We start from the raw sequence: 230,686 nt of genomic DNA on the forward strand, positions 1-230,686 counted from the left end.
GCGTTCCCGATTCGGTGCATGCTCGGGCCGGAACCGGGCACACCCATGCGCCGATCAGAACATCTTCTCCGCGCAGAAAACGGTGGCACCGTACCCCTGCAGTCGCCCTTCCCTTGGCCGGGAACTGATCGAAGGCACTGACCTTCAACGACCCGGTTTGAGTGCCCGGGAGGGCCGCTGAAGACCCGGCAACCGTAATGACCTCGGACAGTCGGGTCGGATCCACGGCGGAAAACGCGATGACCGCCGCTGAGGAGGATAGCTTGATCCCCGCCACCCCACCGGCAGCGCGGCCCTGCGGTCGCACTCCGGAACAGGGGAAATGCAGCAGCTGGGCATCAGAGGTCACGAAGACCAGATCTCGTTCCTGAGCAGCGGACTCATCCAAATCAATGGCGCCAACCACCTCGTCACCGTCTTTTAAGGTGATGATCTCGAAGGAATCCCCGCGCGGATAATCAGCGGTGACCCGCTTGACGACACCCGAGCGGGTTCCTAGCGCGATCCCGCCCCCCGAACGCAGATCGTCCGGGGCAACCCGAGCCAGAGCGAGCGGGCGTTCGCCGCGGTCCAGGTCGAGAAGATCCGTCAGACGAGAACCTCCGGCCAACGAATACGGGCCAGCCGTGGGAGCCAAGGTGGGAAGATCCACCACCGGTAAACGCACCATCCGGCCATATGAGGTGACCACGCCAACTTCGGAACGAGTTGTGGTCACGGTATGGGAGATGACCACGTCGTGGGTGCCGCGACTGCCGTGCGGATTGGGCTCCGTGGCATCAACCGTGCGGGCGATCAGCCCGGTTCCCGACAGCAGCACCCGGCAGGGCGCGTCCGGGATTTCCAACTGAGTTGCCGAGGCACGCGGGGTCTCTGCGGCACGCTCTAACAAAATAGTGCGGCGTGGATTGCCATGGCTCTCGGCCACCTCGGCCAGTTCCGAGGACACAATCTCGCGCAGTAAGTCCTCAGAGCCGAGGATTTCACGCAGTCGGTCAATTTCGCGCTGCAACTCATCGCGTTCAGCTTCCAACTCAATGCGCGAAAATTTCGTTAACCGCCGCAAGCGCAGTTCAAGAATGTACTCGGCCTGCATCTGCGACAGATCGAACACACCCATGAGACGGGTGCGGGCAGACTCGGCATCATCGGACGAGCGAATGATCTGGATGACCTCATCAATGTCCACGATTGCGCGCAGCAAACCGTCCACGAGGTGGAGGCGGTCACTGTGCTTACGCAAACGGAACTCAGTGCGTCGCCGGGTGACATCGATGCGATGGGCAACGAACACCTCAAGTAGTTGTTTGAGTCCGAGCGTGCGAGGCTGACCATTGACCAGCGCGACATTGTTGATACCGAAAGACTCCTCCATCGGAGTGTGCTTAAATAGCTGCTCCAACACGGCGTCCGGATTGAAACCGCTTTTGACGGTTAAAACCAGTCGCAGACCGTGTTTCCGGTCAGATAGATCCTGGTAATCCGTGATCCCTTGCACTTTCTTCGCCTGCACCGCGTCGCGCAGTTTCTCTGCGACCCGTTCGGGACCCACCAGGTATGGCAGCTCAGTGACCACGATGCCCTTTTTACGGCTGGTCACATTCTCAATCCGAGTGGTTGCCCTAATTTTGAACGAGCCCCGTCCCGTACGGTACGCGTCACGAATCCCGTCCAGCCCGACGATTTTGCCCCCGGTCGGAAGATCTGGGCCTGGCACAAAGCGCATCAGATCATCGAGGTCAGCATCTGGATGGGCTAGAAGGTGCCGTGCCGCCGCCACCACCTCGACCAGGTTGTGCGGGGGCATGTTGGTGGCCATTCCCACTGCAATTCCAGCGGCCCCGTTGACCAGCAGATTTGGGTACCGTGCCGGAAGCACATCCGGCTGCGTCAGCTGGTTGTCGTAGTTCGGTACGAAATCCACGACGTCTTCATCCAGCGACGCCGTCATCAGCAACGCGGCAGAATCCAACCGGGCTTCGGTATATCGTGGCGCGGCCGGACCATCGTCCAACGAACCAAAGTTGCCGTGACCATCGACCAGCGGCAGGCGCATAGAAAAACTCTGGGCCATGCGCACAAGGGCGTCGTAGATGGCAGTGTCGCCGTGAGGGTGCAACTTGCCCATCACCTCGCCGACCACGCGCTGTGACTTCACATGGCCACGGTCAGGGCGCAGGCCCATCTGATCCATCATGTACAAGATGCGGCGCTGCACAGGCTTCAACCCGTCGCGGGCATCCGGGAGTGCACGCGCATAGATCACCGAATAGGCGTACTCCAGAAATGACGTCTCCATTTCGGTGGCGACATCGACATCGAGGATCCTCTCCTCGTACTCCTCGGGTGCCGTTTCGGTGCGGTTGCTACGTGCCATACCTCTAATCATGCCTGAGCAGTGGGATTTCCTCGGACACCTCATGCCGCTGGCGTGCCCGGCTAGGCTATGGACATGGTGCGGATCACGGACAAAGACGTAGCGAGCCTGTTTTGGCGTCGGCCTCGCTACCCTGCGCACTGGGAGGCGGACATTGCCCTGCGCGACGGCAGCGCAGCCCACCTGCGCCCAATCCGTCCAAATGACGCCGACAAACTCCAAAGCTTCCACAAACGGCAATCACCGGAGTCCGTCTACTTTCGCTTTTTCGCCCCGATGGCCGAGCTGTCACCGCGAGACCTCAAAAAGTTCACGGTGGTGGACTACCACGATCGCGTCGCCTTGATTGTCTTAATCGGTGAGGACATCGTCGGGGTAGGTCGGTATGACCGCAGCGGGCCGCAGGAAGCGGAAGTGGCCTTTAACATCGCAGACGCATTCCAAGGACGCGGCCTGGGCTCCATCTTGCTCGAGCACCTGGTGGCAGCGGCTCGGGAACGCGGCATCCGCCGGTTTAATGCCGAGGTGCTTCCCACCAACCATCGGATGCTCGCCGTATTCACCGACGCCGGATTTGATATTCAACGCACTATTGATGACGGGGTTGTGCTGGTCAGCTTCGCCATCGATCCCACGGAGCGCTCGACCGCTGTGATGACGGAACGAGAACAGTGGGCCGAGGCGCAGGCGACAAAGCGACTGCTCAGGCCCCGGTCGATCGTCGTGGTCGGGGCATCTCGGCGCCCCCGTGCGCTTGGTCGGAGGATTCTCGACAATATCGAAGCCAGCGGTTTTGAGGGTCCGGTCTACGCGGTTAACCCCGAAGCGTTTGAAGTGGATGGGCGCACTAGCTATGCGCGAGTAACCGAACTGCCGGGTCCAGCCGACCTCGCCATTGTGGCGGTCAGAGCGGATCAATGTCTCAGCGTGATCAATGACTGCGCCGCGCATGGGGTGCAGTCGGTGATTGTGCTGTCCGGAGGGTTCGCCGATGACGGATATGACGGTGCTCGACTTCAGCGCGACCTGGTGTGTGCCGCCCGCGCCCACGGCATCCGTTTACTCGGCCCCGCCAGCATCGGGTTGTTGACGACCTCACCCGATCATCCGTTAAACGCCTCCTTAGCTCCCCGGATGCCAAAACCTGGACGTCTCGCGCTGGCCGGACAATCCAGCGCGTTAAGCGTTCAGCTGCTTGCCGGGGTTGATCGCCGCGGTCTTGGGTTCGCAACCTTCGTATCCGCGGGGAACCGAGCGGACGTGTCCCTCAATGACTGTCTGCAATTTTGGGATGACGACCCGGACGTCGAGGTGATCGGCCTGGTCATGGAGTCAATGGGTAATCCGCGCAAGTTCACGCGGATTGCGCGTCGGCTCACCCGCCACAAACCCGTGGCGGTGCTGCGTCCGCTCTCAAGCTCCATCACGACGCCACCCGGCCACCAGGTGCGAAGCTCCCGTCTTTCTCGCCGTGCTCTCGATCAGGTGCTGGCAAGTTCTGGTGTGGTGCAGTGCGAAACCATGGAACGTCTGCTGGACACCCTGGAGTTTTTCTCCTCCCAGACGGTTCCGAGCGGTGGCCGTCTCGGGTTGCTATCGAATCAGGGCGCGCTCGCCACGGTGATGCGCGGGGTGGCTCGCCACGCCGGTTTAACCGTGGTGCGCGCCAATGCCGATATCCCGGTGGTTGCAGATCTGCGACGTATCCGACGCTCCTTTGACGACATGCTGTCTGGAGGGGATCTCGACCTCGTGGTGGCAGCGTTCCTCGATCCGGTAACTGGCGACCTCAGTGATCAGGTAGAGGAAATGGTGCGCGCCAGTGAGCGCCACGGGATTCCGATTGCCCTTAGCTTGATTACCGATCCAGTCCAGTTCGATGCCATTCGTAAGCGGTTTGGTGCGAAGGTTCCGATCTACGATTCCGCGGTACGTGCCATGAATGCTGCTGCTGACGCGGTGCACTTCGGTCGGCACCGGGCTGCGCAGACAGCGCCTCGTGAACACCGAGATGATGTCAACCCTGAGGGCGTGCGCCGCCTAGTTGCTAAAGCGCTTGATGTTTCTAAGGGGCGACCGGCGCGCATGCAACCGGAGTACGCGCATAAGCTGCTCTCGCGCTACGGACTGGATGTGATGCCGAGTCGGATGGTGACCACCTTCGACGAGGCCCGCGAAGCTGCCATGGAACTCGGATTTCCTGTCGCCCTGAAGAGCTCGGACCCGGTGTTGCGCCATCGCCCTGACCTCGGCGGGGTGCGGTTAGACATCCCCGATGTGGTGCATCTACGGCATGCTTTCGAGGGGATGCGCCGCGACCTCGCCTTCAGCCAGGCGCCCTATGAAGTTCAGCGTATGGCCCCGCCTGGGGTCCCCGTGGTGATCCGCAGCGTTGAAGACCCGTCCCTTGGCCCGGTGATCTCGTTTTCCCTGGCCGGGGATGCAACGGATCTTCTCGATGACATCGCCTACGCGATCCCTCCACTGTCTCGAGACGATGTGGATGCCTTGCTGCGCGCCCCGGCTACGGCTCGCAGACTCGGCGCCTACCGGGGGCTGCCAGCCTTGGACCGTGACGCTCTGGCAGAGGTGGTGGTGCGGGTCGGTTTGCTTGCGGAGGCGTTCCCTGAGATTCGCGAGCTGGAACTGTACCCGGTGATTGTCTCGCAGCGCGGGGTGAGCATTGTGAGCGCTCATGTGGAGGTCGCCACGCCGTTGAACCGGGTGGATTCACCGAGACGAACTCTGCTATCCATGTCTGAACGGGATTGATCACCGGTCCCAGATGGGCGCCTGTCTGTGCGGGGTGTTGGCCATGCTGATATCACACGGGCTACTTTGTGCGGGCAGACCGGGGTGAGATGACAGAATATCTATATGACCGTGACGCTTCCTTCGGACCTGCACGGCGATCTTGATCGTGCAGGGTATTTCCCTCAGGCCGCCATTGCGGTGCTTGAACGGGCTATTGCTGGCGCGGAAGTGTCTGCTTATCTTGTCCGTCCGGAGACTGCTTTTGACGGCCCGGAAGTTCGACGGCATCTCACCGTCCTGGCGCTCACGCCACGGCATTTGGTGGTTGTTCATGTCGATGATGACCCCGCCGACGACTTGAACCCGATGCAGGTCATCGCCTCCACCGAAAAAGTCCGGTTATCGCGGATCGTCGCGGTGGGTCTATCCCAGGTCTTTCCCACGGATGGGTCGCGGGTTCAGGATCAGGAAAGCGAAGTGACCCTGGGGATCACGTGGGGCAATACCCGGCGGCTGGATCTGGAACGAGCTTGGTGCGATGACCCTCACTGTCAGGCCGACCACGGATACTCCGGCACCGCATCCCCGTCCGACATTGCCCTGCGCGTCAGCGCCATTGCGGATGGCGCACAAGCAGTGGCCGACGCGCTCGCCTTCCATGCGGCACTCACCGAAGCTGTTGACCTGTGAACCTGTCGTCCTCGACGAGCAGTGGCCAGCAGGTCGAGATGCCGGATGATTGGCTGCCTGCGCCGTGGACGCGTGGACAGCGGCCAGGCATTGTCGATGTGATGGCGAACGTTGCCGCACATCGCCAGGGGCGCGATGTGGTGCTGCTTCTGGATGGTCTGGGTTCCCTTCTGCTGGAGGAACATCGCGCTCACGCCCCGACCCTGCGCGCCCTAGCCCGCGATACCCGCACAATCCGCACCGTTTTACCTTCCACCACCGCCGTGGCATTGGCATCGCTGATGACGGGCGAGAGTCCCCTCCGGCACGGCATCTGCGGCTACGAGGGTTTTGACCCGGATCAACGCCGGGTGTTTTCACATCTGGCCTGGGATGACAGGCTCGATCCGCGGGTGTGGATGCCGTTACCGAATATTGCGCAACGAACTGATCGCCGCTGCATCCAGGTGGGGCCCAGAAACTTTGAAACCTCAGGCCTTACCCGCGCGCTATATCACGGGTGGGGTTTTATGGGCCATGCTGCGCATAGTGGCCGGGTCGATACGGTGTTGAGCGCGGTTCGTGCCGCGGGGCCGGATGGCCTGGTGTATGTGCATCTGCGGGATATTGACCACGCAGGGCATGTCGGCGGCACGCGCTCAGAGTCTTGGCGAACCGCTCTCGAAGATGTGGATGCCGATATTGGGGCGTTGCTTCGCCGGCTGCCGCGTGGAACCAGGGTGAGCATGCTGGCTGACCACGGCATGGTGGACACAGATCCTCAGCACATTATTGACCTGGCCAAAACGCCGCTCGCCGACGACATCGATCTGATTGCCGGCGAACCTCGCGCCGGGGTAATCGTGCTGAAAACCGGGGTGGATCCGGATCAGGCCGTCACTCGTTGGCAGGACGTACTAGGTCAGTTCGCTCACGTCATGACCAGTGAGTGTGCCCTCGCCGCAGGACTTTTTGGTCCGCCGGAGATTACTGTTTCAGAATCCATTGGCTCGGGATCCGTGGGGTCAGGGGCCACTGCCTCGGACGCTACGGCGCGCAGGATGCGTCCTCGGTTTGGGGATCTGATTGTGTTGGCGAGGCAGCGAGCAATTGTGGCTGACTCCCGCCATCACTCACAGCAGGCGATGAATCTAGCGGGTGTTCACGGCTCCGCAACCCCCGAGGAATGCCTCATCCCGCTGGTACACGTTCTCGTCTAAGCCTGGCTGATGATGCGCTGACGACGGTGCACAAGTTAGAAGTTAGCCACCTCGAGGTCCGAAAACGATCTCGTCCCAGCTGGGGACGCTGGAACGCTTGGAACGACCCTGCCCCTTGGTCTTTTTAGCGGGTCCCTTAGCGTCTTTCTGAGCCGCCGGATCCATCTCAGGCGGCAGAACCGTCTTATCTGGCGCCTTGGAGGACGTGTCCTGGGACTGAGAGTTTGCAGAACTAGGGCTGGACTCGCTGGTTGCCGAGCTGTGCGCGCTCTGGTGCGTCTGCGAATTATCACCGGTCGTGGCGGTGGTGGAGTGTGGATGCTCTAGCGGTCTGACCGGAGATACAGATAGGGGGCTTGTTCTTGCACTCTCACCGGATGCGGGGCTTGCCGCGCTGGAAGCGGAGTTGGGAGTGACTGAACTCGGCATAGCTGGCTGCGAGTTTGGGGCCAGCACCTTGGCCGGAGTCTGCGCCACGTCAAGGCTTTCCCACAGGGGCCGGACCGTGCCGGTGGTGTCCGGAAGCTGACCATTGTCAAACAGCGGTTCGGTTGTGGAATTAGTGTCGGCGCCCGGGTGGAGGCTTGATCGAGGCCATCTGCCGTTGTCCTCGGCAGGGCTGGGGGTATTGGAGGATTCGGAGGCAGAGGGCGCCGAGTTATTGGGAACCGCGCGAATACCGCGCCGCGCATTCAACGCATCCAGGGTGGCTTCGTCAATCTGCCCGGACCGCGCCGCAGGATGACCGTAGTGGCGCGGGGGGATCCGGCGAAGCGGCAGGTGCTGAGGCTGCTCAGTGACGCCGCCATCTGCTTCCACGTCATAAACCCAGCTCTTGACCGCGCTCAGCCGGGGCCTGCCCCGAGGGGGTTCCTCGTCTTCATCGTCGGTGAGCCAGCGCGCTTCATCATCGGCAGGCACTACGCTTTGACGCGTCATATCAGCGACCCATTCCGCGCTGCGCGAGCGACCCGCGGCAGTAAACACCATGTGCAGTGTCCAGGTGCCATCGGGGCGTCGCCATGCATCCCAAGTTTGCTCAGGGTCAGCTTGGCGGGTCAGTAGGCGGTCCTCGACAACGTCATTCAGGGTAGGGCCGCCTCCCCGTCCCACATGGAAGTTGCGGGCCCGTTCAGCGATAAATGCGCGTTCGGCCAGTACCGGACCTTCGTAACGTCGAATGTGGTCGACGGGTAGGCCGGAGGATGCTGCAATTTCTTCAGCATCTAGTCCGGAGCGCAGCATGGACTGAATCTCGCGAGGGCGTACCGGGGTGCGTTCGTCAGCCTGAATGGTTCCTAAAAGGGGGCGATCTCGCCGAACGGCGGCGCGAAGGGCGTCGTCAATCAGAAGCGTGTATCGCTCGCCGTCGGAGTCGGTGAGTACGACGTGGTCGCCATCGTCGTGCAGACCGGACAACTCGAGCTCTCGCATCCTTGTCCTTTCCTCGGTGCGCCTTCCCGTACGGGTCGCGGGAGTGCTCGTGCGTCGATCATAGTGGGCCGGGGCATCGGTGCAGGGGAGGCGCTACGAGTCGGAGCGGCTGAACGCTCTGGCTGATCAGCAGGCTCGATCCGCTATGCTGACCGAATCCGATCCGCCTGGGTAGATAGTCCCCACTTGTCTCCTCATGTGGGTCGGTGTGTTTCCGCTGGTCATAGGCTTGACTTGTGAAATTTCTAGAAAGCTTAAGTTTCTAATTGCATCTTTGTGGGTGGCGGTGGAATAATCACGGGTCGTTCCGCGTCACCTGACGTGCGGGCCCTGTGTCCGCCGCACGGTGCAACGAGCGCGACCCCCACTCTCTACCAGGAACGGACCATCGATGGCCACCGATTACGACGCCCCCCGCAAGACCGACGAAGACCTCGGAGAGGATTCAATCGAGGAACTTAAAGGGCGCCGCAATGAATCTTCGACCCCGTCGGTTGATGAAGACGAGGTAGAAGCCGCGGAAGGGTTTGAGCTACCCGGAGCGGACCTCTCCGGTGAGGAGCTCTCCGTGCGAGTGCTGCCCCGCCAGGCAGATGAATTCACCTGCGGTGAATGCTTCTTGGTGAAGCACCGCAGTCAGATTGATCATGTGGAGGGCAATCTGATCATCTGTAAAGAGTGTGCGTCCTGACATTGTCGGGGTCGTGCCACGTTACATGCACGTGCCTAGTGGTGGCCGGGTTGAACGGGTTTTATCGCGCTGAAGAAGCCTGACGCGGGCCCGGCCCACAGGCCGAACGCGAGGTTGGGGCCTAAAGCGTCAGTGCTTGAGGAGAACCCGGCGCGGCCTAGAGCGTGAGCCTCGCGTCGTGTGAGGACTGCTTGTGACGTGGATGATCAGCGTCTCCAGAAATTCGTGTGCCGCTGATGTATGTGACACTGATCGATCTGTGCCGCGCCGCTAATCAACCTGCGTTGCGTCCCTAAATCGCGGCGCCTGGTCATGCAGGTTTCTACCACGCGGGTTGCTACACGGGGCTTGAGGGCGTTCGCCGGCTAATACCGCCGCTTATTGCGCTGTCGATGTCTGTATGGACATGGCGCGCTGTAGCTCTTCAGGCCGCCGGGTTGAGATCAGCCAGTAGGGAGTCGGGTCTTCAGGGTCGAGGACCTCCGCTACGACAGCCCTATGCGCTGAGGCTCGAAAACAGTGGTAGGCCAGCGGTTTAATTTCTGGCCCCATCAGAGCCTGGATGCGTTCACGCTCGATGATCTCAGCTTCACCCAGCAAACTGAGCGGGATCCGGGCGCGTCCTGCCGCGATCTCAGATTTGTCCACGCGGATCACCGGCGAGGTGAACCAGAGCACCACTAAGGCGATGATGAGACCGATAATCCCCGTGATCAGCGCTGCCATCGGGGATACGGGAACCATAATCAGGCCGAACGCTGCCCCGAAAACACCGCCGATGAACCACACGAGGCCGGACGGTGTGACACGTTCGGAGAAGATGGGTTCGCTGAGGGGTGCTGGGTGGCTCTGAGAAACGTCAGAAGGGCTACTGGAGACGTGAGAGGCATCGTTGGGTGGTGAGGACGGGGGAGTGGACGAGTCCTGCATGCATCTATCGTCCCACAGCTGGGCGGTATGCGCTGGGGCAGATCATGTGACTGCAGGTCGCACCGCTAATTGTCGTATGGTTTACGGCATGACTGCACACCACCGCGCAGAGCAATCAACAGCGCTGGGCCTTCCGGTTGCCCTCATTGCCACGGAAACGTCGGGTACCCCTGAGGGCGATCATGCCGAACATCCTCGAAACGCACCTGCGCAGCCAACCCTGCCTTCTCGTGCACATCCTGATGACGCCGGCCTAGATTTGGTCTCTGCCTGCGATGTGGTGATTGAACCCGGCAGCCGCGCTCTGGTTTCCACAGGGATTGCAGTAGCGCTACCTCCGGGGACCGTGGGTATGGTGTGTCCCCGGTCGGGTCTGGCAGCCAAGCACGGAGTCACCGTCCTCAATGGTCCGGGTATTGTTGATGCCGGTTATCGCGGTGAGATTAAAGTTGCGTTAATTAATACGGATCAGCGTGCCTCGTTTGCTATCCGCGCTGGCGACCGTATTGCACAGTTGGTGATCCTTCCAGTTGTCCCCACCACGCCCAGACTGGTCTCGCAGCTGCCACAGGCAGCCCGCGGCGATCACGGGTTTGGATCCAGCGGAGGTTTCCAGACCCCGGCTGGGCAGGCGTAAGTCTCGCCAGATGAGCATTGAGACAGGCATAAAAAGGAGTGAACGCATTGGGTTTGTTTAAGCGTCGCAGCACATCCGAGGATCAGACCCAGATTGATTCGACGAACCAGGAATCCGGCATCGACGAGACGGTCGAGGCTCACGATGACCACACCCACGATCAGGCCCGAGCAGTCGACGGGAATACGACGGATGGCGACAATGAGTACCTCTGCGGCGGGCCGTGGGATGAACAGGACGCCCCAGAACGTGATCGGTTAGATCTCGGTGGCATTCACATCCCCATGATCCCGGGCATGGAATTGCGTATGGAGGTCGACCAGGCCAGCGGAACCGTCACCGCGGCTAATGTGCTGATCGAAGGATCATCGCTACAGATCCAGGCATTTGCAGCTCCTCGGTCGCGAGGACTGTGGGACGAAGTGCGCCCAGCCCTGCGCGAGAGCGTGGTTGACCAGGGTGGAACCGCAGAAGCATCTACTGGTCCTTTTGGGGCGGAACTGCTCGCGAGGCTACCGGTGCGGCGCGGAGACGGACGCACCGGATACCGGCCGGCTCGTTTCGTCGGCATCGACGGACCGCGATGGTTTGTTCGGGCCATTATCTCCGGGGCTGCGGTGGGACACCCTGACCAAGCCCGCAATATTGAACGGGTTCTGTCCGATGTGGTGGTCGTGCGCGGACGGGAAGCTATGGCACCTCAGGAACTCATCCCGCTGCATCTGCCCGGCCAGCGTCCGGGTTTAACTCCGACCAACACCCCCGGTTTGGAGCCGTTAGAGCGCGGACCCGAAATCACGGAAATCGGATGAGAATCACCCCGGTGTCACCTGTGCCGTCGGCAGATCCGAAAGGACGGATACCTTGCCCACCCGGTTGACCTTACGCTCCCGCTTGAAGGCCTTTTTTGCATCGGCGGAGTCACACGACGCCCGGCTGGCTCAGGAACAGGCCGCCAAAGCTGGATACGACAGCGTGGCTGCCATCACCGACCGCCGGAAGGTCAAGCTGATCGGGTTTATTTCCTCAATGGTTCTTCACCCCAAGCAGACAGCCGCTAGCGTGGAGGCCGACCTGAACGATGGGACCGGAACCATCACTTTGGTGTGGCTTGGCCGGCACGATATCGACGGTATTGTGCCAGGAGCTAGGCTGAGCGTCGAGGGTTTTGCGGCTCGCCGCGATGGCCGACGTGTGATGTACAACCCGCGCTACCGACTTCATCGCAGCGCTGAAGAGGACTGACGACATGGAATCGAGCCCGAACCAGAACGCGGAGCGCTTACCGAACACGCCATCTGTTGACGTGGTGTCAACCCCGTCATCACGGCTATCGACGCCGCCAGAAAGGCCCATCCGTACGGCGAGTGTGATTGCCAGCGATGAATTCTCTGTCGCCGACGCCATGGGTGGATGGCGCGGTGTGATCGAATCGGTAGTACCGACGCTTCTGTTCGTGGTGCTGTTTGTGATCCTGCGCGATGTGATGGTGCCGGGGATCTTCTCGGTTGTCGCTGTCGTGGTGCTCGCGATCGCACGCCTTATCCAGCGGCTTCCGTTGTCGCCGGTGATTGGTGGCGCGATCGGGATTGTGATCGGTGCGGTGTGGGCCATTCGCTCTGGTGACGGTTCGGACTTTTATGTGCCCGGGCTGATTTATAACGCGGTGTTTTTGGTGGTGCTGCTGGTCACGATCTTTGCGCGGACGCCCCTTATCGGGGTGCTGGTGGCGGTGCTGGATAAGAACACCTGTACCTGGCGCAACGACGACGATGCCCGCCGCACCTACACCGCAGCCACCTGGGTTTTTGTGGGGTTGTTCGCACTCAAGCTCGCTGTGCAGGCGCCGCTATACTTTGCGGGTGCAAGTGACGCGTTGGGGGTGGCGAAACTGGTGATGGGTCTGCCGCTGTTTGCGCTGACTCTATGGATTTGCTGGATGATGCATCGGGCGTTGAAGATGCGTCAACGCGGTGCGACCCCGACCGCATCGCAAAACTCCCCAGATTTGGCGAAATAGCCCCGTGCCCGCGGGGAACTCTGTGAATGGGGGAGCAGTCTCTTGCATGGGACCCTTTGACTGAAGCGAGCCCCGGGCAACGGCTTGCCGACCGGGCAACGGCTTCGCGGCGAGATAAATGCGATGAGTCTGCCGAGGGGGCGTGATGTCGTCCGGTAGTGGCTCAGTGCGAGCTAGGTTTGACCACGGGTAAAGACGCCGTGGTCGCCTCAACTTCGCGGGGGACTAAAAGCTTCTGTAGCGCTTCTTGGCTTCCGTGCTCGGCCAGGAACAGCAATTCGTCGCGTTCCTCGAGCGCGTCGTGAGCGGTGGGGGCGACAGGTTTACCGTCGCGGATAATTCCCACTAGAACGCATCCCGGGGTCCAGCGCACCGAACCGACCGTGCGCCCGATCATGGGGGAGGTTTCAGGCAGGGTGATTTCTACCATTTGGGTGTCGCTGCGAGAAAACTCGAAGATCTTCACCACCCGCCCGACGGAAACCGCTTCCTCAACCAGGGAGGTCATGATGCGCGGGGTCGAGACGGCGACGTCTACTCCCCATTGATCATCGAACATCCATTCATTGCGCGGATGCGACACCCTGGCTACGGTCCGAGGAACCCCGAACTCTGTTTTGGCGAGCAGAGAGACCACTAGGTTCACTTTGTCGTCACCGGTCGCAGCGACCACCACCTCCACCGATGCGAGGTCGGCTTCAGCCAGCACGCTCATCTCACAGGCATCGCCCTGGAGCCACTGCGCTTGCGGCACATGGGCTAGGCGTTCTGGGGTGGTGTATTTGTCGATGAGTAACACATTGTGTCGTTTACCGACTAGTTCCCGGGCTATGGAACGGCCAACGCTTCCGGCTCCGACAATGGCGATACGCATCGTTGATGTCCTCTTCTTGCTGCCCCGCGGGGCCTTGGGTCTGGGTTGCCCCGAAGGGCCTAGGGTCTATGGCTGTTGGTCCCACGGCAAGCTGTGGGCGAGAGACGGGAAAGGCGAGGTTGTCTCACCCTTCTTTATCGTCCTTGCGGTGGGCGAGAACGAGCTCAGCTTCATCAATCTCGGCCACCGGTGCCATGAGGTGGATGCGGTCGCCCTCCTGGAGTAAGTCCCCCGGGCGCACGAGCACGCCGTCGCCGAGCCGGGTCAGATAGACGACGCGACCGCGGGTGAGGCGTTCAATATCGCTGATGCAGGTGCCAGTCCAGGACGGGTCGGCATCAATCTCGTGCATGGATAAGCACCCGGAGACATCCGTGAACTCGTGCGCCGGATTCCCGGGAATCATACGGCGCATCACTTGGGCCGCGGACCATTTTACCGAGGCCACCGTGGCGATTCCTAGGCGCTCGTACACCTCCGCGCGTCGCTGGTCGTAGATCCGGGCCACCACATGTTTGACGCCGAAGGTTTCCCGGGCGACCCTCGCGGAGATGACGTTGGAGTTGTCGCCGCTTGAGACGGCGGCGAAGGAATACGCCTCATGGATCTGGGCTTCTTCCAAGGTCTCGCGGTCAAAACCGATGCCCGTTACGCAACGACCGCCGAAGGATGCGCCGAGCCGGGTGAAGGCGCGGGGATCTTGGTCGATCACTGCCACGCTGTGACCCATAGCTTCGATCTGGCGCGCTAAGGTCGCGCCGACCCTCCCGCACCCCATAATCACGAAGTGCACGATGTCTCCTTCCGCGTCGACCCGATCAGGCGACGGTGTGAATGATAGAAACTGCGCCGGAAAACGCAGCGGCCACCACATTATCCCCGTAAGGACCGTTTGCTGTCATGGAACAGGCTCGTGGACGCTACCCTTATGCGTGTGCCCGGCGCATTTCAAACCCTAAAGCGTCTCGTGGTGGGTCGCGCGTTCGCCAGCGACCGCCTCGAGAGCACCCGTCTGCCCAAGCGCATCGCGCTTCCGACCTTCGCCTCCGACGCCCTGAGTTCTGTTGCGTACGCGCCGGATGAGATCTTATTGACGCTCGCCTTGGCCGGTGTGGCGACCTATTCGCTCAGTCCGTGGATTGCGGTTGCCGTGGTCGCGGTGATGGCGGTGGTTGTGCTCACTAACCGCAAGAATGTCGAAGCGTATCCCTCCGGTGGTGGCGACTATGAGGTGGTGCACACCAACTTAGGTGGGGGCGCTGGCCGCGTGGTGGCGTCGGCGCTGCTGGTGGACTATGTGCTGACCGTCGCTGTCTCGATTTCGCAGGCCGCCCAGTACGCATCCGGGGCGCTTCCGGTGTTGCACGGATACGAAATGATCCTCACCATCGCGCTGATCGCATTGCTCACGGTGATCAACCTGCGCGGTATCAAAGAATCGGGTCGCGTGCTGGCGGTCCCCGTGTATCTATATATGGGCTCAATTGGTCTAATGCTGGCCTGGGGCGGGGTTAAAGCGCTCACCGGCAGTTTGGAGACCGCTCCGAGCGCGAACTTTGAGATTGTTCCGGCCACCCAGTTTGAACAGGGACTGACCGCCCTCGGCGGAGCTTTCCTGGTACTGCGCGCCTTCTCCAGCGGATGCGCCGCGCTGACCGGGGTGGAAGCGATCGGCAACGGTGTGCCGTCTTTCCGCCCGCCGAAGTCGAAAAATGCGGCCACCACGCTGTTGTTGCTCGGCGGGATCTCCTCGGTCATGATTTTGGGCATTATCGCGTTGGCTCGCGTTACCGAGGTGCATTTCGTCGAAGATCCGCATGCTCAGCTGCGCTTACACGGGGAGGCAATTCCGGCTGGTTATCGGCAGATCCCGGTGATTGGTCAGGTCGCGCAGGCAGTGTTCCATGCCTCCAGCCCCCTGTTCTATCTGATTTCCTTTGTGACGGGTCTGGTGCTCTTCCTCGCCGCTAATACGGCGTTTAACGGTTTTCCGAACCTCGCCAGTGTGCTCGCGAAGGAAGGCTATTTGCCGCGGCAGCTCAGGTCGCGCGGAGACCGTCTGGCCTACTCCAACGGGATTTTGGCACTGTCGGCGACCGCGATTTTGCTGGTGTGGGTCACCGGAGCGGAAGTTACCCTCCTGATCCAGATGTACATCGTGGGAGTCTTTGTCTCTTTCACGTTCAGCCAGTTCGGTATGATCCGGCACTGGACCCGACTGCTCGCGATTGAAGCCGATGCCCGTAAGCGCAGGCATTTCAGGCGAAACCGCGTCACCAACGCCATCGGTTTTGCCATGGTGACAACTGTGCTCGTCATCGTGTTGATCACCAAGTTCACGCACGGCGCGTGGGTTGCGGTCACTGCGATGGCGCTGCTGTGGGTCGCTATGTCGATGATCTCGAAACACTATGCCGGGGTTCGGGAGGAACTGCGGGTCGATCAGGATCCTGAGGATTCCGAGGACAGCGGGGCAGTGGCCGAACCCGGATCGGTGTCGGTGCATCCCTCGCGCTCGCACGGCATCGTGCTGGTGTCGGTGTTGAATAAACCTGCGTTGCTCGCCATGGGGGTGGCGGGGGCCAACCGGCACACCACGTTCGAGGCCGTCACTGTGCAGGTGGACGATAGCGACACCGCGGAGCTGGTTGACCAATGGCGTAGCCAAGATGTCCAGGTTCCGCTGCGGATTCTGTATTCGCCGTATCGCGACTACGTGGGACCGATCCTGAATTACATCCGAACGGTGAATCGGCGCAGCCCTCGCGACGTAGTCGTGGTCTATATCCCTGAATTTATGGTGGGACACTGGTGGGAATCCATCTTGCACAACCACTCAGCGCGTAGGCTCAAGGCCAGATTGCAGATCCTTCCCCATGTGGTCGTGGCATCCGTGCCCTGGCAGTTAACCTCGTTGCGTCGGGCGATCCAGCAGGCAGAGGCCGACGGTGATATTCCGAGATTGGCGGCACGCTAGGAGCAGCGGGTGGCCGGCGCACCCATAGAAAGGACCGGAAGCTCGTGAACGGGGAGTTCCCACCTGAGGACCAGCAGGAGCCGCCCTCCCGGACAGCGCGGGGGAGCAAAGGGCAGCTGCTGACGCTGACCTGCGGTGCAGCAGCCCACGGCGGTACGTTTGTGGCGCGGCACGAGGGCCGGGTGGTGTTCGTGCGCGGAACGGCACCGGGTGAAACCGTGGTGGCCAGATTGCTCGATGATTCGGCTGAGCGCGCAACGGCGCGGTTTTGGCGAGCCGAGACCGTTGAGGTCTTAGACCCATCGCCTGACAGGGTGCCGTCGGTGTGGCCGGAGGCTGGGATCGGTGGAGTCGGAGGAGCTGATTTCGCTCACATTGCGCTGCCGGCGCAGCGACGGTTAAAAACCGAAGTGTTGCAGGATCTTTTGCGCCGCGCCCGGGTGCGGACCTTGGATCTCGAGGAGGTCCAGGTGGAGCCTGCCCCTGGGGACCACGACGGTTTAGGGTGGCGCACGCGGGCACAGTTTGCGGTCAGCGACGGACGGATCGGTATGCGCGGCTGGCGTTCCCATGAGGTTTTTGATGTGGGGGAGAACCCGTTGGTTGTTCCCGATATCCGTGCGCTCGGTGTGACGTCGTGGACGCCTCCGGCGAATGTCGTCGGGGTCGATGTCGTGGCCCCGAGTAACGATGTGCCGGCGGTCATTCTTCGTGTAGATGAGCGCATTCCGGCGGCACAGCGCACTGAGCACACCCTGCGAACCCTGTTGGAGGCGCTACCGAGCGCGTGGGACGGGATCCAGGTGCTCGCGGGCTGGCGCGGTGATCTCAGGACGCTGCGCGGCAGTGGAACAGTATCTGAGGTCGTCGGTGAGGGCGATATGCAACGCCACTACCAGGTGGCCGCTCACGGGTTCTGGCAGATTCATCGTAAAGCGCCGTCTGTACTGGTCGAAGCGGTGATGGCAGCGGCCGGTGCGAAGCCTGGCGACCGGGTGTGGGATCTTTTCTCCGGTGCGGGGTTGTTCACGGTGCCGCTGGCTGAGGCCGTGGGTATCACCGGTCACGTGGTCGGAGTGGAGGCTTCGGCTCGGGCGACTGCGGATGCGAGGGCAAACCTGGTGGGATATCCCGGGGCTGAAGCGGTCGCGGCTGATGCGGCGAGGTGGGCTCGGGAACAGTCTGAGCGTCCCGATGTGGTTGTTCTTGACCCGCCGCGGGCTGGTGCTGGAGTGGAGCTGACCCGCGTGCTGTGTCGCGCGGCGCGTCGTCGGATCGTGTACGTCTCGTGTGACCCGGCTACCCTCGCCCGGGATATGCGGGTGGCGGAAGACAGCGGCTGGGCGATTGCTGAGGTGCGGGCATTGGATCTGTTCCCTCACACCCATCACGTCGAGTGCGTTGTGATGCTGACACCGCGTCATGAATGATAAGGTTTATCTTGACATCAAGATAGTGGTGATTTCCGGCTCGTCCGCTGACGTCGCGTCGCGCGGCAGGTGAGGGGTCACCCACCACGCGAAGGAGTGCATCGTGAGCACTATCAACACGTTCGGTGCGAGGACCACGCTCAACGTCGGTTCTCAGGATTACGAGATTTATGCGCTCAAGTCAGTTGAGGGCGCCGACCGGCTTCCTTACAGCCTGAAGGTGCTGCTCGAAAACCTTCTGCGCACCGAAGACGGCGCCAACATTACCGAGGAGCACGTCCGCGCCTTGGCAGGATGGGACCCCAGCGCCGAACCGGACACCGAAATCCAGTTCACCCCAGCGCGCGTGATCATGCAGGACTTCACCGGGGTCCCCTGCGTGGTGGACCTCGCCACCATGCGTGAAGCTGTGGCCGACCTCGGGGGAGACCCGCACCGGATTAACCCGCTAGCCCCCGCCGAAATGGTGATCGACCATTCCGTGATGATCGATATCGCGGGTCGCCTCGATGCGCTCGAACGCAATATGGAGCTCGAATACGAGCGCAACCGCGAACGCTATCAGTTCTTGCGCTGGGGCCAGACAGCATTTGACGACTTTAAAGTGGTGCCGCCCGGCACCGGGATCGTGCACCAGGTCAATATCGAATACCTGGCCCGAACGGTAATGACCCGTGAGGTTGAGGTCGACGGCAAAACCGTGCTGCGCGCCTACCCCGACTCGTGCGTCGGCACCGACTCTCACACCACGATGGTCAACGGTCTCGGTGTTCTCGGCTGGGGGGTTGGCGGTATCGAAGCCGAAGCAGCCATGCTCGGACAGCCGGTGTCCATGCTGATTCCACGAGTCGTCGGGTTCAAACTCACCGGCGATATCCCGCCCGCAGCCACCGCCACCGACGTGGTGCTCACCATCACCGAGATGCTGCGCAAACACGGCGTGGTCGGCAAATTCGTTGAGTTCTACGGCGAAGGGGTCGCCGCGGTACCGCTGGCAAACCGCGCCACCATCGGGAACATGAGCCCGGAGTTCGGTTCAACCTGTGCCATCTTCCCCATCGACGATGTGACTATCGACTATCTCCGGTTGACCGGACGCAGCGATGAACAGCTTGCGCTCGTCGAGGCGTACGCAAAGGAACAGGGCATGTGGCTGGACCCCTCCCGCGAGGCGGTCTATTCCGAATACCTGGAACTGGACCTGTCTACCGTTGTGCCCTCCATCGCCGGCCCGAAGCGCCCCCAGGACCGGATCGTGCTCACCGACGCGAAAAAGGCTTTCCGACAGGTCCTTCCCAGCTATGTCGGTGCCGATGCAGAGGCTTCAGACGAAGCAGCTGACGTGGCATCCTCGTTCCCCGCCTCTGACCCCGCCACACCGGAATCAGACCCCGAAGGCGAAAGCTCAGCCCCGGAAAAAACCGCCGTCGTCGGCCGAGCAAGCAAACCCACCCCGGTGAAGGGGCACGACTTCACCATCGACCACGGCATCGTGTCAATCGCCTCCATCACCTCCTGCACCAACACCTCAAACCCGTCAGTGATGATGGCCGCCGCATTGCTCGCGAAGAACGCCGTGGACAAGGGCCTTTCCGCAAAGCCATGGGTGAAAACCTCCATGGCCCCCGGATCCAAAGTGGTCACCGACTACTACGAAACCGCTGGACTATGGCCCTACCTGGAAAAACTCGGCTTCCACTTGGTGGGATACGGGTGCACCACCTGCATCGGGAACTCTGGCCCGCTCGCCGAAGAGATCTCCGCAGCCATCAATGACGCCGACCTTGCAGTGACCGCCGTGTTGTCCGGGAACCGCAACTTTGAAGGCCGCATCAACCCCGACGTGAAGATGAATTACCTGGCTTCACCGCCGCTGGTCATCGCATACGCCTTGGCGGGGACGATGGACTTCGACTTCGAGACCGACCCGCTCGGCACCGACCCCGACGGCAACCAGGTGTTCTTACGCGATATTTGGCCCTCACCCGCCGACGTGGAAGACACCATCGCCCGAAGCATCACGCAGGAAATGTTCCGCAAGGACTACTCAGATGTCTTCACCGGCGACGAACGGTGGCGCGCCCTGCCAACCCCAGACGGCGCCACCTTCGCGTGGAACGAGGACTCCACCTACGTGCGCAAACCCCCGTACTTTGAGGGCATGGGGCGCGACCCGGAACCAGTCACCGACATCACCGGTGCCCGGGTGCTGGCCAAACTCGGTGACTCCACCACCACCGACCACATCTCCCCAGCTGGAGCGATTAAGGTCGACTCCCCGGCCGGACGATACCTGCGTGAACACGGCGTTGAGCGCAAGGATTTCAACTCCTATGGCTCCCGACGCGGCAACCACGAAGTGATGATCCGCGGCACCTTCGCCAACATTCGGATCAAAAACCAGTTGCTGGACGGCGTCGAAGGCGGTTACACCAAGAACTTCCTGACCGGTGAACAGGCGTTTATCTACGACGCTGCCCAGGACTACGCCGCAGCGGGCGTCCCGCTCGTAGTACTCGCCGGCAAGGAATACGGCACCGGATCCTCGCGCGACTGGGCAGCTAAAGGCACCAAACTCCTCGGAGTGCGGGCGGTCATCGCTGAATCTTTTGAACGCATCCACCGCTCAAACCTGATTGGGATGGGCGTGCTGCCGTTGCAGTACCCCCAAGGTGAAAACGCTGAATCTCTTGGCCTCACCGGGGAAGAAATCTTCGCGATTTCTGGCATCGCTGCGATCTCGAACGGTCCCGCCCCGCGCGCCGTGCACGTGGTTGCCACCGCGCCCGACGGCAAAGAAACCAGCTTCGACGCCGTGGTGCGCATCGACACCCCCGGAGAAGCGGACTACTTCCGTCACGGCGGCATCTTGCAGTACGTGCTGCGGCAGCTTGTCGGCTAGGAAGTGAGCTGCGAGGTTATCGGGCTGATAGGCGGTCTGGTGACTGATGCGGTCTCGCTATTGGTCCGTTAGGGCGTGTAGCAGTGAGACGTTTATCGGCGTGTATGGATCATGCACGCGGCTCTCCGTAAGGGCGTAACGAACACCCTGCCAGGCTTCGGCTTGGCAGGGTGTTTTGTTGTTTAGGGGCGGGGGCGAGGGTGGGCTGTGTGATGACGGTGTGTGAGTGGACGGAGTGGGTTTGCCGAGCGCTCAGGGAATAATCACGTACGCGCTATCTCGATAGGGGAGAGTCTCCCTTGTTCGAGGATGGGATATTTGAATAATTCGAGCCTGCTTTCGCGCTGGTAAGGACTGCTTGACAATAAATGTGGGCGGTATCACAATGATAGCTGTAATGTTGATTGATGAGGAAAGAAATACGATGAGTGATCCATTAAATCTTGACGGTTCCTATGAGTGGTCGGGCCACTGGTGGCTACCGGGCAATCCGGACAATAAAGTGGATGGTGCGCTTCGGTATGACAAACATAAGGGTCTCGAACTATCCTTAATTGGCGGGTTTGATGACCGCAGCATAGAAAGATCCTCGCATAATGTGACCACCATTCGAGCATGCACGCAGGAGTGGGATGTAATTTTCGGTAATGCTGAGGATTGCAAAATCACGCTTATAGATGGCGCGCCTAGGTATACTCCGCATCGAGTCTGCTATGAGTCGATAAAGCTTGAGAAGCAGATTATTGTGGCGGAAATTGCTCTCGTTGGTGCTCATGTAAATAGTGAGAATGAGCCAAAATTCTCCATAGGGCAAGTTTCCGTTGAAAACTTAGGTAGTTGGGCCGTTTCGTCGCGACCTTTTTGCGATTCGGATGTTTTTGGGGTGAGAGTAAAGAGTGATAGTGGCGAAGAGTTTGCTTTAGGTCGATACCCTTCGGATTTTGTTGACGATGGGAAACCCGGTATGGATGTCAATTCCATCACCAATGCTGTGTACATGCAGTTTTCGTCACCCATTCCCTATTCTTTGGGAAGTGCAATCTCGCGTGTTCAATCAATCCAGAGCCTAATAACGTTCGCAGCTCACCGCGCAGCTGGAGTGATATGGTTGCGTTTAAAAACTATGAATTTAGCTTCAAGTTTTCAAAGTGATAAAGCTGCGTTAACAGTCGATGTAATCTATCCGCCTAATATAGTAGGAAACTCCAAGGCTGAAGATGTCGAACGTCGCCATATGCTTTTAGCTTGTGATAGCGCAATCTTTGAGAGGGTTATCTTAGGCTGGCTAGATGTGTGCGAAAGTCTCCTCCCGGCGACGAACCTGCTCCTTGTGTTCCACTATGCATCAGACCGTTACATTGAAAGTTTGATACTTATGGCTGTTGGTGCTGCTGAAGCGCTGCATCAAAGTCTAGGCATAGATGAGTTACCCATGCCTAAAGAAGTATTCGGTGAAATACGTGAAAATATGCTCACTCAAGCACCCAAAGACCTACGTCCGCGCTTTAAATCCATGATTCAAAATAGGATGACACTCCGTGAACGGTTGCTTGCACTCGCCGCCAGGCCGGACCAGCAAGCGGTCTCGAAAATTGTATTGGACGTCGAGTTGTGGGCGAAGAAGGCAGTGCGTGCGCGTAATGAGCTCGCGCATACAGCCGCCACTAAAAATCATTCACTGGAGGAATTGTTCGCAATCGTAGAGGTCACTAGGGCTGTCGTAACCTTGAATATCCTGCATGAACTTGGCGTGTCTCCCGAACGGCAGCGGGAAATTGTCGAAAGAAATCGGTGGATGCGTGGAGTTGTGAAGCAATCCAAACACTGGTTTAAGGGACAGGATGACGAATCGCCCAAGTAGCCTGTAGGGGTCTTGTGTGTTTTTCGTCATAACGTCACTAGGAAGCGCTGATTAGTGATCGATATATTCGGTAGCTAATCCGCCGCCAACTAGTTGAGATAACGCCGAATTGTGCCCATTTTGTGTTATCTAAGTTGCCGTTTTGCTTTGGGAGATTTGACATTTTCTGACTCTAATACGTTCTGCGAGGTCGGTCGGTGTGAGTCTGGCCTGTTTGCGTACCTCACGGAGGCGGTAAGTCTGAATCTTAGCGAGCTTCCATTCTTTACGGGTCATGACTTACGCGCGATCAATGGGATGTTTAATAATAAAATCCTTAAGGGAGAAGACCTTCGTAATCACTCTCTTTTAACTTGTTCAAGTGATCGTTAAAAGACCATCGGCTATAGAAGTTTTTGCACCAGCGATTTTTCGTGCAAACCTTACTATCAATGATCGACATAGTCTGCGGAGCCCCTTTCCTTCTTGAGCTGCGCCTCACGCCTCGCCCTCTCCGCCCACTCACCCCGGGCGTCGATACCTGTCGGGTTCCGATCCGTCCACCCGGTTTGCTCGCGTGCGATGAGCAAGATCATGGTGGTGCGTCATATCGGTGCAGAGCTCGTGAAGGTATGCACACATGTGAGTGAAAAGCTCGTCGTAGCTGGTCGGCGGGGTTAGGCTTTCCGCGTTCGCCCATTGTTCGGGAGGAAAGATATGACCACGACTGTGCCGGAGCTCGCCGTGCTAGATGAGATCACTCCAAGTGCCCTGCGTGCACTCGGTGCACAGGAGCTCCCACAGCTCGCAAGCGACCTGCGCCGCCGGTTAGTGGAAACGGTGTCCATCCACGGCGGTCACTTGGGGCCGAACCTCGGGGTCGTGGAACTGACTATCGCACTTCACCGCACCTTTGAGTCTCCCCGGGAAGCCATCGTGTTCGATACCGGGCATCAGGCGTATGTCCACAAGATGCTGACCGGGCGCACCGCTCTCGCCGGTCTGCGAAGAGAAGGCGGAACCTCGGGATATCCCAGTCGTGAAGAATCCGCTCATGACGTCGTAGAGAACTCTCACGCATCCGGCTCCATCGCGTGGGCACACGGAATTGATCGCGCTAACCGGTTATCCGGTCGCGTGGCCTGTTCCTGCGCGGTGATCGGCGATGGCGCCATGACCGGCGGGGTGGCCTTGGAAGCGCTGAATGAGCTCGGCGGGGACCGACAATCGCGCACCCTGGTCGTACTCAACGACAACGGGCGATCCTACGCGCCGACGGTCGGAGGGCTTGCCACGCACCTATATGACCTACGTACCGGTCGGATCCAAGCAGGGCAGGACATCTTCACCTCACTCGGACTGCGATATATCGGGCCAGTGGACGGTCACGATCTCGATGCGCTGAACAGTGCCCTCGCCACCGCGCGAGCAGGCTTGCTCACGGGTGAAGGCCCGATGGTTATCCATGTGCTGACCAAAAAGGGATATGGATATGCCCGCGCCGAACAGGATGTGCGCGATCACCTTCACGCCACCGGACCATTCCCTCTGGATTCAGAACCGTCGCAGCCGGCGGAAGGCGCCACCAGCGCGCCATCAGCTGATGCGGACCCGGGAATGCCGCTCGGACTGGACGATGAGAAAATTCCGGCTCCAGCACCAGCAAACACACCCCGCAAAACCACGTGGACAGATGTCTTTAGTGAGGCTGTATGCGAGGCCGCTGAACGCGAACCAGCCCTGGTGGCGATTAGCGCGGCCATGGTTGATCCGGTCGGTTTAAGCGCGTTAGAAGAGCGCTACCCGGATCGGGTGATCGATGTTGGTATCGCAGAACAGCTGGCGGTCGATACCGCAGCGGGCCTGTCACGCGGGGGTGCCAAACCTTTGCTCGCCCTGTATTCGACGTTCCTAACGCGCGCTATCGATCAGGTGCTCATGGACGTGGCGTTGCATCGGGAACCGGTCACGTTCACTCTGGATCGTTCAGGGGTCACCGGTGATGACGGTCCGAGTCACCACGGAATCTGGGATCTAGGGCTCGCCTGCCAAGTGCCTGGGCTATCCGTATGGGCACCCCGGGACGCCTCCCGACTGCGGGCGGCGCTGTCCTCATCGCTGGCTCTTACCGAGGGTCCCGGTCTTGTGCGGTTCCCCAAGGGAGCAGTGACGGAAGACCTTCCGGCCATCGCCACCAATGAGGCAGGGGATACCTTGCACGGCGATGATCAGGATCCCATTGTTTTGATCGGCTATGGCTCACTCCTGACTGAAGCTGTCGAAGCGGCCACGGCACTGGCTCGTGAAGGAATTCGAGTGCAGGTCATTGACCCGGTGCAGGCACTTCCACATCGCGAGGCTCTGATTCGCCGTGCCTGCGAAGCGAATGTTGTCCTCACCTTGGAAGACGGTGTGGCTTCGCGCGGGGTAGGCGCCGCTTTTATACATCAGCTCGTGACCGGTGTACGCCCGGGGCAGAGGATTCCCCTCGTGCGCACTCTCGGGGTGCCGCAGGAGTTTATTTCCCACGCGAACCGTTCGAGTATTTTGATGCGCTGCGGACTAGATGCGCAGGGTATTGCGGACTCGATCCGTGAGGTTTCGAAGACCAGGTAGGGCCCAGATCATCCCACCGACAGGGAAGCGATTCGGCTCGAGAGACTCAGCGACAGATAAGCGGCCCAGTTCGATCACTTCGGAACCCTAGATCATCTCGGCCCCATGCCCGCGATCACATTCCCGCCAGAGTCGCTTGATCACATCGGCGTCAGAGTCGAGCGGGGCGATGGATCATCGGTGCGTTCAGTGAGTAGTCGTGCCCCCTCCTCGGTAACCACCACGGTGTGCTCCGCGTGGGCCCCGCGCGCTCCGTTTTTCGATCGCAGAGTCCAACCGTCGGCATCAGTGACCAGCTGATCTGTTCCGCGCATTAGGAACGGCTCCACAGTAATGACGCTGCCGACCGGGAGCACCACTCCGTGTCCGGGGCGACCACGATTGGGTACGAAAGGTTCCTCGTGCATGGTCTGGCCCACACCATGCCCGCCAAACTGAGCATTCACGCGGTACCCAAGATCGGTAGCGGCCCTATGTACCGCGTATCCGATATCCTCGACGGTCCCATGCGGCCGAACCGCATCGATTCCCGCCCAGAGCACGGTTTCGGTGTCGCGAATTAATGTCAGGTCTGAGTCAGACGGGGTACCCACCGGGATAGTGAGGCAGGAATCAGCGACCCAACCATCGAGTGAGACCGCAAAATCCAACGACAGCAAATCGCCGTCGCGCAAAACATAGTCGTACGGACGCCCGTGCAATACCGAGTCGTTCACCGACGTGCAGATCACTTTGCCAAACGGGTAGGCGCCGAATCGAGGGTGATAGTCGATATAACAGCTCTCGGCTCCCGCTTCGCGGATCAGACGGTGGGTTTCGGCGTCTATCTCTAAAAGGTTCCACCCGACGTCAATGATCCGGCGCAGATGAGACAGAGTGTCGGCGACAAACCGACCTGTCCGGGCAATAGCTTCAATCTGCTGGGGTGTGCGCACTGGAGCGGACGCGGAATGTCGAGCCATAGCGTCAGGTTATCGGTAGCACCTGTTATACGGATGTGGGCTGATGTTCAGACGACGGTGCTGTGCTCACGCGAGGTTCAGATCCATCCCAGGCGTAAAGACTCGCCCCGAGCCAAGAAACCGCTGCTGCGAGTAACGCGGAACCGGCCAGATGAAAACCGACCAACACTTCAGGAAGCCCCGTGAAGTACTGAACGTATCCAATAACGGCTTGCAGAATCGTCACAATGCCCACTGCCCACGCGGCGCGGAGGGTTTTACGCTGAGCATGGACCAAATAGAGCGCCACCACCATGCCAATAAGGACACCGATGAACACCATCACCACATCGGCGTGGAGCCAGCTCATCGCACGCGGATCAAATGGCAGACGTGCCGGGTACTGCGCATCTCCGGAATGGGGGCCTGAGCCAGTCACGAGGGTGCCCAGCACCAGCACGGTAAACGTGAGAACGGCGAGCACCCAGTAGAGAACATAGACGATGCGCTGATAAAGGCGCCGTCGAATTCCGGAGCCGTCGTAGAGCCGGTACACCAACACCGCAGAAATTGCGATCAAAACGGGGGAGAGCAAGAAATGAGGGCCAACCACCCCGGGGTGTAGATCAGCCAGCACGCTGAGTCCACCGACCACGGCTTGCACAATGGTGAGAATCAGAGGCCAGATCGCGAGGTGGAGGAATCCTGAACCCTTGTGCTTAAGCTGGCGGATCGTCACGACCAGCAGCAACACCGCAAAGAAGGTGAGCACGCCCGCCAGGGTGCGGTTGCCGAACTCAATCAAAGGGTGAATGTCGAGCTCATGTTTCATCACCGGTGTGAAGGAACCGGGTGTGCACTGGGGCCAAGTGGAACATCCCAGGCCGGAACCGGTCAGCCGCACCACGCCACCGGTGACGATAATGCCCATCTGGCACACGAGATTTCCCCAGAACGCGAAACGTGCGAGCCGGGAGGGTGAGAAATCCGAATCAGAGGTCGGCGCGGATGCCCCAGTCGGTGCGGTGGGGCTAAGGGACGCTGGGTCGGAACTCATGTTCTCAGTCTAAAAGGGTCAACTAGATACGAAGGCTGCTCACGTCGGGACGGCTTCGGTCGCAGATGTCAGATGGGTCACGTCGGGGTGTGGTTGATCAGCTGGTGCCGTCTCAAGGGCGGGGTGTTGTCGATTAGCTGGTGGATACATCGAGGGGACGCGCGATGCCGGGGCTCAGCTGTCCACCTAGGCCGAGGTCCAACGGAATAGCTTCGCCACCAGGCCCGTACCAATAATGGCCCACACCGCGAGGGATAGACAGGCCATAGCGTCGATATGGCCCGAAATGAGCGCTGATCGCATACCGTCACCCAAACCCGCCGATGGTAAAAGGTGCAGGACACCTTGAGCCCAGGATGGGTAGTTATGCAACGGAATCGCGATGCCTCCGAGCGCAACCAAGAGCAAAAACAAGGTATTGGCCAGCGCCAGCACCGCTTCGGTGCGGAGAGTTCCCGCGAGCAGAAGGCCGAGCGAGGTCATCGCCCACGCGCCGAGAATCCACATGGGTACCGCGGCGAGAATGCCTCCGATCTCGGGCCGCCAACCCATAATGAGGGCGAGGACTCCCAGCACCATGAACTGCAAGAGCTGGACCACGATCACAGCCCCGATTTTCCCCAGCAGATAACCGTCGCGTCCCAATGGTGTGGTCGCTACCCAGCGCAATACCCCGGCGCGGCGATCGAATCCGGTGGCGATCGCTTGCGATGTAAACGAGGTGGACAAAATTGCCGTCGCGAACATGGCAGCGGCCGCCGTATTAATAGGGGAAATGCCGTCAAGTCGGCCCACGGGCACAAAGCGGAGCGCACCCAGCAGCATCGCAGGCATGATGATCGCCACCAATAGCTGTTCACCGTTGCTCAGCAAAATCTTGGTTTCAAAGCCGATGTGGGTAAGGACCCGTCGCAAAACGGGAGCGGGCCGCGCCAAGGTGCCGTGAGTAGAGGGTGTAGCTGGTGGCGGGGGCGTCGATGCACGGTGCGGTGAAATGGACGTCACGGCATGTCCTTCGTGTGGGGACGAATGTCTTGAGATTGGTGACGAGTGTCCTGAAAACGGCGCCGGATGTCCTCAGAGGAGCCGTGGGTGTCCTCGGAAGGGCGCCGGATATCCTCAGATGGGCTTCGGGTGCCTGCAGAACGGTTCTGGTCAGCTGACGTCTGCATCTGTTCCGCCAGCGTCGTCCGCTCTGCTGGTGTCTTCTGCTCTGATGACGGTGCCTGTTCTAACGGCGAAGAGCGTTCCGATGGTTCGGAGGCGCGCAGGCTCAAAAGCACGTCCTCAAGGTCGCGCCCATCTCCACCGTCAGAAAGATTCACCGTGATCCGATGACGCTGAGCCAGCTCCTGGAGGTCTTGGCGCAGCGCGTCCGCGTCCTCGGCGCTCACCCCGGTAAAGGATGCGACCAGGCGAGATGTGCCGTCGCCGCGCAGAGCCTGGACGACATCGCGGGGAGTACCGTCGGCGAGAATGCGTCCGCGGTCGATCACCACAATATGGTCCGACAGTGCTTCAGCTTCATCCATGAGATGAGTGGTCAAGACAACCGCGACCCCGTCGGCTTTGAGCTCGCGGATGAGTTCCCAGACAGTTCGACGCACATAGGGGTCCATCCCCGCAGTCGGTTCGTCGAGGAACACCAGCTCAGGACGGCCCAGCAGCGCCAGAGCTAGTGCCAGCCGCTGACGTTGCCCGCCGGACAGTCGCCGCACCATGGTGCGTGCAAAGTCCGTGATACCAAGACGCTCACTGAGTTCGTCGATGGGGCGAGGGCAGGCGTAGTGGCGTGAGGCGTATCGCAGCAGATCGCCAGCCCGTGCCGACGTCATGAGCCCGCCATCTTGCAGCATCACCCCCACCCGCGCCCGGTGGGCGGGCGAGGCGTGCCATGGGTCGGTTCCCAGCGCAAGAACGCGACCGGAATCGGGGCGCACAAGGCCCACCGCACAGGCAATAGCGGTCGACTTTCCCGCGCCGTTGGGGCCAAGCAGCGTGGTGACTTCACCGTGCCGGGCGGTGAGGTCAATTCCTGCTGCTGCATGCGCTGGACCGTAGGACTTGACCAAGCCCTGAATAGTCAATGCGATGTGCGGGGCGACTTCTTTGTTCTGATTCGTCATCTCGTGGCACATCGTAGACGCCGAGGGCCGCATCGGGCGAGATAGACCCGGCAGCGGCGTCCACTTTCATAATTCCAAAACACTGATGTCGTAAAATCGTCTGCAGCCGATGGTCGGCTTCGATCTGATCGGCATAAAACGCGGAGGGAGGTGTGATGACGGACTGTCGCAACCACTCACCAGCAACGGCATCCGACACCTGCGAGGGCGTCGAGAACCCTGCCGGGACAGCTACCGAGGCGACGAGGAATCGTCTCGTCGAAGAAATCTCACGATCCGGACCGGTGACTGCAACCACACTGGCAAAGACCTTTGGTCTGACCGCCGCGGGCGTGCGCCGACACCTGATTGCGCTAGAAGCTGACGGACTCATCACCCAGCGCAACATATCCTCAGGTAAACGGGGGCGGGGTCGTCCGAGTAAAGCCTTCGTGCTGACCGAGAAGGCACACTCGGATCTCGGCTCCGAGTACGATGCTCTGGCCGCCCTAGCGATTGAACATCTCGAACGACTTGGCGGTCGAGAAGCCATTGCCCAGCTCGCGGAACATCGAGTTGATCCATGGCAGCGGGAATACGAAACCAGACTGGAGAACTATTCCCGCGACCACGACGGATCCAGGCCCAGCCCTAAACAGCGGGTGGAGATCCTCGCGGATCTCTTATCGGCCCGGGGCTACGCGGGCTCGGTCAGACCCGTGACCGTCCGCGTTGCTGCTCCCGACGGTGAGCAGCGCACTATGCGGACCCTGGCAACCGCACAACTGTGTCAGGGGCATTGCCCGGTTCAGGATATTGCGACGCGACATCCCGAACTGTGCGATGTGGAAACCGAAGCTATTTCCCGAATGTTGGGAGTCCCTGTGCAGAGGCTCGCCACACTCGCGAAGGGTGCACACGCATGCACCACGCACATTCCGCTTACGGAGGGAAGGACACCATGACGAGCGCACCAGAGCAGCTCAGCCAGGACGAGATCATCTCGTCCATTGGCTCGTACGCCTATGGCTGGCACGATTCGGATGTCGCCGGGGCGTCGGCCCGCCGGGGGCTGAACGAAGACGTTGTCCGCGATATTTCGCGGCGCAAGAACGAACCTGAATGGATGCTTAAGCGTCGCCTGAAGGCGCTGCGCCTGTTTGAGAAAAAACCGATGCCGACCTGGGGTCCTGACCTGAGCGGCATCGACTTCGACACGATTAAATACTTCGTACGGTCCACCGAGAAACAGGCCACTACCTGGGAGGAACTGCCGGAGGACATCCGTGAAACTTACGACCGGCTGGGCATCCCCGAAGCGGAGAAGCAGCGGCTGGTGGCTGGGGTGGCTGCCCAGTATGAGTCCGAGGTGGTCTACCACCAGATTCGCGAAGACCTTGAAAAACAGGGCGTGATCTTCCTCGATACCGACACCGGTCTGCGCGAATATCCGGAACTGTTCGAGGAATACTTCGGCACGGTGATCCCCAGCGGCGACAACAAGTTTGCAGCTCTAAACACGGCGGTATGGTCTGGCGGATCGTTTGTGTACGTGCCCAAAGGGGTTCATGTCGAAATCCCGCTTCAGGCCTACTTCCGTATCAATACCGAGAACATGGGCCAGTTCGAGCGCACGCTGATCATCGCCGACGAAGGTTCCTATGTGCACTACGTCGAGGGATGCACCGCGCCGATCTACAAGTCGGACTCGCTGCACTCCGCCGTCGTGGAAATTGTGGTGAAAAAGGATGCCCGCGTGCGCTACACCACGATCCAAAACTGGTCGAATAACGTGTACAACCTGGTCACCAAGCGCACCACGGTTGAAGCAGGCGGCACCATGGAATGGGTCGATGGCAACATCGGCTCCAAGGTCACCATGAAATACCCGGCTGTGTGGCTGATGGGCGAACACGCCCGCGGTGAAACGCTGTCCATTGCTTTTGCGGGTGAGGGACAACATCAGGACACCGGCTCCAAGATGGTGCACATGGCGCCGCACACCTCCAGCTCCATCGTCTCCAAGTCTGTATCTCGTGGCGGTGGGCGATCCTCCTATCGAGGACTGGTGCAGGTGCATGAAGGTGCTCACCACGCCGCATCCAACGTTTTATGCGACGCACTGCTGGTGGACACCCAATCCCGTACCGACACCTACCCCTACGTCGACGTTCGGGTAGATGACGTCCAGATGGGCCACGAGGCCACCGTCTCCAAAGTCTCCGAAGAACAGCTGTTCTATCTGATGAGCCGCGGCTTAGAAGAGACCGAGGCCATGGCCATGATCGTGCGTGGCTTCATCGAACCCATTGCGCGTGAACTCCCCATGGAATACGCGCTGGAACTGAACCGACTGATCGAACTGCAGATGGAAGGAGCAGTCGGCTGATGGCGTCGACCGACACAAAGCTCAGCGAGGGACTGGATCCCGATATGGCACCGGCAACTGACCACTCGCGCGCTGTCGCCGAGCCGGAAGGGCTCACCATGAATGCGGCCCCAGAGGCATCCCGCGCCTCCCGGCTGCGCTCCGCGACCGTGGCCGACCACGCCATTCCCACGGGCCGTGAGGAAGAGTGGCGGTTTGCGCCGTTGAAAGACCTTGCGCCCTTGTTCGAGGATGTTGCAGACGACCCCGACGCATTGCGCTACACCGTCAGCGGTCACGACGAGGCTGTGCTACCGGTACGCACCCTTGCCCCGGGCCAATCGCCGCGAGGCTCAGCGCTGCTGCCGGAAGACCGGGTCGCTGCCATCGCAATGAACCGTACCCAGGACGCGCTATACCTCTGCGCACCTCGAAACACCGAGGTCCACGAGCCTGTTCGGGTCAACCTGGTGGGCGAAGGTGCCGGGCGCATCGCCCACGGACATGTGGTGCTGGAAACCCACGAAGGGGCCCAAGCCACTTTTGTTCTCAACCACACCGGAAGCGCAGTCTATGCGCAGAACCTCGAAATGATCGTGGGCGATAACTCGTCGATGACGGTCATCTCGGTGCAAGAGTGGGACGACGACGCGGTGCATGTTTCCGCCCACGTGGCGCGCATCGGTCGCGATGCCCGGCTCAAACACATCGTGGTGACACTCGGTGGGCGCGCTGTCCGCGTCAATTCCGAAGTCGATTTCACCGCCCCGGGTGGCGAAGCTGAGCAGATTGGCCTGTACTTCTCCGACGAAGGTCAGCACCTCGAGCATCGCCTTTTCGTCGACCACGCGGCCCCTCAGTGCACCAGCAATGTCACCTATAAGGGGGCCTTGCAAGGTCAGGGAGCACGCTCGGTGTGGGTCGGCGACGTGCTGATCCGCAACGCGGCCGAAGGAACCAACACCTACGAACTCAATCGCAACCTGGTGCTCACCGAAGGGGCTCGCGCGGATTCTGTGCCGAACCTCGAAATTGAAACCGGCGAGATCGAGGGTGCCGGACACGCTTCGGCGACCGGACGTTTCGACGACGAGCAGCTGTTTTATCTGCGCGCCCGCGGCATCCCCGAAATTGAGGCTCGACGCCTGGTGGTGCGCGGATTCTTCGCGGACCTCATCCAGCAGATTGAGATCGCCGAAGTGCGCGAGCACCTGACCGACGCCATTGAGCGTGAGCTTGCGCGGAGCATGAACTGATGTCGGAGCAGTCCCGTTTCGTAAAGGTCGCCCACACAGGCGATCTCGGCCCCGGCGAAGTCATCGGGGTTGAGATCGATGGCGTGGATGTAGCGCTCGCACGTGATGACAGTGGTGAGATCCACGCCATCGGAGATATCTGCTCCCACGAGCGGGTGAATCTATCTGATGGCGAGGTTGAAGGGTGCTTCCTCGAATGCTGGAAGCACGGAAGCCAATTCGACCTTCGCACCGGTGCGCCCCAGCAATTGCCCGCGACGAAACCTGTTCCTGTTTACCCCGTTCACTGCGATGCGGAGACCGGCGCGATTAGCGTGTGTGTCACCGCCGCCCAGACCGTCTGACCCATCCGAAGGAGACCATCCACTATGTCGATCCTTGAGATCCGCGACCTCCACGCGTCCGTTGAGACATCTGAAGGCACCAAAGAAATCCTGAAAGGTGTCAATTTAACAATTCGTTCGGGGGAGACCCACGCCATTATGGGACCGAACGGTTCGGGCAAGTCTACCCTCGCCTACTCCATTTCAGGGCACCCGAAGTACGAGATTACCTCCGGAACGGTTTTGCTTGACGGCGAAGACGTGCTGGAAATGGAAGTTGACGAGCGGGCACGCGCAGGTCTTTTCCTCGCCATGCAGTACCCCGTGGAAGTGCCCGGCGTGACCGTGTCGAACTTCCTGCGCACCGCGAAAACTGCGGTTGCGGGCGATCCGCCGCCGCTGCGCACCTGGATCAAAGACGTGAAGCAGGCGATGGAAAACCTGCGCATGGATCCGACCTTCGCCGAGCGCAATGTGAACGAAGGCTTTTCAGGGGGCGAGAAGAAGCGCCACGAAATCCTCCAGATGGAACTGCTCAAGCCGAAGATCGCGATTCTCGATGAGACCGACTCCGGTCTGGACGTGGACGCACTGCGGATCGTATCCGAAGGCGTAAACCGCGCCAAAGCTGAAACCGGGGTTGGCGTCATGCTGATTACCCACTACACCCGAATCCTCAACTACATTAAGCCCGACTTTGTGCACGTGTTCGTGAACGGACGGGTGGCTGAAGAAGGCGGTCCGGAACTCGCCGAACGTCTGGAAGCCGAAGGATACGACCGGTTTTTGGCGGCGGCAAAATAATCACGGCGGATAGTCACTGCGGCACCGGTCGCAATATCGACGTCAACGGAAGAAGAATGCGATGAGCCAGGACACCACGAGCGAGGAGACCACCCTCACTCCCTCCCCGGGAGATCCGGACCACGTAGCCCCTGCACCAGCGGCGCAACCTGAATCAGCTGAGGGCGCAGCGCAGCCTACTGCCGTCACCGAGGACCAGATTATTGAGGCGATGAAAGATGTCATCGACCCCGAACTCGGCATTAATGTCGTCGATCTCGGTCTGGTCTACGGAGTAAGTGTTGACGGTGGCGAGGCCGTTGTCGACATGACCCTGACTTCTGCAGCCTGCCCTCTGACCGATGTTCTCGAAGAGCAGACGTTTATGGCGCTCGATCCCATCACCACCTCCCACCGCATCAACTGGGTCTGGATGCCGCCGTGGGGCATGGAGATGATTACGGATGATGGCCGCGAGCAGCTGCGCGCCATCGGCTTTAATCTCTAGGGAGAGACTGAATGTCCACACTGTTTACGAAGATTATTGAGGGCGAGATCCCGGGCCGCATCGTCTGGGAGGACGATGCGGTCGTCGGTTTTCTCGATGCCTTTCCGCAAACGTATGGGCATGCCCTGGTGGTGCCGCGCGAGGAAATCGACCTGTGGACTGATCTGTCGCCGGAGTTATCTGCACATGTGTTCGAGGTGGCGCGCACGATCGGACGTGCTCAGCTCGCGGCATTCGAGGCGGATCGTGTGGGAGTGATCGTGCAGGGATATCTGGTTCCGCATGCGCACGTCCATGTCTTCCCCACCACGTCCGCCGCGGATTTCGATCCGGCGCGCCAGATGAAAGACCCGGATCCGAAGGCTATGGATGAGGCTGCCGCGTCCTTGCGCAGGGCGCTCATCGACGCAGGATACGAACAGTTTGTTCCTGCCCACTGACGGGGCAAAGTTAAGTGAATCGGCCTATGCCGTTTCGCCCTGCCATACATTCGCTCTGGCCGCGTGAGGCCAGGATCTTACAGCTGAGACCAGGGGGCTGCACGTCGCATGAGCGTGCAGCACCCTGCTGCTTCCTGTGAGCGCTGTTAGCTGCGTAGAACGCTATCGATGCTGACAGATGGATAGCCGTGTGCTGTCGCCACCGAGGCGTGGGTGAGCTGACCATTGTGGGCGGTGAGCCCTTGCGCCAACCAGCGATCTGTTTGCATCGCGACTCTCCAACCATCGTCGGCGAGCCGTAATACGTAGGGCAAAGTGGCGTTGGTTAGAGCAACGGTGCTGGTGACTGGGACCGATCCGGGCATATTGGCCACGCAGTAGAAGCGGGTGTTGTGGACGTCGAATACCGGATCATCGTGCGTGGTGGGACGAGAGTGCTCAAAGCATCCGCCCTGGTCGATGGCGACGTCCACCAGCACCGATCCTGGTTTCATCGAGCGGATCATGTCGTCTGTCACCAGTTTCGGAGCTTTAGCGCCGGGAATAAGCACGGATCCGATTACGACATCGGAGGTGGCCACCTGTTCGGCGAGATCTAGACGCGTTGAGTACCGGGTCAAAATGGCGCCGTTGTGCACCGTCGCGATCTGCGAGAGCCGGGCTAGATTCACATCCATGACGGTGACCGATGCGTGCAATCCTGCGGCCATCATCGCTGCTTGCTCGCCGACTACCCCGCCACCAATCACTAACACCTTAGCTTCGGAGGTTCCGGGGACTCCGCCCATAAGGATGCCTGCCCCGCCCAGCGGCGCCATCAAATGATAGGCGGCAACCTGAGTCGCCAGGCGCCCTGCGATAGCACTCATGGGGGCGAGCAGGGGCAAGCTGCCGTCAGGAAGCCGAACCGTCTCGTAGGCGATGGCGGTCGTGCCTGAAGACAGCACCGCATCAGTGCAGTCCCGGGAGGCCGCAAGGTGCAGGTAGGTAAACAGCACCTGATCCGCACGCATTCTCGCGTATTCCTCGCCCACCGGTTCTTTCACTTTGACAATCATGTCCGCGCGCTCCCACACCTCTCCGGCGTTCGGTGCGATCTCGGCACCAGCTACCCGATAGGCATCATCGCTGATCCCGGCACCGAGCCCGGCTTGGGTTTCCACGAGGATACTGTGCCCGCGGTGGACGAGCTCGTGGATGCCGGCTGGGGTGAGTCCGACGCGGTATTCGTGGTTTTTGATCTCGCGGGGTACGCCGATCAACATGGCCCGGTTCCTCCTTTGGAAGGTCTCCGCCCGAATACACCGGAAGTGGATGGTGGTATCCAAGCGGTGATCGGCGTCCTCACCGATCTATGACCATTGGAACACATGTGCTTGAGGGCACACTGTAGGCCCCGGACGAGGCTGCGGTGCGGGATTAGACTCCCCGAGGATGAGATTGCTCTGATTGCTGAGCCCCGCCCGTCGCCTGGCGAATCAGGTTTCCCGATTACCGAAGGAGAACACACGCATGCTCACCGTGAAAGATCTTGAGATCAGGGTGGGGGCGCGCCTGCTGATGGAGCATGTGTCCTTCCAGGTGGCGCCGGGGGATCGGGTGGGGTTGGTCGGTCGCAATGGGGCCGGTAAAACGACAATGACGAAGATTCTGGCCGGTTTTGGTCAGCCTACGTCTGGCACGGTGGATCGCGTTGGTGACATCGGCTATTTGCCGCAGGATACGCATGCGGATAATCCCACCCAGAGTGTGATCGCCCGGATCCTTTCGGCTCGGGACTTGGATTCGATTTATAGCCGGTTGCGTCGGGCTGAGCAGGAAATGGCTGACGAATCGCTATCTGATGCTCGTCGGGAAAAGGCTATGAAGCGTTATGCGCGCCTCGATGATGATTTGCATGCTCGCGGCGGCTATGCGGCTGAGGGCGAGGCGAAGCGGCTGGCCGCCAATCTCGGCATTGAACAGCGCTTGCTCGGTCAAGAGTTGCACACCCTATCTGGCGGGCAGCGTCGGCGCGTGGAATTGGCACGGATTTTGTTTTCTGAGGCGTCCACGATGCTGCTGGACGAGCCGACGAACCACTTGGATGCGGATTCGGTGCAGTGGCTACGCGAGTATTTGATGTCTTACCAGGGTGGCCTGATCGTGATTTCCCACGATGTGCAGCTGGTCGACAAGGTTGTGAACAAGGTGTTCTACCTGGACGCGAACCGAGCATGCCTGGATGTGTACAACATGGGGTGGAAGAACTACCTGCGCCAGCGGGAGGACGATGAGAAACGGAGAAAGCGGGAGCGGGTCAACGCTGAAAAGAAAGCGTCGGCTCTGACCGCGCAAGCGGAAAAGATGCGTGCCAAAGCGACCAAAGCGGTTGCGGCGCAGAATATGCTGCGGCGGGCAGAGCGGATGCTGGATGGGATTGAAGGGGAACGTCAGGTTGATCGGGTGGCGAATCTGCGTTTCCCCAAGCCTGCGCCGTGCGGGAAGACTCCTTTAATGGCTGAAGGACTCAGCAAGTCCTATGGCAGTTTGGAAATCTTTACCGATGTCGATCTGGCTATTGACCGGGGGAGCCGGGTGGTAATCCTCGGTTTGAATGGTGCGGGTAAGACGACGCTGCTGCGCATTTTGGCGGGGGTGTCGGTGCCGGATACCGGTGAGGTGGTTCCCGGTCACGGGCTGAAGGTCGGGTATTACGCGCAGGAGCATGACACCCTCGACGGTGATGCGACGGTGCTTGAGAATATGCAGCATGCGGCAGAGGATTTACCGGAAGTTGAGTGCCGGAAAATCCTCGGTTCGTTTCTATTTACCGGGGATGATGTACATAAACCGGCCCGGGTTTTATCGGGTGGGGAGAAAACGCGGTTGGCGCTGGCCACGCTGGTGGTCTCCAGTGCGAACGTGCTGCTGCTGGACGAGCCGACCAATAACCTCGATCCGGCGAGCCGTGAGGAGATTCTGGGGGCGCTCGGGGCGTTTGAAGGGGCGGTGGTGTTGGTGTCTCACGATCCCGGCGCGGTTCAGGCCTTGGCTCCGGAGCGGGTTTTGCTGATGCCGGATGCCGTGGAGGATCTGTGGAACAGCTCGTATGAGGATCTCATCCAGCTTGCATAACAGCTAAAAAAAGCGATATCTAACGTGTCAGTTAAAAAACGCTGTATGATGGCGCTGTGTTCGTACTCACCATCGACCAACAAGGGTCACGACGCGGAATTGATCGAGTCCCAGAACTCCTTGACGCGCTGAACTGTTTGCCGCTGCGCTGCGCCGCCGAACGAACCGCCGGCGACGAAGTCCAATGCCTGGCTGACCGTCCTCAGGTGGCCCTCGATGCCGCCCTGATCGCACTCGAAGACGGGCCCTGGAGCGTCGGAGTTGGAGTGGGGCCAATTGAGACCCCGCTGCCACGGTCCGTGCGCGCCGGCCGTGGAGATGCATTTATTGCGGCACGCGACGCTGTGGAACGCGCTCGCCGCACCAGCTCCGTACCCATTACAGTGTGCTGCGCCGACACGCGCCAGCGCGAAACCGCCGACGAACTACAAGCCGTGCTGCGCCTGATCGGATGGGTAATCCGCACCCGCAACACCGGTCAGTGGCGCGTCGTCCACGAACTGCGACGGCAACCCGACGCAACCCAGCAGGACATCGCGCACCGCCTCGGCATCACCCAGCAGACCGTCTCGCGTGCACTAAAAACCAGCGGATGGCGCGAAGAAATCGCCGCCTATCCATTAGCGCTCAGACTGCTCTCCATGCTTGACCTGACCTCAGCGCACGTCCGCCGCCCAGAAGCGCAGGCACGCTCAGGTGCGAAATTGCCGTCGAGCCTCGGACTGTCATCCAGCACGCCACCGCGTCGAAGTCCCGGGGCGACCCGTGCCGCGGCCACCCCGCTGCCCGCGCCCCCTCCGGTGAGCTCGGTGGTGACACCATGACCGACCTGTCCCTGCCCGCAACCCTTCCGATCATCGTGACCTGGCTCGCCACCATTGTGGTGGCGAGCCTTGGAGGCTGGCCCGTCACCACCGGGGTACTCAAACTGGCCCGCATTCCCCGCAAACTCACCAGCACGCCGGTGCGCGGGACCGTGCTGCTCGCGGCACCAAAGAAACCAGATGAGACCAGCTACACGATCGGATCCCAACCGCACGAGATGCTGCGCGGCGGCCTGTGGATCGGACTGCTGGAACGAGCAGGTATCGCCCTGTGCATTCTGGGGGAAACCCCCGAACTGATAGCGGTGGTTGTCGCTCTCAAAGGGCTCGGCCGGTACCCGGAACTCAAAGGCAACAGCGGTGCCGGTGAGCGATTCCTGGTGGGCTCATTCGCATCATTTCTTTGGGCAGCAGTCATCGCTGTCATCGGACGGTTCGCGATTCTGCTCACGCTGTGAGCCGTGCCCCGGCAGTTCTCGCGGCCAGCTCTCGCGCAGAGGGTATCGTAGAAGCGCTCATCCACCACACTACGAGGAGACCCATGGCGACGACGAACGATCTGAAGAACGGTATGGTCCTTAACCTTGAGGGCCAGCTGTGGAGCGTGGTGGAGTTCCAGCACGTCAAGCCCGGTAAAGGACCGGCTTTCGTGCGCACTAAACTCAAAAACGTGCTGTCGGGCAAAGTTGTTGACAAGACTTTTAACGCCGGGATCAAAGTCGAGACTGCGAATGTCGACAAGCGCGATATGCAGTACTCCTACATGGACGGTGACATGTTCGTCTTCATGGACACCACAACGTGGGAGCAGCTGAACGTCACCGCCGAGGTTGTCGGCGATGCAAAAGACTTCATGCTCGAGGGACAGGATGTGATCGTCGCCCTGCACGACGACAACCCCCTGTATGTCGAACTGCCCGCCTCGGTGGTCTTGGAAATTAGCTTCACCGAACCCGGTCTGCAAGGCGACCGTTCCTCCGGAGGCACCAAGCCCGCAACCCTAGAGACCGGCCGGGAAATCCAGGTGCCACTGTTCCTGGAACAGGGTGTCAAAGTGAAGGTCGACACCCGCTCGGGCGAATACCTAGGGCGCGCCTGAGGTGAACCTGCCCCTGCCTCGCCGGGACGGTGCGGAGGTTGAATTCCTGCGCACCGTCCCCGCCGATACCAAACGCCTGTCGACCCGCACTCGCGCTCGCATCCGAGCTCTGGATGTCCTCTACGAGGCGGATCTGCGTGGCGTCGACGAACTCGAACTACTTGCCGAACGACGCAAGGTGACGACCGCTCAGACGCCGGTTCCCGAATTCGCTGCCGAGCTCGTGCGTTTGCATGCGATGCACGCCGCGGAAATTGACGAGCACATTGCCACCCATGCCGAAGGCTGGACACTCGCGCGGATGCCCGCCGTTGATCGGGCCATTTTGCGACTCGGTGCCGCGGAACTTCTGCACGGCACCGAGGAAGATAAGCAAGGCGTCGTGCTCGGAGAGTACGTTAATATCGCCACGGAGCTGTCCACGGATGACTCTCCTCGTTTCGTCAACGCGCTGCTTCAGCGTATTGTCGACCTAGGCGGTCTGCTCGGATCATGAGCTCGCCGGGGCCTCGGCCTAAGCCGAGGCCACAGCAATAACTGAATCACCCACAACTGAATATTGTTCACATCGAAAACAACCCTTTAACGAAGCGTCCCGTGAGGCGCAGAAGGGAGGACATGATGACAACTGTGCTCAGAGCTGATGACATTCAGCGCGCACTGACCCGGATCTCCTACGAGATCCTTGAAGCGAACCGAGGAGGCGATGACCTCGTCCTCCTCGGGATTCACAGCCGAGGCGTTCCCCTCGCACAGCGGATTGCAGAAAAGATCGAGGCGCCCTGCGGTGCCCTCGACATCACCATGCACCGCGATGATCTGCGGCGTGGCCCCACTCGCGAGATCCACCCCACCGAGATTCCCGCTAGCGGAATCGACGGAAAAGTCGTCGTCCTGGTGGATGATGTCTTGTATTCCGGTCGCACGATCCGCGCCGCCCTCGATGCACTCTCTGATATCGGGCGGCCCCGAGCCGTGCGCCTAGCGGTACTCGTGGATCGAGGCCATCGCGAACTGCCGATCCGCGCCGATCACGTCGGCAAAAACCTTCCCACCTCCAGCGGTGAACGCGTATCCGTCCGCCTGCAGGAATTCGATGGTGAAGACTGCGTCACGATCTCCCGGCCCAGTGCCGCTGACGATGAGGCAGGTGCGTGATGAAACACTTAATCAGCGCCGGCGACCTCGACCGTCAGCAAGCAATCTCCATCCTCGACACCGCCGAAGAGATGGCTGCGACCCAGTCGCGATCCATCCGCAAATTACCGGCGCTAGTGGGACGCACCGTCGTCAACCTCTTCTTTGAAGACTCCACCCGGACCCGGATCAGCTTTGAGGCAGCTGCCAAGAGGCTGTCGGCGGATGTCATTAACTTCTCCGCCAAAGGCTCATCCGTCTCCAAGGGCGAATCGCTGAAAGACACGGCATTGACGCTGGAAGCGATGGGCGCTGATGCGGTAGTCGTCCGCTCCTACGCCTCAGGTGCGGCATATCAGCTCGCCCATGCGGGATGGATCGACCATCCCATCGTGAATGCGGGCGATGGCACCCACCAGCATCCCACCCAGGCCTTACTGGACGCGTTCACCTTGCGTCGGCACATGAACCCGGCAGGGGAGTCAAAAGGTAAGGACCTCTCCGGGCGTCACGTCGTGATCGTCGGTGACGTGCTGCATTCGCGCGTTGCCCGCTCCAACGTGGACCTGATGACCACGCTCGGCGCCAAAGTCACCCTGGTAGCCCCGCCCGCGCTGGTTCCGGTCGGTGCCAGCGTGTGGCCCTGCGACATCTCCTATGACCTCGACGAAGCGCTGGTTAGCGGACCAGACGCGGTCATGATGCTGCGCGTGCAGCGAGAACGCATGGCAGGCGGCGGATTCTTCCCGTCTGCAGCCGAATACTCCCGGCGTTACGGCCTAGATCAGGCCCGCTGCGACCGATTGCCTGATCACGCCGTGGTCATGCACCCGGGACCGATGAACCGCGGTCTCGAAATTAGCGCCGATGCCGCCGACGGCCCGCGCAGTGTGATTGTGGAACAGGTTGCGAGCGGCGTGGTGGTTCGCATGGCTGTCCTCTATCACCTTCTCGCTAGCGATACCCGGGAGGACTCATGAACACCAGCATGCCCAGCTATCTCATCCGCGGTGGACGCCTGTACGGCGAGGATGTCCTGGACCTCAGGGTCCGGGGTGCTCAGATCGCCGAGATCGGGCCTGAGCTGACTCCTGATCACAACGACCAGGTCATCGACGCCAACGGTTGCGTGGTGCTCCCCGGGCTCGTCGACCTGCACACGCATTTGCGTGAGCCGGGCGGCGAAGACAGCGAAACAGTGCTGACCGGTACCAAAGCCGCAGCTCGGGGTGGTTTCACCGCGGTGCACGCAATGGCAAACACCCATCCCGTGGCCGACACCGCAGGCGTGGTGGAACAGGTGCTTCGGCTCGGACTGGACGCGGGATATTGCCAGGTTTTCCCCATTGGTGCGGTCACGGTGGGGCTGCGCGGTGAAAAACTCGCGGAACTGGATGCCATGGCCACCTCGCGAGCCCGGGTGCGCGTGTTCAGCGATGACGGCAAATGCGTGCACGACCCGCTGCTCATGCGCCGCGCCCTGGAATACGTCAAGACGTGCGGCGGCGTCATCGCTCAACATGCCCAGGATCCGCTGCTCACCGACGGCGCCCAAATGCATGAGGGTGTGGTGTCGGCGCAGGTCGGTCTCACCGGTTGGCCTGCTGTGGCTGAAGAGTCGATTATCGCCCGCGACGTTCTGCTGGCCGAGCACGTCGGCTCCCGGCTGCACGTGTGCCACCTGTCCACGGCTGGAAGCGTTGAGATTATTCGATGGGCCAAGTCTCGCGGAATTAATGTGACCGCAGAAGTGACTCCGCATCACCTGTTGCTCACCGATGATCTGGTGCGGGAGTACAACGCTAACTTCAAAGTGAATCCGCCGCTGCGTACCGCCGAGGATGTTCAGGCGGTGCGGGAAGGATTGGCCGACGGCACCATCGACATCGTCGCCACCGACCACGCGCCCCATCCGCGTGAAAACAAAGACTGCGAATGGGTACATGCCGCGTTCGGAATGACCGGGCTGGAAACAGCTCTGTCCGTGGTGCAGCACACCATGGTCGACTCCGGTCGACTGAGCTGGCGAGACGTCGCACGGGTGATGTCGGAAACCCCGGCGGCTATCGGACTGGACGAAGGGCAGGGCCGTCCGCTGGAGGTTGGCGAGATCGCCAACGTTCTGGTGTGGGATCCGCAGGTCACGACCACGGTTAACCCCGCCGAGCAGGCGACCCGGTCGCGCAACACCCCGTTCGCGGGGATGGAACTGCCTGGCCGCAACGTGCTGACCCTGTTCCGGGGCCGTGCCACCGTCCGGGATGGTCAGGTCGTCGAAGGCGTGGACCAGCGGCCCGCCACTGAAAATCCGGGCCTGAGCCCGGAAAACGAGTAGTCGAATACGACAGAAGGAATAGGTATGAGTCCATTCGTGGCCCCCATCGCGCTGCTATGTGTTGTTCTGGGAGTGATCCTCGGCGCGATGGCCCGCGGATGGTATGCCCGGGGGGTCCGGCAGAGAGATCTGCCGGCCCCACCGGACCAGTCCCTCAGCCAGGTTGAGGCCGGCCCCTATCCGGCGATTTATGTCTCCAGCACGACCGCGGGTAAGCCCTTAGAGCGGATCGTTGCACACGGACTCGGTTCCAGATCACGAGCAGACATCAGCCTGGGCCTTTTAGAGGATGGTCACAAAGCGGTGCGGATTGACCGCTACGGTGCGCCGTCGCTGACCATCCCCATGGGGCAGCTACAGGCCGTCGGTAGCGCCCAAGGTATTGCCGGTAAAGCAGTGGGACCTCAGGGGCTCTTCCTGCTCACCTGGAACCTTGGACCTCATACACTCGACTCGGGCCTGCGACTTCAGCATCGGGCAGACCATCGTGCTCTGCTAGCCCATCCCTGGCTGATACATCTGGCGGTCGATCAGCTACCCGAATCCCCGGCTCACGAGGAGTGACCCTAACCATGACGTCCTACCCATTCAGCGCGGGGTGCGCATCCGAGTCTGCTGCTGCCAACTCTCATCGTGGCACCTGCGAGGAGCCCGCTCTGCTCATTCTCGAAGACGGCAGCGTGTACGAAGGAGAGGCCTACGGCGCGCGCGGCTACCGACTGGGCGAGGTTGTGTTCACCACCGGCATGACGGGCTACCAGGAAACCCTGACTGACCCCTCATATGCGGGCCAGATCGTGGTGCAAACCACCCCCCATATCGGTAACACCGGTGTGAACTCCACCGACATGGAGTCTCGCCGAGTCTGGGTCGATGGTTATGTGGTGCGCGACCCTGCCCGGCGAGCGTCGAACTGGCGCAGCGAACAAACCCTTGATGACCTCCTGGTTTCCTCGGAAGTCATCGGGATCAGCGGGGTCGATACTCGCGCCATTACTCGCCGTTTGCGTGACCAGGGGTCTATGCGAGGGGGTATCTTTTCCGGTCCAGCTTTGATCGACAGCCGGGTTGAGGATCTTCTTACTCAGGTGCGGTCTGCACCCGCGATGGAAGGGGCCTCCTTCGTTGACCGCGTCACCATCCCTCAGCCGGTGGTGCTCGAACCGGACGGCGAGACCATCGGATCGGTAGCCGCCGTCGACCTCGGGATCAAAGCCTCGACTCCGCGCCACATGCTTGAGCGCGGTCTGCGAGTGCACCTGCTGCCCGCCGATACCACGTTCGAGGATATTCAGGCGCTGGATGTGGACGCGGTGTTCTTCTCCAACGGTCCCGGTGACCCCGCTACCGCCGACCATCAAGTTGAGGTTTTGCGTCAGGTACTCGATGCGGGAATCCCGTATTTCGGGATCTGTTTTGGCAACCAGATCCTCGGGCGCGCGCTCGGATTTGGAACCTACAAACTGCGCTTTGGACACCGAGGTATCAACCAGCCGGTGCGTGATGAAACCACCGGCAAAGTCGAGGTGACAGCCCAAAACCACGGGTTTGCCGTCGACATTCCGCGCGGCGCCCCAACCGTTGCCCCGCACGGCAATGGCAAATACGGACGAGTGGCGGTCTCCCACACCGGACTCAACGACGACGTCGTGGAAGGCATTTTGTGCCTGGATATCCCCGCGTTTTCCGTGCAATACCATCCAGAGGCTGCCGCCGGACCGCATGACGCAGCGCATCTGTTTGACCGGCTCGCCGATCTGGTGCGAGGCCGCCGAGAACACAAAGCTGATATCACCGGGACCGCTACCCTCCAGAAGGAGTCCTGATGCCCCGCCGCACTGATATTTCCTCGGTCCTTGTGATTGGCTCGGGCCCCATCGTGATCGGACAAGCCTGCGAGTTCGACTACTCCGGCACCCAGGCGTGCCGGGTTCTCAAAGAAGAGGGTCTGCGGGTCATCCTGGTGAACTCGAACCCCGCGACCATTATGACCGATCCCGATATTGCCGATGCGACCTATGTCGAACCGATTGACCCCGGCATTTTGCGCTCGATTATCGAGAAGGAACGCCCTGATGCGTTGCTGCCCACCCTAGGAGGCCAGACCGCGCTAAATGCCGCGCTAGCGCTCGAAGAACAGGGCACTCTCGAAGAATTCGGTGTTGAACTCATCGGAGCCTCGATCTTAGCGATTCATAAAGCTGAAGACCGCGAAGCGTTTAAAGAGGTTGTTCAGCGCTGTGGGGCAGAATCAGCCCGTTCCCGCATCTGTCACACGATGGATGAATGCATGGAGGCCGCTGATGACCTCGGATATCCGATGGTTGTTAGGCCCTCTTTCACCATGGGCGGTCTCGGGTCAGGAATAGCGTTCGATGAAAGCGATCTGCGCCGGATTGCGGGCGATGGTCTGCACTATTCCCCGACCAGCGAAGTGCTACTCGAAGAATCCATCCTCGGATGGAAAGAGTTTGAACTGGAACTGATGCGAGATCGCCACGACAACGTGGTGGTTGTCTGCTCGATTGAAAATGTTGACCCGGTTGGTGTGCACACGGGGGACTCCATTACGGTGGCTCCCGCATTAACGCTCACCGACGTGGAACTGCAGAATTTGCGCGATATCGGCATCGCCATTATCCGCGAGGTCGGCGTCGACACCGGAGGATGCAATGTGCAGTTTGCCGTGCATCCTACGACCGGGCGGGTTGTCGTCATCGAAATGAACCCGAGGGTTTCGCGTTCCTCGGCCCTTGCGTCCAAAGCCACCGGGTTCCCGATTGCCAAAATTGCGGCGCGACTCGCTATCGGCTACACCCTCGATGAAATCCGCAATGACATTACTGGCACCACCCCCGCCAGTTTCGAGCCAACTCTCGACTACGTGGTGGTGAAAGTTCCGCGATTCGCATTCGAGAAATTCCCGGCCGCAGACCCGACGCTGACCACGACCATGAAGAGCGTCGGAGAAGCAATGGCTATCGGGCGCAACTTCACCGAAGCACTAGGTAAAGCCCTGCGGGCGCTGGATGTGAAGGATTCGGTGTTCACCTGGAAGGACGACACGCCCGGCCTGGAGGAGGTCGAACGCCTGCTCGAAGAGGTTCGCACGCCGACTGCTGGCCGCATCGTCACGCTACAGAGGATTCTCAGAGCAGCTGCCTGCGGGGAAGCGGAGCGCGAGGACCTGATTGAGCGCCTGTACGAGGCGACCTCCATCGACCGGTGGTTCCTGGATCAGATCTTGCTCGTGGATGAGGTAGCCCATGCGGTTCGGACCGCTGAGGTGTTGACCGCGCCGTTGCTGCGCCGGGCTAAGCGTCACGGCATGTCCGATGCTCAGATCGGGCAGATCCGTTTCCTGCACGAAGATGTGGTGCGGGGGCTGCGCCGGGCTTTGGGGATTAGGCCCGTGTACAAGATGGTGGATACCTGTGCCGCCGAGTTCGAGTCTCACACTCCCTACCACTATTCGACCTACGATTTGACCACCGAGGTGCCGGCGCGCGAGCGGCCAGCCGTCATCATCCTTGGGTCCGGGCCGAACCGGATTGGGCAGGGAATCGAGTTCGACTATTCCTGTGTGCATGCCTCGCTTGCGCTCGCACTGGATGAGGAGCACGGCGGACCGAATTACGAAACCGTCATGGTGAACTGCAACCCTGAAACCGTCTCCACCGACTATGACATTTCAGACCGGCTCTATTTTGAGCCACTCACCTTTGAAGACGTGGTGGAAATCTACGACGCGGAATCTGCTGTGGGGCCGGTCGCAGGAGTGATCGTGCAGCTCGGCGGCCAGACTCCGCTGTCGTTAGCTGCGCGTCTGACCGAGGCAGGTCTACCCATTATCGGCACCCCCGCTGCGGCTATTGACGCTGCCGAAGACCGAGGTGCTTTCGGTGCGGTGCTTAGCCAGGCTGGTCTTCCCGCTCCTCCCTATGGAACTGCGTGGGGCCTTGATGATGCTCTGGAGGTGGCTCGCGGCGTCGGATATCCGGTTCTGGTGCGTCCGAGTTACGTTCTCGGGGGTCGCGGCATGGAGATTGTGTACGACGACGGCCAGCTTCGCGATTACGTGTCGCGGCATCTGCCCGCCTCGGGCCGAGCTGACGCCCCGATTCTGATCGACCGGTTCTTAGATACTGCGATGGAGATCGACGTCGACGCGATTTTTGACGGCGAGGAGTTGTTTGTCGGCGGCATTATGGAACACATTGAGGAAGCGGGTATTCATTCCGGTGACTCCGCGTGTACCTTGCCACCGGTGTCACTGTCTCGGGCCGAACTTGATCGGATTCGCACGTCGACCAAACTCATTGCCCGTGGCGTTGGTGTGCGCGGGCTGATCAATATTCAGTTCGCTCTCGCCCAGGATGTTTTGTACGTGCTGGAAGCTAACCCGCGAGCATCCCGCACGGTGCCGTTCGTTTCCAAGGCCACCGGTGTGCAGCTAGCCAAAGCCGCTGCGCTGGTCATGACCGGGCGCAGCATTGCGGAGCTGCGCGCGGCGGGGATACTCCCGGCCTCGGGTGACAACACCCATCTCCCCATGGACACGCCGATTTCGGTGAAAGAAGCGGTGCTGCCGTTTAAGCGTTTCCGCACGCGCAGCGGGCATAGCGTGGATTCTCTGCTCGGACCGGAAATGAGGTCGACCGGTGAAGTGATGGGCTTGGATCGTACCTTTCCCCGGGCCTTTGCCAAGTCGCAGCTGGCAATCGCCGGTCAGGGCCTACCGTCGGCGGGAACGGTCTTTGTGTCGGTGGCAGACCGGGACAAACGCAATATCGCGCTGCCGGTGAGCCGTATGGTCGACCTCGGATTTACGGTGCTGGCAACCGAAGGCACCGCAGCTGTCCTAGCTCGGTCCGGGATCGACTGCACGGTGGTGCCCAAAGCATCGGATGTCTTGTCCGGGAATGAACAGGCAACGGAGAGCATCATCGATCTGATTGAGCGCGGAGACGTTGCGGCTGTGATTAACACCCCGACCGGCTCTCGTGCTCGTGCCGACGGGTACGCTATCCGGGCGGCGGCAACCAGCGTCGATATCCCGATCATCACGACGTTCCAGGAACTCGCAGCCGCGGTGCAGGCCATTGAATCACTGTCAGCGGGTCCGTTTACCGTGATGAGTTTGCAAGAACATCATGCTCGGCAGAACGCTTTCAGGGAGGCCTCGTGACCCCGCCAGACCAACTTCCCAGCCCCGTAGTGCCATTTGGGCAGAGGTTGCAGGCCGCTGTGGAAGCTAACGGCCCCGTATGCCTGGGGATCGATCCACACGTCAGCACTCTGCAGGCATGGGGTTACGAAGACACCCCAGCGGCCTTGGAGGTGTTTTCTCGGCGTTTACTTGCGGCTGCGGATGGTTTGGCGGCCGCCATTAAACCCCAGTCCGCGTTCTTTGAGCGCCACGGTTCGCACGGTATAGCGGTGCTGGAGGAATTGCTGGCGGAAGCGCGGGCACGCCGGATCCTCACGATCTTGGACGTTAAGCGCGGTGATATCGGATCCACTATGTCGGCGTACGCCGAAGCGTATCTACGGCCAGGCTCACCCCTGGAAGCGGACGCCATGACCGTCAGTCCCTACCTTGGACCGGGCAGTCTCTCCCCGTGCCTTTCGTACATAGCCAACCACGGAAAAGGCATCTTTGCGCTGGCATTGACCTCTAACCCAGATGGTCCTACTGTCCAACACGCCACCGACGCTCACGGTCGCTCAGTTGCGGGCACGGTGATTGATTTCGCCGCCCGCGTTAATCGCGACCACGGTATGCCAGAAGGTAGCTGGGGGAGTGTAGGCGTGGTCGTGGGCGCGACGGTGGATGATGCGCTCTCGCATCTCGGCTTGGATCTGGCGGCAATGGGCGGTGCGGTGCTTGCACCGGGGTTCGGTGCCCAGGGCGCGCGGCTTGAGGATCGGGAAGCAGTCTTTGGAAACGCCTCGTCCCGGGTGTTGATTTCGGTGTCGCGGGCGGTGGCTGCGGTAGGGCCCGACCCGGCTGCTTTGCGGGCTGCCTGCGCGCAGTGGTCAGGGCGCGAACAGGCGAGTTGATGTCGCCATCTGAACGGCGCTCGTGAGGGATGCAGACGGCGCACCGCCTAGCCGGCGGGCCGTATTCGCCGCGATATATCCCTAGAAATGGGAGGAGTTGGCGTCCGATCGGGGCAAGTTTGCCGGCGCTGTGGCACATTCCATGTGTTTTGTTTGCTTCATGTCATGGGATGTTTCGGTTCGGCACGCCATCTGACCGGCCCTGTTGATTGATTCCGCTGGTCGTGGCGCATAGGATGCCGCATGAGCGACGTCGGTTGTTGGCGTCCTTTGTATAAAGGCACTGTTCTGCCACAGCGGAACATCAACCAGAACATGAGGTACAACGAGTGGCACTCCCTTCTCTCTCAGACGAACAGCGCGCCGCTGCTCTCAAAAAGGCCGCCGAGGCCCGTCGTGAGCGCGCCGCCATCAAGGCTCGCCTCAAGGACTCCACCGGACGTCGTGGCGATGAGATCAGCAAGGTCCTTAAAGAAGCTGAAGAAAACGAAACCATCGGCAAGCTGAAGGTTTCCGCCCTGCTCGAGGCTCTTCCGGGTGTCGGCAAGGTTAAGGCTCAGCAGATTATGGAAGAGATCGGGATCTCCCCGTCTCGTCGTCTGCGCGGTCTCGGCTCCCATCAGGCCGAGAAGCTCGTCGAGCACTTCTCCGAGTGAGTGCGGACGGCTCGGATTCCGCTGCGACGGGATTCGTGCGCGCCGCGCTGACCGTTCTTGCGGGGCCGACGGCGGTTGGAAAGGGTACAGTGTCCGCTGCTGTCCGCCGTCGGTACCCAGAGATCTATCTATCCGTATCGGCCACGACCAGGCCGCCGCGTCCGGGTGAGATCGACGGAGTCCACTATCACTTCGTGGACGACGCCGAGTTCACCCGGATGGTTGAGGCAGGCGACATGCTCGAATGGGCGGTCGTACATGGCCGACATCGTTACGGAACCCCCCGCACCCCCGTTCTCGAGGCGGTTGGCCAAGGGCACCCCGTGCTGTTGGAAATTGATCTCGCCGGTGCGCGTCAGGTTCGTGAGTCAATGCCGCAGGCCCGGTTCGTCTTTTTGGCGCCCCCGGATTGGGAGACTTTGGTTGAGCGCCTAGTCGGTCGGGGCACTGAAAACGAGGATGAGCGTGCGCGCCGCTTGGAAACCGCCAAAGTGGAGCTGGCAGCTGAATCCGAATTCGATGTGACCATTGTGAATGACGATGTTGACCGGGCGGCGGATGAGCTTGCCAGCACCATGGGAGTTCGCAGCGCACCGCAGGTTTGAGCGCCCACAAAAATCGCCTGGGACGCTGTGTGCGGGCTCAGGTCACAGTGCGCATGAGCTGAGAGGCTCGTCAGTTCCTGTGCTCATGTCGTATCCTGAAGTGTCACCCCTGTCAGGTGAAGTGCGTCGGTGTATCGCCGCGTGCGCTCACCGGCCGTAAAATCCTCCAACCGGAAAGGCTCCCGCGTGTCCGGAACCGTTGCCCAGCCCGAAGGCATCACTAACCCCCCGATCGACCGTCTCCTAGAGACCGTCGATTCCAAGTATGGCCTCGTGCTCTACTCGGCTAAGCGCGCCCGTCAGATCAATGCGTACTACTCGCAGCTATCTGAAGGTCTCCTGGAATACGTCGGACCGCTCGTCGAAACTGAATCGCAGGAAAAGCCGTTGTCGATTGCGCTGCGCGAGATCGACGAAGGAATGCTGACCGTTCGTTCAGTCGATGAGCTTCCCGAAGCTGAACCGGCCTCGGACAAGCCGTCAGCACCCGCGGGTCTCAGCCTCTCCGGGACCGGCGCTGACGATGAAACCGATGCGGGTTTGAATCTGCCGCCCCTGTGAACCTGTTGCCGCTGCAGTGCGTGAGCACAGCGGCGGCACAGCGACAATAGTGGCTATGGCGATTCAGCAGAGCGAGATACCGATGTCGGACACAGTCCCCGGCAACCACCCCTTAGCGGGAAAGCGCATCGTGGTCGGTATTTGCGCAGGCATCGCCGCGTATAAGGCCGCGCACATCGTGCGCGGCCTTCGTGCTGCCGGTGCTGATGTTCGCGTGATCGTGACGAAAGCCAGCCTTGAGTTCATCGGCAAAGCCACCTGGGAAGCCCTCAGTGGGCATCCGGTTCTGACCGATGTCTTTGAGCATGTGGACGAGGTCGCGCACGTGCGCATTGGCCAGGAAAGCGATGCCGTGCTGGTGGTTCCGGCGACCGCGGATCTGCTGGCGCGGGCTCGTGCGGGTCGTGCCGATGACCTGCTGACGGCAACCCTTCTCATGGCGCACGGCCCCGTGGTGATGGCCCCGGCGATGCATACCGAGATGTGGGAGCACCCAGCTACCGTCGAGAATGTCGAGGTGTTGCGTCGGCGCGGCGTGGTGGTGGCAGAACCAGCGGTGGGCCGTCTGACGGGCCCCGACTCCGGCCCGGGTCGTCTGCCAGAACCCGAGACCGTGCTGGATTTGTTGACGGCGGTGATTGCGCGCGGTGGTCGCGGGCACGACTTGGCAGGCCGCAGGGTGTTGATCACGGCTGGGGGAACGCGAGAACATCTCGACCCGGTTCGGTATCTAACCAATCATTCGTCGGGTAAACAGGGGTGGGCGATAGCGAATGCTGCAGCATCGCGTGGCGCAGAGGTCACGCTGATTGCGGCAAACGTTGCGATGCCAGCGCCGTGTGGGGTGCGGGTTAAACCGGTGGGTAGCGCTGATGAGCTCGCGCAGGCCGTGCGCGCTGAACGATCTCGCACCGATGTTCTCGTGATGGCCGCAGCTGTCGCCGATTACGCTCCGGTGAATCCTGCCGGTCACAAACTCAAAAAAATGACAGACGCAGGTGCTGCCGGCGCTCATGAAGGTGCCATATCTGCTGGTGAGGCTGACTCATTTCGGGTGTCGATGACACTTTCCCTGCGAGAGACCACGGATGTTCTGCATGAATCCGTGACCGATCGCAACCACAGACGCGATGGGCGCATGGGGGCCGACGTGGGCGTTGGAGCCGAGGAGATTCTCCCTCATGTGATTATCGGTTTTGCCGCTGAAACCGGTGATGAGGGGCAGGATGCGCTAACCCATGCGCGGCAGAAAGCGCGCCGCAAGGGCGCTGATCTGCTCGCAGCCAATGATGTGAGCAGGGGCGTATTTGGAAGTGAAACCAATGTGGTCACCGTGCTTGATGCGTCCGGACGCACCTTAGCTGAGTGCGCGGGTTCCAAAGTCGAGGTGGCTCATGCCTTACTGGACCACACGGTCAGTCTGCTGCCGCCTGCCCAGGCGTAGCCGTGTATCGCGGCACACGCGGTGCGTACATGCGACCCGGTCGGCCTGTTTGTGGTGCACATCGCCTTACGGAATATGAGATGAGCGTCTCTGATATCAACCCGGGCGGTCTACTACCCTGAAGGTATGACCTCGCTCGATACTCTGCGCCTTTTTACCTCCGAATCAGTGACGGAGGGGCATCCGGATAAAGTGTGCGACCAGATTTCGGACGCAATTCTCGATGATCTGATTGCCCAGTCCCCAGCTTCTCGAGTGGCTGTTGAAACCTTGGTGACCACGGGACTCGTCCATGTTGCGGGTGAAGTGCGCACGGACGGCTACTCCGATATCAACAAAATTGTGCGCAAGGTCATCGGCGACATTGGCTATGACTCTTCGGAGAAAGGCTTCGATGCGGATTCCTGCGGCATCGAAGTGTCTATCGGCTCCCAGTCGGAAGACATCGCCGCTGGAGTCGATAACTCCCTAGAGAGCCGCGACAGCGGGAGCGGTGCCGCCGAGCGTTTTGAAGGCCAGGGCGCGGGGGACCAGGGTTTGATGTTTGGTTTTGCCTGCACTGACACTCCTGAACTGATGCCTTTACCCATTCATGCAGCTCACCGGCTTGCCAAGAACTTGTCCGAGGCTCGGCGCAACGGTGTGCTGCCTTACCTGCGGCCCGATGGTAAGACTCAGGTCACAATCGGCTACGACGATGACGGGGTGGCGCGCAGCGTCGAAACAATTGTGGTGTCCTCCCAACACGCCCCCGAGGTGAACTTGGACGAGCAATTGGCTCCCGGTGTGCGCAAGGTCGTGGTTGCTCCGGTGCTGGAGGAGCTTGCCGCGTTAGGCCTGGAGACCTCGAATGTCACCCTGCATGTAAATCCGACCGGTCGTTTCGTGATCGGAGGTCCGAAGGGGGATGCGGGTTTGACGGGACGCAAGATCATTGTCGACACCTACGGCGGGTTTGCTCGCCACGGCGGTGGGGCGTTTTCCGGGAAGGATCCCTCGAAGGTGGACCGTTCGGCGGCGTATGCGATGCGCTGGGTCGCCAAGAACATCGTGGCCGCGGGCCTGGCCACCAAGTGCGAAGTACAGGTGGCGTACGCCATTGGACGAGCCCGTCCGGTGGGGCTGTACGTGGAAACCTTTGGCACCGGGACCTACCCGGAGCACAGGCTGGTCCAGGCGATTAACAAAGTGTTCGATCTTCGTCCCGAGGCGATTATTGATCGTCTGGAACTGCTGCGGCCGATCTACCGTCGCACGGCTACGTTTGGTCATTTCGGCCGGGAAGAAGCTGACTTCACCTGGGAGCGAACGGATCGAGTCGATGACCTGCTCGGGGCGCTATGACGACACTCGACCAAGACCCGATCAGGAAGCGTCAGGAAAGCACTCTCGACCCGGAGATCGCTGAGCGCCTTAAGCGCGATCAGCACGGACTCATCTGCGCCGTCGTCCAGGACTACGACAGTCGGGAAGTGCTGATGGTGGCCTGGATGGATGATGAGGCCTTGGCGCGTACCTTGGCAGAGGGCCGCATCACCTTCTGGTCGCGCTCCAGGCAAGAGTACTGGCGCAAAGGCGACAGCTCGGGCCATCGGCAGTACCTGCGGCGTCTGCGGTTAGATTGCGACGGAGATGCGCTACTCATTGAAGTTGATCAGGTCGGTTCCGCATGCCATACCGGAACTCAAAGCTGTTTCGATGATCGGCTACTGGCCCAATGCGACAGGAATGAGGACGTGACCCGAGCGGCGAGAACGGACAACGCACAATGAACCAGGCGTACTCAGAAACGGTGACCGCTCCCGAGGATATTCCGCTCGGACAGGTCTGGCCGAACCGGGAGGGTTTTAGACGGCGGGCGGCGACCCAGCGAGTGGTGCCGGTTTTAGTGCGCTATCTCGCCGACGAAGACACCCCAATCAGTTTGTTTCGCAAACTCACGGCACAGGGTGAGGATCCAGCGGGGCCACGCGGTACCTTTTTGCTGGAATCCGCTGGCGACAGCGAAAAGGGACGCTGGTCGATCATCGGGGCGCGGGCGCGGGCCGTGCTCACAGAAAAAGACGGATGCGCTCATTGGATTGGGGATGTTCCGACCGGTGTGCCCACCGAGGGCGATCCGCTGGAAGCTCTGCGCTTGACTGCTGAGGCGTTCCACAGCGCCCGCGAGGTGGGTTTGCCCCCGTTTACTGGAGGCTTGGTCGGCTATCTCGGCTACGACATCGTGCGGCGATTTGAAAAGCTTGGCCCGGCAGGACCCGATGAGATCGGCCTTCCCGACCTGTGCCTGGTTCTCTCGCAGGATCTAGCTATTTACGACCACCGCGACGCGACGGTGGTCCTGGTAGCTAACGCCTTGAACCTCAATGGGACGGACGATGGGGCCGATGCCGCTTACGACGACGCTGTGGCGCGCCTGCGAGCCATGACCGATGCGGTGCGCACACCGGTAGCCTCACGCCTTGCCACCTACACCTCGGTCACAGACGCTCAACCGCGTACGCGCACCTCGCGGGAAGACTATGAGCGATCCGTTCAGGACGCCATCAAAGACATTGTCGACGGGGAAATTTTTCAGGTCGTTCCATCACAGCGGTTCACTCTCGACTCTGACGCCGACGCCCTGGATATTTACCGGGTGCTGCGTCGCATGAACCCCAGCCCCTACATGTATCTTCTGCGCCTGGTAGATGCTGAAGGCCGCCCACTAGATGTGGTGGGAGCAAGTCCGGAATCGCTGGTCACCGTGCGGGCGGGCACAGCGACTACCCATCCGATCGCGGGATCTCGGCCTCGTGGGCGCGATGATGCCGAGGACCGTGCGCATGCGAAGAATTTGGTGGACGATCCCAAAGAACGGTCAGAACACCTGATGCTGGTGGATCTAGCCCGCAACGACCTGCAAAAGTTTTGCCGCCCAGGATCGGTCACCGTTCACGACTTCATGCATATTGAACGCTATTCACACATCATGCACCTGGTCTCGACGGTCACCGGCGAGATGGAGGACGATGCCACAGCGTTCGACGCGTTGCGTGCCACATTCCCCGCCGGAACCTTATCGGGTGCCCCCAAGCCCCGGGCGATGCAGATTATCGACCGTCTGGAACCGGTGGCCCGAGGACTGTACGGGGGAACCGTCGGTTATATCGACTTCGCGGGTGATATGGATATGGCGATTGCTATCCGGACCGCGGTCATCGCGGACGGTTCGGCCCATGTTCAGGCCGGGGGCGGAGTGGTGGCAGACTCCAGCCCCACCATGGAATATCGCGAGTCCGTGTCCAAAGCCGCAGCGGCGTTGCGAGCGGTGGTATCGGCCAGCACCATGCATCCGGTCACTGGGTTACCGGATCAGGATGGTGACCAAGCGGCGGGCCCGCAATGAATTCCGCACTACCCGCAGATGCGACGGGCCGAGGTGGGTGGTTCACCAGGAAACGAGCGGTATGGTCCGGGGTGTTGCTCGCCGGCATCCTGTTCGGGATCAGCCAGCTGACCTGGGTGTCGGCACAGATCCCGGCGATGGCTGCCACTCCTGCCCGGGCGCTTGAGATCACCGGCGCTGAAGCTGCCCCCGCTCTGACCGCTTTATCGGCGGTTGCGGTGACCTCGGCGATTGCGACTGCGTTGACCTCGCGATGGGCCCGGTGGCTGACTGGTCCGGTGCTCATGATCAGCGGCATCCTCGCCTGCATGACAACACTCACCGTGCTGACCAATCCGGGAGATGCCGCCGCGACCAGCCTCGCCTCAGAAACCGGGCTGTTCGGACTCAGCGCTCCTGCACATGCCATGGCGGCGGCCTGGAGTGCGCTTGCCCCCTCCCTCGTCCTGGCGTTGCTCGGGCTCGGAGTGCTGGTGCTCGGCCGACACTGGAAAACCACCGCCCGGTATCGTTCATCACCGGAACAGGCCGATGTGCTGGATGACCCCGCTGCCACCTGGGATGCGCAAACCCGAGGTGATGACCCGACTGCATGAGAACCTGCCAGTTCGACCAGATGAACGTGGCACAATGGAATAAAGATTCACCTGCTCTGTCCGTTACCCGTTGCGATCCGGAGAAATCGATGACGAAGACCTACATCGTGCCGCCAGCCCCGCCCGCCAACCACGGAAAAACCGTGGCGGCTTGGGTCATGTTTGTCGGTATTGCCGCCGGAGCAATCGTGGTGGCGGTCGGTATTGCATCTGCCCAGCATGTTGTGTCGCTGGTGGGAGTTATCGTTTTGGCGGTCACTCTTCTGCTGAGCTTTGTGCTGCGTCTGGCTGGTTTCGGTCAAAAGCGCCGGCAGGCGGCCTGAACGTGCCGGCGGAGACATTAGCTCCGCAGCAACAGCTCTCCCAGACCGACCCGATATGTCACGCGGAACACACGCGTCGGCACCGGGCTCTTGAACGGCCTCTGCTGGGGCGGTTAGTGGAACCGATCGGTCTCGCCGCCGCCGGGGTCGGATCATATGTTCTGCTGCACGCGGTTTTTGATCCGTTCACCCAGGACATTCCCCTGTGCCCCGTGTATCGCCTCACGGGAATACTGTGCCCCGGCTGTGGAATGACCAGAGCCGCATATGCGCTGGCATCGGGCGATATCGGTTTAGCGGTGCGCAATAACGCGGTGCTCGTGCTCGCGTTGCCGGTGCTTGCCTGGATGTGGATTCGGTGGGTTCGCGCCCGAGTTCAGAGACGGCCAGTGAACATCCGGATCCAGCCGCGCTGGGTATATTTAACCCTGGTCGTGGTCTTCCTCTATACGATCGCCAGAAATCTTCCCTGGCTATATCCGATTATCGGCCCAACATCGCTAATCGGGGCATAGACAAGGCATCCATCACGGCATTAAAGCGCGTATTCACCGCGAATTCACGACAGCATTCACCGCGGGACTATGCCATCGCCTCAGTCCCTTCGGACTAGATCACGAGCGGAGTCACTATGAGTGTCCTCGACGACATCATTTGCGGTGTGCGCGACGATCTATCAGAGCGTCAGCGCCACGCGCCCATGCCGGTGATTCAGGCAGAAGCCGTCGCGGCACCACCCCCTGTGGATGTTCTGGGCCTTTTGGCGACGGACAACCTCGCCGTGATCGCCGAAGTGAAACGCGCAAGCCCATCGAAAGGAAAACTGGCAGGAATACCGGATCCAGCCTCCCTGGCAGCCGAATACGAAGCGGGGGGAGCAGCCGCAATCAGTGTTCTGACCGAGCAGCGGCGGTTCAATGGCAGCCTGGCTGACCTCGACGCGGTCCGGTCCCGGGTGAAAACCCCAATTTTGCGCAAGGACTTCATCGTCGATGAATATCAGGTCTTTGAAGCCCGAGCACACGGAGCAGATCTCGTGCTGCTGATCGTCGCGGCCCTCGATCACCGACAGCTGCACGACCTGTATCAGCAGATCACAGGGCTTGGAATGCGGGCCTTAGTCGAAACCCACGACGAGACGGAACTAGAACGAGCACTCGACCTGGGAGCCTTGATCATCGGCGTCAACGCCCGGGACCTCACCACACTCGAGGTCGACCCGGCCCGGGCCTGCGAGGTCATCGCCAACGTTCCCACTGATCGAATCGCCATTGGGGAATCCGGTGTCGCGGGCCTCGATGACGCTAAGCGATACGCATACGCCGGGGCAGACGCCATTTTGGTGGGCGAGGCCTTAGTGACCGGCGGAGATCCCCGCGATATGGTCACCCAATTTACGGCATTGCGCAGTCATGGCCGGAACCGAGGAACGGACCGAAGCCTCATCCCGACGGTATAACAAGGCACAATGACACGGGCCATATGAACCACACCAACACCCCAATAAAACGGAGCGGACCTGATCGGTCTGGATATGACCGGCTCGGAGAAGGAGACGCGATGAGATCGCAGCGCACGAGCGAATGTCAGGACGAGAAACACAGCGCCACGCCGTCCAAGCGCGACGAACGAGGACCCTACTTCGGGACATTTGGCGGTCGCTTCCTGCCAGAGGCTTTAGTCCCCGCGCTCGATGAGCTCCAGGAAGTATTCGATAAGGCGATGGTGGACCCCGAATTCACCGAAGAATTCACCGCACTGCTCACCCGTTACGCCGGGCGGCCATCCCTGCTAACCGAAGCCCGACGATTCTCCCGGCACGCGGGAGGCGCCAGAATCCTGCTCAAACGCGAGGATCTCAACCACACCGGCAGCCACAAAATTAATAATGTCCTCGGACAGGCGCTGCTCACCCGGCGTATGGGTAAAACGAGGGTCATTGCCGAGACCGGAGCCGGCCAGCACGGCGTCGCCACCGCGACAGCCGCTGCGCTCATGGGGCTCGAATGCCGTATCTACATGGGGCAAGAGGACACCGAACGCCAATCCCTCAACGTTGCCCGGATGCGGTTACTCGGCGCCGAAGTGGTTCCGGTGACCAATGGATCCAGAACCCTGAAAGACGCAATTAATGAAGCGTTCCGCGACTGGGTGACGAACGTGGACAACACCCACTATCTGCTCGGGACCGTCGCTGGCCCGCACCCATTCCCAGTGATCGTACGAGACTTCCACCGCGTAATCGGCGATGAGGCACGCGCCCAAGTGCAGGAACTCACCGGTTCACTACCGGATGCGGTGATCGCTTGCGTGGGTGGAGGATCCAATGCCATGGGAATCTTCCACGCCTTCCTCGATGATCCCGGAGTGCGCTTGATCGGCTGCGAAGCTGGCGGTGACGGCGTGGACACTGGGCGTCACAGCGCCACCATTGTCGGCGGACGCCCCGGGGTACTGCACGGTTCGCGCACCTTCGTGATGCAAGACGAAGACGGCCAAACCATTGAATCGCATTCGGTGTCGGCCGGATTGGATTACCCGAGCGTCGGCCCGGAGCATGCATGGTTGGCCGAGACCGGGCGGGCCGAATATCGCGCGGTGACCGACACAGCAGCGATGGAAGCATTCGCCCTGCTCGCACGCACCGAAGGCATCCTCCCGGCGATTGAATCGTCCCACGCGCTCGCAGGGGCGATCGACCTGGGTCGCGAACTCGGCCCTAAGGCAACGATCGTGGTCAATCTGTCCGGGCGGGGCGATAAAGATGTCGACGTCGCCTCCCGTTGGTTTGGGTTGGTGCCTGACTCGACGAGCGCACCCCGCGATGATTTAGATCGGATCGCCGAGGTAGTTCGGCGTGCCGATGCACAGACTGAGGGCAGGTCCTCGGTTGCCGATGGAACGGAGAATGACCGGTGAACGAGGTGAGGACTGCTGGGGAGGTGCTGGCCCGCCTCCGTGGTATGCATGGTACGGATCCGCGGTTAAGTGCTGTAGATGCTGCCGTCACCGATAGGGCCGCGCTGATCGGCTATCTTCCGGTGGGATTTCCGACCGTCGAGCAGTCGGTGGCTGCCGCGCGGACTCTCATTGACTCCGGGGTCGACATTCTCGAACTCGGCTTGCCGTACTCAGATCCAGTGATGGATGGCGAGGTCATTCAGCAGGCCGCCTCGGCTGCCCTAGCCGGAGGCACCCGCACCCGGCACGTGCTACAGGCCGTAGAACAACTGGCGGGACACGGTGCAGCTGTGCTGGTGATGAGCTACTGGAACCCGATCCTCGCCCGAGGCGTGGCAACCTTTGCTCGCGACTTGGCATCAGCCGGTGGGGCTGGTCTGATTACCCCCGACCTTTTACCAGAAGAAGCGAGCGAATGGATCGCCGCCTCAGATGCCGAAGGTTTGGACCGAGTGTTTCTGGTGGCTCCGAACTCCTCGGGTGAACGGCTCGTTCACGTGTCCGAGCATTGCCGAGGGTTTGTCTACGCGGCCTCCACCATGGGAGTGACCGGCGCTCGCCAAGATGTCGGTAGCCAGGCTGAAGACCTAGTGCGGCGTACTCGTGCCGCGGGCGCAGACGCGGTGTGCGTGGGACTAGGTGTCTCGTCCGGAGAACAGGCAGCGCAGATCGCGCGATATGCCGACGGCGTGATCGTGGGTTCGGCCTTTGTCCGCTGCCTCCTCGAAGAGTCGGATCCGGCGGCGGGGCGGACACGCCTGGCCGCACTCGCGCGAGATATCCGCGCGGGAATTGATAGCGCGGGACCAGTGGACCGGACACCCGCCACGACCCTCGCACTGGGTGGGCAGTCTAAGGCCCCCGAACCGTCGTCGCTCACCGCATCCGAAGGGACACATGGATGAACACCTTAGGCCCCGAACTCCTTCTCGCCGCCATTCCCAGTCCCGAACAGAACGTCCTGGTTTATTTGGGGCCGGTTCCGGTGCATTTTTATGCCCTGTGCATTCTGGCGGGGATTGGGGTGGCCACCTGGTGGGCTACTCGACGCTGGAAGCGGCACGGCGGCGATCCGGACACGCTGTTCGACATTGTGATGGTCGCCATTTTCGCAGGCATTATCGGGGCCCGTATTTACCATGTGCTCTCATCACCGGACGCCTACTTCGGGCCGAATGGCCACCTGATCGACGTTTTTATGATTTGGAACGGCGGGCTCGGGATCTGGGGGGCGGTTGCGCTCGGTGGTCTCGCTGCCTGGTTCATGGCACGTCGCAAACGGGTTCGGTTCGGTGTTCTCGCCGACTGTATTGCCCCGACCTTGCTGGTAGGGCAGGCAATCGGTCGGCTGGGGAACTGGTTTAACCAGGAACTGTATGGCGGTCCAACCACGCTCCCGTGGGCGTTGCACATCACCTGCCGCGATGGGCAAATTCCCGGCTGCGTGCCCGGTTACTACCACCCAACTTTTCTGTACGAGATGATCTGGAACCTGCTCGGGGCTGTGCTCTTAGTGCTTGTGGAACGCCGATTCCGTTTAGGTGGGGGACGTGTGTTCTGGCTGTACGTGATGGTCTACACCGCAGGCCGAAGCTGGATTGAGGCGATGCGGATTGACCCGGCGGAGCTCATCTTTGGGATCCGTTTGAATGTGTGGACCTCCCTCTTGCTCTTCCTCGTCGGCCTGATCATGTTTTTGGTGCTCACCAAACGCGCCCAGACGCACAAGGAAAACCCTGAGGCGCATCTGGATCCGATCCCGGTGCCTGCGCCTGTGGCCCAAAAATAGTGGCGGAACCCGCGCGACCATCTAGCCTGCGGGGAATAAATCCGTGGGAACCGCGTTTAGATTGCTGTACCTACTCCGGACCATGCCTGGATATCCATGCCCATCCATATGATGGACATGTCCGGATCATGCTTCGGGACGCGCGGCTACAATAAAACCTAGGCCTGCCGCGATCACCAGCAGACCAACATTGCATGGCCCCGTGAACGCATTGGCAAGATGCCCAATCGGCATCATCTCTTAGCTAAGGCCCAGCGTACGGAGCGCTCGCGCTAATGGAGACCCCGTCACGCGCGCGGCTCGGTATCGCCCGCAGCTCACACGAATCGGACCAGCGTCGACCGTCCTTTCACGAGGACTTCATGACGCCTTTACACCGATCGGGGATCGCCCCGAGAACCTGACCGAGGACGGATATTATGCGACCGCTTTCATCCCGCTTCAGCGCGATCCCTGCTCGGACCGGCCTGTACCGGCCCGAGGCAGAAAAGGACGCCTGCGGGGTCGCCACGGTCGCCACCTTGCGCGGGTATGCCGGTCACGACATCCTCGAACAAGCCCTGCTCGCACTGGAAAACCTCGACCATCGCGGTGCGGTGGGCGCCGAAGAAAACACTGGGGACGGTGCCGGAGTCCTCACCCAGATGCCGCATGAGTTCTTCAACGCGGTCCTCGGCGACCAGGGATGTCAGCTCCCGCAGCCCGGCGCATATGCCGCCGGAATCTGCTTCCTGCCTCAAGAGGCTGACCAGCGCGCACACACGATCCGCACGATTGAAACACTCGCCCACGACGAAGGCCTCGCAGTTCTCGCCTGGCGCGAGGTCCCCACCACCGAAGGCCTGGTCGGGCCGATGGCGGCTTCCGTTCAGCCGTACATGGCGCAGTTAGTGATCACCGATGCCGAGGGGGAACGCACGGGCCTTGACCTCGAACGGGCAGCCTTTGCCCTGCGGCGGCGTAGCGAACACGACACGGATGCCTACTTCCCATCCCTATCTACCCGCACCATGGTCTACAAAGGCATGCTGACCACCACCCAGCTGCCAGAGTTTTTCCCAGACCTTCGCGATCCCCGCTATGCCACCAAACTGGCAATCGTTCATTCGCGCTTTTCCACCAACACCTTCCCGGCCTGGCCGCTCGCGCACCCGTTCCGCACCCTGGCCCACAACGGCGAGATCAACACGGTGATCGGTAACCGAAACCGTATGCGCGCTGGGGAAACGCGCCTAGCATCACCGGTCTTTGGCGATGACCTCTCGCGGCTACTGCCGGTCAATACCCCAGGCGCCTCCGACTCCGCGTCCTTGGACGAGGTGCTAGAGCTATTGCACCTGTCCGGACGGTCCCTGCCTCATGCCCTGATGATGATGGTGCCAGAGCCGTGGGAAAACGACCCGGGTATGGATCCGCAGATCCGAGACTTCTACCGCTACCATGCGATGATCCAGGAGCCGTGGGATGGCCCGGCAGCGATTGTGTTCAGCGATGGCACCCAGATCGGGGCCAAACTCGACCGCAATGGTCTGCGGCCTTTGCGCTGGTGGCTGACCACTGATGGCCTGGTCGTTCTCGGATCTGAAGCGGGGCTGCTACCCATCTCGCCGGATCGAGTGGCACGGAAAGGCCGAGTGGCCCCGGGAAGCATGTTCTTGCTGGACGTTGAGCAGGGGAAGATGCTGGACGAGGAGCAGGTTCGCCGCGACATAGCCACCGCCCAACCGTACGGGAAGTGGATTGCCGAAAACACGGTGCAGCTGACCGATCTGCCTGACCGCGAGCATGTGTCGCATTCGCGTGCCTCCGTCGTGCGCAGGCAGCAGACCTTTGGATACACCGAAGAAGAGCTCAGGATTCTGCTCGCACCGATGGCAGCCAAAGGGGTCGAGCCGATCGGTGCCATGGGAACCGATACGCCGGTTGCGGTGCTGTCTGATCGCCCCCGGCTGCTGTTTGACTACTTCACTCAAATGTTTGCCCAGGTCACTAATCCGCCGCTGGATTCCATCCGGGAACAGATGGTGACCAGCTTGCATTTGACCATTGGTGAAGCCCGTAATTTGTTGGATGCTACGCCGTCCCATGCGCGCCAGCTCAGTCTGCCATTCCCGGTTCTCGACAATGACCAGGTTTCCAAGATCCTCAATGTGTCGGCGAATCCCCGCACCGCGGACTTTCACGCTGTCAGACTGCGAGGTTTATACCCGGTGGCTGACGGCGCCACAGGGTTAGCTGAACGCCTTCGCGAGGTGTGCGAGGAAGCGGTAGCAGCGATTGATGACGGCGCATGCTTTGTGGTGCTGTCGGATCGCGACTCCAACCAGGCTCTCGCCCCGATTCCATCCCTTCTGCTGACCTCGGCTGTTCAACATCACCTGATTCGCTGTGGCCGACGTACTCGGGCTGCGCTGATTGTGGAGGCCGGTGATGTACGGGAGGTTCATCACGTTGCGCTGCTGTTGGCTTTCGGTGCATCCGCGGTCAACCCGTATCTGGCGATGGAAACCGCGGAGGATCTGGTCGACCGCCACGTGGTTAATGGCATCAGCGGTGAGGAAGCGGTTGCTAATTTGCTGACCGCGCTCGGCAAGGGCGTGCTGAAGATCATGTCCAAAATGGGGATCTCTACAGTATCCTCCTACCGCGGATCGCAGATCTTTGAGGCGGTGGGACTCTCAGAAGACCTCATCGATACGTACTTCCCCGGGGTGGTGAGTCAGCTCGGTGGCATCGGCCTGGATGTCATAGCGGACGAGGTGGCGGCGCGTCACCGCAACGCGTACCCGCCGCTCGGATTCAAATCACCGCACCGTCGCCTCGACGTGGGCGGGGAGTATCAGTGGCGCCGCGAAGGCGAACATCACCTGTTCAACCCGCAGACAGTCTTTCGTCTCCAGCATTCGACGCGTACCCGGCAGTACGAGGAATTTCGTCGATACACCGATATGGTGGATGACCAGTCTCGTCAACTGTCCACACTGCGTGGACTGTTTCGCCTGCGCACCGAGGATTCCACGCCAATTCCACTGGATGAGGTGGAACCCGTTTCGGCTATTGTCACTCGGTTTATGACCGGAGCGATGAGCTACGGCTCCATCTCCCGGGAAGCGCACGAGACGCTTGCGATCGCGATGAACCGGCTCGGCGGGATGTCCAATTCGGGGGAAGGTGGGGAAGACCCAGAACGGTTGCACGATCCCGAGCGCAACAGCGCGATTAAACAGATCGCCTCGGGACGCTTCGGTGTGACCAGTGAATACTTGACCTTTGCCCGCGACATTCAGATCAAGATCGCCCAGGGTGCGAAGCCGGGCGAAGGCGGTCAGCTGCCGCCGCAAAAGGTGTACCCGTGGATTGCGCGCACCCGCCACTCAACTCCGGGTATCGGGCTGATTTCTCCGCCGCCACACCACGACATTTACTCAATTGAAGACCTTGCCCAGCTCATCCACGACGCGAAGAATGCCAACCCCGCGGCCAGAGTCCATGTGAAGCTCGTGGCTGAACACGGCGTGGGTACGGTGGCGGCCGGGGTGTCTAAAGCACATGCCGATGTGGTGTTGATTTCCGGGCACGACGGAGGCACGGGTGCTTCGCCCCTGAATTCCCTGAAGCATGCCGGGATTCCATGGGAGCTGGGTCTAGCCGAAACCCAGCAGACCCTTTTGCTCAATGGGCTGCGTGACCGGATCACGGTTCAGGTCGACGGGCAGATGAAGACCGGGCGGGACGTCGTGATTGCCGCTTTGCTCGGTGCCGAGGAATTTGGGTTCGCGACGGCGCCGCTGGTCGTATCGGGCTGCATCATGATGCGGGTGTGTCATTTAGACACCTGCCCCGTCGGGGTGGCGACCCAAAACCCTGAACTTCGCGAGCGATACACCGGAACCCCGGAGCTCGTGATCACCTTCTTTGAATTCATCGCCGAACAGGTGCGTGAGCATTTGGCGGCATTGGGACTGCGGTCGATTGAAGAAGCTGTAGGGCGTCTGGATCTCCTGGACATTGACGATGCTCGCCGCCATTACAAGCAGGAAGGGTTGGAGCTGGGACGCATTGTGCAGGCGGTTGAGCCCTTCCCTGGGGACCATCCCCGGCGGATGCGGGCCCAGGACCATGGCCTTGACCGGGCGTTGGATCATGACCTCATCGCGCAGGCCGCTGAGGCGTTAGACCAGGGCATTCCCGTCGTGATTCAGTCGTCGGTGCGCAATGTGAACCGCACGGTCGGCACCATGCTCGGCCACGAAGTTACCCGCCGCTATCGAGGTGAGGGCTTACCCGAGGACACCATCACCGTGCGCCTCGATGGAACCGCTGGCCAATCTCTAGGAGCGTTCCTTCCACTGGGGGTCACCCTGGAGCTGACGGGTGATGCCAACGATTACGTCGGTAAAGGTCTGTCCGGTGGGGTGATCTCAGTGGCGCATGCTCAAGGTAGTGAGCTTGCGCGCCGCTCGGCCACCATCGCAGGCAACACCGTGGCGTATGGCGCGACCAGCGGCAAGCTGTTTCTCGCGGGAAGCGCCGGTGAACGCTTCGGGGTGCGTAACTCGGGCGCAACGCTGGTGGTTGAGGGGATTGGCGATCACGGATGTGAGTACATGACCGGTGGTGCCGTGTTCGTGCTCGGTCCCACCGGCCGAAACCTCGGAGCTGGTATGTCTGGAGGATCACTGTTCGTTCTCGATCTGAATCAAGATGTGATCAATCCCCAGGATGCCCCGTCCTTTGAGGTTGGGTCCGTGCGCGATGAACACCGTGATTTTGTCATGGAGGTGCTGCGCGAACATGTGCGCCGGACCGAGTCGCCGCGAGTCGAGTCTCTGCTGGCCGACCCACAGGACCTTTTTGCACGTCTGACGCAGATCACCCCGCGTGAATTCTTGCGGGTGACCACCATCCGCGAGCAGGCGCTCGAAGACGGTATTGACCCTGACTCTCACGAAGTGTGGAACATGATCTTGGAGGGTTCACATGGCTGATCCGCGCGGTTTTCTGAAAAACAGGAATCGTGAACTGCCTGCCCGCAGGCCTGTTCCGGTGCGCCTTATGGACTGGCGCGAGGTGTACGAGGCGCGCGAGCAGGGCACCTTGGATGTGGTCTCCCGGCAAGCGGGCCGCTGTATGGACTGTGGAATCCCGTTTTGTCATCAGGGGTGCCCGCTAGGGAACCTGATCCCCGAGTGGAATGAGCTGGTGTATCGCAGCGACTGGCAGGACGCGATTGAGCGTTTGCACGCGACCAATAATTTCCCCGAGTTCACCGGACGCGCGTGCCCGGCTCCGTGCGAGACCAGCTGTGTTTTGGGGATTAACCAGCCCGCGGTGACGATCAAGAATATTGAGGTCTCCATCGTCAACCGTGCTTTTGACGAAGGCTGGGTGACTCCGCAGGTGCCCACGCGCCAGACTGGGCACACGGTGGCGGTGGTCGGCTCGGGCCCGGCGGGCCTGGCCGCGGCTCAGCAGCTCACTCGGGCGGGGCACACCGTGGTGGTGCTTGAGCGTGATGACCGTCTCGGTGGTCTTCTGCGATATGGGATCCCGGAGTTCAAGCTGGAAAAGCGCCATGTAGATCGGCGCATTGAGCAGATGCGGGACGAGGGGACTCGTTTTCGCACCGGTGTGACGGTGGGTGCGATACCCCAGGCTGAAGCTGGCGAACCTAAGCAAACCAGCGGAACTGAGGACGCTGGAGGGGCTGGGAACCGTGGGGGAGTGCGCCACGAGAGTGCCATCACATTGCAGGACCTGCGCAGGCGGTTTGATGCGGTCATTCTCGCTACCGGTGCCTCTGTTCCTCGAGACCTCCCGGTGACCGGGCGCGAGGCGCGCGGAATTCATTTTGCGATGGAGTACCTCACCCAAGCCAATCGCAGTGTGGCCGGCGACGAGGTTCCCGGGCAGATCACGGCTGAGGGTAAGGACGTGATCATTATCGGTGGCGGAGACACCGGGGCAGACTGCCTGGGCACTGCTCTGCGGCAAAAAGCGCGGTCGGTCACGACCTTGGCGATCGGTGTGCAACCCCCGTCTGAGCGTGATGAACGCCATCCGTGGCCCACCCATCCGGTGATTTTTGAGGTCACATCCGCCCATGAAGAGGGTGGTGAGCGCACCTTTTTGGCCTCGACAACCGGCTTTGAAACCGATGCGGAAGGGAACGTCAGCGGTATCCGGGTGGCGCGTACCCGGTTCGTGGATGGTAAGCGGGTCCCGACACCCGGGACCGACCGGGTCCTTCCCGCTCAGCTGGTGCTTATAGCCATGGGATTTGCTGGTCCTGAGCAGGATTCGTTCGCTGGCCCAGAGGGCATCCAGTTCGATAACCGGGGCCATATGGCGCACGGCGATAACTGGATGACCAGTCTCGACAATGTTTTTGTGGCGGGTGACTGCGCCCGCGGTCAGTCGTTAATTGTGTGGGCGATTGCTGAGGGGCGCGCGTGTGCGTCGGCGGTGGATCAACACTTGATGGGGATGACAGAGCTCCCGGCTCCCGTCATTCCCGGGACTCAGCCGATTACACTGTAGAGGGAACTCGACGGCGCGCTCCTCACGACCCTTCACTCTCGACAGATAGGTAGTCATGCGTAAAGCGAAGATCGTCTGCACTCTCGGCCCGGCGACTCACACCTACGATCAGATCCGGACCCTGATCGATGCGGGCATGAATGTTGCGCGCATGAATCTCTCTCACGGCACGTATGCGGACCATGAGGCCGTCTATAGCAATATTCGCCGGGCGGCTGCAGACCTCGGTAAGAACGTTGCGGTCCTGGTGGACCTCCAGGGTCCGAAGATCCGCCTTGGAAAGTTCGAGGGTGGCCCGTACGAGCTCGCGATTGGCGATCAGTTCACGATCACCACGGACGACATTGTGGGAACCCGTGAGCGGGTCTCAACGACCTTCAAAGGACTTCCGGGAGACTGCCGTCCCGGTGACATGCTTCTGATCGACGACGGCAAGGTCGCGGTGCGAGTCATTGAAGTGACCGACACCGACGTGCGCACGGTGGTTGAGGTTCCCGGCCCGGTCTCTAACAACAAGGGCATCAACCTTCCGGGAGTGGCGGTTTCCGTCCCCGCCATGAGTGAGAAGGACATTGAGGACCTTCGCTGGGGTCTGCACCTGGGCGCCGATCTGATTGCCCTGTCCTTCGTCCGCGATGCGCATGACATGGACGATGTGCTGAAGATCATGAAAGAGGAGGGAGTTCGCCTCCCCGTCATTGCCAAGATCGAAAAGCCGCAGGCGGTGCGCGCTCTGCGCCAGATTGTCGGCGCCTTCGACGGCATCATGGTGGCCCGTGGTGACCTCGGCGTTGAGCTTCCGCTCGAACAGGTCCCGCTGGTTCAAAAGCGCGCCATTGAGCTCGCTCGCCGCAATGCGAAGCCCGTGATCGTGGCCACCCAGGTGCTGGAGTCGATGATCTCCTCGCCGCGCCCGACCCGCGCCGAGGCCTCCGACTGCGCGAACGCTATCCTCGACGGTGCGGACGCCGTCATGCTCTCCGGTGAGACCAGCGTTGGCCAGTTCCCATTTGAGGCTGTGCGCACGATGGCGCGCATTGTCACCAACACCGAGGAGAACGGTGCTGACCGGATTGCTCCGCTCGGCACCATTCCGCACACCCGCGGTGGTGCGATCACTCGCGCCGCAGCGGAAATTGGGGATCAGCTGTCGGCCCAGTACCTCGTCACCTTCACTGAATCAGGTGACACGGCGCGTCGCCTGGCACGCCTTCGCCCCACTATTCCTCTGCTCGCGCTCACCCCGTACGACAAGGTGCAACACCAGCTTTCGCTCAGCTGGGGTATTGAGGCCCTGTTGGTGCCGGAGCAGAAGAATACTGACGAAATGATTGCTTTGGTCGATGAGCTGCTGCGTGAGCACAAGGGCTTGCAGCCCGGTGACCTGGTGGTTGTTGCCGCCGGTTCGCCTCCCGGCGTTCACGGCTCGACCAACACGCTGCGCGTGCACCGGATTGGTGACCTCGATGGCGCAGAATCGGCCCGGATCGAGGCTGACTCCATTGCACGTCCCGTCCACGAACGCTGAGTTCTAGGTTTTAAAATTCGCGACACCGGCACCATCGGTTATGGGTGCCGGTGTCGCGGCATATCGGGGCGTGTATGTGGGCCTCGGGGTGTGAGTACGTGTCTGCGGTATGCGTATCTCGGCTATTTACTGCCGCTATTTCTGCGCTCGGCGAGGCGAGATGGCGTGTGGGGCAGGCATAAAACATAGGGACCCCGGAAAGCCCGGAGCCCCTATGTTTTGTCATACGGAGTCAGTCGGTAAAAGATCTCATCGATCATTCACCGATGGGTGCCGGGTGCGGGACTCGAACCCGCACGCCCTATGGACAACGCATTTTGAGTGCGTCGCGTCTACCGATTCCGCCAACCCGGCGAGGAAATGACTTCACTAAGACTATCCTGCCCTACAATTGAATCAACAGCTGATTCGACGAGAACGACAGGTGACATGAACGACAATAATGAGATTCCCGAGCAGGACGACGCTCCGGCGAAGGCAGTTCAGCGGCGGCGTGCCCTGGTCGCCGAAGATGAAAGCCTGATTCGGATGGATATCGTCGAAACCCTCACCGAAGCGGGGTATGACGTCGTTGCCGAGGTAGCCGACGGCGAAAGTGCCGTGGAGAAAACCCGCGAGCTGCGTCCGGACATCGTGGTGATGGATGTCAAGATGCCGAAGATGGATGGCGTGAGCGCGGCGGAGATTATCGGCAAAGAGTCTTTGGCCCCGGTCGTGATGCTTACCGCATTTAGCCAGACGGAGCTGGTTGAGCGTGCCCGTGACGCGGGCGCTATGGCCTATGTAGTCAAGCCTTTCACGCCGGCTGATCTCCTTCCCACGATCGAAATCGCGGTTTCGCGTTTCGCCCAGATTTCTCAGCTCGAGGCCGAAGTTGCGGACCTCACCGAACGCTTTGAAACCCGTAAGCGGGTGGATCGCGCTAAGGGTCTGCTGATGACGAATATGGGCTTGACCGAACCGGAGTCATTCCGGTGGATTCAAAAGACATCGATGGATCGCCGACTCACTATGCGTGAGGTGGCCGATGCGGTGATTGATCAGCTCGCCACCCGGGCGACCAAAGAGTAAATAGATAGTCAGCCGATTGCGGCGGCGCGGACTGCGGTCTGTGCCGCCGCTTTTGTTTGCTGGCATGCCCGACTATCCGGCTTGCCTGCGGCTGGCTGGCCCCAGGGCTAGCTGATGCGTGTGAGGCTAAGCCGTTTCAGCAGCTCGAGGCGGTAGCAGCATAGTGGTGACGGTGCAGGTGCACAGCAGATGCTTGCGTTTGTCCGTCACCTCCACCAGGTATGAAGCCAGCTGCTTACCGAGATGGCGGGCGGTTGCGGTGGCAATCACTTCCCCCGACCGAGCCGACCGGTGATGGGTGGCCGACACGTCGACTCCGACCGCGGTTGCGCCGTCGCCATGAATTGTTCGAGCGTGCACGAAGGCGGCCAGGGATGCCACAGTTTCCGCTAGGGCAATGGATGCCCCACCGTGCAGAAGACCGGCTGGTTGGGTGTTCCCGGCCACCGGCATGCGGATGACACCGCCCTCGGCGGAGAGGTCTAACAGCTCCATATTCATGCGCGAGCACAGGGTGCCCGGGAGCTGGGAACGGACCGCCTCGATGATTCCAGGGTCGGTCGCAGCGGTGCGTCGGGAGCGAGCATGAGCGCGATTCACGGGTCAAGGGTGTCATGGAGCGTGGTCCGTGTGCCAGTTCTGGCGTTGCGAGCTTCGCTCTTTGTGGACGAGACTTGCGGCATGGACCAGACCCGCATGCTTCTCGTTGATGGCCACTCAATGGCGTTCCGCGCGTTTTTCGCCTTGCCTGCCGAGAGTTTCAGTGACGGCCGGGGACAGGCCACGAATGCGGTCTATGGTTTTACAAACATGCTGTTTAACGTGGTCACGACGGAGAAACCAACCCATGTTGCGGTAGCGTTCGACCTTCCGGGTGGCACCTTTAGGGACCGGATCTACGACCAGTACAAGGCGGGTAGGGCTTCGACTCCTCCGGAGTTCATCGGACAGATCGAGCTAATTCAGCGAGTGCTCGATGCCTTGGGTGTGTGTTGGCTGACAGCTGAGGATCACGAAGCGGATGATGTGGTCGCCACACTTGCCCGCAGAATCTCACAACGCGGGGGTGAGGTCTTGGTGTGCACTTCTGACCGGGATGCCATTCAGTTAGTCGATGACCAGACCACGGTGTTGCAGCCGCGCAAGGGCGTGACTGACCTTGTGAGGATGACCCCACAGGCTGTGTGGGACAAGTACGGTGTGACCCCGCAGCAGTATCCGGAGCTGGCAGCGCTCGTGGGGGAGAGCGCCGATAACCTTCCAGGGGTGCCGGGGGTGGGGCCGAAAACCGCCGCGAAGTGGATTGGCATGTACGGCTCCTTGGAGCAGATTGTGGCCAGGGCGGAAGAGATTAAAGGGAAGGCAGGGCAGTCCCTGCGCGATCACCTCGACGATGTTGAGCGCAACCGGCGCATGAACGCGGCGGTGACCACCCTCGATCTTCCTGATGACGATGCACTGTATCGGCTTGGACGCGGCTCGCGTCAGGCGCTTGCAGAGGTCTTCGACAATCTTGCGTTTCACACCATCAGGCAGCGGGTGCCGGATCTGTTTTTGGCAGATGCTCCTGAGGCCCCGGCTGCTCCGTCGGCGCCTGATAGCCCGCGCGATGTGACGAAGCCTCTGATTGATTCCGGCGATGGTCTGATTGCGGCGCTGACGCGCTGGCGAGCGGATGGCGGGGCTGTGGTTGCCACCGGAACCTGGGAACAGGGGGCGGGTGATGCTCATCACCTGGCGATTGCTGGCTGCGATGGGGTCGCCGTGGTTGCCTTAAGTGATCTCACCTCGGAGGCGGAGAAGGCTTTAGCGGCTTGGTTATCTGACCCGGAGATTCCGCTCACGGCGCACGATGCCAAGCGGGTAGCGCACCTTATGGCTTCGCGCGGTATGGATGTGTGCGGGGTTGTGATGGACCTGGGGATCGCCGAGTTCCTGTGCCGACCTGATCAACGTCCGGCCACCATTGCGCAACTGGCTCTGCGCCACTTGCATGAAGACATCGAGGCGGAAGTGGGGGCGTCCGAACAACTTGCACTCGATCTCGATGGTGAGAGTGTGGCGGCCCAGGCCACTGCGCTCGCTCGGCAGGCGGATGCGGTTGCTCGGGTGGGGGAGGTGCTTGCGGCCGATGTCGCTGCCCGCGGAGCCGAGAATCTGCTAGAGACCTTGGAACTGCCGTTACAGTCGGTGATCGCAGATATGGAAGCGATCGGTATTGCCACCGATGACACCGTGCTGTCAGATCTCGATGCCGCACATGCGCAGCGTCAGCGTGAGGTTGCCGAAGCGGCTTTTGCGGAAATCGGTGGGGACCGGATCAATCTTGGTTCACCGAAGCAGCTTCAAGAGGTGCTGTTTACGCGCTTGGACATGCCGAAAACCCGGAAGACTAAAACCGGCTATTCAACGGATGCGGAATCCCTGACCGATCTGTTTGCGCGGACCGGACATCCGTTCCTCGAGCATCTGCTCGCTCACCGCGATGTCACTAAGATGCGTCAGATTATCGAAACGTTGCGCAAATCTATTGCCGACGATGGCCGCATTCATACGACGTTCCACCAAAACATTGCGGCTACCGGTCGACTGTCCTCGAACAGTCCCAATTTGCAGAATATTCCCGCGCGTACAGCTGAGGGGCGGCGAATTCGGGAAGCCTTCCGATGCAGCGACGGTTTTGACACTTTAATGACTGCTGACTATTCGCAGATTGAAATGCGCATCATGGCTCATCTGTGCGGGGATGAAGGACTGATTGAAGCATTCCGCAGCGGTGAGGACTTACACGTGTTTGTTGCCTCCCGGGTGTTCGGGGTGGCTGCGGACGAGGTGGACAGCGCCATGCGCTCAAAGACCAAAGCCGTCTCCTATGGGCTCGCATACGGCCTGTCTGCCTTTGGTTTGGCTCGTCAGCTGCATATCAGCCAGACGGAGGCGACCGCGTTGCGTGACGGCTATTTTGAACGGTTTGGAAAGGTGCGGGACTATTTGCGCGCCTCGGTGGAGACTGCCCGGGAGAAGGGGTACACCGAGACGATTCTCGGACGCAGGCGTTATCTTCCCGACCTCGGTTCGGATAACCGTCAGCGTCGGGAGAATGCCGAGCGGGTCGCATTAAACTCGCCTATTCAGGGTTCAGCTGCCGACATCATCAAGCTGGCGATGCTGGGTGTGCAACGGGAGTTGACCGCGCGCGCTTTGCAATCGCGGATGCTGCTTCAGGTGCACGATGAACTGGTGTTGGACATTGCGCCGGGCGAGGAATCTGAGGTGCGCCAGCTAGTGGTGGAGCAGATGGGCGGCGCGTACGATCTGTCGGTGCCTTTAGAAGTTTCGGTGGGAACAGGTCCGACGTGGGCGGCGGCAGCGCACTGAGCAGAACCGTCGAGTTGATCGTTCACGCTCGAACAGCGTGGGGTTCATCGGTCCTGGCGTGTGCAACACCAGATGGCGGTGCCGGGAAGTATCTCTCCGCGCACTTTGGACCATCCGCCCCAGGTGCGGGCGTGTGGTGACCATTCGGGTTCGACCAGGTCGACAATCGTGAACCCTGCGGCGACCAGGTGGCGAACCCAGTCGCCGAGGGTACGGTGATGTTCGCTGTAGCTGAGCCGTCCTTGCTCATCGTGTTCTGTATACGGGGTTCGATCGAAATATGGGCGGTCAGCGCGTAGGCCGCGTTCCGACGGGTCATCGGGGAAGGCCCAGCGCACTGGGTGGCTGACTGAGGCGACAAATCGCCCGCCGTCGCACAGAACTCGGGCGACCTGCCGCAGCGCTGTGTCCAGATCTGCGACGAAGGGGAATGCGCCGTAACTGGTGAAGACATGGGTGAAGGACGCGTCCTCGAACGGAAGCTTCAAAATGTCGGCTTGAACTGTCGGGACGCAGATTCCGCTTTCGTCATCGAGGCGTCTCGCTTGGTCGAGCATTCCGCGAGAGAGATCACACCCGATGACGTCGATTCCCTGGGAGAGCAGCCATCGGCTGCCTTGTGCTGCTCCGCAACCTACTTCGAGAACTCGGCCCCGGCGCAGTTCCTCCAGTGGGCCGAGCAGTTGAGCGTCGCGTTCGAGCAGGCGTTCTGGGCCCCAGGACAGTTCGACATCGCCTAGATCATGCCGATGCTCGGCGATGTAGGAGGGTGCTTCGACATCCCAGAAATTGCGGTGTGCCGCGGAGTCCTCGGTGAGCTCAGCGGTCAGAGAATCAGGCTGAAGGGGTTTCGGCTGCGGGTTGGGATGGCGGATGGGGTTGGTCATAACGCCTCCGGGCGAGTATGGCAGCGCGATCGGGCTGGAAAAATTCGTGCGGGAATGTCTTTGACCATGGATCAAGGGCGGGCTAGACTCAGATGCATCTGTGTTGCGACCTTCCGCTGACTCTAGATTGCAGGTTCTAATTGCAGGTCCCGGCTTTGTCTGGCCTGTGACAACTTGGAATGGGTGCGGTTCGTAGCCACGCAGGCAGCATTCAGAATACTGTCCCTACTCATTTCTGTCCCGACGGAGCTTCGACCTACATGACCAGCGTGACCGACGCCAACGCGGCACCCCAGATCGCCATCAACGATATCGGCAGCGCCGATGATTTCATGGCCGCCATCGACTCGACCATCAAGTACTTCAACGATGGCGACATCGTCGAGGGCACCGTGGTGAAGGTCGACCGTGACGAGGTTCTCCTCGATATCGGCTACAAGACCGAGGGTGTTATCCCCTCCCGTGAGCTGTCCATCAAGCACGACGTTGACCCCGGTGAGGTGGTTGAGGTCGGCGACGAGATCGAGGCCTTGGTCCTGCAGAAGGAGGACAAAGAAGGCCGTCTGATCCTGTCCAAGAAGCGTGCGCAGTACGAGCGCGCCTGGGGCACGATCGAGCAGATCAAGGAAGACGACGGCGTTGTCACCGGCACCGTCATCGAGGTTGTCAAGGGCGGCCTCATCGTCGATATCGGTCTGCGTGGCTTCCTACCCGCCTCCCTCGTTGAAATGCGCCGCGTGCGTGACCTGCAGCCGTATGTCGGTCAGGAACTCGAGGCGAAAATCATCGAGCTGGATAAGAACCGCAACAACGTGGTCCTTTCCCGCCGCGCCTACCTCGAGCAGACCCAGTCGGCCGTGCGCAGCGACTTCCTGCAGACCCTCCAGAAGGGCCAGATTCGCGACGGTCACGTCTCCTCCATCGTCAACTTCGGCGCATTCGTCGATCTCGGCGGTGTGGACGGCCTCGTGCACGTCTCTGAGCTGTCCTGGAAGCACATCGACCACCCGAGCGAGGTTGTCGAGGTTGGTACCCCGGTCACCGTCCAGGTGCTCGATGTCGACATGGACCGCGAGCGTGTCTCCCTGTCGCTGAAGGCCACTCAGGAAGATCCGTGGCAGCACTTCGCACGCACCCACGCCATTGGCCAGGTCGTGCCCGGTAAGGTCACCAAGCTGGTTCCCTTCGGCGCCTTCGTGCGCGTGGAGGACGGCATCGAGGGCCTCGTGCACATTTCCGAGCTGGCTGTGCGCCACGTGGATCTGCCCGAGCAGGTTGTCACCGTTGACCAGGACGTGTTCGTCAAGGTCATCGACATCGACCTCGAACGTCGTCGGATCTCCCTGTCGCTCAAGCAGGCGAACGAGGGTGTCGATCCCGAGGGTGACGACACCACCTTCGACCCGGCTCTGTACGGTATGGCCGCAGAGTACGACGAGAACGGCGAGTACAAGTACCCCGAGGGCTTCGACCCGGAGACCAACGAATGGCTCCCGGGTTACGAGAAGCAGCGCGAAGACTGGGAGAGCGAGTACGCCAAGGCATACGAGCGGTGGAACCAGCACAAGGCTCAGGTTGCCGAGGCTCTGAAGGCCGAGGACGAGAGCGCTGCTGCACCGGCTGCAGGCGCCCCCGCAGCAAATGGAGGAGCAACCTCCTACCAGTCCAGCCCGGCCGACGCTGGCACCCTGGCCTCCGACGAGGCGCTGGCTGCCCTGCGCGAAAAGCTCACCGGTAACTGATTTGGACTAACACTCGCGGTTGATCGGAGCTGAACCGGTCACAGCGATGTGATGAGGGGCGGTGCCATATGGCACCGCCCCTCATCACATTTAATATGTCGATTCAATGCGTCGGTTCTCGACGATGGTGAGGCGATCCCGGACGATGATAAATCGGCCCTGGACTTTGGCTGGACAGGCCGAAACTACAACGATCTAAATCGGATGAAAGATATGATAATTACGTGAGAAACAGGCAAAAACATATGGGTCGGCGATGGCGCAGACCCGCCATTCTCATTCCCTTCGTTCTGTTTCTCATTCTCATCGTGGCCTTTGCGTCCTACATGGTGCCCGAACGCCTCGTACGGCTATGGGCCCTCGAGGCTCGGCAGATTGGTCTCGTGCGCCAGGGAACAATGTCAATGTGGCCGATATCCACCGAGCACGGTGACCGCGTGCTTCGGGTGCAGCTACGTGGAGGCGATAAGGACGATATTGCCACCGGGGTTCGCCTCACGCTACTGTCCTCCGAAGGCCGAGTGACCTGGCATAACGTGGTGATGACCACGGATAGTCTCCCGGCGGAGATTGAACAAAGCCCCATGGTGACCACTATTCCGGGAACCTCCACGGTTTTTGTCACCACCTTTGGCCTGCACGGTACGACCACCAGGTCTTTCGAGGCTGGCAGTGAGCCACAGCGCGAGGGCCCTGCTCATCAGGGGATACCCGTTGCGGCCTCCAAAAGAGCAATAATCTATGCCCGCTGCACCATCGCCCCGGACACCTTCGGGAACGGTTGCAGGCTGACCGGTCAGCGACGATCAGATGGAGCCGAGATATGGAGTGCCCCGCTCGCATCGTCGGACCTAGCGGATGCGCGTGCTCACGCCGACCTGGAACCCGGGTGGGGTTTTCCGGCACCGGGCGTGACCGGATTGGACTTACCGCTGAGCCAAAATGTTGTGCGTCATCTGCCAGAAGGTTCGGTGCATAGCGCCCGTTACGCGAGAGCTGTCGTCGATCCTGTGACTCCCATGTCCCCGGGGATACGCAATGTTTCCGGGCCGCTGCCGGGATTTACCGGTGCCGTGTTAGAGGACGGGCGCACCTATCTGATCGACCCCGATCGAGGCCCACTAGGCCCGGGCATCGAGGGGATTCCGTTATCCGTCGGACCACACGGTCTCATGGTGCGTTCTGCCCACGACGCACTAGTGCGAATCGACGTCGGCGGCATCGAACACCCTGTGAACCTGCCCGCTCTGAAAGGACGAACCGACTGGTCGGTGAGATCTCTGCCGACCTCGACCGTGGTGAAACTGGGGGATGCTGTCTGGGCAGTCGGAGCAGACCCCGACAAACCAGTTCGGCTACCCGCTTCCGCGGCAACATCTGTGACCCGGGCTGTCGCCGGACAAGACGGAACACTGATCGTCACCACCGCGACAGCTGTCGAATCTATTGATCTGATCACCGGTACGATGAGGTGGACGCGCCCCCTTAAACATTGCGGATTAGATGATGCCCGCACCCGGATGGCCAGTGGATTCGGGATCATCGCTATTTCTTGTCCCACCGTCTTATTTGACGGCTCCTTTGGAACGGGAAACACTATGCAGCTGTCTCGGCTGAGTGCGCAAGACGGGTCTGTGCTCGATACCTGGAACCTTCCAACTGTGCGTCGCAGAGAGCATATTCGCCGCGACCCCAATGCGCTGGTTATTGCTCCGTTACCCGGTGGGGCGGTGCGCGGAGAACTCGGGGTGGGGCACCCCGCGTTCATTACCGGAAGCGGGCTCGATAACAGAAGGTGACCGCGGTACGGCACACTAGAGCTATGACGACCTCACCTGCGCACTCGGTTCATACCTGGCTCACCGATATGGACGGTGTGCTAGTGCACGAAGACAAGGCTCTTCCAGGGGCTTCTGAGTTCATTGACGCGTTGCGCCGCAACGGGCGACGTTTCCTGGTGCTGACAAACAACTCCATTTTTACGCCGCGGGACCTTCGTGCTCGGCTACAGCGCTCTGGCATCGACCTTCCGGAAGAGGCTATTTGGACTAGTGCTCTGGCAACCGCGCAGTTCCTTGCCGAACAGTCGCCCGGGTCCTCGGCCTACGTCATCGGGGAAGCAGGCCTGACCAGTGCAATGCACGACGCCGGTTTTGTTCTGTCTAATACGGATCCCGAATACGTGGTTCTTGGGGAAACTCGCACCTATTCATTTGAAGCGATCACGACGGCGATTCGACTGATCGGGCGAGGGGCAAAGTTCATCGCCACCAACCCGGATGCCACGGGGCCATCAGCTGAAGGGCCACTTCCGGCAACCGGATCAGTTGCCGCACTCATAACGGAAGCCACGGGGATCAAGCCTTATTACGTGGGCAAACCAAATCCGCTCATGATGCGCAGCGCGTTGAATCGGATCGAGGCGCACTCGGAGACCACCATGATGATCGGTGACCGGATGGATACCGACGTCATCTCCGGTCTCGAAGCCGGTATGCGTACAATTCTGGTTCTCACGGGTTCAACCACCCGAGACCAGATCACTCGGTTCCCCTATCGCCCGTGGCGAGTGCTGCCATCGATTGCGGAGGTGGTGGACCTCGTGGAAGAACTCGTTCCTTTGGAATCCGAAGAACTCGGCGAAGACTGAGTGGCGGGGTCGGCACCTGCGGACACATGCCGTGTCCATGAACGACCTGCTGGTCGGAAACGATAGCAGCGGCGTGGGAGAATCGACCGTATGCTTCGATGGCTCACAGCTGGTGAATCGCACGGCCCCTCTCTGTTGGCGACCGTAGACGGCTTCCCCGCGGGGGTGAGAGTGTGCTCCGACGATATTCGAGATGTTTTAGCCCGGCGTCGGCTCGGCTACGGGCGCGGTTCGCGCCAGGCGTTTGAACGCGATGAGGTGAGAGTGCTCGCGGGGCTGCGCCATGGCCTTACTTTGGGCTCGCCGCTCGCAGTGGAAATTGGCAACACGGAGTGGCCGAAGTGGGAGAAGGTGATGTCTCCTGATCCGGTTCCCCCGGAGGATCTGCTCATTGATGCTGGCACAGGGGATGAGCGAGAGATTGCGCGCAACCGTCCGTTGACCCGTCCGCGTCCAGGCCATGCTGATCTCGCGGGGATGCTGAAATATGGGCATCGTGAGGCGAGACCGATTCTCGAGCGGGCTAGTGCCCGCGAGACCGCTGCCCGGGTTGTGGTCGGGGCGCTATGTGCTGCGCTCCTCGAACAGACGGCGGGAATACGGCTGGTCTCTCACACGGTGGCGGTTGGGCCCGTTGCGGTACCTGAGGATGCCCCGTTACCGAGCCCGGATGATGGTCCGCAGCTCGATACTGACCCGTTGCGGTGTTTTCACTCGGAGACGTCCACAGCCATGGTCGAGGAAGTGGATCGTTGCCGGGCCGACGGCGACACACTTGGCGGTGTGGTCGAAGTTCTTGCGTACGGTGTGCCCATTGGTTTAGGTTCGCATACCCAGTGGGACCGCCGTTTAGATGGCAAACTTGCCCAGGCGATCATGTCGATCCAAGCCTTTAAAGGGGTGGAGATCGGAGATGGCTTCGCAACCGCCAGACGTCGAGGATCGGTGGCGCACGACGAGATTGTCGCTGATGCCTCCGCAAGCGACGGTTCCGGCAGCCGACGATTGAGTAATCGTGCCGGTGGTCTTGAAGGTGGAATAACCAACGGCCAGGTGCTCCGTGTTCGTGGTGCCATGAAACCGATTTCAACCGTTCCTCACGCCTTGCGCACGATCGACGTCGCCACCGGTGAGGACACTCGGGCCCACCACCAGCGATCCGATGTGTGTGCGGTGGCGCCAGCTGCTGTGATCGCTGAAGCGATGGTGGCGATCACCTTGGCAGATGCCCTGATTGAGAAAGCCGGCGGAGACAGCGTCGCTGAGATTCGGGCCCATCTCAAGGCCGGTCGGACTCAGTCTGGTCTGGGATGAGTGCGCTGTGATTGTGCTGATCGGCCCGATGGGTGCGGGCAAAACCACGGTGGGAACGCATCTTGCCCGGGTTCTGGAGTGTCCGTTCATCGACACAGACGAGGTGGTTGCGCAGCGCCTCGGCCGCACGATCCCGGAGATCTTTGCTGCTGTGGGTGAAGTCGGTTTCCGGGAAGCAGAACAAGATGCGGTGCTGTCGGTGCTGTCTGGCCCGGAGGGCGCGGCTACCGATCTTTCGGGCTTTTCTCGTGCTCATCAAGCGGGGCCGGTGGTGGCTCTGGGCGGTGGTGCCCCCACGATCGCGCAGGTGAGGACGGCGTTACGTCCGCACTTGACGATTTACTTGCGTCTGCCGAGTGAGGCTGCGGAGGATCGGCTCGGCAGCGAGCGCACAGGCGCGTCGCGATTAACACGGCCCTTGCTGGCCGGTGCCGATACGAAAACGGCTATGACGCGTTGGTGCAGGATTGCTGAGGAACGTGAGCCCATTTATCGAGAGCTGGCAGACGTGACCCTCGATGCGTCGAGATCCGTTGAAGATTTAGTCCAGCAGATCCTTCATGACTTCCATCTACCCAGCGAAACCTCGGTTCGTCCATCTATAACCCCCATGATCGGCAAGGAGAGTCTGTGATGACCTCGCCCCAGGTACTACCCGTGACCATCCCCGTGACGACGGATACCGGAGGATACGAGGTGCGTGTAGGCCGGGGACTGTTGGACCCCAACTGGTCTGGTGAGGGTGATCGTCATCCTCTGCTCGCGGCGGTGCCAGAGCATGTGCGCACTATCGTCATTGTTCATCCTCCGACGCTGGCGGAGCGCGCCGCGCAATTGCGCGAGTTATTGTCCAGTTCGGCTGCTCAAGCATCCATTCCAGTCTCTCAGTCACGCACGGTTTTTTTAGCGGAGGTTCCGGACGGGGAAGCCGCGAAAACCTCTCAGGTTGCGGCCTTTTTATGGCAGGTTTTTGGTCAGGCAGACATGACCCGTTCTGATCTGGTGATTGGTTTCGGGGGCGGTGCCACCACGGATTTGGCGGGGTTTGCAGCGGCGACCTGGTTGCGCGGAATTGATGTCCTCCAGATTCCGACGACGGTTGCCGCTGTGGTTGATGCTGCGGTTGGCGGTAAAACTGGAATTAATACGGCTGAGGGGAAGAACTTAGTTGGTGCTTTCCATACGCCCATCGCGGTTTTAGCAGATCTCGATCTTTTGAAGACATTGCCTCGTCATGACATCGCTGCTGGCCTGGCTGAGGTGGTGAAGGGAGGGTTCATCGCTGATCCGACGATTTTGGATCTGATTGAAGCGGATCCTGAGGCGGCTCTCGACGTGACAAGCGATGTCTTTGCGCAGGTCCTCGTGCGTAAGATCCGCATTAAGGCCGAGGTTGTCGGGCAGGATCTGCGGGAATCAGGGTTGCGGGAGATCTTGAACTACGGCCACACCTTGGCTCATGCAATTGAACGCTGTGAACGTTACCAATGGCGGCACGGTGCTGCAGTGTCTATCGGCATGGTATTTGCCGCTGAGCTCGCTCATTTAGCGGGAAAACTTAGCGAAGCCGATGTTGATCGGCATCGGAGTGTGTTGATCTCATTGGGTTTGCCGGTGACGTACCGGGGGGATCGCTGGGCTCAGCTTGAAGGCGCAATGCGTCGAGATAAGAAGGCCCGCGGATCGATGCTTCGGTTTGTTGTGCTCGATGCGATTGGACGTCCGACGCGTTTGGAGGGTCCTGATCCGGCCTTGTTGCTCGCCGCATACGGGGCGATCAGTTCCTAGCAGATTGCGAGCTGGTTTGTTCTGCTGCCTGGATGGGGACGCTTTGCGTGTAGGGGCACTGCGGTTTTGAATGCGAATACTCTATCCGCGGAAGCGCTGGGCGTCGTCGGCGAGGTCATCTCCGTCGAGGTCGACCACTGAGATCTGGCCGGTTTGGGAGGCGATGCGTTGGCGTTCAGCGCGCCGAGTGCGACGCACGAGTGAGCGCAGCTGCGAGGCCGATAGGGTGACCGACCAGTCTGTGTGCGTGGGAAGGTGCCAGCGTTTCCAGGCGGACAAAATTGCGAGCATGGCCCCGAGCCCGGCAGCGGGAATGACGAACCAGGCGGGGACGGGGGAGAGGACTACGGCGACGGTCGCTACGGAGGAGAGCAGGGCCGAGGTTGCGTACAGCGGTCCACCCCCGAAGATGACGGGGATGCGTCCGACCATAATGTCGCGGATGGCGCCTCCGCCTACCGCCGATATCACGCCGAGCAGAATAGCCGGGAGCACGTCCAGGCCTGCGGCGAGGGACTTAGCCGTTCCGGTCGCTGCCCACAGCCCAAGCGCGACGGCGTCGAGGACTCCGATCACGATCCGCCATCCTCGGCCGTCGGTGCGCACTAAGAAGGCGAATGTAGAACCGATCAGCGCGCAGACCAGGTACCACGGCCCGGCGAAGGCTGCGGGTACCCCCTGGACGATGACGAGGTCTCGAACGATGCCACCGCCGAGTCCGGATACCATGCCGATGACGGCGAAGCCGATGGCGTCAAAGCGCAGGCGCCGGGCTAGTGCACCGCCGACAATTCCCATGACTACCACGCCGAGCAGGTCGAGGGCGCGTAAAAGTCCGTTGTCTGTCAGGAGGTCTCCGGGGGTCACACGCACACGATAGGGGTGTGGCCCGCTATCTGCCCACCCGCTGACTGCTCGTCGTATGGTGATCTCATGCACGTGGTGGGTTTGACCGGTGGAATCGGCTCGGGGAAGTCAACGGTGGCGTCGATTTGGCGTGGGGCTGGTGTGCCGGTTCTCGATTTGGACGCGATGTCACGGGCAGTTTTGGATGCCCCGGGTTCGCCGGGGGCGGGTTTGGCTATTGAGCGGTTTGGGTCTCGAATTGTGGCGGCGGATGGCGCCATTGATCGTCAGGCGTTGGCGGCGATCGTGTTTGCGGATACTCGGGCACGGGCTGATCTGGAAGCCATTGTGTTGGGCCGGGTTGATGCCGAGGTCAGACGCCAGCATGCGCTGTTGCAGGCGGAGGGTGCCCGGTTGGTGGTGCACGATAATCCGTTGCTTTTGGAGAAGCGTCGCGAACGTGATTACGAGCTAGTGGTGGCTGTGCTGGCGAGGCGGGAGGATCGGCTCTTGCGGCTGGTGTCCGAACGAGGTCGTTCTCGGGAGTTCTATGAATCGGTGATCGCTGCGCAGGTGAGTGATCTCGAGCGTGTGCGCAGAGCTGATGTGCTGGTGCTCAATACGGGGGGCAGGGATGTCCTTATGGATCGTGCTCGCTGTGCCTGGGTTCGCGTGTGCGAACAGTTGAACTTCCACTAGGTTATGTTCAAAACTGCGCACACATGAATATAGTGTGGGGGTGCGGATTCTTCATCCCCTTAAAAATCCTCTGTATCGACGGCTGTTTAGCGCCCAGGTGATCGCCCTCAGCGGCACCGGTATTGCCACCGTTGCTCTCGGGCTGCTGGCATACCGTCTCAATCCGGAGCATGCCGGGGCAGTCCTCGGTACCGCACTTGCGATCAAAATGATCGCCTATGTTCTGGTTGCACCAGCAGCATCGGCACTGTTCGCCTGGATTTCACGGCGCAATCTTTTAGTGTCGGCAGACATTGTGCGCCTGGTCGCCGTTGTCCTTCTGCCTTTCGCCACGGATATCTGGCAGCTGTACCTGTTGGTGTTTGTGCTTCAGGCTGCGTCAGCGACGTTTACCCCCGCATTCCAGGCGATGATTCCCCAGGTCATCACCGATGAGGATGAGTACACCTACGCGCTGTCTCTGTCGCGCCTCGCCTACGACCTCGAAGCGGCTCTTTCTCCTCTCTGTGCGGCTGTTGTGTTAATGGTTCTGCCAGGACCGCAGTTGTTTTGGATAACCGCTGCGGGCTTTTCCTGCTCAGCGGCCATTGTGGCAACGAGTGCTCTACCTCGGCGCACGGGATTAGCTGAGCAAGAGAGAATGTGCATTGGTCGAACCAGGTCGCTGGTCAGCGCGGAAAAGCATTCTATTCTTGGGATGCTGGTTATGGGCGGTACACGGGCTCTCGGCGAACTTAGGCAGGGTGTCTCCCGAATGCGAGCGGGTTTTGCGTATTTCGGCGTGGACCCGGCGCTGCGGACACTGATTGCGCTCAATGTCGCAGTGTCCTTTGGGGGTGCCTTTGTTCTTGTGCAAACCGTGGTGATTGTCCGCGGTCCCTTGGGCGGAGGAGAGTCTTTCGTGGCGGTGATGCTTGCGATCAACGGGCTTGGATCCATGGTCGGGGCCTTCACCGTGCCCTCTGTTCTAGCTCGGATTGGTATTGCGCGCACCCAATTGGTCGGAGCGCTGGTACTAGCCGGTGCGATGCTCGCGCTCACTGCTGCGGTGCTGGTGACGTCCGTCGAGAACCTCCCGGTGGTGCTGGGAGTTTTATGGATGGCGATTGGTTTTGGCTGGGCCGTGGTGGAGACGCCGGTGGGGCAGTTGCTGCGGCAACGGGTGGCGCCCGCCGAGCTCCCGGACGTTTTTGCCGCCCAGTTTTCTCTATCGCACCTGTGTTGGCTCATGGCGTACCCGGTGGTTGGGTGGGTAGGAGGTTTGGGATTGACCACGTCCATCGGGGTATTAGCCGCTTTGACCTGTACAGGGACTGTTCTCGCCTGGTCTTCGATGCGAGGATGGCGGGTGCGGCAAAAATTGACCTGTGAAAATCGTGCTGGGGACCATGGAACGCCCCGAACGGGGACTGTGCGCCAGGCATAATCGTGGGGTGACTAATGCACCCGCGCCTGTTCCTGATCAGCACGAAATCGATATCGCGGTGTCCGTTCTTCGCCTTCTCGCAGATCCCACTCGCCTGACGATTCTGGCTATGTTGCACGGAACCGAGAAGTCGGTGGGGGAGATCAGCGAAATTCTCGGCAAACGAGGGCCGATGATTTCCCAGCATCTCGCTAAGCTCCGTGCCGGGCGGCTAGTGCTGGCTAGGCGGGATGGCACGAGCATTTTTTACTCTCAGCCCGATGAGCATATTGCGGCGTTAGTCTCCAACGTTCTCCATCATGCTGAGCATGAGCTGTACGACAACCCGCCGCATCACCGTCGGCCCTGAGCTACGCGTGGTGAGGTGACCGCTGGGCGTTGTGAAATGCGGAAGGGTTGCGCTCAGCGCTGAGAACCGTAAGGCCGCAGTTGGTATGTCGTAGGGGCGCACTAGGCTGACCGTATGCGTCCAGTCACTGATCTTGTCCGTTCCGTTCATCCTTTTGAGGTGGTCTCGCAGTACCGCCCGTCGGGCGACCAGCCGCAGGCCATTGACGAACTCGCCCGGCGCATTGAAGCTGGTGAGCGTGATGTTGTTTTGCTCGGTGCCACCGGTACCGGCAAGAGCGCGACGACTGCGTGGCTGATTGAACGCTTGCAGCGCCCCACTTTGGTGATGGCGCACAACAAAACCTTGGCCGCGCAGCTCGCCAGTGAATTTCGGGAACTTCTGCCCCACAACGCTGTCGAGTACTTTGTGTCGTATTACGACTACTATCAGCCCGAGGCATACGTTCCGCAATCGGATACCTACATTGAAAAAGACTCCTCTATCAACGCTGAGGTGGAACGGCTCAGGCACTCAGCGACTAATTCTCTTCTTACCCGTCGCGATGTGGTCGTGGTGTCTTCTGTCTCCTGCATATACGGGTTGGGTACCCCGCAGGAATATGTGGACCGCATGGTCCGGTTATCCGTGGGTGATTCCATCGACCGGGACGATCTCCTGCGTCGTTTCATCGGAATGCAGTATGACCGCAACGACATCTCTTTCGTGCGTGGAACGTTCCGAGTTCGCGGAGACACGGTCGAGATTATTCCGATGTACGAAGAACTCGCGCTCAGAATTGAGTTCTTCGGAGATGAAATTGACGCGCTCTACACTCTGCACCCGGTCACCGGGGAGGTAATCCGGGAAGAACAGCAAATCCATGTCTTCCCTGCTTCTCACTACGTAGCCGGCCCTGAGCGCCTGGCGCGCGCGGTGGAGTCCATCGAAAAAGAGCTGGGCGAACGCCTGGCGGAGCTCGAATCCCAGAACAAGCTTTTGGAAGCTCAAAGGCTGCGCATGCGCACAACTCACGATCTGGAAATGCTGCGGCAGATGGGAACCACTAACGGGGTAGAAAACTATTCGCGTCACCTCGACGGACGCGGGCCGGGCACACCGCCGAACACCCTGTTGGATTATTTCCCAGAGGACTTCCTGCTCGTGCTGGATGAATCCCATCAAACCGTTCCGCAGATCGGGGCCATGTTCGAGGGAGATCGTTCTCGGAAGCGAACGCTGGTCGATTTCGGCTTCCGGCTTCCATCTGCACTGGACAATCGTCCTTTAACGTTTGATGAGTTCGTTGAGCGCACAGGCCAAACCGTGTATCTGTCGGCCACCCCCGCTGCGTACGAGTTGGAACGCAGCAACGGGGTGGTTGAACAGATCATCCGCCCCACCGGTTTAGTGGATCCCGAAATCATCATGAAGCCCGTGAAGGGGCAGATTGATGATCTACGAGCTGAAATTGAGCAGCGGGTAGGCAAAAATGAACGAGTTTTGGTGACGACGCTGACCAAACGTATGGCGGAAGATCTCACCGATTATCTTCTCGAAAACGGGGTGCGGGTGCGGTATCTGCACTCGGATGTCGACACTCTGCGCCGGGTTGAGTTATTGCGCAGTCTGCGCCTGGGAGAGTTCGATGTTCTGGTGGGAATCAACCTTTTGCGAGAGGGCCTTGACCTGCCGGAGGTGTCCTTGGTCGCCATTTTGGATGCCGATAAGGAAGGCTTCTTGCGCTCGCGCACTTCGCTGATTCAGACCATCGGTCGTGCGGCCCGAAACGTATCCGGCGAAGTTCACATGTATGCCGATACCATTACCAACTCAATGCGTGAGGCCATCGACGAGACCAACCGGCGGCGCGAGAAACAGATCGCATACAACACAGAGCACGGCATCGATCCGCAGCCTCTGCGCAAAAAGATCGCTGATGTGACGGATATGCTCGCGCGAGAGGATATCGACACCGACACCCTGCTAGCGACCGACTATCGTTCGGGCAAGGAACGCGTGGCCCGGGATCGCGCACGCAGCGCCGCCATTGATGCAGCGGGGCCGCGCACTTTGGACCTCGGTGATGACCCAGTCGGCGAGTTGACCCGGCTGATTGCCGATATGACCGAGCAAATGCACGCCGCTGCCGCGCAGCTACAGTTTGAACTCGCCGCCCGGCTCAGGGATGAAGTGGCAGACCTCAAGAGCGAGCTGAGGAACATCCAAGAGGGGCAGAAATAAGGCGGTGAGCGCAGCGCGAAGCGTCTACCATCCCCGTTCGCGCCACTTCTCCAAGTGCGGGCGTTCTGAGCCGAGTGTGGTGTCCGGCCCGTGCCCCGGATAAACCCAGGTGTCGTCATCCAGCACATCGAAAATGCGACCGGTGACGTCGTGAAACAGCTGGGAAAAGCGTTCCGGATCGCCCTGTGTGGCACCCACTCCGCCCGGGAATAGGGAGTCTCCGGTGAACAGATGGTTGCCGAAGAAATCTCCTCGGTACAGCAGTGCAATGGAGCCCGGGGTGTGTCCGCGCAGGCCAATCACCTCAAGGTTGTGCACACCCACCCGCACGATGTCACCGTGTCGTAGAAGCTGATCGGTGTGCACCGGTATGTTCGGCGCATCCTCGGGGCTGGCTGCGGTTCGAGCTGAAGTGGCAGCGACCACAGCTGACAGGGCTCCGACATGATCGTGGTGGCAGTGGGTCGTAACAATAGTGTCGAGACGACTTTCTTGAGAGCCTTCGCGCACCAGCCGCAGCAGTCTTGGCGCATCGGCGGCCGCATCGATCATGAGCTGTGCACCGGTTAAACGGCAGGTCAGCAGGTAGGTGTTGTTATCCATAGGGCCTACCGCGACTTTGCGGATGATGAGGGTGTCGAGAATGCGGCGGTCTGTTGCGCCGCCGACCTCGACGTTTCCTGTGTAACGGTCCTCGAGCATGCTTTTAGTATCGCCTAATGCTGGCAGTGGTGGGTCAGTGGGGGCGGGTGAACTGCTGGATTAACCTCACTAGACATCGGACATCCGATGTGTGTAGGCTCTGTCACAGTGAACGAGACTGCTGGCTCGCAGCATGTCGCCACTTCAAGGAGCACACCGATGACGATGTCTCATCATGGACCTCACCCTTCACGCAGGATGTTGCTTTCGCTCGGGGCATGTGCGGCCATAGCGCCCGCTCTCACCTCATGGACGCAACCTGCGGCGGCCGCCCAATACGCGCCGCTCCAACCCACTGCACCCGTTCCGATCTCTCCGAAACCCATCGTTATGTACCCACGTGTCCCTGCTCAACAGCTGAGCGATGCCAAACCCGTCGATCTCGCCGTGCGGTATTCGGGTATGTTCCCCCGCTATCGCATCCCCGCGATCGCCACTCTGTCCGATGGCAGCGTGCTCGCCGTCTATGACGGACGGCCAACCATGCACGATTTACCGTCGAACATCGCTGTTCTTGCGCGTCGTTCCCGCGATGAAGGACGGACCTGGGGACCAGTCGAAATCATTCGCAAGGAGGCAGCGCCGAAAGGTTTCGGTGATCCAAGCATCCTGGTGGATCAGACGACCAACCGCATAATCGTGTTCTACGCGGCATCAATTAAACAGGGATTCTTCGGTTCGGGAACCGGCACCGACCCCCAGGACCCCAACCTGTTGCACCCGGATATTTCGATTAGCGACGACGGAGGGAAAACCTGGACTCATCGTCGGCTCACCCAGCAGATTCGCGAACCAGAATGGGCTGGCATGTTCGCCTCATCCGGCGGCGGCACCCAGCTCAAGTACGGACGGTTTGCCGGACGTCTGCTGCAGACATATGCCGTGAGGTACCAGGGCGCCAACTGGGCCATGGTGGCCTATTCCGACGACCATGGCGAGACCTGGAAGCATTCACAGCTGGTGGGCCCAGGAGCCGACGAAAACAAGGTGGTCGAGCTCAGTGACGGCACCGTGATGCTGAATTCTCGGGCTAAACCTCGGCGCCTGATCGCCCGGTCTGTTGATGGAGGCGTCACTTTTACTCCCTTCAAGGCCGACCCGGCTTTGCTTGATCCTGCTAATAACGGGGATATTCGGCGCCTGTACCCAGATGCAGCCCAGGGAAGTGATGCAGCGAAGATCCTGGTGTTCTCCAACACCGAGCATGAGCTCACTCGCCGTAATCTCGCGATTAAGGTCTCCTATGACGACGGTGCCACCTGGTCGGGGCGGCTGATCGTCGATGAGGGCTCCAGTGGCTACTCGACCATGACGGTGCTTCCCAGCGGGGATATTGGCATGCTGTATGAGCGGTCGGCCTATGACGCGGTGAGTTTCTTACGGATTCCGCTCGCGAAGCTGAAAGGTCCTAGGACTTCACTCGAACTTGTATCCGGCTCGGCAAAAGCAGGAACAAAATCCAGCTTGACCGTGCGGGTACGGAACCTCAGCAAAACTGCGATTCCCGCGGGAACGCTTGAGGTGGTTGGCATAGCGGGAATGAAAACGGTGTCCATTGCCTGTCCAAGCATCGCCGCTAAGGCGAATGCTGATCTGAAGGTGGACGTTGAGTTTCCGGCGATATCCCAGGGCAAGGTTCCTGTGCGCTTCGTGCATAACGTTCCTGCCAATGGCGCCGAATCGGGGACGTCCACGGCGTACGCAGAAGTCACCGTTGATCACAACGGCGTGCCCGTCGGTGGTCTGATCGTGGAGCCGATGCACGACTCCACGTGGATAGGCGGTGCTGATGGAATCGTGGGTGATGTCATCTGGCCACACATTGCATTGCGTAACTGCGGCAACGTGACCTTCAGCGATGTTGTTGTGAAGGACAGCAACGGACGGATGGCCCGATTCGACAAGATTGGTCCCGGGCAGATCACTCTGGTCCGCGATGCCGCACTGCACCCGACTATTACAGCTGAGGATGTCGCCGCAGGTAAGTGGAGCACAACCTACACGGTGACCGGCAATGCTGGGGGCCGGGGAACCATGTCCTTCACGGCGCCGCTCGAGATTCGGCTGACGCCGCTGACCCCGGCCTCTGCTGCTGGGTGATGCGTACAACCCGCGAACCGGGGTAGAAATACACGCCTTGGTACGGAGCGTGCAGATGGGGCCGACCAGGCCCCGAGCGGTGTGAATTGCGTTTGGTAGATGACGCGAGATGCTGCAATTGCCGCGGCCGCTCAGAGTCCGGTGGGTCCTGCTCAGGCGGCGCGATGTTCTCACAGTTGGTGGGCATCGCGCCGCTTTCGCATGGAGAGCGGATGGTGAGCGGTGCTGCCCGCAGTCGGTGTGCCGGTTTCACAATTAGCGTGACCGTTCGCGGGGAGCGGACCATCGGCTCGTTTGTCATACCCCCGCCTTAGGATGACACGGTGATGGAAACCCTCGTCGTCCGCGGAGCACGCGAACACAATCTGAAGAATGTTGATATCCAGATCCCCCGAGATCAGCTAGTCGTCTTCTCGGGGCTGTCTGGGTCTGGCAAGTCCTCACTCGCATTCGACACGATTTTTGCCGAAGGCCAGCGTCGCTACGTCGAGTCGTTATCCGCTTATGCGCGCCAGTTCCTCGGGCAGATGGATAAGCCGGATGTTGATTTCATCGGGGGACTGTCCCCAGCGGTTGCCATCGATCAGAAATCCACGAGCCGAAACCCCCGCTCCACGGTGGGAACGATCACAGAAATCTACGATTACCTGAGGCTTTTATTCTCCAGGGCAGGCACACAGCACTGTCCTAAATGCGGGGAAGAGGTCTCAGCATCCAGTGCTCAGCAGATTGTGGACACGATTTTGCGCCTGGACGAAGGCACCAGATTTCAAATCCTCGCTCCGGTTGTGCGCGGGCGCAAAGGGGAGTTTGTCGATCTGCTGGACTCGCTGCGGTCCCAGGGCTTTGCACGGGCGAGGATTGACGCAACGGTGCGGCGACTCGATGAGTCCATCACGCTCGATAAGAAGTTCAAACACACCATTGAGGTCGTTGTGGACCGCCTCGTTGCGCGGCCCGATGCTCGCAGGCGTCTTACCGATTCAGTGGAAACTGCGTTGAAGATTGCCGAAGGAGTAGTTGTCCTCGACCTCGTCGATATGGACGACGATGATCCCGCCCGCCAGCGCAGGTTCTCAGAAAAGCGTGCGTGTCCCAATGAGCATCCGCTGGCTATCGACGACATCGAGCCTCGGTCCTTCTCCTTTAACGCACCCTATGGCGCCTGTCCGGACTGCACCGGGCTCGGTTCCCGGCTCGAAGTGGATCCCGAGTTGGTTGTTCCCGATGAGGAGCTTTCCCTTTCCCAGGGCGCGATCGCCCCGTGGGCCCAGAACTCAGCGGACTACCACCAACAGGTAATGTCCGGTCTTGCTGAAGAACTCGGATTCGATATGGATACTCCGTGGCGCGCGCTGCCCAAGCGGGCTAAAGATGCGCTATTGCACGGTAAAGACCACAAGGTCCACGTCCGGTATCGCAATCGTTTTGGGCGCGAGCGCATGTATTCCACCGGCTTCGAGGGGGTCATCCACTTCTTGAATCGGCGGCACGATGGCACCGAGTCTGATTGGGCGCGCGAGAAATACGAGGCCTATATGCGCCAGGTGCCATGTCAGACGTGTGGTGGGGCGAGGCTGCGTCCGGAAATTCTCGCCGTCACGGTCGGTGGCCGTTCTATCGCCGATGTCACCTCCATGTCTATTTCTGAGGCCTCAGAGTTTTTAGGGAGTCTTACGCTCGGTGCACGCCAAGCCAAAATCGCCGATAGCGTGTTAAAAGAGATCCGGGCTCGGCTTGGATTCTTACTCGACGTGGGTCTGGATTATCTGACCCTGGCCCGGGCCGCTGCCACGCTGTCGGGCGGTGAAGCTCAGCGTATTCGCCTTGCAACGCAGATCGGTTCCGGTTTGGTGGGTGTTCTCTACGTTCTGGATGAACCGTCCATCGGCCTTCATCAACGAGATAACCAGCGCCTGATTAAAACCTTGACCCGGTTGCGCGATCTCGGAAACACGCTGGTGGTCGTCGAACATGACGAAGATACGCTCAACGCTGCTGACTGGGTGGTCGATATCGGTCCGGCAGCCGGTGAACACGGCGGAAAAGTGGTGCATTCAGGAACGGTTGCCGCGCTGAAGAAGAATCGGGAATCACTGACCGGCCGCTATTTATCTGGCGAACTGTCAATCCCGGTGCCCTCCACCAGGCGCCCGATTGATCCGTCCCGGGTACTGACCGTGGTCGGAGCGCGCGAGAACAACCTCCAGTCCATTGATGTCACGTTCCCGCTCGGAACTCTCACCGCGGTCACAGGGGTCTCAGGATCGGGTAAATCGACGCTGGTCAACGATATTTTGTTCCAGACCCTCGCTCGGGAACTCAACCGTGCACGGACGGTGGCTGGGCGCCATAAGCGCGTCGAAGGACTGGAAAATCTCGACAAGGTGGTTCACGTTGATCAATCTCCGATAGGTCGTACCCCGCGCTCAAATCCTGCTACCTACACCGGTGTGTGGGATCACGTTCGCAAGCTTTTCGCGCAGACCAATGAGGCCAAGCTACGCGGGTACCAGCCTGGCCGGTTTTCGTTCAACGTTAAGGGCGGGCGCTGCGAGGCATGCTCTGGTGATGGCACTCTCAAAATTGAGATGAACTTCCTCCCGGACGTGTATGTCTTATGCGAAGAATGCAAGGGCGCTCGGTATAACCGGGAAACCCTGGAAGTGCGTTTCAAAGGGAAAAACGTTGCCGATGTGCTCGACATGTCGATCGAAGAAGCCCTTGAGTTCTTTGACGCGGTGCCGCCGATTCGACGTCAAATGCAAACCCTGGTGGATGTGGGTCTGGGGTATGTGCGGCTAGGCCAAAGTGCGCCAACCCTGTCCGGAGGGGAAGCGCAGCGCGTCAAACTCGCTTCGGAACTGCATAAACGCTCAAACGGACGCACCGTCTATGTGCTGGATGAGCCCACCACTGGTTTGCATTTCGACGATGTGCGAAAGCTGCTCGGTGTGCTCGACGGGCTGGTGGACAAAGGCAACACCGTGATCGTGATCGAACATAATCTCGATGTCATCAAAACCGCGGACTATGTCATCGACCTCGGTCCAGAAGGGGGGCACGGCGGCGGCAAAGTTATCGCCACCGGAACCCCCGAGGAGGTCGCCCGGGTTGAGGGCTCCTACACCGGTCACTATCTCGCGCCGATGCTGGCATCAGCCTGACGGTTGAGCGCATGGCAGATCCCGTCACATACCGCCCCTCGCCGGGAAGTATTCCGACCACACCCGGGGTTTATCGTTTCCGCGACCAGGATGGCCGTGTCATCTACGTGGGGAAGGCAAAGAACCTCCGGGCGCGGCTCTCGAACTATTTTCAAGACCTCGCCTCGCTGCATCCACGCACCCGGCGGATGGTGACAACAGCGTGCTCCGTCGAATGGACGGTGGTCGGCACCGAAGTTGAGGCGCTCACCCTCGAATACTCCTGGATTAAAGAATTCGATCCGCGTTTCAATGTGAAGTTCAGGGACGATAAGTCCTACCCGTATCTCGCGGTTACCATGGGCGACAAGATTCCCCGGGCGCTGGTCACCCGACGGGCGAAAAAACCGGGGGATCGGTTCTTTGGTCCCTACACACATGTCTGGGCCATTCGAGAGACCCTGGATCTACTTCTGCGGGTTTTCCCCGTGCGCACCTGCTCTCCAGGTGTATATCGACGTGCTGAACGGTCCGCCCGCCCATGCCTGCTCGGATTTATCGATAAGTGTTCAGCTCCCTGCGTTGGCCGCATTGATGCGCAGCGCCACCATGAACTCGCAGAACAACTATGTGACTTCATGGCGGGTAACACCGGTAAATACGTCCGCAAACTTGAGGACGACATGCGTCGTGCCGCCGAAGAGCTCGATTTCGAGACTGCGGCCCGCTACCGCGATGACCTCCAAGCTTTGACCAAGGTGCGGGAAAAGAACACGGTGGTGCTCTCAGACGCCACCGATGCCGATGTGATTGGTATTGCCATGGACGAGTTGGAAGCATCAATTCAGGTCTTCCACGTGCGCGGAGGGCGAATCAGAGGGCAGCGCGGCTGGACTGTTGAACTCGTGGATTCCTCAGGGCTAGAAGACCTGGTAGAGCGCACCTTGACCACGCTGTATGAAGATTCCCATGCCCCGAAAGAAGTGCTAGTTCCGCATCTTCCCAGCTCTTTGGATGAATTGCGTGCACATTTGGGCGCGAGCGTCGATATTAGAGTTCCCCAGCGGGGAGAAAAAAAGGACCTGCACGCGACAGTCACCGCCAACGCCGCCGATGCTCTACGTCTACACAAATTACGGCGCACCGGAGATCTCACCGCTCGCTCCAAAGCACTGGAAGACCTCGCAACGGCGCTGGGCTTAGATACCCCGCCACTGCGGATTGAATGCTACGACGTCTCGCATTCGCAGGGCACCAACGTAGTCGCCTCCATGGTGGTATTTGAAGATGGCTTGCCACGCAAAAGCGAATATCGCCGTTTCAGCATTAGGGGAGAAGCAGCCCGTGATGACACCGCATCCCTTCACGATGTGATCTCACGCCGTCTGGCCCGTCACCTTGCCGAACGGGACCGCACATGCACTAGCGAAGCCACAGCACCCGGTCATTTCACCCCTGAGGATCCTCAGATCGACAGTCCCGAGGCCGCCAACACGCTCAGCACAAATATGGACCGTCGCTTTGCGTACCCACCCTCGCTGATCGTGGTCGACGGAGGACCAGCCCAGGTCGCCGCAGCCCAGGCCGCCTTCGATGAACACGGGATTACCGATATCGCATTAGTTGGCCTGGCTAAACGACTGGAAGAGGTGTGGCTGCCCGGAGATGAATTCCCCGTCATCCTCCCTCGCACCAGTGATGCGCTTTTTCTGTTACAGCGCTTGCGAGACGAAGCCCACCGCTTTGCTATTGCCTTTCACCGCTCGAAACGGGGCCGGGCAATGCAAGAAAGCATTCTTGATCAAATCTCGGGTCTCGGACCGAAACGGCGAGCGGCTTTGCTAGCACAGTTCACCACCGTGAAAGCTCTTCGCGCAGCAGATCCCCAGGAGATCGCGAAAGTTCCTGGTTTCGGGCCCGCGTTAGCGGAGCAGGTGTGGCGGGCACTACAATCCGAGAAGGAGGAACCAGCGGTAAATATGACCACGGGTGAGATCCTCGATCCGAGCTAGAGCGCTGACAATGACATGTCTGCGGATGAGAACGACCTGAAAGGACGAGGAGAACCTGCATATGACAAAGTCACCGGGCCCTGATTCAGTAACTCCGTCCCCGGACCCCAGTTCCGATACCACAGAGCCCCTGCCGCCCGATATCTCTGCTGAGACTGCATCCCAGCGCGATCACTGCGCGTCAGCCTCGGACATATCGCGTCAGCCCGAGATCGTCATCATCACCGGGCTTGCTGGCGCCGGACGGGAGACAGCGGCTCATGCCCTGGAGGACCTGGGCTGGTATGTCGTCTACAACATCGCTCCTCAGCTGATCAAAACCCTGTACGACCTCCAATCCCAGGCCGAAGGCCGTGACACTCGGTTTGCCTGTGTGGTTGACCCTCGCAGCGGCCCCTTCTTCTCTGAACTACCTGAAATCTTGCATGAGCTGGCGCGAGTAGAAATTCGTCCACGGCTCGTTTTCCTCACCGCTGACGAACAGACCCTAGTGCGTCGGTTTGATTCCGTGCGCCGTCCGCACCCCCTACAGGGTGACGAAGGCGTCCTCGAGGGGATCCGAAGGGAACGCGAACAGCTGGCGCCACTAAAAAAGCTGGCGGATGTTTTGGTCGACACGTCGGCTCTGAATGTTCACCAGCTCACGATGCGAATGCGAACAGCCTTCGGATCCGCCGAAGACCAACGGTTAACCATCAATGTGATGTCGTTCGGATTCAAATACGGCATTCCTTTGGAAGCAGACCACGTTAGTGACGTCCGGTTTATCCCCAACCCCTATTGGATTCCTGAACTGCGCCCATTGCGCGGCATCGACGATGAAGTTGCCGAGTTCGTTCTCGGGGCAGCTAATGCCGAAGAATTTGTTGGCGCGTATCTCGACATGCTGGCTCCGGTTCTGCGCGGTTATCGCACGGAGAATAAACACTTCACAACCCTGGCATTTGGCTGCACCGGCGGTAAACACCGGTCCGTTGCTATTGCCGAACGCATCGGGGAGGACCTTCGCCGCAGCGGACATGTAGTGCGGGTACGGCACCGCGATTTGGGGCGGGAATGAAACGCCAGATCGTGAGTCCCGATGCTGGGGATCGCGCCCGGATTCGGCGGTACACAACCGGTCCTTATGCTGTGCGCGGGCCCAAAGTGGTTGCACTCGGAGGTGGACACGGGCTCGCTGCGAATCTTCGAGCCCTGAGGCATTTATCGGATGATCTCACCGCCGTGGTGACGGTGGCAGATAACGGAGGGTCCTCGGGCAGAATCCGGGCGCAGCTTCCCGTATTACCTCCTGGTGATTTGAGAATGGCCTTAGCGGCACTATGTGATGATTCCGACTGGGGCCTCGTGTGGCATGACGTGGTGCAACATCGGTTTGAAACCGACGGCGACCTCACGGGGCATGCGCTAGGAAATCTGTTGATCGTGGCCCTCTGGCAGATACTTGACGACCCGGTGGCAGGCCTACAGCAGGTGGGGGCGCTGCTGGGGGCACGCGGCACTGTGCTTCCTATGGCGCTGGAACCGCTGGATATTGAGGCCGAAGTGGTGATGCGGGGAGTCCGTCGGCTCATCCGTGGCCAGGCCCAAGTGGCGCGAGCCGAGGGAGTCGTCGATCAACTCCGGTTATCTCCAGCAGATCCCGAAGTTCCAGAACAAGCCATCCGAGCCATTGAACAAGCGGACTGGGTGATTGCCGGTCCTGGCTCCTGGTATACCTCAGTTCTTCCGCATTTCATGGTGCCGCAGTTAGCGGATGCACTCCGACGGAGCCAAGCTCGAATATGCATTACGATGAATCTTTCTGCCGGGGTCAGTGAGACCGAGGGTATGACGAGCAGCGACCTCCTCAGGGTCTTGCTCGAGCGGGCTAAGGGGCGCAGTTTCGATGCCCTGGTGGCTGACCCGACGTGTTTGGACGATGCTCTCGACCTCGCAGAGTTTGCAGAGTCGCACGGGATCCATACCGTCTTGCGGCAGGTATCAATCGGGGATGGAACGGCCCGGCATGACCCAGTGCGTCTCGCTGCGGCGTACCGTGACGTCTTCGATTCGGTATTTTCGGACGTGGAGTAAGGGAGAGGTTCATGGCGCTGACCGCGTCCGTTAAAGAAGAGCTGGCACGAGTTGAGGTCACCAAGCCGTCGTGTCGTAAAGCTGAAGTCGCCGCTATTTTGCGTTTTGCGGGCGGTCTGCATTTGGTTGCCGGACGGATCGCCATTGAGGTTGAACTCGATGTGGCGGCGGCGGCCCGGCGTTTACGACGCGATGTGCAGGAACTGTACGGCCACAGCAGTGAACTTGCGGTGCTAGCGCCGTCGGGTATCCGTCGTACCACCCGCTATCTGGTGCGAGTGCTCGGGGATGGGCAGATTCTCGCGCGGCAGACCGGACTGCTCGATGCGCGTGGACACCCGGTGAGGGGGATGCCTCCTCAGATTGTCGGGGGTGCGATGCACGATGCCGAAGCTGCGTGGCGCGGAGCGTTTTTGGCCCACGGTTCGCTCACCGAACCTGGTCGCAGCGCAGCCTTGGAACTGACTTGCCCTGGACCGGAGGCGGCGCTGGCCATGGTTGGGGCAGCCCGGAGGCTGGGAATCGCCTCCAAAGCGCGGGAAGTGCGCGGTGTGGACCGGGTAGTGATGCGCGACGGCGACGCCATTGCGGCCTTACTCACCCGGCTCGGCGCGCACGAAACTGTGTTGGTGTGGGAAGAGCGCAGAATGCGTCGCGAGGTGCGGGCGACAGCTAATCGCCTCGCGAATTTTGACGACGCTAACCTGCGCCGCAGTGCCAGAGCTGCGGTGGCCGCCGGGGCCCGAGTGGAAAGGGCGTTGGAGATCCTGGGGGATCGCACCCCGGAGCATCTGCGCGCCGCGGGTTTACTGCGGATTGCCCATAAGCAGGCCAGCCTGGAAGAGCTGGGGGCGCTTGCGGATCCGCCCATGACGAAGGATGCGGTGGCGGGTCGAATTCGGCGTCTGCTCGCGATGGCCGATAAACAAGCCGAGGCAGACGGCATCCCCGGCACAGACGTCAATCTCGGATCTGAGCAGGTGGACTGAGGCTGTAAGCATCTCGAAGAGAGCGCGGAGCTTTCTGGCTCCAAAACGACTCGGACCGCTCGGATAGTGAGCCAGGGCATGACCGGTTTATGGGATGGACCGACGCACGAGTGGTTTATGAGAAGGTTTATGGCTTGGCTCGGGTTGTGCACGTGGCTCGAGTTGTCCGCCTAGCTCGGACTGTGTGAGCAACTCGGGTGGTATGAGTAACCCAGGTCATGTGAGTAGACAGGTCGATGATGTGCGGCCGGGCAGCTATCCGACGCAGCTGTACTCCTAAACCGATCTCCTATGAGGTAAAAATGAGAGGTACAGCACTCCCGTTGGGCGTGTAGGCGGTGCAGCATGCCCTCGTCCCGTGTCAAAACGGTGAAAGTCCTGTCCGGCGAAGTGTACGCTTATGGGGTCGGACCCGAATGGGACCGGCTGCGCACGAGGGAGTGCGTGCCAGAACTGTCTCCAACAGCGACGGTGAACTCCGTCGTGTGCCTAGGAGGGCACTGTGACCATCAAAGTCGGCATTAACGGATTCGGTCGTATCGGGCGCAACTTCCTGCGCGCCGCCCTCGCTCAGGGCGCGGATATCGAGATCGTGGGCGTCAACGACCTCACCGACAACAAGACCCTCGCTCACCTCCTCAAGTACGACTCGATCCTCGGTGTTCTGAAAGAGGATGTCTCCTACGACGACGATTCCATCACCGTCGGCGGAAAGTCCTTCAAGGCCCTCGAAGAGCGCGACCCGGCAAACCTCCCCTGGGGCGAGCTCGGCGCGGACATCGTGCTCGAGTCCACCGGCCGCTTCACCGATGCCACCAAGGCCAAGGCTCACCTGGACGCCGGCGCCAAGAAGGTCGTCATCTCCGCTCCGGCGAAGAACGAAGACGCCACCTTCGTGATCGGTGTGAACGACCAGGATTACGATCCGGCCAACCACAACATCATCTCGAACGCATCCTGCACCACCAACTGCCTTGCGCCGCTGGCCAAGGTCCTGAACGACGAGTTCGGCATCGTCAAGGGCCTGATGACCACGGTTCACGCGTACACCGCTGACCAGAACCTGCAGGATGGCCCCCACTCGGATCTGCGTCGCGCCCGCGCCGCTGCTCTGAACATCATCCCGACCAAGACCGGTGCTGCTAAGGCTGTCGCCCTGGTCCTGCCGGAGCTGAAGGGCAAGTTCGATGGCTACGCTCTGCGCGTGCCCACCCCCACCGGTTCCGTCACCGACCTCACCTTCGAGGCATCCCGTGAGGTGACCGTCGAAGAGGTCAACGCTGCGGTGAAGAAGGCTGCTGAGGGTGCGCTTAAGGGTGTCCTGGCCTACACCGAGGACCCGATCGTGTCCTCCGACATCGTGACCGACCCGCACAGCTCGATCTTCGACGCTGGCTGCACCAAGGTCATTGGCAACCAGGTCAAGGTCGTCTCCTGGTACGACAACGAGTGGGGCTACTCCAACCGCCTCGTCGACCTGATCTCGCTCGTGGGCAAGAGCCTCTGAGCATCACGCCGTTTCTTACGTGAGAGCCCGCGTGGTACCCCGGTGCCACGCGGGCTCTTGCCGATCCATGCCCGGTTTGAATCGGGTATCAGCACTGCTAGGAGTGATATGAAGACCATCGAAAGTCTCGGAGAGCTGCGCGGAAAGCGCGTTCTTGTCCGCAGCGATCTCAATGTGCCGTTGGACGGCACCACCATCACCGATGACGGGCGTATCCGCGCCTCTATCCCGACGATCAAGAAGCTTTCGGATGCCGGAGCCAAGGTCATTGTCGTGGCTCACCTCGGTCGCCCCAAGGGCACCCCGGACGAGAAGTACTCGCTGAAACCAGTGGTTGCTCGCATGAGTGAACTGCTCGGCCGTCCCGTGGCGTTCGCCACCGATACCGTCGGTGAGAGCGCACATGAAACCGTTGCCGCTCTCGGCGAAGGTGACGTAGCGATTCTTGAAAACCTTCGCTTCAATGCGGGAGAGACCAGCAAGGACGAGGCCGAGCGGACCGAGTTTGCCAAGCAACTTGCTGAACTCGCCGACGCCTTTGTTTCCGACGGATTCGGCGTTGTGCACCGCAAGCAGGCTTCTGTCTACGACGTGGCCAAGCTGCTTCCGGCGGCAACCGGTGGCCTCGTGCTCAACGAGGTGGAATCGCTGCGCAAGGTGACCGATGAGCCTGCCCGCCCGTTCGTGGTGATCCTGGGCGGCGCGAAGGTTGCCGACAAGCTCGGGGTGATTGAAAACCTGCTGGACAAGGCTGACCGCATTCTCATTGGCGGCGGTATGTCCTACACCTTCCAGAAGGCGCTCGGTTACGAGATCGGAAAGTCTCTGCTCGACGAGGGCCAGATTGAGACTGTCAAGAGCTACATGGAGCGGGCTAAGGCCAATGGCGTTGAGCTGGTCCTGCCCGTTGATGCCGTGATCGCTCCTGAGTTCGGTCCGAACGGCCCGGCCAGCGTGGTCGCCTCCGATGCGATTCCTGCCGATCAGGAAGGCATGGATATTGGCCCGAAGACCCGCGAGCTTTTCGCGGAGAAGATCCGGGACGCCAAGACGGTGTTCTGGAATGGGCCGATGGGCGTATTTGAATTTGAACTTTTCGCAGAGGGCACCAAGGCCGTTGCAGAAGCTTTGGCTGAGTGTGAAGGTTTCACCGTGGTCGGTGGCGGCGATTCCGCGTCCGCTATCCGTAACCTAGGTTTCGATGAAGCGAAGTTCTCGCACATTTCGACCGGTGGCGGTGCCAGCCTCGAACTGATCGAGGGCAAGGAACTGCCGGGCATCGCGATCCTTGAGGAGGAAGCTAAGTGACCACCCGCACCCCGCTCATGGCGGGTAACTGGAAGATGAACCTCGACTACAAGCAGGGCCTGGCTTTGGTTGAAGAACTAGGGGACAAACTGGCAGCAGCTGGCCACGACTACAACGCGGTCGAGGTGGCGGTCCTGCCCCCGTTCGTCGACATCCGGACGGTGCAGACCGCGGTTGACGCGGGCAAGCTCGGTCTGGCCTACGGCGGCCAGGATATCTCCGCTCATGAATCCGGTGCCTACACCGGTGAGGTATCCGGTTCCATGCTGAAGGCGCTCGGTTGCACGTATGCAGCCGTGGGGCACTCTGAACGTCGCCAGTACCATGGCGAGGACGAAGCCATCACGAACGCTAAGGTAAAGGCCGCATTTGCCGCGGGCCTGGTGCCGATTCTGTGCGTCGGTGAGCCGCTGGAAGAGCGCAAAGCCGGTAAGCATGTTGAGTACACCATCGCACAGCTCGAGGGCGGCATCGAAGGGCTGCCTGCCGAAGATGCCAAGCGTATCGTCATCGCTTATGAGCCTGTGTGGGCGATTGGCACCGGCGAGGTAGCGACCCCTGAGGATGCTCAGGAAGTCTGCCACGAAATCCGGGAGTTCCTCCGGGTCCAGTACGGTCCCGAGGTTGCTGATGCGGTGCGTGTCCTCTACGGCGGCAGCGTCAAGGCGGACAATGTGAAGCAGATTATGGCTAAGGAAGACGTCGACGGGGCTCTTGTTGGCGGAGCATCCCTGAAGGCCGATGGCTTTGCCGCGATCGCAACCTACCAGAAAGCCTGATCCGGTTTTTAACAGCGTGAGGCCCGGTGCCGATCTCATGAGATCGACACCGGGCCGCGTTTGTATCTAGGCGGTGCCTGAGGCTGGGCCTGTCGGTGAGCTCGTGTACCTACCTCATCGTGTGTGGTGCCGGTGGGACGGTTGAGGTGCGGCGGCGTTAACCTGCCTATCACGCAAGCGCTTGGTCCTCACTGGGGACTACGTGGCTGTTTTCGAGTGAGAGCTATGGGTGAGACGATGCGCGTCGTGATGGAAAGACGATTCGTCGGGAACTTGGTCGAGATTTGAACCAGAGATTAGCTGCAACCGGTCCAGGCTGGAGCGCAAATCTTTCAGCAGCATTTGCGCCATATCGACGCTAAAACCATGGCGGATCACGAGGCGCTGCACAGCCTGCTTGTCCTGCGCCGGAGGCAACGTATAGGCGGGAACGAGCCAGCCACGGCAGCGCAGTTCATCGGCTAGTCGGAAGAGATTGAGACCACAATCGGGATCTTTGAGCTTCCAGGTGACAGCGGGGATTCCGCGCTGTGGGTCTGCATCGAAAATCAACTCGAAAGGTCCCATGCCTTCGATCTCACGGGCAAGCAGCTGACCAACCTCGTAGCAGGCGCCTTGGACATTGGTGTACCCGCGTCGGCCGAGATGAATGAATGAGTAGTAGGAGGCGACAACCTGGCCGCCGGGACGCGAAAAATTGAGGTTAAACGTTGGCATCATGCCACCGAGGTAGTTCACCTCAAAAACGAGCTCTCGGGGGAGGTCATCGCGGCTGCGCCACAGTGCCCAGCCTGCTCCAAGCGGTGCCAACCCGGTTTTATGCCCGGATAGGTTCATCGACTTCACACGTTCTTGCCGGAAATCCCAGGGGATCTGCGGCGCGGTGAATGCGGCGACGAAACCCCCGGAGGCGGCGTCTACATGGACGGGAACATCTAGCCCGGTGCGTTCTTGCAGCTCATCTAGAGCTTGGCAGATCCCGGCGACGTCTTCAAACAGTCCGGTAAATGTTTGACCAAAGGTTGCGACGACAGCGATGGTGTTCTCGTCGCAAGCGTCGGCGGCCATCTCAGGGGTCATCACATACCCCTCGGGCATAGGTAGTTCGCGCAGTTCCACATCGAAATAGGTGGCGAATTTTTCCCAGCACACCTGCACCGGCCCGCAGACTAAATTCGGACGGGTGGTGTCTTTGCCTTCTGCGCGGCGCTTTGCGCGCCAACGCCATTTCGCGGCGAGTCCTCCGAGCATGGCCGCTTCGCTGGACCCAGTGGTGGAGGTTCCGACTGCGTGCTCGGCGTCTGGCACATGGAGGAGATCTGCGAGCATGCGGATGCATCGCGCTTCAAGCTCTGAAGTTTGAGGGTATTCGTCTTTGTCGATGATGTTTTTTGTCAGCGACTCGTCCATGAGCTTGCGAGTTTCGTCGTCCACCCAGGTGGTGCAGAACGTCGCGAGGTTCATACGAGCAACGCCGTCTAAATACAGTTCGTCGTGAACCAGCTGGTATGCCTCGCGGGAGGGGCGAGGGTTTTCGGGGAACTGGGTGCTGGGGGACGGTTCGCGCATGGTGCGAGCGGCAAAAACATCCGCGGTATGGTCGGGGATTGCTGAGTCCATCGAGAAAACACTCTCCTTCAGGAGATGATTGGCTGGCGCTACGAGACTGCGAGACTCCGTGTGTATCCGTTGATGTCGATTTAACCGGGTGTCACTGACCTCCTTGCTAAAGTTTCGTGAGAGTTAGCTGAACGCTAAAGATCTCTGTGGGCGCTATAGATGACGTTCGGCAGATGCTGGCCTATCCTAGAAAAGATGCCGCAATGTCATTGCGACCCAACTCAACGACCCGGAGGACCTGTCCCGTGGACATCCTGAAGATTGCCCTGCAGTCCGTGCTCGCTCTCACGAGCATCCTGCTGATTCTGCTCGTGCTTTTGCACAAAGGAAAAGGCGGCGGTCTGTCTGACATGTTCGGCGGTGGCATCTCCACATCGGCGGGCTCATCGGGTGTCGCAGAACGCAACCTCAACCGCATTACGGTAGCCATCGCAATTATTTGGGTGCTCAGCATCGCGGGTATTGGCGTCATCGACCGATTCGCTGCCGTCGCTGGCTGAGCAGTCTCGACGCTGAAGCAGCGCCCATTCTACGTTAGCGCTGAGGGCGTTAGTCACAGATAGGTTAAAGGGGTACCTGCTGCGACATAACGCTTCGCAAATGTTGCTCGCTGACGTACACGACGTGTCGCAACCGACCATCTCCCGCGTCTATTACCGGATGCTGCTCCTGGTGCCTGGTGCCTGGTGCCTGGTGCGCCAAGCGTTGTCCTTCGCAGGGATCAGCCTGGCTGACGCCATGGACCAGAAACAGCACAGCTCCACCAAACATCAGCTGTGAACAGCCTACGCCAGTGGGCCAAACACCCACTTGAGAGCGTCAGGGAGAAGCACACCACCGTGGTTCAGGCTGTGCCCTCCATCCCCTACAACAAGACGAAAGTCATATCCCGCCTCAGCGAGTGCCGCGGCAACACGCAGGTTCTCAGCGAACCAATTCCTCTCCGGCGCATCCCAATTCAGGTCGCGACGGGCGGCTTGTTGGAAGATGCGAAGCGGCTTCCTCTCGGCGTGCGCAATTAGTTCCGGGTAGGGGTTTCCGCCGGGCATCTGAGCAAAGCTTGACAGAAAGCAAATGAGGCGCCGAAATCGGTCAGATCGCATCCATGCGACTGTGAACGCAGCATTGCCTCCACTGCTTCCCCCGCAAATACCCCATCGTTCAGGATCGTCGGAAAGGTTGAACCGTGCAGTCACCAGCGGAACAATCTCCTCAATGAGAAACGTGGCATAGCGGTCATCGAATGCGTCATACTCGCTATTGCGGTTCTTCGGGTTCTCAGAATCCGTGAATACGCCAGGGTTAACGAACACGCCTATCGTGCAGGGAATTGACGAATGATGATTTAAATTGTCGAGGACAATCCCGCCGCGAACCTCGCCGGCAGGGTCGAAGTACCACCATCCGTCATTAAAGACCATAAGACCCGCCGGCTCTTCCGGGGTGTAGCAGGCAGGAACATGGATCCAGACTTTCCGCGAGGTTCCGGGATAGACTTCACTGCATTCCCAAAGCAGCTCATACGTCTTTCCAGTAGGTATGTCTTGGTGTATCTCTGAATCGGGGCCGTGCGCGTAAACAAGCGGGGCATCGTCGTCAACGGGGAGCTTTTGAAACGGGACTTGTGTCGGCAAACAGGGAACCCCTACGGTCGTAATCCTGGCATCTCAGAGTAAATTAGCGGACGCGCAAGCGCCTCGCTAAACGACCGGAACTGAGATGGGTTGGGCAAGACAGAGCCAATGGAGCTCACTCCGTAGCCTACCGTTAGTTGTGGGCGGTGTCATAGCGCCGAAGCAACGCTCCCGGTCGGCAGGGTTTAATCGGTGAGGTGTGCGGATGGCGCGAGCGGGTTGACGTTCAGTGACAGGTCGGGAATCTCAACGGCGTCCAAAGCCGGTTGCTCCGAGCGCAGAATCGCTCTTCACCTGGGATGATGCACCCTTGGTGCTCTCCAGGGAACTCCACCGGAACTCGACGAAGACTCGCGACTACCAGGCGGTGAGCGGACGTGAGAGCACCGTGGGGGCCTGGCGCGGCGCCTGTCCTGGTGCCTGCGCCGGCTGCCCGGCTTCGGCCAGATCCCGCCAAACAAGAACGGCCCGGCCCTGGCCGGATACGGGGCCTTGACCTCTCCCGGTGGGACGCCGAAAAGATCACCGCCGTGGCCCGCGCCATCAACACCAGCCCCGGCGTATCCTCGACTGCTGCATATAGCTGCATATATGAGCCGGGTCCGATCTGAGCGGAAGCATGTGCTGACCGCACAGATCGGACCTGGCTCCATTCATTCCTGAGGGTGAGACCCTGAGACTGGCGCTCACACCGACAGTGAGCGCCTAAGAACAGGTCCCTGCTCAGGAACCGAGCTTGCTCGCAGAGGCCTCGTCTAAGAACCAGATCGTCTCATCCAAGCCCCGCACCGACGACGCCGGGGTCTGGTGAGGAGTCGGCTCACCATGCCCACGAAGCACCGCATCTGCTTTCTCCTCGCCGGCGACCAACAGCATCACTGTCCGCGCACTGTTCAATGCCGAGAACGTGAGTGAAATTCGCTCCGGCGGTGGTTTGGGTGAATTTCGCACCGCCGTCACCACCCGGTCCGTGCACCTCTGGTCCGGATGATCGGGGAACAGGGAGGCGACGTGACCGTCAGGACCCATCCCCAGCATAAGTACGTCGAAGAAAGCAGCCCCACGAGTGCGGAACTGAGTTTCACCGCCCGCAACGGCAAGCTGCTGGGCGTACCAAGCTGCAGCATCATCGAGGCTCATACCGCTGTCAGCCGACGGCATCCGATGCACATGGCCGGCAGGGATATCGAGCGCATCGTCTAGCAGCTGATAGATCTCATGATCATTGCGCTCTGAACTGTCATCAGCCACGAACCGTTCATCACCCCACCACAGGTGCACCGCCGACAGATCGATCTCTGCCTTTTTCGCGGCAGCAGGCAGAGCCGCAGCGACCCGCGAACCCACGGTGCCACCCGTGAGCACGAGGTGCGCAACCTGGCGCTCTGCAATGGCGTCACGCAACGCCGCCACCGCGGTATCTGCGGCTTCCTCGACCAACTGATCGACGCCAGAGCACACCACATCGCGCGGAGCAGGTTTGCCGATGGCGTACTCGGAGCAATCGCTGATTCCACTAAAGGCATGGGCGAGCACCTCGCCGTACACTTCGTCGGGATCGAGCCTGCGCAGTTCCTGACTCAGGCACTCCCACAGTGTTGGGCGCGTCATCGTGACCCGCTGATCAGTGACCTCACCCGGCAGAGTCATCACAACGGTTTCGTCGTCTTCCCGCGAGATGACGATATCGCCGTCCTCCCGATGCAAACGCACTTCGCGCAGTCCTACGTATCCGTCTTCAGCCGGCTCTAGCTGAGCAGATAGCCCAAGCGCAACCTCCAACCACGAGGTCATCAGGATGACCGCCGGATGATCGGTATCACCCACCACAGTGACGCCAGACGGGGTCGAGAGCGGCGGAACGTCCACGGCGGTAGCCAAAAGACCCCGCCAGGCAGTCAGACGCGGCCAGTTCAAATCTGTATCGCCCTGCTGGTAACCCCTCCTCAGACGCTTCAGGGTAGCCTTAGGATCTTCGCAAGTCAGCGCGTCAGTAATGCGGCGCTGAGACATGCGACCGAGTACGTCCTGAGAAGGCGCAGCCGGAGGCCGGGATGGCCACCACGTCACAATCGGAGCGTCGGGCAGCAACAGGGGAGTGATGAGCGTGTCAACGCCGCTGACCACTTGGCCGCGTGCATGCAAGATCACCACTTCACCCGCACCTGCGTCGCGGCCCACCCGGATTTCGGCGTCGAGGGTGTCGTCATCGGCTTCTGGGTCGGTAGCGAGCACGATCACCCGGCAGGGGTGCTCAAGGCTGGCTTGAACCGCCGCGGTAATGGGCTCCTCCATATGGTCCGCAGGGGTCACGATGACCAAGGTGAGAACCCGTCCGAGGGTGAATGCACCCCCGGTTTCGCGGATCGAGACGAGGTTCTTATCGACCTCGCCCGCGGTGGTATTCGTCAGGTATTTGATCACGGCCTTCTCCACGTTCTTCCGTCGCGGGCGAGCATTTCATGGGCGGTATCCGGCCCCCAGGTTCCTGCGCGATAGGTCGCTGGGCGTCCGTCTTCGGCCCAGAACGCGGTGATGGGATCGAGAATCTTCCACGACAATTCGACCTCATTCTGGCGCGGGAACAACGGCGGGTCGCCGAGCAGCACATCCAGAATCAATCGTTCGTACGCCTCCGGGGAGGCTTCGGTAAACGAAGATCCGTAGGCAAAGTCCATGGTGACGTCGCGCACTTCCATCTGAGTGCCGGGCACCTTGGAGCCAAACCGCATGGTCACACCTTCGTCGGGCTGAACCCGAATCACAATGGCATTTTGCCCAAGGTCAGCCGTATCGGTGGAGCGGAAGGGAAGGAACGGAGCACGTTTGTACACGACCGCAATTTCCGTGACCCTTCGTCCGAGGCGTTTGCCTGCACGCAGATAGAACGGGACCCCAGCCCAGCGGCGGGTTGCAATATCCAAACGCATCGCCGCGAAGGTTTCCGTCCGTGAGTCAGCGGGAATACCGTTTTCCTCGAGGTACCCAGGAACCTGCACTCCGCCTTGCCACCCTGCCACGTACTGCCCACGGGCCGTGTGCGCGCCGAGGTCGGAGGGCAGCTCTACTGCGGCCAGCACCTTTTCCTTTTCGGCCCGCAGATCTTGAGCGGCGAACGAAATCGGCTCTTCCATTGCGGTGAGTGCGAGCAGCTGTAGCAAATGGTTTTGGATTACGTCGCGAGCAGTGCCGATGCCGTCGTAATAACCAGCCCTAGAACCGATACCGATGTCTTCGGCCATGGTGATCTGCACATGGTCCACGTAATTAGCGTTCCAGGTGGGCTCAAACATCTGGTTGGCAAACCGCAGAGCCAGCAGGTTCTGGACGGTTTCTTTACCCAGATAGTGGTCGATGCGGAACACATCGCCGGGGCTAAAGACCTTTTCCACCACGTCGTTCAGTTCCCGGGCGGAGCTGAGATCGTGGCCGAAAGGCTTTTCAATCACCACGCGGCGCCAAGAGTCTTGGCCGGGGGAGTTCAAACCGGAGTCGGCGAGTTGTCCGCAGACTTCGGGGAAGGCTCCGGGCGGGATCGACAGGTAGAAGGCATGGTTGCCGCCCGTCCCGCGGGTTTCGTCGAGTTCCCCCACCACCTTGGTGAGCTCGTCGTATGCTGCTTTATCGTCGAATTCACCGGTGACAAAGCGTAGGCCCGAGGCTAATTGATCAAATACGGACTGGCGGAAACCGGTACGAGAACTCGCCTGAACGCATTCTTTGACGTAGTTCGCGAACTGTTCATGAGACCAGTCACGCCGTCCAAACCCGACCAGGCCGAAACTTGGCGGAAGCAACCCTCGATTGGAAAGGTCGTAAATAGCTGGCAGCAGCTTCTTTTTTGCGAGGTCTCCGGTGACGCCAAACATCACCATAGAGCTCGGCCCAGCGATGCGTGGCAACCGGCGATCTCGGGGATCGCGCAAAGGATTGAGCCAAGACGCAGCGTTATCTGCGGTCATGAATGCTTCTCCGTAGCATTGGTTCGGAATGTCTTCGAGGAGTTCTCGACGGCATTTAAGAGTTTTTCCCAAGCCACCTCGAACTTGTCAACGCCTTCGCGTTCGAGGACATCCCACACCTCATCGAGATCGACACCGACAGACTCAATGTCCGAGATCGTGTCGTGGGCTGAGGACAGCTGATCGAGGATGGTGGTTCCGTCGAATGCGCTGTGGTCGGCGGCAGCTTTTAGGGTCTTCTCCGGCACGGTGTTGACCACCGGGTTGGCAACGAGGCCGTCCACGTAGAGCGTGTCCGGGTAGGCAGGATCTTTGACACCCGTGGATGCCCACAGGCAGCGCTGCACACGTGCGCCCTGCGCGGCCAGCGCCTTAAATCGTTCGCAGTCACGCACGTTCTGAAAAGTCTCGAACGCGAGCTGGGCGTTGGCCAGCCCTAGATGGCCGCGCAGGCCGAGCGCCTCGTCGGTGCCGATGTGGGTCAGCCTGCGATCCACCTCGGTATCGACCCGGGAGACGAAGAACGATGCGACCGAATGAATGGACGACAGATCACGACCGGCCGCTGCGGCTTGTTCAAGGCCCGCCATATAGGCCTCAGTGACCGCGGTGTAGCGGTCGAGGGAGAAAATCAAGGTGACATTGACGCTGATGCCCTCGGCAATGGCCGCAGTGATCGCAGGCAGCCCCTCCGATGTGGCTGGGATTTTGATCATGACATTCGGCCGATCGACCAGGGAATGCAGGTGGCGAGCCTGGGCGATTGTTTCTTCGGTGCGGTGTGCCAGGCGCGGATCGACTTCGATGCTGACGCGTCCGTCGATACCGTCGGTGCGCTCAAACACAGGGCGCATGAGATCGCACGCTGCACGAACATCGTCCGTGGTGAGTTTTTCGATGATCTGTTCGGTGGTGGCTCCGCCCGAGGCGAGCTGGGCGATGTCATCGTCGTAGTCGTCGGACTGGGAGATGGCAGCCTCGAAAATCGACGGGTTCGTGGTGACCCCGACGATGTTCATGTCGCTCATAAAAGCGGCGAGGTTACCTGAGGTGATGCGGTGTCGAGAGAGGTCGTCGAGCCAGAGGGAGACTCCGGCCTCGCTGAGGGCCTTAATCCGAGGATTGTGTGTCATCGTCCGTCCTTTCGGAAATGGAGCCGGGGGTGGGCGGAAACCCACCCCCGGATAGGAACGATCAAGCGCTGGCGTCGATGCGGCGATACCGGTAAGACGCCAGGGCAGGACGTCAGCCGCGTGCTGCGGTTAAGGATTCCTTGGCGCGTTCCACGACGTGCTCGGTGGTGAAACCGAACTCGCGGAACAGAGTCTTGGAGTCTCCCGACGCACCGAAGTGTTCGAGCGAGACGGCTCGGCCATGCGCCCCAAGCAAGCGGTACCACGGCATGGCGATCCCGGCTTCAACGCTCACCCTGGCAGTGACCGAAGGCGGCAGCACCTCGTCCTGGTAGGCCTGGTCCTGTTCATCAAACCATTCCAGGCAGGGCACTGAGACCAGGCGAGTAGCGATACCTTCACCCTCGAGCACCTTCTGTGCTTCAGCGGCGATCTGCACCTCCGAACCGGTTGCCAGGAGGATGAGGTCCGGGGTTGAGGACGATGCCTCTTTCATGATGTAGGCGCCACGGGCCAAACCATCAGCCGAGGCGTACTCGTCGCGGTCAAATGTGGGCACTGCTTGGCGGCTCAAAATCAGCCCGACGGGACCGCGGTCGCGCTCGAGCAGAGCCTTCCACGCCTGGGCGGTTTCGTTGGCATCGGCCGGGCGCACAATCGACAGACCTGGAATCGCACGGTACGCGGCGAGGTGCTCGACCGGCTGGTGGGTCGGGCCATCCTCGCCGAGGCCGATGGAGTCGTGGGTCCACACGTACGTGACAGGCAGGTCCATCACCGCGGCGAGGCGGACTGCTCCGCGCATGTAGTCGCTGAAGGTGAAGAATGTGCCACCGTAGGGGCGGGTGAGGCCGTCCAATGCGATGCCCGACAGGATAGATCCCATGGCGTGCTCGCGGATACCGAAGTGCAGCGTACGACCGTAGGGGTCGCCCTGGAACTCTTCAGTGGAGCGATGCGCCGGGATGAATGAGGATTCACCCTTCATGGTGGTGTTGTTGGAACCGGCCAGGTCGGCGCTGCCGCCCCAGAGTTCCGGCATCACCGGTGCCAGAGCGCTCAGCACGGCGCCTGACGCTGCGCGTGTGGCCACGCCCTTGGCGTCGGGTTCAAAGGTGGGTAACGCCTCGGCGAAGCCTTCGGGCAGTGCCCGCTCGCGCAGGCGGGTGAGAAGGTCGGCCTGTTTCGGATGGGATGAGGCCCACTCATTGAAGGAACGATCCCATTCGGAGCGAGCATGGTGGCCGCGTTCGGCGAGACGACGGGTATGGGCGATGACTTCGTCTTCCACCTGGAAATTTTGGTTCGGATCGAAGCCGAGAATTTCTTTGAGCGCAGCGACTTCGTCGGTTCCCAGTTTTGCGCCGTGAGCGCCGTGGGTGCCCTGTGCATGGGGGGAGGGCCACGCAATGATGGTGCGCAGTGCGATGAAGGAGGGCTTGTCGGTGACTTTCTGGGCTTCGGCAATGGCTTCTTTAAGGGCGGCAACGTCTTCGATGTATTCGCCGGTGCGCCGCCAATCGACCCGCTGGGTGTGCCAGCCGTAAGCGTCGTAGCGGGCGAGAACATCTTCGGTGAAGGCGATATCGGTATGGCCTTCGATGGAGATGTCGTTGTCGTCCCAGATCACGATCAGGTTGCCAAGCTCCTGGGTTCCGGCAAGCGAGGATGCCTCGCTGGTGACGCCTTCTTCCAGGTCGCCGTCTGAGGCGAGAACATAGACGAAGTGGTCAAACGGGCTCGCACCGGCTGCGGCGCCCGGATCAAGGAGTCCGCGTTCCCGGCGAGCGGCCATCGCCATACCCACGGCGGAGGCGAGTCCCTGACCAAGCGGGCCGGTTGTGATCTCCACGCCGTCGGTGTGCTTGTACTCGGGATGCCCCGGGGTCTTGGAACCAAACGTGCGAAGTGCTTCGAGGTCCTTGAGTTCGAGACCGAAACCGCCGAGGTACAGCTGAATGTACTGGGTGAGACTGGAATGCCCGCAAGATAGGACGAAACGGTCTCGTCCGAGCCAGTGTGTGTCGGATGGGTCATGCCGCATGACGTCCTGGTACAGCAGATAGGCCACCGGAGCGAGACTGATCGCGGTACCTGGGTGGCCGTTTCCGACCTTCTCAACCGCGTCGGCAGCGAGGATGCGCACGGTATCCACAGCGCGTTTGTCAAGGTCATTCCAGCCCTCTGGCGCGATGAAGGATGTGGTCACGGGATATCCCTTCGTCAAGAACACATGAGTTGCACAGACTCCTGTGCAAGCTTTTACCACTCTAGTCAGGTGCGCCTGAGTAGTGCCTGGCCTAGACTGGCAAGGTGACCTCCCCGACTCGTCCCCTCCTCAATGACCGCGGCTACGGTCTGAGCTCGGGCGATTTCCGCGATGACGCGGATCAGTCTGGCCGCACCACGGGTGCTGGACAGGCCAACGCTGAGCTCGACCATGATGCATCGCGGTGCGACACGCCCGGGGTGCCCTCCGCAGTTCGGACGCGCGGACGCTGGGCAACCTGGCGGTCCACTGCGCGTGCCTATGTGGCCTTGACCAAGCCTCGCATTATCGAGTTGCTTCTGATCACCACGATTCCGACCATGTTCTTAGCTGCCGGTGGATTCCCATCCTGGTGGCTCATCGCAGCCACGGTGATCGGAGGGTATCTGGCCGCCGGTGGTGCGAACGCCCTGAACTGTTACTTGGACCGCGATATCGACGCGCGGATGAAACGAACTAAGAATCGTCCGATTGTTACCGGCGAAGTGGGGCCCCGAGCTGCCGTGGTGTTCGGCCTATCGCTGTCGGTGCTGTCGGCGATTTGGTTATGGGTTCTTGTCAACCCGGTGTCATCCCTGCTCGCGGTCGCGGCGATTTTGCTCTACGTGGTGTTTTACACCATGGTGCTTAAGCGACGGACCAGCCAGAACATCGTGTGGGGAGGGGTGGCAGGATGCTTCCCCGTCCTCATCGGTTGGTCCTCAGTGACCGGCACTGTGTCCTGGTCGGCTGTTTTCTTATTCCTGGTGATTTTCTTCTGGACTCCGCCGCACTATTGGCCGCTGGCAGAGAAATTCACGGAGGACTACCGGCGCGCCGGTGTGCCCATGCTTCCGGTGGTTGCCTCACGGCGCACTGTGTCCTTGCAGATGATCGGACACACGGTGGCGATGTTGCTAGCCAGCTTTGCCATTATTCCGTTGGAGGGAACCGGCATTGTGTACGGGGTGGCCGCGGTCGGGTGCGGAGCCTGGTTCCTGGCACTGGTCATCCGTTATGCGGTCCGGGTGCATCGAGGGGTGACCGGTAAGGCGTTGAACCCAATGGGCGTTTTCCACGCCTCAATTACCTATCTGACCTTGCTGTTTGTAGCGCTCGCGATTGATCCGTTCGTCTGAGCCGATGCCCACGGGAACAGATCTTCCCGCGGTGCTCAACCGGGTGATCGATCGTTATCTTGCCTACTTGCGGATAGAGCGAGGCCTCGCGGCCAATACGATCAGCGCGTATCGACGCGATCTCACACGGTATGTCCACTATCTCGTAGCCGCCTGTCCGGACCATGCCCCTGATGCGCTACTGGCCTCGGTCGATCCTCACACCGTGTCCGAATACATCGCGGTGCTACGCACGGGTGAGGATGGAGGAAAACCTCTCGGTGCGGCGTCCGCGGGTCGTGCCCTGGCCGCAATGAGAGGCCTGCATCGTTTTCTTGCCGATGAGGATGCTCCGTCGTTCGCTGTTCGTGCGGCCCCACCTAGGTCACACCTGGTTGGTCCGGGGGCTGCCACAGATGACCCAACCCGGGATATTACTCCTCCTCGCAGACCCGACCGGTTACCTAAAGCACTCGGCGTTGACGAGGTATTGCGCCTGATGGAGACTGCGCACGGCGATGCGCCTGGCTTGCTAGGCCCCGAGCGCGGAGTGCGAGATGCCGCCCTATTGGAGTTGCTGTATGGAACCGGCGCGCGGATCTCAGAGGCAGTGGGGCTGGATGTCGATGACATCGACTGTGAGCGGGCAGAAGTGCTGCTCACCGGCAAAGGTAATAAGCAGAGGATTGTTCCGGTTGGTCGGTACGCGCTGGAGGCAGTGTCGGCGTATTTGGTTCGGGGGCGACCGGCTCTCGCTAGGCGCGGCACCGGATCATCGGCGCTGTTTCTCGGTATTCGCGGGACGCGTCTGACCCGTCAGGCCGCATGGGCAGTGGTGCGCGAGATCGCTGAACGGACCGGGATCGCCGAGTCCTTTGGACCCCACACCCTGCGACACAGTTATGCGACCCATCTGGTGCAGGGCGGAGCAGATGTGCGGACGGTTCAAGAGCTCCTCGGGCACGCCTCGCTCACCACGACCCAGATGTACACCAGGGTCACGGTGGACTCACTGCGGGAATCGTGGGCGCTGGCCCATCCGCGTGCGCGCTGAGACGAAGGCGCGATTGAGGTGGTAGCTCGGGTGGTATATCCGGTTGTCGAACCATCCTTCATGGCTCGCGGGTCTCACGAGGATGCCGGAAAGAGCTGTGGGATGCTCAGTTCACCCCGTCCCGGACTACACTGAAAACACCTTCCCCGACGGGAGGTTTCTAATGGTCCGGTGTCCAAGCATCACGCATTGCTCGTGACCGCAGGCCGCATCCTCAGTCGGGGGAACCGACCGTCCTACACGTGAGCAGGAAGTAACCGACGACGTGAGCCACGACAACAGGCAGACGCTGGATATTGATCTCGGCCCCACCGGTCGGCCCCGGCAGAGCTTTCCTGAGCCTCCTGCACTGACCTCCCACGGTCCTGCGCGGGTTATTTCGATGGTCAATCAAAAGGGTGGGGTTGGGAAAACAACCAGCACGATTAACCTCGGCGCTGCCCTGGCTGAGTACGGTCGGAAGGTCCTGCTAGTGGATCTGGACCCTCAGGGGGCACTTAGCGCGGGCATGGGAGTGAGCTCATACGATCTTGACGTCACTGTCTATAACCTCTTGCTTGAACCCGATCACGATATTCGGGACGTCATTCGTACCACTGACACGCCTGATCTGGACGTGTTGCCTGCCAACATCGATCTCTCAGCCGCCGAAGTGCAGCTGGTGAACGAGGTGGCACGCGAGATGTCTCTGGCGAGGGTTTTGCGGCCCATTTTGGATGATTACGACGTGGTTTTGATCGACTGCCAACCCTCGCTCGGGCTGCTCACAGTCAATGCACTGGCCGCAAGCCATGGCGTCATCATCCCCCTAGAGTGCGAGTTTTTTGCGCTGCGCGGGGTTGCGCTTTTGGTCGAGACCATCGAGAAAGTTCAAGATCGCATCAACCCGCGGCTCGAAATCGATGGAATCCTCGCCACCATGTTCGACGCTCGCACGCTGCACACCCGCGAGGTAGTGGCCAGAGTGGTGGAAGCCTTCCCCGATAAGGTTTTCCACACGGTGATCAATCGGACGGTGAAATTCCCGGACGCATCGGTTGCGGCAGAACCAATTACGAGCTTCGCGGCCACGCATTCCGGCGCGGAAGCCTATCGTTCCCTTGCCCGTGAACTAATTGCACGCGGCGGCGCTGCGTAATGGTGAAGCAGAGGCGGCGCAGCGCATTTACTCCACCGCGCACGGTGCGTTTACGCGACGGTGAAGGCTCAGTGCGTTCTACGCCCGAGCTTGAGACTATCCATGTTGATGGCGGTGAGCGTTTGCAGAAGATCCTCGCGCAGGCTGGTCTGGGATCTCGTCGCGCCTGCGAGGTTCTGATCGGCCAGGGCCGTGTGTGTGTCGATGGCGTGACTGTCACCGAACAGGGCATACGAGTGGATCCCCGAACCCAGGCCATTCATGTCGATGGTCGCCGGATTAGGGTGGGCGAGGACAAACTGACCTTAGTGCTGAACAAGCCCCGCCATGTGGTGACCTCCCTATCTGATCCAGAAGGGCGACGTGATCTCACCGAATTTATTGCCCAAGCTGGGCGGCGGTTAGTCCACGTGGGCCGTCTCGACTATGAGACGGAAGGTTTACTGCTTTTGACCGATGACGGAGATCTAGCGCATCGCCTGACCCATCCGAGCTTTGAGGTCACAAAAACCTACGTCTGCGCCTTCCCCTGCCGCGGCACTTTTCCCCGCGGTCTACTCAAAGCCCTTCGCGACGGAGTGGACCTTGAAGATGGCCCGGCGAAAGCTGATCGGGCCCGGATGCTTGCCCACGACGGTCGTGAAGCGGTTGTTGAGCTCAGCCTGCACGAGGGACGCAACCGGATTGTCCGGCGCATGTTTGAATCCCAAGGCTTTACCCTGACCCGGCTAGTGCGCACCCGAATCGGACCGGTTTTACTCGGAGATCTGCGGTCGGGTCAGACTCGAAAACTCACGGACCAGGAGCTTGGGACTCTGTACGCCGAGGTCGGATTGTGACTGGTGCCCGTGGGCCCGACCCGACGGGTGAGGGCTCATCCACGTTGATCAAAGGTCCAGTACGTCTCATCGGAACCGGCCTGATCGGCGGCTCACTGGGCCTGGCCTTACGGCGACAGGGAATAGACGTCCATATCGAAGATATTTCGCCGGGGACAGCAGCTCTCGCCGTGGACATGGGAGTCGGCCGGATCATCGAGGCTGGTGAGGGTCATCCGCAGCTCGTGCTGGTGGCGGCTCCTCCCGACGTGGCGGGCCGTATTGTCGCCCGAGCCCTCGATGAGTATCCCTCCGCAGTGATTGCCGATGTGGCGAGTGTGAAGGGGCACGTGCTTGCAGAAGTTACAACGCTCGCAGCACCGAAGAATCTTTCGCGGTATGTTGGCGCCCACCCGATGGCAGGCAGAGAAGTGACCGGGGTCATGGCAGCTCGGGCTGACCTGTTCGGAGGTCGCCCGTTCGTGATTACACCCCACGCTGGGAGCGACCCAGCTGCGGTGCGCACGCTGACCTCACTGGCCGTTGACCTCGGCGCATTTCCCGTCGAGATGGACGCGGCGTTGCACGACGAAGCGGTTGCTTACGTCTCCCACGTTCCGCAACTCGTGGCGAGCCTGCTGGCGACACGTCTACTCGATGCTCCTGACCGAGCTTTGGACCTTGCGGGACAGGGGCTGCGTGACACCACCCGGATTGCTGCCTCGGACCCGCGCCTATGGGTTGAGATCCTGACCGGAAACACGCAGGCGCTGAAGCCGGTTCTGTCTGGGCTGCGGGATGACCTCAATACGGTGCTGGATGCTTTGGAAGGCCGTGGGCAGCTGCGCAGAAGCATTGCTGAGACCATTGCTAACGGAAACCGCGGCGTCGCCCGGATTCCAGGGAAGCATGGCGGGCGAGCCGATGCCTTTGCGGAACTGACCGTGATTGTGCCCGACCGCGCCGGAAAACTAGCGGGTTTGCTCGCAGATATCGGGGATGCGGGTATTAACCTAGAGGATCTCAGACTGGAACATTCTGTGGGGCAGGACGTCGGTTTAGCCCATGTCTCGGTTCAGCCCAGCGACCGCACAAGCCTTGAACGCACCCTCACCGCCGGTGGGTGGAAAATTGCGTCGACGGAAGACGGTGACGGTGCCCGGTAGACTTTCTCGGTGCAACCGGCCCAATCGGAGGAATACATGATTGCCCATCGCCCGCTCATCGTCGCGATTGACGGACCATCTGGTTCGGGCAAGTCCACCGTCTCGCGCCGGGTAGCTGACCATCTCGACGGAGGTTATCTCGATACCGGTGCAATGTATCGCGCTGCCACCTGGTCGTGTCTGCAGCTGGGGGTTGACCTTAACGACCAGGCTGCTGTGGCCGAAACAGTTGCGCGCCTAGACTTTTCGCTCAGCACCGACCCATCCGATCCCCGCCTCGTGGTGGATGGACAGGCGTTGGACAGTGAACTGCGTACGGAGGACATCACCCGGGTGGTTAGCACTGTCGCCACGAACATTGAGGTTCGGGCGATTATGCAGCGCATGCAGCGAGCCTTGATTGAGCGGACTGCTCGAAGTCGAGGGGCCTGTGTGGCCGAGGGGCGAGACATCACCACGGTGGTAGCTCCGGACGCCGATGTGCGGATTTTGTTGACCGCGAGTGACGAAGCGAGGATGGCACGCCGGGCACGCCAACTAAATTTGGACGGGGCCGATACCGATCCGTCGGTCACCGAACGCATGCAGGACCAGGTGCTGCGCAGAGACCGCGATGACGCCACCGTGTCCCAATTTCTTACCGCCGCAGACGGCGTGATGACCATTGATACTTCAGATCTCGATATTGATCAGGTCGTATCAGTTGTGCTCGATGAGGTTGAGGCTGCTCGGCGCGAGAATGCCCTACGCGAGGGGCTGGGGGACTATGACCTCGATGAGGATGATCTCGCACTGCTCGACAATTCGCAGTTCGATGACTTATCTGAGGACACACCCCGGACGTTGCCGGTGCTCGCCGTGGTGGGCCGCCCCAATGTTGGCAAATCAACGCTGGTGAACCGGATTCTTGGCCGGCGTGAAGCGGTGGTAGAAGACGTTCCCGGTGTGACCCGCGACCGAGTTTTCTACCCTGCTGAATGGTCAGGTCGCGACTTTTTACTGGTGGATACCGGGGGATGGGAAGGCAAAGTTCAGGGCATCGCCTATCGGATTGCTGAGCAGGCTGAAGCCGCTGTTGAGCTCGCCGACGCGGTGCTCTTTGTCGTCGATGCCAATGTCGGCATGACCACGACCGATGAACAACTGGTGAAGGTTCTGCGGCGCAGTGGACGCCCGGTCATCTTGGCAGCAAACAAAGTCGATGACGAGCGCGGCGAGATCGAAGCTGCGGCGCTGTGGAACCTTGGACTTGGCCAGCCGTATCCGGTCTCCGCGTTACATGGGCGAGGCTCAGGCGATCTGCTCGACGCCGTGCTGGATGCGTTGCCGCAAGAGGGTAGGGGATTGGCGCCCCAAAGTGGTCCCCGGCGAGTAGCGTTGGTGGGACGTCCGAACGTCGGTAAGTCGTCACTGCTGAATCAGCTTGCGGGCACTAACCGCGTGGTGGTTGATGATGTTGCGGGCACGACCCGGGATCCCGTGGACGAACTCATTGAATTGGGTGGGCGCACCTGGACTTTTGTGGATACCGCGGGCATTCGCCGGCGGGTGGCGCAGAGCCGCGGCGCAGATTTTTACGCCTCTCTGCGGACGCAGTCAGCGTTGGAAAAGGCTGAGGTAGCGATTGTTCTGCTCGAGGCTAGCGAGACGATTTCCACCCAAGACCTCAAGATCATCGATATGGTGCTTGAATCCGGGCGTGCGCTGGTGATTGCCTTCAATAAATGGGATTTGATCGATGAAGAGCGACGGCATCAATTAGAGCGCGAGATTGAAAAAGATCTGGCGCATGTGAGCTGGGCTCCTCGGGTGAATCTCTCGGCTCGCACCGGTCGCCACACAGAGAAGCTGGTTCCGGCTCTGGATCGGGCGTTGGCCTCGTGGGACACTCGGGTTCCGACTGCTCGGTTGAACGCATTTCTGGGAACGTTGGTTGCTGCTCATCCTCATCCGTTGCGCGGTGGCAAGCAGTCCCGGATCCTTTTTGCCACCCAGGCTCGCACCCGGCCGCCGAGGTTTGTCATTTTCGCTAGCGGGTTCCTCGAGCACGGTTACCGTCGCTTTATTGAGCGCCGTCTGCGCGAAGACTTCGAGTTCACGGGGACTCCGCTCGAGATTGGTGTGCGAGTTCGGGAAAAGCGTAAGCTTCGCTGATTCTGTATCAATGTTGGCCGCATCAATGTTGGCCGCATCAATGTTGGCCGCATCAATGTTGGCCCCTCTTGATGTGGGCTGAGTGCCATGGCTTTTGCGCTTTTACGTTGGCTGTGCCTTGAACCGGGTTCGACCCGAGGTGGGTGGACGGTTCTGCGGGTTGCGCTTCGCGGCTGACTGTAGGTGGCGAATGATAGTCCGTAGAATAGCTCTATGAGCAACCCGTATGAGTCTATGCGCCCGGATCGACCGTCTTCAGATGAGAATGCTCAGGGCTCTCCTTATGTTGACCCATCAGTTCAGGAATCCCCTGACCAGGTCGTTCAGCCGCCCGAACCGGCAGCTGAGGCAGCCTCCGACGCGCCAACTCAGGCAGTGCCCGGGCCGGTAACTGAGGCAACGCCCGAACGGGCAGTGCCGGGGGCTTCAGAGCAGCTACGTCCGGCAACGCCGGAGCACCCGGTGAGCTTTGACCCCTACAGTCAACCTGGCAGTGACCACTCCACTGCGGTAAGTGCCGTCCCTAACGGATCACCCACTCAGCCCAGTGACGCCGCTAACCAGCCAAGCGGTTCGACGGCTCTGCCCGGTCATACTTCTGCTCAGTACGGCACTCCTGCCGCTCAGCCTGCTCCCGGAACCACTCAGCCCGGTGGGGCGATGCTGGGCTCGGATTCAACGGGATGGACCGCACCTGCTCAGTCGTGGCCCCAAGGCGCACCGAATGGGTCCTACACGAACACCCACCAAGACCCGTATCAGGGATACCAGGGCCAGGCTTATCAGAGTCAGACATATCAGGGGCAGGGGTACCAAAGCCAGGCCTATCAAGGTCAAGGATATCCAGGACAGGGATATCAGGGGCAGCCCGGATATAACAACGGTGCTCCCGGACAACCTCCTGCCGGGGCATATCCTGCGCAGCAGGGACCGAGCCGCATCCTGTGCGGTCTGCTCGCAATTCTTATCGGCTCACTAGGCATCCACCGATTCATCATGGGGTACACCGGGCTCGGTGTTCTCATGCTGCTGCTATCGGTGCTGAGCTGTGGCATCCTCGCCCCGTTAGTGTGGATATGGGCTTTGATCGAGGGCATTTTGATCCTGACGAAGAGTGAGTCGTTCGTCAATGACGCGCACGGACGTCCGCTTACTGATTGATCCCGAAAGCCGCACCTCAATTCCACGAAGAGCTTATGTATCGCGGTCAATCGGCCTCGTTTATATACCGGCCAGGGTGATCGATAGCCATCGAGGGTGTTCTCATGTCGCCTCGCCACACATGGTTCCTGTGCGATAAACGCGATTGACCCCGGGCCGGATACTGATCACTACACTGATCCTTATGGCTACCCCTGACTTCGTGCTTTCCCTGCGAGAGAAAATCGGTCATGCGCCACTGTGGTTGTCTGGAGTGACGGCGATCGTCCTCAAAGACGACCAGGTTCTGTGCGTGCGTCGATCCGATAATCATCAATGGACGCCGGTCACTGGAATTATCGACCCCGGTGAAGAACCAGCCCGTGCGGCGGCACGGGAAGTTCTTGAAGAAACTGCCGTCGTCGCACGAGCAGAACGATTGCTATCTGTCCAAACCGTCGGGCCGGTAACATATGACAATGGTGACGTGACGGAATATCTGGATTTATGTTTTGGGATGCGTTACATCTCGGGTGATCCTCATCCCGCTGATGGCGAAAACATAGACGCCCAGTTCTTCCCGCTATCAGCCCTCCCGGAGATGAATGAGCGCTTCCGCTATGCCGTGAAGCAGGCTGTAGACGGCGGTCAGGACACTCAATTCATCGCTTAGCACCGAGTATGCACGTCTGCCATTGCTGTGGCATCAAAGATGGTATTTAACGGTTGAAACTCGTCTCGGCTGGGCGATGAATGGTCACGGCAAACTACTCGGCAAGAGCTTCGTGGCGTCATGGATGGTTGATCATCTATGTGGCATGGCGTGCATCTATGTAGCAGGGCATATCTTTAACCCGCTATCGGGTAGCCGCGAGATGGCGGCTATTGTGCGCCACTGCTGATTTAAGGCATCGTCGGCACCCTCGGTGGACCCACAAAGATGTATGCTGGTGAGCCACATCACTCGCCGTGGATGAAGGGGTCGATGACGCCGTGGTAAAACCTTCTGCTTATTCATCATCGCCGCGGTATCCAAGCCGCAGAACGATTATGCAATGCCTGCTTGGATCGGCTGTTGCGGCCCCCATACTTCCCCTGGTTGGGTGTGCAAGTCAGAGTGGTCCCACAACCTTGCGTGTGGCCTACCAGCAGTTTGGTTCGGGAACCCTTCTGGAGCAATGGGTTGACCGCGGAGCCCGAGGGTACGCCGCAAAGCATCCTGATCAAAGGGTTGAGCGTGTTCCCATCGTTGCTTCCGAAAACGACTATTTCACTAAAAATGAATTACTCATGTCCTCACCGAGGACCTCCCCGGACGTGGTCTTTGAAGACACGTTCATCTTGCTCTCTGACGTAGGAGCTGGCTATCTGCGGCCGCTCGACGAGTATGTCAATCAATGGGAGGACTGGGGGAAAGTCATCCCGGCGTCAAAGAAAGCCGTCACGGGGGAGGATGGCCATATTTACGGGGTTCCGGTCAGCACCGACACGCGTGCCATCTGGTATAACCGAGAACTCTTCCAACGTGCCGGTCTACCCGCGAATTTTGCGCCTAAAACGTGGCAGGAGATTCTGGACGCTGCGCGGACCCTGAAGCAGAAGCTCCCCGATGTCACCCCATTATTTCTTTTCTCCGGCAAACCTCAGGGTGAAAAAGCATCGATGCAGGGGTTTGAGATGCTCCTGTACGGGACCGGCTCGTCCCTCTACAACAAGGAAACACGCAAGTGGGTGTTAGGGTCACAGGGATTCGTCGATGCACTATCGTTCGTGAAAACCATCTTCCAGCAGGAGCTCACGCTACCGCTGGCACAAAACTTGGACCCGAATATTTCGGAAACGATTTACACCCGGCTGATCCCCGAGGGGAAACTTGCCATGATTGTTGACGGTTCCTGGATCAGCCAAAACTGGGACGCGAATGCACCTAAACCCTGGCCTGAGTGGGCGAAGACGATGGCGCTGGCGAAGATGCCAACCCAGCACGGACAGGGCAAAGGGTGGGTCACCCTTTCTGGTGGCTGGTGCTGGACGATACCCCATAATTCCCATTCTCCTGACCGCGCATTCGAGATGATCAAGGCGCTATGCACCACGGAAAGTCTCGTGAAGCGGTCGATCGAAGACAATAACATCACCGTTCGCAGCGATGTTGCCGCGGATAAGAAGTACCAGACATATTCGCCGAAGGTCGCGTTTTTCACCTCACTCGTACCGGGGGCTGATTATCGGCCGGCCCTACCGGTATATCCCGAGGTGTCGTCCGCAATTCAGCAAGCCATGGAGCAAGTCATGACTGGGACCATGACCCCGCAGCAAGCCACAGACGCCTATGACAAAACCGTGATCGAAATTGTCGGGGCGGACCACAGCAAAAGGTCGCAGCGATGAGCGGATCGGCTAGTGGATATAACGCATCGGTGGCCGAGGATCGGACCGAACGAGTGGTGAGGCATCGGCGGCGAACACTCGGCAATAGGCTGACTGCGTTGCGGGCAGTCCCCATGCTGCCCGCCGTGGTTCTTTTGCTCGTGTTTATGGCCGGGCCAATCATCTACAGCGTCTACTTGGCATTTACGGATAAAGCCATTCGTGGGGCGGGAGCCGCCCACACCAGCATGGTTGGGATCGATAATTTCACCAAAGCTCTCGTTGAGCCAGGGTTTTGGAACTCTGTCGTTTTAACCATTATCTTTACCGTGATTTCGGCGGTGATCGGTCAGAATGTGCTCGGCATGGTGCTGGCGCTGCTCATGCAAAAAGCCCATCGAGTTGTCACTGCGATCGTCACAGCTGTGGTGATCGCGGCCTGGATTCTTCCCGAGGTAGTCGCCGGATACCTGCTGTATACGTTCTTCGCTGGGGACGGCAGCTTGAACACGATCCTGTCGACACTGGGCTTGCCCACTCAGGATCTTCTTTACAGTGCGCCGATTATTGCGGTGAGTTTTGCCAATATTTGGCGCGGCACCGCGTTTTCGATGCTGGTGTACTCGGCGGCGCTCGGCAATATCCCGGATGACATGTACGAGTCCGCTGCTCTGGATGGGGCTGGGGCGGTGAGACGTTTTACCTCGCTCACGCTGCCCCTACTACGGCCAGCACTGGCAACCAACTTGATGCTGATTACGTTGCAGACACTTTCCGTGTTCGGGCTGATCTTCGTGATGACGGGCGGAGGGCCTGCGCATAAAAGCCAGACGCTTCCCCTCTACATGTATGAACAGGCATTTTCCTATGGCCAGCTTGGCTATGGCACCGCTGTTGCGTTGTTGTTACTACTGATCGGGGCAGTGGCCTCACTTATCTATTTGAAGCTGTTGCCCGAGGAGGATAAGGCATGACTGCCACGGTGAGCTCAGCGTCAACATCCCGCGCCGGATCCAAACATGCTGAATCCAATCATCACGCGTCTAAACGCCGCTCACGATCCCGCCGGACCAGGTCGCTGACCAGCGTGCTGATGGTGCTGATCGGCCTGACTTTCGTGATTCCGCTGGCATGGGTGATCCTGGCGTCGTTTGACACCGAAGCATCGCTCTCTGTGAAAATGCCGCATGACTGGAGCTTCGGAAATTACGCAGCAATTCTCAATGAAAAGACAACCTTCCGGCCCCTGTGGAATTCGTTGCTGCTATGCGGAGGAGCCACCGTGCTCACCATGGCCGCATCCATTCTTTGCGCGTACCCGCTGTCGCGTTATCGGTTCCGCGCAAAGCGACCGTTCTTGCTCACGATTATCTTCGCGACGGGACTGCCGATCACGGCCATCATGATCCCGGTGTATTCGATGTTTGTGCAGGTGAATCTGATTGATTCAATGTTCGGCGCCATTTTATTCTTGGCCGCATCGTCCTTGCCATACGCCATCTTCCTCACCAAGGGATTTATGGATTCGGTTCCGCTGGAGATCGAAGAAAATGCCTGGACAGAAGGTGCCGGGATTTATCGCACCCTATGGTCGATTGTGATTCCGCTGATGAAGTCGGGGCTCTCAGTAGCAACTATCTTCACGTTTGTGTCCATGTGGGGGAACTTTTTCGTCCCCTTCATGTTGCTACTGAGCCCCGACAAACTTCCAGCCGCAGTCACGCTCTACACCTTCTCGTCGCAGTACGGCCAGGTTGCTTATGGTCAGCTCGCCGCGTTTGCCATCGTGTATTCGCTACCGGTTGTTGCCCTGTACCTGATTCTCGGACGCAAGCTCGGAACCGGGTTCGTGGCAGCAGGCGGTCTCAAAGGGTGAAAGGCGCACGCTTCGACTGCGCGGCATCTCTGCTTAGAGCTTCACGACCATCTTTCCGGTGTTCGCACCATCGAGCAGGTCGATAAAGGCTTGCGGTGCATTTTCGATCCCTTCGCGAACGGTTTCGTTCCAGCGGATAGAGCCATCGGCGACGTGCGGCACAATCACCCGGTGGAACTCCTCACGCAGATCTGCATACTTCGAGACGATGAAACCGCGAAGCGTCAGCCGCTTACCGATCGCCTGAGCGAGGTTGCGAGGTGCCGCGGGAGGCTCAGTGGAGTTGTACTGTGAGATAGCGCCACACATGGCCACGCGACCGTCTAAACGCAGAGACGAGATCGCGGCTTCCAGGTGTTCGCCGCCCACGTTATCGAAGTAGACGTCGATTCCGTCCGGTGCAGCGTGGCGAAGCTGTTCAGCCACCGGAGCATCGTGATAGTTGAATGCCGCATCGAATCCGAGGTCACGAAGGTAGCTGACTTTCTCCGCGCTACCTGCGCTACCGACGACGCGGGAGGCCCCGAGAATCCGAGCGATCTGTCCAACCAAGGACCCCACGGCCCCGGCTGCTCCCGACACAAAAACTGCATCGCCTTGCGCGAACTCCGCAGCCGCGGTGAGCCCGGCGTATGCGGTGAGCCCCGGCATGCCGAGCACGCCTAGGTATGCCGATGCGGGAACCGATGAAATATCGACCGGCGTTGCCGATGCCGCATCGAGAACCGCATGCTCGCGCCATCCCAATCCGTGCAGCACAGTGCTTCCCACCTCGATCGCCTCAGAACGTGAGGCTATGACTGTGCCCACGGCCCCGCCATCTAGCGGGGCGTCCACGGCGAATGGCGGGACGTAACTCGGCACGTCATTCATTCGTCCGCGCATGTATGGATCTACCGACATCACCGTGTTACGAACCAGGATCTGTCCATCGCTGAGCTCCGGAACGGCAACGTCCACGAGCCGGAAGTTTTCTGGGACGGGTCGCCCCTGTGGGCGGGAGGCCAGGTGGATTTCTTTGGTGCTGGTGGGACGTTTCGTTCCCTGGACGGGCTGCGAGGTTGCAGACTGCTCAGCGTGATGGGTGCTCTGATCGGTCTGGGAGAGATCTTCGTGATTCATTGGGCTCCTTGAGGTGAGCGAAGGTGAACGTGTGTACGCCGGCGTCGCCGAGAGAGTGATGCTCAGTCGTCAGTGACGGTGATGGAGACATCGATGTTGTTCCGGGTGGCGTTGCTGTACGGGCATACCTGGTGTGCCCGGTCCACCAGCTGGCGGGCGGTCTCGTGGGGCAGCTCGGGGATGACGACTTCCAGCTGCACGGATAGCTCGAATCCTCCTTCGGACGTGGGGGAGATGCTGACCCGTGCGCCGACGCTTGATTCACCAAGGTCTGCTTTGGCGTGCTTGGCCACGAGCTGGAGAGCGGAGTGGAAACATGCCGCGTATCCGGCGGCAAACAGAAGCTCGGGGTTGGGTGCACCACCTGCGCCGCCCATCTCAGCGGGGATGGCGAGGTCGAGATCTAGCAGACCATCGGAGGTGCGCACGTGTCCGTTGCGGCCAGCTCCGGTGGCGAGTGCTTCGGCGGTGTATAGCGCGGTCATAGTGTGCTCCTGTATGTAGGTGGTGTTGCGGTTTCTTGGGGTGGCCCGGTATAGGGCCACTGTAAGTATTTTGGGTGTTTTAGATGCCTGGGGTTGTGGATAGTCGGTGTCGGTGTCGATACCGGTTAGATGGTCTATGTCCTCGCTGAGTGAGCCGAAGTTGAGCGCTCTTCGGTTGTCTCTGGCATTAGGGAATGCGTGATGCGTCGGGCCAGGGTGTGGAGCGTGCTTAATTCGTCGGCACTGAGGTCGAGTCGTTCGGCAAGGCAGGAACGAATATGCATGGCGGATGTTTTGAGCGCCCGACCGTCGTCGGTGAGATGAATGCTCACGCGTCGCGCATCGTGGGCTCCGCGTTGCCGGGTGATGACGCCGCGCTGCTCGAGTCGTCGCAGCAGGGGTGAGAGAGTTCCGCTATCGAGTCGAAGGTGATCAGAGAGAGCGCTGACCGTTTGCCCATCCTGTTCCCACAGCACCATCAGTACGAGGTATTGGGGGTAGGTGAGATCTAGCCGGTCGAGTTCGGCCCGGTAGGCGTTTTGAGTTGCCCGGGCGGCGGTGTACAGCGCAAAGCAGAGCTGGGTGTCGAGAACTCGATCAGTAGCCACCCCCAAAATATTGCACACAATTTAATTGTGCGCAACCAAACCTGGTGGGTTGGGGGGCAGAGGTGCAGATGTTCCGATGTGCAGGCGCCCGAGTTTATGGACGGCTGGTCATCGGGCGCCTTCAGCTAGTCGTGACGAGCCCGATGACCCCGACAGTTACCTCGTGGACCTTCAGACGGCAGTCTTACCGGCTGACGGAAGAGGTGTTGTTCTCGTCCTTGTCTCGCTGCTGGCTGAGACGCTGAGTCCAGCGATACAGACCGAGCACAATCGCGATAAAGACGATCACGCCGATCCAGTCAGCGGCCGTGGCAAAGCTGTCAGACACGATAGCCAGAGGCTCTTCCGACCCGGTCGCCGCGACAATGCCCGCAAACGCCACACCAAAGAGGCTTTCGCCGACGATCAGACCGGTGGCCAGCAAAACTCCGAACCGCTTTGCTCGCCCGGGGTTAGCGCTGCGCTTGGCCCACCGGTCGTACAGCAGACCGAGCATCGAGCCCACCGGAATCATGAGGGTGAGGGCGACGGGTAGATACATTCCCATTCCCACGGCGAGCGGCGGGAGGGCGAGACGCTTTGATTTCCTCTTCAGCAACTCGTCGACGATGATCACCCCGACACCGATCAAAGCGCCAAGCCCAATCAGGCCCCAGTCTAGAGAGCCACCGAACACACCTTTGGCTAGCGACGAAATCAGCGATGCCTGAGGAGAGGCGAGTGCATTAGGCCCGGCGCCAGGGGTTCCCACGAATCCGAAGCCGGTTGTCATGAGCTGGAGTACGGGCGGAATAATCAGCGATCCAAATCCTACCCCGATCAGCAGTGCAACCTGCTGCTTCCAGGGCGTGGCCCCCACCAGCTGACCCGTCTTGAGGTCTTGCAGATTGTCGTTTGAGATCGTGGCCACGCTAAAGACCACCGCAGCGGTGAAGAGGGTGTAGGCAACCAGTGCCGCCGTCTGATCGGGCCCGTTTGAGCCGTGAGTGACCTTGATGATCAACGCCGCAAGGATAACCACCAGGATGCCCACCCCGGAGATTGGGCTATTGGAGGCTCCAATCAGGCCTGCCATGTATCCGCACACTGAGGCGACAAAAAGACCGATCAACAAAACGAAGATGACGCTGACGGCAATCAGAGTTCCGGTGCTGCCCTCCAGCGCCGTGCCCTGCAGGAAGGACCACAGCAAGATACCCACCGGAATCATGGACAGCAGGACCACGAGGGCCACGATGGTGATTGGGATGTCGCGTTCGGTCCTTGGAATGTGGGCGCCGGTGCGTCGCACACGGTTGGACGCCAGTGACTCCTTAATTCCGCGAACGATGGGCGTAATAATCGTGACCAGCGCCCACAGGGCGGCAACAGCAATGGCGCCCGCGCCAATGAAGCGAACGTCTTGGGAAAAGAATGTGTTGACGGCGTCCGTCACGTCGCCATGTGCGGGTAGGTGTCCAGAAGAAATGGTTGGCAGCAAAATCCCGAAGGAAATGACTAGACCGACCAGCATCGCGATGCCGACGGTGATGCCCACCAGATGTCCAATCCCGATGAGGGCTAGTGACAGGCTGGATCCAATCAACGTGCCGCCAGATCCGACTCGGAGGGTTGCTGAGAGCGCGTTACTCGCGACCTTCAACGCAGACAGCACAGAAAATCCGACCGAGGCAATTGTGCCCGCGATAATGATGTGCAGACCGCGCTTGTTCTCCTCGGCTCCCTCTGTGCTGTCGCCGACTCGAAGCACCTCGGCGCCAGCGACGCCTTCAGGGTAGGGGAGGTCTGAACCGGTGACTAAAGCGCGTCGCAGTGGAATGGAGTACATGACGCCCAGCGCGCCACCGATGGCGCATAGCGCAGCAGTGGTCCAGTAGGGGAAGCCACTCCACCAGCCGACCATCACCAGGCCCGGTAACACGAAAATGATTGCCGACAGCGTTCCTGCCGCCGAAGCGATCGTCTGCACGATGTTGTTTTCCATCAGCGTGTGGCTGGCGAAGTAACGCAGAATCGCCATTGAGATCACTGCGGCAGGGATTGAGGTGGCGAAAGTCAGACCCACCTTCAATCCGAGGTAGACGTTCGCAGCTGTAAACACCAGTGTGATGATGCCGCCGATAATGATGCTTCGGATCGTCAACTCGCGCACCGCAGATGCCCCGGTCGCTTTTACTTCAGACAACGTCTGTCCCTTCTCGGTCCTTCAGATGAAGGTGCTCGCGCATCTACCGCCAGGTGTCACGGGCGCCCAGTATGGAGACATCCACCAACCCCGCCGTGCGCGTGAGCGCGCACAAGGTGTAGACAGATGTGCGCTAGGGCAGGTGGTGTCATCACACGTACGGGTCCAAGTAGATCACAGATGGCACTCAGATGGGGCTAACCTCAAGGAATGGATGCAGCATTGAGCGCTGATCGCCGAGACTTTCAACTCAGGCAAAAAAGCAGTTTCTCTCAGCTGTTTTGAAGTATCGGCTTTTACGCTACACGCATCGTTTTCGAGTGTAGAAAACGATGCGGACTGGGCGTTCTGCCACCGGTAAAGCAGACCGTGCTGCAGCTCGCCCGTTGGCTGAGGAGCAATGTGACCGATGTCTAAGAAATCGACATTCGCAGTTAACTGGGTGATGGTGATCAAGGTTGTGGTGATACTTGCCGTAACGATCGCTATATTCTTTATTCCGCCGCAGGGGGTTAATCCACGCGGAATGCATATGCTGGCCATTTTTATTGGAACGATCCTTGGTCTCATTTTGCAGCCGCTACCGACAGCGTCGGTGTCACTGATCGGGCTGGCAGCAGCGATGGTGACCGGCACCATGCACGTGAAAGGTGAAGCGCTATCCGGCTTCAGCAATTCATCAGTGTGGTTAATTGTGGCCGCATTCTTTATTGCGGAGGGATTCTTGGTCACCGGGTTGGGTCGACGAATCGCTCTGCTGTTCATTAGAGTGCTCGGTCGCTCCACGCTCGGGCTCGCCTACGGAATGGCCCTCACCGATCTTGTGCTTGCACCGGCAACCCCGTCGAATACGGCCCGCGCAGGCGGGGTGGTGTACCCAATCATCGCATCGCTCAGTCGTGAACAGGGCTCAACCCCCGAATCTGACGAGTCGCGGCGGCGAGTCGGCTCCTACCTTTCGATGACCGCGGTGCAAGTCAATGCAGTCACCGCGGCAATGTTCGTGACGGCTATGGCAGGGAACCCTATTGCCAAAGCCGCTGCGGCAAAAGCCGGAATTGATATTTCGTGGGGAACCTGGACTTTAGCCGCGCTCGTCCCCGGATTAGTGCTCATTGGTTTGGTTCCGTTGGTGATGCGATGGATCTATAAACCGACTCTTCTGAAAACTCCCGATGCGCCTCGAGTTGCTCGTGAGGAACTAGTAAAACTCGGTCGGATGAGCGGGGGAGAATGGGTGATGGCCGGAACTTTTGTGCTGCTACTCGTGCTATGGATTTTCTCGGCTCAGTTGCATATCGCGGCCACCGCATCGGCATTTCTCGGAATCGGTATTTTGCTGATAACCAGGGTTCTCAGCTGGAGGAATCTAGCTGCCAACGCCTCGGCCTGGAGCACACTTATATTTTTTGCGGTTCTCGTGGGCATGGCCAACCAACTCAATAAACTGGGCGTGATCGGATGGCTGGGACGCACCGTGGCAGCATCCATTCACGGTCTACCATGGATGCTTGCCTTCGCCATCTTGTGCATTGTGTACTTCTACGCGCACTACCTCTTCGCCTCGAATACCGCCCAGATCGTTGCGATGTACGCAGTTTTCCTCAGTGCCGCGGTGGCGGTAGGAACCCCGGCACTCTTCGCCGCGCTGATCTTTGGTTTCATCGGGAACCTCTTCGGCGGCCTCACCCACTACGCCTCCGGACCTGCTGGCGTGATTTACGGATCCGGGTTCGTAAAAACGACGGAGTGGTTCCGAGTCGGCTTCCTCATGAGCATCGTGTTTATCGCGGTGTGGGCCGTGGTCGGGGGCTTGTGGATGAAGCTCTTAGGGATGTGGTGAATCCGCAGACCGCATCAGTTGAGATGGACCCGAACAGCCGAGAAGGATCTGAATAGCTGAGAAGGACCAGAACAGTCGAGGAGGATCTGGACATTCGAGATGGACTGTAACAGCTGACAAAAAGGGGGGGACGCCGAGATGTCGATCGGCGTCCCCCCTTATGTCTTAGACGGCAAGCCGCCCACCCGACCTAATCATCTTTATGGCGCAGCACACGACGCAAGCGTTCCCGGTTGACTGCGGCGACCGCACTGAGCGGGATGCCTGCCGGGCAGACTGGAACGCATTCGCCGTAGACGGAGCAGGGACCGAACTCGGCCTCCAGCTCATCTCCAATCGCTTGTGCCCGGCGGCCGCGTTCCTGTTTGGCATTGGGGAAGAAAGTCAGATGCATAAGTTTGGATCCGGCAAACAGGTTTGCGGCTCCATTTGGACAGGCCGCTACGCATGCGCCGCAGCCGATGCAGGCGGCAAAATCGAGACCAAGTTCCGCCTCGTCATGGGTGATGGGCACGCTATCGGCGTCGGCTGCGGTTCCCGCGTCTACGGCAACATGCCCGCCCGCCGCAATGACTCGATCTAAGGCAGAACGATCCACGGCGAGGTCACGCACAACCGGGAATGCCGCCGAGCGGAACGGTTCAATCCGCACGTGGTCACTGCCTAAACTGCGCACATGCTGTTTGCATGAGGGAGTGTTTGGAACCGGACCATGCGGAACACCATCCACGGTGACGCCGCAGGTTCCACAGATCCCTTCGCGGCAGTCAGAATCGAAGACCACAGGTTCATGCCCATCGGACACCAACTGTTCGTTGAGCCGGTCAAGTAGCTCCAGCAGCGACATGTCATCGCTGGCGTCATCCACCCGATAGGTTTCAAAATGGCCGTTACTGGACGATGTTTGCCGCCAGATGTCGAGCGTAAGAGTCCTGGTCATGCGTAGTTCCTCGTCTGCAGTGGGACGGCTGTGAAAGTGAGTGGTTCAGCGTGCCGAATCAAACGGTCGGGTGCATGTTCCCACGCAGATACAAAGCACCACTCCTCATCATTGCGAAGTGCTTCACCCGAGTCGGTTTGATGCTCAGCCCGGAAATGTGCGCCGCAGGACTCATCGCGGTCCAATGCGTCAACGCACATCAGATGAGCGAGGTCGAGGTAATCGGCCACTCGGCCGGCACGTTCAAGTTCCTGGTTGAGGCGATCCCCGGAGCCGATCACCTTGACCTGCGACGCATACGATGCCCGCAACTCCTCGATCTCCTCGATTGCCTGGATGAGTCCGTCGGCCGTGCGAGTAACGCCGCAACCGCGATAGAGGATGTCTCCGAGCTCACGATGAATAGAGTCGGGGGAGCGGGTTCCTCCCGGAGCAAGAAACGCGTCGATCTGCTGCTGAACGTCCGAGAGCGCCGCGAGCACAGCGGGGTGGTCCTCGTCGAGAACTGATTCCCCGAGGTGGCCGGCGAGATAATTGGGCACGCTGTACGGGAGCGTGAACCATCCGTCCACGCATGCGGACAGCAGTGAGTTTGCACCCAGACGATTTGCGCCATGATAGGACCAGCTCGCTTCACCACCGACGAACAAGCCGTCGAGGTTCGACATTTGGTCGTAGTCCGTCCACAGGCCGCCCATGGCGAAATGCGCTCCCGGAGCGATGCGCATAGGCACCGAGTACGGATCGTCGCCGGTTGCGTTCTCGTACATTTCGAGTAGGTTGCCGTAGCGCTCAGTGATGACATTTTTACCGAGCCGCTGGACCGCCTGCGTGAGATCCAAGTACACGCTGTTGCGCAGAGGCCCCACGCCTCGGCCCGCATCAATTTCATGCCGGGCGGCCCGTGAGGCGACATCGCGCGGTGTCAGATTTCCAAATGCCGGATAGCGACGTTCCAGGTAGTAATCGCGATCCTGTTCTGGGATGTCGTGCGGAGCTCTGGTATCACCAGGCTTCTTCGGCACCCAGATCCGACCGTCATTGCGCAGTGATTCGCTCATCAAAATCGTTTTGGATTGCCACGGTGAGCTAATCGGCAACGCGGTCGGATGGAACTGAATGAACGACGGGGATGCGAACAGTGCGCCCCGTCGGTGGGCGCGAAAGGCCGCTGTGACATTGGAGTTTTTCGCCAAGGTGGATTTGGCGAAAACGTTGCCGTAGCCGCCGGAGGCAATCACCACCGCGTGAGCGGTCACCGGATAGATGCGCCCGGTCAGCAGGTCCCGCACGATAATTCCGCGGGCTCGACCGTCGGTAACGATCAGATCCAGCATCTCCGTGCGGGTATGAAGCGTCACGGTGCCGCGCGACACCTGCCGTTGCAATGCCTGCGAGGCTGCAAGCTGTAGCTGCTGACCGGTCTGACCTCGGGTGTAGTACGTGCGGGACACCTGGACGCCGCCGAAAGACCGGGTGGCGAGCTGACCGCCGTATTCCCGGGCGAAGGGTGCCCCAATTGCCGCCATATGGTCGATCACGCGACAGGATTCTTGGGCCAGCCGAAATGCATCGGCTTCCCGGCCTCTGAAGTCGCCACCTTTAACGGTGTCTTTGACGAATCGTTCCAGTGAATCGTTATCCACTTTGCGAGCCCGCGACGCGTTGATCCCACCCTGAGCGGCCACGCTGTGGGCGCGACGCGGCGAATCGTGGAAGGTGAAGGAGTCAACCTGGTAACCGAGCTCGCCCAGTGCGGCTGCGCAGCCCGCCCCTGCCAGTCCGGTGCCGATCACCAGTACCCGAAACTTTCGGCGGTTTGCCGGAGAGACCAGACGGTACTCGAACCGGCGACGATCCCATGCTGTGACGGGGTCACCGGTCGGTACGTGGCCATCCAGTTCACCGCCGAGGGCTCGGTATTGCGATAGCTGATCCGTCATTGACTGCATGTCACTCATTGCAACACCCCTAGCAAAACGAATACCGGAATCGACGCGTTCGCGATCATCACCAGCACAGCTACCGCACCCGAGACCACGAGGGCCACCTGGCGGGTCCGCTGACCGGTCACGCCGAGGTCGTGCGCCGCGGTCCAGATCCCGTGGGAAATGTGCGCGGCAAGGATGACCATGGCGAGGATGTAAAACGCCGCCGGCAAAGGCCTTTGGAAACTCGCAATTAAGTTTTCGTAGGCGTAGCTCTGGGCTGTTGTCGCATGTTCAAACCCGCTGCTTGCAAACGGGTGAGTGCCCGTGGTCAGATCGAGAATGTGGAAGATGATGAACGCTAAGAGCACAATGCCGGTGACCAGCATCGTCCGCGCGGTAAATGACCTCAACCCCATGTTTTTACGGCGGTGCGGACCACGCGCCTTGCGAGCCCGCGCCGCGAGCACCACCGAGCACCCAACATGCGCGATCAAGCAGAGCAGGAGCACCACCCGCATAATCCACAGCAGAGCTTCGTAGGGTAGCAACGGCTCAAGCCCTGCGCGCAACCAATGCGCATAGGCGTTGAAATCATCGGGGCCTAGAAACACCTTCAGATTGCCGATCATGTGGACGAACACGAATGCTGCAAAAATCAGCCCCGTTATCGCCATGATCGTTTTGCACGCGAAATTAGAAAGTCGCGCCCGCCCCTTCGCAGACCCGGCTGTATCCTGCGTCACAGCTGCCATGTGCCGAGCCTACGCCCGTTCGACATCTCATGCCGGGACCTTTGGGTAGAAGGTCACGGGGCCGGGGTGTAGAGGCAGAGCTGTTCGGTGTCTATCCCATGTCCGAAGTGTTTTTAGCGAGTCTGTGAATGCTGGCTGCGCTGAAGATCGCTGTTGCGAGCACGGCTATGACCAGTGTCAACAGGAGGCTAGGGTCGGTGAGGTTCGCGGCCCAGCTCCACGGGACAAACAACCCAACCTGATGCCGGAGCGCCTGGTTTCCTCCAACCAGCAGACCCGCGATGGTCCCCGCAACCGTGATCATAAGAGTGAGAAGTGTTCCGGCGGTAGACATGAGCCAGGTGCTGAAGCTCAGCAGCATCATGCCGAATATCGAAAGCGCCGCGATAGCGCGCAGGAGCCCGCCTATGGTCGGCGTGAGACCGTACGCCGCAAGTACGGATCCGATCACCGCAAGAACAACGATTCCCCCCTCAATTGTGATCAGTCGCAAAGCATGGGTTGTGACCGACGGTGCACGAGTGGCGACCGCCCGCATCCCGCCTTGCCAGCGAGAAATGGCGATGGTCGGCAAAATGCCGCACCCAAGGGGAAGAATAAACAGACCGAACACCAATACCGTGTTGTCAGGTGTGAGATATAGGCGCAGCCATGCGATCACGGCGATGCAGGCAACTACGAGAACTCCGATCCCGGAGCGCCGAAGCGCCGCACCGCAGACCGAACGCCCGCATGGAATGGTGATCCGCGAGACACGTGCTGATGCTGATCCACGTTCCCGATAGTTAGCCGGGGGTATGCGTCGCCCGTTGCGATGGGGGATTGCCGCACGACGCATCCTGTGCTCTGACCACCTTGCTAGCGCCACGCGAACGAAGCATAAGAGAAGTCCAATCGCGATGGACAAGGCTATCGCCCACCCCGTCCCCGACACGGGTTCTCCACCGAGCGCCGTGCCATTCGCATGCGTTCCCAGGAGCGTAAGAGTAGGCCTGATCAGCCAAGCTGACGGCACAAATGGCCACACAGAGGTTTCGGCCGTGAGCACACCACTGATGACAACGATGAGAGCTGTCACAACAGCTGCGGCTGGGCCAGCAGCTTCAGTAACCAGCCTCAGGCAAACGATATATCCGACGGCTGCTGCTAAGCAGATCGCAGTGAGTGCCAACATGTCCCGTACGGGATCGAGGATGCTGCCGAGTGATAAACCTGTGAGGATCCAATAGCACAGTAGCGCTGTCAGAAAATGCGTGAGATACAGGACGAGCGTCCACCACAGGAGAATCAGCGACCCGGCTGCTGACTTCAGCGAGGGATCAACGGCCCGCACAGATAAGACGCGGGCAGAATTTCTTTCGACGATGCAGATATAGGCCGCGACGGCCGCGAGAAATCCGGGACCAATCGCGACGACCCACATGTTTTGGTGAGCTAGAACCCTCTCCCATGAGACTGGTCCCGACAACACCAGCAGGCCCATCGTGAGACCAGAGATAATTAGCGCCACGGCCCCCGCGGCCCAAATGGGGGATCGCAACCAGACACTAAACCAAGCGGAGACGACAGCAGAAGCGCGAGCGGAGGCAGCGACAGTGCCCTGTGCGCCGCAGTCCATGTCCTTTGACCTGACGGAGCTCATGCGAGCACTCCTGACGTCGCCGCAAAATATGCGCGCTCCAGGTCACCGTCTGGCGCGAAATTCACCAATAAACCTGAATATGCGGTTTGGCCGGAGACAATGCAGGTAATCTGGTCGGCAACCGCAGCAACTTCGCTGAGCACGTGGGAAGAGAACAACACCGTCCGACCGCTGCGCCCGAGCGCTTTAACTAACTCGCGCACCTCCCGAACCCCTTCTGGATCTAGACCATTTTGCGGCTCATCGAGAATCACGAGTTCCGGGTCTCCGAGTAGAGCAATCGCGGTTGCTAGACGACTTCGCATCCCCGTGGAGAACTTGCGGGTGCGACGGTGTTGAACCGATGTCAAACCAGTAACCTCTAGGGCTTTCTCAATGGCCCCGCCACCGACGCCGATCAACTTCGCGTGCACGGCGAGATTCTGTCGGGCACTGAGGTGAGCGTAGAAGCTGGGACCGTCAACCGACGCTCCAATTCGCGCCAGTGCTGCCCGCTTCCACGGCTCACCAAATAGCGTCACCGTTCCCGACTCCGGGGGTAGAAGCCCCAGAAGTGTACGCAACGTCGTCGACTTTCCGGCGCCATTCGGGCCCAGCAAACCCGTGACGGTTCCCGGCTGCATCGTAAGATCCACACCGCGAAGAACCTGCTGGCGTCCGCGGCGTCTCCATATCTGCCTCATCTCCACGATCACACGGTCAATTGTTCTACCACCAGCACAAACACACATCCATCGACCGTGCCAGTATCGGTAGGGCACCGCTCATCCTTCGATAGGAGGAGGTGGGTTACGAGCAGGTATCCTCCCATCGAACCAGTGATGTTCGATGTGGGTATTCCTGGTAGTTGTCGTTGATAATCTCGGACGTGGTCTTGGCGCCGCGAGGAGCTCTCACGATGATCACGAAGTGCGCATGAGCGAGTACGGCAGGGTGGTGAGCTAAACAGTGATGGCAGGACGAGAACTGTGTGCGGCCATGCGGCGCACCATGCCGGCGGACCGCGTGCTCGCGGGCTTCGGACTGTTGATCGCGGGGCTGTATTGGGTGATAGCACTGAGCCCGGATTCCCACTCGCAGGATTTGGTCGATGTGGTCATGGCGATTGTGAACACCGGGCTCGCAATCTGCCTTCTTATCCGCAATGTCTTTCCGATTTCGGTCGCGGTTGCCACCGGGATTTGGCTAGCAATTATGGCCGGCACCGACTTGCTGACCGTATCCCCTTTAAGCACCTCTCCGCTGCTCATCACCGCTCCACTAGTGCTGCTGACTCTCACCAGATACGCACCGTCTCATGTCCCGGGAATTATCGCGCTCGTGATCGGTGTGGTCGGAAGCCTTATCAGTCCTGTCGTGCAGAGCGCGGTGGCGCCGGGATGGGCATATGCCGCGCATGTTGCTGTCCTCGCTGTTGCGTATCTGTGGGGCCGTTGGCGCAGACAGGAGTCAGAATTTCGCGAACGCGAACTGGAAGCGAACGCGGAGCTTGCGAGGGCGGAGGAACGAAACCGACTCATCGCAGAGCTTCACGATATTCTCGGCCACAGCCTCACTGTGATCTATGCACAGGCCAATGCGCAGGTTGCCCGCAACAGTTCCGACCCGGACACTCGAGAATCCCTCCGTGCGATACGAGATGTCTCGAAGTCAGCTTTGGGTGACCTGAGATCGCTCGTGGGGTCAACCGCCTCAACTGCCGATTCTCCACCGACTTCTCCGCCAACCGGGATAGTCCAGATCCCGAATCTGCTCACATCGGCTCGGATGAGCGGGATTGAGATCAGGGCCCAGATTCCCGATGGACCTGGGCTCTTGGAGTTGAATAAAGAAATCTCTCCCCGGACGAGTCTTACTATTACTCGATGCGTCCAAGAAGGACTCACCAACGTTCTGAGGCACGGTGATTCAGCCCATGGCATCGATATTGAGTTATCTCGAGACTCGCGCCAGATAGCACTGCGTATTAGCAACGCCATTCCTCAGCATCACCGAGAGCGCCCTGGGTCCTCTGGTCTGGGTCTAAAAAATCTCCGGGCGCGGGTGACTGCGCTCGGAGGGCATATCGAGATCGGACAGGCCGAGCGTAATCAGCGGATGTTTGAGATGAAGGTTTATCTGCCTCTCGAGGGTGCAAGCTACGGTAAGAGCTAAGGAGGCGTCGTGCCGATACGCGTTGGAATTGTCGATGATCAGTCCTTGCTCGTGTCCGCATTCGCTGCTCTCGTCGAGACAGCGTCAGATATGACCGTGGTGGCGACAGCACTCAGTGGCGCGGAAGCGCTTGAGATCGTCTCGACCACTGATATCGATGTGCTCCTCATGGACGTAAAAATGCCGGATATGAGCGGACTGGACATCACTCGCGTCATCGCCGCCCGGGCCGATAGACCTCGCATCCTCATGTTGACGACTTTCAACATCAATGAATATGTGACTGAAGCCCTCCGATCCGGTGCGCGCGGATTTATCTTTAAAGACGCCAACTCCGAGGAGTTTCTTGACGCCATCCGAAGTGTCCACGCTGGACGGATGGTTCTTGCGAATGAAGCTGCGCATCATGTGGCGGAAGCGCTAAGAGTAAGACCTGATGGAGTCGGGGCCGAGGATGCAACCTCCAAACCGCAGACCCATTCCGGCGCCGAACGGGGTGTCTCAGTGGATACGGCTTTGAGGGATCTGAGGGTGCGACTGACCCCGAGAGAGCAGCAGGTCCTCGTTTTGGTTGGCAAAGGTCGCACTAACCCGGAAATTGCGAGGGAGCTATTCATTGCCGAGACCACGGTGAAGTCCCATGTAAGCAGCCTGCTATCAAAACTGGGATGCCGTGATCGGGTAGGGCTTGCCGTTCTCGTAAACCGGCGTTAAGTGCAGCAAAGCCCAGGTGAAAACACCGTTCTCACCTGGGCTTATCTGTCGGGCTGACAGGATTTGAACCTGCGACCCCTTGACCCCCAGTCAAGTGCGCTACCAAGCTGCGCCACAGCCCGTCCGGCCCCGAAGGACCGAGAAGCAGCATATCCGAGCTTGTGGCAACATGCGAACCGAGAGGCTGTGACGCCCGACACCGATGTGGGTGTTCTCATTTTGGCGTCGTCGATACCGCGCAGGTTTTGCTCTGCGATGTCCTTGCCCGCTACGGTGTGCTCGGTCTCGATTGCTCTGCATTGAGCCTAGTCAGCGGCCAGTTTTCCTGTCGGTGAGGGAATGAGTGCTCGCACTATGTCCGACTCGAGCTTGTATGCCCATCACACCCGGCGTCGTGACGGCGCGCCACCGCTCGAACCTCGACCTCCCCATCATGTCTCCAACCCCGTTCGGAAGGTTTGTCTTATGTATACACTTCACCAGGCTGCTCCTGGCGTGTTCTTTGCGGAAACTGCCCTGGTGAACTGGGTGATCTTGCGTGATGCTCGCGGGGTCACGCTGATCGACACGGGTTATCCCGGGCAACGCGACGATGTGCTGGCCTCGATTCGGGAAACGGGAGCTGAGCTGGCTGATCTTCGGGCCATTTTGATCACGCACGCCCACGTGGACCACTTGGGAAGCGCCCAGTTTCTGCAGGAGACCTACGGGGTTCCTGTCTATGTGTCGGCGCAGGAAGAGACGAATGCTCGGGGCGTAGAGCATTTCAGCTTGACGGCTGCGGGCTTGCTGCGCCGCATATACAAGCCCGGTGTTTTGCCGTGGTTGCGCAAGGCTCTCACCGTCGGGGTGCAGAAAAAGGCTCATGTCAGTGCTCCGACCATTTTGAGCGCGCTGGCGCTTAAGGATCTTCCCGGGTCCCCAACTGCTGTAGTGACACCTGGGCATACCCCCGGGCATACCTGCTACCACCTCGCGGGCCAGGGCGTTTTGGTATCGGGTGATGCGCTTGTGACCGGTCATCCGATTGCGCGGAGCAATGGCCCACAGCTACTTCCGGCGATGTTTGACCACGACCGGGAGAAAGCTGCCGCTGCGTTGCAAGTGATCGGGCAGGTCGATGCCAATATTTTGCTTCCCGGGCACGGGTCGATGATGCGCATTACCGCCCGCGAGGCGTGTCAGGCGGCGCAACGAGCACTCGGTTCAACGGGCTGATAGCAAGCACCACGCCTAATGGCCCCACCGTATAGTCCCCACCGTGCGGCTACGCCTAAGGTACGCAAGGCCACGTATGCGCAGCGTTTATAAGAATCTGTGCAGCGTTTATAGGATGGCGACATGGTTGAGCCGATCCCTTTGCGCCTTCGCCCATGGCGGCGTAAGGACGCGGAGGAGCTGTGCCGGCTGTGTGTCAGCGATCCAGAGCTTGAGCGGCAGTTTCCGTCACCACTTCGGACTGTTCGTGACGCACGGGCTTGGATTGAGCGGTGGGCACTCGGGGTCACACCCAGGGCTACCGCGGCCCAGGATGAAGGGCAGTATCAAGACAGCGCGCGTGATCGCCTCATTCTCGCGGTGACCCACGAGCACACCGGCGCTGTTCTCGGCAACGTGGCGGTGGCGTACTTCGACAGGCATCGCAATGGTTGGTTTTCTTATTGGACTGCGAAAGAGATGCGGGGGAGAGGCGTAGCCTCCAGAGCAGCCACGGCGTTTGCGAATTACCTTCTCCGATTGGGTATCGCGCGTCGGCTAGAGCTTGGTTACCGGGCGAACAATCCTGCATCGGCAGCGGTCGCCCGGCATGCGGGATTTGTCGTCGAAGGCCGTGAACGCGAGAAATTTGTTATTGACGGTGATGCCGTGGATGTGATCACCTGCGCCCGCCTCGCGAGGGACCCTTGGCCGCATGAACCTGCGAATGTGCACATCGCAGCATTGAGGTCGTCGGTGCCCACTTTGGGTGCCTAACTGGTTTGCCTGGTCAAATGATCCCCAAGTCTTGTTTACCCCTGTCTTTTTGTGTGTGCGCACAGCCCCTGCACATGTCACTATGAGGGGACCTTGCTATTCAATGTGAACGCACTGGATACAGCTTGGCGACCGTCCGCTATCGATTCGGTTGTCAGCACATGGAGTCGCAAGGTTTTGGAACGTTACACTATGTACTTGGCGCAGCAGGGGAAGGCAGGTCACCATGACTGAGATGACGGGGCGCGACCCAGAGGAATCGGGAGCTTCCGCAGCCCAGCCGGGCCGTGAACGCGGCGATGCTCATTCAGGTCATACTCACGACGCTCGTTTGGATCAGACCTCAACTCTGCACGCGCTTTCACTAACTGACTTCGCTGATGAGATCGAACACGGTCTGAGTGTTCAGGATCGTCAAGCTATTGATGCTCTTCCGCAGGGCTCCGCGTTGCTCATTGTGCGCAAAGGCCCTAATCTCGGGGCTCGCTTCCTTCTGGACGCTGATAAGACGGTGGCCGGCCGCGGGCCAAAAAGCGAAATCTTTCTCGACGATGTGACGGTGTCGCGTAAGCACGCGGCATTTTTGCGGGACGGGGACTCGTTCTTGGTGCGGGATCTCGGATCGCTGAATGGAACCTATGTCGGGCGGGATCGGGTCGATGAGGCGCGGCTTCTGCCGGGCCAGGAGGTGCAGATCGGGAAGTACCGTCTCACCTTCCATCCCTGTGACCCCTCTGTCCCGGATGACTTCGCGGGACGGGGCTGACGGCATCTATGGCAGCATCGGCGTCACGGCGGGCGTCGTCGACGACCGGCAGGCTCAGCATCGGCCAGGTGCTTGAGCTTGTTCGCGATGAATTCCCTGAGCTCACTCATTCCAAGCTTCATTTCCTCGAAGCTCAGGGTCTCATTACTCCTGATCGCACCCCGTCGGGTTATCGGAAGTACAGTCGTGATGACGTCGATACCCTGTTATTCGTGCTTCGGGCTCAACGCGACCGGTTCTGGCCGCTGAAGGTCATCAAGGAACACCTCGCGACGAACGGGCCCTCCTCTGAGGTGACCTCCATCGCTCGTCATAGCGGACCGAGTGCGCAACCTGTTCGGGTCAAGTTTGATCGGGTCGGTATGTGCCGCGAAGCCCAGATTGACGAGGAGTTCCTGGCCGAACTTGAGGAGTTTGGTTTTCTTCCGCGCCGCGGTCTGTTTTTTGGCCAGGCTGATGTGGAGATCGCTCGTGCGGCCCGGGAACTTGCCGACGAGGGCCTGCATCCGCGCCATCTCGTCATGGTTCGGACGGCTGTTGGGCGTCAGGCTCATATGCTGCGTTCTGTTGCCGAGCCTCGGAAGAATCGTAAAAGCGCCGATGCTCATGGGGAGGCCGAAACAGTGGCTCATGACCTGGGGGAGTCGTTAATAACGTTGCATAATGCCTTACTGCGGGTAACCCTCGACGTGGCTCAGGAGTGAGAACCTTCCAGACGTGAGACCGGTGTGGCGCATTCGGCATGCGACACGCCGCCGGTAACGCCCTGCCGGTCATGGTCGTATGGCGGTAGTCTTGAGGTCAAGGTCCTTGCTTACTTCCCCCTTGAAGGACCCATAGACGGAGGTTACCGTGAGTTCGACTGGTCCATTCAATAGGACAACCCAGTCCAGCGTCCCCGCCGACTCGGTGCAGGGAGTGCTGTTTGACGAGGTTGCGGATGCACCTGACGAGTTCGGCTATCGCGGTCCCGCCGCATGTAAAGCGGCCGGTATTACCTATCGTCAGCTCGATTACTGGGCGCGGACGGGTCTGGTGGAACCAAGTGTCCGCTCGGCGTCAGGATCGGGTACCCAGAGACTGTATGGCTTCCGGGACATCCTTGTGCTCAAGGTGGTGAAACGGCTGCTGGACACGGGGGTGTCGTTGCAGCAGATCCGGGTCGCCGTGGCAGCTCTGCGTGAACGCGGTGTGGATGATCTTGCGCAGATCACCTTAATGTCAGATGGTGCCTCGGTGTACGAATGCACGTCAGCTGAAGATGTTTTCGACTTGGTCCAGGGGGGCCAAGGCGTATTCGGTATTGCGGTAGGCCGGGTGTGGCGCGAAGTTGAGACCTCGCTGGCCGTGCTTCCGAGTGTCCGTGCCGATGGGGACCAGGAACTGGCTCTTCACGACGAGTTGGCGGCGCGGCGTCGGGCCCGCATGACAGGCTGACCCTCACCCAGACCTACGGTGACCTCACGACACAGTGAGGTCTCGATGATCCTGGTCTTCAGTGATCCCGTATTTCACCGCAGAATAGTTCGCCTATTTTGATGTGCCCGATGTCGCTGCGAACAGGGCTGGTTTCGTTTAATGGCAACTTAGTTCGACGAACCCGTCTTCAGAGGCGTTGAGTTTGGCCAGGTCACCGCGTAGCCGAAGCAGATCTCTTGGGACGGGATGCCGCGCTCCTCGCGGATGCTTTCGGTGATCAAAATGGGCTCCGAGATAGTGATCTCAAAGCGGAAACCCTTCACGGAGCTCTCGCACAAGCGCATCCTTGGAATTTTCTCCGACATCCACCTTGCCGCCCGGTAGAAACCAGCCGTGCCTCCCTTCGACGGCGTACGGCAGCACACGGTCTCCGTCTCGAATGATTGCGGCTGATCGAAGCTTGGGGCTACCTCGTGAATCGGTCCATTCGATGTCGCGTCTGGCTCATAGTTCAGGCATCCATTTTTGCTTCCATGACGCGTGCCAGAAGCTGATCAAACTGCTCCGTTAAAACCTTGCCGCTGGCCCCTTCATACGTGTGCAAAGGCACTGCGCTACCCTGCGCCTGCTGAAGCCCTACGCGTTCTTCGATCACCGGTTCGAGTACCAGATCGCCGAACAACTCGCGCAGCTCATCTAGGCGGAACTGGTGTTCAACGGAACGAGGACGATACCGGTTGACCACGAGCCCCAACGGCAGCAGATTCGGTGCAAGACCCTGCTCGCGCAGTTCCGCAATTACTTTCAATGCCCGGTCGGCGGCGGTGACGGAGAAGATCCCCGGTTCGCACACGACGAGGCCTCGGTCTGCGGCTGTTAGTCCCATCTGGGTTAAGCCGTTGAGTGAGGGCGGGCAGTCAATCAAGATGAGGTCGTATTCGCGTTCGCGTTTAAGCAGCGCTTCGCGCAAACGTCGCAGAGTGCGCGTGGCAGGGGTAGGAGAGTCAAGGCGACCCGAGGCATGTGAACCGGGAATGATATCGAGAGCGGTGCGTGCATTTTCCGCCCACGGGGTCGAAATAATGGCGCGCTCCGTGGTGTCTGTACGACCGGATGCGATCACCTCAGCGATATCAATTCCGTGCGCGGGCTCACCGAGAAGCCCGAGCGTGGTATCTCCCTGGGGGTCAAGGTCGATCACCAGGGCGCTTAGGCCGCGATGCAGCGCCGCAGATGCGAGACCGAGCGTCACTGACGTCTTTCCGACCCCGCCTTTTAATGAGCAAATACTCAGCGTGAACACGTTAGGAACTCTACCGTGTCAGGTAGGGCACTTCGTCTGAACGGCACGAAGATCTTCATCCCATGTCACTCTCAATTCACGTGATTCTGACCGCTATAGCAGAAAGCTTGGCTTTCTGGTCAAGGACGCAACGGGGTGAACGAGTATCCACGAGCGCGGCGCTCACGGGGCGGTCGCCCACCCGAAACCGAGCCCGAGCATCGTTGAGGCGGTTCCCGCTATACCAGGCGGGCGTGTTTGGGTCCGCTAAAAACCTTGGCGGCCTTGTTTCAGCGCTTCGATAGCTCTCGGGTCGCCTTCCACCCAGACATCGGCAACATCTTGACGCCCAAAAGCCCACAGCACCAATTCGCAGGGTAAACCGTATACCCTCACGCTGCCCTGCTGGCCGCGGGAGGCGCGAATGCCGCCGTACGCAGAGACGAGAATGACGTCCACATCCGCGGACACCAGCAGGCGTCCTGCCCCGCCTAGAGCGTTCCACAGTTCCTTCTGTGACTGTTCGCTAAGCGGACGCGCATGCCATGTTGGCTGTGCCCGGAGGAGGTCTTCATGGTGAATGTAGTACTCGAGGGTGTTCATCAACGGATCCATGAGCCGGACCGGAGAGAAACGCTGAGGCCCACCGCGGAACACTTCGACCCGTTCAACCCACGGCCGCTCCTCCCATCGACGATGGTGCTCGCGGGCGATCTTTTGAGCAGGAGACAGCGGAAGAACAGATGCTAAGAGCAGATCGGGTCTGCGTTCACGCAACACAAGATGTTCGAGGAGATCATCTGCGCACCAACCGGCGCATAGGGTAGGCGCCTTTGGGCCGAGAACCAGCAAGGCGTCGGCCAGGCGTGTGCGTTCGAGCCGGGACAGGGAGCACCGCGTGGTCATGTTGACATACTACGTTGCGTGGAAACATCTCGATGGGAAAACGCATGAGATTGGATAGTTTGCGCGAGATTCCGCGCGCATAACAATGTTATCCACCTACTCAGCTGCGATGATCAGGACTCAGAGGCAAGGTCAGATGAGTTTTGTTTTGTTGTCAGCGATATTGCTTTGCGGTAACCGGTATCAAAGTCAATTATTTCGACATCGATTACTCCGTGTCCGTCCAAGCGGTAACGTTCTTCGATCAGATCACCTGCGGATTCGTCCTCCGGTGAGAGTCGATGTACCTCGTATTGCTGGAGATCTGTGCCATCCGCTTCAGCATTTTGCAATTCGGGGGTAAGCGGAAAAAGTACATGCCCAAAGGGAAAAACGCACCCGGCAGGGTAACCATCTTCGGTAATTTGGGTACATTCCACATAGCGGAAAACGGCGATGTTGTGGGCGGATCGGTACCGTCGAGTAATAGTCGTATCGGTACCCGGAATCAGGTGCGTGTCACGGCTCAATATGGTGTCGAACGAAAGAACTGAACCATCATCGGCTTCCCGGAAGACCCCGAAACTGCGGGAAAGTCGATCGGTCAGGTGGTAGGGCGCAGTCGGGTCTGCCGCGATGGCGAGGCCGATTGCGGTCGATGCTGCGGGATGCGGGGAGCGCCGAACCCTACGACCAAAACGTTCACGAAGTCGTCGGGGGATCAACGGGAAAGAGCTGGCACCTCCTACGACGCTGATACCCGCCACGGAGTCATCGCTCGTGCCAAGATCATCGACAAGTGGGGCCATGACGTCGAGAGTTTTATCGATGAGTGGGGAGATAGCCCGCTCTACATCGCGAATAGGCAGCGTCACCTGGGTTGGGGCATTTGTGGGGGCCAGACCATTTTTAGGGGCCGGAACAACTTTGCTCGCTAGATCGGTCTGTGAGGTGGGAACCGTATCAGTGTTCGAGCCGACATCGACTCCGGTAGCAATGTCGAGCACCAACCGTCTGGTCTGAGGCTGAACCCGTTCTTTTTCGGCACGGGCATCATTGAGAAGTTGTTCTGCGGCTGCGGGGGAGAGATCCGTGAGCGATAGGTTTGCACGGTGAAGCGCGAGGTCCCGAATTGCTCCGTCGAAATCATCGCCACCCAGTCGGTTATCCCCGAGGGAACCGAGAACTTCATGCTCAGCACCGCGAGCTGCCACCAACGAGGCGTCAAAAGTGCCGCCGCCGAGGTCATAAACCAGTACTTTGGTGCGGCGGGAGGTGACGGTGCCGCCGTGGCGATGGGTGTACTCAAAGCCTGCCGCCGACGGTTCATGAAGCATCGCGGACACGTTAAAACCGGCGCGGCGAAACGCGTCCAAGGTGATAAAGCGCTGAGCGCTGTGCGCATGGGCTGGGACCGCGATAGTGATCGGTCCAATGAGGCCATCCACGTTCTCATCTGAAGCGATGTGATGCGCTAAGTCCTCGCTCACGGATGAGGACGTGAGCAGCAAGCGATGCACCTCCCGCAGATAGACGGTAAGTGCCTCCACGATTGGAACTTGCCGATCTCCAATGGCGACTGGCGTCAGGGGAGTGACATCGGGACTCGCGAGCTCCCGTTTTATTGATCGTTTCACCACTGAGCCAGATTCTGCGGCATGCATCGCGTGGAATCCGGCCACTAGGTGGGAACCGTCGTAGGCGAGCACGCTCGGTACATAATCGAAAACATCCCCTGAGACATCCTCGAAGGTCACCACCGGGTAATTGCCGCGATCAACGGCAGCAACGACGGTGCGGGTAGTGCCGAGATCGATACCGAGACGCATAGATCCAGGATACGGGGCTGAGCTGTGACCCGTGGGCGTGGAAGAGCTCCCAGCCACATCGAGAGGGTCAAGATATAGGTGTAAGAGTATGGCGAGTCGAAAGCGTCAAAGGCGGTGTCGTACTTGAGTGCAAGTACGACACCGCCGGGTCCTATTCCGGTGAGGGTGGGTGGTGATCGTCAGATTCGGGATGAGAACCCATCTCACGCAGAAACTCTTCTATCTCAGCCCCAATTTCGTCGGCGCCGGGTATGCGACCGCCTGGCAGTGCGAAGTCATTCCGGGTTTGCTGCGCCTGGTCAGCCTGCTGTTCCATCTGAGTAATCATCTGAGCCAGCTGCGGAGACAATTCCACTTGCGCATTGATTTGTTCGGCAAGAGCATCGGCGGTTGCTGCCAAAGGACCAGATGGTAAGTCCAAACCAGTTAGTTCCTCGGTTGCGGACAAAATTGCCATCACAGCCTTGGGGTATGGCGTGCGCGATAAATAGTGTGGAACGTGGGCTGCTAGTCCAATCACGTCGTGGCCATTGTCTGCAAGGCGCAGTGTAAGCACGCTTCCAAAGACCGCGCCGAAGCGAATCGAGGTGGAAAAGGGTGAGGTGACTGCCTGGTGGGAGGGAGTGCCGGCAAAGCGCGTGAGTTCCAAAGGCCGGGTGTGGGGAATAGCCGACGGGATGCCTTGGGCGAGGATGATGCGGTTAATGCCGAGCTGCTCAATGACGATTCGGATTGATGCGGCTGCGCGTTCCCATTGGAATGAGGGTTCTGGGCCGGTGAGCAAGAGAAATGGGGTGCCGTGTGCGTCTAGCACTTCATGCAGCAGGATTTCAGGTTGCGCATAATCGGCGAAATGATCCTGGTCCAACGTGATTTCGGGGCGGCGTCCGGCGTAGTCGTATAACTGATCACTGTCGAGCTTGCCGATGACACGGTTTTCTAGCGAGTTCAACAAGTGATCGTTGATGAGGTGCTGTACCTGGCCCGCGTCGGCAACAGCGCCGAGCGTCACCACAAGCGACTGGGCTCGGATTGTCCGCGAATCGATGTGCTGTTCATAGGAGAACAGGGTGGTCGGGTCGAGCACGATTCCTCCTCGGTGAATTGTGTACGGCGCGAGATGCCCGTGAGGCGTGATGCCACGGTTGGTACGCCGCGGTGGTCATGCTGTGTTGACGCAGGTCTGATGTTTAGATCAACGTTTGCACGGTCACGAGTATTCCCGCGATGTTCCCGCTGTGACGTGGGTCAGGTATTGAGTTATTCCGTGCACGTGCGCGCTGGCTTCTGTGTGTGGCGCGGACAGGATGAGCGACAGTGCTGTGCCGCCGGTCGGCCAAAGCAAAGTTGCGGAAGGTTGGTCTGCTGGCGACGTCCTGCTGGTGACGTCGGGATCTAGGGGAGGTCGTGCGGAGAAGGAGGTGCTACCCAATTACTTCACTTTACATAACGTGCATTATCGGCGTTACTCTCGGGTGGAAAGGCTCCGCTGTGAGACACCAGCCAGGATGGCGGTTTGCCGGTATGGCGGTCTGATTGACGCTGACGCCCCGATGCGGTGACAACGTGCTAGCAAGCCGTCACAGCTGACGTACGGACACTAAACCGCCGAAGCCGCTGAGTTTTCCGACGGCGCGGGCCGGGCGATGACGTACAGGCACACCATCGACATCAACGCACCGCCGACCATAACAATCGCCATCGGAACAGCCGATGAGGTTCCCGCCAATCCGACTAACGGCGCCGCCGCTGAGGCCGCGCACGAAAAACCGAGCCCGAGCATCGCTGAGGCGGTTCCCGCGAATTCCCTGGCTTCGGCTGATGCCAGCGCAGCACCATTACCAAAAATGAAACCCTGGGCCAACACCACCACAAAGAATCCCGGAAGAACGATCCACACCGGGGTTCCTAGCCATAGCGCGCCAACCAAAAGTGCCACCGCACCCACCGCAGATACGCTCTGGCCCACTCGGATCAGGGAACGGGCCGCGTAGCGCCGGGTGAGGCGTGCCGACATAAACGCCATGGTCATCATGCCGAAAGCGTTGATGGCAAAGACGACGGAATACTGCTCTGATCGGAACCCGAGGATTTCCTGAACCACATAGGACGATGCCGATACGTACGCCATCAATGTCATTCCAGACGACGCATTGACGAGCAGATATCCGATAAATCGGCGCCGTCGACACAGGGTGAGGCAATTCTTGGCGAATGTTCGTAGCCCTCCGGGGTGACGGTGTTCGCGCGGCAAGGATTCTGGGATCAGGAGCAGTGTGCCGATAAGACTCAGCACCGACATACCCGCGATCACGATGAAGATCTCACGCCACTGGCCCACCAGCAAAATCATGCCTCCGATGAGGGGCGCGATAATTGGGGCAATGCCGCCGATACCCTGCAGGATGTTCATGAGCCGCACCATCTCGGGGCCATCGGTGAGATCGATGAGAACTGCCCGTCCCAGCACCATTCCGAATCCCCCGCCTATCCCCTGGATCAAACGGGTAATCAGGAGCATGTCGATGTTGCCGGCTAAAGCACATCCGATGGAACCAGCCATGCACAGTACGATGCCGACGAGCAGCGGTATCCGACGTCCGAGCCGGTCTGAGAGAGGGCCGGCAACAATCTGGCCCATTGCTGCACCCAGGAAAAACGCGGTGAGGGTGAGCTGAACATTCGCCGCAGAAGTGCCAAGATCGCTGGTCACCCTCGGGAACGCAGGAATGTACATGTCGGTGGCGAACGGGCCGATGGCGCTTAATGTCGTAAGGACGGCGATCACCATGCCGGTAACGCGGTGCCTAGTTCGCGCTCGGTCATGGTCATCGGCGCGGCAGGCAATGTCGCGGTCGGCGGCGTCTTCTAGGACGGGAACTGACGAATTTAGGGTCGGGATGGGGCCGGTGAGGGGGCGACGATCGTCATCATGATCATGGTGGGGCACGTCAATCTAGCGTATCGGTTTAATGTCCCGGAAGGTGGAGTGGGGAATGTAATCTAGTGCCGAGGGGCGCCGGGCAGCGAGAACGTCTCAACCACATGTCGGATCATCATGCCGGCTGTATGTGATTGATCGATATCGGCCATCAGTTCGTTAGCCACCAGGTTGAGATGAATGGCCAGCATCATGTCTGCGAAGTGCTCCATTGGAACCAGACAGTGGGCATTCATGGATTTAAGGCCGGCGGCATATGTGCGCACAATAGCGTCGCGGATACGCCCGCGCTGCTCCATGAGCTGAGGTCTAGCGTCATGATGACGCAGCGCATGGGTGAGCGCCTCGTTGTAGAGCAGGTACCACTGGCGACCATAGGGGCGGATAGCCTGAAACACCTGAACCATCGCGTCTTCGCTCACGGGTGATGAGGGCGGTGCTTCCGGGGCTGCATCCGCGGGCGTTTGAGCCTCAATGATATGGATGACTTCGTCGGTGACCTCGGCAAAGAGTGCGTAGAACACTTCTTCTTTGCGGGAGAAGTTTGAGTAAAACGCTCCCCTGGTGAATCCGGCTGCCTGAACGATGTCATCAATGGTTGCCGCATCAATGCCCTTGTCAACAAAGACGTTAGCTGAAGCTCTGATCAAGCGGGCACGGGTGTTTTCCTTGCGGCGGACATGTGCATCGGAAGGTAAATCGTTGTGAAAATGAGACATTCCCGGCCTTCCTTTTGTGCTGCTTAAGTGATTGCAGCTGGCGCTCGAGACAACCGTGAGCAGTATATGACCAACGGTGAGGGCCTTGGGTTGCCTCGAAGCCCTAGCCCTATGCCTGAGAGCCTTTTCAACGAGCTCTCAATATAGTAACGTATTAAATACGTCAACGTATTGAGCTGGCGTCGAGGCAAAGCGGCTCGCCAGGAGCCCTCAGCGGCACCGGGTGCGTCGCCCATGGAATCTGACGCGCCATCCACAAGCTGATGGCTTGGCGATGCGCGCTGAGGACTGGGAAAAGGGGTCTTACCGTGTCGTCCGTCCTCTACCGCCTCGGCCATACCCTTGCCACCGCACGGCTGCGAGTGATCGCGGCCTGGCTCATGGTCCTTGTCACCTGCGCGCTGCTCGCCGTCGGACTCGGAGGCCGTCTCAATAACGAATTCTCAATCCCTGGCACCCAATCGCAACAGGGAATAGACCTGCTCAGTCAGCGATTCCCCGTCCTTGCCGGATCCAGCGGTCAATTCGTCTTCACCACCACCGACGGCTCCCCCATCGCCGACCATGCCGCATCAATCACGCAGACCATGCAGCGAGTGAGCCAGGTCAACGGGGTGGCGGCGGCCCCCAACCCCTTTGATGCAGATAACCCAGCCAGCATCAGTCAAGACGGCACGACCGTGATCGGTACGGTTCAGCTGCACGAGGATCTAGCCACCGTCTCCCCCGCAACCGTGGACGCAGTCCGCGACGTCGCAACGACCGCACACATCTCTCACGTCAACATCATGGTTGGGGGCGAGATCTTCACGACCATTTCAATCGGTGCGTCCCTCAGCGAAGTAGTCGGCCTTCTCCTAGCGTTAATTGTTCTAGCGCTGACCTTCCGCTCCCTGATCGCCGCGGGAATGCCGATTGTGACCGCTGTGCTTGGAGCGGGACTATCCATCGCGGGAATCTACATCTCCGCAGCCTTTATCGACATCTCCTCCACCACGCCCACCCTGGCCATCATGCTGGGGCTGGCTGTTGGAATTGACTACGCCTTATTCCTGCTGTCGCGACATCGCCACCAACTGGCTGAAGGGATGGAGGTCAAGGAATCCATTGCCCGCGCAGTAGGTACCGCAGGCAGCGCCGTCATCTTCGCAGGGCTTACAGTCGTCATCGCTCTGGTTGGACTATTCGTGTGCGGCATTCCCTTTCTTACCGTCATGGGTCTGGCCTCAGCGGGGGCGGTAGCCCTAGCGGTGCTCGTAGCTATTACGCTGCTCCCAGCAATCTTGAGCCTGTTTGGTGAGCGCTTACGTCCGCGTCGGCGTGTACGGAAAACCGACCAGACTGTTCGTCCCGATCAACTGCCGAGTCACCAGGACAGTGCTACCTCCTCAGCGGCCCAGCAATTAGAAGACGCCTCGACCCCATCGTGTAAGACCAAACATCAGGCAGCGGAGGCGTCCGCCGACGATCCAACGCGCAGCGCGAAAACGTCGTTACCTATCCCGAAAACTTCGGTGCACAACATAAAGACTCCACTGCGCACGCGCTGGGCACGGCTGATCACTAAACATCCCATCATCACCATCGTCGGTGTGCTGCTCGTCGTGGGAGCGGTGGCGGTGCCCGCAAAAGACCTGGCCTTGGGACTCCCGGATAACGGCACGAAACCGTCATCCACGCAAGCCCGCCAAACCTACGACCTCATCGCAGACAAATTTGGACCCGGGTACAACGCCCCACTCATCGTCACCGCAGACATCATTAACACCAAAGATCCCCTGGGTGTCATGGCGGGTCTCAAACGAGATATTGAGACCGTGCCCGGGGTCTCAAGCGTAGGCCTATCCACCCCAAATCAAGGCGCTGACCTCGGCATCGTCCAAATCGTTCCCGATTACGGGCAAAACGATCCCCGCACCAGTGAGCTAGTGAAAAATCTCCGGCAGCGCGTGCCAGCACTCGAAGCTCGTTACGACATCAGCGATATGAAAGTCACCGGGCAGACCGCAGTCGCCGTCGACATCACACACAAACTCGAAAACGCCCTGCTCCCCTTCGGTATTTTCGTGGTCGGACTCTCACTCATTCTGCTCACCATGGTTTTCCGGTCGCTGTGGGTGCCGATGAAAGCGGCCATCGGATACCTGTTCTCCGTCGGTGCCGCTTTCGGCGCGGTAGCCATGGTGTTCCAATACGGATGGGGAAATGCAGCCCTCAATATCCACATGGTGGCACCCGTTATTTCCTTCATGCCGATTGTTTTAATGGGTGTCCTATTCGGTCTGGCCATGGACTATGAGGTGTTCCTGGTCTCCCGAATCCGAGAAGACTATGTCCACACCGGAAAAGCTAAAGAATCCATCGTCAGCGGCTTTACCGCGAGCGGATCAGTGGTCGTGGCCGCTGCGCTCATCATGTTCGCAGTATTTATCACCTTCGTTCCCGAATCCAGTTTTGAAATCCAGCCTATTGCGTTCGGACTCGCTGTCGGTGTGGCCGTGGATGCGTTCCTCGTCAGAATGACTCTGGTCCCAGCAGTGCTCGCTCTTCTCGGCGACCGGGCCTGGAGGCTCCCATCCTGGATCGATCGGCGCCTGCCCCACCTCGACGTCGAAGGTGAAGGTCTCGTCCGCGTGCTCGAACATCGCGACTGGGTTGCTGAACACGGCGATGTATCCATTCGACTCGAAAATGTCGACACCCCAGACCTCGGCGTGAGGGGCGCTCCCCTGCGCGGTCTCAATGCCCTCGTCTCCCCCGGCCAGATTCTCGTGGTGTGCAGTCAAGATCCCACAGCCCCCCAGATCGTGATGAGTTTGCTGTCCGGACGCATTGCCCCCACCGCAGGGATCTGCGTGGTCCATCACCGGTTCGTACCCGATGAAAGCTCCGCGGTTCAAGCTCGCACTCACGTCATCGCGGCAGCACACGACCTAGACGCCGATAACATTCAGAGCAGGCTTCACGCCCTAGACCGGTCAACGGCCTCCGGGCGCACCATCGTGATTGAACAGATCAGCGACCTCTTCCCGCCATCAGCCAAGGATAAGAATGAGCCGCCGGTCGCCAGCCTTGAACGGTTGCTCCGCCGCGGAGCCACCGCCGTGATCGGATGCTCCGGACCTTACACAGCTGTAGGCCCCCAGGCGGACGCCACGGCACATGACGGGGCAATCGACGCCACGCAGACCAGGGTGATCGACGGAGTGCAGGCCGGGCCGCAGGAAAACAGCAGTCAGCTGATTACCCAACTGCGCGCGCAGCTGGAGGACCCAAACCGGATCGTACAGCTGATCGTTGATCAGGCAGCACCGAGCGAATCAAAGCACACAACCGGGTACGCAGCAGCATCTAATTCACCGGAAATCCCCCGTTCTTCAGGCGCAGCTGCGGTATCCGGGGCATCCTCCAGCCAGGATCGATCCGGCCATCGTTTGGAAGGGGCAGAATCGTGAACCACAACCGTATGCCCGGCACTCGCAGCCTATGGAAAAATCCCAAAGCGCTGATTGCCCTGATCGTTCTTCCACTCGTCGCAGCGGGCATCGGCCTCTGGGCATTGCAAGGACGCGTGTCCGCAGTCGACAAAGTACCCGCCGCCGTGGTGAACCTCGACACCGGCACCCACATGACCATTGACGGAAAGGACACCTTCGTTCCCTTTGGGCGCCAGCTGACCGGGGCGCTCACCCAGCCTGCCACCGTGAAAGACGATCAGATCGCACAGTCGGTAAAGCTCGACTGGATCCTTACCGACGCTAATAAAGCAAAAGAAGGCCTCGACAACGGAACCTATTCCGCGGTCATCACGATCCCCAAAGATTTCTCGGCCAAACTGGCCACCCTGGGCACTCCTCAAGCGAAAAAAGCCAGCATTAGCGTCGTCACGAATGACGCAAACAGTCCCCTCGCGGGCCTCATCGGCCGGCAAATTGCACAGGCCGCTGCTGACGGTACCGGTTCCCAACTTACGCAGCAGTACATGAAGGGAATCTACATCGGTTTTAGTTCCATCAAGAACAACCTGACGGACGCCGCAGCCGGTGCTCATCAACTGCAACGCGGCGCTCAATCACTCGACCAGGGGATGCAAAAAACCTCTCACGGGGCCCAGAAACTCGCCTCCGGTGCGGATCAGCTTGCCGGAGGCACCGTCCAGCTCAATCACGGACTCGCGCAAAGCGCCGACGGTAGTTCCCGGCTCTCAGTCGGACTTACCGATCTCGTGGCAGGCCTCAACACTCTGGACTCCGGTATTCACAGCACCGCCGGAGGAGCAGAGAACCTAGCTCACGGGGCAGACCAACTCGCTGCCGGAACCTCAGCCCTGCACGCCGGCCTCGCCGGGACAGAAAACTCCCCCGGCCTCGCATCAGCAGCCGAGCTTTTAGACCAACAGCTCGCTGGTGATGGCACCGCAAAGAATCCCGGCCTCGTTCACGCAACGCAGAACCTTGCCGACGGTACAGCGAAACTTCGTGACGGCGTGGACCACATCAACACCGCGATTAATGGCGATCAGGACTCGGGGAAGCCAGGATTAGCCAGTGGCGCACAGAACGTAGCACAGGGAACCCGCGGCATAACCAAACAGGCTGAAGGTCTTCGGACTGTGCTGGACGGCACCCCAGGTTCCCCCCGTAACCCGGGGCTAACGAATCTCACCAAGCAGCTGATCGCCCGCTGCCAGGCGCCCGGGGCCGATCCGGTACTCTGCGACGGCATTAAAAATGGTGTGGCGAAATACGTCGGCACGCTCGACAAAATGGTGGGCACGGAGAACAGTCAAGGGCTGTTGTCGCTTGCAACCACGGTCGATACCGGTGCGCAGAAGGTAGCAACCGGCGTGACAACAGTAGGTGGCGCTCTCAGCGCTGAGCCTTCCTCGCCTGGATCCCAGGGGCAGCCAGGGCTGCTCCAAGGTGCCCAACAGGTCGCCGATGGCGCCAAGCAGCTCGCCGGCACTGCCCCAGCACTCACAACCGGGGTACACGGTATAGCTGAGGGAACGCGAGCCATTGAAAAGGCCAGCTCAGCGTTGTCACACGGCGCATCGAAGCTCGCCGACGGGACGAAGGCTCTATCCGCGGGAACGGCGCAGCTTGGTGACGGCTCCCAACGCCTGGCTCAGGGAGCTCGTGAGGTGCCCGGTGGTGTACGCGCTCTGCACGACGGGACGGTGAAGCTTCAGGCTGGCTCCCAGCACCTGGTATCCGGTTCACATGAGCTTGCTGACGGCACCCGCACTTTAGCCGACGGCACTGAACAGCTGACGCAGGGCTCACATAAGCTCGCCAACGGAAGCGGTGAGCTTGCTGGAGGGCTCACCGACGGCGCCAATAAAGTCCCCGAGTACACACCTGAACAGCAGCAACGCATGAGCTCGGTGGTGGCAGAACCTGTTTCTACCGTCGCGACAACTCATAACGCAGCCTCGAGTGACGCAACTGCAACGGCTCCGTTTGTGATTGCCCTTGCGCTGTGGCTCGGCCTTTTTGGGGTTTTCCTCTTCGTGCCTGCTGTTTCGCGTCGTCTTCTGGATCGTGCGCTGCCGATGTGGTTGGTTGTTCTTCGGTCCTTGGTACCGGCTGTTCTGATCGGTCTCGGTCAGGGGATTCTAGTGGGTGGATCTGTTGCACTACTCGGTGCTCGCCCAGCTTTTCCACTGGTTACCGGCGTGATGATGGCCGCTGGGGTTATCGCCTTTGCGTGCGTTATTCAAGCTCTGCTTGCCGTTTTCGGCAGCCGGACCGGACGGGTAGTCGCATTAATTTTGTTGGTCGTCCAGGCCGTCATGCTTACAGGTATTTTGCCGATACAAACCGCTCCGGATGCGCTGCAAGCGATCGCGAATCGTCTGCCTTTAACGATTCTGTCCTCCGGCCTGGTCCATGCTGGGCTCGGCGGGCAGGTGGGTTCGTCTCCACGAGTTGTTATCGAGCTGCTGGTCTGGGCGATCGGAGCGCTTGTGGTCACGTTGATAGCCAGTCGTCGGATCCGCATGCACAAAATTCCCATCCAGCCAAAAGCCGATGCGGTCACTGCCGTAGGTTCTCAGTAGCGCGTTAGTTACTGAAAGTCTCGGGATCGGACCGGAACTGGACTGGTGATTGCCCGCGCCCCGTCGCTCATAAGGCTCACCACCCCATCGACGTTTTCGACTATGCCGCGCATGATCACCGCCGGAGCAGTGCGCAATAAGATTCGGTGCCGACGCCACATGCCCTGACTGCAGACCACATTGAGGATTCCGCTTTCATCTTCGAGTCCGAGGAATGTGATCCCCGAAGCGGTTTGGGGCCGTTGACGATGGGTAATGAGCCCGGCGACCAAAACGCGGGTCCCTGGTTCGATTTTCCGCACGTTAGCGATAGGCACCACGTGGTGGTCCGTTAATTCATCGCGCAGCAAGCTCATGGGATGCTCCCGTGCCGTAATGCCTGTGGCCCAGGCATCGGCCGCGCTTAATTCCCAATCGCTCATACCGGGCAAGGTCGGGGCGTCGGTGCCTACGGTGAGGCCGGGTAACCATTCGGGTCGTTCTTGCGCTGCTGGTCCAGCCGCCCACAGCGCGCGGCGTCTGGATCCACCTGCCAGCTCGTCGAGGGCACCAGCTGTTGCTAAAGCTTCAAGCTGCCCTTTGGATAGACCAACCCGGCGGGCGAGATCAGGTATTGAGCTAAAGTGACCGCCGACGGATCGTTCGTCCACAATGCGTTCAGCGCATTCGCTATCGATTCCCCGGACCGATGACAGACCTAATCGCACCGCTGGTCCTCGGCGAGCCGTCTCCCCGGTCACCTGTAACCCGTCACCGTCCATCGCACGGTAAGGGGTATGACCGGGTGGGCACTCTAAGGTGGCGACCGTTTCCGAGGCAGAAATATCCACCCCGAGGGTGAGTACCCCGTGCCGACGGGCATCGGCTACGAGCGAAGCAGGGGAATAGAACCCCATGGGTTGGGAGCGCAGCAAGGCTGCCAGGAACGCCGCCGGGTAATGACATTTGAGGAAAGAACTCGCATACACCAGATAGGCGAAGGAAAAGGCGTGCGACTCAGGGAAACCGTAGTTGGCGAACGCTAAGAGTTTCCGGTGAACCTGTTGGGCGACCTCGCCGATGATCCCATGCCGAGCCATACCAGCAAACAGCTCATCGGATAGTTCAAGCATTCGCTCTGTCGATCGTTTGGACCCGATCGCACGGCGCAGCTGGTCGGCCTGGGCAGGGGTGAAGTCCGCGATATCCACCACCATCTGCATCAGCTGCTCTTGGAAAAGAGGAACACCTAGGGTTTTCGCGAGCGACTTTTCTAAAAGCGGATGTAGATAAGTGACGTCCTCCTCCCCGTTGCGGCGACGAATATAGGGGTGGACGGATCCCCCTTGGATGGGGCCTGGCCGGATTAACGCAACCTGCACCACCAGGTCGTAGAAAGTTCGTGGTCGCATTCGTGGCAGGACTGATATCTGTGCTCGGGATTCCACCTGAAAAACCCCGACGCTATCGCCTGCACACAGCATGTCGTACACCGCTGGATCATCTTGCGGAAGAGAGTGAAGGCTCCAGTCTTCACCATGGTGTTCAGAAACTAGGCGTAGACAGTGATCTAGTGCGGTCAGCATGCCGAGGCCTAGCAGGTCAAATTTTACGAGTCCCGCATCAGCGCAATCATCTTTATCCCACTGCAAAACGGTGCGCCCCTCAGTGCGCGCCCATTCCACCGGACAAACCTCAATAACAGGACGATCGCACATCACCATCCCTCCCGAATGAATCCCGAGGTGCCGAGGCGTATGGAGCAGTTCTTGGGCTATGGCGATGACCTCATCTGGAATGCCTTCGGCGGTATTCAGCGATGAGAAACGGCGTTCGAGCTGGCGGGACCAGGCGTCTTGGAGGCCAACGTCATACCCCAGCACTCGTGCAGCATCCCGCACTGCAAGCCGCGACCGGTACGTAATCACATTGGCGACTTGCGCCGCATAGGTGCGTCCGTGGCGCGCGTAAACATATTGGATCACCTCCTCACGTCGATTAGAGGCGATGTCGATATCGATATCTGGAGGCCCGTCGCGCTCTGGCGCGAGGAATCGTTCAAAGAGCAAGCCATGCTTGACCGGGTCCACGGAAGTGACTCCCAGCGCGTAGCACACAGCAGAATTTGCTGCGGAGCCGCGTCCCTGGCACAGAATGTCGTTGTCCCGACAGAATTTCACCAGCTCATGCACGATCAGGAAATAACCGGGGAAATTTAGGTTCTCGATCACGTCGAGCTCGTGATTAATCTGTGTCCACGCTTTGTCATTATGCGCAGGCTCGGGGAGAAGGCCGTGCATCTGCGGGGCAGGCCCGTAGCGTTCGCTCGCCCCCTGGTACACGAGTTCGCGTAAATAGGATGCTTCGTCATGTCCGTCAGGCACTGGAAATGGCGGTAGATCGGGCGCAATGAGCCGTAGATCCATGGCGCACTTCTCAGCGATCCGCACGCTCTCTGCGAGTGCGTGCGGATACCTGGGTACTAGCTCGGCCATTTCTTTTCCGCTGCGTAAGTGGGATGAACCGGAAGCGAGATAGCCATCGGCTTGATCTAGCGGGACTCCTGCTCGTAAAGCAGAATGCACATCGGCTCGGCGTCGGTCTTGTGGATGCGCGTAGTGCGCATTACCGGTGATGACCTCGGGTAAAAGAGAAATACCTAGATTGCGTTGCTCTCGAACAATCCGTGCTCCTTGAACCAAAGCATCATGCAGTTCGTCCCGGAGGGTATCGCCCTGTGCTACTAGTTCGACCACAACCTGACCTACTCCGAAAATGTCGAGCAGCCGGTTTATGTGATCGGCGGCGGCCAGTGCGGCTGCCTCTAGGTTGCCGTGTATAAGATGCGCCTGGGCTGCTGCGCTCACGGCTCCGTGTCGGCACCCGGTGAGGATCAGCCAGTTTCCTCCCTGAGCTTCCCGTGCTAAATCTTTGAGCCGATATACCGGCGAGCCTTTTTGACCTCCGGCGAGATGGGCTCGGGCAATGGTTGCGGCAAGTGATCGATACCCCTCGGGTGAGCGCGCCAGAATAAGCAGGTGCTCCCCTTGAGGGTCTGCGCATCCAGTCCGCGGAGATGATGGTACGGGCAGATCACCGGCCACGGTTGCCCCGGGTTCGGTGCCGACGGTGAGTTCAGCGCCGAATACTGTTTTGAGGCCACATCGGCGTGCTGCCGTCGCAAAGCGTACGAGCCCGTAGAATCCGTCGTGATCGGTGAGGGCTAAAGCGTGCAATTTAAGTCGCATCGCTTGGCTGACCATATCTTCTGGGCTAGATGCTCCGTCCAAAAAACTGTAATGAGAATGGGCATGTAGCTCTGCGTAGGCAATGGTGTCCTCATAAAGACCTTGATCAGGTTCTTTACGTGCCTTTCCCTGCGCGCTAGTTGGGTGAGGAGGATCCGTGGCATCCGCTGTGGGGTCCGCGGGGCATGCGCCATCGGATGAGGCGGGATATACGCTGGCAGACGAGGAATCTCCGCTGTTGGATGACATGCGATCGGACAGGATGTCATCGACTTCGCGCCAGGAACGAGGGCCAGAGTGCCAGCGACTCATCGGTGTTTCCTCATCAAGAACTCTGGGGAAGCTTTATGCATTGATGTTTCAGTCATATATTCCTTCCACCCTCCACTGCTCGTTATGCCCAAGAAGGAGCAGGCCACAAGCGTCATCCACACAGATCTGCCACCGCGCAGTGGATTGTCCATCCTTATCCCACCACCGCTCATCAAGCACCTGCGGAATCCCGTACTCCCGCACAGGGATCCAGATGCGAGAGGAGCTGGACTCGCAGCTGGGTGACGGCGCAGGAGGCGAAGTCTGAATCCGGGGCCGTGCACTGCGAAAAACAGCGGTCAATGGTGCCGGAGCCTGAGGTGGGATTGAGACCCAGACAGGCGGGGAACTCAGCAGGCCGCGTGAGGTTAAGAGGACGGGTTGCCCCTTTTCATCGGTGACTTCTATCGCAGGAGGATCGCGAAAGACGATGCTCGGGGTTGGCGCGGGTAACGAACCGGGCCATGGGCCTGGTTTAGGCGCCGGTGGCTCAACACGCCACGGCACCGCAGCCATCTCTTCTGCCAGAAACCGGCTGCCGCGGCGGTACGGCACGACCACCCCGGCCTCCCCCACGGTGGCCTGGATCCGTGCGAATGCCCTAGCCGCTTGCTCTCCCGCCTGACCGGCACGCCCCCACAATCCGAGTGAGCTAGCGCCGGACGGAGAGATTTGAAGAGGGTGCAGTCCAATTCTGACGATGGCAGACGGGGTATCCCCGCGACGTTGCATGGTTGTGATCCAGCCGTCGCATTGCCAGCGAATCCGGTCGACAATATCGGGCACATCGAGTGCTCCGTCGTGCCGCCACATGCGTTCAATCTCTTGCCCATCTTCGGTGAGCAGACTGATCCGTAACCGTGTGCAAACGCATCCTTCCCGGCGCAGCGCCCGTTGCAGTTCTTCCGCGAGCGGTCGGGCGAGGAATGCTGCTTGGTCGAGACGCACAACCGGCGGGTCGAGGACGCGCAACACATCGATGGGTTGACGCGGGTGGGACACCGTAGGTGGGTACGCTTCGCCACCTAGAGCAAGCAGATGAAGTAAGGCCACATCAGGGCCGAAACGATCAGCCACTGCACTGGGCGGTAGAGCGGCGAAATCACCGAGCGTTTTTATTCCCAGTCGAGTTAAAACTCCGATGACATCTTGAATATCCAGCGATGAGCCTTTGGCGCTGGTGCTACGGCCCTGTTGTATTTCTGGGGCCAGATGTTCCCGGTGGCCCCATCCCGGCCCAACCGGTGCATCGGATAGTGCCTGAATAGGGTGGGGCGAAAGATACTCGGCTGACCGCCCCGGATGAATGATTCTGCCGCTGCGAGCTGCCAGCAATGCGGCGAAGGGACCATCGGCGATTCCAACCGTGCACTCCCATCCTGCGCGTTCTGCCAGGGCATCGGTCACCTCGATGGCAAAAGCTTCTTCACTACCGTGATGGCGTGCCGGGCCTTTAGCACTGACCAGCAAGACCCCGGGGCGCAAGATATCTACGCCTGCTGCAACCGTATCCACCGCCGCCGCTGCAGTATCAAACAGGGCGGCATCCGCTGCTTCATCGACATCTGCCAGGTGGGCATTGGGGGCGAGCGCTTGGGCTGTGCGCCTGCGCATACCCGGTGTGACGCCGGCAGCTGTGGCCTCTGAACTCGCTATGTGCACCCGGTGCCGGTGCATGAGGATGACAGGCCCTTCAATGCCAAGGCGTTCGCCTGCGCAAAGCAAAGGCCAGTCGGGGATGACGACAGCAGCAGTACGTGTTGCCCTGTGTGTCGCGCCCATTAGCCCACTCTTTTCAGAGGGACCACGGTGGCCTCAGCCGACATGGCGTGAGTTGATATTGCCGCAGGCTGAGTATGCCAAGTGCCTGCCAGTTCATCCTTGACACGGTGGGATGCTGCGAGAGGATCACTCGCTACCTTGCCGCCGACCGCGGGTAGCAAAACAGTGACTTCAGCCCCTGCTGGTAAACCTCTCCCGTTGGCCGACAGCAGAACCCGCCGACCGCGCAAACGCCCGCTCCCCCTGGCTAAACCTGTCCAGGTCAATGGTGTGGCGTTGAGAGTCAAGTCGCTGTGACCAGGAGGTTCTTCCGCAATAAGGAGCGTGCCTCGGGTGCGTGCACGGGCAAGTAATTGCCGCCATAACGCTGGGGTCACCGCTGCATCCCGTCCGATCAAAAGGACAGCGACACCGTCGGTAAGAGCGGACAGCGTGGATGCAAGGTGCTCAGCTGGAGCAGCCGCGACCGCAAAGCGAGCCAGGTCGATACCGGCTTCCTCAGCAGCTCGAAAACCAAAATCGTTGAATCCGATAACCGCGCACCAGCCGTCGTATCCTGCGGCGCTAGCGGCCAGTGACAGCATGAGTAGACGCGATCCTCGAACACCGACGCTACTTCCCGGACGCAACCCTCCGTACGGCACAACCGATGCAAGCGGTGTGGGAACCGGTAAAAGATCTGCGCCAGAACGACAATCTTTGCCCAGTTCTTGGTGAGAAACAGCTTCTAGACGCGCAGGTGAGGTGCTCTGCTTTCGTCCTACCCGCCGCGGGAGAGGTCTTGCCCCCTCACCCCGATGGATAGGTTCCCGATCTGTGCCAACCGCACTGAGCCCGCCCCCGGGGTGAACATTCCAGCTCCGCGTGGCGATAACTGTCTTGTTCTCAGCTGCGTTCAGGGCCTCACGAGCCTTGCTCAAACGGTCCGTGTAAGCCAGCGAATGCAGATGCGGCAGATGCGACTGGTACGACTGCTCGGCACCTGAGATTGTGCGCGTACGCATCGCTCCTCACACCCCCATTCTCGAACACCTGTTCGATTAGTACAGCGCCGGAGGCCCCTGGTGTCAAACTCCTGGCGCCCGCCGCCCCGCTCGTCGGTTACCTGATCATCATGAATTGGGGGTGTGACATACGAGTGGTGAGGGCTGCTGAGGTGCGGGTTGAAACCTGGTTTCCTGCTTCCGTCGTTCAGCCTTGGGCAAGGTTACGGCTGCTGAAGGTAGCGTTCCCGAACCTCCAGACCGGTTTTCACCTCATCCAAGATAGGGAAGAAAAAGACTTTTCGATGCTTCTTGTCGATGCCCGTTGAGGCGGTGAAGTTAAGACCCGCAAACACCCCGAGCACAGCGGAGACTTTGATCAGCGCATGGGTGATCGGGATGCTTTGATGTGCAAACGGGAGCACGTAGCTGGGAGGATGCCCCGACCATTGGGTGATGGTTGCGATAGGGACCGATAATGCGCCAAAGACTATGAAGAACAGGAAAACTAAGAGGGAAAAAATTGCGACCTGGATGCCGGTGACAGTGGCGGCCACCAACAGCACGTTGAGTCGTTCAATACGGCGTGCGGCAGGAACCATCTCCCGCAGCTGCTGGAGAACTCCCGCTTCGGAAAGTTCGTCGCGCACCTGGACCACGATTAACGCGGCAGTTAAAGCGATCAAAACAATCGCGGTCAGAGCTGCTCTTTGCGGCGACAGAGCATCCGCGATCTGCCAAATTTCGGCGTTGTAGAAGAAAAATAGGATTGCCAGCATAAGAACTGGAAGCACTCGGACGGTCATCGGTCCCAATGTCCACAGCTCACGGACTGTGCGACGCAGACTCCACATCAGAATTGTTCCAAGACCAGCGTAGGCGCCTCCCACAATCACGGCAGCAGCCACTACCCCTTCGATGGGGGCGTAGGTTCGCTGCGGATCAATGACGACCGGCACAATAATCATCATGACAAGGCCGAGAAAGCCTACAGCTCGCTGGGTCGAAGGCTTTGCTGTGCGCACCAAAAGAACGGAAAGCCACAAAATAACTGGAATAAGAATAGTTGCGATGGCTATCGCGATAAGAATGGCTGCGTAGTGAAAGATGTCGTCGGACGGTACGGCGTTGAGGTCGAGATTTTGAGCTTCTAGTTTCTCCAAGATGGGCAGTGCCACTCTGTCGCCCACAGCCCCGATGAGAAAGAGGTAACCGACGGTCAGCAATACCGGCCCGCAGCGTCGGATCAAGGCTCGGCGTCTCACCGAGGATTCCACCACTAAGGGCAATCCTCGGTCTCGCAGTTCGTTCTGGAGCGTGCGCCGGGGTGAGCTGGGCTTGATGCGAGGAAGACGAGGCATAGCACTATGGTCTCAGAGCTGAGCCGTCGCATTTAGCCAGAACCACGGCCTTTGTGGACATGGGATGTGCTGCTTTAGCGGCCTTTTTGTGTTACACGGGTCGCATAAAACGCCACCGCCGAGGAGGCGGCCACATTTAAGGAATCAACCCCGCCCATCATCGGAATCGTTACTCTGTGGTCGAGGAGATGGTCGGTGCTCACCTCTAAACCGTGTCCTTCGGTGCCAAAGACCAGGGCAAGGCGCGCGTGATCCTCGGCGACCAGTTCATCGAGGGTGCTCGCGCCCTCCCCTAGAGTCATTCCCGCCACCGTGTATCCGGCAGAGGCGCACCGATGACAGCGAATGGAAGTAGTTTATCGCTGGTCAGACGACATATTGGACCCTCGGATATGCCAAGTCTTCGCAGCTTCATGTTCAATAAACCTATGAGAATTGCGAGTATCTAGATTTCATCTACCCCGCCGGCGATATATTCGGAGGGGCCGGCTCCGAGCATGCACGATGACGTTCATCGACCTCGTGAGAGTCACCTGGGACTCCCGCACCGTACAAGAACAACACACTCTCGGACATTCGCGAACTGGTTCGTGAGATCACTGAGATTCGATGCTCGGCTCTGAGTGGCAGGATCAGGTGTAGCGACTGCAAGCAGCTCGCGAAGACGGAGCTGTCGGGGCCATCTGCGAGTCGTCGGTAACGCCATGCAAGCCACAATTATCGATCGGCGCTATCAGGGAGAGACACTACTCGCCATCGCAGAATCCGTTGGAGTGTCAGTCGGGGAGGTGCACACTATGATATATAGACAGAAGATCGAGGCCGCATAGATGCGACCACTGTGGAGGTGAGCTGAAATCGCTATCAATGTTCTCCTCGGCCGGGCCAAGGTCCCCATAGAAGACATCGTGTTCACCACCCTCTTCAACAACTCGGTAGCCGGCACGTATGCGGACTACAAAAATGCCCTCCAATCCGGCAGCATTGAGTTCTCCAAATTGGTCGATCTCGCCCGAACGGGTGATATCCCGTACGCGCTGTTTTTCGCCCCGGAAAAGGTGGTGAGAGAGCAGGTCGATCAGAAGACAGCTAAGCTACTCGCGGGTGTCAGCAGAGACACCTTCTCCATTGGCTCCCGTGCCAAGGTAGAGCTGCGTGACGTCGAACTGATAGTTAAAGACCTCATACGGAAGCAGCAACTCGTCCGCAAGCACGACGCATCACTGCAGCAAAACAAAATCATTGGCCTGCTCCATGGTGAAATAACCTCCGTCGACTCCGCTGCGGTTGACCTTATGAAAGCGCTCGGTCTCACCTATGATCGCCTGCGTGCGTGCAGAAACAAGGAGACCACTCTCGAACTATTGATCGATCATCTTGAAGCCAACCAGGTGTTGGTGTCGCGCAGCGTGCAGCACTACATGCCGCAGCGCCTGACCCATGTGAAGTTCAGTGGGATGACGGTCCGGGACAACAAGGTCCCATACATCTTCCTGGCGGGTGGAGACCATGGGGACGATCAGGAGCCCGTGGGGCGCACGATCTTCACCCTGGCGCTCATGACAGTGCTGATCGCGCGACGCATCTTCGCTCCGATGACGTGGGATGGAGGCAGTACCGAGACGGGTCCCGGCCAAGAGTACGACATCGCTGGTGCGATGCTCATGCCTGCCGAATCGCTGAGTACCTTGAGGCTCACTTCGCTGGAAAATGTGAAAGCGGCTTCGGACGAGTTCAAGGTAACTGCAAGTGCCGTCACGGTCCGCGCGATGCGGTTGGGGCTGATAGACCAGAGAACCGCCATCGTGCACCTCGAACAGCTGCGCAGGGAGTTTAGGAGCCGTCCGCAAGGTGGCCCGCGCAGACCGATTCATCCCGAAAATGCCGTGCGCAAATACAACGGCCGAGAGCTTACCGTTCGGATGCTGCATGTGCTCGATAGCGGCGGAATCTCTGCAGGTGAGTTTTGTCGATCGATCTGTCTGAACCACCTCAGGCCGTCGCAGATCGAAGACCTTCGGAGAGCCGTCGAATGAACGACTTCGGACAGCGGTTTGTGATCGATACCAACACCCTTAGCCAGCTCGGCAGAAAGCGTCGCGCGAGCGAGTTCTTCCTGGAGAACGCGGTCATACCTGAAGAGGTCATGCACGAGGCTGCCGGGTTCCCGGACATCGCGGCGCTGCAGGATAAAAAATATCCGACCACACCGCGGGTGCTCCATTGGCTTTCAAAGATCATGGAATCAATCTCTCCCGGAGACACCAGGCTCGTCGACCTTTATGCCAACAGAGGCAACGCCGATCCGTTGGTTGTGGCGTGCGCGCTCGAAGGGAAAGAGCACAACGATCCGATACTATTCGGTCCCAAGTGGGTCGTCGTCACCGGTGACGAGGCAGTTCGGAACAAGGCACAAGAGTTCGAACTGGAGGTGATCAGCAATCCTGAGTTTGCTGCGCTCATCGATGCCGCCGACGCGCGCAGCTGAGCACCGCGCCCTGGATCTCGATGATCACTACAAACAAGTCCGACTAGCTATTATGGGTCTGGCGCAAAAGGCGGAACAGATACGAACGTCGACAGTGTGAACCACGACGATTCTTAGCTAACAGTGATCACGGAAACAATATGAACGGCACGGTTGATCAGCATCTCGAATAGATCGTGCATCTCTCAGTTCATATCACCGCGCTGGTTTTAGTTCCCAGACTCTTCACTTCCCGCGGCAAGCCCTCGGAATCGCTCGAAGAACTCAGACAGCACGTCGATGACCTGTCGAGTGAGGCTACCGATCCTACTCTGCGACGAACACGACGTAGTATCTCCGCGCGCCGCCGGGCGGTTAAGAAACGCAACGGGAAGTGTGTGATCGAGAATGCTGGATCGTGTCATGATCGCAACGGCATGCTCTGGCACAATTTTTGTCGCAGATCCTGCCACTGCGGCCTCGGTAATGTAGTCTCCGGTATCCGTTATCGCCGAAACTCCCATGTCCTTTGGCAAAATCCACGGGATCGTGCCGTCAACCCAGTAATCCGATTTACGCCTTCGCAGGCGTACCGCCTCCGAACCAGCGTCCAAGATCACGCATCGGAACCATCTGCGCCCCCGGAGACCAACTCTTCAAACAGTGACGTCGAGTAAGTAGGAGTACTGGGCGCGCCGAGCCTCCAGCTCCGCTTCCAGTTGAGTGAACTGACCCAATACTCGCACGATCTCGCGCTGAATCTCAGGAGGCGGAACAGGGATTCGATAATTCAGAATCGCGGCTTTATTTCCGCGTGGCATTTTAGCCCCCCCTGCATGTTGTACGCAAAGAAGACGTCGGAGGAAAGCAAGTAGTAGAGGAACTTAGAATAGATCTCGTCGCGGTTCTCACACTTGATCCGGATCGCTAGGACATCGCCGCTACAGCCGCCTTCATTCGTCGCTCGCCACACCTTCTTTAGATACGGACGAATGTTCCCGAGTAGGATGTCCCCCGGCTCGTAGGAGGTCAGACGGGCGGTGTTCGGCGGGTAGCTTGCATCGACACGACCCCCTCTCGGCGACAAGGTTATCGACGCCCGCGAAGATAGTTTCGTCGAGATCGGCGGCGTCCACGCGCGTCGAAGAGTAATCAGCAATCTCGGATAGCGCAACATGTCGAACATAATCTGGGCATAGCTCCTGAATCAGTTCATCGATGCGGTTCACTTCGCACCCTCTAGGTCCGCCACGATCTCGTCGATCGCCATGCGAAGCTCTGCCTGGCACGCTACGATGCGCGCGATCTCGGCATTCAGCTCCGTGATGTCGATCTCTTCGCGAGTGTCTTTCGCTTCCACGTACGACGAGACCGCGATGTTGTAGTCGTTTGCGGTGATGTGCTCATTACGGACGAGCGCTGTGAAGTAGTCCTCGGGCTCACGCGTCGTGAACGCCCGAAGGATCCGATCCTGGTGCTCCTCGAGCAGCTTGTTCTTGTTGCCGACGGGCTTGAACTCAGCCGACTCGTCGATGAACAGCACATCGCTGGTTTTCTTCGACTTCTTCAACACAAGGATGCACGTCCCGATCGTCGTCCCGAAGAACAGGTCTGCCAGAAGCTAGATAACGGCGTCGACGTAGTTGTTATCGATCAAATACTGGCGGATCTTCTTCTCCGCTCCCCCGCGATACAGCACGCCGGGGAACTCGACGATCGCCGCCGTGCTATTGATGGCCAGCCAGCTGAGTATGTGCATCGTGAAGGCCAAGTCGGCCTTCGACTTTGGCGCGAGGACACCGGCCGGTGCAAACCACTCGTCGTTAATCAGCAGCGGGTTGGCATCGCCGTCCCACTTGATCGAATAGGGCGGGTTGTAAACGATCACCTCGAACGGCTCGTCGTCCCAGTGCTGGGGGTCGATCAAAGTGTCGCCATGGGCGAGGTTGAAGTCGGCGTAGTTCACATCGTGCAGGAACATGTTGATCCGCGCGAGGTTGTAAGTGGTCAGGTTGATCTCCTGACCGTAGAACCCCTGACGGATATTGTTCTTGCCGAGCACCTTGCCGAACTTCAACAGCAGCGACCCCGAGCCGACCGCCGGATCGCACAAGTGGTCAGGAGATACAAGACCCCGCTCTGCGGCAGGTGCGCTGAGGGGCACGAGTACCCCTTGGGACTAGGGATTTCACGCTAAGCAGGTGTCCATCGTTAGCGCCGTGGGCACTGCAGCGGAAGGCATGGTGCGCGGCTCCGAGTGGCCTCCACGGCGGGGTGAACCAGTCGGGATTTCGCGCGCAGTGATGGTTAGTCCTGATCGGAGTCCTCCTGAGGCCCTTGGTCCAGCTGGTCCTTCTTTGCTTGGTGGCGTAGCTCCCAGTAGACGAGGTCGGAGATTTCTTTGATGATCTGGCCGCGGCGGTGTGGGCTTTCGAAGAACTTCTCCAAGATGGTGTTCTGGGTGTCTTGATGGTCGAGTACGGCGTCGGTGACCGCCTTCTCCATCGTCTGTGACTCGCGGAACTGTTCCTTGGTGTTGGCGTTGACCTGATCCTTGATGGCTTCGTTCTGCACGAGGATCGTGACCACGCCCTGTACCCAGGACTGAACCGAGTCGGGGTTGAAGTCCTCATCCTCGAACAGTGAGTTGATGTTGTTGAGGATTTCCTCCCACGCCACCATGTGCGGGTCGCGCGAGTGCCCGCCGCCGACGCCCATCGGCTTGAGCTTCTCACCATCGCCGACGAGCGGGATTGCCCCCTCGCTCTTGCGGGTTTGCTTGATGTGGGTCAGCTCGATGCTGCTGAAGTCCAGCTCCTCCGGAGTCTTGCGCCCGGTCAGGCGTGGACGGAGAAGCCGGAGGAACAGTGCGAGTTTCTCCAGGTCGGTGTCCTGGTAGTCGACGATCTGGGACAGGAAGTCATACAGCCGGACGAAGGAGCCGACGTCCTTGCGGAACAGGTCAAGCTCATCGACCTCGGCTTTGCTCTTGTCCTGCACGGCGGCGACGTAGCGGTCGTTGAACCTGTCGGCGGCTCGCTTGAGTGGGGCGGTGTGTTTCCCGTGGGCTTTGTCGATGATGAAGGCTTGCGCGAATTCGTCCACGTCGTCGCGGGTGTAGATCCCGGCTGTCGCGAGCTTGCGTGAGAGGTCGTGCACGAGGTCGGGGTCGCTGGTCTCGATGATCTCGGCGGTCCGGTAGTACGGCAGGAACGCTTCGAGGATCGTGTCAGCATCGTTGATGAAGTCGAGAATGAACGTGGTGTCCTTACCCCTTACAGGCAGGGTGCGGTTCAGGCGTGAGAGGGTTTGGACGGCCTCGATCCCGTCGAGGCGCTTGTCGACGTACATCGCGCACAGCAGCGGCTGGTCGAACCCGGTCTGGTACTTGTTCGCCACGATCAGCACCTGGAACTGGTCCCCGGCGAAGGCCTGCGGGATGCCACGTCCGCGCAGGTCGGGGTTCATGTTCGCTTCGGTGTAGGGCTCCTGCACACCGGGCACGGTGTCTTCGATCTGCTCTGAGGTGAGGCTGCCGGAGAATGCCACGAGGGTGCCGAGCTGGTAGTCGTGCTTGTCGATGTACTTATCGATCGCCATCTTGTACTTGAGCGCGGCGGCACGGCTCGAGGTCACCACCATCGCCTTCGCGTGACCATCGAGCAGGTGGGCGACGTTTTCGCGGTAGTGCTCGACGATGATCTGCACCTTCTGGGCGATGTTCGTCGGGTGCAGGCTCACCCACCGCATCAGCCCCTTCTTCGCGGTACCCTCATCCACCAACTCATCGGTGTCTGTGGTCTCGCCCAACTCATCGGTGTCTGTGGTCTCGCCGGTCTTCTGGGCAAGCTGGAACGCGGTCTTGTAGGTGGTGTAGTTGCGCAGCACGTCAAGGATGAATCCTTCCTCGATGGCCTGCTGCATCGTGTACACGTGGAACGGTGCCGGTTTCCCGTCGGCTCCGGGGCGGCCGAACATCTCCAATGTCTTACCCTTCGGGGTCGCGGTGAACGCATAGAACGAGATGTTCTGAGCGGTAGCGCGTGCCGCCATCTCGGCCGCGAGCACATCCTCCACGCTGACCTCGCCACCGTTTTCGAGTGCCTCCACTTCGGCCTGCGAGAGGACTTGGCGGAGCTTCTGCGCGCTCGTGCCCGTCTGTGAGGAGTGGGCCTCGTCCGCGATCACCGCGAACTTCCGATCCGCGAGCCCACCCTGCTCGGCGAGAGCCTCGAGCACGAACGGGAACGTCTGCAGCGTGACGATGATGATCAGCTTGCCGTTGGACAGTTCCTGCGCGAGGAGCCCTGACTTCGAGGACGCGGAGGCCTTGCGCACTTCATCAGTGTTGATCGTCCCCACCACGCCCTTGGTGCCCTCAATGCCCTTGATGGCTTTCTGGAGCTGGTCATCGAGCACGGTCCGGTCGGTCACGACGATCACCGAGTCGAACACCTTCGAGTTCGTATCGTCATACAGGTTCGATAAGCCATGCGCCAACCAGGCGATCGAGTTCGTCTTACCCGAACCAGCAGAATGCTGGATCAGGTACTTCTTCCCCGGGCCCTCGGCTTGCGTGGTCTCCAACAGGCTCGTGACGGCTTCCCACTGGTGGAAGCGCGGGAAGATGATCTGCTTGCTGCGCGTGCGCTCACCGGTGATCGGGTCGACCTTCTCGGTGATCTGCAGGTTCACGAACCGCTCCAGGATCTGTAGCCAGTTGTCCCGCTGCAGCACCTTCTCCCACAAGTACGAGGTCGCGGCGCCATTCGGGTTGACCGGGTTGCCCGCCCCACCGTTGTTACCCAAGTTGAACGGCAGGAACACGGTGTTCGCACCATCGAGCTTCGTGGTCATGCGAATCTCGTCGGTGGAGACCGCGAAATGCACCAACGCGCGGGACCCGAACTTCAGCAGCGGCTCGCCCTGCGGCAGCCGGTCCCTGCGATACTGGCGAACCGCGTCATCAATCGACTGCGTGTTGTCCGTCTTCAACTCCGCTGTTGCCACCGGCAGGCCGTTGACGAAGAACACCAGATCAATCGAATCCTGCGGACGCTTCTTCGAATGATGTACCTGACGCACCACACGTAGCCGGTTCGCCGCGTAATGCTCCTGGGCTTCGGGATTCATCGACGTGGCCGGTTTGAACGCGTACATGCTGAACTTCGCGGGAGTCTTCCGGAACCCACCGCGCAGCACCGCCAACAGTCCGCCACCATGCTCCAGCGGCTGATCCAGCTCCTTGACCAGCCGATCCAGCAGCAGCCGTTTCGCGAGCGCGGCCTCCACCTGTGAGGCGTCCTCTGGTACCACCCGCGCCCACTGATCCGGCTGAGTCGCCTGCAACCAAGTGAACACGTCCTCCGGGATCAGAGCCAGCTCCTGGTTGTAACCAGAGAACTCTTTGTCATACAGCCAGCCGTGCGAAACGAGGTACTCGCAGATCTCGGTCTCAAAACTCTTTTCGTGTTGAACACCCATAACCGTTCTTCCTATACCTCGATCTGTCCCGTCACCGCAGCGGTAATCAACGCCGAACGCCGCTCCTGCAGCAGCTCGATGGCTTCGTTGCCTCGAGCGATCAGCCTTTCGGCTTCAGCTGTTCTCTCAGTGTTCTCGCTCACCAACCGATCCTGTATGTCCTTGGATGGCACCAAAGATGTGAGCCTAAGGAATACCTCCGGGTAGAGCCTCAAGCGCGACTCCCAGATACCGCGCGAGTTCGCCTTCATGAGGCTCACATACGCGGCCGTTCGGTACATGCAGTCGAAAAACATGGGGTTTACCGCATCCAGATCACGGAACCTGTACACGTCGTATGCAGGGCTCACGATCCCCTCATATTGGGAGACACCGAGGGCGCCCATCCACGCCCACATCGTGTTGATGACCAGCTCGTCCTTCGCAACAAGCCTGTAGCCGACGGTGGATTCCGCCTCGAACATGGTCACGTTCTTCATGGAACGAGGCGTCACCCCCGTGATGTGACTGACTGACAACATCTCCTCTTCACCGGTATCACTTCGCCCATCCACGTGCTCCAGGATGTGACGATTCCGCAGGACTTCCCAACCCTCAGGAGGATTCAGGAAAGGATCGCTGGTCGCTCCGCCCCAGAAAGCATGCTCGCGCCATATCTGCAGACGATACGTCGTGAGGTCCAGGAGTTCGCGTTGCTTGGCAATGAGGTGGTCGATTTTCGCTGTCTCCTCATCCAAGAACGCCACGATTCGTTGCATATCTTGGACCGACGGCGCGGGAACGAGCAGCTCCCGATATCTGGAGGACGAGAAATTCTCGATAGTCGATTGAACCGCGTTGGCGCGCACCTGATCTGAGAAGTGCTGGGACTCCGTCCAATACGAAAGGAATTCCCCGTGAATATCGGACGCCGGGCGAACTCGAACCAAGAAGCCCGCGTAGCAGGCTGGAGAGAGTTCCCGATAAAGGACGGACTTGCCAATAGAGCCGGCCGACACTAGGAGAAGGTCGCCCCAATGAACCTGAGCTTTACCAGCCGTCTCGGGAGGTTGAGAAACGCGAATGTCATCCTTCAGTGACCTTGGGTCACGAATGTCCGTCGTCCGAATGTAGCGGGGATCAGCATCGTTCGATTGGTCACCGGGAAGACCTAGTCCGTTAGTTATTGGAACCTGACTCCAGTGGCGCAGGGGAATCAACTTCATTCGGTGACCTCATTGAGGAGGGCGAGAATTTCGCGGGTGACCTGATGCAGTTCGGTGTCGATCTCTTCGAGTGGGCGGGGTGGCTGGTAGCGGTAGAAGTGGCGGGTGAAGGAGATCTCGTAGCCGATCTTGGTTTTTTTCTCGTCGATCCAGGCGTCGGGCACGTAGGGCTTCACCTCGGCGTCGAAATACGCCTTAATAGTCTCCTGGCGGCCGTCGTCGCCACGGGTGTTCCCGTTGTAGATGAACGGGACTCGCTCGGTGTCGCGCAGGCTCGCGTCGGGCTGCTTCTTGCCCCGGGCGTTGGTGATGATCTCGCCCTCGTCGTCGCGCTGTGGGCGTTCGACTGTGATGCTCCAGTAGGCGAACTCTTCGATGGGGACGATCTTGCAGTGCTCGGTCTCGACGTAGTCAGCGTAGAGCCGCACGATCGTGGCTCGGTTTGTATCGGTGAGTTCGCGGCCCTTGTCGCCGAGCTTCTTGCGCATCTTGGCGTAAAACTCGGTGCCGTCGATCAATTGCATCTTGCCTTGGCGCTCTTCAGGCTTGTTGTTGTCAACGATCCAGATGTAGGTGGCGATGCCGGTGTTGTAGAACATGTCGGTCGGCAGCGCGACAATCGCATCGACAAGGTCGTGCTCGAGCAGCCATTTGCGGATGTTTGAGGGTCCGGATTCTGCGCCCCCGTTGAACAGGGGTGAGCCGTTCATGACAATGCCGCCACGGCCACCGCCCTTGACCCTGGGACGAAGCTTGCTAACCACATGCTGGAGGAACAGCATCTGCCCGTCGCTGACGGCGGGCACGTTCTGCTTGGGCGCTGCTCCACCGGCGTAGAAGCGAGAGGCATTGCCGAGCTCTTTCAGGTCGTTCATGACGGCCGTCTGGCTGGCTTTCCAGTCATCCCCGTACGGCGGGTTCGACATACAGTAATCGAAGGTCTGACCGGCGAACTTGTCGTCGGCGAGCGTGTCGCCGAGCTGGATGTTGCTGGAGTCGTAGCCCTTGATGAGCAGGTCGGACTTGCACACCGCATAGGAGTGGTCGTTCCACTCCTGCCCGTAGAGGCGAAGCTGTGCTTGTGGGTTGAGGCCAGGTTTGTCGCTGCTGCCGATCAGGTGCTCTTCTGCGATGGAGAGCATCCCACCTGTGCCGACCGTAGGGTCATAGATCGACCGGATCGTACCCGGGGTACTCAATGCTTCGTCATCGCCAGCGAAGACGAGATCGACGAGCAGGCGGATGGCGTCGCGTGGGGTGAAGTGCTCCCCGGGTGCCTCATTGGAGGATTCGTTGAAGGTGCGGATCAGATACTCGTACAGGTCACCCATCTCGGCGTTGGTGACCGTCTTGGGGTGTAGATCGATGGTGGCGAACCGCTCGACGACGATGTAGAGGATGTTCTTCTCCGCCATCGTGCTGATTTCATCGGCCAGCTTGAAACGCTCGAACACATCCATGTTGTCGGAGAACCCGTTCACGTACTGCTTCAGGTTCGCCTCCAGCCCTTTCGGGTCACCCAACAGCGTGCGCAGGGTCCATGGGCTGGTGTTGTAGAACGGCAGCCCGGTAGCGCGCTGCACCTGCGCGGCCAGCAGCTCGGGGTTGTTGCCGAAGCGTTCCACCAGCGGTTCGATCGTGGCTTGGTGGTCGGCGAGGACGCAGTCGAGGCGGCGCAGGATCGTCATGGGCAGGATGACGTTGCCGTACTGGCTGGCCTTGTACGGACCTCGCAACACGTCGGCGGTGCCCCAGATGAATGACCCCAGTTGGCTCATGCGTCTTCTTCTTTCATTTCACTAGCGGGTATAACTTCGACGACATCTGCCATTTGACACCGGAGTGCTCCACAGATTCGCGCGAGAACTTGTGTTGTCACGGTCTCATCGCGGCCCATCTTTGCGATGGTGGCGCTAGAGAGACCGGTGGCTTCGCGAAGGTCTTGTTTGGTCATGTTCTTGTCGATGAGGGTTTTCCAGAGCGGCTTGTAGCTTACCGCGGGTGTCGTCATTGGGTTTCGTCCTCTTCTGCCACGTTGATAACGCCTTCCAGGTAGCCGTATCGACCGTTACCTGCCTGCTGGGTGAATTCGATGAGGTTGCCCATCAAAGCCCGATCGACTCCGATTACTTTGTCTGTGTTCTCCATAATGATCAGTTGTTGGCACTGGGATTCCTTGGTCAAGTAGGTGAAGATCCCTTCACGCATCGAGCCAGGTGCGTCAGCTCGGCCTTGATCGAAGCCTTTGAGGGGAGAGTCGATGACGAGAACACCTGGGTAGTGCGGAGAGCGTCGTTCTCTCAGATACCTGTGGAATGCGAGCAGGAGCACCGTGTTGAAGAATGCGGAGTAGCCCTTGCCTTGTTCGTCCTTCTTCGGGTAGCCGGCTACTTCGATGTCGACGGTGGCCTTGTCGAAGGACACACGGTCGGCCCCAACGAAATGGGCCTCGTGCAGGATTTCGGACATGATCCTCCGCATGCTGTAGAAGAAGTCCGGTTCGAAGATCTCGAGCGGCTTGAACTTCTCGGTGGTCTCTGGAGGGTCTTCCATAGCGTCTAGATCAGATTCAAAGAGTCGTTGCTGCTCCACGAGTTGCTCGTGTAGCACTTGGGCCTCTTGGGCTGTTTTCAGTCCCGAAAACTGCTGGCCTTCCATGGCGGCAGCCTGCGCTTGCCGTTGTAGAACTTGCTCAGGTCAGTCTCATTGATTCCCTTCCACACGCCAGCGCTGATGGCGGAGCGGCCGACCTGACGCTTGACCTCGCTTATGGACTCGTATTCCTCCAGCTTGTACGTGTACAAGATGATGTCGAAGAAGTCCTTGATGAAGCCGGACCTGCTCTTAGCGATGCCAGGAATGTGTTGGTGCATCAACTGGAGGTAGGTGCCAAGGGCATAGGTATTGGCTGGCTTCTCGGCCATCTCGCACCTCCTTGTCACGGATCTTGTCACCGCGTCGCCTCATCTCGCCTCGGGCCAGAACTGGCTCTCTCCCTAGCGTTGAAAGTAGTGAGAGGGACCTGCTCCGGATGGGTGCAGCGATACGCCAAGTCTACCGGATCTGTTCGCGAACGTGGTCACAAAGTTCACGTTCGCGAGCACGTCGCTCTCCTGGCGGCGACAACAGTCGTTCGCCTCCCACTACCGAGTGACGAAGGAGGTGACTCAGCGCTGTCGCAGTCGCGACCCACGCGAGGGAAGTAGCCGTCGCCGGTCCGCAGCGTAGCTAACTGGGGATCTCACTTTTCAACCACATCAGGAGACTGCTCGTCGGGCCTGGCGGGTACCCACCTGGTGGCCAGCACAACGCTACCGCCGGGTGGGTACCCGCCTTCTTTTCGCCCCGACGACTCCTGAGCCTGTGCCCTTCGACCACGTCTGTGACCCCACCACTGGTGGAGAAACGGAGGCAGCGGTGGCACACCGCCCTCACAACAACATCCCCGCTCCCTACTCGGCACGCACCCAACACGCTGCGGGCAAGGAGTTCACCCAGATCTCTACGTGCCCTCACGGGTCGTCGATCGGTCGCAAATGGGGAATGCTCGAAACCTACGGCGGCAAGCTCGTGGAGAACATCATCCAAGCCATCGCCCGCGACCTGTGCTCACCCACGCCATGAGCCAACTCGACGCTGCGGGCCACCAGATCGTCATGCACATCCATGACGAAGTCGTCCTCCCCCCAACGATGACCAGACCACGGTCAGCGAGGTGCGCGCACTCGTGGCCCACACCCCAGCCTGGGGCGAAGGGTCTGCCGCTGAACGCTGACGGCTACGAATACGACTTCTACATGAAGGACTAGGGACGCGTGACTTGGCTGGGTGCGTGGATGTGGCGAGTTCTGTCGATAAACCTGGCTGGGGGTAGCGGGCCAAGGCTTGCAAGCTCATCAAGGTAGCTAAGGGCTGCGCCGCTGGCCCCGCTGCGAGCGGCTGGCACGAACTGGAGGGCAGGAGCGTTGATTTGGATATCCTCGCCCAGGGAAGTCATCCGTTCTGCCATCGAATAGTGTTCCGTAGTTCGGTCTCAGCCTACCGGGGATCACGGACACAATACGGGAACGCCGGGGCACGTTCTTGACTCGCATCATCCGTACCGAGCGCCAGGCGAAGTGAGCGGTCATCTGGTCGCATAGAAGGCCACAGCTGCCGAGGCCGCCACGTTCAGCGAGTCCACGCCGTGCATCATCGGAATCGTCACCCGACGGTCGAGCCGTCGTTCGGCTTGGCGCGTTAGCCCTTGACCTTCCGTACCGAACACCAGGGCGAGGTTCTGGTGATCCTCGGTGACCAGCTCGTCCAAACTGATCGCACGCTCCCCCAGCGTCATGCCTGCCACAATGTACCCGCACTCCTTGATGAGGTCGATGTCGTCCGGCCACGACTCGATACGAGTCCACGGCACCTGGAAAACAGTCCCCATCGAGACTCGGATTGAACGGCGGTAAAGCGGATCCGCACAGCTCGGTGTGACCAGCACAGCATCAACGCCGATTGCCGCGGCCGATCTAAAAGCGGCTCCAAGATTCGTATGATCAACGATGTCCTCGAAAATCGCGATCCGCGAGCGCTCCCCCATTCCCGCTAGCACATCGCGAAGGCGTGGTAATTCGGGGCGATGCATGGCTGCTAGTGCGCCTCGGTGCAGATGGAATCCAGTGATCTTTTCCAGTAAAGCCTCGGGCGCGATATACACCGGCACGTCGGGGAAAGGCTCCCACAACGGAGCGAATTTATCCCGCCATTTTTCACTGAGCAGGAAAGAACGCGGTGTGCACCCGGCAGCAAACGCTCGTGAAATCACGTTGTAGCTTTCGGCCATGAACAGGCCGCGTTCGACGTCGAGCCGGGAGCGCAACCGGACATCTGTCAGGCGCAGATAGTCATCCAGGCGCGGGTCGTTGGCCTCGGTGGGATATTCGATCATGCGTTATTCGTCATGTGCTGTCGGTGTATTTGAATGCAGATCGCTGAGCTCAACAGACTGGGCGCCTTAACCGAGCGGAACCGCGCGGGCAGAAAAACGCCCATCGCGTCGTTCCACCAGCAAAGGCAGTCCGAACGTGCGCGTGAGATGGGTTGAAGTGATCGTCGCTTCCAGCGGACCCGCGGCCATGATCCGACCTTCGCGCAGCAGCAGCGCATGGGTGTAGCCCGGCGGAATTTCCTCAACATGGTGGGTGACGAGCACCGTCACCGGCGTCAGGGGATCTTTGGCGAGGATGGACAAAGATCGCAGGAGTTCTTCTCGTCCTCCCAGGTCCAAGCCCGATGCCGGTTCGTCGAGGAGCAGAAGCTCGGGGTCTGTCATCAGTGCCCGGGCCGATAACACTCGTTTGCGTTCTCCGGAGGACAACGTCGCAAACGAACGAGTGGCGAGGTGTCCGACGCCGAAGGCTTGCAACAGCTCATCGGCTCGCTGCTCATCTTCGGGGGCGTATTCCTCGCGCCAGCGTCCAGTCACCCCGTAGCCCGCGGTGATCACAACATCTCTTACGCGTTCGCGTCCGGGGATGGTGTCGGCTAATTCGGCTGACGCCAATCCGATGAGGGGGCGCAGTTCAAATACATCGCACCGTCCAAGCCGCTGATCGAGCACGTCAACGGTGCCCGCGGTTGGGTGCAGTCGCGCGGCGAGCAGCCGGATCAGCGTGGATTTCCCGGCGCCATTGGGACCCAGCACAACCCAGCGTTCTCCGTCTCGAATGGTCCAGTCGACTTGATCCAGCAAATGCTGTTCATTGCGACGGACGATGACCTCGTGTAACGACGCGACTTCGACCATGTGCTTAGGTTATCGTCCCCGGCTCGTAGCGCGGTGTACCTAGACTGGCCGGGTTGCACATCGGATCGGACAATATCGTCGGGGATCGGTGCACGCGCAGCCGCACCATCGCAGGAGGAGATATGGGCGATCTTGTCGCACTGCCACGGGTCAGCGCTTTATCACTGTGGACGGCTGCCTACCTGGCTGGGCAGATCGGTCCCGACGATGCGCTGGACCAGGCCCGTGGCCATGGTCATCGTCATGAACATGTCACAGGTGAGGATCTTTTCGAGTGGATGGTTCACCGTCGTCAGGGACCTGCCAAGCTGCTGCGAGTGGTGCTGCCGGTCCCCGGTCGACTGGCGGGGATGCAAGGGCCGCCGGAGGCAGTTCGGGATGCGTTAAAGAATGCGGGGGCGCTCATTGTTCACGACGGGCAGCAGTCGGATCATGTGTTGATTGCGTGCACTGAGATCGTAGGTTCGGCCGACGATCAGCTGCTCCAGGTGACCTGGAAGAAATACCAGGTTGCCGAGCCCCAGCCCGTCGTCCGTAGCGGGCCAGCGTTATCTGCATCTGCGCCGGTGCCGGTGGTTGGTGATGCGCAGTCTCATCGCGTGATCACCAACGCACCGATTGCAGACTCCATGCACGTGGCGCAGAGCCGGGAGATTTTTCTGCGCTCACTGCGTCATGCTGCAGCCAGTATGAGAGCTGCCGATTTGGTGCCCGATGAACCAGTTCACCCCGGCCTGCTCCCGGATACCTGGGTTGCTTGTGAGCTTCCTAGCGGCTCTACCGACGGGCATGAGCACCTTCTGCGAATCGTCTCTCGCACACTCCTGCTGACCGCCGAAGCGGCCACTAGTCTTCCCTCGCCGGGCATGAGTGCGCAAGACTGCGAGCATCATCGACGGGTGCTTCGCGATCTCGCTGGCGATGCCCGCGATGCGTTGGCTGCTTTGACCTCATATGACGGGCACGTAGTCGAGTGACTCGTTCGGGTGACGGCTTCGGGTGACGGCCTTGCTCAGCTCACACCGATTCTGCGGGACTTACTGAGTGGCCCTTATGCGCCGTCGAGCACGGTGCGATAGACCTCAAGCGTCCGCTCAGCGATGCTCTGCCACGAAAAGTGCTCAGCCGCGCGTTGACGAGCCGCTGCTCCCAGTTCCCGGGCTCTGTGCGGCGAAGAGACCATCCGGGTCATCGCCTGCGCTAAATCCTCCACAAAGCGCTCCGGGTCCAGCGGTGTGCCGGTTCCGTCATCCGCTTGCTCAAGGGGCACCAAGTAGCCGGTTTCCTGATCCAGGACCACCTCGGGAATACCGCCCGTGGCAGTGGCGACGACTGGAAGACCGCAGGCCATGGCTTCGAGGTTCACAATGCCAAGCGGTTCATAAATGCTCGGGCAGACGAAGGTTGTGGACCGGGTCAACAACGCGGTCAGGTCAGTGCGGGGCAGCATCTCGGTGATGAGGAATACCCCAGAGCGGGTTTGCTGCAGCTCATGCGTGAGCTGATTGACCTCGGCAGCAATTTCCGGTGTATCTGGGGCTCCGGCACACAAAATGACCTGAACGCCATCGGGGATTCGGGTGAGTGCCCGCAGCAGGTAGGGAAGGCCTTTTTGGCGTGTGATGCGTCCCACGAAGATGATGGTGGGGGCATCGGGGTCAATACCGTACCGGTGGTGAACATCCAGTGCTTGGTTGGGTGCCCATGCCTCAAGGTCAATTCCGTTGTGTACGACGTGTACTCGGGATGGATCAATGCTCGGGTAGCAGCGCAGGATGTCGGCTTTCATGCCGGCGGAGACGGCGATCACTCCGTCGGCCGCTTCGTAAGCGGTGCGCTCAGCGTAGCTGGAAAGCCGGTAGCCGCCCCCGAGCTGCTCGGCCTTCCACGGACGCAACGGTTCCAGAGAATGGGCGGAGATCACGTGAGGAATGCCGTGCAGGAGCGATGCGTGATGTCCCCCGAGGTTTGCGTACCAGGTGTGTGAATGGACCAGGTCAGCGCCCGCGCAGTCGCCCGCCATGGCGAGATCGATGCCGAAGGTTTGCAGGGCGGGGTTTGCCTCGCGCAGCGTTGCGGGCACGTCATATCCGGTGACCCCGTTCTCGTCGCGTTCACCGTCAAAGCAACGCACCCGCACGTCGATTTTGCTTCGGAGAACTTTGGCGAGTTCCGTCACGTGAACGCCAGCCCCGCCGTACACATGTGGCGGGTACTCGCGGGTCAGGATGTCGATGCGCATGAGAATCCTTCCGTCGATGCCGCGCGTCGGCATCGGGGCGTTGTGGCCGGCTTTAAGTGTCGGTGTGAAGACCGCGACAGCGTCCACTGGGACACCTGATGGTGTGACGGGTCTTACTCCTGGACTATCCTCTCATTATGGCCGCACACAAAATCCTCGCCATTGTCCTTGCAGGCGGAGAGGGCAAGCGTCTCATGCCCCTCACCGAAGATCGGGCTAAGCCTGCAGTGCCTTTTGGTGGCATCTACCGACTCATTGATTTTGCCCTGTCTAATATCGTGAATTCCGGCTATCTCCAGGTAGTCGTGCTCACCCAGTACAAGTCTCATTCTTTGGATACCCATATTGCTAAGACTTGGCGGATGAGCTCGTTGCTGGGCAACTACGTGGCACCGGTGCCCGCACAGCAGCGAATGGGTAAGCATTGGTATCTGGGGTCAGCCGATGCGATCTATCAGTCGATGAACCTCATTGAGGAGGCGCGTCCCGACTACGTCGTGGTGGTCGGTGCCGATCACGTCTATCGGATGGACTTCTCGCAGATGCTGGACGCACACATCGCCTCGGGCAAGGCCTGCACTGTGGCAGGTATTCGCCAGCCGATTGAAGCGTCTGACCAGTTCGGAGTGATCGAAACTCTGCCGGAGGATCCCTCCACTATCGCCCGATTCGTGGAAAAGCCGAAGGAAACCCAGGGGCTTGCCGATGACCCGACGAAGATTCTGGCGTCCATGGGCAACTACATTTTCACCGCGGAAGCGCTGGTCGAAGCTGTAATGGCCGATGCTCGCGCGGGAGAAACCGCCCACGATATGGGCGGGGATATTGTGCCGTGGTTTGTGAAGCAATCTGAAGCTGGGGTGTACGACTTCATTGCCAACGACGTGCCTGGCTCCACGGATCGCGACCGGGATTACTGGCGCGATGTCGGCACGCTGGATGCCTTCTACGACGCACACATGGACCTGATCTCGATCCACCCGGTGTTTAACCTGTACAACACCGACTGGCCTGTGTACACGGCGCACCGCAATGTGCCTCCGGCTAAGTTCGTACACGCGGGACCGGGACGCCTCGGGCAGGCTGTTGATTCCATCGTCTCGCCGGGTGTGGTCGTCTCCGGTGCGCAGATCTCGAACTCTGTGGTTTCCCCCGGAACCTACCTGCATTCCTGGACCTCGGTCTCCGATTCAGTGCTGATGGATGGGGTGAAAGTTGGCCGACACTGCCATATTCACCGCGCGATCATCGATAAAAACGTGGTGATTCCACCGCGTACCCAGATCGGACTCGACCGCGAACACGACTTGGCCCGCGGTTTTACCGTGACCGAAAGCGGTATTACGGTCATCGGCAAGAACACGATTATCGCGCCCTCGTGAGAGCTCGCGGCCTGGTCGTCTCTGACGTCGATTCCACCCTCATTACCCAAGAGGTCATCGAGCTCGTTGCCGAATACGCGGGTGTGCGCGGGCAAGTGCAGGAGGTGACTGAGCGTGCCATGCGAGGTGAAATCGACTTCACCCGGTCGTTGCACTACCGCGTGTCCATGCTCACAGGCTTAGATGCTGCAGTGCTTGACCGGGTGCAGCAAAGCCTTGAACTCACACCGGGCGCTGCCGATCTTGTTGACGGCGCTCATGCGCGAGGTTGGGTGATAGCGCTGGTATCAGGGGGTTTCCATGACGTGATCGACCCGTTGGCAACGCAGCTGGGGGTCGATCATGTGCTGGCGAATAGATTCGAGATCATCGACGGGCGACTTAGCGGACGTGTTCTCGGACCGGTTGTCGACGGCGCGCGCAAAGAGCAGACGTTGCGCGAGCTGGCTCAGCGTTACGGCATTCCCCTGTCGCGGACGATAGCGGTGGGAGATGGGGCGAATGACCTGCCCATGATGAAGGCAGCGGGCAGGGGTATTGCCTTTTGCGCCAAACCCGTGGTCGCGGTGAAAGCCCCGTACAGGATTAAGGAGCCTAACTTGGCGCTGGTGCTCCCCCACCTCGATGCGATCGAGACGGGGGACCAGCGCTGAGGTTTAAGGACGGATCATTCCCTGAAGGGACATTGAACCGTCCGTCAGGTCTGCCCAGTGCGCAAGGGGCCCGCTGAGGATACATAGCGTGCCAGTTGACACACCGATGCGTGCCTGCGCCAACGCTCCTGAATCGGAGTCCTCGTCGGCTAGAACGTGGGCGAGTGTGGACATCGTCGGCTCATGCCCGACCACCAACACCACGCGGTCATCGTCGTCCACCTGGCGCAAGAGTTCGGCGACATCGGCGGGTCCGCCATCGTAAATGTCTTCACACACGGTGACCTCCCCGGTAAAACCGGGGATCACCGACAGCACCGACTCCCACGTGGTGCGGGTGCGCTGTGCGGGTGAGACCAGAACCCGGTCGATACCTGCCGACTGGGCGGCGAGATAGTCACCGATGATCTGGGCTTGGCGGATCCCCTTGTCTGTCAGATTGCGGTCGATGTCCTGCCCCTGCGGTAGCTCCGCCTTACCATGTCGAAGCAGAAGCAGGACGCGACTGTCAGGTTCTCCAGATGCTGAGGCCACTGCTGTCCTCACACCCCCATCAGGTGATAGCCGCCGTCCGCGTGAATGATTTCGCCGGTGGTGCCGGGGAACCAGTCAGATAGCAGAGCAGTGCATGCTTTAGCCGCCGGTGCAGCTGAGTACGCATCCCAGCCCAGCGGAGCGCGGTCAGGCCACTGGCTCTCCATCTGCTCGAACCCGGGAATCGAACGCGCTGCCGTGGTCTTGACCGGGCCGGACGAGACGAGGTTGCAGCGAATGTTCTGAGCTCCAAGGTCGCGGGCGAGGTACCGGTTGGTGGCCTCAAACGCAGCTTTGGCGACCCCCATCCAGTCGTACACCGGCCATGCGAACTGGGCATCGAAGGTGAGACCCACAACGGAGCCACCATTGCCCATCAGCGGCAGGCATGCGGTTGCTAGGGCCTTAAGGGAGTAGGCCGAGGTGCGGAAGGCGACGGCAACGTCTTCCCACTCACCGGCGAGGAAGTTGCCGCCCATGACCGACTGCGGCGCAAAACCGATGGAGTGCAGAACACCGTCGAGCGAATCCGTGTGCTCGCGCACACGATCAGCCAGAGAATCAAGATGATCGTTGTCGGTCACATCCAGTTCGAGTACTGGCGCAGCCGCAGGCAGACGACGGGAAATGGCCTGCGTAATCTTCATCTGGCGGCCGAACGAGGTGAGCACGACATCCGCGCCCTGTTCCTGTGCAAGCTTCGCCACGTGGAATGCGATCGAGGAGTCGTTGAGAACTCCCGTGACGAGGATCTTCTTACCTTCGAGGATTCCCATGGGTGCGGAACCTGTTCCCTTCGATTAGTCATCGCCCTGGTGGGGGTCTTCGGTGATGCGCAGAGGCGTCGCGAACACGATGCCCGCTGCGCGGGGTTATGGTGCCCCGTCCGCCATACGGTCTGGACGGTGCGCCATGCAGTGCGGGGGCAAAACACAATTGTGCCTTGCCCCCGCAGTCTAACTGTCGTTGCCCAGAACACACCTACTAGATGGTCGTAGTCGACGTGTGTGCCGCACTACGTCATCCTTCGATGTGGACCGCACGCTCATAGCGTGCGCGCAGATGTGATCAGCTCGCATGCAGCCCGATCAGTGCCCCATCCCGAGGCCACCATCGACGGGAATAACAGCCCCGGAGATATAGGCGGCATCGTCGCTTCCAAGGAATGCGACAGCGCGAGCGACCTCGGCGGGCTCTGCGAATCGGCCAGCTGGAATCTGGCTCTTGTACTGAGCCTTGAGATCGTCTGGCAGGGAAGAGGTCATATCGGTTGCGATGTATCCGGGAGCGACCACATTTGTCGTGATGCCGCGGCTGCCCAGTTCCCGGGTGAGAGACCGCGCCATCCCGACAAGACCCGCTTTGGATGCGGCGTAGTTGAGCTGCCCGGGTGAACCAAGGAGCCCAACCACCGAGGAGATCAGGATGATACGCCCCTTCTTCTTGCGGATCATGCCCTTAATGGCCCGCTTAACGCAGCGAAATGCTCCGGTGAGGTTCGTATCAACCACCGAGGCAAAGGAGTCTTCACTCATCCGTAGCAGCAGCTGGTCGTCGGTAATCCCGGCGTTGGCCACGAGCACTTCAACGGGGCCGTGTGCCGCTTCCACCTGGGCAAAGGCCGCATCCAGTGAGGCAGTATCAGTAATGTCAGCCTTGACCGTCAACGCACCCTCGGGGCCACCCTCGCCGGACCGGCTAGTAACCGCGACCTTGTCGCCTCGGGCGATGAACTCCTCCGCGATGGCCCGGCCGATACCGCGGTTGCCGCCGGTGATGAGGACGCTGCGTGGTTCCACGTGTTCTCCTGGAATAAGCTGAAATGAGTCGATGTGCGCGGTCACATAATCAAGACCGCCTGGTCAACATTACCGTGAGCGTAAGCGTCGGGGTGAGCGTGAGGGTGAGCTAGAACAATGATGAGCTAGTACGAATCCGACCTAGCTCGTTTAGAATGACATCTCCGGGGCGCAGTCGCCTTTTCCCTAGGGAATCGGCACTATCCGCACCTCCTTCGCCCCGGCCTCGTCACTATTGTGTTCGTCTTGGCAGCTGGGTTCTTATGCCCGCTTCGTAGCTGATGCGAGATGACACTGATACCAACAGCATGGAGCATCGAATGGCTTACAAATTTAACCCGCCTCCTAACTGGCCCCCGGCCCCGGAGGATTGGACGCCGCCTCCAGGGTGGCAACCAGATCCGGCGTGGGGACCCGCCCCCGACGGGTGGGAGTTCTGGGTGAACACCGACGTCGAGAGTGACACCGGCGCTCACGACACATCGAACCTCAATGCGGGAGAAGGTCATGCTGACATCCAGAACCAGGGTGTTAGTAGCGGTGACTCCCCCTCGACAGTTCAGCCTGGCGCCACCTCTCAGCCTGCTGACCTCAGCGCCGCTCCGATGCAGGGAGGTGGACAGCTGAACCAAAACGCCGCTCCAGGGAGTGCTCAGCCTGGCCCCAGCGGAGCCGGGACCCCTGCTGCCCCACCTGCGTGGAACCAGGCTCCTAACGGCATTAACGGACCCAACAAACCGCAAAAGGGCTTTTTTGCGCGCTTTTGGTGGATCTTCGCCTGCTGCGCGTTGCTTCTGATCGCGGCTTTAACGATCGCGGGCATTTTAGTTTTTCGACTAGCGACTAATCCCCCACCTTCTCCCAGTAGCTCGTCGTCACATTCTCAATCCACTTCGTCAACGCCACGCCCAGTTCCTCCTTCGTCGAGTCAAGCGCCAGCACCATCCTCTGAGGCAAAGCCTTCGCCGACGGCAGCCGGTATCCAAGCGCCCTCTGGTGCCTCCCAGGAGATTTCGGCGTACTCGGGTCAGGGGAAGGTGACGGTTTCTATGCGATGGGCCAAGGGTGAAGATATGAAAAATTTCCTCGACAGACCTGTGGATCCTGCGCAAAATGGAGAATACCTAGTGGTCGAAGCAACTGCTGAGGCTTCTCAAGATGGTGTAGAGGTGTCCCCCCTGATGTTCAAGGTAGTCAAGCCTAACGGTGAAAGGATTCGATACTCGACCAATAGTCTCTCCCTAAAGCAATATAAAGAAGCGACGAATAAGAATCCTTCTAATATAGCTAAACCTGGAAATCCAGTCACTAGGGTGTATCTCTTTGATCTGTCTAAGGCCTCCGGGCTTGAACTAGAATATGATAACTTCAAAAATAAATACTATTGGGAAGTCCCTGCATCTTAAAGAGGGCAACCAATAGTGATGATTTTCAATCCTCCTCCTCGTTGGCCGGAGCCACCCTATCCAGGGTGGACTCCGCCCGAGGGGTGGACTCCCAATCCAGACTGGGGTCCCGTCCCTGAGGGGTGGGAGCTTTGGATTGACGATCGAAATAAAAGACGAAAAATAGGCTCCTCTGGGAGAGCGGGAACGTTTTCGCTGCTGAACTCTGAGAAGGTTCCAACAGTTGGCGCCCTCGGAAAGCCGCGCATTGCGGAATATCCGATACTGCCCATCAAGCCTGGACGATATAGATCTCGGCCTATCTCCCCCGATACCAATGGTTTTCCACCCGCTCCCGCCCCTGCGATCACCTCGTCTCGGTGGCGGAAGCTCTTCACCATCGTCGCTCCTGTGACAGGAATCGTCATCGCTGCCATTGTGATCTCAGTGTTCCTCTTGATTGCGAATTACGCGACATGATTGCGAACCATGTGAGCTCTGAACTACCGTCGAAGCAATTAACGACCACCAGTGCGATGAACGCCGTGTTTATCGACGGAAATATGTCGGTGGAGGTCAATCCATGACAGACCAGGGCCCAGACCCAGAACCTCCTACTCCCCTCAGTGCGGATATCGCACGCCGACAAAAGGTGTACATCGTGCGCATGGTGATCCGCATGGTGTGTTTCCTCCTGGTCATCGTCGCTCCAGGCTGGTGGAAAGCCGTTTTCGCGGTTGCCGCGGCAGTACTCCCCTACATAGCTGTTGTCGGCGCTAACCGGACCCGACCGGTACGAACACGACAGGCGGACTCGTTCCAACGCGAACTCACCAGCACGTGGTCTAACGTCACCGCGAATACCGGCAAGGAACCCGCCCCGATGATTCAGGGGCAAGTGATCAGCTCCGATGACGCACGATCCGCATCAGCACCCCGTGCGGCGCTCACGGCACACCCGTCGAGCTCATCCCAGCACGAGGTTCTACCGCACTTAGATCGACAGGATCCCGACCGCTCATCATCGGATCACCATGACTAGGCCGTACTCCCATGCTGACGATCCGTCGGTCCGTAGTGAGGCGATCTGTAGTGCACGCGGCTGCACAAACCGCGCCGCATGGATCCTCACGTGGGCTAACCCGCGCATTCACGGATCATCGCGCACCAAAGCCTGGGCGGCTTGCTCTGATCACCGAGATGGCCTCGGCGATTTCCTAAGCCGTCGAGGATTCCTGAAAACCGTGACGGCCTGCGAGAAGATGCATACCGCGCAGCCAGATACATCACGATCGCGTGAGGCCCAACCCGACACATCGTCCTCGCATACCCCAACGACAGACACGTCCCCGCTGAGAATTTCAGACCCGGGCCATGAACGGGGCATACAGTGAGATGGCGTTGCGAGACCTGTCCTCAGGTGGGCACACATCGCACCTATCGAGCGATACGAGGTGAACAGTGATATCAGGGCGCCTGAGCAGAATTCGCCCTGTGCTAACCCGAGGATGGATACTCGGCCTGATCCTCGCGTTAGCTGGGGCCGGGGTATGCGTTCTTCTTGGACGCTGGCAATATCACCGGTACGAAACAAAGCATGCTGCAGAGGATCTTGTCAGCCGCAATTATGAAGCGGCCGCCGTCCCTGTTCACGACATACTGCCCGAGCGCACGACCGCCTTACCTGCCGACAAACAGTGGCGTCCGGTCACCGTACACGGTTCCTATTGCGACAAACCTCAGTGCGACCTCTACGTGCGCGGTCGCGTGCAAGATGGCAGCGTTGGATTTCTACAGCTCTCCTCGTTCATCACTCAGGAAGGCACGCTGCTGGTGATGCGCGGATGGGTTCCCGAGCAGGAACGCCATAGCGTACCCGCTGAGCGACCGCCTCGTCCCCGCGGACCGTCGGAGATTACTGTCCGGCTTCGGCCTGTTGAACCGGAAGTTGCTGGTCGACAAAATCTCCCCGGTCAGGTCCAGACGATTACCCCCTCGCAAGTAGCTAGTGTCCTTCCCTCGGATATCCCGGCTCTGTTTACAGGTGCGTACGGGGATATCGTGAGCGAAAACCCTGCGGTGAAGCCCATGCCAGTTCCTCTACCAAAGCCGCATGTGGATCTTGGCCCGCATTTGTCGTACGCCGGGCAATGGTGGATATTCGCCCTGTTCTTCCCAGCAGCTTGGGTCTGGGCGGCTCGCCGCCACCTGTTGGACCGCGCAGAGGATGAACGGACCGGTTCACGCAGAACTGACGCACACGAACCTGTAATGGGCAAGCATCCAGCTTCAGACCGTGAGACCGAGCAGGACTCTGCTCATGGTCGCGATCTGCCACACGATGCCGGCCCCCAAAGCGGTACGCTTCCCACAGCGGCGCGACGCGCACAAACTGCCCGCCCCACGCACTATCGGGCGGCGCCCCGCCGTCGGAGCCGAGACGAGGAGGAAGAAGATGCCTTGGTGGATGAGAGGTGGCGATGACCATCGCCGACACAGTGAAGGTCACCCCGCTCTCCGGTCTCCTTTAGCGCAGGGGACAAACCCCCGTGGCGACGCTGGCGGGACGGCTAGCAATGCCGCAAACACTACTCACGCGGAAAAAATCGTCGACCCGAGTCACCCTGTGCCGTTTTTCGCAGGCCCGCGCCCCCGGATTATTTCTCATCGCGGCCTCGCCTTGGAATACGCCGAAAACACTCTTGAGGCTTTTCAGGCTGCGCTCCACCACGGCGCTCACATCCTTGAAACAGATGTGCACGCCACTCGGGATGGCGTTGTTGTGGCGGTGCACGACCCGGACTTAACGCGTCTTGCGGGTCGTCGGCTTGCGATTCGTGATCTTTTCTGGCGCGAGCTTGCGCAGATTGAATTGCACGGTGGCGGCCGGGTGCCGCGGCTACAAGATGTTTTGCGAGCCTTCCCTAACACTCCGCTCAACATCGATGTGAAAGTGGCGGATGCGATCCCAGATACCGTCCGAGTGTTGGTGGCGCATGAGGCTCAAAAACGAGTGTGCCTGACCAGCTTCGGTGATGCTATCGCCAAGCGGGTTAGCGACGAAGTTTTGCGCCTTGGAGGCGTTCCAGTAGTTCGCAGCCCCTCAATGCGCGCGATGGCAGCGTTCCGAACCATCACGGCGCTCGGCACACCGCGCCGACACGTGGAGAAGGTGCTTGCTCCGTACGGGGCACTTCAGGTTCCTATCCGCTGGAACTCGTTGCCGATCGTGACATCCCATACGGTTGCCGCCGCGCATCGAGCGGGTTGTGAGGTTCACGTCTGGACAATTGATGACGCACTCACCATGCGCAAGCTGCTGGCATTGGGCGTAGATGGTATCATTACTAATCGCGTCGATGTGCTGAGCAAGCTCGTGCATGGCCGATGAAGAACTCAGATGCTTTCACAGTTTGTGTGGAAGTCGATGGGGTTAAACGCGCCCGATCTCAGGCAGCGTTGTGGGCCCACGGTACTCTTCAGAAGCGATCGCTAGTTCTCTTCCGACCCTTCCCATGAGCTAATTTCGGCACCTGTGGTGCTGTTCTGAGCCGGGCAGGCTCGGATGGCAAGAGGCGAGCAATCGCAGGGCCATAGGTCAGCACTCGAAGCGTTACCCCATCCACCCGGCAGAAAGACGACCGATTATGAGCAGCCGCAGCCTTCGCGGAACCCGCCTCGGCTCCCTCAGCATGGAAACAGACGAGGGTGTCCTCGCCGCCCCGCGCCAGGAAGCCCGGTATGACTGCCCCAACGGGCACGCTATTGTGCTGCCGTTCTCCGTTGAGGCAGATGTCCCATCCACCTGGGAGTGCCGGTGCGGAGCAATTGCCGTCCTGCGCGACCACGAAAAGCCTGCCGAGAAAGAAGGCAAGCCGCAGCGCACCCACTGGGATATGCTGTTGGAACGTCGGAGCGAGGAAGACCTCCAAGTTCTTCTCGATCAGCGCCTCGAGCTGCTGCGCACCGGAAAGCTTCATGCCCGCCGCCATTTCTAATCGGCCCTCACCTTTTATCGGGACAGCAGCTGAGACGGCTCGTACCATCGCCGGAGCCCATCATCGGCGATCCGCATCAGTGATGCTCCAATCGCGTTATAAGTCGATATGGCATTCTGAATCCGTATAGTGTTCTAAGACCACTTAGTGTTGTGAAGGCCCTTTCAACCGGGAGGTGAAAGGGCCTTCACGCATATCTGCGTCGCGTGCGTTTACTGCGAGGGCGCGGGTGAGGAGACCTAGGCTGTCGCGCGTTTTAGCGCTTGTCCGGTGGCAGTATATTGCCGCTGATCACCCCACCAGGCCCGGGAGTTTGAGCACCCGGGCGGGAGGTGTTTGCCTGTCCAGCACCTGTAGATCCAGGCCGAACTACGTCCACCACAATGTCGCCATCGATGACCTGTGGCTGGCGTCCCCCACGCAATGCAGCATCGGCGCTCGGTGGCAGCGACCATCCGAATCGCCTCACTACCCAGCGTTGGACGAACGGTAAGAGCAGAACCACTGCTGCCACATCGGTGAGCAGACCAGGCACGATAAATAGGATCGCCGCCACGGTCGTAAACAGCGGACGCGATAGATGCTCCTGCGCCCTTCCCCGGCCCCGCAGAGCCCTGGCCACCGAACGCAGTCGGCTAAACGTCTGCTGGCCAGCGGTGACCAGCAGTGTTAGTCCGACTATCCATCCGAGGACAACTAGGAGGATCACCCACCAGAAACTCGTGTTGACCCCGATCGCAATCAGCACTAAGAGCTCAACCAGCCCGATGACAGCGACCGTGAGCGGGACGAGTTTGGCTCGCGAGATAGGTGGGCGCGAATGCGGTTCATGCCCTGGTGGAAGCGAAGTAGTCATAGTCTCCTCCTCATACAGACCTGTGTCTGCGCAAGAGTCTTAGGACGAAGCCTACCGACGGTCACTGAGCCAGAGGTATAGCTAAGGTCTGCGTCCGCTATGAGCCCAACGAGATATGCCGCGAGCGAAACGCGTGCCGCCCAAAGCTAGCTGCCGCGCGCGATGTTCGATCCCCCATACGGTGACCCGCAGGAGCGCTTCCCGCACGATCGCGGCGGTCATTTTCGAGGCCCCTTCAACCCGCTCATCAAAATCGATCGGACATTCGACGAGGCGGGCTCCACACCCAAGAGCTCTGCGCGTCATATCGACTTGGAAGCAGTATCCCTGCGAGGCGACCTTTGAGGCGAGGACCGACCGCAGTGTATCGGCACGCATCGCCCGGAATCCGGCGGTTGCATCCGCGACCGGAAGGCCGAGGGCACAGCGTACATAAAAATTAGCCCCCCGAGATAGCAGCAGGCGCCGCCATGGCCAGTTGTGGACCCGGCCACCCCGCACCCAGCGAGATCCAATCGCGACGTCAGCGCCGGCTTCGATGGCATCTAGCAGCTTCGGTAGCTGCTCCGGTCGGTGGGATGCGTCGGCGTCCATCTCCACTAAGACGTCGTAATCATGCGCGAGGCCCCAGCGGAATCCCGCGATATAGGCCGGGCCAAGTCCTTCCTTTCCTCGCCGATGCAGCACATGGACGGCGCTGTCTTGGGCTGCGAGCTGGTCGGCAATCTGCCCGGTGCCGTCGGGCGAAGCATCGTCGGCGATGAGAACATGGGCCCGGGGCACGGCAGCACGCAACCGAGATAGTGTGCCAGGGAGGGTGCATGCCTCGTTGTAGGTCGGAATAATCACGAGAGTTTTCATCGTGAATCCTCCCGAGAATCACTGGCAATGATCGTCTTCATACGGCGCTGTCCATTGTGCTTATGGGAGGTACCAGTCTTACGGGAGCGATTGTCCTTACGCGGTGGCTGCGGCGACGAGGCGGTTTTGCGGGCTGCTCGGCGATAAGGGTTAGGCCGGCTCAAGGCACCGGCGAGCCCGGCTAAGCCCAGCGCGCTCGCCCCGATATAGATCCATGGTCCCGCGGCGATGGCTGGAGTGATACCAGTGCGCAACGGCAGCGTGGATTCCAACACCTCAGGGGTCCAATGCCCGCTCGAGGAGATGATCCTGCCATCGGGGGTGATCATTGCCGAGATGCCCACGGTCGAAATGTGCACCACGCTTCGGCCCGATATCGCAGCCATGACCTGCGACTCCGCGAGCTGTTGAACGCTTTCATCAGTCGTTCCGAATAGGGCGGTGTTCGTGGGAACGAGCAGTATCTGGGCCCCAGACTTCACCGTGTCTTGAACCAGTGATTCATAAGCAATCTCAAAACAGATCAGCAGACCGGCTTTAGTGCCTGCCACATCCATGACCCCGACTGAGGTTCCCGGGAGCATATCCACCGGCACAAGATCGACTTTGGATGAGAGTGAACGGAAGAATGATCGAAACGGAATATATTCACCAAACGGCACAGGGTGCTGTTTAGAGTATGAGTTGACCATCCCCTTGTCGGGCTCCCACAGCTGCAAGGTATTGAAACGGTGCTGATCATCGGCCGTGTATTTCTGAGCGCCGACAAAAACGGGGACCCCAGCTGCATCGACTGCTTCTTGAATCCTGTTTCGGGCATAGAGGTTGCGGGCTGGTTGAAGATCACTGGCATTTTCCGGCCACACCATAAAATCGACAGTTTTGCCCCGATCTTTCAGCTCCTCCGCATATTTCTCGGTCAGCGAGGCATGGTTATCCAGAATCTCGCCGGGCCGCTCCCCCATACGTAAACCACTGCTGGTGGTATTGCCCTGAATTCCGGCGACGGTCACCGTAGAGCGATTGTGCGGCGCAACATCGCGAGGCATCGGCGTCACAATACTGACAACCACGATAACGGCGCACACCGCCCAAGCCCACAGCCCGTACAGACCGTTGAAACCTTCACCACGCCGTTTGAGCAGAGATATGGCGCCCACATAGAGAAGATGGCCCGCACCCCCCACGAGAAACGCGAAACCGCCCATTCCGATCCAGGGAGCGAATGCAAGCAGGGGTGAATCTGCTTGGGAGAACGCAGTGGTGCCCCAGGGGAATCCGCCAAAAGGGACGCTAGACCGAGCGAATTCGCAGGCCGTCCACAGGCCGCCGACGGTCATCGCACTCACCCAGCCCGGTGTTCGCCGTAGCAATACCGGGCGCATGAGAAGCGCCAAAACCATCATGAAAAGGGATTCCACCGCGGCTAAGGCCAACCACGGTTCAACCCCGACGTACACTCCGGTCCACGACAGTAGCGGGATAAAAAAGCTGAGTCCCCAGACCAGTCCGCAAATCGCGGTGAGAAAGCGGGAACGAACGTGGGATGCCGCGCTGAGAAAAGCCACAGAGATAGGCATGAGGTACCACTGGTTGTACCCGGGGAACGCCAAAAAAGCGAGGAATCCTCCGATGGCCGCACAGATTAAGGCGGCACATACTCCTAGCGGACGCGCTGAAGTCGGGGGCGCCGCCTGGGCGCGGCGGGAATCTGTCATGCGGGAAACTCCCGGCGCGGTTCGACCGGCTGGGTTGCATCGGGAGTCCAGGACTCCAAGCTGCCGGGGACCTGCGGCGCTTGCGGGATGTCGTCTCGACCGTCAAAAACCAGGTGCCCGGCAGCGAACGCCATGAGGGCCCGCGGACCGTTGCCTGAGGAGAGGTCGGGCAACCGTGGCGTGCGCGACCGCGGATCGGTGGACCAGGTTTGGATGCGCTCATCCGCACCGCGGACGATGAGATCCCAGGGACGCCAAATCACAAGAGTGGCAGGCACCCCCGCCAGGAGACTGCCCGGATGATCATCCCCGAGCAATCGATGCCCGCCACGGCTGGCGGCAAGAAAGGCTGCCCGGTCGCTCAGGCGCTGATCCGGGGAGGCATCCCTGGTCGCGGCGAGCATCCATTGCCACGGGTCCTGGAAACCGAGCTCACCGCCTGAGCCAAACGTGAGGACGGTGCCGCTCGCGGTGAGGTCACCGAACGGCGCATCAGTCCGCTCACAAGGCGCCATCACCTCAATCGAACCTTCACGGCGCGGCAAACCCGGGATGCGATGCAGAATCCCGCGGGCGAGATCAGTGGGGCGGGGCGTGGGGTCGGCAATGTTCCCCGCGCAGGAGTCGACGAACGGGGGTGTGACCAAGCAGCCATCGAGGCTGATAGAACGCACCGTGGGATGCAGCACGCGGGCGCTAGAGGCTGAACCAATCCAGGCCACAACCCCATTGTCAATCAACAGAGCATCTGCATGGGGGTCGCTCGCGCTATAGACAGCGACATCCAGCAGCAGAAGTGGCTCGCTCAGCCTTACCGTGTCCATCGCACAGATCCTATCCTCTACGCCCGTTGCTCAAGAGATCACAAGGTGCAGGCGACGATACCGCGCCGCACCATGTCCACGGCCCGTCGTGCCGTCTGTCCGAGCTCAGGATCATCGCGCAACTGTTCAAGCAGATCAATTACTTGACGACACTGACGCACGAAATCACCAGCCGATAGATCAGTGCCCTCCAAGCTATCTGCTATCCCCTCCCCCTGCGCCCATCGGTACACAGCAAGCGCAATCCCCGGATCAGGCATAGCGGTGGGCTCAAGACCGCACCTTTGTTCCTGGAACCGCAGCCGCTTCGCAAGCTCCTCGGTGCGCTCGAAGGCGCGTTCAAACCGCGGATCTTCAGGAATTACCGGTATTCGGCCCTCGTCTCGTCGCGCCTCAAACGTCGTGGTTGACACCATCGCCGCAAGCAGCGGCGGATCGAGATCAGCCCAAGTCCCGTGGCGAAGGCACTCGGCGATGAGCACATCTCGCTCACTGAACAAACGTTTTAATCTGTGCCCGTACTCGGTGGGTACGATGCGTCCGGTGTCCTCGCGCAGATAACCGAGAGTCATCAGAAGGCTGATGAGAGCATCGAATGCCTGCGCGATGGTGGACGTCCGCCGGTCTATCTTGCGCACGAGATCCTCATGTTCCCGTTTGGCTTTTCGATACCGTACGGCCCATCGCCGATGAGAATCGCGCTCAGGGCATAGATGGCACGGATGCTCGCGCAAGCTTGTCCGCAGTGCGTTGAGTTGTTCATCCTGCGCGGCTCGGGATGGCTCCCGATGGCGCAGACGAGCAGCTTCGTCCCGCGCGGAGCCTTTGCTTTTGATACGTTCCCGCAGCGCAGAGGCCAGATCCTTGCGCGCACGAGTTTGGCGTAGCCGGTCGGGCGCAGGGACCCGCAGAGAATCGACGACTGCTGGGCTGCTCGGTAGATCTTTAAATCCGAGGAGTTTTACCCGGCCGTCCTCGGTCACGACTCGGACCCGGGTTCCATGCATATCATCGAGCTGCGGACCGGTTTCAATGACTACGCAGAAGCCTCCACGGCGTCCCGCGGGTATCGCCATCACATCGCCTCGGCGCAATCCGCGGAGGGTCTGCTCCCGGTGTTTTCGTTCGCGTCGATCGCGCTCTCGAGATAATTCTTTTTCTCTCGCCCCAATGGCCTCGCAGGTCGCATCGTAGGCGGGAAAATCGCCGTTATCGCAGGTTACTGCTTTTTTATAGGCATCGACAGTGCGGGAAAGTTCCCGTGCCCGTCGCGCAAGTCCCACTACCTGCCGGTCGGCTTGAAACTGGGCGAAAGACATTTCTAAAAGATCTCGGGCTGCTTTAGCCGTCATGGTTTCGAGCAGATTGACCACCATGTTCGGGGTCGGGCGGAAGGCCGAACGCAGCGGATAAGTGCGTCGGGACGCCAATGCTGCAATGTCTTCTGCGCGAGTTCCCGGCCCTGCCAAGACCACCGCGTGTCCCTCAGTGTCCAGACCGCGACGTCCGGCGCGTCCGGTGAGTTGGGTGTACTCCCCCGGGGTGAGATCCGCATGGGTGAGACCGTTAAACTTGCTGAGCTTTTCGAGCACGACGGTGCGTGCGGGCATATTGATACCCAATGCAAGGGTTTCGGTTGCAAAAACAACTTTGACGAGACCAGCGGAAAACAGCTCTTCAATGGTCTCTTTAAGCAGGGGCAACATGCCGGCGTGATGTGCGGCTAGTCCGTGTTCGGCGCTGAGACGGAACTGCCGCAGACGCAAAACATCGTGATCTTCGGGAGCAATAGCGGCGAGCCTGCGATGAAGCACCGCGCGGATCTGACGCCGTTCATCGGGTGTCGTCAAACTCAGTCTCGCATCCGCGCACTGGCGCAATGCCTGGTCACAGCCGGTCCGGGAAAAAATAAAGACAATAGCGGGCAGCAGTCCGCTGCGATCTAGGAGCCGAATCAGGTCAGGACGGCGCAGCTGTCGGCTTAGAGCGGTTGGTCTTAACGTATTGTGCGCGCGGTCGTGTGAATGGGAGGGGCGTCCGTGGCGGTACCGCCGGTCATGATCGCGCGGATGACGCGAGCGGTCCGGTTGGCTGAGTCGTTCTAATGCCCGCACGAGACCAGGGTTGACCTCACGCTGCTCACTTGCTCCCGGACCGTGAGAAATCACAGGGTGCCCGTGGCGGTCCACGAACAGATCCATGAGGTCATGGCCGACCACGAGATGCTGCCACAGAGGGGTGGGTCGGGTTTCTGACACGATGACATCGGTATCCCCGCGCACTTCATGCAACCAGGCCCCGAATTCTTCAGCGTTAGAGACGGTGGCTGAAAGCGCCACTAGTTGCACTGACGCTTCGAGATGAAGAATGACCTCTTCCCAGACGGGCCCGCGAAGCCGATCTGCGAGGTAATGCACCTCATCCATCACCACAAATCCGAGCCCGGCAAGAGTCGGTGAATTGGCGTAAAGCATGTTGCGCAGGACCTCAGTGGTCATCACGACCACCTCGGCGTCGCCGTGGTGCGACATATCCCCCGTTAAAAGTCCGACTCTGCCTTCCCCAAGCCATGACACTAGCTCGGCATACTTCTGATTCGACAGCGCCTTAATCGGGGTGGTGTAGAACACCTTTCGCCCCATCGACAGTGCGATATCGACAGCGAACTCGCCGACGACGGTTTTACCCGCGCCCGTGGGGGCGGCCACCAGAACAGACTTTCCGTTTTCTAGCGACGCACACGCTTGATACTGGAAGCTATCCAGGGGAAATCGATAGCGGCGTGCAAAGCGTTCGATGCGCTCGCTCGGGTGTGACAGGCTGCCTGATGCAGGCGGGATACTCATACGCCGCTCAGACAGGGAGCTGAGGAGTCAGCGAGGATTCGCACGGCGCCGGGCAGGACTCGGGCAGATAGCGGTAACACGGTGCGGGCTTCCCCATCGGCGTAGCTGCGTAAGAGGCGTCCATCACGAACCCCGATGGTGACGCTGCGCACGGGTCGAACCGAAAACTGAGGCACGCTGAGGTGCGCTCCCCGGAATACTCGGGGAAACATGCGTAACAGTCGCGGCCTGCTGAGACCACTGATCATGGCTAAATCGAGGTGCCCATCATTGAGCCGTGCCTGGGGAACAAGCTGCATGCCTCCACCACAAAACGCTCCATTGCACAGGGTCAGAAGTGACGCGTCAAGTTCCTGGCGGGGTCCCCCGTCAATCTCAATCCAATATGGAATTTCATGAAAATGCCGGAGTTCTTGCATCACCGCGACGGTGTAGTTTTTGCCGAATCCACTTTTAGCGCTATTGGCGCGAGCGTTGACGAGCGCATCAAACCCCAGGTTCACACAACCCAGCGCGAGGGAACGGTGAGGTGCCGCCGAGTCATCCAATGAGGACATTTCAATGGCATCAATGTGGATGACAGGACGCGACAACGCTCTTAAGAGTGTCCGAACCGCTTCATCCGGTTTTCCGATCGGTAAACCGAGAGAGCGGGCGAGATCATTACCGGACCCAGCCGGCACAATGCCAAGGCGGACAGGGGTCTGCGCGACGATCTCGGCTCCGAGCGATACCGTGCCATCTCCCCCGACCACGATCAGGGCTGTCAGATCATCGCGTACCACAAGTGCCCGGGCCTGGGCGGTCCGGGCACTGCGTCCGGTCACGTCGACAACGGAGATCCCTGCGACCTTCAATAGCGTGGAGACGTGGACACCGATCCGGTGAGCCGTTCCTGAGGCCGCGGCCGGGTTAATCAGTAACCCGACACGCAGCCTGCTCACGGCGTATCCGCCTTGCTGATCGATGTCGGTGCATCGATGCTTTCTGCTTCACCAATATCGCTGGCCTCATCAACGTCAAGATCTCCCGCTTTTCGGGCCCGGCGTTTGTCATTGATGATGGCGAAAATAACCGCACCGAAGTACAAGCCGCAGATCGGGGCAGCCATAGCGATCATGAAGAACGGGTCCGGGGTGGGGACCATAATCGCTGTAAATAGGAAGATGATGAAGACCACGAACCGCCAGGGCTTGAGCATGGTTCGCCCCTTCATGACCCCGGCAAGGTTCAAGAACACCAGGAACACGGGAAGGGTGAAGGCAGCGCCGAAGGCGAGGATGGTGCGAATAAACAGGTTCAGATATGCGCCGAAGTCGACGATGTTGGTGAAACCCTTGGGGGTGAACTCGAGCAACACCGGGACAGCCTTGGTCATCACCCAATAACCAGCAAGGCACCCGATGGTGAACAGCGGGATGGATGTGCCGAGGAAACCGATGACGTAGCGGCGCTCGTTTCGTTTCAAGCCGGGGGTTACAAAGCTCCAGGCTTCGTAGAGAAGCACCGGAGAGGACAAAATAACGCCGATATAGGCGGAGATTCTGATCTGCGCTTCCAACGGGCTGCCGATGCCCTGGAAGTTCTGCTCAGCCTTTAGTCCGAGGGCGCGAGCTTCGTCAAACGGAGCCGATAAAAGATGCGTCACCCAACCATACAGAAACCACCCAATAATGGTCATGATGACAATGGCTATTGCACATACAAAGAGCCGGTTGCGAAGCTCGATGAGATGCTCACCGAGCGACATGCGCCCCTCGGGATCCTTGGGCCGCCGCGTCTTCTTCTTAAGCGCCACGGACGTCGTCTTCCTCCATAAGAGCCAGCTCAGCTGAACTGGGCACAAATCGGCGGGCGCAGGAGAACACTACCGGCGCCCCGGACGTTATGTTGAGAAATCAGTCAGTCGCGACGGTACGGGTCATCCCGGTTCAGCGCATTCACGGTTCCCTGAGACTTCGACGGGACTTCACCGGAATGGGCAACGGGCGTTGCCGGGCGAACTGGTTCGGGCGCAGGTGCCGGTGCAGGCGCCGGACGCGGATCGTATTCGCGGGCTGCGGGGGCTGCAGGTGCCTCGACCTCAGCCTCTTCGCCATTGCCGTTTTCCTTCTTTAATTCGTCGACCTCGGACTTGAAGATCCTCATCGACTTACCGAGATTTCGGGCGAGGCTCGGAAGCTTGCCGGCGCCAAACAGCAGCAGCACCACGACAATGAGCACCACCCAGTGCAACGGTTTCATCGCTCCACCCATGATGAGGTGTCCTTTCGTTGAGAACGTCAGCCGCATGCGGCGACCTACATTGTTCCATGTTTCGCTGAGGAACGTGACGCGCGACGCCCCGCACCCCAACGAGGAAGCATTGCCAGCGGTTATCACCAGCTTAGTCGCTGTGACGGGATGCCCCGTCCCGGGCTAGGGTCACGATCATGTTTCTGAAGCGGGTGGGCTCCATCACCTCGGCCTCGCCCCGTGCTTCTAAGATGGCGTCCGCTAATGCAGGCACGACGGGGCGTGATAGGAGAGCACAAACCGCCCCTTCATGGGGTCCTTCCACGACGTCGCGGATTTCCTGGGCGTTAAACGCATCCATAATCCATTGCGCTGACGGCCACAGCCGCACCCATACCTGGTCGATACCCTCCCGTGCCAGGTCGCCGAATGCGCTGGCTACGTCGGCGCGGCACCCAGCGTCTGAATGTGCCTGCGCCTCAGCGCCAGAAGGAATATCGACGGTGCAGATATCCAAGGCCCCACTGTCACAGCAGTGAGCATGGGCCCAGGTGTCGCTGTGAGTAGCTTCGCTGTCGCCGTCAGGGGCCTTGCTTCCGCCACAAAGAGTTCTACTAGAGCCGTTGACGACGGTGACAATCCGGTCGAGCCGAAACAGCCGATGTGCATTCTCTTGCGGGCACCCGTCACCCAAATCCGATGATCCTTCAGCTCCTGACGTACCCGTTAAAGAGCTGCGTACCAGTCGCGCTTTGACATAGGTGCGCCCGGCCTCCACTAGTACCTGCAGCGGTTGCACAGTGCGCCACTGGGCGCCGGCCTCTGTGGCGTTTGAGTAGAGGATACGAACACAGAGCTGCTCAGCCATAGCCTCTCTGATCTGTTCTAAAACTCGGTCAACACGCGAGGAGTTGAGCGGTGTGGATGGTGAAACGTCCCTGCTGCTGACCGGCTCATCAGCCCCCCAAGTCGCCTGCGCCGGCCTGTCGGTCGCGGTCTTAGGTTGTGGATGAGTGAGATCTCGCAGACGCTGTGCCAGTCTGTGAGCAACCTGTCGTTCCTGAGTCGATAGACCAGCCTCAATCGAGGCGAGTCCAGCTAGCAAGGCCGCCACCTCAACGTCACTGAGCCGCAACGGACGGGTTAGAGGATCGGCGTTGCGAATCCGAACCACTCCGCTTTCCCATTCAGCCTCGATCAGATCCTCCCAGCCATGCCCGAGGTCACCACACAGGAACAGAATTTCAAGGTCGGCAATTAACTGCTCCACGCTGATTCCAAAGACCTCAGCCATATCCTCGAGCTGCACCTCCCCTGTATGCAACTTCCGAGGCCAGCCGGGAGACCTGATCGACCCCGGTGGTTGGGACCCTCAGCGTGGGTCGAGGTCGAGCTCGCGTAGTGTCCCGCCACTGGGAATCAACCAGCTGCTCATGCTGATCAGCGATCCGGGACAAAACCCCGGCAATGTCCTCTCGCCAGGTATTCGGGGTTATCAACTGAGCCCAGCGCACTGAACTTAAGACCAGCGATACGGTGTGCCACCTGCTGGCCTCGGGTATGCAGAGTTCGCCGGTGACCGGGTCTAAACCTGTGCGATCTCTGAGATCGAGCAATTTATACGGAGCGATAGCGATCACAGTACGTCCGTATTCGTCCTGGGATACGCGGCGAATTGCATCGGTCACGGTGAGACCATCAGGACAGGTGGTACCCGATTTTCCACCAAAACGCGGGTAGCTTTCGATGCGGGAAACTCGGAAGGTCCGTTGTTCTTGCCGGTCCAGGTCGTAACCCACCACATACCAGTGTCCGGCATACAGTCCGGCAACCCATGGTTCCACCCGCCGCTCCTTGGCCTCGGAGGCTCCTGCGGTGCGGTACCGGAAGGTGAGGCGAACTCGGTTGGTCACAGCGGTCAGGATCGGACCGAGAACCGGGGAGGTCTCCAGCCGTCCATGCGGAACATGACGGGTTGGATCCATATCTGAGTTCTGCGACAGACCGCCCAGTGCCGCGAGTTTGGCGCGTGCCCGCAAGGCTGGTCCGGAGGTCCGCGCAAGGTCCCAGCTGCGTGACGCTAGCACGAGCAACGCGTACTCGGTGGAGTCCGGCTGAAAGTCATGAGCGGCGTATTTGGCTGGATCGAGGCGGTAGCGGGAGAGAGTGTCATCCCAAGGGTCTGTTTCAAGAACGAGCGGAAACCCCAGCGCAAGCACATCGCGTTTATCCCGTTCAAACATGCGCAACCGAGACGCATCATTTTCAGTAAGCAAATAGTCGGGAATTAACTCAAATATTTGCGCCCGGGTGAGACCGTGTTCGCTGGATCCCAGGGTCATCACGAGGTTCATCAGTCGCTCGACAGCGCGCCGTTCGCGTGGCGGAGCAGACGTCTTCTTCACGGCCGCGACCTCCCTAGCTCGTCAGTCACGCTCTCAGGGTATAGGCCCAGTACGCTGTGACACGTGATTCTGTGGGAGAACGGCGTTGTCATCGCCGCGCTAGATGGCTGGTCCGGGGTGCAACGTTTGCGGGTTCAAACCTCGCGGGGGGAGGTACGCGCCCTCGCGTACACGGCGATGTGTGGACTCGCCCAGCCTGGGGATGCGGTAGTGCTCAATGCAAATGCTCAGTGGCGAGGGCTTGGGACCGGTGGCGATGCGATGGTCGTTCATATTCCCGGCCGAGAACCAGAGTGGAACCCCGGTTCTGGACACATGATGAAAGCTCGGTACACCCCGCTGCAGATGATGGTCGATTCAGTTGATGACCCCGCATCGCCGCACCACTCAACTATTGCGCGTGCTCAGAGTGTCGGCGGTATGCCCGTGGTGGTGGCGGACTTGCACTCGTCGCTGGCCCCTATCGTGCTTGGAGTGCTCGATCAGCGCCCAGACGCCCGGATTGTCTATCTTCTCACTGACGGTGCGGCGCTTCCGGCGTGGTATTCACAGGCTCTCTCGTCCTTGCGGCAGGCCGGCCTGGTTGCGGGGTGTATCAGTGTGGGCCAGGCATTCGGTGGCGATATGGAAGCGGTGACTGTCCATTCTGGTTTACTTGCGGCGCGCGAGGTGTGGAATGCCGACGTGGCGGTGGTTATTCAAGGCCCCGGTAACCTCGGAACGGGTACCGGCTGGGGTTTTTCGGGTGTGGAGGCTGGGGAGGCCATCAATGCGGCCGCAGTTTTGAACGGCAGGCCCGTGGGGACGTTGCGGGTGTCCGAAGCTGATCAGCGAGCGCGCCATCGCGGGCTGTCTCACCATAGCGTGGCGGCATACGGGAAGGTGGCGCTTGCCCCGGCTGAGCTACCGGTGAGTCAGATGCCTTTGGCCGAGCACAGCATTGATGGTAACAGCGATTTTCATGCGTTAATCAAAAAACAGCTTAAAATGCTTGTCGAAAACGCTGCGGCTCCTCACCGCATCGTCGAGGTCCGCAGCGACGGCCTCCTCGACGTGTTACGCCGCTCCCCCATCCCGCTACGCACCATGGGACGGGACCTAGACGATGACCCCATGTCGTTCCTCTATGCCGCACTCGCGGGTCGCCGCGCCGCCCAGCTCATCGACACACCGTGCGAGCCCGCCCCCGGCACCTCCCACGACATCCCGGACTAAATCAATCGCCCAAACTAGTTGGACAATGGCTCGATATCCGGTGCCTCGCCGCGCTCAATCACTAACTGCTGCAAAGACCGAGCCTGCCTGATCCCATACTCACCATCAGCCCTTTGCAGAGCCATCGTCGACAGCGTGGTTCCATCCGCGAGATCTAAATGAGCCCAAGGATCACCCTCAGGGAAACTCACGGTGACGACCGCGGGCCACTCCAAAGTCGTGGTCCTCAAGAGATTCCTGACCGTCAAACCATCAGCGCGAGCAGAAATCCGAACCGTGGCCTGCCGCCAGCAAAACCAGAAAATTGCTAATCCCAGCGCAATAAAACCCAACCGGTCTACCACGCTAAAGGCGCGCGGACCAGTCCACGGAACGATCATTGCGGCCACCGTCAAAACAGCCAGCACCCCACTGCCCAGGCTGATCGCCACCACACGAGCGAGCTTTGGCCGGAACACAACCTCCGCCGAAGCCCCGGACCCTCCATCGGGATGCGGGGCCGAATCCATACCATCGCGCTGAGACATCACCATCACATCCGGCAGGCTTGAATAGCGGTGACCAAAATCGCGCGTGCCCCCAGGTCGTAGAGCTCATCCATCACCCGATTGACACAGGTGCGGGCCACCATAGACCTCACGGCGTACCATTGCCCACCGTGCAGCGGAGAGATCGTCGGGGATTCAAACCCCGGAGTAATGGCAACGGCCTGTTCCACAAGCCCTTCAGGAATATCGAAATCAATGAGGACGTACTCCCTTGCGACCAGCACGCCTTTGAGCCGGCGGACCAGCACGTTGAGAGCATGCTGCGCCTGCTCTTCGAGCTGCAGTTCCGGCCGGGAAAAAAGGACCGCCTCGCTGTGCATAATCGGTTCGCCAAAGGTGCGCAGTCCGGCCGCACGCAATGTTGAACCCGTCTCCACCACATCCGCAATCACATCGGCCACGCCGAGCCGGATCGAACTCTCCACCGCGCCATCCAAATGCACGACGGTAGCGTGAAGACCACGCGCCTTCAGGTGATCCTCGACCAGTCCCTCGTAGCTGGTTGCAATGCGTCGCCCAGACAGCGAGGAAAGCTGCCATTCCTCCCCAGCCGGAGCCGCGTAGCGGAAGGTCGAGCGCGCAAATCCCAGTGGCAAAATCTCGTGGGCAGGAGTGTGGGAGTCGGCCAGCATGTCCTGCCCGGTAATGCCCACGTCGACCGTGCCACTGCCAACATAGACCGCGATGTCGCGCGGTCTCAGAAAGAAAAATTCAACGCCGTTGTCCTCGTCCACCAGCACCAGCTCACGTGAGGAACTGCGATGGCGGTAGCCAGCCTCCCTCAGTAGCTCGGATGCGGGTTCTGACAGCGCCCCCTTGTTGGGGATAGCGAGGCGAAGCACGAGAGATTCCTCCGGGAAATGTTGGGAACGTGAAGTGGGAGGGGTGGTGGGCTAGCTCACAGATGTCGGTAGACGTCGTGAAGAGTCATCCCTTTAGCGATCATCATCACCTGAAGGTGATAAAGCAACTGCGAGATTTCTTCAGCTGCCGCCTCATCGGATTCGTGCTCGCACGCCATCCACACCTCAGCGGCTTCCTCCACGATTTTCTTGCCGATGCCGTGGATCCCCGCATCGAGCTCACGCACGGTGCCGGAGCCTTCGGGGCGAGTCACAGCCTTCTCGGCCAGTTCAGCAAATAGTGAGTCAAAGTCTTTCACCCCATCAGGGTACGCGGTGCAGCCAGATTTCAGTCAGCTCGGCTACGAACCGTTAATCCGCGTCCCCGATGATCCGCTCGCAGGGCGAGATCCATCACCAGCAAGAGTGCTCGAGTCAGCGACGGCACACGTAGGACCAGTGGCACGAGCGGTGACATCAGTGGCGATCGTGGGGTCAGGGAACCGGGTTTCCACCCGAACTATTCCCTGTTCACGCCGCCGAATCTTCCACCACACGAAAAAGCCAGTCAGCGTAAACCCGCCGTAGAACAGATACATCAAAGCGCTCGCGTAATACCCGGCATGCACCAGCATAGGCACCCCGACGATATCCACGGCCACCCAGATCAGCCAAAACTCTACCCACCCTTTAGCCATGCCGTACGTGGCTAGCACACTGCCGGTGAAGATCCATGCATCTGCCCACACCGGTGGCCAGGATCCCAACGCGGTGAAGATCGGGGTGAGGACAACGGTTCCAAGGATCATAGCCACCACCAACACGAGTCGAGATCGACCCGAAGCCCAGTCGGGAGTCACCGCGTGGCCCTCTCCCTGCCCGCGGGAGTGACGCCATGAAACCCAGCCGTACACGCTCACGACAATAAACATCACCTGGCGTCCCGCCTGACCCAACAGATTTACTGGGTTTGGGGAGCCGAAGACGCTCCCAAGAAAAACCGTGAGAAGAAGAGCGTTGCCGACGATACCAATCGGCCAAGCCCACACCTTCCGGCGCATTCCGCCCAGAGCGCTGGCTAGACCGAACAGATTTCCGAGAACTTCTCGCCACAAAATGAATTGCCCACCTGGGAAGGTGAGTTTGGCTTCAAAGAGCCACTGCAAAATGCCCATGTTCTGTCCCTTTCATGCGAGCGTGCAGTGGCTCCGGGACATGGGCGACGTTGAGCTACCCATCCACGGACATCGTGTATCGAGACCGATCCATCGTGCATCGAGATCAATCACGGGGCGGCGCGGACCTTCTGTCCTACGCCACCTGTGCCGTGGAATGGCACATCAACGTCGAGCGTGCGCCTCCCATCCAGGCTTTCACTGTCGGTACCGGAATTTCACCGGATCCACCGCATCTGCGGGTCGCGGACTATCACCGCCGGCTCGGACTTACACCGACCCCGGAGCACGTCAACTGATATGACGCCGGAAGCATACCTCAGATGAGCTGAACAATTCATGCACGATGCCCGAAGCTGAAAACCAGACATGATCCTTCTTAGCGGACTGGAGACAGCCCAGGGACAGATCAATGCCGGTGGGAGGAAGCCAAAGCTCGAAGCGCATCAATTTCTTCGGCCGCGTTATCCGCCGAATACACAGCTGAACCGGCAACGAAGATATTTGCGCCCGCGTCAGCACACCGTTCAATAGTCGACCGGCTCACGCCCCCATCAACCTGAATCGACACCTCTAAACCGGCTTCGCTCACCGCGGAACGCGCACGTTTGATCTTGGCCAGCATCGAATCCAGAAACGACTGGCCACCAAAACCAGGCTCAACAGTCATCACGAGCAGCAGATCAAATTCCCCGAGAATGTCGAGAAACGGCTCAACGGGGGTGGCTGGACGCAACGCAATCCCCGCCTTTGCCCCCTGGGAATGCAGCTCGCGAGCCAAGCGAATCGGCGCCGACGCGGCCTCAGCGTGAAATGTCACCGACTGAGCGCCCACCTCGGCATAGGCCGGTGCCCATCGGTCAGGATCTTCAATCATTAAATGGGCGTCAACGGGGATCGGGCATCGGCGAGCAATCTGCTCCACCATGGACACCCCGAACGTTAAATTCGGAACAAAATGGTTGTCCATCACGTCAACATGAGCGAAATCGGCCCGGGCGATAGCATCCAGCTCCTCGCCAATACGCATGAAATCGCAGTTCAAAATCGACGGGTGAATATAGGTGTTATCCGGTGTGTAGGTCATAGAGACTCCTGAGAATGATGGGTTTATGAGATGACGCAGGGTTCGCCGCCCAGCTGATTGCACAGCATCAAGATAGGCATCGTCGACATCGGGTGGGATCGCCTCGGAGCATCGGATCTCACGTCGGCGATGATTCTCTGGTGAACAGAGCGATAAACATGCCATCGGTGCCGTGCACATGCGGCCACAGCTGAACACTCGGACCCGCGCCGAGATCAATCTGAGCATCCGAGTGGACCCCAGCCCGCACAGCTTCCCGCGCATCCAACTGCCGCACATCCTGCCGACGACGCAGCAGGTCCTTAACCACTAACAGAGTCTCGGCCAGATGAGGACTGCACGTGACATACGCCAAAACCCCGCCGGGTGCGAGAGCATCCACCGCCGACAACAGAAGTTCCCGTTGCAAAACCGTCAACGGCCCAACATCGCTGAGCTGACGGCGCCACCGCGACTCAGGGCGGCGCCGCAACGCACCTAAACCAGTGCACGGCACATCGGCGAGAATGCGACTAAAACGCTCCGGATACCGCGTTCCGATATCTCTACCATCGGCAGCCTCAACTTCGATGTCGCACCCTGCCTCAACTAACGCCCGTACCCCGCGCTGCACCAAATCCGCTCGGTGCGGCTGAATCTCGGTGGCCAGCAAATCCGCATCATGATCCACCGTTAGACCACCCAAAAGAGCAGTTTTCCCACCGGGACCAGCACACAAATCCAGCCAGTGAGGTGAAGGAGAGGTCACCAAGGTGTCGACCCCGAGCGCCAGCGCCAAAGCCATCAGCTGGGAACCCTCATCCTGGATCGCCGCCCGACCTTCCCGCACCGGAGTGATACCCGAAGGGTCACCGGACGGCCAATAGGCGGCAAACTGTGAAAGCCTGCCAGCACCTGCGCCATACTCCATCAGTTCGTCGAGATCACTCAGACCAGGACGCACCACAAGGTCCACTTTCGGAGCCCTATTCTGGGCGACCAGCAGATCTTCCAGCTCATTGCGATCCCGACCGTGACCAGCAAGAGCATCTGACAATGCACGCACAATCCAGGTCGGGTGCGAATGTTTAAGAGCCAAATACTCAATCTCGTCGTCTACGCGCTCAGGCAGGATTTCATCCAACCAAGCCTCGGCATCCTTGCGCCCGATAGCTCGTAAAACAGCGTTCACAAACTGTGCGGAACCAGCACCGGTCGCCTGACGCGCCAGAGCAACCGTTTCAGAAGTGGCGGCATGTGGCGGAACATTCATGTCCAGCAATTGATAGGCGCCTAAGCGCAACACATCCAGCACGTCCTCATCCACTCGGTCTAAAGGCCGAGTGACGCAGCAAGAAATAACCGCATCCAGGCGCCGCTTTGCCCGCAGCGTCCCGTAAAACAATTCCGTAGTAAACGCGGCATCCCGGCCGTGAAGGCCATGGGCACGCAGAACCTTCGGAAAAACTAGGTTGGCGTACGCATCGTGAGCGCTGACCTCACGCATAGCCTCCCACGCTGCCCGCCTGGTGGGCGCTGCTTCCCGGGCGCGCTCACTCGGACGGTGCTCTGACCACCCCGCGCGCGCACCTGACTTCCCACGCGAGCCGGATCGCTCACGACCTTTGGCATCACGGTGTCGCTGCGCTCGATCCCTCGGCTCGGACTGGTCGCGGCCAGTCCCACGGTAGGTCCCGCCAGGGCGTCCCCGACGTGGCTCATCAAACCGACCGCGGTCCGAGCCATCCTGGCCAGACCGCTGTCCTCGCCCCCGAGGGCTATAAGAGCGACCCTGTCCGCGGGAACCGTCCCGTTGTGCCCCGAAATCCTCACCCCGGGTGGTCATGCGCTCGCTCCGTTCGTAGGAGTGTGATTCTGGACGGCCTGATCATCGGCGAGTCCAAGACGTTCAGTGGGTTGAATATGGGCACCTCGAGCCCAATCTGTCGCCGGCATCGGACGTTTCCCGGCGGCGGCCACAATCCCCAGCGGCACGGGAGCTGTACCCGTGCCTAAGAAAACAGCCCGTTTCGTCACCTGAAGCTGACCCGGCTCCAACTGAAGTCCAGCAGGCACCGGCGCTTCGCTGATACCGAGGAGCTTGACACGACCATCTCGCCATGACGCCCAGGCACCGGGATCGGGCGCCATACCGCGCAGGTGCGCCGAGACCTCTGAGGCGGGGCGGCGAGCATCCAAACGAGCCTGGTCAACGCTCAGCTTTGCAGCGTGGCTAGCACCGTGCTCCGCCTGAGGCTGCGGGGTGAGCACTCCGTCCTCCCAGGCATCCAAAGTACGGACCAGCAGGTCTGCTCCTTGAACGGCGAGACGATGCTGCAGCTCCCCCGAGGTCTCAGTAGCAGAGATAACGGCCGCTTCCTGCATGAGGACCGGACCGGTGTCCATCCCTTCGTCAAGAAGGAACGTGGTCAGGCCCGTTTGATCAGCCCCCGAAAGAACAGCCCGCTGAACAGGCGCGGCGCCGCGCCAAGCAGGGAGCAGCGAGAAGTGAAGGTTCACCCACCCGCGCGGCATGAGATCGAGCACCGGGCGAGGGATTAAGTTTCCGTACGCCACCACCGGTGCACAGTCCGCGCCGAGTTCTGCAATCTGATCGCGCACCGCAGCATCCTTCAGCGTGGCTGGTTTTAACACCGGCAGACCGTGATCGAGTGCCAAAGCAGCGATGGGACTCGGGGTCAGGCGGCGGCCTCGCCCGGCTGGCGCATCGGGACGTGTTAAAACAGCCACGACCTCGTGCCGGGAGTCGAGCAATGCGGTCAGGGAGGACATGGCAGTAACGGGTGTGCCCGCAAAAAGAAGTCGCATGATGCCTGCCATTTTACGGCCCGCGTAGCGATGATCTGAGGGCGGGCTAGAACACGTCCGGAGGATCCACACGAAATCGCAGACGTCCAGGCCGCTTGCGAGCGGTGCGAGATGCAAAATGTGAGCGCAGCGCGTCAGCGAGTTCACCCGATGCCTCAATCGGACAGCGCAAAACAGCGCGTACGCCCTCTTGGGTGGTGTCGACTCCCCCACCTTCGGTCCGCACAGCGTCGGTGACCTTGAAGCCAGCCATCTCATGCGGAACCGGACCGAAAATCTCAGTTCCCGTCGGAAGCACCAGGTCCTGTAGGAAATCCTCAACCGCAGGCCGATCCCCGACGATCTCGGCCACCTTAGTCCACGGAGGAAGCCCCAACAGCTCTCGATCAGCAAGAACCTTGTCTATAAACCAGTGACTTCGGGGAATCAACAGCGCCCGCAACGCCGGTAAGGACGCGGTACCCACCGCGAGCACCCTTCCGCCATCTGCCGCCGATCGGACCAACCCAATAGCCCCAGACCAGCGTCTCAGGGCCTCAACATCTGCGTCGTAGCTAGCCCGTGAGGCCATCGCATCGCAGTCCAACAGCACCGCAGCCGCGTAACCGTCGATAGCTGTCGGTTCACTGCCCGGTGTCGCGACCACCAGCGTGTCGGGCCCGGTGATTCCATCGGAAACGGTTCCTCCTGCCCCTCCAGCAACAACCAAGGTCGTGTCAGGAAAAGCCCGGCGCAGTTCATCCGCGGTGCGCAACGACCCCACTACCACCGCCCGAAGCTGGACCCCATCGCATTCTGGGCAGCGATACGAATGCGCCGCTCGTCCGCACACTGAACATCCCAGGTCCTCGCCTCGGCGGCGAAAACTGAGTGAGGCATGACAGGTGGGACACAGAGCCCGGGTGCCACATCGCCTGCATGCGACCGCCGGAACGTAGCCGCTGCGAGGTACCTGCACTAAAACCGGGCCCTGAACGAGTCCCTGACGGATGGTGGCGTACGCGGCGCTCGGCATCCGAGAACGACCGCTGGCCCCTTCGCGGCTGCGCAGATGCTCATCCATCACATCGACCTTCGCCACCGCGTGGAGGCGATCAACATAGCCTGGAACAGGAGGTAAGTGACGCATCCAGTTATGCCGAACCAGATAGGTGGCTGTCACCGGATGCGAAGGTGCCAGGCTCAGCAGCGCGGCCGATTGGATACGCGAGCGAGCTGCGAGGACTGTTCGGGTATGCGGATAAGGTGCGCGGGGCTCGGCATGCAGATCGTCGTCCTCGTCCCAGCAGATCAACAGGCGCAGATGCATAACTGGGGCAAAGGCTGCCGAACGCGTGCCCACCACAATGCGTCGCTGACCAGTCAGGACCCGCAAAAATGCACGGTAGCGGCGTTGTGGGCCGTCGGCGCTGCTGAGCAGCTCGTGCTCAATGCCCCGATCTGTCAGTTCCCTAGACATTCGTTCGGCATCGCGCTGATCCGGGGTCACCACAAGCGCGCCCTGCCCACTATTGAGAGCCGTAATGGCATCGGCAGCGATGCCGGTCCACCGATCGCAAGCATCCACCGTCAGCACCGCCCTGGGAACGAGGTCATCCTCGGATCGCGCATGCTCGGTAAACGCCCGTAAACCTAGATACGCATCGAGAGCAGTGTTCTGAGATTGGACATCCGGGGGCGCATCCGCGGGTACATCTCGGATCGCGAAGTCCTGCGTACACGGTGCATCACCGCTGCGATCCGAGGACTGATCGGTAAGTTTGTCCCGGCGGGCTCGCTCTGCCTTTTCCGCGCCAGCGTGGCGTGCGGGTACGGCTAATCGCACGACATCCGCAACCGTGCCACCGCATCGCCGGGCTACGTCCCGGCAGACCTCCAAGATGTCTGGGGTGAGCACAATGTCCTCGGACACCACCGCACGCAGCGGAGCAAGCGGGCGATCCGTTTCAGCCCGATCGCGCCGAGCCAGCACAAAACCGTCCGCCTCGCGTCCCGCAAACCGAACTTTCACCCTCTGACCAGGTGCAGCATGAGCGCAACTGGTTGGTACCGCGTAGTCGAAGGGGCGATCTAGATGCGGCAGCGTACCCATCACGAGGACGGATGCCACCGGATCCTGGGGGGCGAGCTCATAGCCCGCATCGGTTCGTACCGGCGGGGCCGACGACGTCTGGGCGGCGAACAGGGCTTCCTGCTCGCCGCCTGCACGTGCTGCGGTCAGAGCGACCGAACTTCCATCAGATCGCACACGAAAATAAGGGCCTCCCCAGGAGCGATAACAGGAGGTGCACCTCGGTCACCGTATGCGAGGTGAGCTGGGATCTCCAGACGACGGCGTCCACCGACTTTCATGCCCTGGACTCCACGATCCCACCCTGCGATCACCTGACCGACACCGAGCTGGAAACGCAGCGGCTCACCGCGATTCCACGAGGCATCGAATTCCTCGCCGGTGGAATGCGCCACACCCACGTAGTGCACATCGACAATGCTCCCGGCTGTTGCCTCCGGGCCATCGCCGACGACCTCGTCGATGATGACAAGGTCAGTCGGTGCGTCATCGCCGGGGAAATCAATTTCAGGCTTAGTACGCTGCATGATGCTCCTTTAAAACAGTGGCAAAGCCGGTGGGACACCGAGCTTGCTGAGGTCCCGGGCTGAGTGAGCTAGAGGTCCGCTAGCCGTCAGCTTTCCGGGCTGAACGCATACAGAATATCGACGACGAACACCAGGGTCTTATGAGCAAGCTGGCCCTGATCTCCGTAGGCGTCTGACGGGGGAATCACCAGCTCGAGCTGGCTTCCCACAGTTTGACCGACCAGAGTGGAATCCCATCCCTTAATCACCTGGCCACTGCCCAAAACGAAGTCAAAGAGTTCACCCCGTTTCCAGGAGGAGTCAAACTCTTTACCGTCATCCCAGGTCCAGCCGCGGTATTGCATGATGAGGCGGTCACCGTTTTTGGTTTGGCGACCGCTGCCCTTAATCGTGACGGCTGACTTAGTTTTCGTGGGTGGCTGGCCCGAGGGCTTTGCCGAGAGATTGGGCGCTCCGTCATCGGCGAGGGTGAAGGCGGGCATTCCCGGGGTGGGTGCGACCGCATTGCCGCTAGCGCGCGAGGGGATGACATCCACCGCATCGAGTACTTGCACCATCCCGAGAGTGGAACCATCCTGTGACTGGGCAGGTCCCACCGTCAAAAGCCGTGAACCGATCGAGGTACCGGTGAAAAAGTCAACAGCGTCCTTGCCGATGGCTTTGTCGGTGAGGGTCAGGATGAGAGGCTTATCGCCCTTCCAGGTGGACGCTACAGTCTTGCCGTCACTCGAGCCGACAAGCTTCGTCTTAAAAATGACGGCCTGCCCCTTCTGAAGCTTTTTTCCTTTGCCTTCGGTGACGACCTTGTAGGCCATCTTGTTAATTTCCATCGGCGCGGTGAACGTGATCTCGGGCTCTTTGGATAAATCAGTGCTGACCTTAATGCGGTCCAAGATGGCCGCCCCCGCATTTGGCCCGTTCGACGGTGCGGTGCTTGATGCGGGTTTACCCGAGTCCTTGTCGCCGCATCCGCTGAGCGCAATAGCACCCAGAACAGTTGCGGCGGCGCCGCTCGAGGTTAGAAGGCGTCGCCTAGTCAGCACAGTGCGTCCTTTCGAGTGTGGTCATCGTTCGCCTCGCACCCTAGAACGGAAAACCCGGGTTGCGATTATCAGGATGGGAACTGTGAATCTCATCCACTAACCGGTCCACATCCTTGGACTCGGTTTGGAATGGATCAAGCAGGGTCACAGGCCGCGCCCCGGGATGGTTTAGGCGCAAAGTCGTCCAGTCAGCGACGTGGTCAACTCCTCGCGCTAACGCCTCGGTGACAAAGCGCCCGCGCAGATGTGCCCGGGTACTGCCAGGTGCGGTCTGCATCGCCTCCTGCACACGATTCTGGCTGATCACAGACGGTGCAAGGCCTCGTTTACGCAACCGGTCGAAAATTCCGTCGGCAGCTGAGATATCGTGATAGGCCAGCTCTAGCCGGTGAATCTCGGCATCATCTAGCGGCACGCCACGTCGCTCACAGACCCGGTCGAACAGGTTCTTCTTTATTGCCCAATCCAGCTGAGTTGCGACGCGACTGTGATCTCCCGTCGCCACCGCATCCAGTGCCGTCTGCCAGAGATTCATCAATTCAGGATCCGCATCCGGGAATGCTGCGGCACACGCATCCAGATATGTCTGTTGAATCGCTAGTGGGCTCGAGGACCCCCCGGTAGCCAGTGGAAGTGGGGTGCTCCCGCTCAAATCGCGAGCCACCTGGCGAATAGATCTAATCGGGTCTGCGAGTTCAAGGTCAGGCACAGCGCGCCCTGACTCAATTAGCCGAAGGACGAGATCGCAGGTTCCCACTCTCAACATGGTGGAGAGTTCCGACATCGTGGAATCACCGACGATTACATGCAGTCGGCGAAAACGTGTGGGGTCCCCGTGCGGTTCATCGCGGGTATTGATAATGGGTCGAGTGCGGGTGGTTGCCGACGATACCGCTTCCCACATGTGGTCGCTTCGCCGGGAAAACACAAAGCGCGGACCATCGGGATCGGTGACCACTCCGCCTGCGCCCGCCACGATCTGACGCGTAATCAAAAAGGGCAGCAAAACCCGAGGAAGCCGGGTGAACTCACCGCGTCGGCTTACCAGGTAGTTTTCGTGTGAACCGTAACCATTACCCTCGGAATCGACATTGTTTTTAAACAGGTGAAGCCGAGCATCCTGGCCTCGTGCAGCAAGTCGAGCATTCGCCTGGGAGACAAGATCAGACATAATCTGCTCCCCCGCGCGATCTTGAGCGACGAGGTCCAGCACATCATCGCATTCAGCCGTTGCATATTCGGGGTGCGAGCCGACGTCGACGTATAACCTCGCCGCATTGGGCAGGAAAACGTTGGATGAGCGCCCCCACGCAACCACTGGCCGAAACATTTCCCGGGCCGCATCTTCTGGCTCCACGGCGCGAGTCCCATCCTCGCGCACGCACACCAGGCCATATTCGGTCTCCAGTCCGAAGACCCTACGCTCCATGGGTGGCTCCACGTTCGTTGAGTTCAGCAGCCGGTATTCGCCGAAAACATCGACCGGGCCCGGACCGATCGAGAATTGCGGCTTCGAGGTTCATAGGCCCCGAGTCCGAGGACTCCTTCAGGGCTCGAGCAAGCACTGACAAAGTCTCTCCCCACGATGCGGACGGATCGTAGACGGCTTGCAACGCGGAGCGGGTCCTTGCCACATCGCCGCCAATCACCACCAGGTTCTGTTCCTCGGCGACAGACCCGTCATACGAGAGGCGGTAAAGGCGATCCTCATCAGGTTGTGCCCCCACGTCTGCGAGGACGATCTCAACCTCCAGTGGCTTGACCGCACCGGTGAACGCTTCTCCCAATGTTTGGGCGAAAGCATTCGCGAGCCCCCTGCCCGACACGTCAGCGCGAGAGTACTGATAGGCGCGGACATCAGCCCAGCGAATACCGGCAACGCGTAGTGCCTCGAACTCGTGATACTTGCCCACCGCTGCAAACGCGAGCCGGTCATGGATCTCGCCGAGTTTGTGCAGTGACGTCGATGGATTCTGAGCAATCAGCGCTACCGCGTTGGCACAGGAAGCCACGACAACGCTGTGTCCTCGTCCTATGCCTTGCCGTGCAAAGTCTGCGCGGTCTTTGGTCAGCTGTTCCGGGGAGACATACCAGGGCGCGCTCATCGTAAAACCTCCTCAACGAACGGGCGAACTTTGGCGTCGTCCAACGCTCGCGCTCCGTCGGCGTCACAGATAATCACGTGAGAGGGCACGTCTGGCCTGGGACCCACAGTGGCGGAGTCCTGAAGGGCGACGTCGCGCAGAGCCGCCAAGCATCCAAGGATTGCCTCCGAAGGAGTGGTGGCACCGAGTGAGCGCAGAGCAGTTTTAGCCATTTGGGCCCCGGAACCAATGGCCGCAACTGGTGATTCCTCGTAGACCCCACCGGTCACGTCGTAGGTGTGAATGCGTCCTCGGCTTTGACGGGTATCCCACCCGACGAGCATCGGGACCACTGAGAGCCCTTGCATTGCGGTCGGAAGATATCCGCGCACAATCCTGGCAAGGCGCCCTGCTTTGCCGTCGTGGCTCAGCTCGGCTCCTTCCAGCTTTTCGTAATGCTCTAGCTCCATCCGAAAGAGGCGAACCAGATCCAACCCGATTCCGGCGGTTCCGGCGATGCCTAGAGCGGTGCTGCGGTCGGTGACAAACACTTTGCGCAGGTCATCTTTAGCGATGAGATGGCCGGTGGTGGCCCGACGGTCGCCGACCAGGATCACAGCCTCCGGGACCACACAGGCGAGGATCGTCGTTCCGTGAGGCACGGAGGTGATCGCGTCCGTTGCCCGCTGACCGGTCGCCGCAGGTAGATTGGCGCTTATCGGAGCGAAATGGCCGCCCCATGCCCCGCCGGTCGCTGCGAGCAGGTCAATAAAGGACGACGTGGTGCTCGTATACGCATCCGCTGACGAAAATGGAACGCGAGGTACGGCGTCTGCCTGATCCCTGAGATATCCGGGCTGCGAGGGGTGCATCGGAGATGTCACTGTCCACCCTTTTGCACGAAAGAACGGACGAAGGTGTCCGCATTGGACTCAAGAACCTGGTCAATTTCATCGAGCAGATCGTCAGTTGCCTGGGTCTGGGCGTGGGTTTGCCCCGCTGGCGCAACGGCATCGGTAACCTCGTCGTGGTCATCCCCGCGCGATCCGGGCGTGACAAAAATTTGAGACATCGTGTTCTCCTTGGTGATCAGCCGATTCCAATGGGTGTCATCCGGAATCGACATGCTCTTATGTCTATTTAGGCGCGTGTCAGAGGTTCTCCGCAACTGGGCTAGGTCCGGGCTCCGCAGCACCTGAGCACGCCGAGACCACCTTCTCTAGCGGGTCCTGCGGATTGATACCGCGCTGCGCGCACCAGGCTGCTGAACCGGCACAGGGATCAGCCAGCTGCAACCGCATGGCGGTGGGATGCGGATCCTCGGGCGAGAGTGACGAATGGGCTGGCATTGTGACCGTGATGCAATCCCAGCCCGCGGAAAGCACCGAATCTCGATGATGGGTAATCAATTGACCGCGCAAATAGGCCCGGGTAGATGAAGGTGGAGTGGTGACGGCAGCCTCCACGTCACGATCCTCAACGATGTGGCGAACACGACCGGAACTGCGCAATTTAGCGGCAATCCCGCGCGCAGGGTCAAGATCGCCAAATTGCAGATCGATGGCTTGAAGTCGTGCATCGTCCCAGTCCAGGCCCCCTCGCTGACGGTAGGCGAGCAAGATATCTCGTTTGGCAACCCATTCGACGATGTCGGAGACGCTGGAAGGATCATTCGCTAAACCGTCCAGGATTTCCCGCCATAGGGTGAGCACGGCAGCAGTCTCTTGGTCGCTGAGATCCGCGTGCGCTTCAACGGCGTTGAGATAGGCGCGTTGAATATCCAGGGCCGTCATGGATCCGCCGTGGCGCAATGGAAGCATGGCCGATAGTGAAAGATCATGGCTGATCACGTGCACTGCTTCAACCGGATCCAATAAGTCAATTCGAGGCAGAAGCGTGCGCCCCGTAGCCTGCTCAGCTTCGATGGCGGCTAGCACCAGGCTGGTTGCACCCAGCTTTAGGAAAGTAGCTGTCTCGAAGGTATTGGCATCGCCAATGATGACGTGCAGTCGTCGCCATCGAGAAGCATCAGCGTGCGGTTCATCGCGGGTGTTGACGATCGGACGATTTAAGGTCGTTTCCAGGCCGACCTCTGCTTCAAAAAAATCCGCCCTGGACGATATCTGGAAGCCCGGTTGTAGGCCGCGGGTGCCAAGCCCAACTCGGCCCGATCCGACCATCACCTGGCGCGTGGCCAGGAAGGGGATCAACATCGATGTGAGCTGCTCAAACGGCACCGAGCGGTCCACTAGATAATTTTCGTGTGTTCCGTACGAGGCACCTTTGCCGTCGGTGTTGTTTTTGTACAGTGCGATGGCGTCCACACCGGCTGCTGTGCTCAAACGTTCCATGATGGAGCGGGCAATATGTTCTCCGGCACGATCCCAGATCACACCATCTCGGGCGCTCAGCACTTCCGGTGAGGAATACTCAGGATGCGCGTGATCTACATAGAGGCGGGCCCCGTTAGTCAGCACCGCGTTACCGATGGCATGACGCACGGCCCAATCCAGCACGTCGGCGTCGCTTGCCCCGGCCGGAGGCACAGGATCATCGGGAAGCGGCTGGTCCAGGTCAATGCTGGGAACGTGCGCGTCATGGACATCATGAGTGAGTTGGCTTGGGTGGGCAGCGGCACGGGAGATATCGAATCCGCGGGCGTCACGCAGCGGGTTTTCATCGCCGTAATCCCAGCGAATCCGTGATCGCAGCTCACGTCCACCACATTTTTCGACCAGCAACGCATATGCGGCAACGACTCGATGGGATAGCTCGATGGCGCTGGATGCTCCCGCCTGAGCCCTGCGATGAGGGTCCCGGTACAGCACACCGAACTCTGTTTCGATGCCCATCACCCTCTGGGTGTTCAGGCGTAGCACGGTGTTCATACCTGTTCCCTTCGCAACGAATGGTTCCGTTCCTGTCGCAGCGGACGTACTTGGTCAACGCGTCGGCCTCGGCGACCGGAAATGCGCGCCCAATCCTCAGGGTGCGCTGAGGAGGGAAGGTCCTCATTTTCGTCGAACTCTGCGTCCACCGCAGCCAGAAGATGATGCCGTGTAATTCCGCGATGTCCATCGGACAGATAGGACTTTACCGCTGCTTTTTTAGCTCGGTCGATGATGTTGCGTAGCATCGCACCGGAGACAAAGTCGCGGTAGTGAAGAACTTCGCGCTCCCCACCGGTGTAGATGATCTCTACGTAGGCGGTTTTTTCCCCTTGGGCATATATCGCATCGACGGTGTCGTTGAGCAGCACCGCTCGGTCACCGATCACCGGGACGCTCTGCCCGAGGTGCAGGTCGAGGATTTCGCGGGCGGCCTGAGCATCAGGCCGTCTGATCCGGATTTTCACGTCCAAACGACCTGGCCGAAGAATCGCCGGATCGATCATGTCCTCGCGGTTTGAGGCTCCGATCACGATCACGTTATCCAGTCGTTCAACGCCGTCTATTTCTGCGAGCAGCTGAGGGACGATCGTATTCTCGACGTCGGAGGACACTCCGGTGCCTCGGGTGCGGAACAGCGATTCCATTTCATCGAAGAACACCACCACGGGATATCCGGCACTGGCTTTCTCACGGGCCCGTTCAAAAACCAGTCGAATGGAACGCTCAGTCTCCCCCACGTATTTATTGAGCAGCTCCGGGCCTTTCACGTTGAGGAAATAGCTGGCAGCTAACGCCACAGCCGCGTCTTTGCCTTCGCTTTCCGCCACGCGCACAGCCAATTCATGAGCCACGGCTTGAGCAATCATGGTTTTACCGCACCCAGGAGGGCCGTAAAGCAATACACCTTTGGGCGGTCGCAGGCCGTGTTCACGGAATAAATCCTGATGCAGGAAAGGTAATTCGACGGCGTCTCTAATGGCTTCAATCTGGTCCCCGAGACCGCCAATATCGGCAAAGGAGGTCGACGGCACCTGCTCCAGCACAAGATCTGCTATCTCGGATCGTTCCACGCGTTCCAGCAACAATCCGGACTTCAGGTCAACTAAAACTTGGTCGCCCGGATGGAGGGCCGCGTCGTGCAGTTGCGCGGCGCGATCAAGAACCCGCTGTTCATCGGCATGGGACTGCACGACGACCCGTCCATCAGGTAAGGCGTCCACAACCGGAACGATCTGACCGGTTCGACCACATGGACGGGCTGCGACGGCGGCGAGGTTTTCGTTGAGCATGACCTCCTGTCCCTGCTGCAGCTCACTGAGTCTTAAATCAGGAGAAGTTGCCACCCGCATTTTGCGACCATTGTGCAGAACATCGATCGTGGTGCCGTCAGCTAACGATAGAAATGTGGCATAACTATTGGGCACTCCAGATATGCGTTCAATATCGCTTTTCAGCTGCACGATTTGAGCTCGCGCACTGCGTAAAGATGCGGTGAGTCGATCATTTTGCGCGGCTAAACGGGCAAGATCCTGCCGCAGTTCATGGAAGGTCGGGGCTGCATGATGTGTGGCCTCACTCGCGCGGCGATTGGCTGCGGGCTGCTCTGGTCGGGTCGAACCATTGGGCGTGACACCGGGAACTGCACCGGGATCGGCCATCATCAGCGGTCCCTTCCCTGGGTGAGATCGCGCCGCGCCCGGCGCACTTTGCGGGCTGACACTCCCCGCTCACCGAGATCTTCGGGGCCCCATTGACTAGTCGAACCACCGAACCCGTCATTATCTGGATGGTTGAGTTCAGCTTCGTCCTGAGCTCCAGACGCCGGACGGCGAGTTCGGCGTAGCGCCGGATGCCCGGGGGCTGTTCGCCGGGACGTGAGCAAGAACCCGGTATGGGCATTCATCCGGTGTTCGGGACGCACTGCCAAACCTTCAAGGTGCCATGGGCGAACAAACGATTCCCACGCATGGGGTTCGGTGAATTCGCCGTGGTCACGCAGCTTCTCTACGGTTCGTGACAGCTGGGTGACCGTGGCGACGTAGGCGAGGAATACACCGCCGGGAACCAGCGCATCGGCGGCTGCATCCACGCATTCCCAGGGGGCGAGCATGTCGAGAACAACACGATCAAAACGCCCTTTTTCCGTCGCAATTCTTGGCGCGTCGTCCTGGAAGTCCCCGACGCTGAGGTGCCATGTCGCGGGCCGCTGACCAAAAAAAGTTTCCACATTCAAGGCAGAAATTTCTGCGAAGTCTTCCCGGCGTTCAATGGAGTGCAGACACCCGTGATCGCCGATGGCTCGAAGCAACGCGATGCTGAGGCCACCGGATCCGACGCCGGCTTCGAGCACTCGGGCACCGGGGAAAATATCGCCCCACATAATGATCTGAGCAGAATCTTTGGGATAAACAATGGCTGCGCCGCGCGGCATAGACAAGGTGTAATCGCTGTACAGAGGCCGCAAAGCCTGATACTGCGTTCCCCTGGAATCAGTGACGACCACGCCATCCTCGGCGCCGATGAGGTCGCTGTGGTGCAGCACGCCGCGGTGCGAATGAAACGCGCCGTTTTCTTTTAACGTGATCGTGTGCATTCGGCCTTTGGCATCGGCTAGCTGTACTTTGTCTCCGAGGACGAAGGGGCCGGTGCGATCTAATCGGGGTCGCGTGGACGCAGCGAAGGCAGGGTCGTGATCCTTCTGTGAGGTGTCCTTGGGCACAGGCGAAGCGGACACAAGTGAGGCGGGCAGGGTTGAGGACGCAGTCGGCTCGGATGGCGTCTCAGGCGACGTCGAAGGATCGTGGGACATGATCTGTAGTCTACGGGCGCACCCGAGCTTCCCGGTCAGAGGTCCAGCTGAGCTGATCAGCTGTCCGAACCGGCAATAAAGTTATTCAGTTGCGATGTCTCGACGGCACCGAGCCACTGGCCGTCGTGGTCGGTGACTATATAAATCGCTGAAGGCTGACGTGTTAATGCCTCCGCCAGGGGGCGACCGTGCATACTCTGGTCCATCACCGTGTAAGGACCGATGGGGCGCGTCACGGCCGCAACGGGGGTTATCTGCCATGAAGCTTTAGGAAGCTGGGCGAGGATGCCACCATCCAAACGCCCTGCGAGCCCGCGCTCCTGATCAACCACCAGAATTCGGTCGCGCGGTCCGGGCGGAAGCTGATCAAGCACGAGGTTGCCGGGCACCGGGACTACTGGTCGCATGAGCGGAGTGAGCGATAAATGATCTAGACGCGTCTGAACACGTGCGTCACGCAGCGCATCGCTCGCTCCCATCCACAAAATGCCGGCAATAAGCACGCCCCAAAAAACCAATAACATGCTTTGTTCACCGCGATCTGTCAGCGCCCGCGCAGCGGCAGTAATCAGCACGAGCGCGGCAATCGCCCGGCCGCACCACGCGGCAACGGTAGTGGCCCGGGTTTGTTCGCCCAGCACCTTCCACAGCACCGCTTCCAGCATGCGCCCACCGTCCAGTGGCAGACCGGGGACGAGGTTAAATATCCCGAGTGAAACATTCAGGAGGATCGAGTACCACCAAAACGCTTGGGCAAGGTCTCCGCTGCTGAGATTGAACCCGATCATGCTGAGGCCTGCGAGGGTGAAATTCGCCATCGGTCCGGCCAGGGAGATCGCAAAAGAACGGCCCGGCGATAGATCATCACCTTCGTATTGGGTATGCCCTCCCCACACGTTCAAGGCAATCTCGCGCACCTTATGGCCAAAAACCCGTGCCACCAGTGCGTGGGATAGCTCATGCAGGAAGACACCCAAAATCAAAAACAGGGCAATACCCAGCGCTAGCACGAGCGCAATCGGTTTCGTCGCCTCAGTCCCCCGCAGCAGAGACGGATAGACCATCGCGGCCACAATCAAAACAGTGAAGAGCGTGGATGCCGACATGCGCAGCTGGAGACTGCCAAGTCGGAGCGAGGACATAGCCATCCCGGTTCCCTTCCGCCGCGAGAGTCGAGTGGGGCCTCGCGACCGCATGAGCATACCGTCCAGGCGCTAGAAAGGGTTGACCGTATCTCTGCGTGCCGGAAGCCGATAGTGTCGAGCCAAGAGCACTCGCGAATGATGCACGCATCGCGGTGGATACAAGGAAGGGATATTTGTGGAGGAGAGGACGACGGATGCCACGTCTCCGCTGGACGCTACCGGTTCGCAGAGCGGATCAGCACACGAGGGGTCCGGCCGACCAGCTGTGATTGCGTTCAGTGGGTGGAACGACGCCGCGGAGGCTGCAACCGGCGCGCTAACCCACCTGTTGTCCCAATGGCCGTCTCGCATAGTCGCAGCGGTTCCATCCGAGAAATACGTCGATTTCCAGGTCAATCGCCCCACCATAAGAACCGATGACGCCGGACGGCGGGTTATTGATTGGCCCGATATCCACGTGCATCTACTTTCTCCTCCCGAGGGACCTGAGCTGTTGGTGGCGAGCGGGCCTGAACCCTCTATGCATTGGCAGGCGTTCAGCGCCGATCTCATCACCGTGCTCCGATCGTTTGGAGCAGACCACCTGATGTGCTTGGGCGCCCTCCTGGCCGATACGCCGCATTCCCGTCCGGTCCCGATTTCGATCACTGAAGACGACGGCGTCACCTCGCGGTCGCTGCGCGATATCGGGAATGAGTACGAAGGGCCCATCGGGATTCCGACGGTTCTCGCTCAGGCTGCGGCGCGAAGCGGTTTGCGATCCACATCGATTTGGGCTCAGGTTCCTCACTATGTGGCGCAGAACCCATCACCCAAAGCGGTTTTAGCGCTGATTCGTGCTTTGGAACGTGTGGTCCCGCATACCCTGCCGCTCGCTCATCTTGAAAAGGACGCCGAGGAGTGGGAGCGCGGTGTTCAGGAACTGGTGGCTGCGGATGAAGAGGTCAGCGATTATGTGCGTCGCCTGGAGCAGACGCAGGATGCGGCGGAGCTTCCCGAAGCATCTGGGGAAGCTATTGCCCGTGAGTTCGAGCAGTTTTTGCGCAGGCGGGAAGAGAATTAAAACTCGTGGGGCTTAGGCTTCGGTCGCCCCGCTGTCATCCCTATTGTGGTCATCGATATCAATGTTCGCCTTTTTGTGTTGATATTGAGGTCGGGTGCACGGCATCCGCTTAACAGACGTCCTTACGGGCGTTTTTACTCACGATAGGAAACACATCATGGTCGCATCTATGCGCCGCCTCGGTATTGCTCTCGCGTCACTGCTGTTAGCAGCGGTCGGTTTTCCGGCAGCAGCTCAGGCGGTCTATCACGGTGAGCCCGTCACGCTGGCATCGGAGAGTTCCTGGGTTGCCACGGTGAAGTCCGACAGGGGCGCCGTATGTACGGGGTCGCTGGTGAACTCTCGCTGGGTGCTGACGGCAGCGCACTGCCTGGGTGGCAAGATCTCGGTAAAGTTTGGCGCCAAAAGCGATGAACAGCCCCGTCAAGTGGTTCGCGAAGTGCAGTTCGGGCGAGGCGACGCGGCGATGCTTGAACTCAGCGCACCTGTGACTGACCGCTCCCCCATCCCCCTCGCCACTGAAGCCCCGAAGGAAGGACAGAAAGGCACCGTTCTTGGAGTGGGCGGTACTCCGACCCTGTCGAAAGGGGAAGTCGGTGTGATCGGCTTCTATACCTCCCATAACACAGCTATGTTTGTCACCCAGTCGTACAACGGCGCTGGACCGCAACAGGGTGACTCCGGCGGTCCGACGATTTCTGGTGGAAAGCTGATCGGTGTGACCTCATCTATCGGTGCACGCGCCGAGGACGGAACCATTCAAGCCAATCACGTGCAGGTTTCGGCCCTCGTCCCGTGGATCAACGGCCTCATCAAGTAACTCATTTAGCTGCTGACGGTGTGCGCAGTTCACTTTGGTGATCTGCGCACACCATAGACCTCAGGCTGAGGGGCAGGAATCAGGATCCTAACGGCCCGCCTCTCAGTCTGAGCGCAGCATCAGTATCAACGCCGACGTCTCTTTAGAGATCTCCCAAGGCCGCCCGCCTCACAACGACAGGCCCATGAGCGCATCCAAGGCTCGGGCCATGTCGCATCCGGTATCGCCGACAGCGCGTTCGGGACGGGTGGTTTCATCAGCACGCCGAGTCAATGAGGCTGAGTGTTCGCTCACCTGCGCAGCCCAAGTATCCAAAACCCTCAGTGCAGCGGGTGAATCCAGGTCGTGGCGAAGGGCCGCACGGATGTCCTTGATCGCTTGAGCTTCTCGAGGGCCGCAGTGGCCGTTGGTAAGGGCTAGGGCATGCCGGATTGCAGCGGTGCGGGATAACGCACGGTTCAAGGTCTCATCGGTCCATTCCCAGTCTTCGCGATAGTGATGACTAAGCAGTGCAAGCCGAATCGCCGCCGGATCAACACCCTCAGACCTCAGCTGTGAAACGAACACTAAATTGCCACGCGATTTACTCATCTTGTGCCCGTCGAGCCCGATCATGCCCACGTGCGCGTACGTGGTGGCGAAATCTCTGTCTCCCAGCGCAATAGCGTGGGCATGAGACATGTCGTGATGCGGGAAGATGAGGTCGCGGCCTCCTAGCTGAATGTCGAACGGAATGCCCAGCCCGGTGCGGGAAATACACACGCATTCGATATGCCAACCAGGGCGCCCTGCTCCGAGTACCGGCGCATCCCAGGACGGTTCACCATCGCGCGCAGCACGCCATAAAAGCGGATCAAACCGTTGCCGCTTTCCCGAACGGTCCGGGTCTCCTCCACGCTCGGCGAAGACCGACATCATCTCCTCTTCGGACCAACCGCAGATCGCGCCCAGCTGGCCGTCCTGAGCCAGGTCCAAATAGAGGTCGTCGCCGACGGCATCGTCAGTGGGAACCCGGTAGGCACGACCACTGTGAACCAGCGCGGTCACCGCCTCAATAATGCTGTCGATGGACTCCTCAACCCCAAGATAGGTGGCGGGCGGGATAATCCTTAGCGCCTCCATATCCGTGGCAAAGAGCTCTGACTGATCCGCGGCGAGTTCACGCCAGTCGACCCCGGTCTGCTCTGCGCGTTCCAGCAACGGATCATCGACGTCTGTGACATTCTGGGCCGACTGCACAGCCCAGCCCGCGTCCAGCAACACCCGATGCAATAAATCCGCTGCTTGGTAGGTTGCTGCGTGGCCCATATGGGTGGAGTCATAGGGTGTGATACCGCAGGTGTAAAGCCGGACCACACCCTCCTTCAACGGTGTGATCTCATAAATGCCACGCCTGCGCGCATCGTAGAGATTTACGCGTGCGCGCTGCTGATCGGACGAGGATGACGTGGAACGGGGCAGAGTCGGGATCTCGGGGGCATGCCAGCTTTTCACGCCGACCAGGATACGGTGCCGAACAGCTGAACCCAGTCCACAGCCTCAAAGTGGTGTGAGCCAACGTATCTCGGCATGTCGTGAACCGATGCAGCTTGCTACACCTCAACCCGGGAGGACGAGGCGCTCAACCCGGGAGTGTGAGGCCCAGCCCGGTGCCTCGCAAGCAGGGCACAGCTCATCGAAAGCGCATAGATGTTAGGCGCCTGCCAGCGGGCTGATAACCCCACCCAAGAGCAGGCCGAACAAAACCAGGCCTGCGGCGATGCGGTAGACGACAAAGATTGCGTATGACCGGTTCTCGACCAGACGCATGAACCATACGATCACCGCGTACCCGACCCCGAAGGAAATCAGCGTAGCCACCACAATGGCCAGCAGCCCCGGGTGCCCCGCTGCGGCAGCTTCGGCTTGACCGCTAGAGGTCAGCAAGGCTGGGAGTTCCTTAGCTGCTTTGTACAGGCCAGAGGCGAAAACAGCCGGAACAGCTAGCAAAAATGCGTACCGTGCCGCAGCCTGCCGCGTGTATCCCATCAGCAGACCCGCCGTAATGGTGCCGCCAGACCGCGAAACCCCGGGAATCAGGGCAAGCGCCTGGGCGAGGCCGAACAAAATGCCGTGCTTCACTGTGAGCTGCTTCAGATCCCTCGTCTGGCGTGCATTAACGTCCGCATACGCGAGGATCACACCGAAAACGATGAGCATCGTGGCCGTGATGTAAAGGTTCCGCAGCGCGTGGTCGATCTGCTTTTCAAAGAGCAAACCGAGCACCCCGATCGGAATGGAACCGATAATCACCAACCAGCCCATCCGGACATCCGGATCTGACTGTGGCACCTTGCGAGCGAGAGCCTTACACCACTTCACAATGATCCGGGAGATGTCCTTCCAGAAATATAAAAGGACCGCTGTTTCCGTGCCGAGCTGGATAATCGCGGTGAAGGCGGCGCCGGGATCTTGTCCGGGCATCAAGAACTCACCGACAATGCGCAGATGAGCGCTAGAGGAGATCGGAAGGAATTCCGTCAGCCCCTGGACAAGGCCAAGGATGATGGCGTCAAAAAGTGACACGGGGACTCCGCTCTGACAGGGCGCGCCCTGTCAGAGGAGAGGCGCGCGATACGAAATAAGCGTGTACTACGGTAAGCGACTACGCGGATGCGCGGGGCCTAACGTGGGGATCTGTGAGCGTGAGCCTCACCGCTTAACGGCCCCGTCGTCCTCATCAATCGGAGGACCTTCCCCAAGGTAGTCGTCATCGTCCTCAAGATCGTCATAATCGTCGAGATCTTCATCCACTAGATCGTCGTACTCCTCCTCAAGGTCCTCGTCATCACCCTCGTAAATCACGAACGGGGTGTCCTCATCAAAGGCCTCAAAGAGTGCTTCGTCATAGGTGTCGAAAGCGGCGACCAGATTCTCAGTGGCGGAGGCGACCCCAGGGTCGTCCTCACCACGTCGAGCAGCGCACGCTTCGTAGTGGCGCTCGAAGGCAGCGATTAAGTTCTCGAGAGCGGCGCGCGGAGAGGTGTTCATAACCTGACGTTACCGTGTTCGGAGAAGGAATGGACAGTCCCAGGAGAGTTCTTATCAGCGTTCGATCCCGTTGCGTGACCCAATGCCCCTTATCGAATGGAGCACCGCTAGGTATTGCGGGAATTTGAGCGGTACGTGACGGCGAGCTGAGCGGAGTCAGAGAAGGCTCATCGCGCTCCGGCATACCCGTGCTGCCGCCATGCCTCATAGACGGCGATGGACGCGGCGTTAGCGAGGTTCAGCGACCGCCGACCGGGAATCATCGGGATGGTGACCTGCTCAGTAATCCGAGGATGATCGAGCACCTCTTCAGGCAGTCCTGTGGGTTCGGGACCGAACAGCAGCATGTCGCCAGGGCGGTAGGCAATGTCTCCGAACGTCACCT

General features: G+C 60.0%; 196 protein-coding genes, 2 tRNA genes, 4 pseudogenes and 1 riboswitch (2 of these 203 running past the window's edge). Of the genes and pseudogenes, 110 read left to right on the top strand and 92 right to left on the bottom strand.

Going from position 1 to position 230,686, the window contains the following annotated elements:
* Positions 1-2,377, bottom strand: the 5' portion of a protein-coding gene (locus tag BN1724_RS01235) for a DNA gyrase/topoisomerase IV subunit A (protein WP_058233904.1). It extends 80 nt beyond the left edge of the window; 2,377 of the gene's 2,457 nt are visible here — the first part of the coding sequence; it begins with the start codon at positions 2,375-2,377; the stop codon falls past the left edge of the window.
* A gap of 75 nt (positions 2,378-2,452) precedes the next feature.
* Here BN1724_RS01235 and BN1724_RS01240 point away from each other — a divergent pair, with 75 nt between their 5' ends.
* From BN1724_RS01240 to BN1724_RS01250, 3 genes are all read left to right on the top strand, one after another.
* Positions 2,453-5,149 (top strand): bifunctional acetate--CoA ligase family protein/GNAT family N-acetyltransferase, encoded by a 2,697-nt coding sequence (locus BN1724_RS01240; protein WP_058235657.1) that lies wholly within the window; start codon positions 2,453-2,455, stop codon positions 5,147-5,149.
* 105 nt (positions 5,150-5,254) lie between these two features.
* Positions 5,255-5,821, top strand: a complete 567-nt coding sequence (locus tag BN1724_RS01245; protein ID WP_058233905.1) for a DUF5998 family protein — start codon at positions 5,255-5,257, stop codon at positions 5,819-5,821.
* Entirely contained in the window at positions 5,818-7,020 is a 1,203-nt protein-coding gene (locus BN1724_RS01250; RefSeq protein ID WP_157085706.1) for an alkaline phosphatase family protein, read from the top strand. The genes BN1724_RS01245 and BN1724_RS01250 overlap by 4 nt, the downstream gene beginning before the upstream one ends.
* 42 nt (positions 7,021-7,062) lie before the next feature.
* Here BN1724_RS01250 and sepH read toward each other — a convergent pair whose 3' ends face one another.
* Positions 7,063-8,454 carry a septation protein SepH gene (sepH, locus tag BN1724_RS01255; RefSeq protein ID WP_058233907.1) on the bottom strand — a complete coding sequence of 464 codons (1,392 nt, stop codon included), beginning with the start codon at positions 8,452-8,454 and terminating at the stop codon, positions 7,063-7,065.
* Positions 8,455-8,845: 391 nt separating this feature from the next.
* Here sepH and BN1724_RS01260 point away from each other — a divergent pair, with 391 nt between their 5' ends.
* A complete protein-coding gene (locus BN1724_RS01260) occupies positions 8,846-9,145 on the top strand; it encodes a DUF4193 domain-containing protein (protein WP_058233908.1) in 300 nt (99 codons plus the stop codon).
* 378 nt (positions 9,146-9,523) lie between these two features.
* Here the strand turns inward: BN1724_RS01260 and BN1724_RS01265 are convergent, their stop codons facing one another.
* A complete protein-coding gene (locus tag BN1724_RS01265) occupies positions 9,524-10,075 on the bottom strand; it encodes a DUF3093 domain-containing protein (RefSeq protein WP_058233909.1) in 552 nt (183 codons plus the stop codon).
* An 88-nt stretch (positions 10,076-10,163) separates the two neighbouring features.
* On the opposite strand from BN1724_RS01265, the gene dut reads away from it, so the two are divergent.
* From dut to BN1724_RS01285, 4 genes are all read left to right on the top strand, one after another.
* A complete protein-coding gene (dut, locus tag BN1724_RS01270) occupies positions 10,164-10,712 on the top strand; it encodes a dUTP diphosphatase (protein WP_084252648.1) in 549 nt (182 codons plus the stop codon).
* A 38-nt stretch (positions 10,713-10,750) separates the two neighbouring features.
* Positions 10,751-11,524, top strand: a complete 774-nt coding sequence (locus BN1724_RS01275; RefSeq protein ID WP_084252649.1) for a DUF3710 domain-containing protein — start codon at positions 10,751-10,753, stop codon at positions 11,522-11,524.
* 82 nt (positions 11,525-11,606) lie between these two features.
* Positions 11,607-11,957, top strand: coding sequence for a single stranded DNA-binding domain-containing protein (locus BN1724_RS01280; protein ID WP_231928115.1), 351 nt, complete (start codon positions 11,607-11,609; stop codon positions 11,955-11,957).
* Between the two features lie 4 nt (positions 11,958-11,961).
* Entirely contained in the window at positions 11,962-12,732 is a 771-nt protein-coding gene (locus BN1724_RS01285; RefSeq protein WP_084252650.1) for a DUF3159 domain-containing protein, read from the top strand.
* 163 nt (positions 12,733-12,895) lie between these two features.
* Here BN1724_RS01285 and BN1724_RS01290 read toward each other — a convergent pair whose 3' ends face one another.
* The gene (locus BN1724_RS01290; RefSeq protein WP_058233910.1) at positions 12,896-13,606 is read right to left on the bottom strand and encodes a potassium channel family protein; all 711 of its coding nucleotides are present in this window, start codon (positions 13,604-13,606) and stop codon (positions 12,896-12,898) included.
* Between the two features lie 124 nt (positions 13,607-13,730).
* Positions 13,731-14,399, bottom strand: a complete 669-nt coding sequence (locus BN1724_RS01295) for a potassium channel family protein (RefSeq protein WP_058235662.1) — start codon at positions 14,397-14,399, stop codon at positions 13,731-13,733.
* A 135-nt stretch (positions 14,400-14,534) separates the two neighbouring features.
* Between BN1724_RS01295 and BN1724_RS01300 the strand changes: the two genes are divergently transcribed.
* From BN1724_RS01300 to BN1724_RS01320, 5 genes are all read left to right on the top strand, one after another.
* Positions 14,535-16,583, top strand: coding sequence for an APC family permease (locus tag BN1724_RS01300; RefSeq protein ID WP_058235663.1), 2,049 nt, complete (start codon positions 14,535-14,537; stop codon positions 16,581-16,583).
* A gap of 44 nt (positions 16,584-16,627) precedes the next feature.
* A complete protein-coding gene (locus tag BN1724_RS01305) occupies positions 16,628-18,013 on the top strand; it encodes a class I SAM-dependent RNA methyltransferase (RefSeq protein WP_084252651.1) in 1,386 nt (461 codons plus the stop codon).
* 103 nt (positions 18,014-18,116) lie between these two features.
* The gene (locus tag BN1724_RS01310) at positions 18,117-20,915 is read left to right on the top strand and encodes an aconitate hydratase (RefSeq protein WP_058233911.1); all 2,799 of its coding nucleotides are present in this window, start codon (positions 18,117-18,119) and stop codon (positions 20,913-20,915) included.
* 397 nt (positions 20,916-21,312) lie between these two features.
* Positions 21,313-22,776 (top strand): ApeA N-terminal domain 1-containing protein, encoded by a 1,464-nt coding sequence (locus BN1724_RS01315; RefSeq protein ID WP_058233912.1) that lies wholly within the window; start codon positions 21,313-21,315, stop codon positions 22,774-22,776.
* 696 nt (positions 22,777-23,472) lie between these two features.
* On the top strand, positions 23,473-25,371 hold the full coding sequence (locus BN1724_RS01320) for a 1-deoxy-D-xylulose-5-phosphate synthase (protein ID WP_058233913.1): 1,899 nt from the start codon (positions 23,473-23,475) through the stop codon (positions 25,369-25,371).
* Between the two features lie 140 nt (positions 25,372-25,511).
* On the opposite strand, the gene map is transcribed toward BN1724_RS01320, so the two are convergent.
* The 4 genes from map to BN1724_RS01340 form a co-directional block, all read right to left on the bottom strand.
* The gene (map, locus tag BN1724_RS01325; protein ID WP_058233914.1) at positions 25,512-26,333 is read right to left on the bottom strand and encodes a type I methionyl aminopeptidase; all 822 of its coding nucleotides are present in this window, start codon (positions 26,331-26,333) and stop codon (positions 25,512-25,514) included.
* A gap of 25 nt (positions 26,334-26,358) precedes the next feature.
* On the bottom strand, positions 26,359-27,369 hold the full coding sequence (locus tag BN1724_RS01330) for a COX15/CtaA family protein (protein ID WP_084252652.1): 1,011 nt from the start codon (positions 27,367-27,369) through the stop codon (positions 26,359-26,361).
* Between the two features lie 186 nt (positions 27,370-27,555).
* On the bottom strand, positions 27,556-28,374 hold the full coding sequence (locus BN1724_RS01335) for an ABC transporter permease (protein ID WP_231928116.1): 819 nt from the start codon (positions 28,372-28,374) through the stop codon (positions 27,556-27,558).
* Entirely contained in the window at positions 28,371-29,495 is a 1,125-nt protein-coding gene (locus tag BN1724_RS01340) for an ABC transporter ATP-binding protein (RefSeq protein WP_084252653.1), read from the bottom strand. Before BN1724_RS01340 ends, BN1724_RS01335 begins: the two co-directional genes overlap by 4 nt.
* 155 nt (positions 29,496-29,650) lie before the next feature.
* Between BN1724_RS01340 and BN1724_RS01345 the strand changes: the two genes are divergently transcribed.
* The 7 genes from BN1724_RS01345 (at position 29,651) to BN1724_RS01375 (ending at position 35,152) form a co-directional block, all read left to right on the top strand.
* On the top strand, positions 29,651-30,439 hold the full coding sequence (locus tag BN1724_RS01345) for a helix-turn-helix transcriptional regulator (protein WP_157085707.1): 789 nt from the start codon (positions 29,651-29,653) through the stop codon (positions 30,437-30,439).
* Positions 30,436-31,863, top strand: a complete 1,428-nt coding sequence (gene sufB, locus BN1724_RS01350; protein ID WP_058233915.1) for a Fe-S cluster assembly protein SufB — start codon at positions 30,436-30,438, stop codon at positions 31,861-31,863. Before BN1724_RS01345 ends, sufB begins: the two co-directional genes overlap by 4 nt.
* Positions 31,863-33,098 carry a Fe-S cluster assembly protein SufD gene (sufD, locus tag BN1724_RS01355; protein WP_084252654.1) on the top strand — a complete coding sequence of 412 codons (1,236 nt, stop codon included), beginning with the start codon at positions 31,863-31,865 and terminating at the stop codon, positions 33,096-33,098. The genes sufB and sufD overlap by 1 nt, the downstream gene beginning before the upstream one ends.
* Complete coding sequence (locus tag BN1724_RS01360; protein WP_058233916.1) at positions 33,098-33,442, top strand: non-heme iron oxygenase ferredoxin subunit; 345 nt, start codon at positions 33,098-33,100, stop codon at positions 33,440-33,442. The genes sufD and BN1724_RS01360 overlap by 1 nt, the downstream gene beginning before the upstream one ends.
* Before the next feature lie 24 nt (positions 33,443-33,466).
* The gene (gene sufC, locus BN1724_RS01365) at positions 33,467-34,225 is read left to right on the top strand and encodes a Fe-S cluster assembly ATPase SufC (protein WP_058233917.1); all 759 of its coding nucleotides are present in this window, start codon (positions 33,467-33,469) and stop codon (positions 34,223-34,225) included.
* A 61-nt stretch (positions 34,226-34,286) separates the two neighbouring features.
* Positions 34,287-34,712 carry a metal-sulfur cluster assembly factor gene (locus tag BN1724_RS13240; RefSeq protein ID WP_084252655.1) on the top strand — a complete coding sequence of 142 codons (426 nt, stop codon included), beginning with the start codon at positions 34,287-34,289 and terminating at the stop codon, positions 34,710-34,712.
* A gap of 11 nt (positions 34,713-34,723) precedes the next feature.
* Positions 34,724-35,152, top strand: coding sequence for an HIT family protein (locus BN1724_RS01375; RefSeq protein WP_058233918.1), 429 nt, complete (start codon positions 34,724-34,726; stop codon positions 35,150-35,152).
* A 146-nt stretch (positions 35,153-35,298) separates the two neighbouring features.
* On the opposite strand, the gene ald is transcribed toward BN1724_RS01375, so the two are convergent.
* Positions 35,299-36,417 carry an alanine dehydrogenase gene (gene ald / locus BN1724_RS01380; RefSeq protein WP_058233919.1) on the bottom strand — a complete coding sequence of 373 codons (1,119 nt, stop codon included), beginning with the start codon at positions 36,415-36,417 and terminating at the stop codon, positions 35,299-35,301.
* Here ald and BN1724_RS13035 point away from each other — a divergent pair.
* The 30 genes from BN1724_RS13035 to pyk all read left to right on the top strand — a co-directional run bounded on the left by BN1724_RS13035 (position 36,334) and on the right by pyk (position 70,118).
* The gene (locus tag BN1724_RS13035) at positions 36,334-36,510 is read left to right on the top strand and encodes a hypothetical protein (protein WP_172797047.1); all 177 of its coding nucleotides are present in this window, start codon (positions 36,334-36,336) and stop codon (positions 36,508-36,510) included. The two genes, ald and BN1724_RS13035, sit on opposite strands and share 84 nt — an antisense overlap.
* 154 nt (positions 36,511-36,664) lie before the next feature.
* Positions 36,665-38,269 (top strand): ABC-F family ATP-binding cassette domain-containing protein, encoded by a 1,605-nt coding sequence (locus tag BN1724_RS01385; RefSeq protein ID WP_058233920.1) that lies wholly within the window; start codon positions 36,665-36,667, stop codon positions 38,267-38,269.
* Between the two features lie 56 nt (positions 38,270-38,325).
* Complete coding sequence (locus tag BN1724_RS01390) at positions 38,326-39,093, top strand: MarR family transcriptional regulator (protein WP_084252656.1); 768 nt, start codon at positions 38,326-38,328, stop codon at positions 39,091-39,093.
* Positions 39,090-39,551, top strand: coding sequence for a hypothetical protein (locus BN1724_RS01395; protein WP_058233921.1), 462 nt, complete (start codon positions 39,090-39,092; stop codon positions 39,549-39,551). The genes BN1724_RS01390 and BN1724_RS01395 overlap by 4 nt, the downstream gene beginning before the upstream one ends.
* 83 nt (positions 39,552-39,634) lie before the next feature.
* A complete protein-coding gene (gene efp / locus BN1724_RS01400; RefSeq protein ID WP_058233922.1) occupies positions 39,635-40,192 on the top strand; it encodes an elongation factor P in 558 nt (185 codons plus the stop codon).
* A 1-nt stretch (position 40,193) separates the two neighbouring features.
* The gene (gene nusB, locus BN1724_RS01405; protein WP_231928117.1) at positions 40,194-40,688 is read left to right on the top strand and encodes a transcription antitermination factor NusB; all 495 of its coding nucleotides are present in this window, start codon (positions 40,194-40,196) and stop codon (positions 40,686-40,688) included.
* Between the two features lie 125 nt (positions 40,689-40,813).
* Positions 40,814-41,350 (top strand): bifunctional pyr operon transcriptional regulator/uracil phosphoribosyltransferase PyrR, encoded by a 537-nt coding sequence (gene pyrR / locus BN1724_RS01410; protein WP_058233923.1) that lies wholly within the window; start codon positions 40,814-40,816, stop codon positions 41,348-41,350.
* Positions 41,350-42,309 (top strand): aspartate carbamoyltransferase catalytic subunit, encoded by a 960-nt coding sequence (locus tag BN1724_RS01415; RefSeq protein WP_058233924.1) that lies wholly within the window; start codon positions 41,350-41,352, stop codon positions 42,307-42,309. Before pyrR ends, BN1724_RS01415 begins: the two co-directional genes overlap by 1 nt.
* A complete protein-coding gene (locus BN1724_RS01420) occupies positions 42,306-43,664 on the top strand; it encodes a dihydroorotase (protein ID WP_231928118.1) in 1,359 nt (452 codons plus the stop codon). The genes BN1724_RS01415 and BN1724_RS01420 overlap by 4 nt, the downstream gene beginning before the upstream one ends.
* Positions 43,665-43,688: 24 nt before the next feature.
* Positions 43,689-44,228, top strand: a complete 540-nt coding sequence (locus tag BN1724_RS01425; protein ID WP_058233925.1) for a PH-like domain-containing protein — start codon at positions 43,689-43,691, stop codon at positions 44,226-44,228.
* Between the two features lie 8 nt (positions 44,229-44,236).
* Entirely contained in the window at positions 44,237-45,490 is a 1,254-nt protein-coding gene (carA, locus tag BN1724_RS01430) for a glutamine-hydrolyzing carbamoyl-phosphate synthase small subunit (protein ID WP_084252657.1), read from the top strand.
* On the top strand, positions 45,490-48,852 hold the full coding sequence (carB, locus tag BN1724_RS01435) for a carbamoyl-phosphate synthase large subunit (protein WP_058233926.1): 3,363 nt from the start codon (positions 45,490-45,492) through the stop codon (positions 48,850-48,852). Before carA ends, carB begins: the two co-directional genes overlap by 1 nt.
* Positions 48,849-49,727, top strand: coding sequence for an orotidine-5'-phosphate decarboxylase (pyrF, locus tag BN1724_RS01440; RefSeq protein WP_058233927.1), 879 nt, complete (start codon positions 48,849-48,851; stop codon positions 49,725-49,727). Before carB ends, pyrF begins: the two co-directional genes overlap by 4 nt.
* Positions 49,728-50,056: 329 nt before the next feature.
* Complete coding sequence (gene mihF, locus BN1724_RS01445; protein WP_058233928.1) at positions 50,057-50,383, top strand: integration host factor, actinobacterial type; 327 nt, start codon at positions 50,057-50,059, stop codon at positions 50,381-50,383.
* Positions 50,380-50,988, top strand: coding sequence for a guanylate kinase (gmk, locus tag BN1724_RS01450; RefSeq protein ID WP_058233929.1), 609 nt, complete (start codon positions 50,380-50,382; stop codon positions 50,986-50,988). Before mihF ends, gmk begins: the two co-directional genes overlap by 4 nt.
* A 186-nt stretch (positions 50,989-51,174) precedes the next feature.
* Positions 51,175-51,549 carry a DNA-directed RNA polymerase subunit omega gene (rpoZ, locus tag BN1724_RS01455; RefSeq protein ID WP_058235672.1) on the top strand — a complete coding sequence of 125 codons (375 nt, stop codon included), beginning with the start codon at positions 51,175-51,177 and terminating at the stop codon, positions 51,547-51,549.
* Positions 51,550-51,604: 55 nt separating this feature from the next.
* A complete protein-coding gene (gene coaBC, locus BN1724_RS01460) occupies positions 51,605-52,993 on the top strand; it encodes a bifunctional phosphopantothenoylcysteine decarboxylase/phosphopantothenate--cysteine ligase CoaBC (protein ID WP_231928119.1) in 1,389 nt (462 codons plus the stop codon).
* Between the two features lie 126 nt (positions 52,994-53,119).
* Entirely contained in the window at positions 53,120-54,337 is a 1,218-nt protein-coding gene (gene metK / locus BN1724_RS01465; protein ID WP_058233930.1) for a methionine adenosyltransferase, read from the top strand.
* Positions 54,334-54,765, top strand: a complete 432-nt coding sequence (hisI, locus tag BN1724_RS01470) for a phosphoribosyl-AMP cyclohydrolase (RefSeq protein ID WP_058233931.1) — start codon at positions 54,334-54,336, stop codon at positions 54,763-54,765. Before metK ends, hisI begins: the two co-directional genes overlap by 4 nt.
* Positions 54,762-56,381: an anthranilate synthase component I gene (locus tag BN1724_RS01475; protein ID WP_058233932.1), complete on the top strand. Its 1,620-nt coding sequence runs from the start codon at positions 54,762-54,764 to the stop codon at positions 56,379-56,381. The genes hisI and BN1724_RS01475 overlap by 4 nt, the downstream gene beginning before the upstream one ends.
* Positions 56,378-56,977 (top strand): Trp biosynthesis-associated membrane protein, encoded by a 600-nt coding sequence (locus BN1724_RS01480; protein ID WP_058233933.1) that lies wholly within the window; start codon positions 56,378-56,380, stop codon positions 56,975-56,977. Before BN1724_RS01475 ends, BN1724_RS01480 begins: the two co-directional genes overlap by 4 nt.
* 89 nt (positions 56,978-57,066) lie before the next feature.
* Positions 57,067-57,300: an HGxxPAAW family protein gene (locus BN1724_RS01485; protein ID WP_058235674.1), complete on the top strand. Its 234-nt coding sequence runs from the start codon at positions 57,067-57,069 to the stop codon at positions 57,298-57,300.
* A 2-nt stretch (positions 57,301-57,302) separates the two neighbouring features.
* A complete protein-coding gene (locus BN1724_RS01490) occupies positions 57,303-57,815 on the top strand; it encodes a DUF2752 domain-containing protein (RefSeq protein WP_058233934.1) in 513 nt (170 codons plus the stop codon).
* A 116-nt stretch (positions 57,816-57,931) separates the two neighbouring features.
* Positions 57,932-58,759 carry an indole-3-glycerol phosphate synthase TrpC gene (trpC, locus tag BN1724_RS01495; RefSeq protein WP_058233935.1) on the top strand — a complete coding sequence of 276 codons (828 nt, stop codon included), beginning with the start codon at positions 57,932-57,934 and terminating at the stop codon, positions 58,757-58,759.
* A 101-nt stretch (positions 58,760-58,860) separates the two neighbouring features.
* A complete protein-coding gene (gene trpB / locus BN1724_RS01500; protein ID WP_058233936.1) occupies positions 58,861-60,219 on the top strand; it encodes a tryptophan synthase subunit beta in 1,359 nt (452 codons plus the stop codon).
* 44 nt (positions 60,220-60,263) lie between these two features.
* Positions 60,264-61,166 (top strand): tryptophan synthase subunit alpha, encoded by a 903-nt coding sequence (gene trpA / locus BN1724_RS01505; RefSeq protein ID WP_084253073.1) that lies wholly within the window; start codon positions 60,264-60,266, stop codon positions 61,164-61,166.
* Complete coding sequence (gene lgt / locus BN1724_RS01510; protein ID WP_058233937.1) at positions 61,163-62,050, top strand: prolipoprotein diacylglyceryl transferase; 888 nt, start codon at positions 61,163-61,165, stop codon at positions 62,048-62,050. Before trpA ends, lgt begins: the two co-directional genes overlap by 4 nt.
* Positions 62,051-62,469: 419 nt before the next feature.
* The gene (gene gltB, locus BN1724_RS01515) at positions 62,470-67,038 is read left to right on the top strand and encodes a glutamate synthase large subunit (RefSeq protein WP_058233938.1); all 4,569 of its coding nucleotides are present in this window, start codon (positions 62,470-62,472) and stop codon (positions 67,036-67,038) included.
* Positions 67,031-68,590, top strand: a complete 1,560-nt coding sequence (locus tag BN1724_RS01520) for a glutamate synthase subunit beta (protein WP_058233939.1) — start codon at positions 67,031-67,033, stop codon at positions 68,588-68,590. Before gltB ends, BN1724_RS01520 begins: the two co-directional genes overlap by 8 nt.
* 55 nt (positions 68,591-68,645) lie before the next feature.
* Positions 68,646-70,118 (top strand): pyruvate kinase, encoded by a 1,473-nt coding sequence (gene pyk / locus BN1724_RS01525; RefSeq protein ID WP_058233940.1) that lies wholly within the window; start codon positions 68,646-68,648, stop codon positions 70,116-70,118.
* 271 nt (positions 70,119-70,389) lie between these two features.
* Here the strand turns inward: pyk and BN1724_RS01530 are convergent.
* Positions 70,390-70,472: transfer RNA gene (locus tag BN1724_RS01530), tRNA-Leu, on the bottom strand.
* A gap of 75 nt (positions 70,473-70,547) precedes the next feature.
* Here BN1724_RS01530 and BN1724_RS01535 point away from each other — a divergent pair.
* Positions 70,548-71,189 (top strand): ANTAR domain-containing response regulator, encoded by a 642-nt coding sequence (locus BN1724_RS01535; protein ID WP_058233941.1) that lies wholly within the window; start codon positions 70,548-70,550, stop codon positions 71,187-71,189.
* A gap of 126 nt (positions 71,190-71,315) precedes the next feature.
* Here BN1724_RS01535 and BN1724_RS01540 read toward each other — a convergent pair whose 3' ends face one another.
* Complete coding sequence (locus BN1724_RS01540) at positions 71,316-71,789, bottom strand: PaaI family thioesterase (RefSeq protein ID WP_331709438.1); 474 nt, start codon at positions 71,787-71,789, stop codon at positions 71,316-71,318.
* Between the two features lie 81 nt (positions 71,790-71,870).
* On the opposite strand from BN1724_RS01540, the gene polA reads away from it, so the two are divergent.
* Entirely contained in the window at positions 71,871-74,567 is a 2,697-nt protein-coding gene (polA, locus tag BN1724_RS01545; RefSeq protein WP_058235676.1) for a DNA polymerase I, read from the top strand.
* Between the two features lie 44 nt (positions 74,568-74,611).
* On the opposite strand, the gene BN1724_RS01550 is transcribed toward polA, so the two are convergent.
* A complete protein-coding gene (locus BN1724_RS01550; RefSeq protein WP_084252658.1) occupies positions 74,612-75,454 on the bottom strand; it encodes a class I SAM-dependent methyltransferase in 843 nt (280 codons plus the stop codon).
* Between the two features lie 260 nt (positions 75,455-75,714).
* Between BN1724_RS01550 and rpsA the strand changes: the two genes are divergently transcribed.
* The 6 genes from rpsA (at position 75,715) to aroB (ending at position 82,948) form a co-directional block, all read left to right on the top strand.
* Positions 75,715-77,196 carry a 30S ribosomal protein S1 gene (gene rpsA / locus BN1724_RS01555; protein WP_058233942.1) on the top strand — a complete coding sequence of 494 codons (1,482 nt, stop codon included), beginning with the start codon at positions 75,715-75,717 and terminating at the stop codon, positions 77,194-77,196.
* Between the two features lie 224 nt (positions 77,197-77,420).
* Positions 77,421-78,995, top strand: coding sequence for a hypothetical protein (locus BN1724_RS01560; RefSeq protein ID WP_157085708.1), 1,575 nt, complete (start codon positions 77,421-77,423; stop codon positions 78,993-78,995).
* 23 nt (positions 78,996-79,018) lie between these two features.
* On the top strand, positions 79,019-79,846 hold the full coding sequence (locus tag BN1724_RS01565; RefSeq protein WP_058233944.1) for an HAD-IIA family hydrolase: 828 nt from the start codon (positions 79,019-79,021) through the stop codon (positions 79,844-79,846).
* Positions 79,847-79,936: 90 nt separating this feature from the next.
* Positions 79,937-81,160: a chorismate synthase gene (gene aroC, locus BN1724_RS01570; protein ID WP_058233945.1), complete on the top strand. Its 1,224-nt coding sequence runs from the start codon at positions 79,937-79,939 to the stop codon at positions 81,158-81,160.
* 7 nt (positions 81,161-81,167) lie between these two features.
* The gene (locus BN1724_RS01575; RefSeq protein WP_058233946.1) at positions 81,168-81,794 is read left to right on the top strand and encodes a shikimate kinase; all 627 of its coding nucleotides are present in this window, start codon (positions 81,168-81,170) and stop codon (positions 81,792-81,794) included.
* Positions 81,794-82,948 (top strand): 3-dehydroquinate synthase, encoded by a 1,155-nt coding sequence (gene aroB, locus BN1724_RS01580; protein ID WP_058233947.1) that lies wholly within the window; start codon positions 81,794-81,796, stop codon positions 82,946-82,948. Before BN1724_RS01575 ends, aroB begins: the two co-directional genes overlap by 1 nt.
* A gap of 81 nt (positions 82,949-83,029) precedes the next feature.
* On the opposite strand, the gene BN1724_RS01585 is transcribed toward aroB, so the two are convergent.
* Complete coding sequence (locus BN1724_RS01585; protein WP_084253075.1) at positions 83,030-83,815, bottom strand: trimeric intracellular cation channel family protein; 786 nt, start codon at positions 83,813-83,815, stop codon at positions 83,030-83,032.
* Between the two features lie 66 nt (positions 83,816-83,881).
* Here BN1724_RS01585 and coaE point away from each other — a divergent pair, with 66 nt between their 5' ends.
* The 4 genes from coaE to uvrB all read left to right on the top strand — a co-directional run bounded on the left by coaE (position 83,882) and on the right by uvrB (position 88,491).
* Positions 83,882-84,493: a dephospho-CoA kinase gene (gene coaE, locus BN1724_RS01590; protein ID WP_058233949.1), complete on the top strand. Its 612-nt coding sequence runs from the start codon at positions 83,882-83,884 to the stop codon at positions 84,491-84,493.
* A 40-nt stretch (positions 84,494-84,533) separates the two neighbouring features.
* Positions 84,534-85,919 carry an MFS transporter gene (locus BN1724_RS01595; RefSeq protein WP_172797061.1) on the top strand — a complete coding sequence of 462 codons (1,386 nt, stop codon included), beginning with the start codon at positions 84,534-84,536 and terminating at the stop codon, positions 85,917-85,919.
* A 7-nt stretch (positions 85,920-85,926) separates the two neighbouring features.
* Positions 85,927-86,268 (top strand): ArsR/SmtB family transcription factor, encoded by a 342-nt coding sequence (locus BN1724_RS01600; RefSeq protein ID WP_058233951.1) that lies wholly within the window; start codon positions 85,927-85,929, stop codon positions 86,266-86,268.
* A 114-nt stretch (positions 86,269-86,382) separates the two neighbouring features.
* Entirely contained in the window at positions 86,383-88,491 is a 2,109-nt protein-coding gene (gene uvrB, locus BN1724_RS01605; protein ID WP_058233952.1) for an excinuclease ABC subunit UvrB, read from the top strand.
* Between the two features lie 24 nt (positions 88,492-88,515).
* Here uvrB and BN1724_RS01610 read toward each other — a convergent pair whose 3' ends face one another.
* A complete protein-coding gene (locus tag BN1724_RS01610) occupies positions 88,516-89,193 on the bottom strand; it encodes an MBL fold metallo-hydrolase (RefSeq protein WP_058233953.1) in 678 nt (225 codons plus the stop codon).
* A 159-nt stretch (positions 89,194-89,352) separates the two neighbouring features.
* Between BN1724_RS01610 and BN1724_RS01615 the strand changes: the two genes are divergently transcribed.
* The 9 genes from BN1724_RS01615 to tpiA all read left to right on the top strand — a co-directional run bounded on the left by BN1724_RS01615 (position 89,353) and on the right by tpiA (position 103,110).
* On the top strand, positions 89,353-91,293 hold the full coding sequence (locus BN1724_RS01615; RefSeq protein ID WP_058233954.1) for a sialidase family protein: 1,941 nt from the start codon (positions 89,353-89,355) through the stop codon (positions 91,291-91,293).
* Positions 91,294-91,616: 323 nt separating this feature from the next.
* Positions 91,617-94,460, top strand: a complete 2,844-nt coding sequence (uvrA, locus tag BN1724_RS01620; protein WP_157085709.1) for an excinuclease ABC subunit UvrA — start codon at positions 91,617-91,619, stop codon at positions 94,458-94,460.
* An 11-nt stretch (positions 94,461-94,471) separates the two neighbouring features.
* A complete protein-coding gene (gene uvrC / locus BN1724_RS01625) occupies positions 94,472-96,451 on the top strand; it encodes an excinuclease ABC subunit UvrC (RefSeq protein ID WP_058233956.1) in 1,980 nt (659 codons plus the stop codon).
* A gap of 61 nt (positions 96,452-96,512) precedes the next feature.
* On the top strand, positions 96,513-97,511 hold the full coding sequence (gene rapZ / locus BN1724_RS01630) for an RNase adapter RapZ (RefSeq protein WP_084252661.1): 999 nt from the start codon (positions 96,513-96,515) through the stop codon (positions 97,509-97,511).
* Positions 97,508-98,527 carry a gluconeogenesis factor YvcK family protein gene (locus BN1724_RS01635; protein ID WP_084252662.1) on the top strand — a complete coding sequence of 340 codons (1,020 nt, stop codon included), beginning with the start codon at positions 97,508-97,510 and terminating at the stop codon, positions 98,525-98,527. Before rapZ ends, BN1724_RS01635 begins: the two co-directional genes overlap by 4 nt.
* A gap of 11 nt (positions 98,528-98,538) precedes the next feature.
* Positions 98,539-99,516, top strand: coding sequence for a DNA-binding protein WhiA (whiA, locus tag BN1724_RS01640; protein WP_058233957.1), 978 nt, complete (start codon positions 98,539-98,541; stop codon positions 99,514-99,516).
* Between the two features lie 502 nt (positions 99,517-100,018).
* On the top strand, positions 100,019-101,023 hold the full coding sequence (gene gap, locus BN1724_RS01645) for a type I glyceraldehyde-3-phosphate dehydrogenase (RefSeq protein ID WP_058233958.1): 1,005 nt from the start codon (positions 100,019-100,021) through the stop codon (positions 101,021-101,023).
* A gap of 108 nt (positions 101,024-101,131) precedes the next feature.
* Positions 101,132-102,331, top strand: a complete 1,200-nt coding sequence (locus BN1724_RS01650) for a phosphoglycerate kinase (RefSeq protein WP_058233959.1) — start codon at positions 101,132-101,134, stop codon at positions 102,329-102,331.
* Positions 102,328-103,110 (top strand): triose-phosphate isomerase, encoded by a 783-nt coding sequence (tpiA, locus tag BN1724_RS01655; RefSeq protein ID WP_058233960.1) that lies wholly within the window; start codon positions 102,328-102,330, stop codon positions 103,108-103,110. The genes BN1724_RS01650 and tpiA overlap by 4 nt, the downstream gene beginning before the upstream one ends.
* A gap of 198 nt (positions 103,111-103,308) precedes the next feature.
* On the opposite strand, the gene BN1724_RS01660 is transcribed toward tpiA, so the two are convergent.
* On the bottom strand, positions 103,309-104,730 hold the full coding sequence (locus BN1724_RS01660; RefSeq protein WP_058233961.1) for a glutamate decarboxylase: 1,422 nt from the start codon (positions 104,728-104,730) through the stop codon (positions 103,309-103,311).
* A 245-nt stretch (positions 104,731-104,975) separates the two neighbouring features.
* Here BN1724_RS01660 and secG point away from each other — a divergent pair, with 245 nt between their 5' ends.
* Positions 104,976-105,230 (top strand): preprotein translocase subunit SecG, encoded by a 255-nt coding sequence (secG, locus tag BN1724_RS01665; protein ID WP_058233962.1) that lies wholly within the window; start codon positions 104,976-104,978, stop codon positions 105,228-105,230.
* A 100-nt stretch (positions 105,231-105,330) separates the two neighbouring features.
* Entirely contained in the window at positions 105,331-105,510 is a 180-nt protein-coding gene (locus tag BN1724_RS01670; protein WP_058233963.1) for a hypothetical protein, read from the top strand.
* A gap of 5 nt (positions 105,511-105,515) precedes the next feature.
* Here the strand turns inward: BN1724_RS01670 and BN1724_RS01675 are convergent, their stop codons facing one another.
* Entirely contained in the window at positions 105,516-106,364 is an 849-nt protein-coding gene (locus BN1724_RS01675) for an alpha/beta hydrolase (RefSeq protein WP_058233964.1), read from the bottom strand.
* Between the two features lie 192 nt (positions 106,365-106,556).
* On the opposite strand from BN1724_RS01675, the pseudogene BN1724_RS13615 reads away from it, so the two are divergent.
* Positions 106,557-106,737 (top strand): annotated as a pseudogene (locus BN1724_RS13615) (helix-turn-helix domain-containing protein); the annotation flags it as partial.
* A 350-nt stretch (positions 106,738-107,087) separates the two neighbouring features.
* Here the strand turns inward: BN1724_RS13615 and pgl are convergent.
* The 4 genes from pgl to tkt all read right to left on the bottom strand — a co-directional run bounded on the left by pgl (position 107,088) and on the right by tkt (position 113,668).
* Positions 107,088-108,788 carry a 6-phosphogluconolactonase gene (pgl, locus tag BN1724_RS01680; RefSeq protein WP_058235680.1) on the bottom strand — a complete coding sequence of 567 codons (1,701 nt, stop codon included), beginning with the start codon at positions 108,786-108,788 and terminating at the stop codon, positions 107,088-107,090.
* The gene (zwf, locus tag BN1724_RS01685) at positions 108,785-110,326 is read right to left on the bottom strand and encodes a glucose-6-phosphate dehydrogenase (protein WP_058233965.1); all 1,542 of its coding nucleotides are present in this window, start codon (positions 110,324-110,326) and stop codon (positions 108,785-108,787) included. Before zwf ends, pgl begins: the two co-directional genes overlap by 4 nt.
* The gene (gene tal, locus BN1724_RS01690; protein ID WP_058233966.1) at positions 110,323-111,459 is read right to left on the bottom strand and encodes a transaldolase; all 1,137 of its coding nucleotides are present in this window, start codon (positions 111,457-111,459) and stop codon (positions 110,323-110,325) included. The genes zwf and tal overlap by 4 nt, the downstream gene beginning before the upstream one ends.
* A 112-nt stretch (positions 111,460-111,571) precedes the next feature.
* Positions 111,572-113,668 carry a transketolase gene (gene tkt, locus BN1724_RS01695; protein ID WP_058235681.1) on the bottom strand — a complete coding sequence of 699 codons (2,097 nt, stop codon included), beginning with the start codon at positions 113,666-113,668 and terminating at the stop codon, positions 111,572-111,574.
* A 260-nt stretch (positions 113,669-113,928) separates the two neighbouring features.
* Here tkt and BN1724_RS01700 point away from each other — a divergent pair, with 260 nt between their 5' ends.
* The 11 genes from BN1724_RS01700 to BN1724_RS01750 all read left to right on the top strand — a co-directional run bounded on the left by BN1724_RS01700 (position 113,929) and on the right by BN1724_RS01750 (position 126,541).
* Positions 113,929-114,846 carry a heme o synthase gene (locus BN1724_RS01700; RefSeq protein WP_058235682.1) on the top strand — a complete coding sequence of 306 codons (918 nt, stop codon included), beginning with the start codon at positions 113,929-113,931 and terminating at the stop codon, positions 114,844-114,846.
* 4 nt (positions 114,847-114,850) lie between these two features.
* Positions 114,851-115,879: a site-specific tyrosine recombinase XerD gene (locus BN1724_RS01705; protein ID WP_058233967.1), complete on the top strand. Its 1,029-nt coding sequence runs from the start codon at positions 114,851-114,853 to the stop codon at positions 115,877-115,879.
* A 265-nt stretch (positions 115,880-116,144) separates the two neighbouring features.
* Positions 116,145-117,017, top strand: coding sequence for a ParA family protein (locus BN1724_RS01710; RefSeq protein WP_058233968.1), 873 nt, complete (start codon positions 116,145-116,147; stop codon positions 117,015-117,017).
* Positions 117,017-117,856: a pseudouridine synthase gene (locus BN1724_RS01715; protein WP_058233969.1), complete on the top strand. Its 840-nt coding sequence runs from the start codon at positions 117,017-117,019 to the stop codon at positions 117,854-117,856. The genes BN1724_RS01710 and BN1724_RS01715 overlap by 1 nt, the downstream gene beginning before the upstream one ends.
* Positions 117,853-119,001, top strand: coding sequence for a prephenate dehydrogenase (locus BN1724_RS01720; RefSeq protein WP_058233970.1), 1,149 nt, complete (start codon positions 117,853-117,855; stop codon positions 118,999-119,001). Before BN1724_RS01715 ends, BN1724_RS01720 begins: the two co-directional genes overlap by 4 nt.
* 36 nt (positions 119,002-119,037) lie before the next feature.
* Entirely contained in the window at positions 119,038-121,155 is a 2,118-nt protein-coding gene (gene der, locus BN1724_RS01725; protein WP_058233971.1) for a bifunctional cytidylate kinase/GTPase Der, read from the top strand.
* Positions 121,156-121,368: 213 nt separating this feature from the next.
* Entirely contained in the window at positions 121,369-122,316 is a 948-nt protein-coding gene (locus BN1724_RS12445; RefSeq protein ID WP_084252663.1) for a TM2 domain-containing protein, read from the top strand.
* Positions 122,317-122,500: 184 nt separating this feature from the next.
* Positions 122,501-122,968: an NUDIX hydrolase gene (locus BN1724_RS01735; RefSeq protein WP_058233973.1), complete on the top strand. Its 468-nt coding sequence runs from the start codon at positions 122,501-122,503 to the stop codon at positions 122,966-122,968.
* Positions 122,969-123,432: 464 nt separating this feature from the next.
* Complete coding sequence (locus BN1724_RS01740) at positions 123,433-124,686, top strand: extracellular solute-binding protein (protein WP_231928120.1); 1,254 nt, start codon at positions 123,433-123,435, stop codon at positions 124,684-124,686.
* Complete coding sequence (locus tag BN1724_RS01745) at positions 124,683-125,639, top strand: carbohydrate ABC transporter permease (RefSeq protein WP_084252664.1); 957 nt, start codon at positions 124,683-124,685, stop codon at positions 125,637-125,639. Before BN1724_RS01740 ends, BN1724_RS01745 begins: the two co-directional genes overlap by 4 nt.
* Positions 125,640-125,758: 119 nt before the next feature.
* A complete protein-coding gene (locus BN1724_RS01750) occupies positions 125,759-126,541 on the top strand; it encodes a carbohydrate ABC transporter permease (protein WP_231928259.1) in 783 nt (260 codons plus the stop codon).
* Positions 126,542-126,574: 33 nt separating this feature from the next.
* Here the strand turns inward: BN1724_RS01750 and BN1724_RS01755 are convergent, their stop codons facing one another.
* The 4 genes from BN1724_RS01755 to BN1724_RS01770 all read right to left on the bottom strand — a co-directional run bounded on the left by BN1724_RS01755 (position 126,575) and on the right by BN1724_RS01770 (position 130,941).
* On the bottom strand, positions 126,575-127,663 hold the full coding sequence (locus BN1724_RS01755; protein WP_084252665.1) for an NADP-dependent oxidoreductase: 1,089 nt from the start codon (positions 127,661-127,663) through the stop codon (positions 126,575-126,577).
* A 62-nt stretch (positions 127,664-127,725) separates the two neighbouring features.
* On the bottom strand, positions 127,726-128,148 hold the full coding sequence (locus BN1724_RS01760; RefSeq protein ID WP_058233975.1) for an organic hydroperoxide resistance protein: 423 nt from the start codon (positions 128,146-128,148) through the stop codon (positions 127,726-127,728).
* 134 nt (positions 128,149-128,282) lie between these two features.
* Positions 128,283-128,774 carry a MarR family winged helix-turn-helix transcriptional regulator gene (locus BN1724_RS01765; protein WP_331709440.1) on the bottom strand — a complete coding sequence of 164 codons (492 nt, stop codon included), beginning with the start codon at positions 128,772-128,774 and terminating at the stop codon, positions 128,283-128,285.
* Positions 128,775-128,940: 166 nt separating this feature from the next.
* Positions 128,941-130,941, bottom strand: a complete 2,001-nt coding sequence (locus BN1724_RS01770) for an OPT family oligopeptide transporter (protein WP_058233976.1) — start codon at positions 130,939-130,941, stop codon at positions 128,941-128,943.
* A 409-nt stretch (positions 130,942-131,350) separates the two neighbouring features.
* Between BN1724_RS01770 and BN1724_RS01775 the strand changes: the two genes are divergently transcribed.
* Entirely contained in the window at positions 131,351-132,784 is a 1,434-nt protein-coding gene (locus BN1724_RS01775) for a DASS family sodium-coupled anion symporter (protein ID WP_084252666.1), read from the top strand.
* A 190-nt stretch (positions 132,785-132,974) separates the two neighbouring features.
* Here BN1724_RS01775 and BN1724_RS01780 read toward each other — a convergent pair whose 3' ends face one another.
* The 5 genes from BN1724_RS01780 to BN1724_RS01800 all read right to left on the bottom strand — a co-directional run bounded on the left by BN1724_RS01780 (position 132,975) and on the right by BN1724_RS01800 (position 138,732).
* Complete coding sequence (locus BN1724_RS01780; RefSeq protein WP_058233977.1) at positions 132,975-133,724, bottom strand: succinate dehydrogenase/fumarate reductase iron-sulfur subunit; 750 nt, start codon at positions 133,722-133,724, stop codon at positions 132,975-132,977.
* Entirely contained in the window at positions 133,721-135,676 is a 1,956-nt protein-coding gene (locus BN1724_RS01785) for a fumarate reductase/succinate dehydrogenase flavoprotein subunit (protein WP_058233978.1), read from the bottom strand. Before BN1724_RS01785 ends, BN1724_RS01780 begins: the two co-directional genes overlap by 4 nt.
* A gap of 5 nt (positions 135,677-135,681) precedes the next feature.
* Complete coding sequence (locus BN1724_RS01790) at positions 135,682-136,407, bottom strand: succinate dehydrogenase cytochrome b subunit (protein ID WP_058233979.1); 726 nt, start codon at positions 136,405-136,407, stop codon at positions 135,682-135,684.
* 91 nt (positions 136,408-136,498) lie between these two features.
* Complete coding sequence (locus BN1724_RS01795; protein WP_058233980.1) at positions 136,499-138,049, bottom strand: ABC-2 family transporter permease; 1,551 nt, start codon at positions 138,047-138,049, stop codon at positions 136,499-136,501.
* On the bottom strand, positions 138,046-138,732 hold the full coding sequence (locus tag BN1724_RS01800) for an ATP-binding cassette domain-containing protein (RefSeq protein ID WP_058235688.1): 687 nt from the start codon (positions 138,730-138,732) through the stop codon (positions 138,046-138,048). Before BN1724_RS01800 ends, BN1724_RS01795 begins: the two co-directional genes overlap by 4 nt.
* A 268-nt stretch (positions 138,733-139,000) precedes the next feature.
* Here BN1724_RS01800 and BN1724_RS01805 point away from each other — a divergent pair, with 268 nt between their 5' ends.
* Together BN1724_RS01805 and BN1724_RS01810 are read left to right on the top strand one after the other, a co-directional pair.
* Complete coding sequence (locus BN1724_RS01805) at positions 139,001-140,203, top strand: sensor histidine kinase (protein WP_058233981.1); 1,203 nt, start codon at positions 139,001-139,003, stop codon at positions 140,201-140,203.
* 9 nt (positions 140,204-140,212) lie between these two features.
* Complete coding sequence (locus tag BN1724_RS01810) at positions 140,213-140,917, top strand: response regulator (RefSeq protein ID WP_058233982.1); 705 nt, start codon at positions 140,213-140,215, stop codon at positions 140,915-140,917.
* Positions 140,918-140,965: 48 nt separating this feature from the next.
* On the opposite strand, the gene BN1724_RS01815 is transcribed toward BN1724_RS01810, so the two are convergent.
* Positions 140,966-141,039, bottom strand: a tRNA-Pro gene (locus BN1724_RS01815).
* Positions 141,040-141,382: 343 nt separating this feature from the next.
* Here BN1724_RS01815 and BN1724_RS01820 point away from each other — a divergent pair.
* The 5 genes from BN1724_RS01820 (at position 141,383) to BN1724_RS01840 (ending at position 145,094) form a co-directional block, all read left to right on the top strand.
* Positions 141,383-142,135 (top strand): MBL fold metallo-hydrolase, encoded by a 753-nt coding sequence (locus BN1724_RS01820; RefSeq protein WP_058233983.1) that lies wholly within the window; start codon positions 141,383-141,385, stop codon positions 142,133-142,135.
* A gap of 123 nt (positions 142,136-142,258) precedes the next feature.
* Positions 142,259-142,891: a GNAT family N-acetyltransferase gene (locus BN1724_RS01825; RefSeq protein ID WP_058233984.1), complete on the top strand. Its 633-nt coding sequence runs from the start codon at positions 142,259-142,261 to the stop codon at positions 142,889-142,891.
* A gap of 226 nt (positions 142,892-143,117) precedes the next feature.
* Positions 143,118-143,657: an FHA domain-containing protein gene (locus tag BN1724_RS01830; RefSeq protein WP_084252668.1), complete on the top strand. Its 540-nt coding sequence runs from the start codon at positions 143,118-143,120 to the stop codon at positions 143,655-143,657.
* 8 nt (positions 143,658-143,665) lie between these two features.
* Positions 143,666-144,361, top strand: coding sequence for a transcriptional regulator FtsR (ftsR, locus tag BN1724_RS01835; protein WP_058233985.1), 696 nt, complete (start codon positions 143,666-143,668; stop codon positions 144,359-144,361).
* 148 nt (positions 144,362-144,509) lie between these two features.
* Positions 144,510-145,094 carry a MerR family transcriptional regulator gene (locus BN1724_RS01840; RefSeq protein ID WP_058233986.1) on the top strand — a complete coding sequence of 195 codons (585 nt, stop codon included), beginning with the start codon at positions 144,510-144,512 and terminating at the stop codon, positions 145,092-145,094.
* Between the two features lie 149 nt (positions 145,095-145,243).
* On the opposite strand, the gene BN1724_RS01845 is transcribed toward BN1724_RS01840, so the two are convergent.
* The 8 genes from BN1724_RS01845 to BN1724_RS01875 form a co-directional block, all read right to left on the bottom strand.
* Positions 145,244-145,414, bottom strand: a complete 171-nt coding sequence (locus tag BN1724_RS01845; RefSeq protein ID WP_157085710.1) for a hypothetical protein — start codon at positions 145,412-145,414, stop codon at positions 145,244-145,246.
* Positions 145,380-145,499 (bottom strand): NUDIX domain-containing protein, encoded by a 120-nt coding sequence (locus tag BN1724_RS13520; RefSeq protein ID WP_197671745.1) that lies wholly within the window; start codon positions 145,497-145,499, stop codon positions 145,380-145,382. Before BN1724_RS13520 ends, BN1724_RS01845 begins: the two co-directional genes overlap by 35 nt.
* A gap of 88 nt (positions 145,500-145,587) precedes the next feature.
* Positions 145,588-146,379: a ParA family protein gene (locus BN1724_RS01850; RefSeq protein WP_058233988.1), complete on the bottom strand. Its 792-nt coding sequence runs from the start codon at positions 146,377-146,379 to the stop codon at positions 145,588-145,590.
* A gap of 246 nt (positions 146,380-146,625) precedes the next feature.
* Positions 146,626-147,264, bottom strand: coding sequence for a TIGR03085 family metal-binding protein (locus tag BN1724_RS01855; protein WP_058233989.1), 639 nt, complete (start codon positions 147,262-147,264; stop codon positions 146,626-146,628).
* Positions 147,265-147,377: 113 nt separating this feature from the next.
* A complete protein-coding gene (locus tag BN1724_RS01860) occupies positions 147,378-149,072 on the bottom strand; it encodes an Hsp70 family protein (RefSeq protein ID WP_058233990.1) in 1,695 nt (564 codons plus the stop codon).
* A gap of 151 nt (positions 149,073-149,223) precedes the next feature.
* Positions 149,224-150,159 (bottom strand): PAC2 family protein, encoded by a 936-nt coding sequence (locus tag BN1724_RS01865; RefSeq protein ID WP_058233991.1) that lies wholly within the window; start codon positions 150,157-150,159, stop codon positions 149,224-149,226.
* Positions 150,160-150,672: 513 nt separating this feature from the next.
* Positions 150,673-152,022, bottom strand: a complete 1,350-nt coding sequence (locus BN1724_RS01870; RefSeq protein ID WP_058233992.1) for a multidrug effflux MFS transporter — start codon at positions 152,020-152,022, stop codon at positions 150,673-150,675.
* 53 nt (positions 152,023-152,075) lie between these two features.
* Positions 152,076-152,732, bottom strand: a complete 657-nt coding sequence (locus BN1724_RS01875) for a TetR/AcrR family transcriptional regulator (RefSeq protein WP_058233993.1) — start codon at positions 152,730-152,732, stop codon at positions 152,076-152,078.
* Between the two features lie 308 nt (positions 152,733-153,040).
* On the opposite strand from BN1724_RS01875, the gene BN1724_RS01880 reads away from it, so the two are divergent.
* Both BN1724_RS01880 and BN1724_RS01885 read left to right on the top strand, forming a co-directional pair.
* Entirely contained in the window at positions 153,041-156,187 is a 3,147-nt protein-coding gene (locus BN1724_RS01880; RefSeq protein WP_058233994.1) for an MMPL family transporter, read from the top strand.
* Complete coding sequence (locus tag BN1724_RS01885; protein ID WP_058233995.1) at positions 156,184-158,793, top strand: YhgE/Pip domain-containing protein; 2,610 nt, start codon at positions 156,184-156,186, stop codon at positions 158,791-158,793. Before BN1724_RS01880 ends, BN1724_RS01885 begins: the two co-directional genes overlap by 4 nt.
* Before the next feature lie 8 nt (positions 158,794-158,801).
* On the opposite strand, the gene BN1724_RS01890 is transcribed toward BN1724_RS01885, so the two are convergent.
* From BN1724_RS01890 to BN1724_RS01910, 5 genes and pseudogenes are all read right to left on the bottom strand, one after another.
* A complete protein-coding gene (locus BN1724_RS01890) occupies positions 158,802-162,332 on the bottom strand; it encodes an error-prone DNA polymerase (protein ID WP_058233996.1) in 3,531 nt (1,176 codons plus the stop codon).
* A 48-nt stretch (positions 162,333-162,380) separates the two neighbouring features.
* The gene (locus BN1724_RS01895; protein ID WP_058233997.1) at positions 162,381-164,114 is read right to left on the bottom strand and encodes a DNA polymerase Y family protein; all 1,734 of its coding nucleotides are present in this window, start codon (positions 164,112-164,114) and stop codon (positions 162,381-162,383) included.
* The gene (locus BN1724_RS12795) at positions 164,114-165,118 is read right to left on the bottom strand and encodes a hypothetical protein (RefSeq protein ID WP_157085711.1); all 1,005 of its coding nucleotides are present in this window, start codon (positions 165,116-165,118) and stop codon (positions 164,114-164,116) included. Before BN1724_RS12795 ends, BN1724_RS01895 begins: the two co-directional genes overlap by 1 nt.
* Positions 165,119-165,321: 203 nt before the next feature.
* A complete protein-coding gene (locus BN1724_RS01905; RefSeq protein ID WP_157085712.1) occupies positions 165,322-166,458 on the bottom strand; it encodes a hypothetical protein in 1,137 nt (378 codons plus the stop codon).
* Positions 166,459-166,532: 74 nt separating this feature from the next.
* A pseudogene (locus BN1724_RS01910) lies at positions 166,533-166,784 on the bottom strand (TrmH family RNA methyltransferase); the annotation flags it as partial.
* 582 nt (positions 166,785-167,366) lie between these two features.
* Here BN1724_RS01910 and BN1724_RS01915 point away from each other — a divergent pair.
* Positions 167,367-168,494 carry a hypothetical protein gene (locus tag BN1724_RS01915; RefSeq protein ID WP_058234001.1) on the top strand — a complete coding sequence of 376 codons (1,128 nt, stop codon included), beginning with the start codon at positions 167,367-167,369 and terminating at the stop codon, positions 168,492-168,494.
* The gene (locus tag BN1724_RS01920) at positions 168,491-168,946 is read left to right on the top strand and encodes a hypothetical protein (RefSeq protein WP_058234002.1); all 456 of its coding nucleotides are present in this window, start codon (positions 168,491-168,493) and stop codon (positions 168,944-168,946) included. Before BN1724_RS01915 ends, BN1724_RS01920 begins: the two co-directional genes overlap by 4 nt.
* Positions 168,947-169,155: 209 nt before the next feature.
* Here the strand turns inward: BN1724_RS01920 and BN1724_RS01925 are convergent, their stop codons facing one another.
* The 10 genes and pseudogenes from BN1724_RS01925 to BN1724_RS01965 all read right to left on the bottom strand — a co-directional run bounded on the left by BN1724_RS01925 (position 169,156) and on the right by BN1724_RS01965 (position 178,538).
* Positions 169,156-169,545 carry a restriction endonuclease subunit S domain-containing protein gene (locus BN1724_RS01925; RefSeq protein ID WP_058234003.1) on the bottom strand — a complete coding sequence of 130 codons (390 nt, stop codon included), beginning with the start codon at positions 169,543-169,545 and terminating at the stop codon, positions 169,156-169,158.
* Positions 169,546-169,581: 36 nt separating this feature from the next.
* Positions 169,582-169,761: pseudogene (locus BN1724_RS13150) on the bottom strand (restriction endonuclease subunit S); the annotation flags it as partial.
* 117 nt (positions 169,762-169,878) lie between these two features.
* Positions 169,879-170,154 (bottom strand): hypothetical protein, encoded by a 276-nt coding sequence (locus BN1724_RS13155; RefSeq protein WP_197671747.1) that lies wholly within the window; start codon positions 170,152-170,154, stop codon positions 169,879-169,881.
* Positions 170,151-171,035: pseudogene (locus BN1724_RS01935) on the bottom strand (type I restriction-modification system subunit M); the annotation flags it as partial. The gene BN1724_RS13155 and the pseudogene BN1724_RS01935, both read right to left, overlap by 4 nt.
* 197 nt (positions 171,036-171,232) lie before the next feature.
* The gene (locus BN1724_RS01940) at positions 171,233-174,409 is read right to left on the bottom strand and encodes a type I restriction endonuclease subunit R (protein WP_058234005.1); all 3,177 of its coding nucleotides are present in this window, start codon (positions 174,407-174,409) and stop codon (positions 171,233-171,235) included.
* Positions 174,410-174,420: 11 nt separating this feature from the next.
* On the bottom strand, positions 174,421-175,614 hold the full coding sequence (locus BN1724_RS01945; RefSeq protein ID WP_058234006.1) for a restriction endonuclease subunit S domain-containing protein: 1,194 nt from the start codon (positions 175,612-175,614) through the stop codon (positions 174,421-174,423).
* Entirely contained in the window at positions 175,611-177,392 is a 1,782-nt protein-coding gene (locus tag BN1724_RS01950) for a type I restriction-modification system subunit M (protein WP_058234007.1), read from the bottom strand. Before BN1724_RS01950 ends, BN1724_RS01945 begins: the two co-directional genes overlap by 4 nt.
* Positions 177,389-177,625 (bottom strand): helix-turn-helix domain-containing protein, encoded by a 237-nt coding sequence (locus BN1724_RS01955; protein ID WP_058234008.1) that lies wholly within the window; start codon positions 177,623-177,625, stop codon positions 177,389-177,391. The genes BN1724_RS01950 and BN1724_RS01955 overlap by 4 nt, the downstream gene beginning before the upstream one ends.
* The gene (locus BN1724_RS01960) at positions 177,622-178,272 is read right to left on the bottom strand and encodes a hypothetical protein (RefSeq protein ID WP_058234009.1); all 651 of its coding nucleotides are present in this window, start codon (positions 178,270-178,272) and stop codon (positions 177,622-177,624) included. The genes BN1724_RS01955 and BN1724_RS01960 overlap by 4 nt, the downstream gene beginning before the upstream one ends.
* Positions 178,245-178,538 carry a hypothetical protein gene (locus BN1724_RS01965; protein ID WP_058234010.1) on the bottom strand — a complete coding sequence of 98 codons (294 nt, stop codon included), beginning with the start codon at positions 178,536-178,538 and terminating at the stop codon, positions 178,245-178,247. Before BN1724_RS01965 ends, BN1724_RS01960 begins: the two co-directional genes overlap by 28 nt.
* Before the next feature lie 493 nt (positions 178,539-179,031).
* Here BN1724_RS01965 and BN1724_RS13040 point away from each other — a divergent pair, with 493 nt between their 5' ends.
* Together BN1724_RS13040 and BN1724_RS01975 are read left to right on the top strand one after the other, a co-directional pair.
* Complete coding sequence (locus BN1724_RS13040; RefSeq protein WP_172797048.1) at positions 179,032-179,238, top strand: hypothetical protein; 207 nt, start codon at positions 179,032-179,034, stop codon at positions 179,236-179,238.
* Positions 179,235-179,423 carry a hypothetical protein gene (locus BN1724_RS01975; RefSeq protein ID WP_197671748.1) on the top strand — a complete coding sequence of 63 codons (189 nt, stop codon included), beginning with the start codon at positions 179,235-179,237 and terminating at the stop codon, positions 179,421-179,423. Before BN1724_RS13040 ends, BN1724_RS01975 begins: the two co-directional genes overlap by 4 nt.
* A gap of 317 nt (positions 179,424-179,740) precedes the next feature.
* Here the strand turns inward: BN1724_RS01975 and BN1724_RS01985 are convergent, their stop codons facing one another.
* Both BN1724_RS01985 and BN1724_RS01990 read right to left on the bottom strand, forming a co-directional pair.
* Positions 179,741-180,547: a TrmH family RNA methyltransferase gene (locus BN1724_RS01985; protein WP_058234014.1), complete on the bottom strand. Its 807-nt coding sequence runs from the start codon at positions 180,545-180,547 to the stop codon at positions 179,741-179,743.
* A gap of 66 nt (positions 180,548-180,613) precedes the next feature.
* Positions 180,614-181,405, bottom strand: coding sequence for an ABC transporter ATP-binding protein (locus BN1724_RS01990; RefSeq protein ID WP_058234015.1), 792 nt, complete (start codon positions 181,403-181,405; stop codon positions 180,614-180,616).
* Positions 181,406-181,527: 122 nt separating this feature from the next.
* Here BN1724_RS01990 and BN1724_RS01995 point away from each other — a divergent pair, with 122 nt between their 5' ends.
* A complete protein-coding gene (locus tag BN1724_RS01995) occupies positions 181,528-182,382 on the top strand; it encodes a hypothetical protein (protein WP_058234016.1) in 855 nt (284 codons plus the stop codon).
* A 74-nt stretch (positions 182,383-182,456) separates the two neighbouring features.
* Here the strand turns inward: BN1724_RS01995 and glgA are convergent, their stop codons facing one another.
* Entirely contained in the window at positions 182,457-183,647 is a 1,191-nt protein-coding gene (gene glgA, locus BN1724_RS02000; RefSeq protein WP_058235690.1) for a glycogen synthase, read from the bottom strand.
* Positions 183,648-183,784: 137 nt separating this feature from the next.
* On the opposite strand from glgA, the gene glgC reads away from it, so the two are divergent.
* Both glgC and serB read left to right on the top strand, forming a co-directional pair.
* A complete protein-coding gene (gene glgC / locus BN1724_RS02005; RefSeq protein ID WP_058234017.1) occupies positions 183,785-185,029 on the top strand; it encodes a glucose-1-phosphate adenylyltransferase in 1,245 nt (414 codons plus the stop codon).
* Positions 185,026-185,682 carry a phosphoserine phosphatase SerB gene (serB, locus tag BN1724_RS02010; RefSeq protein ID WP_058234018.1) on the top strand — a complete coding sequence of 219 codons (657 nt, stop codon included), beginning with the start codon at positions 185,026-185,028 and terminating at the stop codon, positions 185,680-185,682. The genes glgC and serB overlap by 4 nt, the downstream gene beginning before the upstream one ends.
* 3 nt (positions 185,683-185,685) lie before the next feature.
* On the opposite strand, the gene BN1724_RS02015 is transcribed toward serB, so the two are convergent.
* The 3 genes from BN1724_RS02015 to BN1724_RS02025 all read right to left on the bottom strand — a co-directional run bounded on the left by BN1724_RS02015 (position 185,686) and on the right by BN1724_RS02025 (position 188,015).
* Entirely contained in the window at positions 185,686-186,216 is a 531-nt protein-coding gene (locus tag BN1724_RS02015) for a SixA phosphatase family protein (protein ID WP_058234019.1), read from the bottom strand.
* An 8-nt stretch (positions 186,217-186,224) separates the two neighbouring features.
* Positions 186,225-186,992 (bottom strand): enoyl-ACP reductase FabI, encoded by a 768-nt coding sequence (gene fabI / locus BN1724_RS02020; RefSeq protein ID WP_058234020.1) that lies wholly within the window; start codon positions 186,990-186,992, stop codon positions 186,225-186,227.
* Between the two features lie 312 nt (positions 186,993-187,304).
* The gene (locus tag BN1724_RS02025) at positions 187,305-188,015 is read right to left on the bottom strand and encodes a beta-ketoacyl-ACP reductase (protein WP_231928122.1); all 711 of its coding nucleotides are present in this window, start codon (positions 188,013-188,015) and stop codon (positions 187,305-187,307) included.
* Between the two features lie 1,073 nt (positions 188,016-189,088).
* On the opposite strand from BN1724_RS02025, the gene BN1724_RS12800 reads away from it, so the two are divergent.
* The 5 genes from BN1724_RS12800 to BN1724_RS02050 all read left to right on the top strand — a co-directional run bounded on the left by BN1724_RS12800 (position 189,089) and on the right by BN1724_RS02050 (position 193,398).
* Entirely contained in the window at positions 189,089-189,421 is a 333-nt protein-coding gene (locus BN1724_RS12800) for a hypothetical protein (RefSeq protein WP_157085713.1), read from the top strand.
* A gap of 562 nt (positions 189,422-189,983) precedes the next feature.
* Entirely contained in the window at positions 189,984-190,442 is a 459-nt protein-coding gene (locus tag BN1724_RS02035; RefSeq protein ID WP_058234022.1) for a DUF3099 domain-containing protein, read from the top strand.
* A gap of 452 nt (positions 190,443-190,894) precedes the next feature.
* Complete coding sequence (locus BN1724_RS02040) at positions 190,895-191,884, top strand: SURF1 family cytochrome oxidase biogenesis protein (protein ID WP_058234023.1); 990 nt, start codon at positions 190,895-190,897, stop codon at positions 191,882-191,884.
* A 142-nt stretch (positions 191,885-192,026) separates the two neighbouring features.
* Positions 192,027-192,791 carry a glycerophosphodiester phosphodiesterase family protein gene (locus BN1724_RS02045; RefSeq protein ID WP_231928123.1) on the top strand — a complete coding sequence of 255 codons (765 nt, stop codon included), beginning with the start codon at positions 192,027-192,029 and terminating at the stop codon, positions 192,789-192,791.
* A 256-nt stretch (positions 192,792-193,047) separates the two neighbouring features.
* A complete protein-coding gene (locus BN1724_RS02050) occupies positions 193,048-193,398 on the top strand; it encodes an RNA polymerase-binding protein RbpA (RefSeq protein WP_058234024.1) in 351 nt (116 codons plus the stop codon).
* A gap of 256 nt (positions 193,399-193,654) precedes the next feature.
* Here BN1724_RS02050 and BN1724_RS02055 read toward each other — a convergent pair whose 3' ends face one another.
* The 10 genes from BN1724_RS02055 to BN1724_RS02100 all read right to left on the bottom strand — a co-directional run bounded on the left by BN1724_RS02055 (position 193,655) and on the right by BN1724_RS02100 (position 205,143).
* Entirely contained in the window at positions 193,655-194,254 is a 600-nt protein-coding gene (locus tag BN1724_RS02055; protein WP_058234025.1) for an FxsA family protein, read from the bottom strand.
* Between the two features lie 81 nt (positions 194,255-194,335).
* Entirely contained in the window at positions 194,336-195,115 is a 780-nt protein-coding gene (locus BN1724_RS02060; RefSeq protein ID WP_058234026.1) for a polyprenol monophosphomannose synthase, read from the bottom strand.
* Positions 195,112-196,833: an apolipoprotein N-acyltransferase gene (lnt, locus tag BN1724_RS02065; protein ID WP_058234027.1), complete on the bottom strand. Its 1,722-nt coding sequence runs from the start codon at positions 196,831-196,833 to the stop codon at positions 195,112-195,114. Before lnt ends, BN1724_RS02060 begins: the two co-directional genes overlap by 4 nt.
* A complete protein-coding gene (locus BN1724_RS02070; protein ID WP_058234028.1) occupies positions 196,830-197,657 on the bottom strand; it encodes a hypothetical protein in 828 nt (275 codons plus the stop codon). Before BN1724_RS02070 ends, lnt begins: the two co-directional genes overlap by 4 nt.
* A gap of 38 nt (positions 197,658-197,695) precedes the next feature.
* The gene (locus BN1724_RS02075; protein WP_084252674.1) at positions 197,696-200,503 is read right to left on the bottom strand and encodes a DEAD/DEAH box helicase; all 2,808 of its coding nucleotides are present in this window, start codon (positions 200,501-200,503) and stop codon (positions 197,696-197,698) included.
* Positions 200,500-201,447 (bottom strand): diacylglycerol/lipid kinase family protein, encoded by a 948-nt coding sequence (locus BN1724_RS02080; protein ID WP_058234029.1) that lies wholly within the window; start codon positions 201,445-201,447, stop codon positions 200,500-200,502. Before BN1724_RS02080 ends, BN1724_RS02075 begins: the two co-directional genes overlap by 4 nt.
* Positions 201,444-202,301 carry a twin-arginine translocase subunit TatC gene (gene tatC, locus BN1724_RS02085; protein ID WP_231928124.1) on the bottom strand — a complete coding sequence of 286 codons (858 nt, stop codon included), beginning with the start codon at positions 202,299-202,301 and terminating at the stop codon, positions 201,444-201,446. The genes BN1724_RS02080 and tatC overlap by 4 nt, the downstream gene beginning before the upstream one ends.
* Before the next feature lie 104 nt (positions 202,302-202,405).
* Entirely contained in the window at positions 202,406-202,795 is a 390-nt protein-coding gene (tatA, locus tag BN1724_RS12460; protein WP_331709441.1) for a Sec-independent protein translocase subunit TatA, read from the bottom strand.
* 94 nt (positions 202,796-202,889) lie between these two features.
* Positions 202,890-204,032: a WYL domain-containing transcriptional regulator gene (locus BN1724_RS02095; protein WP_058234031.1), complete on the bottom strand. Its 1,143-nt coding sequence runs from the start codon at positions 204,030-204,032 to the stop codon at positions 202,890-202,892.
* Positions 204,025-205,143: a helix-turn-helix transcriptional regulator gene (locus BN1724_RS02100; protein ID WP_058234032.1), complete on the bottom strand. Its 1,119-nt coding sequence runs from the start codon at positions 205,141-205,143 to the stop codon at positions 204,025-204,027. The genes BN1724_RS02095 and BN1724_RS02100 overlap by 8 nt, the downstream gene beginning before the upstream one ends.
* A 63-nt stretch (positions 205,144-205,206) precedes the next feature.
* On the opposite strand from BN1724_RS02100, the gene BN1724_RS02105 reads away from it, so the two are divergent.
* Positions 205,207-206,358, top strand: coding sequence for a DUF3866 family protein (locus BN1724_RS02105; protein ID WP_157085714.1), 1,152 nt, complete (start codon positions 205,207-205,209; stop codon positions 206,356-206,358).
* 14 nt (positions 206,359-206,372) lie between these two features.
* On the opposite strand, the gene BN1724_RS02110 is transcribed toward BN1724_RS02105, so the two are convergent.
* The 18 genes from BN1724_RS02110 to BN1724_RS02200 form a co-directional block, all read right to left on the bottom strand.
* A complete protein-coding gene (locus BN1724_RS02110) occupies positions 206,373-206,885 on the bottom strand; it encodes a PH domain-containing protein (protein ID WP_231928125.1) in 513 nt (170 codons plus the stop codon).
* Between the two features lie 5 nt (positions 206,886-206,890).
* On the bottom strand, positions 206,891-207,748 hold the full coding sequence (gene hisG / locus BN1724_RS02115; RefSeq protein WP_058234033.1) for an ATP phosphoribosyltransferase: 858 nt from the start codon (positions 207,746-207,748) through the stop codon (positions 206,891-206,893).
* 56 nt (positions 207,749-207,804) lie between these two features.
* Positions 207,805-208,068, bottom strand: a complete 264-nt coding sequence (locus BN1724_RS02120; protein ID WP_058234034.1) for a phosphoribosyl-ATP diphosphatase — start codon at positions 208,066-208,068, stop codon at positions 207,805-207,807.
* A gap of 42 nt (positions 208,069-208,110) precedes the next feature.
* On the bottom strand, positions 208,111-208,923 hold the full coding sequence (pnuC, locus tag BN1724_RS02125; RefSeq protein ID WP_084252676.1) for a nicotinamide riboside transporter PnuC: 813 nt from the start codon (positions 208,921-208,923) through the stop codon (positions 208,111-208,113).
* Between the two features lie 174 nt (positions 208,924-209,097).
* Positions 209,098-209,216: riboswitch (FMN riboswitch) on the bottom strand.
* Positions 209,217-209,332: 116 nt separating this feature from the next.
* Entirely contained in the window at positions 209,333-210,010 is a 678-nt protein-coding gene (gene rpe, locus BN1724_RS02130) for a ribulose-phosphate 3-epimerase (protein WP_058234036.1), read from the bottom strand.
* A gap of 118 nt (positions 210,011-210,128) precedes the next feature.
* Complete coding sequence (locus tag BN1724_RS02135) at positions 210,129-211,835, bottom strand: RsmB/NOP family class I SAM-dependent RNA methyltransferase (protein ID WP_084252677.1); 1,707 nt, start codon at positions 211,833-211,835, stop codon at positions 210,129-210,131.
* The gene (gene fmt, locus BN1724_RS02145) at positions 211,832-212,818 is read right to left on the bottom strand and encodes a methionyl-tRNA formyltransferase (RefSeq protein ID WP_058235696.1); all 987 of its coding nucleotides are present in this window, start codon (positions 212,816-212,818) and stop codon (positions 211,832-211,834) included. Before fmt ends, BN1724_RS02135 begins: the two co-directional genes overlap by 4 nt.
* 46 nt (positions 212,819-212,864) lie before the next feature.
* A complete protein-coding gene (locus BN1724_RS02150; RefSeq protein WP_231928126.1) occupies positions 212,865-215,066 on the bottom strand; it encodes a primosomal protein N' family DNA-binding protein in 2,202 nt (733 codons plus the stop codon).
* Positions 215,036-215,416 (bottom strand): FKBP-type peptidyl-prolyl cis-trans isomerase, encoded by a 381-nt coding sequence (locus tag BN1724_RS02155; protein ID WP_058234039.1) that lies wholly within the window; start codon positions 215,414-215,416, stop codon positions 215,036-215,038. The genes BN1724_RS02150 and BN1724_RS02155 overlap by 31 nt, the downstream gene beginning before the upstream one ends.
* Before the next feature lie 86 nt (positions 215,417-215,502).
* Entirely contained in the window at positions 215,503-216,459 is a 957-nt protein-coding gene (locus BN1724_RS02160; RefSeq protein ID WP_058234040.1) for an FKBP-type peptidyl-prolyl cis-trans isomerase, read from the bottom strand.
* A 40-nt stretch (positions 216,460-216,499) separates the two neighbouring features.
* Positions 216,500-217,888 carry a Pup--protein ligase gene (pafA, locus tag BN1724_RS02165; RefSeq protein WP_058234041.1) on the bottom strand — a complete coding sequence of 463 codons (1,389 nt, stop codon included), beginning with the start codon at positions 217,886-217,888 and terminating at the stop codon, positions 216,500-216,502.
* Positions 217,878-218,564: a proteasome subunit alpha gene (gene prcA, locus BN1724_RS02170; RefSeq protein ID WP_058234042.1), complete on the bottom strand. Its 687-nt coding sequence runs from the start codon at positions 218,562-218,564 to the stop codon at positions 217,878-217,880. The genes pafA and prcA overlap by 11 nt, the downstream gene beginning before the upstream one ends.
* Positions 218,561-219,427, bottom strand: coding sequence for a proteasome subunit beta (gene prcB, locus BN1724_RS02175; RefSeq protein WP_231928127.1), 867 nt, complete (start codon positions 219,425-219,427; stop codon positions 218,561-218,563). Before prcB ends, prcA begins: the two co-directional genes overlap by 4 nt.
* Complete coding sequence (locus BN1724_RS02180) at positions 219,424-219,615, bottom strand: ubiquitin-like protein Pup (protein WP_058235699.1); 192 nt, start codon at positions 219,613-219,615, stop codon at positions 219,424-219,426. Before BN1724_RS02180 ends, prcB begins: the two co-directional genes overlap by 4 nt.
* Before the next feature lie 79 nt (positions 219,616-219,694).
* The gene (dop, locus tag BN1724_RS02185; RefSeq protein ID WP_058234043.1) at positions 219,695-221,431 is read right to left on the bottom strand and encodes a depupylase/deamidase Dop; all 1,737 of its coding nucleotides are present in this window, start codon (positions 221,429-221,431) and stop codon (positions 219,695-219,697) included.
* A complete protein-coding gene (gene arc, locus BN1724_RS02190) occupies positions 221,428-223,092 on the bottom strand; it encodes a proteasome ATPase (RefSeq protein WP_084253078.1) in 1,665 nt (554 codons plus the stop codon). The genes dop and arc overlap by 4 nt, the downstream gene beginning before the upstream one ends.
* A 2-nt stretch (positions 223,093-223,094) precedes the next feature.
* A complete protein-coding gene (locus BN1724_RS02195; protein WP_084252678.1) occupies positions 223,095-224,243 on the bottom strand; it encodes a tRNA (adenine-N1)-methyltransferase in 1,149 nt (382 codons plus the stop codon).
* A gap of 56 nt (positions 224,244-224,299) precedes the next feature.
* Positions 224,300-225,385 carry a M50 family metallopeptidase gene (locus tag BN1724_RS02200; protein ID WP_172797064.1) on the bottom strand — a complete coding sequence of 362 codons (1,086 nt, stop codon included), beginning with the start codon at positions 225,383-225,385 and terminating at the stop codon, positions 224,300-224,302.
* 178 nt (positions 225,386-225,563) lie between these two features.
* On the opposite strand from BN1724_RS02200, the gene BN1724_RS02205 reads away from it, so the two are divergent.
* Positions 225,564-226,451, top strand: a complete 888-nt coding sequence (locus tag BN1724_RS02205) for a PAC2 family protein (protein WP_231928129.1) — start codon at positions 225,564-225,566, stop codon at positions 226,449-226,451.
* Between the two features lie 157 nt (positions 226,452-226,608).
* Positions 226,609-227,271: a S1 family peptidase gene (locus BN1724_RS02210; protein WP_058234045.1), complete on the top strand. Its 663-nt coding sequence runs from the start codon at positions 226,609-226,611 to the stop codon at positions 227,269-227,271.
* Between the two features lie 168 nt (positions 227,272-227,439).
* Here BN1724_RS02210 and mshC read toward each other — a convergent pair whose 3' ends face one another.
* The 4 genes from mshC to BN1724_RS02230 all read right to left on the bottom strand — a co-directional run.
* A complete protein-coding gene (gene mshC / locus BN1724_RS02215) occupies positions 227,440-228,765 on the bottom strand; it encodes a cysteine--1-D-myo-inosityl 2-amino-2-deoxy-alpha-D-glucopyranoside ligase (protein ID WP_084252680.1) in 1,326 nt (441 codons plus the stop codon).
* 198 nt (positions 228,766-228,963) lie between these two features.
* A complete protein-coding gene (locus BN1724_RS02220) occupies positions 228,964-229,836 on the bottom strand; it encodes an undecaprenyl-diphosphate phosphatase (protein WP_058234046.1) in 873 nt (290 codons plus the stop codon).
* A 126-nt stretch (positions 229,837-229,962) separates the two neighbouring features.
* Positions 229,963-230,301: a hypothetical protein gene (locus tag BN1724_RS02225; RefSeq protein WP_058234047.1), complete on the bottom strand. Its 339-nt coding sequence runs from the start codon at positions 230,299-230,301 to the stop codon at positions 229,963-229,965.
* A gap of 167 nt (positions 230,302-230,468) precedes the next feature.
* Positions 230,469-230,686: the 3' end of a tRNA (cytidine(34)-2'-O)-methyltransferase gene (locus tag BN1724_RS02230; RefSeq protein WP_058234048.1), read on the bottom strand. It continues 247 nt past the right edge of the window; the window shows 218 of its 465 coding nt (coding positions 248-465); the start codon falls outside the window, past its right edge; its stop codon occupies positions 230,469-230,471.

Origin of the sequence: Devriesea agamarum (assembly GCF_900070355.1) — a bacterium.
Taxonomy (GTDB): Bacteria; Actinomycetota; Actinomycetes; order Actinomycetales; family Dermabacteraceae; genus Devriesea; species Devriesea agamarum.

Excerpts from the sequence above, each read along its gene's own strand:
- BN1724_RS01240 (WP_058235657.1), top strand. The coding sequence starts at position 2,453 with ATGGTGCGGATCACGGACAAAGACGTAGCGAGCCTGTTTTGGCGTCGG.
- BN1724_RS01245 (WP_058233905.1), top strand. The coding sequence starts at position 5,255 with ATGACCGTGACGCTTCCTTCGGACCTGCACGGCGATCTTGATCGTGCA.
- sepH (WP_058233907.1), bottom strand. The coding sequence starts at position 8,454 with ATGCGAGAGCTCGAGTTGTCCGGTCTGCACGACGATGGCGACCACGTC.
- BN1724_RS01260 (WP_058233908.1), top strand. The coding sequence starts at position 8,846 with ATGGCCACCGATTACGACGCCCCCCGCAAGACCGACGAAGACCTCGGA.
- BN1724_RS01265 (WP_058233909.1), bottom strand. The coding sequence starts at position 10,075 with ATGCAGGACTCGTCCACTCCCCCGTCCTCACCACCCAACGATGCCTCT.
- dut (WP_084252648.1), top strand. The coding sequence starts at position 10,164 with ATGACTGCACACCACCGCGCAGAGCAATCAACAGCGCTGGGCCTTCCG.
- BN1724_RS01285 (WP_084252650.1), top strand. The coding sequence starts at position 11,962 with ATGGAATCGAGCCCGAACCAGAACGCGGAGCGCTTACCGAACACGCCA.
- BN1724_RS01290 (WP_058233910.1), bottom strand. The coding sequence starts at position 13,606 with ATGCGTATCGCCATTGTCGGAGCCGGAAGCGTTGGCCGTTCCATAGCC.
- BN1724_RS01300 (WP_058235663.1), top strand. The coding sequence starts at position 14,535 with ATGCGTGTGCCCGGCGCATTTCAAACCCTAAAGCGTCTCGTGGTGGGT.
- BN1724_RS01315 (WP_058233912.1), top strand. The coding sequence starts at position 21,313 with ATGTTGATTGATGAGGAAAGAAATACGATGAGTGATCCATTAAATCTT.
- BN1724_RS01320 (WP_058233913.1), top strand. The coding sequence starts at position 23,473 with ATGACCACGACTGTGCCGGAGCTCGCCGTGCTAGATGAGATCACTCCA.
- map (WP_058233914.1), bottom strand. The coding sequence starts at position 26,333 with ATGGCTCGACATTCCGCGTCCGCTCCAGTGCGCACACCCCAGCAGATT.
- BN1724_RS01330 (WP_084252652.1), bottom strand. The coding sequence starts at position 27,369 with ATGAGTTCCGACCCAGCGTCCCTTAGCCCCACCGCACCGACTGGGGCA.
- BN1724_RS01340 (WP_084252653.1), bottom strand. The coding sequence starts at position 29,495 with ATGACGAATCAGAACAAAGAAGTCGCCCCGCACATCGCATTGACTATT.
- BN1724_RS01345 (WP_157085707.1), top strand. The coding sequence starts at position 29,651 with ATGACGGACTGTCGCAACCACTCACCAGCAACGGCATCCGACACCTGC.
- sufB (WP_058233915.1), top strand. The coding sequence starts at position 30,436 with ATGACGAGCGCACCAGAGCAGCTCAGCCAGGACGAGATCATCTCGTCC.
- sufD (WP_084252654.1), top strand. The coding sequence starts at position 31,863 with ATGGCGTCGACCGACACAAAGCTCAGCGAGGGACTGGATCCCGATATG.
- BN1724_RS01360 (WP_058233916.1), top strand. The coding sequence starts at position 33,098 with ATGTCGGAGCAGTCCCGTTTCGTAAAGGTCGCCCACACAGGCGATCTC.
- sufC (WP_058233917.1), top strand. The coding sequence starts at position 33,467 with ATGTCGATCCTTGAGATCCGCGACCTCCACGCGTCCGTTGAGACATCT.
- BN1724_RS13240 (WP_084252655.1), top strand. The coding sequence starts at position 34,287 with ATGAGCCAGGACACCACGAGCGAGGAGACCACCCTCACTCCCTCCCCG.
- BN1724_RS01375 (WP_058233918.1), top strand. The coding sequence starts at position 34,724 with ATGTCCACACTGTTTACGAAGATTATTGAGGGCGAGATCCCGGGCCGC.
- ald (WP_058233919.1), bottom strand. The coding sequence starts at position 36,417 with ATGTTGATCGGCGTACCCCGCGAGATCAAAAACCACGAATACCGCGTC.
- BN1724_RS01385 (WP_058233920.1), top strand. The coding sequence starts at position 36,665 with ATGCTCACCGTGAAAGATCTTGAGATCAGGGTGGGGGCGCGCCTGCTG.
- BN1724_RS01395 (WP_058233921.1), top strand. The coding sequence starts at position 39,090 with ATGACCGACCTGTCCCTGCCCGCAACCCTTCCGATCATCGTGACCTGG.
- efp (WP_058233922.1), top strand. The coding sequence starts at position 39,635 with ATGGCGACGACGAACGATCTGAAGAACGGTATGGTCCTTAACCTTGAG.
- pyrR (WP_058233923.1), top strand. The coding sequence starts at position 40,814 with ATGACAACTGTGCTCAGAGCTGATGACATTCAGCGCGCACTGACCCGG.
- BN1724_RS01415 (WP_058233924.1), top strand. The coding sequence starts at position 41,350 with ATGAAACACTTAATCAGCGCCGGCGACCTCGACCGTCAGCAAGCAATC.
- BN1724_RS01420 (WP_231928118.1), top strand. The coding sequence starts at position 42,306 with ATGAACACCAGCATGCCCAGCTATCTCATCCGCGGTGGACGCCTGTAC.
- BN1724_RS01425 (WP_058233925.1), top strand. The coding sequence starts at position 43,689 with ATGAGTCCATTCGTGGCCCCCATCGCGCTGCTATGTGTTGTTCTGGGA.
- carA (WP_084252657.1), top strand. The coding sequence starts at position 44,237 with ATGACGTCCTACCCATTCAGCGCGGGGTGCGCATCCGAGTCTGCTGCT.
- carB (WP_058233926.1), top strand. The coding sequence starts at position 45,490 with ATGCCCCGCCGCACTGATATTTCCTCGGTCCTTGTGATTGGCTCGGGC.
- coaBC (WP_231928119.1), top strand. The coding sequence starts at position 51,605 with ATGGCGATTCAGCAGAGCGAGATACCGATGTCGGACACAGTCCCCGGC.
- metK (WP_058233930.1), top strand. The coding sequence starts at position 53,120 with ATGACCTCGCTCGATACTCTGCGCCTTTTTACCTCCGAATCAGTGACG.
- hisI (WP_058233931.1), top strand. The coding sequence starts at position 54,334 with ATGACGACACTCGACCAAGACCCGATCAGGAAGCGTCAGGAAAGCACT.
- BN1724_RS01475 (WP_058233932.1), top strand. The coding sequence starts at position 54,762 with ATGAACCAGGCGTACTCAGAAACGGTGACCGCTCCCGAGGATATTCCG.
- BN1724_RS01480 (WP_058233933.1), top strand. The coding sequence starts at position 56,378 with ATGAATTCCGCACTACCCGCAGATGCGACGGGCCGAGGTGGGTGGTTC.
- BN1724_RS01485 (WP_058235674.1), top strand. The coding sequence starts at position 57,067 with ATGACGAAGACCTACATCGTGCCGCCAGCCCCGCCCGCCAACCACGGA.
- trpC (WP_058233935.1), top strand. The coding sequence starts at position 57,932 with ATGAGTGTCCTCGACGACATCATTTGCGGTGTGCGCGACGATCTATCA.
- trpB (WP_058233936.1), top strand. The coding sequence starts at position 58,861 with ATGAGATCGCAGCGCACGAGCGAATGTCAGGACGAGAAACACAGCGCC.
- trpA (WP_084253073.1), top strand. The coding sequence starts at position 60,264 with ATGCATGGTACGGATCCGCGGTTAAGTGCTGTAGATGCTGCCGTCACC.
- lgt (WP_058233937.1), top strand. The coding sequence starts at position 61,163 with ATGAACACCTTAGGCCCCGAACTCCTTCTCGCCGCCATTCCCAGTCCC.
- gltB (WP_058233938.1), top strand. The coding sequence starts at position 62,470 with ATGCGACCGCTTTCATCCCGCTTCAGCGCGATCCCTGCTCGGACCGGC.
- BN1724_RS01520 (WP_058233939.1), top strand. The coding sequence starts at position 67,031 with ATGGCTGATCCGCGCGGTTTTCTGAAAAACAGGAATCGTGAACTGCCT.
- pyk (WP_058233940.1), top strand. The coding sequence starts at position 68,646 with ATGCGTAAAGCGAAGATCGTCTGCACTCTCGGCCCGGCGACTCACACC.
- BN1724_RS01535 (WP_058233941.1), top strand. The coding sequence starts at position 70,548 with ATGAACGACAATAATGAGATTCCCGAGCAGGACGACGCTCCGGCGAAG.
- polA (WP_058235676.1), top strand. The coding sequence starts at position 71,871 with ATGGACCAGACCCGCATGCTTCTCGTTGATGGCCACTCAATGGCGTTC.
- BN1724_RS01550 (WP_084252658.1), bottom strand. The coding sequence starts at position 75,454 with ATGACCAACCCCATCCGCCATCCCAACCCGCAGCCGAAACCCCTTCAG.
- rpsA (WP_058233942.1), top strand. The coding sequence starts at position 75,715 with ATGACCAGCGTGACCGACGCCAACGCGGCACCCCAGATCGCCATCAAC.
- BN1724_RS01565 (WP_058233944.1), top strand. The coding sequence starts at position 79,019 with ATGACGACCTCACCTGCGCACTCGGTTCATACCTGGCTCACCGATATG.
- aroC (WP_058233945.1), top strand. The coding sequence starts at position 79,937 with ATGCTTCGATGGCTCACAGCTGGTGAATCGCACGGCCCCTCTCTGTTG.
- aroB (WP_058233947.1), top strand. The coding sequence starts at position 81,794 with ATGACCTCGCCCCAGGTACTACCCGTGACCATCCCCGTGACGACGGAT.
- coaE (WP_058233949.1), top strand. The coding sequence starts at position 83,882 with ATGCACGTGGTGGGTTTGACCGGTGGAATCGGCTCGGGGAAGTCAACG.
- uvrB (WP_058233952.1), top strand. The coding sequence starts at position 86,383 with ATGCGTCCAGTCACTGATCTTGTCCGTTCCGTTCATCCTTTTGAGGTG.
- BN1724_RS01610 (WP_058233953.1), bottom strand. The coding sequence starts at position 89,193 with ATGCTCGAGGACCGTTACACAGGAAACGTCGAGGTCGGCGGCGCAACA.
- BN1724_RS01615 (WP_058233954.1), top strand. The coding sequence starts at position 89,353 with ATGACGATGTCTCATCATGGACCTCACCCTTCACGCAGGATGTTGCTT.
- uvrC (WP_058233956.1), top strand. The coding sequence starts at position 94,472 with ATGGCAGATCCCGTCACATACCGCCCCTCGCCGGGAAGTATTCCGACC.
- rapZ (WP_084252661.1), top strand. The coding sequence starts at position 96,513 with ATGACAAAGTCACCGGGCCCTGATTCAGTAACTCCGTCCCCGGACCCC.
- BN1724_RS01635 (WP_084252662.1), top strand. The coding sequence starts at position 97,508 with ATGAAACGCCAGATCGTGAGTCCCGATGCTGGGGATCGCGCCCGGATT.
- whiA (WP_058233957.1), top strand. The coding sequence starts at position 98,539 with ATGGCGCTGACCGCGTCCGTTAAAGAAGAGCTGGCACGAGTTGAGGTC.
- BN1724_RS01650 (WP_058233959.1), top strand. The coding sequence starts at position 101,132 with ATGAAGACCATCGAAAGTCTCGGAGAGCTGCGCGGAAAGCGCGTTCTT.
- BN1724_RS01660 (WP_058233961.1), bottom strand. The coding sequence starts at position 104,730 with ATGGACTCAGCAATCCCCGACCATACCGCGGATGTTTTTGCCGCTCGC.
- BN1724_RS01670 (WP_058233963.1), top strand. The coding sequence starts at position 105,331 with ATGTTGCTCGCTGACGTACACGACGTGTCGCAACCGACCATCTCCCGC.
- zwf (WP_058233965.1), bottom strand. The coding sequence starts at position 110,326 with ATGACCGCAGATAACGCTGCGTCTTGGCTCAATCCTTTGCGCGATCCC.
- tal (WP_058233966.1), bottom strand. The coding sequence starts at position 111,459 with ATGACACACAATCCTCGGATTAAGGCCCTCAGCGAGGCCGGAGTCTCC.
- BN1724_RS01705 (WP_058233967.1), top strand. The coding sequence starts at position 114,851 with ATGCCCACGGGAACAGATCTTCCCGCGGTGCTCAACCGGGTGATCGAT.
- BN1724_RS01715 (WP_058233969.1), top strand. The coding sequence starts at position 117,017 with ATGGTGAAGCAGAGGCGGCGCAGCGCATTTACTCCACCGCGCACGGTG.
- der (WP_058233971.1), top strand. The coding sequence starts at position 119,038 with ATGATTGCCCATCGCCCGCTCATCGTCGCGATTGACGGACCATCTGGT.
- BN1724_RS12445 (WP_084252663.1), top strand. The coding sequence starts at position 121,369 with ATGAGCAACCCGTATGAGTCTATGCGCCCGGATCGACCGTCTTCAGAT.
- BN1724_RS01735 (WP_058233973.1), top strand. The coding sequence starts at position 122,501 with ATGGCTACCCCTGACTTCGTGCTTTCCCTGCGAGAGAAAATCGGTCAT.
- BN1724_RS01745 (WP_084252664.1), top strand. The coding sequence starts at position 124,683 with ATGAGCGGATCGGCTAGTGGATATAACGCATCGGTGGCCGAGGATCGG.
- BN1724_RS01750 (WP_231928259.1), top strand. The coding sequence starts at position 125,759 with ATGGTGCTGATCGGCCTGACTTTCGTGATTCCGCTGGCATGGGTGATC.
- BN1724_RS01755 (WP_084252665.1), bottom strand. The coding sequence starts at position 127,663 with ATGAATCACGAAGATCTCTCCCAGACCGATCAGAGCACCCATCACGCT.
- BN1724_RS01760 (WP_058233975.1), bottom strand. The coding sequence starts at position 128,148 with ATGACCGCGCTATACACCGCCGAAGCACTCGCCACCGGAGCTGGCCGC.
- BN1724_RS01775 (WP_084252666.1), top strand. The coding sequence starts at position 131,351 with ATGTCTAAGAAATCGACATTCGCAGTTAACTGGGTGATGGTGATCAAG.
- BN1724_RS01780 (WP_058233977.1), bottom strand. The coding sequence starts at position 133,724 with ATGACCAGGACTCTTACGCTCGACATCTGGCGGCAAACATCGTCCAGT.
- BN1724_RS01785 (WP_058233978.1), bottom strand. The coding sequence starts at position 135,676 with ATGCAGTCAATGACGGATCAGCTATCGCAATACCGAGCCCTCGGCGGT.
- BN1724_RS01790 (WP_058233979.1), bottom strand. The coding sequence starts at position 136,407 with ATGGCAGCTGTGACGCAGGATACAGCCGGGTCTGCGAAGGGGCGGGCG.
- BN1724_RS01795 (WP_058233980.1), bottom strand. The coding sequence starts at position 138,049 with ATGAGCTCCGTCAGGTCAAAGGACATGGACTGCGGCGCACAGGGCACT.
- BN1724_RS01800 (WP_058235688.1), bottom strand. The coding sequence starts at position 138,732 with ATGAGGCAGATATGGAGACGCCGCGGACGCCAGCAGGTTCTTCGCGGT.
- BN1724_RS01805 (WP_058233981.1), top strand. The coding sequence starts at position 139,001 with ATGGCAGGACGAGAACTGTGTGCGGCCATGCGGCGCACCATGCCGGCG.
- BN1724_RS01820 (WP_058233983.1), top strand. The coding sequence starts at position 141,383 with ATGTATACACTTCACCAGGCTGCTCCTGGCGTGTTCTTTGCGGAAACT.
- BN1724_RS01825 (WP_058233984.1), top strand. The coding sequence starts at position 142,259 with ATGGTTGAGCCGATCCCTTTGCGCCTTCGCCCATGGCGGCGTAAGGAC.
- BN1724_RS01830 (WP_084252668.1), top strand. The coding sequence starts at position 143,118 with ATGACTGAGATGACGGGGCGCGACCCAGAGGAATCGGGAGCTTCCGCA.
- ftsR (WP_058233985.1), top strand. The coding sequence starts at position 143,666 with ATGGCAGCATCGGCGTCACGGCGGGCGTCGTCGACGACCGGCAGGCTC.
- BN1724_RS01855 (WP_058233989.1), bottom strand. The coding sequence starts at position 147,264 with ATGACCACGCGGTGCTCCCTGTCCCGGCTCGAACGCACACGCCTGGCC.
- BN1724_RS01860 (WP_058233990.1), bottom strand. The coding sequence starts at position 149,072 with ATGCGTCTCGGTATCGATCTCGGCACTACCCGCACCGTCGTTGCTGCC.
- BN1724_RS01875 (WP_058233993.1), bottom strand. The coding sequence starts at position 152,732 with ATGTCTCATTTTCACAACGATTTACCTTCCGATGCACATGTCCGCCGC.
- BN1724_RS01890 (WP_058233996.1), bottom strand. The coding sequence starts at position 162,332 with ATGAGTCGCTGGCACTCTGGCCCTCGTTCCTGGCGCGAAGTCGATGAC.
- BN1724_RS01895 (WP_058233997.1), bottom strand. The coding sequence starts at position 164,114 with ATGGGCGCGACACACAGGGCAACACGTACTGCTGCTGTCGTCATCCCC.
- BN1724_RS12795 (WP_157085711.1), bottom strand. The coding sequence starts at position 165,118 with ATGCGTACGCGCACAATCTCAGGTGCCGAGCAGTCGTACCAGTCGCAT.
- BN1724_RS01905 (WP_157085712.1), bottom strand. The coding sequence starts at position 166,458 with ATGCCTCGTCTTCCTCGCATCAAGCCCAGCTCACCCCGGCGCACGCTC.
- BN1724_RS01920 (WP_058234002.1), top strand. The coding sequence starts at position 168,491 with ATGAACGACTTCGGACAGCGGTTTGTGATCGATACCAACACCCTTAGC.
- BN1724_RS01940 (WP_058234005.1), bottom strand. The coding sequence starts at position 174,409 with ATGGGTGTTCAACACGAAAAGAGTTTTGAGACCGAGATCTGCGAGTAC.
- BN1724_RS01945 (WP_058234006.1), bottom strand. The coding sequence starts at position 175,614 with ATGAAGTTGATTCCCCTGCGCCACTGGAGTCAGGTTCCAATAACTAAC.
- BN1724_RS01950 (WP_058234007.1), bottom strand. The coding sequence starts at position 177,392 with ATGAGCCAACTGGGGTCATTCATCTGGGGCACCGCCGACGTGTTGCGA.
- BN1724_RS01955 (WP_058234008.1), bottom strand. The coding sequence starts at position 177,625 with ATGACGACACCCGCGGTAAGCTACAAGCCGCTCTGGAAAACCCTCATC.
- BN1724_RS01960 (WP_058234009.1), bottom strand. The coding sequence starts at position 178,272 with ATGGAAGGCCAGCAGTTTTCGGGACTGAAAACAGCCCAAGAGGCCCAA.
- BN1724_RS01965 (WP_058234010.1), bottom strand. The coding sequence starts at position 178,538 with ATGGCCGAGAAGCCAGCCAATACCTATGCCCTTGGCACCTACCTCCAG.
- BN1724_RS01975 (WP_197671748.1), top strand. The coding sequence starts at position 179,235 with ATGAGCCAACTCGACGCTGCGGGCCACCAGATCGTCATGCACATCCAT.
- BN1724_RS01985 (WP_058234014.1), bottom strand. The coding sequence starts at position 180,547 with ATGATCGAATATCCCACCGAGGCCAACGACCCGCGCCTGGATGACTAT.
- BN1724_RS01990 (WP_058234015.1), bottom strand. The coding sequence starts at position 181,405 with ATGGTCGAAGTCGCGTCGTTACACGAGGTCATCGTCCGTCGCAATGAA.
- BN1724_RS01995 (WP_058234016.1), top strand. The coding sequence starts at position 181,528 with ATGGGCGATCTTGTCGCACTGCCACGGGTCAGCGCTTTATCACTGTGG.
- glgA (WP_058235690.1), bottom strand. The coding sequence starts at position 183,647 with ATGCGCATCGACATCCTGACCCGCGAGTACCCGCCACATGTGTACGGC.
- glgC (WP_058234017.1), top strand. The coding sequence starts at position 183,785 with ATGGCCGCACACAAAATCCTCGCCATTGTCCTTGCAGGCGGAGAGGGC.
- fabI (WP_058234020.1), bottom strand. The coding sequence starts at position 186,992 with ATGGGAATCCTCGAAGGTAAGAAGATCCTCGTCACGGGAGTTCTCAAC.
- BN1724_RS12800 (WP_157085713.1), top strand. The coding sequence starts at position 189,089 with ATGAAAAATTTCCTCGACAGACCTGTGGATCCTGCGCAAAATGGAGAA.
- BN1724_RS02035 (WP_058234022.1), top strand. The coding sequence starts at position 189,984 with ATGACAGACCAGGGCCCAGACCCAGAACCTCCTACTCCCCTCAGTGCG.
- BN1724_RS02050 (WP_058234024.1), top strand. The coding sequence starts at position 193,048 with ATGAGCAGCCGCAGCCTTCGCGGAACCCGCCTCGGCTCCCTCAGCATG.
- BN1724_RS02055 (WP_058234025.1), bottom strand. The coding sequence starts at position 194,254 with ATGACTACTTCGCTTCCACCAGGGCATGAACCGCATTCGCGCCCACCT.
- BN1724_RS02060 (WP_058234026.1), bottom strand. The coding sequence starts at position 195,115 with ATGAAAACTCTCGTGATTATTCCGACCTACAACGAGGCATGCACCCTC.
- lnt (WP_058234027.1), bottom strand. The coding sequence starts at position 196,833 with ATGACAGATTCCCGCCGCGCCCAGGCGGCGCCCCCGACTTCAGCGCGT.
- BN1724_RS02070 (WP_058234028.1), bottom strand. The coding sequence starts at position 197,657 with ATGGACACGGTAAGGCTGAGCGAGCCACTTCTGCTGCTGGATGTCGCT.
- BN1724_RS02075 (WP_084252674.1), bottom strand. The coding sequence starts at position 200,503 with ATGAGTATCCCGCCTGCATCAGGCAGCCTGTCACACCCGAGCGAGCGC.
- tatA (WP_331709441.1), bottom strand. The coding sequence starts at position 202,795 with ATGCGGCTGACGTTCTCAACGAAAGGACACCTCATCATGGGTGGAGCG.
- BN1724_RS02095 (WP_058234031.1), bottom strand. The coding sequence starts at position 204,032 with ATGGCTGAGGTCTTTGGAATCAGCGTGGAGCAGTTAATTGCCGACCTT.
- BN1724_RS02110 (WP_231928125.1), bottom strand. The coding sequence starts at position 206,885 with ATGTCTCAGCGCGATGGTATGGATTCGGCCCCGCATCCCGATGGAGGG.
- pnuC (WP_084252676.1), bottom strand. The coding sequence starts at position 208,923 with ATGGGCATTTTGCAGTGGCTCTTTGAAGCCAAACTCACCTTCCCAGGT.
- rpe (WP_058234036.1), bottom strand. The coding sequence starts at position 210,010 with ATGACCTACACACCGGATAACACCTATATTCACCCGTCGATTTTGAAC.
- BN1724_RS02135 (WP_084252677.1), bottom strand. The coding sequence starts at position 211,835 with ATGACCACCCGGGGTGAGGATTTCGGGGCACAACGGGACGGTTCCCGC.
- fmt (WP_058235696.1), bottom strand. The coding sequence starts at position 212,818 with ATGCGACTTCTTTTTGCGGGCACACCCGTTACTGCCATGTCCTCCCTG.
- BN1724_RS02155 (WP_058234039.1), bottom strand. The coding sequence starts at position 215,416 with ATGCAGCGTACTAAGCCTGAAATTGATTTCCCCGGCGATGACGCACCG.
- pafA (WP_058234041.1), bottom strand. The coding sequence starts at position 217,888 with ATGGAGCGTAGGGTCTTCGGACTGGAGACCGAATATGGCCTGGTGTGC.
- prcA (WP_058234042.1), bottom strand. The coding sequence starts at position 218,564 with ATGAGCGCGCCCTGGTATGTCTCCCCGGAACAGCTGACCAAAGACCGC.
- BN1724_RS02180 (WP_058235699.1), bottom strand. The coding sequence starts at position 219,615 with ATGTCTCAAATTTTTGTCACGCCCGGATCGCGCGGGGATGACCACGAC.
- dop (WP_058234043.1), bottom strand. The coding sequence starts at position 221,431 with ATGAACACCGTGCTACGCCTGAACACCCAGAGGGTGATGGGCATCGAA.
- arc (WP_084253078.1), bottom strand. The coding sequence starts at position 223,092 with ATGGCCGATCCCGGTGCAGTTCCCGGTGTCACGCCCAATGGTTCGACC.
- BN1724_RS02195 (WP_084252678.1), bottom strand. The coding sequence starts at position 224,243 with ATGTCCCACGATCCTTCGACGTCGCCTGAGACGCCATCCGAGCCGACT.
- BN1724_RS02200 (WP_172797064.1), bottom strand. The coding sequence starts at position 225,385 with ATGTCCTCGCTCCGACTTGGCAGTCTCCAGCTGCGCATGTCGGCATCC.
- BN1724_RS02210 (WP_058234045.1), top strand. The coding sequence starts at position 226,609 with ATGGTCGCATCTATGCGCCGCCTCGGTATTGCTCTCGCGTCACTGCTG.
- BN1724_RS02225 (WP_058234047.1), bottom strand. The coding sequence starts at position 230,301 with ATGAACACCTCTCCGCGCGCCGCTCTCGAGAACTTAATCGCTGCCTTC.